This window comes from Bacillus sp. FSL M8-0350 (genome assembly GCF_038593345.1).
In the GTDB taxonomy this organism is placed as follows: Bacteria; Bacillota; Bacilli; order Bacillales; family Bacillaceae; genus Bacillus; species Bacillus safensis.
Window position 1 is genome coordinate 3,045,319 of record NZ_CP151985.1, and the last position, 230,686, is coordinate 3,276,004.

Annotated in this window: 223 protein-coding genes, 1 tRNA gene, 1 other RNA gene, 1 pseudogene and 2 riboswitches (2 of these 228 running past the window's edge); of the genes and pseudogenes, 43 read left to right on the forward strand and 183 right to left on the reverse strand. The window is 41.9% G+C overall.

From position 1 onward, the window contains the following. From NSS80_RS16035 to NSS80_RS16065, 7 genes are all read right to left on the reverse strand, one after another. Positions 1–429: the start of an iron-siderophore ABC transporter substrate-binding protein gene (locus NSS80_RS16035; RefSeq protein WP_024423382.1), read on the reverse strand. 525 nt of this gene lie to the left of the window's left edge; 429 of the gene's 954 nt are visible here — the first part of the coding sequence; the start codon lies at positions 427–429; the stop codon falls past the left edge of the window. A gap of 139 nt (positions 430–568) precedes the next feature. Continuing rightward, entirely contained in the window at positions 569–1,477 is a 909-nt protein-coding gene (locus NSS80_RS16040) for an alpha/beta fold hydrolase (RefSeq protein WP_342498345.1), read from the reverse strand. A gap of 65 nt (positions 1,478–1,542) precedes the next feature. Then, positions 1,543–2,454 (reverse strand): alpha/beta hydrolase, encoded by a 912-nt coding sequence (locus NSS80_RS16045; RefSeq protein ID WP_342498346.1) that lies wholly within the window; start codon positions 2,452–2,454, stop codon positions 1,543–1,545. A 321-nt stretch (positions 2,455–2,775) separates the two neighbouring features. After that, complete coding sequence (locus NSS80_RS16050; RefSeq protein ID WP_034623831.1) at positions 2,776–3,576, reverse strand: HAD family hydrolase; 801 nt, start codon at positions 3,574–3,576, stop codon at positions 2,776–2,778. A gap of 191 nt (positions 3,577–3,767) precedes the next feature. Beyond that, positions 3,768–4,196 carry a phosphate-starvation-inducible protein PsiE gene (psiE, locus tag NSS80_RS16055; protein WP_024423385.1) on the reverse strand — a complete coding sequence of 143 codons (429 nt, stop codon included), beginning with the start codon at positions 4,194–4,196 and terminating at the stop codon, positions 3,768–3,770. A 37-nt stretch (positions 4,197–4,233) separates the two neighbouring features. Beyond that, positions 4,234–5,541, reverse strand: a complete 1,308-nt coding sequence (locus tag NSS80_RS16060) for a HAMP domain-containing sensor histidine kinase (protein ID WP_342498347.1) — start codon at positions 5,539–5,541, stop codon at positions 4,234–4,236. Then, on the reverse strand, positions 5,528–6,223 hold the full coding sequence (locus NSS80_RS16065) for a response regulator transcription factor (protein ID WP_224426606.1): 696 nt from the start codon (positions 6,221–6,223) through the stop codon (positions 5,528–5,530). Before NSS80_RS16065 ends, NSS80_RS16060 begins: the two co-directional genes overlap by 14 nt. A gap of 242 nt (positions 6,224–6,465) precedes the next feature. Between NSS80_RS16065 and NSS80_RS16070 the strand changes: the two genes are divergently transcribed. Together NSS80_RS16070 and NSS80_RS16075 are read left to right on the forward strand one after the other, a co-directional pair. Further along, complete coding sequence (locus NSS80_RS16070) at positions 6,466–7,671, forward strand: DUF418 domain-containing protein (protein ID WP_342498348.1); 1,206 nt, start codon at positions 6,466–6,468, stop codon at positions 7,669–7,671. A 324-nt stretch (positions 7,672–7,995) separates the two neighbouring features. Further along, positions 7,996–8,694, forward strand: a complete 699-nt coding sequence (locus NSS80_RS16075; RefSeq protein WP_317221846.1) for a UPF0489 family protein — start codon at positions 7,996–7,998, stop codon at positions 8,692–8,694. A gap of 162 nt (positions 8,695–8,856) precedes the next feature. Here the strand turns inward: NSS80_RS16075 and NSS80_RS16080 are convergent, their stop codons facing one another. The 21 genes from NSS80_RS16080 to NSS80_RS16180 form a co-directional block, all read right to left on the reverse strand. Next, positions 8,857–10,713 carry an alpha/beta fold hydrolase gene (locus NSS80_RS16080; protein ID WP_317221845.1) on the reverse strand — a complete coding sequence of 619 codons (1,857 nt, stop codon included), beginning with the start codon at positions 10,711–10,713 and terminating at the stop codon, positions 8,857–8,859. Between the two features lie 57 nt (positions 10,714–10,770). Next, positions 10,771–11,337, reverse strand: coding sequence for a TetR/AcrR family transcriptional regulator (locus tag NSS80_RS16085; protein ID WP_041115746.1), 567 nt, complete (start codon positions 11,335–11,337; stop codon positions 10,771–10,773). A 416-nt stretch (positions 11,338–11,753) separates the two neighbouring features. After that, positions 11,754–13,151, reverse strand: a complete 1,398-nt coding sequence (gene sufB / locus NSS80_RS16090) for a Fe-S cluster assembly protein SufB (RefSeq protein WP_007500362.1) — start codon at positions 13,149–13,151, stop codon at positions 11,754–11,756. Positions 13,152–13,168: 17 nt separating this feature from the next. Continuing rightward, positions 13,169–13,615, reverse strand: coding sequence for a Fe-S cluster assembly sulfur transfer protein SufU (gene sufU, locus NSS80_RS16095; RefSeq protein ID WP_041115744.1), 447 nt, complete (start codon positions 13,613–13,615; stop codon positions 13,169–13,171). Then, positions 13,605–14,825 carry a cysteine desulfurase gene (locus NSS80_RS16100; protein ID WP_041107713.1) on the reverse strand — a complete coding sequence of 407 codons (1,221 nt, stop codon included), beginning with the start codon at positions 14,823–14,825 and terminating at the stop codon, positions 13,605–13,607. Before NSS80_RS16100 ends, sufU begins: the two co-directional genes overlap by 11 nt. Next, on the reverse strand, positions 14,825–16,138 hold the full coding sequence (gene sufD / locus NSS80_RS16105; protein WP_041115742.1) for a Fe-S cluster assembly protein SufD: 1,314 nt from the start codon (positions 16,136–16,138) through the stop codon (positions 14,825–14,827). The genes NSS80_RS16100 and sufD overlap by 1 nt, the downstream gene beginning before the upstream one ends. 18 nt (positions 16,139–16,156) lie before the next feature. Continuing rightward, complete coding sequence (sufC, locus tag NSS80_RS16110; protein ID WP_007500355.1) at positions 16,157–16,942, reverse strand: Fe-S cluster assembly ATPase SufC; 786 nt, start codon at positions 16,940–16,942, stop codon at positions 16,157–16,159. 213 nt (positions 16,943–17,155) lie between these two features. Next, positions 17,156–17,290, reverse strand: a complete 135-nt coding sequence (locus tag NSS80_RS16115; RefSeq protein ID WP_254965641.1) for a hypothetical protein — start codon at positions 17,288–17,290, stop codon at positions 17,156–17,158. Between the two features lie 215 nt (positions 17,291–17,505). Beyond that, on the reverse strand, positions 17,506–17,874 hold the full coding sequence (locus tag NSS80_RS16120) for a carboxymuconolactone decarboxylase family protein (protein WP_003212803.1): 369 nt from the start codon (positions 17,872–17,874) through the stop codon (positions 17,506–17,508). A 307-nt stretch (positions 17,875–18,181) separates the two neighbouring features. Beyond that, positions 18,182–19,003, reverse strand: a complete 822-nt coding sequence (gene metQ, locus NSS80_RS16125) for a methionine ABC transporter substrate-binding lipoprotein MetQ (protein WP_024426003.1) — start codon at positions 19,001–19,003, stop codon at positions 18,182–18,184. 14 nt (positions 19,004–19,017) lie between these two features. Beyond that, complete coding sequence (locus NSS80_RS16130; protein WP_034623843.1) at positions 19,018–19,686, reverse strand: methionine ABC transporter permease; 669 nt, start codon at positions 19,684–19,686, stop codon at positions 19,018–19,020. Then, the gene (locus NSS80_RS16135; protein WP_041115930.1) at positions 19,679–20,704 is read right to left on the reverse strand and encodes a methionine ABC transporter ATP-binding protein; all 1,026 of its coding nucleotides are present in this window, start codon (positions 20,702–20,704) and stop codon (positions 19,679–19,681) included. Before NSS80_RS16135 ends, NSS80_RS16130 begins: the two co-directional genes overlap by 8 nt. 154 nt (positions 20,705–20,858) lie before the next feature. Then, positions 20,859–20,967, reverse strand: a riboswitch (SAM riboswitch). A gap of 102 nt (positions 20,968–21,069) precedes the next feature. Next, positions 21,070–21,411, reverse strand: a complete 342-nt coding sequence (locus NSS80_RS16140; RefSeq protein WP_024423403.1) for an SCP2 sterol-binding domain-containing protein — start codon at positions 21,409–21,411, stop codon at positions 21,070–21,072. A gap of 120 nt (positions 21,412–21,531) precedes the next feature. Beyond that, entirely contained in the window at positions 21,532–21,834 is a 303-nt protein-coding gene (locus tag NSS80_RS16145) for a thioredoxin family protein (protein ID WP_024426005.1), read from the reverse strand. Between the two features lie 12 nt (positions 21,835–21,846). Continuing rightward, positions 21,847–22,191, reverse strand: a complete 345-nt coding sequence (locus NSS80_RS16150; RefSeq protein ID WP_034281437.1) for a toprim domain-containing protein — start codon at positions 22,189–22,191, stop codon at positions 21,847–21,849. 131 nt (positions 22,192–22,322) lie between these two features. Then, positions 22,323–22,559, reverse strand: a complete 237-nt coding sequence (locus NSS80_RS16155; protein ID WP_024423405.1) for a YusG family protein — start codon at positions 22,557–22,559, stop codon at positions 22,323–22,325. 44 nt (positions 22,560–22,603) lie between these two features. Continuing rightward, a complete protein-coding gene (gcvH, locus tag NSS80_RS16160) occupies positions 22,604–22,987 on the reverse strand; it encodes a glycine cleavage system protein GcvH (protein WP_008347039.1) in 384 nt (127 codons plus the stop codon). Positions 22,988–23,053: 66 nt separating this feature from the next. Next, entirely contained in the window at positions 23,054–23,410 is a 357-nt protein-coding gene (locus NSS80_RS16165; RefSeq protein WP_034623889.1) for an arsenate reductase family protein, read from the reverse strand. 314 nt (positions 23,411–23,724) lie between these two features. After that, positions 23,725–25,506 carry an acyl-CoA dehydrogenase family protein gene (locus NSS80_RS16170; RefSeq protein WP_025094137.1) on the reverse strand — a complete coding sequence of 594 codons (1,782 nt, stop codon included), beginning with the start codon at positions 25,504–25,506 and terminating at the stop codon, positions 23,725–23,727. A 14-nt stretch (positions 25,507–25,520) separates the two neighbouring features. Then, a complete protein-coding gene (locus NSS80_RS16175) occupies positions 25,521–26,696 on the reverse strand; it encodes an acetyl-CoA C-acetyltransferase (RefSeq protein ID WP_268412652.1) in 1,176 nt (391 codons plus the stop codon). A 12-nt stretch (positions 26,697–26,708) separates the two neighbouring features. After that, complete coding sequence (locus NSS80_RS16180; protein WP_151862909.1) at positions 26,709–29,096, reverse strand: 3-hydroxyacyl-CoA dehydrogenase/enoyl-CoA hydratase family protein; 2,388 nt, start codon at positions 29,094–29,096, stop codon at positions 26,709–26,711. A gap of 199 nt (positions 29,097–29,295) precedes the next feature. Between NSS80_RS16180 and NSS80_RS16185 the strand changes: the two genes are divergently transcribed. Genes NSS80_RS16185 through NSS80_RS16195 form a run of 3 tightly spaced genes read left to right on the forward strand, consistent with a single transcriptional unit; the run spans position 29,296 to position 30,070 of the window. Further along, positions 29,296–29,433, forward strand: coding sequence for a YuzL family protein (locus NSS80_RS16185; protein ID WP_003212904.1), 138 nt, complete (start codon positions 29,296–29,298; stop codon positions 29,431–29,433). Between the two features lie 44 nt (positions 29,434–29,477). Next, positions 29,478–29,711: a hypothetical protein gene (locus NSS80_RS16190; protein WP_224426662.1), complete on the forward strand. Its 234-nt coding sequence runs from the start codon at positions 29,478–29,480 to the stop codon at positions 29,709–29,711. Between the two features lie 11 nt (positions 29,712–29,722). After that, complete coding sequence (locus NSS80_RS16195; protein ID WP_041088340.1) at positions 29,723–30,070, forward strand: spore coat protein; 348 nt, start codon at positions 29,723–29,725, stop codon at positions 30,068–30,070. A gap of 205 nt (positions 30,071–30,275) precedes the next feature. Here NSS80_RS16195 and NSS80_RS16200 read toward each other — a convergent pair whose 3' ends face one another. The 3 genes from NSS80_RS16200 to NSS80_RS16210 all read right to left on the reverse strand — a co-directional run bounded on the left by NSS80_RS16200 (position 30,276) and on the right by NSS80_RS16210 (position 32,022). Then, positions 30,276–30,527, reverse strand: coding sequence for a YusU family protein (locus NSS80_RS16200; protein ID WP_024423411.1), 252 nt, complete (start codon positions 30,525–30,527; stop codon positions 30,276–30,278). A 71-nt stretch (positions 30,528–30,598) separates the two neighbouring features. Then, positions 30,599–31,429 (reverse strand): ABC transporter ATP-binding protein, encoded by an 831-nt coding sequence (locus NSS80_RS16205; protein ID WP_008347057.1) that lies wholly within the window; start codon positions 31,427–31,429, stop codon positions 30,599–30,601. A 146-nt stretch (positions 31,430–31,575) separates the two neighbouring features. Beyond that, positions 31,576–32,022 (reverse strand): YusW family protein, encoded by a 447-nt coding sequence (locus NSS80_RS16210; RefSeq protein ID WP_317222509.1) that lies wholly within the window; start codon positions 32,020–32,022, stop codon positions 31,576–31,578. 113 nt (positions 32,023–32,135) lie between these two features. On the opposite strand from NSS80_RS16210, the gene NSS80_RS16215 reads away from it, so the two are divergent. Next, complete coding sequence (locus tag NSS80_RS16215) at positions 32,136–32,978, forward strand: oxidoreductase (RefSeq protein ID WP_080769786.1); 843 nt, start codon at positions 32,136–32,138, stop codon at positions 32,976–32,978. Between the two features lie 48 nt (positions 32,979–33,026). On the opposite strand, the gene NSS80_RS16220 is transcribed toward NSS80_RS16215, so the two are convergent. Then, positions 33,027–34,433: a trypsin-like peptidase domain-containing protein gene (locus tag NSS80_RS16220; RefSeq protein WP_046313248.1), complete on the reverse strand. Its 1,407-nt coding sequence runs from the start codon at positions 34,431–34,433 to the stop codon at positions 33,027–33,029. 326 nt (positions 34,434–34,759) lie between these two features. Between NSS80_RS16220 and NSS80_RS16225 the strand changes: the two genes are divergently transcribed. Beyond that, positions 34,760–35,434, forward strand: coding sequence for a response regulator transcription factor (locus NSS80_RS16225; RefSeq protein ID WP_034280861.1), 675 nt, complete (start codon positions 34,760–34,762; stop codon positions 35,432–35,434). Next, on the forward strand, positions 35,431–36,762 hold the full coding sequence (locus NSS80_RS16230; RefSeq protein ID WP_024423416.1) for a HAMP domain-containing sensor histidine kinase: 1,332 nt from the start codon (positions 35,431–35,433) through the stop codon (positions 36,760–36,762). Before NSS80_RS16225 ends, NSS80_RS16230 begins: the two co-directional genes overlap by 4 nt. 20 nt (positions 36,763–36,782) lie before the next feature. On the opposite strand, the gene spxO is transcribed toward NSS80_RS16230, so the two are convergent. After that, complete coding sequence (gene spxO / locus NSS80_RS16235; RefSeq protein ID WP_003212782.1) at positions 36,783–36,947, reverse strand: anti-adapter protein SpxO; 165 nt, start codon at positions 36,945–36,947, stop codon at positions 36,783–36,785. A 192-nt stretch (positions 36,948–37,139) separates the two neighbouring features. On the opposite strand from spxO, the gene NSS80_RS16240 reads away from it, so the two are divergent. Continuing rightward, on the forward strand, positions 37,140–38,018 hold the full coding sequence (locus NSS80_RS16240) for a TetR/AcrR family transcriptional regulator (protein WP_317221844.1): 879 nt from the start codon (positions 37,140–37,142) through the stop codon (positions 38,016–38,018). A gap of 48 nt (positions 38,019–38,066) precedes the next feature. Here NSS80_RS16240 and fumC read toward each other — a convergent pair whose 3' ends face one another. Further along, entirely contained in the window at positions 38,067–39,461 is a 1,395-nt protein-coding gene (gene fumC, locus NSS80_RS16245; protein ID WP_024423418.1) for a class II fumarate hydratase, read from the reverse strand. 89 nt (positions 39,462–39,550) lie between these two features. Then, on the reverse strand, positions 39,551–39,718 hold the full coding sequence (locus tag NSS80_RS16250; protein ID WP_003213147.1) for a YvzF family protein: 168 nt from the start codon (positions 39,716–39,718) through the stop codon (positions 39,551–39,553). A 112-nt stretch (positions 39,719–39,830) separates the two neighbouring features. Between NSS80_RS16250 and NSS80_RS16255 the strand changes: the two genes are divergently transcribed. From NSS80_RS16255 to NSS80_RS16270, 4 genes are read left to right on the forward strand one after another with little or no spacing between them, the layout of a single operon-like run. Further along, on the forward strand, positions 39,831–41,255 hold the full coding sequence (locus tag NSS80_RS16255) for a spore germination protein (protein ID WP_317221843.1): 1,425 nt from the start codon (positions 39,831–39,833) through the stop codon (positions 41,253–41,255). Beyond that, a complete protein-coding gene (locus NSS80_RS16260; protein WP_041115727.1) occupies positions 41,242–42,336 on the forward strand; it encodes an endospore germination permease in 1,095 nt (364 codons plus the stop codon). The genes NSS80_RS16255 and NSS80_RS16260 overlap by 14 nt, the downstream gene beginning before the upstream one ends. Further along, positions 42,333–43,454 carry a Ger(x)C family spore germination protein gene (locus NSS80_RS16265; RefSeq protein ID WP_041115726.1) on the forward strand — a complete coding sequence of 374 codons (1,122 nt, stop codon included), beginning with the start codon at positions 42,333–42,335 and terminating at the stop codon, positions 43,452–43,454. The genes NSS80_RS16260 and NSS80_RS16265 overlap by 4 nt, the downstream gene beginning before the upstream one ends. A 37-nt stretch (positions 43,455–43,491) precedes the next feature. Then, the gene (locus NSS80_RS16270) at positions 43,492–43,860 is read left to right on the forward strand and encodes a hypothetical protein (RefSeq protein ID WP_041115724.1); all 369 of its coding nucleotides are present in this window, start codon (positions 43,492–43,494) and stop codon (positions 43,858–43,860) included. Between the two features lie 42 nt (positions 43,861–43,902). On the opposite strand, the gene NSS80_RS16275 is transcribed toward NSS80_RS16270, so the two are convergent. From NSS80_RS16275 to NSS80_RS16305, 7 genes are all read right to left on the reverse strand, one after another. Next, a complete protein-coding gene (locus NSS80_RS16275; RefSeq protein WP_041115722.1) occupies positions 43,903–44,538 on the reverse strand; it encodes a response regulator transcription factor in 636 nt (211 codons plus the stop codon). Further along, entirely contained in the window at positions 44,535–45,599 is a 1,065-nt protein-coding gene (gene liaS / locus NSS80_RS16280) for a two-component system sensor histidine kinase LiaS (protein ID WP_034280874.1), read from the reverse strand. Before liaS ends, NSS80_RS16275 begins: the two co-directional genes overlap by 4 nt. Then, positions 45,596–46,387 (reverse strand): cell wall-active antibiotics response protein LiaF, encoded by a 792-nt coding sequence (gene liaF / locus NSS80_RS16285; RefSeq protein WP_198527488.1) that lies wholly within the window; start codon positions 46,385–46,387, stop codon positions 45,596–45,598. The genes liaS and liaF overlap by 4 nt, the downstream gene beginning before the upstream one ends. 3 nt (positions 46,388–46,390) lie before the next feature. After that, positions 46,391–47,260 carry a DUF4097 domain-containing protein gene (locus NSS80_RS16290; RefSeq protein WP_041115720.1) on the reverse strand — a complete coding sequence of 290 codons (870 nt, stop codon included), beginning with the start codon at positions 47,258–47,260 and terminating at the stop codon, positions 46,391–46,393. A 104-nt stretch (positions 47,261–47,364) separates the two neighbouring features. Further along, complete coding sequence (locus NSS80_RS16295; RefSeq protein WP_024423427.1) at positions 47,365–48,033, reverse strand: PspA/IM30 family protein; 669 nt, start codon at positions 48,031–48,033, stop codon at positions 47,365–47,367. A gap of 15 nt (positions 48,034–48,048) precedes the next feature. Next, positions 48,049–48,441 carry a membrane protein gene (locus NSS80_RS16300; protein WP_041115718.1) on the reverse strand — a complete coding sequence of 131 codons (393 nt, stop codon included), beginning with the start codon at positions 48,439–48,441 and terminating at the stop codon, positions 48,049–48,051. A 353-nt stretch (positions 48,442–48,794) separates the two neighbouring features. Next, the gene (locus tag NSS80_RS16305) at positions 48,795–49,364 is read right to left on the reverse strand and encodes a cob(I)yrinic acid a,c-diamide adenosyltransferase (RefSeq protein ID WP_041115717.1); all 570 of its coding nucleotides are present in this window, start codon (positions 49,362–49,364) and stop codon (positions 48,795–48,797) included. Between the two features lie 187 nt (positions 49,365–49,551). On the opposite strand from NSS80_RS16305, the gene NSS80_RS16310 reads away from it, so the two are divergent. Beyond that, entirely contained in the window at positions 49,552–50,298 is a 747-nt protein-coding gene (locus NSS80_RS16310) for a 3-oxoacyl-ACP reductase family protein (RefSeq protein ID WP_041115715.1), read from the forward strand. A gap of 17 nt (positions 50,299–50,315) precedes the next feature. Here the strand turns inward: NSS80_RS16310 and pdxA are convergent, their stop codons facing one another. The 20 genes from pdxA to NSS80_RS16410 form a co-directional block, all read right to left on the reverse strand. After that, the gene (gene pdxA, locus NSS80_RS16315) at positions 50,316–51,341 is read right to left on the reverse strand and encodes a 4-hydroxythreonine-4-phosphate dehydrogenase PdxA (RefSeq protein ID WP_041115713.1); all 1,026 of its coding nucleotides are present in this window, start codon (positions 51,339–51,341) and stop codon (positions 50,316–50,318) included. Next, positions 51,317–52,660 carry a four-carbon acid sugar kinase family protein gene (locus NSS80_RS16320; RefSeq protein WP_041115712.1) on the reverse strand — a complete coding sequence of 448 codons (1,344 nt, stop codon included), beginning with the start codon at positions 52,658–52,660 and terminating at the stop codon, positions 51,317–51,319. Before NSS80_RS16320 ends, pdxA begins: the two co-directional genes overlap by 25 nt. A 25-nt stretch (positions 52,661–52,685) precedes the next feature. Further along, positions 52,686–54,467: a sigma-54-dependent transcriptional regulator gene (locus tag NSS80_RS16325; RefSeq protein ID WP_198527487.1), complete on the reverse strand. Its 1,782-nt coding sequence runs from the start codon at positions 54,465–54,467 to the stop codon at positions 52,686–52,688. Positions 54,468–54,614: 147 nt separating this feature from the next. Then, positions 54,615–55,790, reverse strand: coding sequence for an exo-alpha-sialidase (locus NSS80_RS16330; protein WP_041115710.1), 1,176 nt, complete (start codon positions 55,788–55,790; stop codon positions 54,615–54,617). Then, positions 55,787–57,193: a sodium:solute symporter family protein gene (locus NSS80_RS16335; protein ID WP_034280883.1), complete on the reverse strand. Its 1,407-nt coding sequence runs from the start codon at positions 57,191–57,193 to the stop codon at positions 55,787–55,789. Before NSS80_RS16335 ends, NSS80_RS16330 begins: the two co-directional genes overlap by 4 nt. Before the next feature lie 63 nt (positions 57,194–57,256). Then, complete coding sequence (locus tag NSS80_RS16340; RefSeq protein ID WP_041115708.1) at positions 57,257–58,429, reverse strand: iron-containing alcohol dehydrogenase; 1,173 nt, start codon at positions 58,427–58,429, stop codon at positions 57,257–57,259. Positions 58,430–58,436: 7 nt separating this feature from the next. Then, positions 58,437–59,336 carry a 4-hydroxy-tetrahydrodipicolinate synthase gene (gene dapA / locus NSS80_RS16345; RefSeq protein WP_041115706.1) on the reverse strand — a complete coding sequence of 300 codons (900 nt, stop codon included), beginning with the start codon at positions 59,334–59,336 and terminating at the stop codon, positions 58,437–58,439. Positions 59,337–59,516: 180 nt separating this feature from the next. Continuing rightward, positions 59,517–60,803 carry a heme ABC transporter ATP-binding protein gene (locus NSS80_RS16350; RefSeq protein ID WP_041115704.1) on the reverse strand — a complete coding sequence of 429 codons (1,287 nt, stop codon included), beginning with the start codon at positions 60,801–60,803 and terminating at the stop codon, positions 59,517–59,519. Next, a complete protein-coding gene (locus NSS80_RS16355; RefSeq protein WP_041115703.1) occupies positions 60,800–61,858 on the reverse strand; it encodes an iron ABC transporter permease in 1,059 nt (352 codons plus the stop codon). The genes NSS80_RS16350 and NSS80_RS16355 overlap by 4 nt, the downstream gene beginning before the upstream one ends. Next, on the reverse strand, positions 61,824–62,774 hold the full coding sequence (locus NSS80_RS16360) for an ABC transporter substrate-binding protein (protein ID WP_034280888.1): 951 nt from the start codon (positions 62,772–62,774) through the stop codon (positions 61,824–61,826). Before NSS80_RS16360 ends, NSS80_RS16355 begins: the two co-directional genes overlap by 35 nt. A 148-nt stretch (positions 62,775–62,922) precedes the next feature. After that, entirely contained in the window at positions 62,923–64,338 is a 1,416-nt protein-coding gene (locus tag NSS80_RS16365; protein WP_034280889.1) for a glycoside hydrolase family 28 protein, read from the reverse strand. Positions 64,339–64,358: 20 nt separating this feature from the next. Beyond that, positions 64,359–65,852, reverse strand: coding sequence for an altronate dehydratase family protein (locus tag NSS80_RS16370; RefSeq protein ID WP_252049805.1), 1,494 nt, complete (start codon positions 65,850–65,852; stop codon positions 64,359–64,361). Then, complete coding sequence (locus NSS80_RS16375; protein ID WP_342498349.1) at positions 65,849–67,306, reverse strand: tagaturonate reductase; 1,458 nt, start codon at positions 67,304–67,306, stop codon at positions 65,849–65,851. Before NSS80_RS16375 ends, NSS80_RS16370 begins: the two co-directional genes overlap by 4 nt. Positions 67,307–67,364: 58 nt before the next feature. Beyond that, positions 67,365–68,375, reverse strand: coding sequence for a LacI family DNA-binding transcriptional regulator (locus NSS80_RS16380; protein WP_034280892.1), 1,011 nt, complete (start codon positions 68,373–68,375; stop codon positions 67,365–67,367). 57 nt (positions 68,376–68,432) lie between these two features. Then, positions 68,433–69,872 carry a glucuronate isomerase gene (gene uxaC / locus NSS80_RS16385; RefSeq protein ID WP_252049808.1) on the reverse strand — a complete coding sequence of 480 codons (1,440 nt, stop codon included), beginning with the start codon at positions 69,870–69,872 and terminating at the stop codon, positions 68,433–68,435. 135 nt (positions 69,873–70,007) lie between these two features. After that, positions 70,008–71,762 (reverse strand): HAMP domain-containing sensor histidine kinase, encoded by a 1,755-nt coding sequence (locus NSS80_RS16390; RefSeq protein WP_342498350.1) that lies wholly within the window; start codon positions 71,760–71,762, stop codon positions 70,008–70,010. A 3-nt stretch (positions 71,763–71,765) separates the two neighbouring features. Continuing rightward, positions 71,766–72,488, reverse strand: coding sequence for a response regulator transcription factor (locus tag NSS80_RS16395; protein ID WP_024423448.1), 723 nt, complete (start codon positions 72,486–72,488; stop codon positions 71,766–71,768). A gap of 175 nt (positions 72,489–72,663) precedes the next feature. Then, on the reverse strand, positions 72,664–73,479 hold the full coding sequence (locus NSS80_RS16400; protein ID WP_252049810.1) for an ABC transporter ATP-binding protein: 816 nt from the start codon (positions 73,477–73,479) through the stop codon (positions 72,664–72,666). Between the two features lie 20 nt (positions 73,480–73,499). Then, complete coding sequence (locus NSS80_RS16405; protein ID WP_034280896.1) at positions 73,500–74,522, reverse strand: iron ABC transporter permease; 1,023 nt, start codon at positions 74,520–74,522, stop codon at positions 73,500–73,502. Further along, positions 74,523–75,575, reverse strand: coding sequence for an iron ABC transporter permease (locus tag NSS80_RS16410; protein ID WP_065215170.1), 1,053 nt, complete (start codon positions 75,573–75,575; stop codon positions 74,523–74,525). A gap of 259 nt (positions 75,576–75,834) precedes the next feature. Between NSS80_RS16410 and NSS80_RS16415 the strand changes: the two genes are divergently transcribed. Continuing rightward, positions 75,835–76,773 carry an iron-hydroxamate ABC transporter substrate-binding protein gene (locus tag NSS80_RS16415; RefSeq protein WP_252049812.1) on the forward strand — a complete coding sequence of 313 codons (939 nt, stop codon included), beginning with the start codon at positions 75,835–75,837 and terminating at the stop codon, positions 76,771–76,773. A gap of 40 nt (positions 76,774–76,813) precedes the next feature. Here NSS80_RS16415 and NSS80_RS16420 read toward each other — a convergent pair whose 3' ends face one another. The 3 genes from NSS80_RS16420 to NSS80_RS16430 all read right to left on the reverse strand — a co-directional run bounded on the left by NSS80_RS16420 (position 76,814) and on the right by NSS80_RS16430 (position 79,366). Then, positions 76,814–78,220 carry an amino acid permease gene (locus NSS80_RS16420; RefSeq protein ID WP_034280899.1) on the reverse strand — a complete coding sequence of 469 codons (1,407 nt, stop codon included), beginning with the start codon at positions 78,218–78,220 and terminating at the stop codon, positions 76,814–76,816. A 192-nt stretch (positions 78,221–78,412) separates the two neighbouring features. Then, a riboswitch (Lysine riboswitch) is annotated at positions 78,413–78,591 on the reverse strand. Positions 78,592–78,712: 121 nt separating this feature from the next. Further along, positions 78,713–78,856: a small acid-soluble spore protein SspJ gene (sspJ, locus tag NSS80_RS16425; protein ID WP_041115685.1), complete on the reverse strand. Its 144-nt coding sequence runs from the start codon at positions 78,854–78,856 to the stop codon at positions 78,713–78,715. 81 nt (positions 78,857–78,937) lie between these two features. Beyond that, complete coding sequence (locus NSS80_RS16430) at positions 78,938–79,366, reverse strand: MarR family transcriptional regulator (protein WP_034280901.1); 429 nt, start codon at positions 79,364–79,366, stop codon at positions 78,938–78,940. A 170-nt stretch (positions 79,367–79,536) separates the two neighbouring features. On the opposite strand from NSS80_RS16430, the gene NSS80_RS16435 reads away from it, so the two are divergent. The 4 genes from NSS80_RS16435 to modB all read left to right on the forward strand — a co-directional run bounded on the left by NSS80_RS16435 (position 79,537) and on the right by modB (position 83,554). Further along, a complete protein-coding gene (locus NSS80_RS16435) occupies positions 79,537–80,022 on the forward strand; it encodes a metal-dependent hydrolase (protein WP_024423456.1) in 486 nt (161 codons plus the stop codon). Positions 80,023–80,146: 124 nt separating this feature from the next. Continuing rightward, positions 80,147–81,997, forward strand: coding sequence for an LTA synthase family protein (locus tag NSS80_RS16440; protein WP_024426040.1), 1,851 nt, complete (start codon positions 80,147–80,149; stop codon positions 81,995–81,997). Between the two features lie 115 nt (positions 81,998–82,112). Next, positions 82,113–82,889 (forward strand): molybdate ABC transporter substrate-binding protein, encoded by a 777-nt coding sequence (gene modA, locus NSS80_RS16445; RefSeq protein WP_024426041.1) that lies wholly within the window; start codon positions 82,113–82,115, stop codon positions 82,887–82,889. Continuing rightward, positions 82,889–83,554 (forward strand): molybdate ABC transporter permease subunit, encoded by a 666-nt coding sequence (gene modB / locus NSS80_RS16450; protein ID WP_034623869.1) that lies wholly within the window; start codon positions 82,889–82,891, stop codon positions 83,552–83,554. Before modA ends, modB begins: the two co-directional genes overlap by 1 nt. Before the next feature lie 39 nt (positions 83,555–83,593). Here modB and NSS80_RS16455 read toward each other — a convergent pair whose 3' ends face one another. The 7 genes from NSS80_RS16455 to NSS80_RS16485 all read right to left on the reverse strand — a co-directional run bounded on the left by NSS80_RS16455 (position 83,594) and on the right by NSS80_RS16485 (position 91,864). After that, on the reverse strand, positions 83,594–84,439 hold the full coding sequence (locus tag NSS80_RS16455) for an aldo/keto reductase (protein WP_342498351.1): 846 nt from the start codon (positions 84,437–84,439) through the stop codon (positions 83,594–83,596). Positions 84,440–84,508: 69 nt separating this feature from the next. Continuing rightward, positions 84,509–85,378, reverse strand: a complete 870-nt coding sequence (locus tag NSS80_RS16460) for an ROK family protein (RefSeq protein WP_342498352.1) — start codon at positions 85,376–85,378, stop codon at positions 84,509–84,511. A gap of 62 nt (positions 85,379–85,440) precedes the next feature. Continuing rightward, the gene (locus tag NSS80_RS16465) at positions 85,441–87,456 is read right to left on the reverse strand and encodes a Na+/H+ antiporter (RefSeq protein WP_065215165.1); all 2,016 of its coding nucleotides are present in this window, start codon (positions 87,454–87,456) and stop codon (positions 85,441–85,443) included. A 309-nt stretch (positions 87,457–87,765) separates the two neighbouring features. Then, the gene (locus NSS80_RS16470; RefSeq protein ID WP_024423463.1) at positions 87,766–88,377 is read right to left on the reverse strand and encodes a trimeric intracellular cation channel family protein; all 612 of its coding nucleotides are present in this window, start codon (positions 88,375–88,377) and stop codon (positions 87,766–87,768) included. Between the two features lie 149 nt (positions 88,378–88,526). After that, complete coding sequence (locus NSS80_RS16475) at positions 88,527–88,940, reverse strand: disulfide oxidoreductase (protein WP_024423464.1); 414 nt, start codon at positions 88,938–88,940, stop codon at positions 88,527–88,529. Further along, positions 88,937–89,623: a DsbA family protein gene (locus NSS80_RS16480; protein ID WP_034280910.1), complete on the reverse strand. Its 687-nt coding sequence runs from the start codon at positions 89,621–89,623 to the stop codon at positions 88,937–88,939. The genes NSS80_RS16475 and NSS80_RS16480 overlap by 4 nt, the downstream gene beginning before the upstream one ends. A 141-nt stretch (positions 89,624–89,764) precedes the next feature. Beyond that, positions 89,765–91,864, reverse strand: coding sequence for a heavy metal translocating P-type ATPase (locus NSS80_RS16485; RefSeq protein ID WP_041115669.1), 2,100 nt, complete (start codon positions 91,862–91,864; stop codon positions 89,765–89,767). A 412-nt stretch (positions 91,865–92,276) separates the two neighbouring features. Between NSS80_RS16485 and NSS80_RS16490 the strand changes: the two genes are divergently transcribed. From NSS80_RS16490 to NSS80_RS16500, 3 genes are read left to right on the forward strand one after another with little or no spacing between them, the layout of a single operon-like run. After that, complete coding sequence (locus NSS80_RS16490) at positions 92,277–93,020, forward strand: metal ABC transporter ATP-binding protein (RefSeq protein ID WP_024423467.1); 744 nt, start codon at positions 92,277–92,279, stop codon at positions 93,018–93,020. Next, positions 93,020–93,892 (forward strand): metal ABC transporter permease, encoded by an 873-nt coding sequence (locus NSS80_RS16495; RefSeq protein WP_024423468.1) that lies wholly within the window; start codon positions 93,020–93,022, stop codon positions 93,890–93,892. Before NSS80_RS16490 ends, NSS80_RS16495 begins: the two co-directional genes overlap by 1 nt. A gap of 13 nt (positions 93,893–93,905) precedes the next feature. Next, the gene (locus tag NSS80_RS16500) at positions 93,906–94,844 is read left to right on the forward strand and encodes a metal ABC transporter substrate-binding protein (RefSeq protein WP_041115667.1); all 939 of its coding nucleotides are present in this window, start codon (positions 93,906–93,908) and stop codon (positions 94,842–94,844) included. A 37-nt stretch (positions 94,845–94,881) separates the two neighbouring features. Here NSS80_RS16500 and NSS80_RS16505 read toward each other — a convergent pair whose 3' ends face one another. Further along, on the reverse strand, positions 94,882–95,430 hold the full coding sequence (locus NSS80_RS16505; RefSeq protein WP_034280914.1) for a hypothetical protein: 549 nt from the start codon (positions 95,428–95,430) through the stop codon (positions 94,882–94,884). Between the two features lie 88 nt (positions 95,431–95,518). Between NSS80_RS16505 and NSS80_RS16510 the strand changes: the two genes are divergently transcribed. Next, entirely contained in the window at positions 95,519–96,124 is a 606-nt protein-coding gene (locus NSS80_RS16510; RefSeq protein WP_034280915.1) for a TetR/AcrR family transcriptional regulator, read from the forward strand. Between the two features lie 19 nt (positions 96,125–96,143). On the opposite strand, the gene NSS80_RS16515 is transcribed toward NSS80_RS16510, so the two are convergent. The 10 genes from NSS80_RS16515 to NSS80_RS16560 all read right to left on the reverse strand — a co-directional run bounded on the left by NSS80_RS16515 (position 96,144) and on the right by NSS80_RS16560 (position 107,272). Then, positions 96,144–97,076 carry a response regulator gene (locus NSS80_RS16515; protein ID WP_034280916.1) on the reverse strand — a complete coding sequence of 311 codons (933 nt, stop codon included), beginning with the start codon at positions 97,074–97,076 and terminating at the stop codon, positions 96,144–96,146. Next, on the reverse strand, positions 97,073–98,389 hold the full coding sequence (locus NSS80_RS16520; protein WP_034280917.1) for a sensor histidine kinase: 1,317 nt from the start codon (positions 98,387–98,389) through the stop codon (positions 97,073–97,075). The genes NSS80_RS16515 and NSS80_RS16520 overlap by 4 nt, the downstream gene beginning before the upstream one ends. Positions 98,390–98,505: 116 nt before the next feature. Beyond that, positions 98,506–99,951, reverse strand: coding sequence for an aspartate ammonia-lyase (aspA, locus tag NSS80_RS16525; RefSeq protein ID WP_024426050.1), 1,446 nt, complete (start codon positions 99,949–99,951; stop codon positions 98,506–98,508). An 18-nt stretch (positions 99,952–99,969) separates the two neighbouring features. Continuing rightward, on the reverse strand, positions 99,970–101,247 hold the full coding sequence (locus NSS80_RS16530) for a cation:dicarboxylase symporter family transporter (protein ID WP_024426051.1): 1,278 nt from the start codon (positions 101,245–101,247) through the stop codon (positions 99,970–99,972). Between the two features lie 374 nt (positions 101,248–101,621). Then, positions 101,622–101,756 (reverse strand): hypothetical protein, encoded by a 135-nt coding sequence (locus NSS80_RS16535; protein WP_342489617.1) that lies wholly within the window; start codon positions 101,754–101,756, stop codon positions 101,622–101,624. Continuing rightward, on the reverse strand, positions 101,753–104,188 hold the full coding sequence (locus NSS80_RS16540; RefSeq protein WP_342498353.1) for a heavy metal translocating P-type ATPase: 2,436 nt from the start codon (positions 104,186–104,188) through the stop codon (positions 101,753–101,755). Before NSS80_RS16540 ends, NSS80_RS16535 begins: the two co-directional genes overlap by 4 nt. An 80-nt stretch (positions 104,189–104,268) precedes the next feature. After that, the gene (copZ, locus tag NSS80_RS16545; RefSeq protein ID WP_024423475.1) at positions 104,269–104,475 is read right to left on the reverse strand and encodes a copper chaperone CopZ; all 207 of its coding nucleotides are present in this window, start codon (positions 104,473–104,475) and stop codon (positions 104,269–104,271) included. A 72-nt stretch (positions 104,476–104,547) separates the two neighbouring features. Next, the gene (locus NSS80_RS16550) at positions 104,548–104,853 is read right to left on the reverse strand and encodes a metal-sensing transcriptional repressor (protein ID WP_012011272.1); all 306 of its coding nucleotides are present in this window, start codon (positions 104,851–104,853) and stop codon (positions 104,548–104,550) included. Positions 104,854–104,957: 104 nt separating this feature from the next. Continuing rightward, a complete protein-coding gene (locus NSS80_RS16555; RefSeq protein ID WP_034280921.1) occupies positions 104,958–105,413 on the reverse strand; it encodes a DUF6376 family protein in 456 nt (151 codons plus the stop codon). A gap of 257 nt (positions 105,414–105,670) precedes the next feature. Next, a complete protein-coding gene (locus NSS80_RS16560; protein WP_326483724.1) occupies positions 105,671–107,272 on the reverse strand; it encodes a histidine kinase N-terminal 7TM domain-containing protein in 1,602 nt (533 codons plus the stop codon). Positions 107,273–107,519: 247 nt separating this feature from the next. Between NSS80_RS16560 and NSS80_RS16565 the strand changes: the two genes are divergently transcribed. After that, on the forward strand, positions 107,520–107,774 hold the full coding sequence (locus NSS80_RS16565) for a hypothetical protein (RefSeq protein WP_317221839.1): 255 nt from the start codon (positions 107,520–107,522) through the stop codon (positions 107,772–107,774). 223 nt (positions 107,775–107,997) lie between these two features. Here the strand turns inward: NSS80_RS16565 and NSS80_RS16570 are convergent, their stop codons facing one another. From NSS80_RS16570 to NSS80_RS16630, 13 genes are all read right to left on the reverse strand, one after another. Beyond that, positions 107,998–110,952: a DEAD/DEAH box helicase family protein gene (locus NSS80_RS16570; RefSeq protein WP_317221838.1), complete on the reverse strand. Its 2,955-nt coding sequence runs from the start codon at positions 110,950–110,952 to the stop codon at positions 107,998–108,000. A 12-nt stretch (positions 110,953–110,964) separates the two neighbouring features. Then, positions 110,965–112,875, reverse strand: a complete 1,911-nt coding sequence (locus NSS80_RS16575) for a site-specific DNA-methyltransferase (protein WP_317221837.1) — start codon at positions 112,873–112,875, stop codon at positions 110,965–110,967. Next, positions 112,860–113,597, reverse strand: coding sequence for a DUF4391 domain-containing protein (locus tag NSS80_RS16580; protein ID WP_317221836.1), 738 nt, complete (start codon positions 113,595–113,597; stop codon positions 112,860–112,862). The genes NSS80_RS16575 and NSS80_RS16580 overlap by 16 nt, the downstream gene beginning before the upstream one ends. Beyond that, positions 113,597–116,845 (reverse strand): SNF2-related protein, encoded by a 3,249-nt coding sequence (locus tag NSS80_RS16585; RefSeq protein ID WP_317221835.1) that lies wholly within the window; start codon positions 116,843–116,845, stop codon positions 113,597–113,599. The genes NSS80_RS16580 and NSS80_RS16585 overlap by 1 nt, the downstream gene beginning before the upstream one ends. A gap of 18 nt (positions 116,846–116,863) precedes the next feature. Beyond that, on the reverse strand, positions 116,864–118,597 hold the full coding sequence (locus NSS80_RS16590) for a DUF1998 domain-containing protein (protein WP_317221834.1): 1,734 nt from the start codon (positions 118,595–118,597) through the stop codon (positions 116,864–116,866). After that, positions 118,594–121,704, reverse strand: coding sequence for a DISARM system helicase DrmA (drmA, locus tag NSS80_RS16595; protein WP_317221833.1), 3,111 nt, complete (start codon positions 121,702–121,704; stop codon positions 118,594–118,596). Before drmA ends, NSS80_RS16590 begins: the two co-directional genes overlap by 4 nt. Positions 121,705–121,987: 283 nt before the next feature. Beyond that, positions 121,988–122,350: a transfer-messenger RNA gene (ssrA, locus tag NSS80_RS16600) on the reverse strand. A 174-nt stretch (positions 122,351–122,524) separates the two neighbouring features. Next, on the reverse strand, positions 122,525–122,995 hold the full coding sequence (gene smpB, locus NSS80_RS16605; protein ID WP_012011279.1) for an SsrA-binding protein SmpB: 471 nt from the start codon (positions 122,993–122,995) through the stop codon (positions 122,525–122,527). Between the two features lie 139 nt (positions 122,996–123,134). Next, a complete protein-coding gene (rnr, locus tag NSS80_RS16610) occupies positions 123,135–125,477 on the reverse strand; it encodes a ribonuclease R (RefSeq protein ID WP_317221832.1) in 2,343 nt (780 codons plus the stop codon). 19 nt (positions 125,478–125,496) lie between these two features. After that, on the reverse strand, positions 125,497–126,243 hold the full coding sequence (locus tag NSS80_RS16615) for a carboxylesterase (RefSeq protein ID WP_317221831.1): 747 nt from the start codon (positions 126,241–126,243) through the stop codon (positions 125,497–125,499). A gap of 124 nt (positions 126,244–126,367) precedes the next feature. Next, the gene (gene secG, locus NSS80_RS16620) at positions 126,368–126,601 is read right to left on the reverse strand and encodes a preprotein translocase subunit SecG (RefSeq protein ID WP_003212746.1); all 234 of its coding nucleotides are present in this window, start codon (positions 126,599–126,601) and stop codon (positions 126,368–126,370) included. A gap of 186 nt (positions 126,602–126,787) precedes the next feature. Continuing rightward, positions 126,788–127,078 carry an AbrB/MazE/SpoVT family DNA-binding domain-containing protein gene (locus NSS80_RS16625; RefSeq protein ID WP_024423481.1) on the reverse strand — a complete coding sequence of 97 codons (291 nt, stop codon included), beginning with the start codon at positions 127,076–127,078 and terminating at the stop codon, positions 126,788–126,790. Positions 127,079–127,115: 37 nt separating this feature from the next. Continuing rightward, the gene (locus NSS80_RS16630; protein WP_024719830.1) at positions 127,116–127,349 is read right to left on the reverse strand and encodes a helix-turn-helix transcriptional regulator; all 234 of its coding nucleotides are present in this window, start codon (positions 127,347–127,349) and stop codon (positions 127,116–127,118) included. Between the two features lie 154 nt (positions 127,350–127,503). Between NSS80_RS16630 and NSS80_RS16635 the strand changes: the two genes are divergently transcribed. From NSS80_RS16635 to NSS80_RS16645, 3 genes are all read left to right on the forward strand, one after another. Then, a complete protein-coding gene (locus NSS80_RS16635; RefSeq protein WP_034280928.1) occupies positions 127,504–127,899 on the forward strand; it encodes a helix-turn-helix transcriptional regulator in 396 nt (131 codons plus the stop codon). Positions 127,900–128,037: 138 nt separating this feature from the next. Further along, on the forward strand, positions 128,038–128,439 hold the full coding sequence (locus NSS80_RS16640) for a transcriptional regulator (RefSeq protein ID WP_317221830.1): 402 nt from the start codon (positions 128,038–128,040) through the stop codon (positions 128,437–128,439). A 70-nt stretch (positions 128,440–128,509) separates the two neighbouring features. Further along, the gene (locus NSS80_RS16645) at positions 128,510–128,830 is read left to right on the forward strand and encodes a helix-turn-helix domain-containing protein (protein WP_024423485.1); all 321 of its coding nucleotides are present in this window, start codon (positions 128,510–128,512) and stop codon (positions 128,828–128,830) included. A 79-nt stretch (positions 128,831–128,909) separates the two neighbouring features. On the opposite strand, the gene NSS80_RS16650 is transcribed toward NSS80_RS16645, so the two are convergent. The 4 genes from NSS80_RS16650 to NSS80_RS16665 are packed head-to-tail and all read right to left on the reverse strand — an operon-like array spanning position 128,910 to position 132,367. After that, a complete protein-coding gene (locus NSS80_RS16650; RefSeq protein WP_034280931.1) occupies positions 128,910–129,599 on the reverse strand; it encodes an ABC transporter permease in 690 nt (229 codons plus the stop codon). Between the two features lie 21 nt (positions 129,600–129,620). Beyond that, the gene (locus NSS80_RS16655) at positions 129,621–130,538 is read right to left on the reverse strand and encodes an osmoprotectant ABC transporter substrate-binding protein (RefSeq protein ID WP_061110093.1); all 918 of its coding nucleotides are present in this window, start codon (positions 130,536–130,538) and stop codon (positions 129,621–129,623) included. A gap of 13 nt (positions 130,539–130,551) precedes the next feature. Then, positions 130,552–131,205 (reverse strand): ABC transporter permease, encoded by a 654-nt coding sequence (locus tag NSS80_RS16660; RefSeq protein ID WP_034280933.1) that lies wholly within the window; start codon positions 131,203–131,205, stop codon positions 130,552–130,554. 13 nt (positions 131,206–131,218) lie between these two features. Next, complete coding sequence (locus NSS80_RS16665; RefSeq protein WP_025094044.1) at positions 131,219–132,367, reverse strand: betaine/proline/choline family ABC transporter ATP-binding protein; 1,149 nt, start codon at positions 132,365–132,367, stop codon at positions 131,219–131,221. Between the two features lie 269 nt (positions 132,368–132,636). Here NSS80_RS16665 and NSS80_RS16670 point away from each other — a divergent pair, with 269 nt between their 5' ends. Then, positions 132,637–133,173: a GbsR/MarR family transcriptional regulator gene (locus NSS80_RS16670; protein WP_034280936.1), complete on the forward strand. Its 537-nt coding sequence runs from the start codon at positions 132,637–132,639 to the stop codon at positions 133,171–133,173. A gap of 54 nt (positions 133,174–133,227) precedes the next feature. Here the strand turns inward: NSS80_RS16670 and NSS80_RS16675 are convergent, their stop codons facing one another. After that, positions 133,228–133,860: an NAAT family transporter gene (locus tag NSS80_RS16675; protein WP_034280938.1), complete on the reverse strand. Its 633-nt coding sequence runs from the start codon at positions 133,858–133,860 to the stop codon at positions 133,228–133,230. A 119-nt stretch (positions 133,861–133,979) separates the two neighbouring features. On the opposite strand from NSS80_RS16675, the gene NSS80_RS16680 reads away from it, so the two are divergent. After that, on the forward strand, positions 133,980–134,444 hold the full coding sequence (locus tag NSS80_RS16680; protein ID WP_041115645.1) for a hypothetical protein: 465 nt from the start codon (positions 133,980–133,982) through the stop codon (positions 134,442–134,444). A gap of 15 nt (positions 134,445–134,459) precedes the next feature. Continuing rightward, positions 134,460–134,924: a GNAT family N-acetyltransferase gene (locus NSS80_RS16685; protein ID WP_252049816.1), complete on the forward strand. Its 465-nt coding sequence runs from the start codon at positions 134,460–134,462 to the stop codon at positions 134,922–134,924. Positions 134,925–134,945: 21 nt separating this feature from the next. Here the strand turns inward: NSS80_RS16685 and NSS80_RS16690 are convergent, their stop codons facing one another. The 13 genes from NSS80_RS16690 to NSS80_RS16750 form a co-directional block, all read right to left on the reverse strand. Beyond that, positions 134,946–135,227 carry a hypothetical protein gene (locus NSS80_RS16690; RefSeq protein WP_024426069.1) on the reverse strand — a complete coding sequence of 94 codons (282 nt, stop codon included), beginning with the start codon at positions 135,225–135,227 and terminating at the stop codon, positions 134,946–134,948. After that, complete coding sequence (locus tag NSS80_RS16695) at positions 135,224–135,592, reverse strand: metalloprotease family protein (protein ID WP_120207699.1); 369 nt, start codon at positions 135,590–135,592, stop codon at positions 135,224–135,226. Before NSS80_RS16695 ends, NSS80_RS16690 begins: the two co-directional genes overlap by 4 nt. Continuing rightward, on the reverse strand, positions 135,589–136,986 hold the full coding sequence (locus NSS80_RS16700; RefSeq protein WP_252049817.1) for a hypothetical protein: 1,398 nt from the start codon (positions 136,984–136,986) through the stop codon (positions 135,589–135,591). The genes NSS80_RS16695 and NSS80_RS16700 overlap by 4 nt, the downstream gene beginning before the upstream one ends. Next, entirely contained in the window at positions 136,958–137,725 is a 768-nt protein-coding gene (locus NSS80_RS16705; RefSeq protein WP_252049818.1) for an ABC transporter ATP-binding protein, read from the reverse strand. The genes NSS80_RS16700 and NSS80_RS16705 overlap by 29 nt, the downstream gene beginning before the upstream one ends. A gap of 58 nt (positions 137,726–137,783) precedes the next feature. After that, positions 137,784–138,053 (reverse strand): hypothetical protein, encoded by a 270-nt coding sequence (locus NSS80_RS16710; RefSeq protein ID WP_024423498.1) that lies wholly within the window; start codon positions 138,051–138,053, stop codon positions 137,784–137,786. Between the two features lie 259 nt (positions 138,054–138,312). Further along, positions 138,313–139,605, reverse strand: coding sequence for a phosphopyruvate hydratase (gene eno / locus NSS80_RS16715; RefSeq protein WP_003212752.1), 1,293 nt, complete (start codon positions 139,603–139,605; stop codon positions 138,313–138,315). A gap of 31 nt (positions 139,606–139,636) precedes the next feature. Beyond that, entirely contained in the window at positions 139,637–141,172 is a 1,536-nt protein-coding gene (gene gpmI / locus NSS80_RS16720) for a 2,3-bisphosphoglycerate-independent phosphoglycerate mutase (protein ID WP_024423499.1), read from the reverse strand. Then, positions 141,165–141,926, reverse strand: a complete 762-nt coding sequence (tpiA, locus tag NSS80_RS16725) for a triose-phosphate isomerase (protein WP_065214785.1) — start codon at positions 141,924–141,926, stop codon at positions 141,165–141,167. The genes gpmI and tpiA overlap by 8 nt, the downstream gene beginning before the upstream one ends. 30 nt (positions 141,927–141,956) lie before the next feature. Then, entirely contained in the window at positions 141,957–143,141 is a 1,185-nt protein-coding gene (locus NSS80_RS16730) for a phosphoglycerate kinase (protein WP_317221829.1), read from the reverse strand. Positions 143,142–143,354: 213 nt separating this feature from the next. After that, positions 143,355–144,362: a type I glyceraldehyde-3-phosphate dehydrogenase gene (gap, locus tag NSS80_RS16735; RefSeq protein ID WP_007500174.1), complete on the reverse strand. Its 1,008-nt coding sequence runs from the start codon at positions 144,360–144,362 to the stop codon at positions 143,355–143,357. Between the two features lie 31 nt (positions 144,363–144,393). Beyond that, on the reverse strand, positions 144,394–145,431 hold the full coding sequence (locus tag NSS80_RS16740) for a sugar-binding transcriptional regulator (protein ID WP_034280955.1): 1,038 nt from the start codon (positions 145,429–145,431) through the stop codon (positions 144,394–144,396). A 309-nt stretch (positions 145,432–145,740) separates the two neighbouring features. Beyond that, entirely contained in the window at positions 145,741–147,114 is a 1,374-nt protein-coding gene (locus tag NSS80_RS16745; RefSeq protein WP_051149965.1) for an amino acid permease, read from the reverse strand. 139 nt (positions 147,115–147,253) lie between these two features. Beyond that, a complete protein-coding gene (locus NSS80_RS16750; RefSeq protein ID WP_046313163.1) occupies positions 147,254–148,447 on the reverse strand; it encodes an ornithine--oxo-acid transaminase in 1,194 nt (397 codons plus the stop codon). A gap of 209 nt (positions 148,448–148,656) precedes the next feature. Here NSS80_RS16750 and NSS80_RS16755 point away from each other — a divergent pair, with 209 nt between their 5' ends. Continuing rightward, a complete protein-coding gene (locus tag NSS80_RS16755; protein WP_251232441.1) occupies positions 148,657–150,096 on the forward strand; it encodes a sigma 54-interacting transcriptional regulator in 1,440 nt (479 codons plus the stop codon). Positions 150,097–150,126: 30 nt separating this feature from the next. On the opposite strand, the gene NSS80_RS16760 is transcribed toward NSS80_RS16755, so the two are convergent. Together NSS80_RS16760 and rpoN are read right to left on the reverse strand one after the other, a co-directional pair. After that, positions 150,127–150,864, reverse strand: coding sequence for a FadR/GntR family transcriptional regulator (locus tag NSS80_RS16760; protein WP_046313158.1), 738 nt, complete (start codon positions 150,862–150,864; stop codon positions 150,127–150,129). A 172-nt stretch (positions 150,865–151,036) separates the two neighbouring features. Next, complete coding sequence (rpoN, locus tag NSS80_RS16765; protein ID WP_111926754.1) at positions 151,037–152,335, reverse strand: RNA polymerase factor sigma-54; 1,299 nt, start codon at positions 152,333–152,335, stop codon at positions 151,037–151,039. 70 nt (positions 152,336–152,405) lie between these two features. Between rpoN and yvfG the strand changes: the two genes are divergently transcribed. Continuing rightward, a complete protein-coding gene (gene yvfG / locus NSS80_RS16770; protein ID WP_024423509.1) occupies positions 152,406–152,621 on the forward strand; it encodes a protein YvfG in 216 nt (71 codons plus the stop codon). A 20-nt stretch (positions 152,622–152,641) separates the two neighbouring features. Here yvfG and NSS80_RS16775 read toward each other — a convergent pair whose 3' ends face one another. The 19 genes from NSS80_RS16775 to NSS80_RS16865 all read right to left on the reverse strand — a co-directional run bounded on the left by NSS80_RS16775 (position 152,642) and on the right by NSS80_RS16865 (position 173,023). Further along, a complete protein-coding gene (locus NSS80_RS16775; protein ID WP_034280966.1) occupies positions 152,642–153,967 on the reverse strand; it encodes an MATE family efflux transporter in 1,326 nt (441 codons plus the stop codon). A gap of 143 nt (positions 153,968–154,110) precedes the next feature. Continuing rightward, positions 154,111–154,926: a nickel import ATP-binding protein NikE gene (gene nikE / locus NSS80_RS16780; protein WP_251232440.1), complete on the reverse strand. Its 816-nt coding sequence runs from the start codon at positions 154,924–154,926 to the stop codon at positions 154,111–154,113. 13 nt (positions 154,927–154,939) lie between these two features. Beyond that, complete coding sequence (gene nikD / locus NSS80_RS16785; RefSeq protein ID WP_252049819.1) at positions 154,940–155,755, reverse strand: nickel import ATP-binding protein NikD; 816 nt, start codon at positions 155,753–155,755, stop codon at positions 154,940–154,942. Positions 155,756–155,759: 4 nt separating this feature from the next. Next, positions 155,760–156,593 (reverse strand): nickel ABC transporter permease subunit NikC, encoded by an 834-nt coding sequence (gene nikC / locus NSS80_RS16790; protein ID WP_317221828.1) that lies wholly within the window; start codon positions 156,591–156,593, stop codon positions 155,760–155,762. Continuing rightward, entirely contained in the window at positions 156,590–157,534 is a 945-nt protein-coding gene (gene nikB, locus NSS80_RS16795) for a nickel ABC transporter permease subunit NikB (RefSeq protein WP_061110100.1), read from the reverse strand. The genes nikC and nikB overlap by 4 nt, the downstream gene beginning before the upstream one ends. Positions 157,535–157,552: 18 nt before the next feature. Then, the gene (nikA, locus tag NSS80_RS16800; protein WP_317221827.1) at positions 157,553–159,175 is read right to left on the reverse strand and encodes a nickel ABC transporter substrate-binding protein; all 1,623 of its coding nucleotides are present in this window, start codon (positions 159,173–159,175) and stop codon (positions 157,553–157,555) included. Positions 159,176–159,324: 149 nt separating this feature from the next. Next, complete coding sequence (locus NSS80_RS16805) at positions 159,325–160,503, reverse strand: aminotransferase class I/II-fold pyridoxal phosphate-dependent enzyme (protein WP_317221826.1); 1,179 nt, start codon at positions 160,501–160,503, stop codon at positions 159,325–159,327. After that, the gene (locus tag NSS80_RS16810) at positions 160,503–161,189 is read right to left on the reverse strand and encodes an acetyltransferase (RefSeq protein ID WP_317221825.1); all 687 of its coding nucleotides are present in this window, start codon (positions 161,187–161,189) and stop codon (positions 160,503–160,505) included. Before NSS80_RS16810 ends, NSS80_RS16805 begins: the two co-directional genes overlap by 1 nt. Beyond that, positions 161,152–161,745 carry a sugar transferase gene (locus NSS80_RS16815; RefSeq protein ID WP_317221824.1) on the reverse strand — a complete coding sequence of 198 codons (594 nt, stop codon included), beginning with the start codon at positions 161,743–161,745 and terminating at the stop codon, positions 161,152–161,154. The genes NSS80_RS16810 and NSS80_RS16815 overlap by 38 nt, the downstream gene beginning before the upstream one ends. Before the next feature lie 20 nt (positions 161,746–161,765). Then, positions 161,766–163,280 (reverse strand): MATE family efflux transporter, encoded by a 1,515-nt coding sequence (locus NSS80_RS16820; protein ID WP_317221823.1) that lies wholly within the window; start codon positions 163,278–163,280, stop codon positions 161,766–161,768. A 28-nt stretch (positions 163,281–163,308) separates the two neighbouring features. Continuing rightward, entirely contained in the window at positions 163,309–164,331 is a 1,023-nt protein-coding gene (locus NSS80_RS16825; RefSeq protein ID WP_317222506.1) for a polysaccharide pyruvyl transferase family protein, read from the reverse strand. A gap of 11 nt (positions 164,332–164,342) precedes the next feature. Beyond that, entirely contained in the window at positions 164,343–165,365 is a 1,023-nt protein-coding gene (locus NSS80_RS16830) for a glycosyltransferase (RefSeq protein WP_197202598.1), read from the reverse strand. Positions 165,366–165,392: 27 nt separating this feature from the next. Continuing rightward, positions 165,393–166,496, reverse strand: a complete 1,104-nt coding sequence (locus NSS80_RS16835; RefSeq protein WP_125586031.1) for an EpsG family protein — start codon at positions 166,494–166,496, stop codon at positions 165,393–165,395. A 14-nt stretch (positions 166,497–166,510) separates the two neighbouring features. After that, on the reverse strand, positions 166,511–167,641 hold the full coding sequence (locus tag NSS80_RS16840) for a glycosyltransferase family 1 protein (RefSeq protein ID WP_317221822.1): 1,131 nt from the start codon (positions 167,639–167,641) through the stop codon (positions 166,511–166,513). After that, complete coding sequence (locus tag NSS80_RS16845) at positions 167,634–168,473, reverse strand: glycosyltransferase (RefSeq protein ID WP_317221821.1); 840 nt, start codon at positions 168,471–168,473, stop codon at positions 167,634–167,636. Before NSS80_RS16845 ends, NSS80_RS16840 begins: the two co-directional genes overlap by 8 nt. Continuing rightward, a complete protein-coding gene (locus tag NSS80_RS16850; RefSeq protein ID WP_317221820.1) occupies positions 168,466–169,614 on the reverse strand; it encodes a glycosyltransferase family 4 protein in 1,149 nt (382 codons plus the stop codon). Before NSS80_RS16850 ends, NSS80_RS16845 begins: the two co-directional genes overlap by 8 nt. Then, the gene (locus NSS80_RS16855) at positions 169,580–171,454 is read right to left on the reverse strand and encodes a nucleoside-diphosphate sugar epimerase/dehydratase (RefSeq protein ID WP_317221819.1); all 1,875 of its coding nucleotides are present in this window, start codon (positions 171,452–171,454) and stop codon (positions 169,580–169,582) included. Before NSS80_RS16855 ends, NSS80_RS16850 begins: the two co-directional genes overlap by 35 nt. A 164-nt stretch (positions 171,455–171,618) precedes the next feature. Then, entirely contained in the window at positions 171,619–172,302 is a 684-nt protein-coding gene (locus tag NSS80_RS16860) for a CpsD/CapB family tyrosine-protein kinase (protein ID WP_024423527.1), read from the reverse strand. Beyond that, complete coding sequence (locus NSS80_RS16865) at positions 172,292–173,023, reverse strand: Wzz/FepE/Etk N-terminal domain-containing protein (RefSeq protein WP_073207501.1); 732 nt, start codon at positions 173,021–173,023, stop codon at positions 172,292–172,294. The genes NSS80_RS16860 and NSS80_RS16865 overlap by 11 nt, the downstream gene beginning before the upstream one ends. Positions 173,024–173,280: 257 nt before the next feature. Between NSS80_RS16865 and NSS80_RS16870 the strand changes: the two genes are divergently transcribed. Then, on the forward strand, positions 173,281–173,751 hold the full coding sequence (locus NSS80_RS16870; protein WP_034280998.1) for a helix-turn-helix domain-containing protein: 471 nt from the start codon (positions 173,281–173,283) through the stop codon (positions 173,749–173,751). A gap of 86 nt (positions 173,752–173,837) precedes the next feature. Here the strand turns inward: NSS80_RS16870 and NSS80_RS16875 are convergent, their stop codons facing one another. The 4 genes from NSS80_RS16875 to NSS80_RS16890 form a co-directional block, all read right to left on the reverse strand. Beyond that, positions 173,838–174,062 carry a phage holin gene (locus NSS80_RS16875; protein WP_024423530.1) on the reverse strand — a complete coding sequence of 75 codons (225 nt, stop codon included), beginning with the start codon at positions 174,060–174,062 and terminating at the stop codon, positions 173,838–173,840. A 144-nt stretch (positions 174,063–174,206) separates the two neighbouring features. Next, complete coding sequence (locus NSS80_RS16880; protein ID WP_317221818.1) at positions 174,207–175,106, reverse strand: iron-hydroxamate ABC transporter substrate-binding protein; 900 nt, start codon at positions 175,104–175,106, stop codon at positions 174,207–174,209. Between the two features lie 20 nt (positions 175,107–175,126). Beyond that, positions 175,127–176,128 (reverse strand): iron ABC transporter permease, encoded by a 1,002-nt coding sequence (locus NSS80_RS16885; protein WP_061110110.1) that lies wholly within the window; start codon positions 176,126–176,128, stop codon positions 175,127–175,129. Then, positions 176,125–177,153, reverse strand: coding sequence for an iron ABC transporter permease (locus NSS80_RS16890; protein ID WP_218012078.1), 1,029 nt, complete (start codon positions 177,151–177,153; stop codon positions 176,125–176,127). The genes NSS80_RS16885 and NSS80_RS16890 overlap by 4 nt, the downstream gene beginning before the upstream one ends. Positions 177,154–177,470: 317 nt before the next feature. Here NSS80_RS16890 and NSS80_RS16895 point away from each other — a divergent pair, with 317 nt between their 5' ends. Then, positions 177,471–178,880 carry a polysaccharide deacetylase family protein gene (locus NSS80_RS16895; protein ID WP_317221817.1) on the forward strand — a complete coding sequence of 470 codons (1,410 nt, stop codon included), beginning with the start codon at positions 177,471–177,473 and terminating at the stop codon, positions 178,878–178,880. 14 nt (positions 178,881–178,894) lie between these two features. On the opposite strand, the pseudogene abc-f reads toward NSS80_RS16895, so the two are convergent. The 9 genes and pseudogenes from abc-f to NSS80_RS16940 form a co-directional block, all read right to left on the reverse strand. Continuing rightward, positions 178,895–180,471: pseudogene (gene abc-f, locus NSS80_RS16900) on the reverse strand (ABC-F type ribosomal protection protein). Between the two features lie 314 nt (positions 180,472–180,785). Next, positions 180,786–181,556 carry a dipeptide/oligopeptide/nickel ABC transporter ATP-binding protein gene (locus NSS80_RS16905; protein ID WP_041115617.1) on the reverse strand — a complete coding sequence of 257 codons (771 nt, stop codon included), beginning with the start codon at positions 181,554–181,556 and terminating at the stop codon, positions 180,786–180,788. Beyond that, positions 181,550–182,368, reverse strand: coding sequence for an ABC transporter ATP-binding protein (locus NSS80_RS16910; RefSeq protein WP_041115616.1), 819 nt, complete (start codon positions 182,366–182,368; stop codon positions 181,550–181,552). Before NSS80_RS16910 ends, NSS80_RS16905 begins: the two co-directional genes overlap by 7 nt. After that, positions 182,331–183,218 carry a nickel/cobalt ABC transporter permease gene (gene opp1C / locus NSS80_RS16915; protein WP_317221816.1) on the reverse strand — a complete coding sequence of 296 codons (888 nt, stop codon included), beginning with the start codon at positions 183,216–183,218 and terminating at the stop codon, positions 182,331–182,333. The genes NSS80_RS16910 and opp1C overlap by 38 nt, the downstream gene beginning before the upstream one ends. A 5-nt stretch (positions 183,219–183,223) precedes the next feature. Next, the gene (gene opp1B / locus NSS80_RS16920; protein WP_041115615.1) at positions 183,224–184,153 is read right to left on the reverse strand and encodes a nickel/cobalt ABC transporter permease; all 930 of its coding nucleotides are present in this window, start codon (positions 184,151–184,153) and stop codon (positions 183,224–183,226) included. Between the two features lie 15 nt (positions 184,154–184,168). Beyond that, on the reverse strand, positions 184,169–185,809 hold the full coding sequence (gene nikA, locus NSS80_RS16925) for a nickel ABC transporter substrate-binding protein (protein ID WP_041115614.1): 1,641 nt from the start codon (positions 185,807–185,809) through the stop codon (positions 184,169–184,171). Positions 185,810–185,928: 119 nt separating this feature from the next. Then, positions 185,929–187,098: a macrolide family glycosyltransferase gene (locus NSS80_RS16930; protein WP_317221815.1), complete on the reverse strand. Its 1,170-nt coding sequence runs from the start codon at positions 187,096–187,098 to the stop codon at positions 185,929–185,931. A gap of 168 nt (positions 187,099–187,266) precedes the next feature. Continuing rightward, on the reverse strand, positions 187,267–188,157 hold the full coding sequence (locus tag NSS80_RS16935) for an ABC transporter substrate-binding protein (protein WP_317222504.1): 891 nt from the start codon (positions 188,155–188,157) through the stop codon (positions 187,267–187,269). A 173-nt stretch (positions 188,158–188,330) separates the two neighbouring features. After that, positions 188,331–188,406: transfer RNA gene (locus NSS80_RS16940), tRNA-Arg, on the reverse strand. Positions 188,407–188,659: 253 nt separating this feature from the next. On the opposite strand from NSS80_RS16940, the gene clpP reads away from it, so the two are divergent. Further along, positions 188,660–189,256 (forward strand): ATP-dependent Clp endopeptidase proteolytic subunit ClpP, encoded by a 597-nt coding sequence (gene clpP / locus NSS80_RS16945; RefSeq protein ID WP_007500118.1) that lies wholly within the window; start codon positions 188,660–188,662, stop codon positions 189,254–189,256. A gap of 58 nt (positions 189,257–189,314) precedes the next feature. Here the strand turns inward: clpP and NSS80_RS16950 are convergent, their stop codons facing one another. Further along, a complete protein-coding gene (locus tag NSS80_RS16950; RefSeq protein WP_252049832.1) occupies positions 189,315–189,893 on the reverse strand; it encodes a TIGR00730 family Rossman fold protein in 579 nt (192 codons plus the stop codon). A 137-nt stretch (positions 189,894–190,030) separates the two neighbouring features. Here NSS80_RS16950 and NSS80_RS16955 point away from each other — a divergent pair, with 137 nt between their 5' ends. Continuing rightward, positions 190,031–190,372, forward strand: a complete 342-nt coding sequence (locus NSS80_RS16955; RefSeq protein WP_252049833.1) for a MazG-like family protein — start codon at positions 190,031–190,033, stop codon at positions 190,370–190,372. Positions 190,373–190,399: 27 nt separating this feature from the next. Here NSS80_RS16955 and NSS80_RS16960 read toward each other — a convergent pair whose 3' ends face one another. Beyond that, entirely contained in the window at positions 190,400–192,022 is a 1,623-nt protein-coding gene (locus NSS80_RS16960) for a SulP family inorganic anion transporter (protein WP_252049834.1), read from the reverse strand. Positions 192,023–192,059: 37 nt separating this feature from the next. After that, positions 192,060–192,641 (reverse strand): carbonic anhydrase, encoded by a 582-nt coding sequence (locus NSS80_RS16965; protein WP_317221814.1) that lies wholly within the window; start codon positions 192,639–192,641, stop codon positions 192,060–192,062. A 553-nt stretch (positions 192,642–193,194) separates the two neighbouring features. On the opposite strand from NSS80_RS16965, the gene NSS80_RS16970 reads away from it, so the two are divergent. Both NSS80_RS16970 and NSS80_RS16975 read left to right on the forward strand, forming a co-directional pair. Beyond that, a complete protein-coding gene (locus NSS80_RS16970; RefSeq protein WP_342498354.1) occupies positions 193,195–194,172 on the forward strand; it encodes a D-glycerate dehydrogenase in 978 nt (325 codons plus the stop codon). Between the two features lie 376 nt (positions 194,173–194,548). Then, entirely contained in the window at positions 194,549–195,037 is a 489-nt protein-coding gene (locus tag NSS80_RS16975) for a ribonuclease (RefSeq protein ID WP_041115611.1), read from the forward strand. Between the two features lie 53 nt (positions 195,038–195,090). Here the strand turns inward: NSS80_RS16975 and NSS80_RS16980 are convergent, their stop codons facing one another. The 17 genes from NSS80_RS16980 to NSS80_RS17060 form a co-directional block, all read right to left on the reverse strand. Beyond that, complete coding sequence (locus NSS80_RS16980; protein ID WP_252049835.1) at positions 195,091–195,834, reverse strand: arylamine N-acetyltransferase; 744 nt, start codon at positions 195,832–195,834, stop codon at positions 195,091–195,093. A gap of 38 nt (positions 195,835–195,872) precedes the next feature. After that, complete coding sequence (locus NSS80_RS16985) at positions 195,873–196,130, reverse strand: HPr family phosphocarrier protein (protein WP_024423549.1); 258 nt, start codon at positions 196,128–196,130, stop codon at positions 195,873–195,875. Positions 196,131–196,156: 26 nt separating this feature from the next. Beyond that, positions 196,157–197,107 (reverse strand): DNA-binding protein WhiA, encoded by a 951-nt coding sequence (gene whiA, locus NSS80_RS16990; protein ID WP_034281025.1) that lies wholly within the window; start codon positions 197,105–197,107, stop codon positions 196,157–196,159. Between the two features lie 17 nt (positions 197,108–197,124). After that, positions 197,125–198,084: a YvcK family protein gene (locus tag NSS80_RS16995; protein ID WP_034281026.1), complete on the reverse strand. Its 960-nt coding sequence runs from the start codon at positions 198,082–198,084 to the stop codon at positions 197,125–197,127. Then, positions 198,085–198,972, reverse strand: a complete 888-nt coding sequence (gene rapZ, locus NSS80_RS17000) for an RNase adapter RapZ (RefSeq protein ID WP_034281443.1) — start codon at positions 198,970–198,972, stop codon at positions 198,085–198,087. It abuts the gene before it with no gap. 39 nt (positions 198,973–199,011) lie between these two features. Continuing rightward, entirely contained in the window at positions 199,012–199,476 is a 465-nt protein-coding gene (locus NSS80_RS17005; RefSeq protein ID WP_034281027.1) for an 8-oxo-dGTP diphosphatase, read from the reverse strand. A 357-nt stretch (positions 199,477–199,833) separates the two neighbouring features. Continuing rightward, positions 199,834–200,784, reverse strand: a complete 951-nt coding sequence (trxB, locus tag NSS80_RS17010; RefSeq protein ID WP_087976242.1) for a thioredoxin-disulfide reductase — start codon at positions 200,782–200,784, stop codon at positions 199,834–199,836. Between the two features lie 234 nt (positions 200,785–201,018). Next, positions 201,019–202,404 carry an NlpC/P60 family protein gene (locus tag NSS80_RS17015; protein ID WP_041115609.1) on the reverse strand — a complete coding sequence of 462 codons (1,386 nt, stop codon included), beginning with the start codon at positions 202,402–202,404 and terminating at the stop codon, positions 201,019–201,021. A gap of 364 nt (positions 202,405–202,768) precedes the next feature. After that, entirely contained in the window at positions 202,769–204,229 is a 1,461-nt protein-coding gene (locus tag NSS80_RS17020) for a tetratricopeptide repeat protein (RefSeq protein WP_041115608.1), read from the reverse strand. Positions 204,230–204,360: 131 nt separating this feature from the next. Beyond that, positions 204,361–204,990, reverse strand: a complete 630-nt coding sequence (gene hisIE / locus NSS80_RS17025) for a bifunctional phosphoribosyl-AMP cyclohydrolase/phosphoribosyl-ATP diphosphatase HisIE (RefSeq protein ID WP_041115607.1) — start codon at positions 204,988–204,990, stop codon at positions 204,361–204,363. Then, positions 204,987–205,745, reverse strand: a complete 759-nt coding sequence (hisF, locus tag NSS80_RS17030) for an imidazole glycerol phosphate synthase subunit HisF (RefSeq protein WP_041115606.1) — start codon at positions 205,743–205,745, stop codon at positions 204,987–204,989. Before hisF ends, hisIE begins: the two co-directional genes overlap by 4 nt. Beyond that, complete coding sequence (hisA, locus tag NSS80_RS17035) at positions 205,742–206,479, reverse strand: 1-(5-phosphoribosyl)-5-[(5-phosphoribosylamino)methylideneamino]imidazole-4-carboxamide isomerase (RefSeq protein ID WP_034281035.1); 738 nt, start codon at positions 206,477–206,479, stop codon at positions 205,742–205,744. The genes hisF and hisA overlap by 4 nt, the downstream gene beginning before the upstream one ends. Next, on the reverse strand, positions 206,476–207,114 hold the full coding sequence (gene hisH, locus NSS80_RS17040; protein ID WP_041115605.1) for an imidazole glycerol phosphate synthase subunit HisH: 639 nt from the start codon (positions 207,112–207,114) through the stop codon (positions 206,476–206,478). The genes hisA and hisH overlap by 4 nt, the downstream gene beginning before the upstream one ends. Next, complete coding sequence (hisB, locus tag NSS80_RS17045; RefSeq protein ID WP_041115604.1) at positions 207,114–207,698, reverse strand: imidazoleglycerol-phosphate dehydratase HisB; 585 nt, start codon at positions 207,696–207,698, stop codon at positions 207,114–207,116. Before hisB ends, hisH begins: the two co-directional genes overlap by 1 nt. After that, a complete protein-coding gene (hisD, locus tag NSS80_RS17050; RefSeq protein WP_041115603.1) occupies positions 207,698–208,984 on the reverse strand; it encodes a histidinol dehydrogenase in 1,287 nt (428 codons plus the stop codon). Before hisD ends, hisB begins: the two co-directional genes overlap by 1 nt. Continuing rightward, positions 208,981–209,625 carry an ATP phosphoribosyltransferase gene (gene hisG / locus NSS80_RS17055; protein WP_041115602.1) on the reverse strand — a complete coding sequence of 215 codons (645 nt, stop codon included), beginning with the start codon at positions 209,623–209,625 and terminating at the stop codon, positions 208,981–208,983. Before hisG ends, hisD begins: the two co-directional genes overlap by 4 nt. Beyond that, positions 209,618–210,793, reverse strand: a complete 1,176-nt coding sequence (locus NSS80_RS17060) for an ATP phosphoribosyltransferase regulatory subunit (protein ID WP_034281040.1) — start codon at positions 210,791–210,793, stop codon at positions 209,618–209,620. Before NSS80_RS17060 ends, hisG begins: the two co-directional genes overlap by 8 nt. Before the next feature lie 233 nt (positions 210,794–211,026). On the opposite strand from NSS80_RS17060, the gene NSS80_RS17065 reads away from it, so the two are divergent. Continuing rightward, the gene (locus NSS80_RS17065) at positions 211,027–211,812 is read left to right on the forward strand and encodes a C39 family peptidase (RefSeq protein ID WP_041115601.1); all 786 of its coding nucleotides are present in this window, start codon (positions 211,027–211,029) and stop codon (positions 211,810–211,812) included. Between the two features lie 53 nt (positions 211,813–211,865). Here NSS80_RS17065 and NSS80_RS17070 read toward each other — a convergent pair whose 3' ends face one another. The 9 genes from NSS80_RS17070 to hprK all read right to left on the reverse strand — a co-directional run bounded on the left by NSS80_RS17070 (position 211,866) and on the right by hprK (position 219,673). Continuing rightward, positions 211,866–213,281 carry a hypothetical protein gene (locus NSS80_RS17070; RefSeq protein WP_041115600.1) on the reverse strand — a complete coding sequence of 472 codons (1,416 nt, stop codon included), beginning with the start codon at positions 213,279–213,281 and terminating at the stop codon, positions 211,866–211,868. A gap of 587 nt (positions 213,282–213,868) precedes the next feature. Further along, positions 213,869–214,501, reverse strand: a complete 633-nt coding sequence (locus tag NSS80_RS17075; RefSeq protein WP_041115598.1) for a DsbA family protein — start codon at positions 214,499–214,501, stop codon at positions 213,869–213,871. Positions 214,502–214,546: 45 nt separating this feature from the next. Further along, positions 214,547–215,188 (reverse strand): NAD(P)-dependent oxidoreductase, encoded by a 642-nt coding sequence (locus NSS80_RS17080; RefSeq protein ID WP_041115597.1) that lies wholly within the window; start codon positions 215,186–215,188, stop codon positions 214,547–214,549. 87 nt (positions 215,189–215,275) lie between these two features. After that, on the reverse strand, positions 215,276–215,704 hold the full coding sequence (locus NSS80_RS17085; protein WP_024423567.1) for an Rrf2 family transcriptional regulator: 429 nt from the start codon (positions 215,702–215,704) through the stop codon (positions 215,276–215,278). A 69-nt stretch (positions 215,705–215,773) separates the two neighbouring features. Then, on the reverse strand, positions 215,774–216,292 hold the full coding sequence (locus tag NSS80_RS17090) for an acyltransferase (protein ID WP_024423568.1): 519 nt from the start codon (positions 216,290–216,292) through the stop codon (positions 215,774–215,776). A gap of 1 nt (position 216,293) precedes the next feature. Further along, positions 216,294–216,944 carry a pyrophosphatase PpaX gene (ppaX, locus tag NSS80_RS17095; protein WP_041115596.1) on the reverse strand — a complete coding sequence of 217 codons (651 nt, stop codon included), beginning with the start codon at positions 216,942–216,944 and terminating at the stop codon, positions 216,294–216,296. Beyond that, complete coding sequence (locus NSS80_RS17100) at positions 216,941–217,885, reverse strand: nucleoside recognition domain-containing protein (protein WP_034281047.1); 945 nt, start codon at positions 217,883–217,885, stop codon at positions 216,941–216,943. Before NSS80_RS17100 ends, ppaX begins: the two co-directional genes overlap by 4 nt. 19 nt (positions 217,886–217,904) lie before the next feature. Beyond that, positions 217,905–218,729, reverse strand: coding sequence for a prolipoprotein diacylglyceryl transferase (lgt, locus tag NSS80_RS17105; protein WP_041115595.1), 825 nt, complete (start codon positions 218,727–218,729; stop codon positions 217,905–217,907). Positions 218,730–218,740: 11 nt separating this feature from the next. After that, positions 218,741–219,673 carry an HPr(Ser) kinase/phosphatase gene (gene hprK / locus NSS80_RS17110; protein ID WP_041115594.1) on the reverse strand — a complete coding sequence of 311 codons (933 nt, stop codon included), beginning with the start codon at positions 219,671–219,673 and terminating at the stop codon, positions 218,741–218,743. A gap of 177 nt (positions 219,674–219,850) precedes the next feature. Between hprK and nagA the strand changes: the two genes are divergently transcribed. From nagA to NSS80_RS17125, 3 genes are read left to right on the forward strand one after another with little or no spacing between them, the layout of a single operon-like run. Next, on the forward strand, positions 219,851–221,044 hold the full coding sequence (nagA, locus tag NSS80_RS17115; protein ID WP_252049837.1) for an N-acetylglucosamine-6-phosphate deacetylase: 1,194 nt from the start codon (positions 219,851–219,853) through the stop codon (positions 221,042–221,044). Continuing rightward, positions 221,041–221,766, forward strand: a complete 726-nt coding sequence (gene nagB / locus NSS80_RS17120; protein ID WP_034281053.1) for a glucosamine-6-phosphate deaminase — start codon at positions 221,041–221,043, stop codon at positions 221,764–221,766. Before nagA ends, nagB begins: the two co-directional genes overlap by 4 nt. An 18-nt stretch (positions 221,767–221,784) precedes the next feature. Then, positions 221,785–222,510 (forward strand): GntR family transcriptional regulator, encoded by a 726-nt coding sequence (locus tag NSS80_RS17125; RefSeq protein WP_061110132.1) that lies wholly within the window; start codon positions 221,785–221,787, stop codon positions 222,508–222,510. Between the two features lie 30 nt (positions 222,511–222,540). On the opposite strand, the gene NSS80_RS17130 is transcribed toward NSS80_RS17125, so the two are convergent. The 5 genes from NSS80_RS17130 to NSS80_RS17150 all read right to left on the reverse strand — a co-directional run bounded on the left by NSS80_RS17130 (position 222,541) and on the right by NSS80_RS17150 (position 228,517). Next, positions 222,541–226,395 (reverse strand): metallophosphoesterase, encoded by a 3,855-nt coding sequence (locus NSS80_RS17130; protein WP_317221813.1) that lies wholly within the window; start codon positions 226,393–226,395, stop codon positions 222,541–222,543. 95 nt (positions 226,396–226,490) lie between these two features. Next, the gene (locus NSS80_RS17135; RefSeq protein WP_024423577.1) at positions 226,491–226,877 is read right to left on the reverse strand and encodes a phage holin family protein; all 387 of its coding nucleotides are present in this window, start codon (positions 226,875–226,877) and stop codon (positions 226,491–226,493) included. Then, on the reverse strand, positions 226,878–227,072 hold the full coding sequence (locus tag NSS80_RS17140; protein ID WP_024423578.1) for a PspC domain-containing protein: 195 nt from the start codon (positions 227,070–227,072) through the stop codon (positions 226,878–226,880). A 6-nt stretch (positions 227,073–227,078) separates the two neighbouring features. After that, positions 227,079–228,170, reverse strand: a complete 1,092-nt coding sequence (locus NSS80_RS17145; protein WP_034281057.1) for a DUF4097 domain-containing protein — start codon at positions 228,168–228,170, stop codon at positions 227,079–227,081. Between the two features lie 11 nt (positions 228,171–228,181). Next, positions 228,182–228,517 (reverse strand): hypothetical protein, encoded by a 336-nt coding sequence (locus NSS80_RS17150; RefSeq protein ID WP_024427655.1) that lies wholly within the window; start codon positions 228,515–228,517, stop codon positions 228,182–228,184. A 197-nt stretch (positions 228,518–228,714) separates the two neighbouring features. On the opposite strand from NSS80_RS17150, the gene NSS80_RS17155 reads away from it, so the two are divergent. Beyond that, positions 228,715–228,945, forward strand: coding sequence for a hypothetical protein (locus NSS80_RS17155; protein WP_034281058.1), 231 nt, complete (start codon positions 228,715–228,717; stop codon positions 228,943–228,945). Positions 228,946–228,975: 30 nt separating this feature from the next. Here the strand turns inward: NSS80_RS17155 and uvrA are convergent, their stop codons facing one another. After that, on the reverse strand, positions 228,976–230,686 hold the 3' portion of the coding sequence (gene uvrA / locus NSS80_RS17160) for an excinuclease ABC subunit UvrA (protein ID WP_025093988.1). The gene runs 1,166 nt beyond the window's last position; only the last 1,711 of its 2,877 coding nucleotides appear in the window; the start codon falls outside the window, past its right edge — the gene reads right to left on this strand; its stop codon occupies positions 228,976–228,978.

Below are 230,686 nucleotides of genomic sequence, written 5' to 3' on the forward strand. Positions count from 1 at the left end.
AGTTTCAGTTGCAACAGTTGGAGCGATTTCTTTCAGCTGATCAAAAATTTGCTCGTGACGGATTTTCGATGCAATGATCAAATCAGGCTTGAGCTTTTCAATTTCCTCTAAGTTTGGCTGTGTTTCCTGCCCAACAATTTTAACATCCTTTAAGTCATTTCTTAAATATTTATACGTAGGTGCTTCAAGCCATGATTCAACAACACCTACTGGTTTAATGCCCATAGCGACTGCTGCATCCGTTGCTCCTTGGTACAGTGTCACCACACGTTTAGGCGATCCTTTAATTTCAGTTGAACCGATAGCGCTTTCAACGGTTCTTGTTTTCTCTTTACTATCTGACTTGCCGTTACTGCTATTGCTGCCGCAAGCTGCAAGTAAAACGATGGAGAGCACAACTAATAGCGACCAAAAAGATTTCTTGAACATGTACCTCACCTATCCATTCTATATGTAGTCATATCGTTTGATAACGATTCTCATTATCACACTATGATTTTATCATAGAAAAGGATGGTGTCAATGTAAATTTTTAAGAAAATGGGAGAGTATTGACTAGTTATTCATACTAAATAGAAGGATTCCACATCTGGATGGTCCTGCCAATCTGTTTTCCTGCTTCTAGTAAAACTGACAAATGGGTATGTCCTTCAAGCACTTGATAGACTGATTGTTTTTTGATTGGTTCTTTCGGCAACTCATGAAAAGGGAGAAATGTCTCGACGTCATACAGTTCATCCTTGCTGCCTACAAACATGCCATACGGCCGATCCATCTTCGCAAATTGGTTTTTAGGTGCAGATGGGGTTAAAGCAAGAGATAGATTGACAGTGATGGTCGTCAACAGAAGCGGATCCTGCTCGACTGCCCATGCAGGATAATGAAAACGTACGGCTTCAGAATGACTCATCAGCCCCCCTTTTGTCATCGCAGACAGAACGAACTTCCATACTTGAACGCTTGCAAAAGGGATTTGATCAGGCCTCGCAGTACCTGATTTATAGCCAAATTCAGGTGCAATAAAAAAGTAACCGTCTACTTCTCTTTTTTTTGGCCAAGACAAGTAGTTAAGCAGCAGGCCCGCTCCAGATGAATGACCACAAAGGTAGATGGCACCTTTATGCTCCTGTTTGATAGCATCTACAACCTGCGAGATATCTTGCCATACATCAGTGACACGAGGTGTATCACCCTTTTTTCCTTGAGAATGGCCGTGGCCTCTTAGATCAAGTAAAAATACATTTACGTGAAAATCATGTTGCAGTGTGTAAGCGATATGCTCATAACCAGCCAAACTATGAGCACCACCGCCATGAATCAAGATCACATTGGCCTGCGTCTTCTTTTCTGATAAAAATGGATAATACGCAAGGCTTGTACCATCATGTGATGAAATGAATTGTCTTTCTGGAATATGTACAGCGGCTGCCTGCTGCATACTTGTAAATGAGAATGGTTCGGTCTTGATATCTGTCAATTTTTTTGCTCCTTCAAACAGAAACGAGAATGGCCAGCCGCGCTAGTCATCCTCATTCTTATATCTTATTCATTGAATTCTTTCAAAGGGAAGGTATTACTTTCAATAATCGCGACAATTTGATTTAACGCTTTTTTTGCTTCTGGTATAGGGAAGACAGGAAACACGTGATTCATTTTAGGATATTCTATATAGTTTATTGGAACCCCCTGCTTTTCTGCCATCTCTTTGAATTTACGAGCATCTGGGAGAAAGAATTCGTGAGTGCCTATAAAAACAGAAATTCGTCCCAGTGATTTGATCTCTCCATAAATTGGACTGACTAAGTGGTGTGTTTCATCCATTTCACCCGCATATCTTTTTCCTGCTTCAATTAATAAGGCTAGATTGAGCATTGGCTCTTTTGGAACCATAGCAGCGATATCTGGGTTGCTTAATGTGACATCTAGCCATGGTGATAAAAGAATGATATTTCCTGGCTGCGGCAAGCCCTTTTTTGCCAAGTATTGAGCAAAAGCTAACGATAAACCGCCGCCAGCAGAATCGCCCATGATGACGATATTTTCAGGTGTTCCTTTCTCTAAAAGACCTTGGTACACAGGGAGGACACTCTCGATCGCATCCATATACTGATGGTTCGGTGCTTTTGGATACACCGGCACATACACCGTACTATTTAATTGCTTCGTCAATCGATCTAAAAAACGCCAGTGCCAAGTTAAAGGCTGTTCGATATAGCCACCACCTGGTATAAACAACACCTGATGGTCATCTGGCTGGTCATTTGATTTCAGCATATACGTATCGACTGGAAACGAGTCATTTTTAGTGATTTTGTACTTATTCTTGATTTTTTCAGGTAATTCATAAGGTAGTTGATTTGCCTTTCTTCGTTCTTCTAGATAATCATTTACATTGAGTTTCTTTTTCGTCAAAGCAAGTAGCTGTTCTACTAAAAAACTTTGAATACTTCGCATATGATCAACCCCTGTTCATAGAATCATGATGATCGATTTCGATGGAAAGATAAGGCTTCTAAAGCATACCATATGAAGACGTACATCAGGAAAAAACCTTTTTATCCAGCTGATCACTCACCACAACAAACACCTATCCATTAATGAACAACTGTTTATTTACTGTTACTCATATTCTACTTTTTAGATGCATGACAATCAATTGTCAATCTGACCCTAACCGTTCATTAATAGACAGATATCGACTAAGTGTTCATCACGTCAATGTCCAGACATGAAAAAAGACGAACTGGACAAGTTCGTCTTTTGGATTGATTACGATTAAGGCTGCAAGCTTAGGATTTTTTGAATCGTATGCATGACCCCGCTCTCTTCATTTGAGAGCGTAATAAAATGCGCAGCATCTTTTACCTCTTGGACGGCATTTCTTACAGCAAAGCTGTACTGAGCGGATTCCATCAGTTCTAGATCATTACGTCCATCACCAAACACCATCGTTTCCTCTTCTGTTACCCCCAAAATGTTCTGTAGCTGCTTCACGGTGGTTCCTTTATGAACACCAATATTGGAAATGTCAATCCACGTATCTTCTGAAGCGACAACATATACTTGTTCAAAGAATTCACTTAACATTTCTCTCGTCTGTACGCAATTTGCCTCAGGATCATGAACGGTGATTTTCACAAAGTCATCTTGTATATCTGCAAAGTTTGATACCTTGAGGACATTTGTATAAGAGCCCGTCACAAATCTCATTTCACTCTCAGATAAATGCTCATTGACGACTGCACCATCTTTCGTACATGCAATGATCGTCTGCACTTTACTTATCTCCTCCAGCTTATGGATGATCGATAAACCCAGATCATTTTTTATTAAAGATTCATAAACAAATTGTCCATTCTTTTTAATCCGCGTTGCGCTATCCCCTAAAATCCAAAAATCCTTTGCATGCTCACCAAACAATGCCTCCACTCGTTCACACTGCTTTCCCGTACAAGGAGCGAACGCTACATTTTTCTCTTCCATTAATGCTTTTATTTTCTGAAATAAAGCTTGATCAAATGATCCTTGGCGATTTAAAAAAGTGCCGTCTAAATCCGTAATAATTAATTTAATCATGTTCTTCCTCCAATTCCTTAGCTGAACAAACACTATGAAAATTGTATATGTGTACGTGCCAGAAAGTAAATAAGCCAGGAACATGTTGTTTGTCATCACACATAAAGGCACTTGTTACAGGTACGTCACAAGGCGTTTCATGAATCAACATATAAAAAAATAGACGAACGGTCATCGTTCGTCTTCTTCCCTCACTTCACTTCTTCATGCTCCTGAACCGCATGTCGTTTACTAGCGATAAAGAGTGCAACCGTCATGGCTAAGATAGTCAACGCCCACCAGAACGTCGATACAGCCTCCTTATGATCGATAATAATCAAACGGATGACGGCTGTGATGCCAATATATATAAAATAGCGAAGCGGAAAATGAAAGTTTGATTTAAAGTACTTAATAATTAAGGCAATAAACTCAAAGTACATAAAGAAGATCAGCAACTCACCAAGCATTTCATAATAACTGTCTTCTTTGCTGAGCAAATTCTTGTAAACGAATTGGACAATATACCAAGTTTCACTAATTAAGAGGACGCTTAAAGCAATGGCCAGAAAGAATAAACAAATATTCAGAAGGCCTTGCAAGAGATCCGGTACCTTTTGGAAGTTGTTGAATCGTTTCATTAGATTGTCTCTCCATTCCATGTTATTCATTTGCTACCTATATTTTGATGTGCCAGAATCGCAGCACGATGTAGTAAACGCCGTTCTTTTCCATCCTTTCAAACTGCCCGTGCATGCGGGACATCATTCGTTTTATGCTTCGTTCACCAAGTCCAGTGCTTTCCTGCGTGTCATTTGTCTCGTTTATCGCATTGCTGATATGGATCTCAAAGATTTCTTGGTCGGATAGAAACGTGAGATTGATATCTTTTTTCGGGTCAGCGTATTTCAGTATGTTCGACATCAGATTATCAAACACTCGGCCAAGCTCCTCGACATTCACATTGATATAGCTGTCTGGCAGCTCTCCTAAAAGATGAACCTTAAATGTCTCTTGCTGCAAAATCGCCACCTGATCTGATAAGAGATCGTAAATGACCTCTTTGACTGCAACTGTCTCAAGCTCAGGTTCATGTTCTTTATCAAGTAGAAAATAGGCGAACAGATTATCAGATAGATTTTTCAATTGCAGTGCTTTTTCATAAGCACTTGCTATATATTGATCCTTACGGGTATCCGCTCCAGCCTCCTCTTTTTTCGCAAACTCCAAATTCATCATCAGCGACGTCAGCGGTGTCCTCATATCATGGGACATTTCAGTAACCAAGCTTCGGCTCTCTTCTTGCAGCTCATCAATGGCTTGAAGCTTGTCCAAAAAAGCTTTACGAAGGTCCTCAATACTTTTGGCAATCATCGCTAATTCGTCATGCCCTTTCACCGTCATCTCATAGTCCAGCTCTCCGCCTTCAAGAATATGTATCTCTTGGTGAATCGTTTGCAGGTAGCGCAAACTTTTGCGAATCCCGAGAAGAACCATGAGGAGAAAAATAAGCGTTGCTCCGAGCAGCTCGAGTGTAAAGGCAAGATCGTGGTAGCGAGATGAATAGAACCCGTCCACCATGACGCGGCCTTTACCGTCGCTAAACTGAACCGGATACGAATGTTGCTCAGCGTACTGAGTCATCCTTTCTTTTCCGTACGCCGATTCATCCGCAGCCGAATAGATGGAGTCATATTGCAGCTCCTCATCCTTGAAGATAGTCAAATTAATGTAATTCTCTTTTTTCACCCACTCGCCAAACGCTTTTCGATCCGTTGAAGACAGCTCATTCTCAGACACATAGCGGCTGAATTTTTGAATGTACTTGGCTGACTCCTGATCGTAATACTCGTCCGAACTCAAATATCCATCGATCAAATCATTGGTGATCTTTTGCAGCATCAAAAAGACAATACCACTCACAATTGCAGCCGCCAAAATCAGCAGTGCAAGCTTTTTGGCCAGTGTATATTTACGATGTGCCAAATCGATATCCTCTTCCCCATTCAGTTTTGATATATACAGGACGCGCAGGATCATCCTCAATTTTGGCACGCAGCTTTCGAATATGCACCATCACCGTATTGTTGGAACAATAGAAATAAGGCTGTCCCCACACGCTTTCATAAATATTTTGGGCTGAAAAGATTTTGTTTCGCCTGCTCATAAGCAGTTTTAACATCCGATATTCTAGATCAGACAGCTTAATTTGCTGGTTTTCTTTCCATACTTCATTAAATTCTTCACTTACCTTCAGTTTGCCCCCAACAAGAAAGGTCTCTTCCTGTTCCTTCTTTTCCTGATAGACAGTATACCTGCGTAATTGTGCAATCACTCTAGCATGAAGCTCCTCTTGTGAAAAAGGTTTTGTCATATAATCATCCCCGCCGGCAAGTAAGCCTTCGGTTTTATCGAATGTACTTGATTTGGCTGTTAGAAATAGAATCGGGACATTGGAAGAGGCTCTTATCTGCTGGCACGTTTCGATGCCTGAGAGCCCCGGCATCATCACATCCAAAATCACCAAATCGAGCGAATCGTCCACAAACTTCAATGCTTGCTCGCCATTCATCGCTCTTAGCACCTCATATCCTGCACGTGAAAGGGATTCCTGCAGAAGGTCACCAATATCCTGATCATCTTCTACGACTAATATTCGATGGGTCATGTCTCTCACCTCATGTAATGTGTTGCTCTTTCTTTTATGTCTTTACTATATATCATCTAGTTATGTGAAAAGATACAGCATAAACCTTAACAGTTTATGAATTTGGCCTTCTGCCATCAATTTGTCACATTTATTTTCAAAAAATTGGATCTTCATAAATTGTTAAGAATTGGGCCGTATATTGATTCATTGTAAGGATCGATGAATTGATCCGAATCACAAACAAGAAAAGGAGCATAGATATGAATGCAAACAAAGTAGCACACGGACAACCGATGAGTCTGCGGGAACGGGTTCATTTCTTGGACATTGTACGAGGGTTCGCCTTAATGGGGATTATTCTAGTCAATTACTTTTTGATCGTGGATTCGGCTAAGGGATTTGACATGCTGTCAAATGATGTCTTTCACAATGTGGTGAATTGGTTTGCCTCAGGGAAATTCATTACGTTGTTCTCCTTTCTATTCGGGGTTGGTTTTATGATTTTTATGGATCGAGCTGCTCAGAAGGTGGACAGTCCGAACAAGCTGTTTGCCCGCAGATTAACCATTCTCTTAGGATTTGGCCTTCTGCATTTAACTTTTGTTTGGATTGGTGACATTTTGGCCTATTATGCAGTCGCTGGCTTTTTATTGCTTTTCTTTTACAAACACACAGCCAAAACCATCCTATACTGGCTCATCACACTTTTTGTGATTCAATTGCTCACGCCTTTTTTCACGATGCTGCTCAATACCGTCAGTTCAGGATCATCAGGCAAGCCGGACTTTGCTGATTTTGAATTAATCAGCCACAACAGTCTGACTTATTTAGCATCTATTGGTGACCGGTGGACAGATATGGTGACAATGGCTTCCGGCTCTTTTTCTACTGTCTACTCCATGTTCTTCATGTTTTTACTTGGCGTGTATTTTGTGAAAATGGAGTTTTTCAAAAACATGGAGACGAAAAAAACGATTTGGAATCGCATTTGGATCATTTTCACAATCGCATTTCTGATTACACAAAGCAGCACGATCATAGCAGCGGTCAATCCTGTTGAAAATACACTGTGGACAGACATAGTCTCTGCCCTTGAACAAAACGGCGGATTAACAGGTAGTATGTTTTATATGAGTACACTTGCGATGCTGTTTCTGCACGTTCCTCAGCTGCGAGGTGCTTTGATGGTCTTTACCAAAGTCGGACGCATGTCACTGACCTGTTATTTGCTACATTCGATCATTGGAACTCTGCTATTTCTAAAGTATGGAGCGGGGCTTGTCGATCATCTCCAGCCTGCTGGCACGTTCATGATTGGACTCGGGGATTATGTCTTCCTCGTACTCTTTAGTACATTATGGTTAAAGCGGTTCAAATATGGCCCGATGGAGTTTATTTGGCGTCAGCTGACATATGGGAAGGTTGATGATCAACCGAAAACAAATACAATGGATATGGCGAAGTAACTGAAATAATAGTAGTTATAAAGAGTGAGAAAAGGCGAACTTTAGTGGTTCGCCTTTTTAATATTGATTTAACAAATCATATATTAATACTAATTGATATATAAAGATAAAGTTAGCACTTCGGAATTTCTAGATGTTGGTATAAATAAAAACCTAAGAGATTCTTAAAATAAATTCAACATTTAAAAATAAAGAAAAATATAATAAATCGTGCTACCATAACAGAGGTACAGTTGTTGTAACTCTCTGCCTAGAACAACTTAAACTGTTTTTTGAATCAAAAAAGGGCTGAGGTAGAAGCTCTCTATTACGAGGTGATAGTCATTGAGAGACTTGAATAAGATATACTTTCCAGAAAAGAAAATTTTTTTAATGGATCAGCACAAATGGGCCTTTTATATTTGGGAATTAGCAAGGGAAGAAGGATTAATTATGCCTAATGCAACCCTTTTTCATGTGGATGCCCATCTAGATGATGTGCCTTCTGTTCTACAAGATAATCCCGAATACATAGATATTGAAGGCCTAGAAAATATAAAATCCTTTACTGATAAATCTATACAAAATTTTACGTTCATCTGGCCCGCATTTGGGCGTGAAACAATCAACAATATTATCTACGTTTCTGATTTTTCACGTAGTGACCCTTTCGAGGAGTGGACCAGAGAAAATGTAGCGGGACGCATTTACGAAGGTATTAGAGTTCACTCTATTGAGGAATTAAAAGATTCAATCTTACTTGGGGAAGTAGAACCATATGTCCACAACAATTCACTAATACTCAATCTCGATTTGGACTTCTTTAATGAAGAAGAATTTTACGATCGTGACCCAAAAATAAAGTCGGATCAAGAAGTGATGGAATCGTTAACCTACCTTAAAAATTTGTATAAATGGGATTTGATAACAGTTTCACTTTCTCCTGAGTATTGTGGTGGCGAAGAAGCATGTGATCACTTGTTAAAACTATTCCTTAAAGTATTTAAACTCGATTTAAATACAGGCATACTATGGAACAAATAAAAACGCATAAGCTCCTATGCGTTTTTTTGTTTCTATTTTTTTAATTCAAACTCCATTTTAATAAGCCGTCATAAGTTTATGGGTGTTTTGTAGGTGTGCCCTCATCAACAGCAAGCTAAGAAAATACAACTACCCCAAGACCTTTTTATTTATCCCACATTCTCAACTGCTAGTAAGACTATTTTTTATAACCAATGCTGCCGTTTCACTCGGATGGCTAAGAGGAAAATGATGGCCGTATGGAACAACATCAACATTTCCAAGATGCAACGGAGCAGAATAGTCTTTGTCATACTCCCCCCAGATAATATGAGGATTATCCTTTGTTACTTCATTGAATTCACCTTGATCGTTTTTCAATAGTAAATGATTAAGCTGAACCGTCGTATTTAAAATTCTAGGAGACGTAAAACTGTTTCTGATTTTTTCAATATAATGTTCAGGGATGCTCTCCGTCCTTTCAAACAAACCATTACTTAATAAATAACGCTTTATCATTTTAGGAGTTGCTAATTTTAATGACCATTTGTTCATCCATTGTGGAACATTTAGCGATTTAGCATTTTTTTTAGCAACAGGCGGCTGAAGTAAAGTAATTGAATACTTCTTATCTATGTACCCTTGTCCCAATGCTTTCAATAGAATAAACGCACCGAATGAATGGCCAATTAGATGTGCACCATGAGCCGCTTTCTCCAATACCTTTTTCACTACATTCAAATAGATATCTAGAAGATGTTTCTCTCGTTTAAATGGAGAACGCCCCAAACCTGGAAGATCCAAGATCCATACAGGCTGACCCGTTTTTTCATGAAGCTCTTGTGCTAAAGGGAATAAATCCTCTCCATCACTCAATAAACCATGTAATAAAATAAACGGTTTCCCTTCTCCTTGTAATTGGTAAAGGGTGTTGTTATCGCATAATGTTCGCTCAAATGCATGATAATGCTCACCATGTTGATTCATCATGCGATAATCCAGATCAGCTACTACGGCAGGGAAAAAGTTCATGACACTCGTCTTCTTAAACCAATCTTCCCCCATCATTTTTTTCACTGAAACATTTGAAAATGTTCGTTTTGTCATAAAATTGAGTCCATCAGAAGGAATGTTTGTTATTTTACTTACTCCACTTGTCATCATTGCTTTCATAAGCGGCATTGGGACAGAGATTTTTGGTGATCTCATATTCATACTTTCCGACATCACACTTAATAATTCAGCAATGTTCTGATCATGCTCTTTGTCTTCAACAAGTGTATATGTTTGAATAGCCGGCTGCTCCATCCTGAAAACCTGCACAATAAACTTCGCAAACTCATCGTTTGAAATCAGTGGCAGCCTAAATCCTTTACCTCCAGGAATCACTGGCATAAGCCCTCTTCGCATACTTGTTACAAGCAATCCTAATCCTGCTATCTGTTCTGTACTCCCTGTTTTACTACTGCCGACCACAGTTGGCGGATTAATGACAGACAGCGGATAACCGACAACTGATGCTTGTTGACGGATATAAAGATCTGCTAAAAATTTTGTTCTCTCGTAAGGATTCTTTATTTTCAGGTAATCATTTCCTTCTTTAAACACATCAATTGCAATCTTGCTATTTTCATCATCAAAGGGGCTCATATAACCGACAACATGAATAAAATGCTGCAAGGCCTTCAATTGATGAATATTTTTAGCCAATTCACCAATATATTTGGCGCCATTTAAAAAGACGGAAGCTGCCTCTTTACTTGTCGCTTGAATATCCATAGGGCCTCCTGCGTGAATCATCACATCCGTCTTCAATACGCTCTCTTTATCTTCAGGACTTAGACCTAAATCTATTTTCGTCAAATCACCTTCAACAAAGTGCATCACTGACTCTTTTAAAATACCTCTTTCTTGAAAAATGCGTGTCGCTTTACTTTTCGACCTCACTAAAAGAAGAATGTTCACATCCTCTTTGGCTAATTCTTCGACTAATTGCTTTCCAATAAAGCCTGTTCCACCTGTTAAAAATACTGTTTTCATATAAAATCTCCTTTTTAGTACTATTCAGTACTAATTTGATGTAAAAAAAATGCTTCTTTATCGAAGCAAGTTAAATAAATGATCTGCTGTTTTTGTGATGACAGTGGCATCCTTCAATGTTTCTGAAATAAATAACGCTCCTTCAAGATTTGTAATAAAAAGTGATGCCACCTCATCAATCTGAATCGTATCTCTGAATTCCCCGTTCTCTACACCTTGTTTCAGTAATAGAGAAACTTTCTTTTGTAAACCTGTAAAAAATAAACCTATTTTTTCTTTTATTTGCGTGGCCTGTGCAGGACTTTGAATATAAAGAGTAATAAATGGACAGCCTCCCTGATACTCTCTCGACTGAACGCCTTGTGATAATTGCTTTAAAAACATTTGGATACGATCTTCAACTGAAAATTGGGTCTGAGACATTACGTCGTCTATTGCAGCTTGATACATATCAATCCAATAATCAACGACCCCTTCTAATAATTCCTCCTTATTAGAAAAGTGATAATACACATTCGACTTTGATACTTTGCTTACACGTACCAATTCATCCATACTTGTATAAGCAAACCCTTTTTCCAAAAATAATGTTGCAGCTACTTCAAGTACACGTTTTTGATTCATTAATTTTGCCTTTGTCATAATTAGAACTATACAGTACTAATTTTAATGTTGCAAGTATTTATTTTGAATAAAGTTGATCTGAACCTCGAAGTTGTTAGCGGCCTTAAAGGTAAAATCATTTCTCCTTTAAAAGGTTCAAAACAAATGTTGTGAGGAGAGTATTTCAGAGAAGTTTGTAAAAGACATGCATTGAGCATAGCCATGCTGTAAACGTTATGAATAAGAACTATGTATGGGAAAGGTTAAGACATTCTAATAAAAAACAACCGCAGACACGTATCTCCATGCCACCCAAAAATGAGGGACCAAAGGAATTGTATCTGCGGTATGTTCAATAATTAAATTTTGTGGGTGTTTTGTGGGTGCTTAATATAAATGTAACGCCTAAACACCTTTAAACCCCTGTATATCAATGGTTAACCAATAGAACCTTCCATCTCAAACTTAATCAAGCGGTTCATTTCAACGGCGTATTCCATTGGCAGTTCTTTTGTAAATGGCTCGATGAAGCCCATGACGATCATTTCTGTTGCTTCTTCTTCAGAAATTCCGCGGCTCATCAAGTAGAATAGCTGTTCTTCTGATACTTTTGATACCTTCGCTTCGTGCTCTAATGAAATGTTGTCGTTTAAGATTTCATTGTAAGGAATCGTATCAGATGTTGATTTGTTATCCATGATGAGTGTATCACACTCGATGTTTGAGCGTGCACCCTCTGCTTTGCGTCCGAAGTGAACGATTCCGCGGTACGTTACTTTACCGCCTTGTTTCGAAATCGATTTCGATACGATCGTTGAAGATGTGTTTGGTGCAAGGTGAATCATCTTCGCACCTGCATCTTGGTGCTGACCTTTACCTGCTAGGGCAATACTTAATGTCATACCACGAGCGCCTTCACCTTTTAAGATGACTGCTGGGTATTTCATTGTCAGCTTAGAACCGATGTTTCCATCAATCCATTCCATTGTTGCATTCTCTTCACATACTGTACGTTTTGTCACAAGGTTGAAGACGTTGTTTGCCCAGTTTTGAATCGTTGTATAACGGCAGTAGCCGCCTTTTTTGACGATGATTTCAACTACCGCACTGTGAAGTGAGTTTGTTGTGTAAACTGGTGCTGTACAGCCTTCTACGTAATGCACATGTGCGCCTTCGTCAACGATGATCAGTGTACGCTCGAACTGACCCATGTTTTCAGAGTTGATACGGAAGTATGCTTGAAGTGGAGTATCTACTTTTACGCCTTTTGGTACGTAGATAAATGAACCACCAGACCATACAGCCGAGTTAAGCGCAGCAAATTTGTTGTCAGTCGGAGGAATGACTTTTGCCCAGTGCTCACGGAAGATGTCTTCGTTCTCTTTTAATGCGCTGTCTGTATCTTTAAACACAATTCCTAGATCTTCAAGGTCTTGCTTCATGTTGTGATACACAACTTCAGATTCATACTGAGCAGATACACCAGCTAAATATTTTTGCTCTGCTTCTGGGATACCAAGCTTATCAAAGGTTTGTTTGATTTCTTCTGGTACTTCATCCCAAGAACGCTCAGAGCGCTCTGATGGCTTTACGTAGTACGTAATTTCATCAAAGTTTAATGCATTTAAATCTCCGCCCCATTGTGGCATCGGCATGTTGTAAAAGTGCTCAAGAGATTTCAAACGGAAGTCGAGCATCCACTGAGGCTCTTCTTTCATACGAGAAATTTCTTCAACGATCTCTTTTGTCAGTCCGCGCTCTGAACGGAAAATGGAAACGTCTTTATCAGAAAAGCCGTATTTATATTCACCAACATCTGGCATTTTTTTAGCCATCCATTTTCACTCCAATCTTATGATTTGCCGTTATCTTCGGCAGATGCGCCTTTTTCAAGCGCCTTCCATGATAATGTTGCACATTTGATGCGGGCAGGGAATTTTGCCACTCCCTGCAGCGCCTCAATGTCACCAAGATCAATGGAATCGTCGTATTCTTTTCCTAGCATCATATCGGAGAAAATCTGAGACATTTTCAAAGCTGTTTCAATATCTTTCCCTTTAATCGCCTGCGTCATCATCGAGGCAGATGCCATCGAAATCGAGCATCCTTCTCCTTCAAATTTCGCATCCGTGACTTTATCGTCTTCGATTTTCATCGTAAGACGAATGCGGTCACCACACGTTGGGTTGTTCATATCGACGACAATGCTGTCGTTTAGCACACCTTTGTTTCTCGGATTTTTATAATGATCCATAATCACTTGTCTGTACAGTGTGTCTAAGTTTACATTAAAAGACATTCGTAAAATACTCCTTTGTCTTACGGAGCGCTGCAATGAGTAGATCAATCTCTTCTTCTGTATTATACAGATAGAAGCTTGCTCTTGCAGTCGCTGATACACCAAGCCATTTCATGAGCGGCTGTGCACAGTGGTGTCCAGCACGAATGGCGACACCTTCCGTATCCAGAACAGTTGATGCATCATGCGGATGAACATCGTCTAAGTTAAACGTCACAAGCCCAGCTCGGTGCTGCGGTCCATAAACAGTCGCACCGTCAAGCTCCTTAAAGCGCTCAAGCGCGTAAGTCGCAAGCTGATGCTCGTAACGGCTGACTTCCTCCATACCAATGTCATTCAAGAAGTCAATTGCTTTTCCTAGTCCAACTGCTCCAGCAATAATCGGTGTTCCCGCTTCAAATTTCCACGGCAGCTCTTTCCATGTAGAATCATATAGATCCACAAAGTCGATCATTTCACCGCCAAACTCAGCAGGCTCCATATTATTCAAAAGGTCCTTCTTCCCGTAAAGCACACCGATGCCAGTCGGTCCACACATTTTATGCCCAGAGAATGCGAAAAAGTCACAATCTAGATCCTGAACATCAATTTGCATGTGCGGGGTGCTTTGCGCACCATCGACAACAATGATTGCCCCATGATCGTGGGCGATTTTGGCGATTTCTTTAATCGGGTTGATGGTTCCTAATACGTTTGAGACATGTGTGACTGCGACAATTTTCGTTTGATGTGTGATCGTTTGCTTCACATCTTCAAGCGATAGCGTGCCGTCTTCCTGTAACGGAATGTATTTCAATGTGGCGCCAGTTGCTTTTGCTGCTTGCTGCCAAGGGATGATATTCGCATGATGCTCCATATGCGTAATGACAATCTCATCGCCTTCTTTGAGGTTGGCTCTAGCATAGCTGATCGCCACTGTGTTTAGCGCAGTTGTTGTACCTCTAGTAAAAATAATCTCCTGAACAGATGAAGCACGGATGAATGCACGAACTTTCTCTCTCGCACCCTCGTATGCGTCCGTTGCTCTTGTGCCAAGGGTATGAACACCCCTGTGGACGTTCGAGTTGTAAGACCGGTAATACTCATTCATTGCATCAATGACCACTCTTGGTTTTTGAGAAGTCGCTGCACTGTCCAAATACACCAAATCATGTCCGTTCACTTGCTGATGAAGGATTGGAAATTGCTCACGAACGTCTTTGATATTCATTATTTTACTTTCCTTTCAATCACAGAAACAAGCTGCTTTTTAACTCCTTCAATCGGCAGTTCTTTTACAACTGGATTTAAGAAGCCGTAAATCACAAGTCTTTCTGCATCTTCTTTGGAAATCCCGCGGCTCATGAGGTAGTACAATTGAATTGGATCGACACGTCCAACAGAAGCAGCATGCCCTGCTGTCACATCATCTTCATCAATTAATAGAATTGGGTTTGCGTCACCGCGTGCTTTCTCACTCAGCATGAGGACACGTGATTCCTGCTCTGCATTTGACTTTGTTGCGCCATGCTCGATTTTACCAATTCCGTTAAAGATAGAGGATGCTTGATCCTTCATCACACCATGCTTCAAGATATATCCTTCAGAATTTTTACCGAAGTGGATGATGCTTGTTGTGAAGTTTTCTGTTTGGTTTCCTCGGCCGACAACAACTGATTTCGTATCACCGAATGTACCGTCGCCCATCAGTTTTGTGATGTTCTCAGACACAACGTCTCCATCATTCATCAGGCCAAGAGCCCACTCGATTTTACTGTCACGGCCATTTGCCATACCGCGTCTGTTTACATATACTGTGACTCCTTCTGCAAGGTTATCTACAGCACCGTATGTGACGCGGGCGTTTGCGCCTGTGAACACTTCAGAAACGATATTGAAGATCGCTTCTTCCGGTTTTGCTGTACTGATGTAGTTTTCTACATATGTCACAGCACTATGATCGTCTGCTACAACGATGACATGGTTGAACAAAGTCGTTTCGTCATTTTCATGAAGATAAACAGCTTGAATTGGTGCTTCAAGCTCTACGTTTTTCGGTACATAGAGGAAAGCCCCGCCATTCACTAAAGCAGCATGTAAAGCTGTTAGTTTATGCTCATCCACTTTCACTGCATCTGTCATGAAGTATTGTTTCACTAAATCTCCATGCTCACGGATCGCTGTATGAAGATCCGTGAAGATCACACCTTTGTCTTTCGCTTCAGCTGAAAGAGACAAATAGGCTGGCGTTTGATCACGCTGAATGTAAACTGTCTTATCTGTGTCCTCTAAATCAATGAGAGATTTCACTTCTTCAGGAAGCTCTTCTAATGATTCAAATGGCGCACTTTCGACTGTATGCTGTTTGAAATTCGTTAAATTCCATTTCGAAATATTCGTTTTGTCAGGCTTTGGCATTGGGAGGTCTTCTGCTTTTTCAAGAGCCTGTAAGCGAAGGGAGCTCATCCATGCCGGTTCCTGATGCTTCTCGGAGAAGCTTTTGACATAATCTTGATCTACTGATAATTTCGTTTCTAATGTCATCAATAATCCTCCTAACGCTTACGCTTCTTGACCAACAGTTTCGTCTTCAATTCCTAACTCTTTTTTAATCCAATCATAGCCTTCTGCTTCTAGACGCTGCGCAAGTTCTGGTCCGCCAGATTTCACGATACGGCCTTGCATCATGACATGAACGTGATCTGGTGTGATGTAGTTCAGCAGGCGCTGATAGTGAGTGATCATTAAGCAGCCGAAGCTTTCGCCGCGCATTTTGTTAATTCCTTTAGAAACAACTTTCAAGGCATCGATATCAAGACCAGAATCGATTTCGTCAAGGATGGCGATCTTTGGTTCAATCATCATTAATTGAAGAATTTCGTTGCGTTTTTTCTCCCCGCCTGAGAAACCTTCATTTAAGTAGCGTTGTGCCATATCTGGGTCCATTTCAAGGAACTCCATGTTTTCGTCCATTTTGCGGATGAATTTCATAAGAGAGATTTCATCGCCTTCTTCTCTGCGTGCGTTAATTGCAGAACGAAGGAAGTCAGCATTTGTAACACCGCTGATTTCAGATGGGTATTGCATCGCAAGGAAAAGACCAGCTTGAGCGCGCTCATCTACTTCCATTTCAAGGACATCTTCGCCATCAAGCAAGATGCTGCCTTTTGTTACTTCATATTTAGGGTGACCCATAATGGCAGCAGATAAAGTAGATTTACCTGTTCCGTTAGGTCCCATTACTGCGTGGAATTCTCCACCTTTTATCTCGAGGTTTACACCCTTTAAGATTTCTTTCCCTTCAATCTCAACGTGCAAGTCCTTAATTGTTAATGTCGAAGCAGTCATATATCGATACCTCCAAAATAATCATTATTCTCAATTTATTCTCATTCTAATTTTATAACAAATTAAAACTGAATACAACACATTCACGATAAGCGTGAGAGGATGCTCTCAAAATTCTAACAAAAAAAGCAGGTAGATAAAAGGATTTATGTCGAAAAGACTGTTTTCATAAAGAAAGGGCGGGAAACTGTTCTCCCCGCCCCTCAGCTATTATTAGCCTCGTATATTCATTTTTGCGAGCTGTCTTTTCTCATCTCGGTAGGACTGCTCTCGTTTATATTCCACTTTCATCCGTAAGTCATGGTCTCTTTCGTACTCTGCATAGCTCATGCCATGAGCTTGATGCATGGCCTTTTCCATCTCGGCGGTATAATCCAATCCTAGTGTACTATGGTCCGAACAAATAATAAACCATTCCCTTCCTTGAGTGTAGCTTTATTGTAGCAAACGTATGCGGCTTCACTCAAAAGGGATATGACACCCTATGCTGGCATATTTTCTCACACAAACGGATGAGAAGCGCTCAACTCCCTGATATGGAAAAATACCGTGTTATGCTTCCCTTAATGCGTCTGTCCTCCAAATTCATCAATACATTGCTGAACGACAGTGATTCCTTGGCTTAGTGCTGCTCCGCCGCCAAAAGCTGCCGCCACGCTGACAACCTCCAGCAAATTCTCTTCTGTCGCCCCTTGATCGAGCGCTCCTTTTGTATGATAAATCATGCAGTATTCATCTTGTGCATGAATACTAATGCCGAGGGCAATCATTTGTTTTTCCTTTTGCGTTAATGAATCGCTCTGGAAGCACTGCTCCGTAAATTCATTGAATTTCTTTCCAAACACCGGCATTTTCTTCTGGAATTCACCCATTGCGGTTTTATAATCAGTCAGTGATTGCTGCATGGATCCGCTCATATGCTGTTCATTCATCTTGATTCCATCCCTTCAGGTCATTTGTACGTTTTTATTATGAGCGAGATTTGAAAAAATACACAAAAAACCTCGCTTTGGTAGAAGCGAGGTTGCAGATTGTTGATAAAGGGCTAAAATGATCTTTATTTTAGCCCTTTATCTTCCTTTCAGCGTGATAGAAAACCTTTGCAGCCCTAGGAAGGGCGAGTACCGGAGCGGAGCGAATTTGACATTCGTGAGCACCGGAGCGCAGAACTGACAAAGAATGCGAGGGTTTGTCTACATGCTGAAACCTCGCTTTGATAGAAGCGAGGTTAAAATGTTGTTATTCAGATACAGGCAATACTGCACCGTCATATTTTTTGTCGATGAATTCTTTGATTTTATCAGAGTGAAGAACTTCCATTAATGTCTTGATCTTATCTGATTTTTCGTCACCTTTGCGAACCGCAACGATGTTTGCATATGGGTTGTTCTTTGTTTGCTCAAGTTCGATTGAATCTTTTTTCGGATTCAATTTATTTTGGATCGCATAGTTTACGTTGATAAATACAGCATCGCCTTCACTGTTTTCATAAGCTTTCGCCGTTAATTCAGGCGCGATTTTTTTGAATTTTAGGTTCTTTGGGTTTTCTTTAATGTTCTTTACTGTTGCGTTGATTGTATCAACCTTTGGATCAAGCTTGATGACACCAGCATTTTGCAGTAGGGCAAGCATACGGCCTTGTTCAGCTACGTTGTTTGTCATGATGATTGTGCCGCCGTTTGGAATATCTTTTACGGATTTGTATTTCTTAGAGTAGATACCGAAAGGCTCAAGGTGAACCGCACCAGCACTCACTAGGTTATAATCTTTGTTTGATTTATTTTCTTCGTTTAAGTAAGGGATATGTTGGAAAAAGTTCGCATCCACTTCTTTTTCAGCTAACGCTTTATTGTACATTTTATAATCGCTAAGCACTTTCACTTTTAAATCGTAGCCTTTTTCTTTTAGAAGTGGTTTTGCTTCTTCAAGAATTTCGGCATGCGGCGTTTTTGAAGCGGCAACCGTAATGGTTTTGCTTTCACTTGCGTTATTTGATGAACCGCACGCAGCTAAAATACCTGCAAATGCTAGAAATAGTGCACTTAATATCAATTTCTTCATGAATAAATCCTCCCTTAACGTTTATCAATTTTATTTGTAATCAAATCACCGATTATTTGAATAATAAAGACGATGATGAGAATAAACACAGTAGCTACAAGTGTGACATCTGTATTACCAGATTGGTACCCTTCCACATAGGCGAGGTCACCAAGTCCGCCTGCTCCAATTGCACCTGCAATCGCAGTAGAGCCAATCAGAGCAATTGCTGTTACGGTAATACCTGAAATAAGGGCTGGCAATGATTCTGGCAACAATACTTTGAAAATGATTGTTGACGTTTTTGCTCCCATTGATCGTGCTGCTTCAATGACTCCTTTGTCTACCTCACGCAGTGCAATTTCGACAAGACGTGCATAGAATGGAGCTGACCCTATGACAAGGGCAGGGAGTGCTGCATTTGGGCCAAGAATCGTGCCCATAATGAGTTTTGTAAATCCTAATAATAGAATGATTAGAATGATAAAAGGAATCGATCTGAAAATGTTGACGACTGCCCCAATGACGGTGTTAATCGGTTTATTTTCCCAAAGACCGCCTTTACTCGTTAGAAAGAGTAATAGCCCAAGGATAATACCAATGGCAAAGGCAAATGCCAATGAAATGAGTGTCATATACACCGTTTCACCTGTTGCACTCCAGATGACGTCTAAATCAACGTTCGGAAACCATTTCTCAAACATGTGTCATCACCTCGATTTCAACCTGTTTGCTTTGGATATAGGCGATGGCTTTTTCTACCTCGGTCTCTTCTCCATTAATGTGGATAAAGAGTGTTCCAAACGCGCCTTCCTGCGTTTGAGAAATCTTCCCTTGAAGGATATTCACATCGACGTTGAAGGATCGAATGATTTCAGTGATCAGCGGCTGCTCGGCAGAATCTCCGATAAAGGACAATCGTACGACCTGACCTTCTTTTACTCGTTCTAAGACGTGCTCAATTGTTTCTTTCGCTTCCTCTGGTTCTGCAAGCTGTTGCACAAATCGTTTCGTCATTTCTTCCTTCGGCTGTCTGAAGACGCGTAATACTTCGCCTTCTTCGACAATGCGTCCATTTTCCATGACCGCAACGCGATGACAAATTTTGCGAATGACGTGCATTTCATGTGTAATGAGCACAATCGTGAGCCCTAATCGTTTATTGATATCCGCCAAAAGCTCAAGGATCGAATCGGTCGTTTGCGGATCTAGCGCAGATGTCGCTTCGTCACATAGAAGAACCTTTGGATCATTCGCTAATGCTCTCGCAATGCCGACACGCTGTTTTTGCCCGCCGCTCAGCTGAGACGGATACGCATTTTCTTTTCCTTCTAAACCGACCAATTTAATCAGTTCATTCGCACGCTCTCTCCGTTTTGATGTCGGTACACCTGCGATCTCAAGCGGGAACATAATATTTTGTCTCACCGTTCTTGACCAAAGCAAATTAAAGTGCTGGAAGATCATGCTGATTTCTTGTCTTGCTTTCCGAAGTTTCGCATTCGATACTTCATTGATCCGGTTGCCTGCCACTTCAACAATTCCTTCTGTTGGCAGCTCCAGACCGTTTAATAGGCGAATAAGCGAGCTTTTTCCTGCACCGCTATACCCGATAATTCCGAATATTTCACCTTTATCAATATCCAGGTTGACGTCTTTCACGGCATCAACATTTCCGCTTTTTGAATGGTACGTTTTTGATACATTCTGTAAATGAATCACAGTCTGATCACCTGCTTTCTTGCTGAATCTATAGGTTGCCATCACATACATTATTTATTCTTCTTTCTGTCATGACTCTAGCCTGACGCCAGGTCAGTAAAAAAGACCTAACTGCAACGCAAGCAGAAAGGCCTTTTATGTCAATTACGCCTTTCTCTCATCTTTCAAAGCGCTGCGGCTTTGAGTGAATTGGCACCAATTTCAGCTATGCTGACGGTTGCCGGGTTTCATAGGGCACGTCCCTCCACCTCTCTTAATAAGAGAAAATATGCTGTTTTATGTGATGTTCATGTTTTTACTAACGTAGAATATCATGCTACCCGAGATATGTCAACGCTGTAAATCGTTAATTTCCAAGTAAACAACTACGTTATCATTTTTCGAAAAAAACCGTTCGTCAGCCAAAGCACTGCCTCTAGTCTAAGGAGCGCACGGAACGACCCTTTGACTTTGACTTGTCCCCTGCTGATTAACTGCTGTAAGGACATATCTCCATCTAATAATTGTAGAATCTCTTTCCTCTCACCATAAAAGATGAGATCCGATAACTCAATTGCAGGTAGTTTCTTCACTTCACCACGTTCATCCACAATCAATGTACAAGAGTCAGTTTCCGCCTCAAATGTAATCTTCAAGGATGATGATGAGAGCAGCGGCTTTAATAATAAACGCTGCCCTGTGTTACCATGGGCTTTCACATTTTCCACATGTATAACCTCCCTGTCATTTGGTTATACATAACATTTCTCTACAAACATCTTCTTGTCCTTTATAAATAACTCGACAAATTTTCAAATGAATTTCTTGAAATATGACAAAAAACCGCTTTATTTAGCGGTTTCAATCATTTCATGAAGATATGGAACTGAGTGAAAGGCATAGCCTTTTTGCACCAATTCACCTTTTTTAAACAGGAGAAAGCAAGGAACACTCTCGATTTCAAATGCTTTCGCAAAGCCTGGTGAATAGTTTAAATTGTTTTCGTAAAATGGTACATCCGGCTGCATGGCGTCTACGACTGCCAGCATTTTCTTTGCCAGCTGGCATGTTCCGCAAAACGGTGTATATAAGTATAAAAGAAATAAATCGTCCTCTATCTCCTTGAATTCGTGTTCTTCAATCTCTTTCATATACGTCCACCCTCATAAATATTTCGAATGAACATCAATGTTTGCAGCTAATAGGATAGATGCAATGTGGGCTGAGGGTGAAGCGGCCACTTCGCGGTACGTTCTGTCGACAAAAAGATGAAGTGCTTCAGGGAATTCTTTTCGAAATTGCTTCCGCAGTTTGTCGCCTGCATCGTCACTGTCAGCTAATATGTAAACGTCTTTCCCCAATAAATCGTCCACAAGCTGATCCAGCTTCGATGTACTGATCGTGCCATTGGTGCAAATGATGGTAACAGGTTCACTTATGACTTCTTTTAGCTTTTGTTTGTCTGTTTTACCTTCTACAATGATGACCTTTTCTATCTCGACATTCATCACGATCACCCGGCCCTTTTGACGTTGATTCACTTCTTCCTTAGATTACAATCTTTCATTCAGGTTGTAAAGATTGAGCGCCTCGTCATCAAAAAGACTGCAGCTTCTGTTCACTGCAGTCTCACCTGTGATTAGCACCAGCCATTTTCATCGTCACAGTCAACATATTTTTCTGTCCCATCGGTCAATGTATCCGTTAAACGATAAAAACGATTTTGATCATAGGAATATCCCGATTTCAGCTCATATTGGTTTTCACTAATCATCGTGCCAATCTCTTCATTTTGATGATAAAGCACCATGCCGCTTTCTTTGAATCGTCCAGTGACATGCTCTGTTATATCCACGTGTTCTTTTTGAAAAGACAAATTGGACACCCCCCATAAAGGTAGAGTGTCCAATTTCTCATGAATTAGTCTTCTTTTGTCATTTCTTCATATTGCTCAGCTGTCATTAAGTTCTCGATTTCAGATGCATCAGCTGGTTCTACAACGATCATCCATGCCTTTTCGTATGGAGAGTCGTTGACGAATTCTGGGCTGTCATCCAGCTCATCGTTCACTTCAACGATTGTGCCATTGATCGGTGCATAAAGTTCAGAAACGGTTTTCACTGATTCTACACTTCCGAAAGGCTCGTCCGCTGTGATTTTGTCTCCTACTTCAGGAAGCTCAACGAACACGATATCGCCCAGCTCAGATTGAGCAAAATGCGTAATACCGATACGCACCTTATCTCCTTCTACTTTGACCCATTCATGTTCTTCTGAATAACGTAAATCTTTTGGTGTGCTCATTCAATACCCCTCCAGTCTTTTCTTACAATCTATATTGAAGATACCACAATCTGAATGAAAGTTACATCATTTCCAGACGCTTTTAAATGTATCTTCATTAAATCCTACCGTGACTCGTTTTCCGTCTGTTGTAATCGGACGCTTAATCAGCATTCCGTTAGACGCGAGTAATTCTAGCTGCTCGTCCTCTGACATTGCAGGAAGTTGATCTTTCAGCTGCAGCTCCCGGTATTTTTGTCCGCTTGTATTAAAGAATTTCTTCAGCTCTAAACCGCTTTTTTCGTAAAGGGCTTTTATTGTTTCTTTATCAGGCGTCTCTTCGACGATATGTATGCTGTTGATGTCTTTATTGTGTGCTTCCAGCCACTTTTTTGCTTTTCGGCATGTACCGCAAGATGGGTATTCGTAAAAATCTAAAGCCACCATTTTCACCTCCTGCAAATTGTGACAACATTTTATCACAAAATATTTTAAAAACCTAAATGTATGCTTACAAAAAGGTGCGGAGTAGTATCCGCACCTTTCAGATTGTTGACAAAGGGCTAAAATGATCTTGATTTTAGCCCTTTGTCTTCTTTTCAGCGTGATAGAAAACCTTTGCAGTCTAGAAAGGACGAGCACCGGAGCGGAGCGAATTTGACATTCGTGAGCACCGGAGCGCAGAACTGACACCGAATGCGAGGGTTTGTCTGCACGCTGAAAGGTGCGGAGTGATATCCGCACCTTTTAAGCCATCCTTATACGATATATTTCTCTGCTTCAAAGATTCGTTTTGCCACTTCGCGCTTTTTGGCGATGACATTGATCGGCGTAAATCGTGTCAGCTTGCGAAGGGCTGACAAGCTCATACGGAGTGAATCTCCTTCCTCCATCGCAATCAAGGATTCTTTTGCATGGGCTTCAATCTTTAAGAAAGCCTCCTGCGTGAAAATTTGTGTGTAAGCAAGCTTTTGTTCATTCTTTTCTGCCCCTGTTGCAGCGATTGCCTTTTCTGTACGCAGAATCGCTGATTCAGCAGCAAAAATTTCATTGACGATATCGGCTATGTTCACAAGAATTTCTTGCTCTTTGTCTAAGGCTTTCCCGTATTTCATGGCTGCCATACCAGCCACCATTAAGGCGATCTTTTTCGCATGGGCGAGCAAATATTTTTCTTGATCGAGCGGCTGATCGCCTGGCTCTTCCGGCATCATCATCATTAGCTCTTCCTGTAAGGTTTGCGCTTTTTGAAGCAGCGGAAGCTCTCCTTTCATCGCTTTCTTCAAGAATGTACCTGGTACAAGCAAACGGTTGATTTCGTTTGTCCCTTCAAAAATCCGGTTAATCCGTGAGTCGCGATAGGCTCTTTCGACCTCGTATTCTTGCATGAATCCATATCCGCCGTGAATCTGCACGCCTTCATCCACAATATAATCTAACGTTTCAGAGCCAAGCACTTTACAGAGAGAACATTCAATCGCATATTCCGCAATGGATTGGGCAATTTGTTTGCCGTCTTTTTGCTCTTCATCACTTAAGAGGCCCATCCGCTGTTCAAATAATCCAACCGTACGGTAAACAGCACTTTCCATCGCATAGAGCTTTGCTGACATATTGGCTGCTTTTTCACCAATTAAGCTGAATCGAGAAATTGGTGTTTTGAACTGCTTACGCTGGTTCGCATATTCTGCCGACAATTGAATGACGCGCTTTGATGCACCGATTGTGCCGACTGCCAGCTTATAGCGCCCAATATTCAAAATGTTAAACGCAATCACATGACCTCTGCCAGCTTCACCGAGCAAATTCTCCTTCGGTACTTGGGCATCTTCAAGAATCAATGTTCTTGTCGATGATCCTTTAATACCCATCTTTTTCTCTTCAGGCCCCGTTTTGACACCTGGAAAATCCTTTTCGACAATAAAAGCAGAGAAGTGTTCACCATCAATCTTCGCATACACAACAAAGACATCGGCAAATGCGGAGTTTGTGATCCACTGCTTTTCTCCATTGAGGACATAATGGGTACCTGCTTCATTCAGAACTGCCGTTGTTTTTGCTCCAAGAGCGTCAGAACCTGATCCCGGCTCAGTGAGTGCGTACGCCGCAATGGTTTCACCAGAGGCGAGTCCAGGCAGGTACGCTTCCTTTTGCGCTTGATTCCCGAAGAGCACAATCGGCAGAGAACCAATACCGACATGAGCACCATAGGAAAGTGAGAAACTTCCTGCTCTAGCGAATTTTTCAGTAATGATAGCTGAACTGATTTTATCTAATCCAAGCCCGCCGAATTCCTCAGGCACATCAGCTCCAAGCAGCCCAAGCTCACCAGCTTTTTTGAGAAGCCTGACCGAATGCTCGAACTCATGGTTTTCAATTTGATCAATATGCGGAACCACATCTTGTAAAATATAATCCTCTGTTGTTTTTCCAATCATTTGATGTTCATCAGAGAAATCCTCCGGTGTAAAAATATGCTCATAATTCGTCTCATCAATTAAAAAGCTTCCACCCTTTTTTACATCTTCCAATGCTTTCATCCTGATTTCCCCCTTTAGATCAATTCAAAAATGCCTGCTGCTCCCATGCCCCCGCCGATACACATTGTGACAATGCCAAATTGCTCGTTTCGCCGTTTCATTTCATGAATCAGTGACAGCGTTAGTTTCGTTCCTGTACAGCCGAGCGGATGTCCGAGCGCAATTGCCCCGCCATTGACATTCACCTTTTCCTCATCAATTCCTAAATGACGAATGACTTGAATTGCCTGAGAAGCAAACGCTTCATTCAATTCAAACAGGCCAATATCCTTCAGCTCAAGTCCAGCGATTTTCAGCGCACGCGGAATGGCTTCAACCGGACCGATCCCCATCACTTCAGGCGGTACACCGCCAACAGCAAATGCTCTGAATTTAGCGAGCGGCTGAAGAGAAAGTGAGGATGCTTTCTCGCGGTCCATCATCATCACACATGCAGCCCCGTCACTTGTTTGAGACGAGTTCCCTGCGGTCACCGTGCCTTTTGTTGAGAAGGCTGGACGCAATGTGGAAAGAATCTCCTCCGTTGTGCCTGCTCTCACACCTTCATCCTGTGAGAACGTGAATTGATGCTCTTCTAATTGATATTGCTCTCCTACCCGTCGCTCTGTTACATCAACAGGCACAATTTCATCTGAAAATTTCCCTTCTTGAAGTGCCTTTGCTGCCTTTTGATGACTCCTCACCGCAAAGGCGTCTTGATCTTGACGTGTGACCTGATACTTTTGCGCCACTTGCTCTGCCGTGTGCCCCATGCTCATGTAGTATTCAGGTGCTTGCTCTGCCAAGAGAGCATTTGGACGAATGGAATGCCCCATCATCGGCACCTGCGACATCGATTCGACTCCTCCGGCTAAAATCGTGTCTGCCTGCCCGAGCATAATACGTTCACCCGCATAAGCGATAGATTGAAGACCAGACGAGCAGTAACGGTTTATGGTGATGGCAGGTACTGCATAAGGCAGTCCCGCTAATGCTCCAATATTCCGGGCCACATTTAACCCCTGCTCTGCTTCCGGCGTTGCACAGCCAATGATCAAATCATCTATTTGACCGTCGTATTCACCGGCACGCTTTAACGTTTCTTTTACACATAATGCGCCCATATCATCAGGCCGGACATGTTTTAACGATCCTTTTTTCGCCTTCCCTACTGGTGTTCTTGCGCCAGCGACAATGACTGCTTCTCTCATTTTGACTCCCCCTTAGTTACGTAAAGGTTTTCCTTTGACGAGCATGTGCTGCATACGTGCCTGTGATTTCACTTCTCCTACAAGACTTAAAAAGGCTTCTCTTTCAAGCTCTAATAAGTATTGCTCCTCTACCTCGGTTCCAAATGGCAGTTTCCCGCCGGAAATGACATGAGCTAATTTTTTTACAATGGTCATGTCATGCTCTGAAATGTATCCTGACAGTCTCATATTTTCAGCAGCCAAAATCATCGCTGCATAGCCTGTTTCTCCCATGACCGGCACCTTTTGCTTGAGCGGCGCACGATAACCGGCTTCATCAAGAGAGAGCACCAGTTGTTTTGCATCATAGATCAGGTGATCCCCGTTCATACTGATCCGGTCACTCACGCGGAGCATGTTCATATCCCGCGCATCCTCAGCTGAAGTCGATACTTTTGCCATTGCAATTGTTTCAAATGTTTTCAGCGTGGCATCCTGTATAGCCGTCTGCGACGGCTTCGCTGATCCTTGCAGGTGACGAAGATATAACTCTTTGTTTCCGCCGCCTCCTGGAATCAGTCCAACTCCCGCTTCCACAAGCCCCATGTAAGTTTCGCTGGACGCCTGAATAGCTGCTGCCGGCAGACAAACTTCTGTTCCGCCTCCTAATGTCATCCCAAATGGGGCGGCTACGACTGGGCGATTGCTATATTTCACCTTCATCATTGCCTGCTGGAAGCGTCTGATCACAAAGTCAATTTCAAAGAAATTGTCGTCCTGTGCTTCCATTAAAATCAGGGCAAGGTTTGCGCCAACACAGAAGTTCTTCCCTTGGTTTCCGATGACAAGCCCTTTATAATTCTTTTCCGTCTCATCAACAGCGCGATTGATCATATCAATGACATCTAGTCCAATGGCATTACTTTTAGAATGAAATTCGAGCAAGGCGACATCATCACCAATATCGATCAGGCTCGCACCAGAATTTTTGAAGATGACGTCGTGTTTCTTTTTCAATCTAGCTAAAGATATATGTTTGTCGTTTCCTTTTTCCTGTTCATAAGCCCCGTTATGATAAAACGCACGCTCTCCATCAGCATTCTCTTGATAGAATGTCTCGTGTCCTTTTGACAGCATGTCTTGCACCCATGCTGGAATACTGTGGCCTTCTGCTTCCATGCGTTCGGCAGCTTTTTTGACACCTATTGCATCCCACAGCTCAAATGGGCCATGCTGCCAGCCGAATCCCCATTTCATGGCGTTATCGATAGACTGAATATCATCCGCAATTTCACCTTTTAGATGAGCTGAATAAAGAAGTACGGGCGCTGTCATATTCCAAAGTAGTTGCCCTGCACGGCCATCCTGATAAATAAGCGCTTTCAACTTTGCTTTTGCACCCTTTTGCTGTTTCGCCATTTCAATGCCTGGATCTTTTAGCTTTGTGCGTTCTCCATATGTGAGCGTCACTGGGTCAAGCTCTAAAATGACCTTCCCATTTTTTTGATAAAAACCTTGGCCTGCCTTGCTGCCAATCCATCCTTTTTCGAGCATTCTTTCAATAAACTCAGGCAGCTGGAAAATCTCTTTTTCCTTTCCTTCTACCTGTTCATATACGTTTCGTGCCACATGAGAAAACGTGTCGAGTCCCACTACATCCAGTGTACGGAAGGTCGCACTTTTCGGTCTTCCAATGAGAGGTCCTGTGACAGAATCCACTTCTCCGATGGTGTATTTGTTCTCAAGCATTTCACGCACTGTGACAAGAAGTCCATAAGTGCCAATGCGGTTTGCAATAAAGTTCGGTGTGTCCTTTGCTTCAACCACACCTTTGCCGAGTACATCCTCGCCAAATGTTTTCATAAATGACAGTACTTCTGGATCGGTTTCTTGAATAGGAATGATTTCTAAGAGCTTTAAATAACGAGCTGGGTTAAAAAAATGTGTGCCTAAAAAATGGCGTTTAAAATCATCTGATCGGCCTTCTGCCATTTTTTCAACTGAAATACCGGATGTATTGCTTGATACGATGCTTCCTTCTTTGCGGTGTTCGTCGATGAGAGAGAATACGTGCTTTTTGATGCTGAGCTTTTCAGTGACGACTTCAATGATCCAGTCAGCATCGTGTAATAAGGAAAGGTGGTCTGTGAGATTTCCCGGTGTGATGTATGATAGGTTTTTTGCTGAAGTAAGAGGTGCTGGCTTTTGCTTTAACAATTTTTTCATCGCTTCTTGACTTAATCGATTCCGAACACTAGGGTGATCAAGCGTCCGCTTTTTCGCCGTTTCTTCCTTTGTCAGTTCATTTGGCACAATATCTAGCAGTGTAACTGGTATCCCAATATTGGCTAAATGTGCAGCAATGCCTGAGCCCATGACACCTGAACCAATGACAGCCGCCTTGCGAATATGTTTGCCCATAAATATCCCCCTAAACATTTTGAATGAACAGTCATTCATTTTTTGTCCAAAAAAAAGCAATGCCTCTTTCTTTATCTTAAAAGATTTTCCGAAACAGTTCAATAGCAGATTTCAAAAATTTACACATTCTCGTGTGCCTTATTTTGCGGCGTATGAATTAAAGATGAGAGGGAATTGTAAGAATGGAGGTGATGTCCACATGTCTCGTTTGAAGAAAAACCCATCGAAAGCAGGCGTTAGTGCTGCAAGTGTAAAAGGAAACGCAGGTCCATCACAGGAAGCAGACCTAGGCGGGAAAAAAACCAGTCAAAATCAGCAATATAAAAAGAATCAGTAAGGAAACAAATTCGTAAGGAGGAACACAAGTTGAACAATCAGCAAATGAATATGCCCCCAGAAGTCATTTCAGTGAAGGATTCCTTGTACTTAGAGGATATGCTCAACTGGAATTTGATTGCCATGAAAAAGGCTCATTTTATGGCCGAGCATTGCCAGGACCAAACATTGAAACAAGAATTAAATCAAGTTGGGCAAATGCATCATCAGCATTACACACAAATTCTTCAGCATTTAGGCAGCTCAGGGCAAGGCCAGTCTACTGGCTTTATGCAATAGGAGGAAAAAACATGGAACAGCAAAACCAACAAAAAATCGGGAATCCACAAACTCCGGTTCCCACAACAACCAACATGAACGATCGTGATTTTGTCACAGATCTCTTGTCGACTGAAAAATATATGACAAATGGATACAACACAGCGCTCAATGAATTCAGTCATGAATCTCTTTATCAGGATATTCAGCGAATTGCACTGGAAACACAGAAAACACAAAGACATTTATATGATGTCATGTTCCGATATGGCTGGTATTCTGTTGAAGCCGCTGATCAGCAAAAGCTCCAGCAGGCACACCAGAAATTCCAGCAAACACTGACAGATCAATCTCCGTACGGTTCATCACAAATGTCATAAGAAAAAAACTGCCAGTCTAGTGCTGGCAGTCAATTGTTTAAAATGATTTTTATTTTAGCCCTTTGTCTTCTTTTCAGCGTGATAGAAAACCTTTGCAGTCTAGGAAGGACGGCTACTTTTGCGGAGCGAATTGAACATTCGTGAGCACCAGCACGCAGGACTGACAAAGAATGCGAGGGTTTGTCTACACGCTGCTGGCAGTTTTTTAACGGTCTTTATTGGCGCGGTGAGCTTCGTTCAACTGTTTGATTCGTTGAATCGTGTGTTTGATTTCTTCTTTTGCTTCTGGATACGTTTCATTGAAATGCTTTGCTAGCGGCGGCATGCTTTTTGCGATATGGGAGTAGATCACCCATTGTTTCACATCTTGTTTCAGCTCGTCTGTTGATTCACCGAGCAGCAGCTCTGTATATTTATCAAGCAAGCCTTCCAGCTTTTCATCTAATTCATTTCCCATTGATATTCCGCTCCTTTTTCAGAAAAAAGCCTGACTCTGTGAGACACAGATGTCAGGCTTTTGACATACGATTATCTTGCAGCAAGAAACGTTTCAGCTTGCGCTTGCTGCACAATACAGCGTCCTCTACCGTGCGGAATACATAATGGTGTTCCAAATAAAGGATCTGTTGTCACTTGGCAATTCATATCAAAGACATTTTTCACGAGATCACAATTAATTACGGTTTCTGGTCTGCCTTCTGCATAGATTGACTTGTCTTTAATCGCGACAAGATGATGAGCATATCTGCATGCGAGATTGAGATCATGAAGAACCATCACAATCGTGCGCTGCTCTTTCTCATTTAAATCAAACAGAAGGTCCAAAATTTCGATTTGATGCGTCATGTCTAAATATGTCGTCGGCTCATCTAACAAAATAATATCGGTCTCTTGGGCCAGCGTCATCGCAATCCATGCACGCTGCCTTTGTCCACCTGATAATGAATCAACGGTCCGATCAGCAAGATCTTCCATCTTTGTTGACTTCAATGCGCGGTTCACAGCTTCTTCATCTTGCTTCGACCACTGCTTCAGCCAATTTTGATAAGGATATCTGCCTTGCTTCACTAACTGATGCACGGTTAATCCTTCTGGCGCTTCTGGTCCTTGTGGAAGAATGGCGAGCTGTTTCGCTACTTCTTTTGTTGGTAATTTTGCAATGGAATGACCTTCAAGCAGGACAGAACCACCCATTGGCTTCATGAGTCGGGCCAAAGAGCGCAGTAGCGTGGATTTACCACATCCATTACTGCCAATAAATACTGTGATTTCACCCTTAGGGATTGATACATTTAGTTCATCGATGATCATTGTTTCTCCGTAGCCTAAGCTTAAACCTTCAGTAGAAATGGCACTCATTCCGCTCAAACGCTCCTTTTCTCATCCAAATTTTTATATGAAATATCGTCTATGTACAGACGTAAAAGATCACTTATCTCAATTTAGTGTATCAGATTTAAGTGATCTTGAAAATCATTTTCAATTAAAAAGTGAGAAAGTCTCGTTTATTTCTTCCTTTGGAATGTACGTTTGGTCCCATCCTCGAGCTTTAAATCGATCTGAATCCGCTGATAATCATCATCTAAATTAAAAGCCGCTAATAGTTCCTTTACATACACTTCATTGATCTTTTCACTAGGAATCGATATATCATTCAGCTTCATCTTCATTTCGCGCAAGGCTTCTTCTCCTTCATAGCGGACACCATTCATATGATCACGAATGATCGCCTCCTCTTTGCCTCTTGCCTGACGATAAGTCGCTTCGTATAATTCGTTTTTCTGTCCATATTGGACAAGCAGATGCACATGCTGAAATGGCAGTTCCTTCATTTGAACAGCTGACAGACTTTCTGCTTCTGCTTCATGTGTTTGTTGTAACGGTTCAATTGATTGACAGCCGGACAGCATAAAGAGCAGCACTCCTATTCGTCCCGCCTTCTTCCAACACATCATGTGTTTCCTCCTATTTCACAGCATCGCTTTTTATTCTTCTCCAAGCTCCTTTTCGTTATTCAATAAAACATCGCACTATGATAAATTGAAACAAAAAGGAGAATGGGATGATGAAAAGAACAGCCATTGTAACTGGTGCCAATAGCGGCTTTGGCAAGCTCATCACGATGCGTCTCGCCAAGCGGGGCTATACAGTGATTGCCGGCGTCAGACAGGAAACCAATGCCAAAAAGCTCGCTGAAGAAATTGATCAAGCCTCTTTATCTGGCATGATACATATTGAAGCGTTAGATGTGACCGATACGCAGTCGATTCAAGCATTTCAGAAGAAGCTTCATGCCTATGCACCCATTACCCTGCTTGTGAACAATGCGGGAACAGCCTTTGCTGGTTTTGCGGAGGAGGTTCCTGTCGACACGTACCGCCAGCAATTTGAAGTGAATGTCTTCGGTGTGATGGAAATGACCCAAGCAGTGCTGCCGTTTATGACGAGTGGTGCAAAGATTTTCAATATGAGCAGCATCAGCGGATTAATGGGGATGCCTGCACTTTCTCCATATGTATCGTCTAAGTTTGCGTTGGAAGGCTATACAGAAAGCTTGCGGATTGAACTGGCTTCGTTCGGTATACAGGCGGCCTTGATCGAGCCAGGCTCTTTCCAGACGAATATTTGGAACACCTCCATGAACGAGCAAATGATTCAGCCAGCAGAAGGATCGAAATACACAAAACTCTATCAAAAGATGATGGCCCATATTGATGCCCAGAAATCCAACTATGGAGATCCTCGTGAAGTGGCAGAGCTTGTTGTACGATTAGCAGAAAAGAAGCGGCTGAAACGGCTGAGATATCTTGTTGGAAAAGGCGTACGGCTTTCATTCACAGCAAAGCAGCTTCTGCCTTGGAACATGTGGGAACGGATCATACTACGTACACTCTCTTCAAAAAAATAAGCACAAAAAAACAGGTGGATATGTCAACATATCCACCTGTTTTTTTATTTATTCGCTATCTGACTGTCCAAGGGTAATATCTAGATTTTTGTTCTTTCCTTCACGGATGACAGTCATTGTGGTTTTATCGCCGACTTTTGTTTCTTTGTAAAGAATTTCTTTCAGCTGAGAGCTGTTCACTACGTCTTTCCCTTTGAACTTGATGATGACATCTCCAGATTTCAAGCCTGCTTTTTGTGCAGGTGAACCTTTTGAAACATCCTTTACGTAAATGCCTTTGCCGATTTGTTTATCAAATAAGCCGAGCGTATTTTCCTGATATGTCTCAGGCACTTGCTCAAGGTCAATCATTTGTACGCCAAGATATGGACGTTCAACTTTTCCATTTTTCAACAGCTCATCTACAATCGGTTTGACATCGTTACTTGGGATCGCAAATCCGAGTGATTCCACACCGCTTTCGCTGATTTTCAAGCTGTTGATGCCAATGACTTGACCGTCAGTATTGATCAGTGGCCCCCCGCTGTTTCCTGGGTTAATCGCTGCATCTGTTTGCAGCACATTCATCTCCACCGTACCAGATGACGTATTTGCTTCTACGGTACGATCAAGACCACTAATAATTCCTTCTGTCACAGTACCTGAGAACTGTGCACCGAGCGGATTCCCAATGGCAATGACTTTATCTCCAGCACGAAGCTTAGAAGAATCACCAAAGCTCGCCACTTTATCAATACCGTCTGCGTTCATTTCAACAACGGCTAAATCTGTCATGACATCACTGCCGACAAGCTTTGCGTCTTTCGTTTTTCCATCATAAAGGGTGACCTTGATTTTATTGGCACCTTCGACAACATGGTTATTTGTAATAATGTACGCTTTTTTGCCATCTTTTTTGAAGATGACACCAGAGCCTGTTCCAGCTTCAGCTTCTGTTTGATCACCGCTCAGGCCAAACGAATTTTGTGTAGATTGATAGTTTGAGACCCCAACAATGGTTGGCTCTAAATCTTCTACCATATCAGCCACATTTGTGGCATTGGTGATTTGTTTTGTCGAGAAATTATCTGAGGCTGCCGGCTCGCTTGATGCTGTCTGCGTTTGCGTGTTGGCAGCTGTATCCTGTGACTGCGGCAAAAGCGGTGTAATGCCAAGTACAAGACCCCCGCCAATAATTCCTCCAAGAATCGGGCTCAGCCATGCCGCCTTCCGCTTTTTCTCTTTTTTCGACGCACGGTCATCCACCATTTGAGGAGAATGATTTGTCACACTCTCCTGAGTGGCAGATGCTTCGTTTTCATGCTGGTGAAAAACAAGTTCCTTCTCTTTTTCTGGTGCGTCTATTTGTTTCTCATTCTCTTGATGGGTATCTTTTTGATGATTCATTTCATTGTCTTGATTCGCGTTTTCATGATGATTCATCTTATTCTCTTCATCTTCTCTTCGGAAATCCATCGCTTGCACTCCTTTACATCATGTTTCATTCATATGTCTAGATAGGACTCAGGTCCTCTTAATGGAAAGATCATTGAAAAATACTTTATGGCAATATGTCAAATTATATAATACTTATTCATAGAAAAAAAGCAAGGTGCGCACATTGATGAAAAGCACCTATTCACCCGCCTTTTGTCTATGCCCTTTTTTCCCTTGACCTTATCATAATCAAACATTATGGGATAATGATGAGAAGAATATGTGAAATTGTGAAAAAAGCGTGTGATTGTTGACATGCCGCCTTCGTATCCCGTTATAATGACGTTGAGAGGATGTGGAAGACTTTGTCGTACACCATTTATTTAGTTGAAGATGAACAAAATTTAAATGAACTGTTAACCAAATATTTAGAGAGTGAAGGTTGGAATGTCTCCTCTTTTTTAACCGGAGAAGCGGCACGCGAGGCAATGAACAAGCCGCCGCATCTATGGATTTTAGATATCATGCTGCCTGATACAGACGGCTATACCCTCATAAAAGAAATTAAAGCCGCATCACCTGACGTACCGGTCATTTTCATTTCAGCCCGGGATGCAGATATCGACCGTGTCCTCGGTTTAGAGCTGGGAAGCAGTGATTATATTGCGAAGCCGTTTCTTCCGCGTGAACTGATCATTCGGGTTCAAAAGCTGCTGGAGCTTGTGTATAAAAACAGCGATACACCGCAGCAAAGCGTCACTTCAGTTTCTTCTTATGTCATTCATGAGGATGTAAGAGAGGTCTATGAAGAGGGACAGCTCATTAACTTAACTTCTAAGGAATTTGACTTGCTGCTTTTATTTACACATCACCAGGGACATGCTTTTTCTCGTGAAGATATCCTCGTCAAGATTTGGGGACACGATTACTTCGGGACAGATCGTGTGGTGGATGACCTTGTTAGACGGCTGCGCAAAAAAATGCCCGACTTAAAGGTCGAGACCATCTATGGATTTGGCTATAGGATGCTTAAAGGATGAAGAACAAACCGCTCGCTTTTCAAATTTGGGCTGTGATCTCTGGCATTTTGCTCACCATTTCCATTGTCCTGATTATTCTATTTTCCAATACATTACGTGACTTCTTTACAAATGAAATTTATAAAAATATCGAAAATGAACAGCAAGTGCTGACAGAATATCCATTGAACCGAGACGGCTCGCCAAAGTCGACACCGGAAAACCGCTCCGTGCAGCACATTTTGATCCCGTCAGATGAATTAGATCAAATGGCGCAGTTTTTTCCGCATGCTTTTATTGAGAAAATCCAATCGTTTGTGAAAAAACAAAAAAGCGCAACGAAACGGTATTCTGAAGAGGTGAACGGCCAGCATATCTTTTTTGTCATCAAAAAAGTATCATCAGGCAATACACAATATATTCTTCTGTCCTATGCACCAGATTCTTATCGAGATGACCTGTCCTTTACGCTGTTTAAACAGCTGATCTTTATCTTAGGCACTGTTATTTTACTAAGCTGGATTCCATCGATTTGGCTTGCCCGCTATCTATCCCGACCAATCGTTGCGTTTGAAAAGCACGTCAAACGCATTGCACAAGAGGACTGGGACGATCCTGTCATCGTTGACCGGCAAGATGAAATTGGCAAACTTGGTCATACCATTGAAGAAATGAGACAAAAACTCATTCAAAAAGATGAAACAGAACGGACACTTTTGCAGAATATTTCACATGACTTAAAAACACCTGTCATGGTCATCCGCGGCTACACGCAGTCCATTAAAGATGGTATTTTTCCTAAGGGAGATCTTGAACAAACGGTGGAAGTCATTGAAGGTGAAGCGGAAAAGCTTGAGAAGAAAATCAAGGATCTGCTGTACTTAACAAAGCTTGATTATTTATCTAAACAACATCCCGCACATTCTTCCTTCCTACTCAGTAATACGATGCTGGAAGTGGTCGACCGAATACGCTGGTCGAAAAATGAATTGCAGTGGAACGTGGACTTAGATGATGAGGCTGCTCTTGAAGGCGATCCAGAACAATGGAGCAAATTATTTGAGAATGTACTAGAAAATCAACTTCGCTACGCAAAAAGTAAGATTGATATTCAGATGAAACAAGAAGAGGATCAAATCCGCATTGTCATTCGTAATGACGGTCCTCCAATTGAAGAACATATGCTGTCCAACCTATACGAACCTTTTAGTAAGGGAAAAAAGGGCGAATTCGGTATTGGATTAAGCATTGTCAAAAGAATTCTTTCAATGCATCAAGCGTCCATATCTATTGAAAATGATGATCTAGGTGTACGTTATACAATCATGGTTCCAAAGAAGAGACTGTAGGTTTTTGACCGCAGTCTTTTTTAAATGAATGAATACCCATTGAAATCACGGTATGTGGCTTTGATCTTTTTGCCAGCTTGATACATCCATTTCTTTTCAATGGTTGTCTCTTTCGGCATTTTGACTTTTTCTACTTGAATCCCTTTTGTTCGCAAGCGTCTAATCATATCATCGATTTCTCTCATGGAACATCATCCTTTCACATATTTTGACCAGTTGGTCACCTTACTTTATAATATAAAGAATTACACTGTAAAAAACAAGTTACAATCTGATTAATTTTTGAAAACTTTCGTCGTTTATGACCATTAAGTCACATCTCTTTGCGCACGTTTCCTAAGACATTTGTCTCTCGGTAAGAAAGGATGACATTCATATTGAAAAAGAAAGAAAAAATGATCATTGAGGCTGGCATGAAATTATTTGCCAGCAAAGGCTACAACACAACGTCTGTTCAGGAAATTGCGGATGAATGCCACATGTCAAAGGGTGCTTTTTATCTTTATTTTAAATCAAAGGAAGCATTGCTCATTTCGATCCTTCATTACTATTACGATAAGGTATTTACCCGGATTCATGAGGTTCAAACAGAGGGCGGCACACCAAAAGAAGCCTACCGCAAACAGCTCACTGTCTATTACGATAATATTTTGCAGCAAAAGGATTTTATTAAAATGCAGCTGAGCGATCGAGCGCTTCCTATGACTCAAGAAACGCAGCAGCTCGCAAAACAAATTAGGCTTGCGACGATTCAGCTTCATATCGATAATATTAAACAAGTGTATGGAGACGCTGCCATTCCTTATATGGCTGATTTATGTTTGACGATTGAGGGCATGAGCCACGTTTATTTCGAGCTTGCGATTTTATATGATTTTCAGCTGGAAGCAGAAGAGCTTGCCACAACCATGATTCACCGTATCGATGATTTGATGGGCGGTATGATGAAGCGAAATGATCTTCCTCTCATTTCTGTAGATCAAGCGAGCGATTGGTTTGGTCCGATTTATGAAAGGTCATTCGATCCGCTCACAGAATCTCTTTTACAGGAATTAAGAGAGATTGCTGAAGCACACTATGAAGTGAAAGACGAGCCTGAGTTATTTGAAGCGCTTGGCATCCTGGAAAATGAATTAAACAAACAAAAACCAAGACAGGTCATCGTGAAAGGCATGCTGTACCAATTGAAATTATATGCACCGCTTCAAACCAATTCTGATTCACTTTTGCGTATTTTGAAAGAGGATTATTTGTAAACACATCACTTTCAATGAAAAAAACCAGGGGCAGCTGCCCCTGGTTTCTTATTTTGCTTTCGGTGTCACCATTTCCTCTGGTTTCACAAATTGCTCGAATTGCTCTTCAGTTAACAGCTCTAATTGAAGTGCTGCTTCTTTTAGTGTTAATCCTTCTTTATGCGCAAGCTTCGCAATTTTCGCTGCATTTTCATATCCGATGTGCGGGTTAAGTGCCGTCACAAGCATCAATGAATTGTTCAAGTTTTTCTCAATCGTTTCAAGGTTTGGTTCGATTCCAACTGCACACTTGTCATGGAATGAATTCATGCCGTCAGCAAGTAGTTCAACTGATTGCAGGAAGTTATAAATGATGACTGGCTTAAATACGTTCAGCTCAAAGTTTCCTTGGCTTGCCGCAAAACCGATTGTGGCATCATTCCCCATGATTTGCGCTGCAATCATAGTTAATGCTTCACTTTGGGTTGGGTTAACTTTTCCTGGCATAATGGAGCTTCCCGGCTCATTTTCAGGAATGATCAATTCGCCAATTCCGCAGCGAGGACCACTTGCAAGCCATCTTACATCATTGGCAATTTTCATTAAATCAGCTGCAAGTGCTTTTAAGGCACCATGTGCATACGTAATTTCATCATGGCTTGTCAGCGCATGGAATTTGTTTGGTGAAGAATTGAAAGTTTGACCTGTCAGCTGGCTGATTTCCTCAGCAACATATTGACCGAACTCAGGATGTGCGTTAATTCCTGTACCAACAGCAGTTCCGCCAATGGCTAATTCTCTCATTTTTTCAGTTGATTCTAGAATCATTTCTTTTGAACGATCCAGCATGTATACCCAGCCGCTAATCTCTTGGCCAACTGTCAGCGGTGTTGCATCCTGCAAGTGCGTACGGCCGATTTTCACAATCTCTTGATACGCTTTTGCTTTCTCATCAAGAGTTGTTCTTAACTGGTCAATTGCAGGCAGCAATTTTTTGTACACAGCTAAAACAGCTGCCACGTGCATAGCAGTTGGGAATGTATCATTTGAGCTTTGGCTGCGGTTAACGTCATCATTCGGGTGAATGCTGAACTCGCTATTTTTATCTTTCAAGTAAGCAGTTGCTCTGTTTGCAACGACTTCGTTCATGTTCATGTTACTTTGTGTTCCACTGCCTGTCTGCCAAACAACAAGCGGGAAATGCTCGTCATACTTTCCGCTGATGATATCATCACATACAGCAGCAATTGCTTCTGCTTTTTCGCTTTCAAGGTTGCCAAGTCGTTCGTTCGCAATCGCTGTACTACGTTTCAAAATTGCAAACGCATTCACAACTTCCTTTGGCATTTTCTCAGAACCGATTTTGAAATTTTCTTTGCTTCGTTGTGTTTGTGCACCCCAGAACTTGTCCTTCGGCACTTTGATTTCGCCCATTGTATCTTTTTCGATTCTAAATTCTGTCATTATGTATCCCTCCATAGCTTCTCATCACTCAACTCTATTCTATACAAAAAACGAAAATCCTTTAAGCGTTTTCAATTAAAATTTTATCTTTATTTTAATTTTAGTTCAATATAAACGCGAACATCCTTCGAATATTTGTATTTTGGGTTCGTTTTTCCGTAATCCTTTGATGTATAGGTCACCTCATAATGCTTGTCAAACGACTGTAGAATACGGTCGATCTCCTCTTTTGTTCCTGCTAAACGAATCTGTGCCATCTTGTTTCCTCCAAAACCCTCATTCTTTCTTTTACCACAAAATAATGTAACACAGAATATTGTTTTTTCAAGCAGGTAATGCTAAGAAAAAGATTTGAGGCGGGTGATCCAAATGAATCAAACTCCATTAAAAGAGCACTTATACGATAATCTCTCCGTCATCCTTCCGCAATTAAAAGAAATGGACGATTTGGTCCATGAGAAAAAAACACTGCCTCACGGACAGGTGGTTTACTATTTATACATAAAAGAAATGAACGAAACGATGGAGATTCAAACCTTTTTAAAGCTGCTTCTCCAAGATCATACGTCTCTCACAAAAGGGAAGCTGGAATCCAATTTATCGATGATGACCACCCGTTCTGTGAAGACCACCGAGGAATTGGTCGATGCGATTTTTGAAGGGCATTGTGTGGTACTGATTAACGGATTTCAGCATGCGTATATTTTAGAAACGCATGGAACGAAGAAACGCAGTATAGGTGATGCTACCTCTGAAACAATTGTGAGAGGCCCGAAAATTGGCTTTATTGAAGATTTAGATACGAACTTAGCTCTTGTGAGGCAGCGCTTGAAAAACCCCGATCTTAAAACCGTCGACATGAAAATTGGTCAAAAAAAGTACACCCAAGTGACCATCATGTACATTGACGGTATGGCTCAATCGTCTGTTTTAAAAGAAGTGAAAAAAAGGCTCAAACAGGTCACGATTGATGATATACAAGATTCTGGTGTTCTTGAGGAACTGATTGAGGACAATGTGTACTCGCCTTTCCCGCAAATCCAAAACACAGAACGGCCGGATAAAGTGGCATCTGCTTTAAATAATGGACGTGTCGCCATTTTTGTTGATCATTCACCTTTTGTGTTAATTGTACCTGCTTCTCTCGCGACGATTATGCAATCACCTGATGATTATTATGAAAGGTGGATCGCCGCCTCTCTCATTCGTATGCTGCGGTTTACCTCTATCTTTCTGACATTATTTTTATCAGCCATTTATATTGCGCTTGTGTCCTTCCATCAAGGACTTTTACCAACAACACTGGCTATTTCGATCTCAAGTACAAGAGAAAATGTCCCCTTTCCGCCTATTGTGGAGGCACTCATCATGGAGATAACGATTGAGCTGCTGCGGGAAGCTGGTTTAAGGCTGCCAAATCCGCTCGGTCAAACGATTGGACTTGTAGGCGGAGTCGTCATTGGGCAGGCGGCCGTTCAGGCTCATATTGTGAGCTCGATTATGGTGATAATCGTCAGTGTGATTGCCCTTGCTTCCTTTACTGTGCCTCAATACGGGATGGGCATGTCGTTTCGCGTGCTCCGCTTTGTGTCCATGTTTACGGCAGCTACTTTGGGTTTATATGGGATTGTGCTGTTCATGCTCGTTCTCCTTACCCATTTAACACGGCAAAAAAGTTTTGGTACGCCTTATTTTTCGCCAGACTTTGTGTTCAGCTATAAAAATGAAGACAATTCCATCATTCGATTGCCTTTAAAAAATCAAAAGAAAGGAGAACGATATGGTCAATCATAAAGAGTCGATCACCAGCTATCAGGCAAGTGCCATCATTGCCAATACAACATTAGGTGCAAGTATGATGATTCTGCCAAGAGCAATGGCTCAGGCTGCAGCTACACCTGACGGCTGGATTGCGCTCTTACTCATGAGTGGCATTTACATTGTATTTATTTTTGCGAATGTCCTTATGATGAAAAAAGTCCCCTTCTCCTCTTACTATGATTATACGAACGAGGGGCTTGGCAAGTGGATCGGTGCCCTTGCTAACCTGCTCATTATTATTTATTTTCTCGGCGTTGCCAGCTATGAAGTGCGGGCTATGTCGGAAATGGTGAAGTTCTTTCTGCTTCAAAACACACCTGTAGCGGTGACAATGATCAGCTTTATTTTGGTTGGTCTTTATCTCGTAGTCGGCGGGATTGGTGATTTTGCCAGACTGTGCCCTTTTTTCCTCATTGTGACCTTGATTATCTTATTTGTTGCATATGGACTCAGTGTTCAAGAATTTAAGTTAGATAACCTCCGGCCTGTTTTAGGAGAGGGATTCTCCCCTGTCTTCAAATCCCTTAACGCATCAGCCATTTCGTTTGTCGGCATTGAAATGATGCTGTTTATGCCTGTCTATATGAACACGCAAAAACACACCTTTGCTTATGGCGCAATCGGCTTTTTGATTCCTGCGATCATCTATATTTTCACCTATATTCTTGTCGTTGGTGCGTTCACCGTGAAAGAAACTGCGACGTTGACTTGGCCGACGATTGCTTTATTTCAATCGTTCGATATACAGGGGATTTTTATTGAGCGAATTGAATCTTTTTTGCTTATCGTTTGGCTTGTTCAGCTTTATACGAACTTTGTAGGATATACGTTTTTTGCTGCAATGGGGGTATCCAAACTAACAAAATTACCCAAAAAAGTCGTACTCACGTTGATGGGAATTGTCATCTACTTTGCCGCCGTTTTCCCAAAGGATGTTGATACAGTGCGTGATTATCTAACCTATGTGAACCATTTATTTTTCCTTTTATTCGGCATCCTCCCGTTTCTCTTATTTATCATCGTGTTTTTTAAAAGGAGGCGGAAAGCAGCATGAAAAAAAAGGCGGCCTTTGCATACCTGGCCCTTGTTCTATTAAGTGGATGCTGGGATAGTACCAATATTGAGGAGCTCAACATGGCGATTGGTTTTGGCTTAGATAAAGGAGATGACGGTCATAAGCTTAAAATATCTATGCAAGTCCTTGTTCCTCAAAAAATTGAGCAAGAATCCAGCGTAAAAGACCCAACAAAGATTATTGAAACTAGTGGTGATTCCGTACATCAAATATTCCGAACAACAACGCTCAAGAGTCACCGGATTTTCGCCCAGCAGCTGAGGGTGTATTTATTTTCTGAGGAGCTCATCAATGAGAATAATTTCGACCTCGTCATTAATCAATTTATTCGCGACAATGAAACACGGAGAGGAAGCCTTGTCTTTATGACTTCTGAGAAGCCTGGGGACTTGCTGAAAATCAATGACGATGGACAGCCAGCTTCTTCTACATTATATGATATTTCTAGGAATACTAAATCGACTATACGTATGCTCAAGCCCGCTTCATTAGGAGATATTTCTTCTGCTATGCAAAACAACGTATCTTTTGCTGTTCCGAAAGTCGGTGTGGATCAAGGGAAATTAATACTCGACGGAGCCTCTATTATTAAGAACAGACGATTTCTCACCAGCATCTCTCCGTTAGCCGTGCAGTCATACAACCTGTTGACCGGAGACGGAGAAGGCGGAGTCATTGAATTTGAATATGATCACAGCATCTATTCGTTTGAAATTTTCAAACTGAAACACAGCATTGAAACGAATAAAACAGCCAGCGGAAGATATCAATTTGATGTATCAGTGGAGCTTGATGGACGATTGTCTGAGGATTGGAATGAACGCGAAAACTCATTTAATGAAAAGTATCTTCAAGAGATTGAAGGTGTAGTGGAGCGTCAATTAGAGAAAAGCGTAAAAGATTTCATTGGGGAATTACAGCATGAGATCAAAGCAGATATTTGCGGGTTTTATCAAAAAGCGAGTATTGCGTATCCGAAGGACTTTCGAAAAGAAGCGAAGCATTGGGATGAGATTTTTAGTGAATCGGACATTCGTTACAAGACAAATGTGAAAATCCGTGACTTCGGGACTAAGGGCGCAACACAATCTTTATAGAGTATGTTAAAATGGTAAGAAAAAAAGGGTGTCAATCATGAAACGAGCTTTACTTTCGGCCGGCATTCTATTTTTGATTCTAGGGATACTTCTGTTAATCGTTGTATTCACGCAATCAAAAGAAGATTTCTTCATTGAAGCCGACAGCTTTTCAAGCACATTTTTGATCGTGGTTTATTATGGACAAACCCCTGCGCTCCTTCTGATGGGAGGCGGATTATTCGTCGGACTTTCACAGATCATTGATTTGCAGGAAAAAAAAGCGGCAGCAGCAAAGGAGAGCGTAAAGCTTTTATCCGAAATGAAGAAAACCCTGGAAGAAAAATCGGCCAAGGAGCAGGAGGCTTTTCCAGTTCCTGAGCTCCATCAACTATCCGAACGTCCGATCACAGGACAGAAGGACTAATTTTACGCATGTTCTAGCAGCTTTCACTTGAAAGCTGTTTTTTTATTGAATCAGCTTATGACGGTGCGCATACACAGCCGCCTGTGTTCGATCTTCCACATCAAGTTTGGAAAGAATGTTGGTAATATGGGTCTTCACCGTTTTAATTGTAATAAATAATTCCTCGGCAATGACCTTATTCGATTTCCCATCCGCAATCAGCTTCAAGATCTCCATTTCTCGTGCTGTTAATGAATCATGAAGGATGGATCCATTTGATGAATGACGGAGTTTATTCATGACCTTTCCAGCCACTTTTGATTCAAGTCTTGGTTCGCCGATACTTGCAGATCTGATGGCATCAGCAATTTCTCCTGCTTTGGATGTTTTTAATAAATAACTTAAAGCACCCGCCTCAATCACCGGATAGACTTTATCATCGTCAATAAAGCTCGTCAGAACGATGATCCTGGCATCTTCAATTTCCTGACAAATTCTTTTCGTTGCTTCGATGCCATCCATCCCTTCCATGACAAGATCCATTAAAATCACATCTGGCCTTAATTCAACGGCTAGCTCTACACCCTTTTGTCCATCTGACGCTTCACCAATGACTTCAATATCAGCCTGCGCCTCTAAAAAGGCCGCAAGCCCCATTCTCACCATTTCGTGATCGTCGATTAAAAGCACTCGAATCATCGAACGTTCTCTCCTTTTCCTTCATCAAAAATGGGAACCTTCACATCAATTTGTGTGCCTTTTCCCTCAAATGACATAATCTCTGCGACACCGCCTACTTCACTTGTTCTCTCTCGAATCGATTCAAGTCCGTAGGAGGCTGTCTTCACATGATCGGTTTGAAAGCCGATACCATTATCGATAATCTTTAGCTGAACTTGCCTGTTCCTTATGAGCAGGCGCACTGTCACCTTTGTCGCCTTTGCATGTCTAAACACATTCGACAGTGCTTCTTGCACAATTCGGAAGAGATGGTCCTCTACTCCTTTAGATAACGGAACATCATCTTCTATCTCCCAATCAATATCAATCGGCTGCTTTGCTTGGAATTCATTTAGCAGCTCAATCAAGCCTTTTTTCAGGTCTTTTCCTTCTAGAGTAATCGGTCTTAGGTGAAGCAGAAGAGCACGCATCTCATTTTGTGCATCGCCAGCCATTCGTTCGACAAGCTGCATTTGCTTTAATATCTTTTCGTCCTTTTCCTTCATGCCTTCAAGAATAGCTGAAGTCATCATTGAAATTGCAAATAACTGCTGACTGACCGCATCATGGAGCTCTCGTGCAAGCCGCTGCCGCTCTTCTGAGACGACCGATTTCTTCATTTGAACCTGCCATTCAGCCCGTTCATTTGAAAGCTTTTGCAAAGAGGCTACTTGCCCTTCGACCCGCTTCGCCATTTCATTTAATTGATCGGCGGCTAAGCCAATTTCATCGTCGCCAAGAGACGGCAGTCTGTATGCAAAGTTTCCATTTTCAAATTTCAAAATCGACTCTACAAGCTGATCGAGGCGCTTCTTATGCTGATAGCCAAATACACTCCCGGCAGAAATCCCAATCGCAAGACTAACGATGAGTAAAATACAAAAAAACGGTATGCCAAACCAGCGGGTAGAAAGCAGGATCATCGGATCAAGCTGATAATAAAAAAACATCGGCAGTGTCGTCATCGTCACAACACCGAGCGAGATACCGACGCCAAGACGAACAGATTGCCACTGGAGGCCTAAATGGAATTTCCTCATAAGTATCTCACATCCACATCTCCGATCAATAGAGAGATGGAGATTTTCACTTTTCGTTTGCTCTCATCGTAATCGTTGGTCATCACGTACACTTTACTGCCGAACCCGCTTCTTTTTTCATCTATGATTTTCATATCACCAATCGCGGCGGAAGCACTCACACATACTTCAATATCCTGCGGTACGTAAATATCCACATCTCCGATCAGCCCGCTAATCACGATCGTACTCTCTTCTTCTGCGATGATCGCCTTTGATAAATCGATTTTAACATCGCCAATAAAACCTGAAATCGTCAAATCACTTAATTGAAACGGCTTTTTCATCAGCCTGACTTCACCGATAAAAAAGTCATGCTCTTTGCGCGGCTTTGTCTGGCTTTTTGTTTTCTTCTGATCGTCCTTTTTTTCAAGATTGACTTTCAGTGAAGGCTTCCCGTCGTCTGATGTTTCCTTTTTATCGACATCAAAAACAGGTTTATTTTTCAATAAGCGATAGCCTGCATAAATCAAAAAGGCCGCAAATAAGTAACCTGTTAAACTAAATGTAATATTGAGCAGAAATTTTAAGAAGAGAAAGCCGGCAAAAATATAGGAAACTGAACCGAGCCAACGTTTGGATCGTAAGTGCAGCCAATAACCCGCCAGCGCAAAAAACACAGGCCAAAACAAATCTGCTCCGATCCCAATAATTTTGAGAAATAAATTAATACCAAATATCACGACAATGATGCCTAAAATTTGATTCCTTGTAAAACGCAGTTGACTCGCCTCCTTCCTTTCTTTCATTCATTACCGCAGCTTGAGGTTACCACTTGTCATTTCAATATCGACTAAATGTGTCCCTTTCCCCCGCGTACCTGTAAAGCCTCGACCTTCACTATCCACTTGATCAAAGTCATACGAGTGATCGACGCTTCCACTTGTTTTTTTCACCTGAACGTTGAAATCTCCGTCATCTGGCAAATTAAATTTCGCGCTCCCTGATGTCATATGAAAGGAGACAGGTGACTCAATTGTATCAAAACTTGCTGTCAACCGGCCGCTTGTCATGCCCAATTGCAGCTCGCCTTTGACATCATTAATATCGGCACGCCCTGAAGTTGCCCCAATATCACTATCCTTCGCATCGATGTGCGACACTGCCAGCCTGCCAGAGGTTGCTTTGATTTCCACATTTTTGGCTGAGAAATTCTCAGCTGTGAGGTTTCCGCTCGTTGATTTGAGTATCACATCTTGAAGGGACAGCTTTCCTTCTCCGTTCATCTCGCTGACTCCGCTTCCACCCGTAATCTTCACATTTTTATGATAATCTGTTGGAATTTTAACTAAAAGCTCTCCTTTTTCAAATTGAGTGAAAAACAAGAAGCTTTTATTTTCAGCGCGAATTTTAAAGGTACCGCCTGTTTGCTCCGCATACATTTTCCCTTTTCCATTGACAGCAGTCACGGAAATATCGGAACGATTTTCAGGTTTTACCTTCACGCGAAACCCAGAAAGAGAAATATCTAATTGATCAATCTCCTCTTTTTTCGCTGAAGCTTTTGTCACTGGTTTTTCACGGGAAAAACTTAAATGAAAGAGATCTTCATTTTTGAAAAGCATGCCAATCATTAAAAAGATACCTACAAGTATACAAATTAGACCGATTAATCGCTTCATTCATACCATCCCTTTATCTTCTGACCTTTTCATTATAAGGAAAAGCGAAACAGAAAGAAATCAAATATCGGAAGAAAAAGCCTGCTTTTCTTCCGATGTGATCTCTATACGTTTGCTTGCTGTTGTTCAGGCTTTTTCTCGAGCTTCAGCTTCTGCCATTCTTTTTCAACCTCGTCGGCATAATCTAAATGAGCATATGCACCTTGATCCGCAAATTGTGCATAGCTGCCTGCTTTTGTTTCCATTTCTTCAATACGGTTCTCCATTCGGAGAAACTCTTTATATGCACTTTCACTGTCTACTTTATTGATGGAATCATTCATATGCTGCTTTGCCTGTGCGGCATTGGCTCTTGCAATCAGTGCCTGCTTCTTGTCTTTTATATCACGCAGCTTCGTTTCTAAGTGCTGCAATTGCTCTTTCAGCTCTTTCAATTGTTTCACAGATTGCTGGTAGGCTTCCTGATATTCGTTGTGCTTTTCTTCAAAATACTTCATTTCTGTGAGCGCTTTTCGTGCAAGCTCCTCTTCTCCCGCATGATATGCCAGCTCGGCCTGCTTCTTTCGCTTTTCAGCAAATGCTTCCGTCTCTTCTGCTTTGCGCAGGAAGCCTTGCTGAATCGTTTGCTGTTTGATGATGGCATGTTTCGCTTTCGCAACATCATCCTCCATATCACGAACGTATTGATTCAGCATGACACGCGGATTCTCCAATTTATCTAAGCCTTCATTGACAGTTGCAACAAACATATCTCTTACTCTTCTTAATACCATTTGATGTTCCTCCTTTTATTTTTTCTTTAAAAAGTCTTCCCATTCTTGATCAAAAGACGTGTGAAGCGGTTCTTCCGTATTAGGTGCCGTGTTTGGCTCCATATATGCTCTGCTTGATGATTTTTTGGTAGATTCACCATTGATCATCGACCAGCCAAAATAAAGAAGTACCCCTGCAAATGCGATGCCAAGTATAAACGGCAAAAATTGCACGACGATCAATACACCAATGACTGCTAGAATGACACCTAAGGTTTTACTGCCTTTTTCGTATTTTTTAACACCTACATAGATGAGGCCTGCCCCAATCAAAACCGGGATCAGTCCACCAAATGAACCACCAAAGAAGATGGATAAACCGACAAACAATAAAATTGAACCGATAATGGTTTTACTTGTTATTTTCATCTTCATGCCTCCTTTCTTGCTCCTTGCTTTAACTATAGTCAAAAAAGAAAGCCGGCAAAACGTGTCACAGATTGATCTTTGATTGCGACTAGAGTCGTAACAATGCTCAGACTGAGCGGCAGAACCTAATAAAAAAGCACTCTTCTATTTGAAGAGTGCTCAGATTGTTGACCAAGGGCAATTTTAGCCCTGGTCTTCTTTTTTCAGCGTGATAGAAAACCTTTGCAGTCTAGGAAGGACGAGTACCGGAGCGGAGCGAATTGAACATTCGTGAGCACCGGAGCGCAGACCTGACAAAGAATGCGAGGGTTTGTCTACACGCTGGGCACTCTTCTATTTGAAGAGTGCTTTCCTTATTTAGAACGAAACACGTCGGCACTTCGTTCATATTCAACATCAGCTTCACCAAGCCGATGATTCACGATTCGGGCGGCTGCAAATAAATAATCGGATAGACGGTTTACGTATGAGAGCGCAACGGCGGGAATCTCCTCCTGTTTTGCAAGCGTCACAATATGCCTCTCGGCTCTTCTGACGACTGTCCGCGCCACATGTAAGAGAGCAGCGCCTTCCTGACCGCCTGGTAAAATAAACTTGGTGAGCGACGCGGCCTCTTCTACATAGACATCCATCCTTTTCTCAAGGGCTGTCACAGAGGCTTCTGTTAATTTGCCTTCTTTACGTGGTTTGACTGCTGCCAAATCACCGCCGCAGTCAAACAGCTCATGCTGAATAACAATCAGCTCTGACAAAAGATCCTGAAACAATTCGCCATGCTGCCGTAAATTTGCATGCGCGAGTCCAATAAAGCTATTCGCCTCATCTAGCGTTCCATACGCCTCTACTCTCACATCATCTTTATCAGCTCTTCCGCCGATCAAACCTGTTTGACCCTGATCCCCGGTTTTCGTATAAAGTTTCAACGGTTTGCCCCCTTTTCTACTGCTTTGTCCTTTTAGTATAACCTGAAGTTGAAAGGAAGTATTTGTTTAATTATGAAACACATTAACTGAAAATTACCCTAATCCCCTTATATATGTTGAATGATGAAACATCCCGTTTTATAATGAATGAAAGCGCTTTTTAAAATGAGAGATGGGTGGGATGTACGTGAGTTTACAAAATAAAGTAGCGATCATTACAGGTGCAAGCAGAGGGATTGGCCGCGCCATTGCGGAGGCACTTGTCTGCGAAGGAGCGCACGTCGTTCTCAATGGAACAAACGACATGCTGCTTCAAGAGGTTTGCTCCTTACTGAATAAAAAAGAGAAACGAGCCGTTTATGTTGCAGGTGATGCTAGTTTACCAGAGACAGCCTCTTCACTCGTGGAGCAAGCGAAAACACATTTTGGACAGATTGATCTGCTCGTCAACAATGCTGGTATCAATTTACGAAAATCAACAGTCGAGACATCCCTTGATGAGTGGAAACGATTAATTGATATTAATTTGACCGGCACGTTCCTCATGTGCCAAGCGGTCATTCCTGACATGATCAAACAACAAGCCGGAAAGATTATTAATATGAGTTCTACAACTGGCAAAACCCCTCACCACAATGCATCACCTGCATACGGTGCATCAAAGGCAGGCATCAATTATTTAACCATGCATCTTGCCAAAGAATTAGCAGAGCACCACATTCATGTGAATGCTGTCTGCCCTGGTCCAATTGAAACAGACATGAGCAAACAGTGGAGCGATGAATACCGGCGATCGGTTTTAGATAGAATTCCTTTGAAAACGATTGGAACACCAGAACAAGTCGCAAATGTTGTGACATTTTTAGCTTCTGACCAGTCGGATTTTATCACAGGAGAAACCATCAATATGAATGGCGGAACGTATATGAACTAGAAAAAAAGAGCCTCTTCTTAAAGGCTCTTTTTCTTCTCATATTGATTTTCTCTCGTACCAGAAAGCATGATGGCCTGTCTAATAGCTTCTTCCATGCTCGCAGAATCGGCTTTTCCTGTTCCTGCGATATCAAATGCCGTCCCATGATCGACACTTGTACGAATAATCGGCAGCCCAACTGTAATGTTTACACCCGATTCTAAGCCAAGCACCTTAATCGGTCCGTGCCCTTGATCATGATACATCGCCACAACGATATCAAAGTCACCTCTTGCTGCCCTAAAGAACAAGGTATCAGCAGGCAGCGGCCCAAATACTTGAATCCCTTCTTCCTGTGCTAGTTCAACCGCTGGGATGATCTTCTCCTCTTCTTCTCCGTTCCCAAACAACCCATTCTCCCCAGCGTGCGGGTTAATCCCGCATACAGCGATTTTAGGAGCAGAGATTCCAGAACGGACGAGTGTATCATGTGCCAGCTTAATCGTCGTGTATACACGCTCAGGATTAATCTTTAAAATGGCATCCATTAATCCAATATGTGTGGTGACATGAACTACCTTTAAGTTAGGGGCCGCCAGCATCATCGCATAATCTTCTGTACCTGTCAGGTCAGCTAAAATTTCTGTATGTCCTGGATACATATGACCTGCCTTATGAAGTGCTTCTTTGTTTAGCGGCGCTGTGCAAATGCCGTCAATTCTACGGTCATTTGCAAGACTAATGGCTTTTTCAAGATATCGGAAAGCAGCATTTCCTGCTTCTTTTGATATGTCCCCAATCGGAATCTCGTTCGTTAAGAGCTTGAGGTCTAAGCAGGGAACAGCTCCGGCTTTAACTTGCTCCGCTTCCTCTGGTTCTATGATACTTACAATCTCCACATCTGTATTCACAAAATCTTTCGCCCTATTTAATATACTGGTGTCTCCGATCACAAATAGAACGGCTTCTTCATGTAAATGCGTTTGCTGAAAAGCTTTTAAAATAATTTCAGGACCAACGCCAGCCGCATCTCCCATCGTTACAGCAATGATTGGTTTTGACATTCGACTTCCCCCTCTATCTTTTTCAGCACTTCTACCGCATGGAGTACTGAATTTTTTTGACCGTAAGCTCCTGCTTTCGTAACCGCATATAAATTGGTATCAACGAGCTGACCAAGCGGGATGCCAGGTTCAATTTCTTTCAGCAGCCGAATACCTCCTGCTCCAAGCTCCTGACAAATCGCCCTCGCTGTATCTCCGCCAGTTAGGAAAAGTCGTCTCATTCCTGATAATGTGACAATGTCTTTTGTGATCATTCCAAGAAAGACGGACAAAGCACTTCCAACCTCTTGTCTTGACAGCCCTTTCTTTTCTCCGTAAACCAGCATCTTTTCAACCATCTCTGGCCGTGCATCTGTGTAAAGGAGAATATCTTCGTTCTGACGCTTACCCAGTTGATCAAGAACTGATTTTCGTTCCCATGCTTCACGGCCGTTTAATACATTCAGCGGGTTCACTTTTATCTCAAAACAATCGTGAGTTTCTCTTAAATAAGCAAACTGTTCATTTGTTTTTTGAGAGGCGCTTCCAGATACGATGAGGACAGACCTCTGTTTTTTAGGACGAGAAGTATTTCTATTTTTGGCGACATATGCCGATAAAGCACCAGCTAGTCCCGCTGAACCGACCCATAGTACTCTTTTATCCATCTTCATAAACACTTCCACAATCCGCCCTAAATCATCACTTGTTTCTGCATCACACACAAACCATTGATGACCATGCTTCAATAAGGATGATACCTCATCATTCATTCCTTTGAGCTCTTCGCCGATTGTTTGTTGAGAAAGGTTTTTTGGTCTGACGTTCGTCTGCTCCTCAATTAAATCTGATATGCTGGATGTCAAAACTGGTGTTTTCGGATCCTTTGCTGCCTCTGACAGATGAACAGGCACTCCTTCCACATAATGTATGCCATTATTGGTTGCTCTTTGTGCATCTGGGTAGGCAGGCGCGATAACCGCCGCATCAAATGGGCCAATATCCATTAGTGCTTGCAGTTCAATTCCTATATTGCCTCTCAATGTTGAATCTATTTTTTTTAAGAAAAGGTGCGATTCATCTTGGAGAAATGGCTGCACCATTTGGCTGACCTCATGGTAGGCGTTCTCTGAAGACATACTTCGTGAATCGGTATCCACTATCAGCACATCCTCTTTATACCTGTCAATGCCTTCAAATGACGGCTGAAACAGGACAGAGGCTGTTAAGCCCGCTTTGACAAATTGAACACCTGTATCGTTGGCACCTGTCAAATCATCCGCCACAATGATTACCTTTTGCTCTAATTTCGCTCCTTTTTTTAATAGATCGTTTGTCATTTAGACACCTCGGCCTCATTACATATTATTCCTTTAGCTTTCTCCATAGCGTCGTACGGTTGATATTCAACCGCTTTGCCGCCTTTGATTGATTCATATTTTCTTCTTCCAGCACCGTTTTGATAATCCGTCTTTCAATCTCATCAAGCGTTCCATTCAAATAGCTGGACAGCTGTTTTTCTTCATTTTCAAAGGCAAGCTGATCAATTGCTGCCTTTGCCCTATTCAACGTGATATATCCACTTTTTGTTGTCAGTACCAGTTCCTCAATGATCCGCTTGAACTGCCTGACATTTTCTCTGAATTTCTGGTGTTGAAAGGCTTCAATCACATCTGCTGACAGCCCTACCACCTGCGTCCCGTAAAGAGAATTCAGTTCCGCAATAAATAACCTGCTCATGTCCTCAATATCTTCCGGCCGTTCAGACAACGCAGGGACATGAATTGTGAGCTCCTGTAAGCCTGTATATAATTCCTCACTAAACGCTCCAGATTGCATCAATTTGAACAAATCCACTTGAGACGCAGCCATCCAGCGAATATTCTGATGATAATGCAGCTGCTCGGCAATGAGCTGCTGTATATCCATTGGAACGCTCTCAATATCCTTTAGAAACATCGTCCCTTTTTGATGCAGAGGGATTGATTTTATGTCTTCCGGTTCTGTCAAACGTCTGCAATGTACTGTCGTAAAGCTCTCATTTTTCCTCTCGCTCATTTGATGGATAGCAAATGCAAGGCATGATTTACCCGTTCCTTGTTCACCATACAGGCAAATCGAGCGCTCCGTTTGACTAAACGCTTTTGCCCTATTGATCACATCTTTCATTTTTGGGCTTTGTTCTGTAAAAAGAGCAAATGGATGTTCTGAATGAATAGGCGACGCAAGCGTCCAAATACGATGACCTTCTTGATTCATCACAGCCGAAGGCCTTTCAATCGTGACAAGCAACTCGCCTTTCGATAGCATGCTTCCTTTGACATGCCACACTTGCTGCTGATGAGATATTTGAGAATAACCATTTTGTTTCCCTTCTCGAATCGCCTTTAGTGCCGGTTCAAGTGCTGGACACCATGTAATCACATCGGCATGAGAAGTAGACGGTGCAAATAATCCTTTTTCTGTCCATTGTTTCATTTGTTGATTCATAAAATGTAGCTGGTTGTGCGGATCAATGATGAGCATCCCTTTCGGCTCTTGATCAATCATTTCACGAAAGAGACGCTGTTCAGCTGTCGCCTCTTTATATAAACGATACATTTGTTTTGCTTGATGAAATGCTTCTTTGACCGATTCACGACCTGATGTAATGAGCATACTCTGCATTCCCAGCTCTTTAGCCGCTTTATCAGTAATGACATCTCCAAGCACGACCTGAGTCCCTTGTTCTTGTAATTGTTTTAAGAGATCCCATACCTCTTCCTCTTGCTGCACTGTGTAAATATCAATTTTAATCCCGTATAATTCCCCAATGGTGCGTACACCTTGTGTAATATTTTCAAAACCCACGACCGCTTTTTTACCTTGATAATCTTTTATCAGTGTTAAGGCACGAAGCAAGTCATACCCTGACACAGGGATATCAACTACTGGGATGTTCACATGTTTTTGAATGAGCGCAGCTGTTCCGCCCCGGCTCATAATGATATCCATTCCTTGAGCTTCTGCTTGTTCTGCAAGAGCAACACCAGACCGGAGATCTCCGACTACAAGCTGGAATGTCATATTTTCTTCTTCTTTGGCAAGGTCGATTAACACATCGCCCAACCCTTTATACGGCGCAACACCTAACACTTTGATATTCATGAAAAGGACCCCCATTTTTTATCTCTTCATCACGAGACATAGCTTGAGGGAGTCCAGCCGATAGAAAATGGGGACAACCCTCCAAACATCAATTATAAATGAAGCAAATGAGGGTTACAATTCACCAGAAGCAGGGCCCTCTTGCAGTTAAGAAGTGCGATTGACCCATTCTTCTGTCACACATACATATTTGATCGCCTGCCGATAATACGTAAACGCAATATGCAGCTTCCCGTCTTTTCCTTCCGTGATGGATGGATAAGAATACTCTCGATTTAGTTTATCCTTTGAATTGTTTGTCATCGCATATCCATCACCCACTTCAAGGTTACGTCTGATAGGCCATGTATCACCATTATCCTCAGAGAGCGCCAAAGTCATCGGTGCACGCGGTGTTCCCCAAAAGGCTGGACGTGCTTCTGTATCAACCGCTGTGCGCGTATCGCCTTCATCCTCAATTTCATCATATAAAGAAGCTCTTCGTTCTGTTTGCTCATCCGCATTGATATGATTATAGACGAGGGCAAGATGCCCATTTTCGAGCACGGTAAATTGAATGGATGAATTATTATTGGGCAGCTCTGTCGCCTTTGGCTCAGACCATGTCCGCCCATGATCGACGGAACGGCTGATATAAATCGAATCAGCAAACCGGCTTCTAAAGAGGGCTATGAGGGAGCCGTCTGCACACTTTCCAATATTCATATGAACACAGCCCGTGCTGTTTGGTACAATGACCTCACCCCATGTCTTTCCTTGGTCGGATGAAATCTTCACAGCACTGACATCCCGGTTCCCCGTCCATTTGACGCCTGGAATGGTCTTACAATAGAAGACCGGCAGCAGCCAATCTTGATTATCCAGTACAACAATCGGCTGACGTATAAACGTACCCGGCTGTTCAAACAAAGTATCAATCTCACCCCATGTCTCACCTCTATCCTCTGATAGCCGGTATCTCACGATGGCCGTATCTTGATTCCCAGATAGCTGTGCGGTATACAGCAGCCATAGCCTGCCATTTTCCTCTTGAAACAGAACTGGATTTTGTTCAGAGCGTGCAGGATCGTTAGATAACTTCACTGCCTCTGTCCACTTGTTACTTCCCCGTTTGAGTCTCGACATATAGATTGAGATATCAGGTATTCCCTCCTGCGTTCCGCCAAACCAAACACATAATACATCTCCATTATCCAGCTCAAGTAGATTGGCCGCATGATTCTGCACACAGTCTGTTGGCAGAAAGGCTTCTTTTCTCTCTGTATCTTGTTCATTTTGTCGCAAAATTCCATCTATTTTTATCACAGTCTCTTCATTTTTCATGACAATTCTCCTTTCAATGGTTGATCCTTTTTAGCAGGCGGACTGAAAAGTCGGTCGATTACCAGCACAAGGAAAGGAATGATAATGGCAATATACATATTATCGATTCCGAATGGATTATCGAGTAAATACCAAACCGTCGTGGTAACACCTGAAGCAGCAAGGCCAATGGTCGCCCCTCTATTTGAATTAAAGTACGGCAAGTAAAAGCCCATTGCTGCTACAACAGCGATCGATGTTCGAAGCGCCCTTGTAAAAAAGGAAAGGGACAGCAGCTCCGGCGCAAGTGCTACTCCTACAAGAGGCACAATTCCAACGAGTACAGCCACATACCTCGTGACTTTCATTCTCTGCTCCGGTGTTGGTTTCATTTTCGGTACATAAAAATCATCCATAATTAAGGTTGTTGTCGCAAGCGCAACCGTCGACACACCGACAAAGATGGATGCCACAAGCGATGTTGCCACAATGGCACTCAAAATTGGATTCATATGCTGTAAAAAGACAGGGAAGGCATAAATAGGATCAATGTCTGGATACAAATAATGTGCAGCTACGCCGATCACACCGATTGCAATGGCGAGCGGCAAACAAAGCAGAGCCGCATAAAGTGTTGATTTCTTTGCCTCACGCTCACTTTTCGACGAAGTGATTGCTTGAATGATAAACTGCGTAGCAAAGATGGCACCCATGTTTCCTATAAACCAAGCTCCTATCGTCCCCCATCCAATTGTCCCGTCCCATGTAAAGAAATGATCAGGCATCGTTTGTTTCATTGGTTCAAAGCCTTTTGTTAAGTAAAGAGCTACCCCTAGTGTAATTAAAATCCCCGCATACTTCACGATCGAATGAAGGATCGTGACCCATGCAACCCCTTTCATTCCTCCAAATGTAAAATAAAATGTACTCACAACGGCCGTAATGATCGCACAAGTCATTAAAGGAAGCCCCAAAATGGATGCAATAGCAGCTGACCCACTTAAATAGTTTCCTAGATTCACAAGCAGTAATGCAGCAATCATAATAACAGAAACAACTAGCTTCGTTGATTTTCCAAACTTCTGATCGATAATACCTGAAATGGTGTACTGTCCTGTTCGATAAAACTTGCCTACTAAGAAAAAGGAAAAGATAAAAAAGGCGATAGCAACAGTCACAATAGACCATGAAGCAGAAAGCCCATGCGTAAAGGCAGATTCTGCAGTTCCAACAGTGGATTTCGTTCCAATGAATTCACTCATGAGCAAAATACCGACTACAATGGCTGGAAGTGACTTAGCAGCATTGTTAAATTCTGAATTGGATTTACTGCGGAAACGCATCGTCAGCCAAGTCGTAAATAGTATATAGAGAATAATGACGATCAAAATAAATGTGATGACCGAACTGCTTAAGACATTCATTTAAAATCCCCCTTTGTGTGCAAGCCGTGTGAAGCAACTTCTCATTCCCATCCCAATGAAGCGTTAAGCGTCGAGCAGTTTCATGTATACCTGTTCAATATCAGAAACAGACATTGACTTTGGATTGTTGTCCATTAATCTCTTCACCTCTGAAGCTGCTTGAGCAAGTGCCGGTACATCCTCCTTGGACACGCCAAAAGCTTTGAGCTGCTGTGGAATGTGTAAATCCGCTGTCCATTCTTCAATTTGATGAATCACACGCTCTGCAAGCTCCTGCTTTGTGTGAGCTCCCGCTAGTCCTATTGCTCTTGCCACATGTTCAAGCCGACCAATAATATGATCTGCATTAAAAGCAGTGACATGCGGAAGCAGCATGGAATTAGCAACACCATGAGAAATCTTGTATTTCCCCCCTAATGGATAAGCCATAGCGTGAACAGCAGCAGTTCCGGCACTTGTAAGCGCCATTCCTCCATACATTGCACCAACAAGCATATTTTCTCTTGCCTTCAAGTTCTCCCCGTGATGATATGCCTCCTGAATACTTCCTGAAATCAGCCGCATCGATTCCAGTGCAAACATATCACTGAATGGATTGGCTTTATTTGAAATATAAGATTCAAGCGCATGCGTAAAAGCATCCATACCTGTAGCTGCGGTAATAGATTTCGGCAAGTTGAGAGTAAGTGCTGGATCTAAGATGACAAGGTCTGGCAAAAGATGCGGACTAACCATTCCAATTTTCAATTCCTTTTTTGGAAAAGTCACAATTGCATTTGGTGTCACCTCAGATCCCGTACCAGATGTTGTAGGAATGAGAATCGTTGGCACTCCCCTTTTTTCCACAAGATTTGTGCCAACGAGAGCAGAAATCGGCTGATCGTTGGTCTTAAGAACAGCTAAAATTTTTGCAGCATCAAGGACACTCCCGCCACCAATTCCAATAATGGCGTCATGCGCTCCTCTTAAAAAGGTGTGGAATACGCCCTCGATATTTTCTTCTGTTGGTTCAGGTTTGATTTCTGTACTTATCTCACTTGCTATCCCCTTTTTCGCAAGTTCTCTTTTGATGTGATCTGCATAACCAAGTGATACGATAGATGGCTGCGTTAATATAAAAATGGATGTGAGTCCGCTAAGCCCTAAACTATCTAATTTCTCCCCAAGAAGGTCTAAAGAACCTGCGCCAGATACAATGTGTGATGCCGTCTGAAAGTGATAATGCGTGATCGTCATCTCTTCACTACTCCTTTGCCGCTTTTCCTTGTTTGCGATAGTCTTCAACCATTTGTGCCACAGCTTCCAATGCCTCACCTGACAGCTCTTTTACAGGGCTTCTGGGCGGGCCAACCGGAATTCCATAAAGCTCTGCTGCCTTTTTCAATGGTGCTGGTAATGTCCCTAAACCGAATGTTGCTCTTAATGGCTGCAGCTGCTTCTGGAAGTGCTCACTTTCGTCAAGCTTCCCTTTTTGAAAAGATTCATAGAGTCCAACGACAGTTTCAGGCAGTACATTTGCAGTTGCTGCGACCGCCCCTGCTCCGCCGAGTTTCAATGTCTCCAAAATGAGTGAGTCTGTACCTGCAAGGACAACAAAATCTTCATCTTTTGTGACATCCAAATATGCCTTGATATTTTCAATGTTTCCACTGCTATCTTTAATACCTAGCACATTCGGAAGTGCACTGAGCCGCGCAACCGTCTCTGGTGCTAGCGACACGCCTGTTCTAGATGGAATGTTATAAAGCAGAATCGGAATATTCACATTCTCAGATATGTCGCGAAAGTGCTCATACAGCTCTTCTTGGGTTGGTGCAACAAAATAAGGCGTAATGATAGACAGAACATCTACCCCTAGATCTGCCAGTTTATTTGACAGCCTGATGGTTGCCTCCGTACTATTTTCACCTGCTCCAATGAATACCGGCACTCGTCTGTCAACAGCATTCACGACAGTTTCAGCAATTTGAAGCTTTTCTTCCTCTGAAAACAAATGAAACTCTCCATTTGTGCCTAAAGCAAAGATGCCGTGTACACCTGACTCGATCAAACGATTCACTAATTGCGTTGCCACTTCGGGATGAAAATGTTCTTCCTCAGTAAGCGGTGTCAAAATAGCTGGTATAATCCCTTGAATGTCCAAATAATCCTCCCTTTCTTATGTGTTGCATTTTTAAACATGTCATATTTTAAGCGCTTTCATATTTTTTATTATAAAAGAATTGTGATTTAATTAGCAACACTTTTTTGATTTTTCGTTATATTAAGTTCATTTCTTATGTAGCTGTTGATGTTTTCAACAAAAAAAGCGAACCATTTTGGTTCACTTTTGAATGGCATTCAACTTTTGAAGAAGCCCATGCACCTTTTGTCCTAATCTTTCGTGTAAAAGGTCAGCATCTTCCGTTTCATGCGTATTGGGTGTAGCAATACAAAGATGATGGATTGGAATGCTTGTTTCTTGCTTCATGATGTGCATAAGCTGCCCCATGAGCTGAACAGCTGCTCCGTCTGATAAAGATCGTTTCAGGATAAGCCAAATGGCCAACTCTTCTTGCTGAAGCATGCCGCAAAGGATCATATCGTCTTCGGCGTCTTCTGCGGCAAATTGTGCTAATCCGTTAGCTTGCTCGAAAAACAGCATATCTTCAGATGACTCTAGCTGCTCATGAAGCGTCTTCTTTCCCGTTCCAATAGACCTTTTCCAAAAGAACCCGCCGTTTTTCTTATGTGAGGAAAGGATGCGAAGAGGCTGATTAATGGAAAACGTCATTCCTTCTGAGCTATAAGTCCTCCAGCCATCCGCTATGTTTACAATTGATGCTTTTGAAGGGGCTGCAGGCTCAACCATCAGCTGGGGGTTAGCCCTAAATGGATGCTGGAGCGGCGTCACATTTGTTTCATACACACGGTTGATTCGTTCAGTGGTCAAGACGTGATGCGGCAGTCCTAACATGTCTGTCTTTCCTTCATGTAGTAGCAGCAGGCGATCACAATATAAACTAGCAATGTTCACATCATGGAATACACCAATGACCGTTAACCTAGAGGAATCAGTTTCTTCTTTAATTAAATCAAGCAAATCTTTTTGATAGGCTAAATCAAGGAAACTCGTTGGTTCATCCAGCAATAAATATTCAGGCTGCTGAGCCAATGCCTGTGCTAAATATACACGCTGCTGTTCTCCTCCGCTTAACTCATGGATGGATTGATTCTTAAACTGTGCAACACCCGTTTGTTCCATTACTTTGCTGACGACCTGCACATCTTCTCGCGTGACAGATTGCAGCCACCCTTTTTGATATGGATAACGACCGAATTGGACGGTTTCTTCCACCGTAAATGAAAAAGCTTGGTCCGTTTTCTGCGGCAGAACTGCCACCTTTTGCGCAAGCGCCTTTGGCTGATAGGATTGAATAAGGTGACCGCCGAGACGCACCTCTCCGCTCATAGGTGCTAAAATCCCTGCCATCATTTTAAGAAGGGTCGTCTTACCGCTCCCGTTTGGACCGAGTATACCGAGAAATTCCCCTTGCTTCACTTCAAGATTAATGCCTCGAATGACCTCTTTCTCTCCATATCCACCTCTGATTTCCTTCACTTGAATCATACGTGCGTCCCCCCTCTATATTTACGAATGAGGATGATGCCAAATACAGGTGCACCAATTAACGCAGTAATGATGCCAATCGGTAATTCAGTCGGCTCAATGATGGTACGGGATAACACATCTGCTAATACAAGAAAGGAAGCACCGTTCAGCATAGATAAAGGCAGCAGATGCCGATGATCTGTGATAGTTAAGAGGCGGATAAAATGCGGAATCACAAGTCCTACAAAACCGATCGTCCCTGATACCGCTACTGCACTTCCGGTCAGGATCGAGCCCGCCAGCAGCACAATATATTTGCTCCTTTTCACATGTACACCTAATAGCTTTGCCTTCTCCTCGCCATACGTCATCACATTCAAATCCCGCCCCATCAACATTAACGCAAAGGTCCCAATAAGAAAGAAAGGAAGAAAAAGCACAATATAACGCCAGCCCCTCATGGACACACTGCCAAGCAGCCAATGAATGATCTCTTTTAGATCATCACCTGTTAAAGCAATCATCAATGAAATGAGCGCACCCAAAAAAGAGCTGAAAATCACTCCTGTCAAAATTAAAGAAGAAATGCTCATCCCCCGATGAACAAGACGCGCAAAAAAGAGAACGAGGCAAAGGGTCACAAGCGCTGTTGTCATACTGAATAATGGCAGTGTGAAACTGCCAAAAAGCGGGAGCTGCAAGCTGAAAAACAGGGTCGCTACGGCTCCAACTGATGCCCCTTGAGATACCCCCAGCGTATAAGGGTCAGCGAGAGGATTTTTTAATAAACCTTGAAAAGCTGCACCAGATAACGCAAGTGCTGCTCCGACTAATGCCGCTAATATGACTCTTGGCAGCCGAATGTTCATCATAATATTGCGATCAATGGAATCAATGGTTCCAAACTGCACTCCGAATAGTTCATGAACAAATATACGAAGAATAGAAGGAATGGGAATCCCTAAGCTTCCAAAGGAGATTCCCATTCCAATGCTCATCACAAGAAGTAAAACACTTAGTGTATATGCGATGATCAATTTATTTGAACGTGTCAGGATAGACGTTTTTCGCAAGAGCCTCGACTCCTTCAACCAATCGCGGTCCCGGTCTTGATGCGAGATCCGTATTCAATTGAAAGACTTGTTTTTCTTTCACTGCTTTCATTGCATTCCAGCCGTCTCTTTTTTTCAAATCAGCTAAGCCTGATCCATCAATTGTAACGATGACATCAGGATTTCGCTTGATGATCGATTCTTCCGTCATTTGCACCCAGCCAGTTTGATCACCTGCAGCATTTTTGGCATGGATAACAGAAAGCATTTCATCCATAAATGTATTTTTACCAGTTGTATAGATTTCAGGTGCACCTGATACTTCGACAAAGACTGTTTTTTGCTTGTCTTTCGAAATCCCCTCTGCTTGTTTCTTGATGTCATTCAGCTTTGTTTTCATTTCGTCTACAAGCTTTGTTGATGCTTCTTTCACGCCGGCTGCTTCACCGATCATATTGATTGATTTGTACACATCCTTAAAGGATGTTGCATCATTTACAGTCAGCACTTGGATCCCTGCATCTTCAAGCTGTTTAAATCCATTTTTTGATCCCATCTGAGATGCATGTGCTAAGACAAGATCTGGCTTTAAGGAAATGACCTTCTCGACATTGAATTCAAGTCCGCCAATCTTCTCTACCTTTTCGACTTCCTTTGGATAATTGTCAAAGTCTGATCGTCCAACCATTTTATCTCCAAGACCGAGTGCATAAGCAATCTCCGTATTACTTGGAATTAACGAAACAATTCGTTTAGGCTGTTCTTTGATTTCGACTGTTTTGCCAGCTGCATCTTTTATCGATACGGGAAATGCCGCAGTGGCCGTTTCTTTATTTTGTGACCCTTTTGCTTTGTGATCTGTCTCAGCGCCTGCACATCCTGCTAAAACACCCATCACAAGCAATAACGATAGCCAAATAGCTGTTAACTTTTTCATGAGTGAACCCCCTGGTTTATGTACTGCTTAACGAAATCTCTTTCGTCAATTCTTTTCTAATTTCGGGAATATTATACTACAGTGCAGATAGGTTGTATATGTGATTTCTAAAAGCGTCTTTTCTGTTCATAAAACAAAAAAACAGCCTCTAAAAAGACTGTTTTTCACTCTTCAATGAATTGATTTGTTCTCCATTGATGACGACTTTCTGAAAAGCAGGAGAAACGGCATGCTCTAAAGATAATGGATACGTCACATCATCTATGACACAATCTTTCATTTTAAAGTGAGTCACAGGAGAATGTGCGTATGCGGCTATTTTCACACCATATCGTCCGCCGCTGCTTTTGAGTCCTTCCACTTCAATATGACGTACAACAGGACGATGCGGACCAGCATCTCCTTCCTCATACATCATGTCGATACAGACCACTTCATGCTTTAGACTTTTGACTGTATTGTTTTTAAAATAAATATGTTCAATGGTGCCGCCTCTGACAGAGTTGGTTTTAATACGCAGTGCCCGGTCAAGGTTCGGACTGTCCATGACATTATCTTCTGCATAAACATGCCTTACTCCGCCAGAGATTTCGCTCCCGATCGTCACACCGCCGTGTCCATCCCGCATCTCATTTCTACGAATGACAATGTTTTCAGATGGAATCCCTATTCTCCGTCCATCCTCGTTTCTGCCCGATTTGATGGCAATACAATCATCTCCGTTATCAAAATAACAATCTTCAATGAGCACATTCCGGCAAGATTCCGGATTGACACCATCTGTGTTTGGTCCATGCCCAATGATTTTAACGCCGCGGACGATGACGTTATCACTTAACACAGGATGAATTTGCCACATCGGTGAATCCTTCACTGTCACTCCTTCGATTAGCACATGCTGACATTGGTATGGCTGAATAAAGCTCGACCTTAAATAATGACCTTCTCCAAATACCCTTTCTTCTACCGGTATTCTCTTTTCCGCCATTTCAAACAAAAGCTGGCGATCCCGATCCTGAGAGGGCTGGCCATTTGTCCCATACTTCCAAGGCCACCAATGATGCTCATCCCCTCTACCATCAAGGGTTCCGGCTCCAGTTATAGCGATGTTTTCTGCATGGTGTGCATAAATGAGAGGTGAATAATTATAAAGTTCAACCCCTTCATATCTTGTCAGTACAAGAGGCAAGTAATCCTTTGGGTCTTGGCTGAATGTCACATAGGCTTTCTCATGCAGATGAAGTTCTACATTGCTTTTCAATTCTAAAGCACCTGTCAAAAATGTCCCTGCTGGGATCAGCACCCGTCCCCCTTTCAACCGATGCGCATCATCAATGGCAGACTGAATGGCATTTGTAGAAAGCTCTTGCCCTTCCGCATCTGCTCCATAATGCACCACATTCAATTCACGATCTTGGAACTGCGGTGCTTTTATCTGCTTTAGCACTTGATCAATTCCGTTTGCTTTCTTATTTTTCTTCACTTGCTTTGCTAAACGAGCAATTCCGACTCCAGTTAGTACCGTTCCTGCTGTGATATACATCAAATCCCGTTTTTTAGACACTTTCTCATCCCCCAGTCGCCTTAAAGTGTGACACCTGTTTTGAAAATAGCCAGCTCTCTAAAATTGTTTTTTTCATGATTTAACAGCTTCCCGCTCGCCACATCAATGACAGTTGAAATGAATTTTTCTAATACAACATCTTCCGGTACATCTTCAAGCAGTTCTCCGGCATTAAAGTCAATCCAGTGCTTTTTTGTTTCATATAAGGCTGTGTTGGTCGAGATTTTCATTGTTGGCACAAACGTACCAAAGGGTGTCCCCCTGCCTGTTGTAAAAAGCACCATTTGACAGCCAGAAGCAGCAAGTGCAGATGAAGCAACCAAATCATTACCAGGTGCACTTAATAGGTTCAATCCCTTTTGTTTCAGCAGCTCTCCATATTTCAATACATCTTTAATTTCAGAAGTACCTGCTTTTTGTGTACAGCCAAGAGATTTATCCTCTAATGTCGAAATTCCACCTGCTTTATTTCCCGGGGAAGGATTTTCATATACCGGCTGTCGATGATCCATGAAGTATTGTTTAAAGTCATTGATCATTTGCACAATATTGTCGAAAGTCTTTTCTGATTCCGCTCTCTCCATTAAAATCGTTTCAGCACCAAACATTTCTGGCACTTCTGTTAACACTGTCGTGCCGCCTTGAGCAACAAGAAAATCGGACAGTCTGCCTAAAAGCGGATTTGCGGTAATACCAGAGAATCCATCTGATCCTCCGCACTTCAAGCCAATTTTCAGCTCAGATAACGGAATGTCTTCACGATGATCTTCTTTCGCCGCATCATAAATTTCCTTGAGTAAAGCGACTCCCGTCTCAATCTCATCTCCTACTTCTTGGCTTCTTAAAAATTTCACTCTCGTACGGTCATATTCACCTAATGTGGACTGAAAATCCTCAATGTCATTGTTTTCACACCCAAGCCCAAGAACGAGTACTCCTCCAGCGTTAGGGTGCTTCACCGCATTTTGTAAAATGGTTTTGGTATTTTCATGATCGTCCCCAAGCTGTGAGCAGCCATAATTGTGCTTTAATACAAGGGCTGTTTCAAAAGGATGGATGTTTCCACCCATTTCAGCGATGAATATTTGGATCATTTGATCGGCGATGCCATTCACGCATCCAACGGTAGGAACAATCCAAAGCTCATTGCGGATTCCGCTTCCGCCATTTTTTCGTTTATACCCTTTAAATGTAAGATTCGTTTTTTCATAGGGGTTTTCTGATAATGAAGGCTGGTATTCGTATTCCAGCTTGCCAGCTAGATTGGTTTTGATATTATGCGTATGCACCCATTCTCCAGCAGAAATGGCAGTCACTGCATGACCAATGGGATAGCCATATTTGATAATATTCTCTCTTTGCTTGATTTCAGCCAATGCAAACTTATGACCTTTGGCGACGGTCTCTTTTAAGATAATCGTATGTCCTTGATGCTGCAGCTCCTCCCCTTGCTCAAGTCCTTTTAAAGCAATACCGACATTATCTGAAGGGTGGATGACAATAAAGTCTTTCATGCTTTCTCCCCCTGACTTTCATATTGATGAAGCATCATTCGATGAACAGCTGCTCTCATCCCATGCGTCTGTATGAGGGTAAGCTGATCAGCTACAGCTTGACTCAATCCATTTATATCTGTTAAATCTCTGCTCCATAATGACTCGCATGAAAGAATTTTCGCTGCAACTCCTTCATTAGAATGGTTTTCCTCGTCCCATGCTTCCTTCATGAGCGTTAGCACAGTTTCATCATCCTTTACCCTTCCTGCATGTGCTCTGTAGAAATAAATGAGACTGCTAAGTGAAAACACAAGTTTCATTGGCAGCTGTTTCTTTCGCTCGACATAATCAAGCAATGACGGAAGATTACGGGTTCGGAATTTGGATACCCCATTCAGCGCAATATCCAGCAATTGATGCTTTACAAATGGATTGCAAAAACGATCCCAAACGGATTGTGTATAAAGAAGAAGCTCATCTTCAGGGAGTTCAAGCCCTGGCAATACTTCCTCCTTCAGCATACGCCGGATGAACGGACCAACATGCTCATCATCCACAGCTTCCTTTACAGTTTCTAAACCGCATGAATAGGCAATCGGCACCATCGCCGTATGTGCACCATTTAAAATTCGTACCTTGCTCATACGATAAGGCGCAATATCCTCTACAAAAAGTACATTTAATCCTGCTTCTTGAAAGGGGAGCTCCTTTTTCACAAAAGCGGGCGCTTCAATGACAAAAAGATGATAATATTCTGCCGTGACAAGCAATTCGTCGATATACCCTTCTTCCTTTCGTACGATGTCAGCCGCTTTCTTAGAGAATCCAGGGACAATCCGGTCCACAAGCGTATTACAAAACGTGTTGGCTTCCTTAATCCATGTAAAAAACGCAGGCGGCAGTTCCCACTCAGCTGCCATACTGATCACATATTCCTTCAATCGATCACCATTTTGTTCAACCAATTCACAAGGCAGAATGATCAGTCCTTTCTGCTCATCTCCAGCAAATGCTTTAAACCTGTGATACAAGAACGATGTCAGCTTTCCTGGAAAACTGGCTTGCGGCCGATCCTCCAAACGATCCTCCTTTCTGAGGACAAGTCCTGCCTCTGTCGTGTTTGAGAAAACAAAGCGGAGATCCGGGTTTTCCGCTACGTGTAAAAATTCCTCGTAATCCGTATACGTACTAATTCCTCTGCTAATCGATTGAATGATCATACGTTCATTCATTTCTTGCTGATCATGATATCCCTGAATACATAATGTATACAGGCCATCTTGTTCATTTAAGGCTGCTACCGATCCTTTTCGAGGAGGAACAACAACCGCTCTTCCTTTAAAATCTGTGCAGTCGTTCAGCTTCTGGATGTGCCAATTGATAAATCCTCGCATAAAATTTCCTTCACCAATCTGCAAAATCGTTTCCGGATACTCAGGTGCTGGGTATATGGCTTTTGATAATCGTTTCAAATGGATTCCCCTCTCCAAGTATTATGCACACGTGAACATTTTTCTAAGAAGGTGCTGATTACTGCACCTTTTTGACTGAATCTCTGATCATCAGCTCTGTGTGGACATACACTTTTTCCATATGATCCTCTTCTTGCTCTTCACCGTTTATCACTGAAAGGATAGCTTCTGCTCCAAGTGCACACATTTTTTCAATCGGTTTTTTCACCGTTGTCAATGCAGGTGTGGTATAGGATGAAAAGGCAATATCATCAAAACCAATAATAGAAATATCACCTGGACACGTTTTGCCTTTTGCAAATAATGCATTCATTGCACCAATCGCCATGTCATCGTTTGAGCAAAAGAGCGCTGTTGGCGGATCATCAAGGGCCAGCAGCGATTCCATTGATTCATAGCCGCTCTTCATATGATAGTCGCCTTTCATCATATATTCTTTCTTCATAGGTATTTGGTGATCAATTAACGCTTGCAGGAAACCAGCTTTTCTTTCTTGAGTTGATTTAAAGCCTTCTTTCCCTTCAATGATGGCGATTTGTTCATGACCTTGCTGAATGAAATGGTGTGCAGCCTGGTAAGCTCCTTGACTATCATCTGCTAATATATTCATGACCTCATGACTTTCTACACGGCGATTCAGCACAATGATGGGAATGCCCTGTTTCTTCACATGATGGATAAATGCTTCATCGTGTTCGCTTTGACTCATGAGCAAAATGCCATCGTAGCGTTGTTTATGAATGGTTGTGTAATCGTGAAAGTCGTCAATTCCTCTTACAAAGAGATTATAATACTCTGTCATGACGCTGTTGACACCTTTTAACGCATCCACAAAGAAGCTTGAAGATGTGCCTTCTGTTAAACTCGTAAAAAACAGACCAATTGTAAATGATTTTTGTGATACTAGGCCTCTCGCATGGACATTCGGTGAATAATTCAGCTGTTTTGCAATCGACAGAATCTTTTGTTTTGTCTTCTCTTTAATAAAAGGACTGTTATTCAAAGCCCTTGATACCGTGGTATGAGAGACGTTTGCCAATTTTGCTATGTCTTTAATTGTGACTGTCATGCTATTCCGCCTTTTATGATTTTTTACCATCTTATCATAAAACCGCTTTCATTTTCTTCATGTCATTTTGTTTGGGTGGTGCTTGAGCTGATTTGCCCGGTCAAATTGGAAATACTGCCTGGCATTTTCATAGCTGATTCCTTTCACGATTCCCCCTAACAGCTCAAGATCATAAGGGGCTTCTCCTTTTTCTACCCAATCTCCAATGATATCGCAAAGCAGTCTTCGAAAATATTCATGCCTTGTATACGACAAAAAGCTTCGTGAATCTGTCAGCATCCCAATGAAACGGCTGATCAGCCCAATACTGGATAGAGCCATCATCTGCTCTGTCATCCCTTGTTTCGTATCATTAAACCACCAAGCTGTGCCGTGCTGGATCTTCCCAGGTGTCGCCCCGTCTTGAAAGCTTCCAGCCAATGTGGAAATCACAACATTGTCCCGAGGATTCAAGGAATAGAGAATGGTTTTTGGCAGTGCCTGTTCTTGTTCTAAACGGTCCAATATTCTGCAAAGCGGCTTGGCAATGTCTTCATCATTCATCGCATCATACCCTGTATCTGGCCCAAGCCGCTCAAACATTTTCGTATTGTTGTTCCTAAGCGCATTGATATGAAGCTGCATCGCCCAGCCCCGCTCATAGTAAGCCTGACCTAGCTTTATGAATGTTTGTGTTTTAAATTTGATCTTCTCTTTTTCCGTCAATGAATGCCCCGACATTTTTTTATAAAAGATGGCTTCCACTTCTTCTTCCGTCGTTTCTTCAAACGTCATTTCGTTAATGGCATGATCTGAGATCAGGCAGCCCTGTTCATGGAAAAAATCAATTCTTGTACGGAGTGCTTTCAAAAAGTCTTGGTAGGATTGGATTGGAGTAGATGAAGCCTCTGCCAGTTCGTGAACATACGCTGTAAATAGGTGATTCGTTATATCAAGTGCCTTATCAGGCCGAAATCCGGGCAGTACTTGCACAGTGAATCCTTCTTCCCGCAGTTTTTGATGATAGCAAAGCGAGTCGACTGGATCATCTGTTGTCACGACTGTTTCAACGTTCGATTTCACAATGAAGTCTCTTGCACCAAAACCCTCTCCTTGCAGCTTTTCATTTACTTTTTGCCAGATGATGTGTGCGGTTTTTTCGTTTAAAAGTTCTTCAACTCCAAAATATCGTCTCAGCTCTAAATGAGTCCAGTGATAGAGCGGGTTTCCAATGGTCATGGGAACGGTCTTCGCCCACGCCAGAAATTTCTCATAGTCTGAGGCATCCCCTGTGACGTGCGATTCGGGTATGCCATTTGCTCTCATGGCACGCCATTTGTAATGATCTCCGTAAAGCCATGCTTCGGTGATATTATGGAAGGTTTTATTTTCATAGATTTCTTTGGGGCTTAAATGACAATGGTAATCTATAATTGGAAGGTCCTTTGCAAACTCATGGTATAGCTTTTCCGCCGTCTGACTGTTGAGTAAAAACTGTTCATCTAAAAAGGCTTTCATCAAACTCCCCCATTTCTCTTATAGATAAAAATAATTTGTTCACGTTAACAATTTTATTGTAATCGTTTACAAAATTGATTTCAATCCTAAAACAGGAAAAAACGATCTCCTTTAGAAAAGAAAATCGTTTTTTGGCTATTTTACAGGTGATGATTTTTTTAGGATAATCGCAATAGTTGTTCCAGTGCCTAGTTCACTTTCAACTTGAATATCACCGTCATGCAGCAAGACGAGCTCTTTTGCTATCGCAAGCCCGAGACCTGTTCCGTTCGTTGGATCATTTGTATTTGTTCCTCTGTAATAGCGGTTAAATAGGTGATCCACCGTTTCCTGTGCCATTCCGCGGCCATTGTCTTTCATTTCGATTCGAACTTCTTCATTTGTTTCAGATAAAACAGCTGTAATATGTGTGCCTTTTTCGTTATGCTTCACTGCATTCGCCAGCAGGTTCTCAATCACTCGTCTGAACCATGCTTTATCGATCTCAAATATGACACCATCTGTTTGATCTTCAAAGGAGGATGGATAATCCTCAGATGAAGAGCTTCTTGAAAACTCGTCCATAATGGAAGTTAAAAATTCACTGAGTTCAACCGGTTTCCGATTAATAGGCAGGGCACCATTCTTCAATCGGTACGTGAGGTTTAAATCCTCAATCAGTGTCGACATGTATTCTGATTTCTCACGAATCACCTGTCCCATTTCCATGACTTCTTCTTTGGACCATTGATATTGATCGGATTCAAGCATGAGTCCATAGCCGTAAATCGTACTTAGAGGCGTTTTCAAATCATGAGACAATCCTGCAATCCATTCTTCCCTTGTGGTTTGAATTTTTCTTCGGTTTGCTTCATTCTCTTTTAATGTAAGCGTGAGCTGATCCATTGTTTTTAGGATATCCTCAAATAATCGGTATTCCCGCTTAATACGGCCTTTTTTATTTTTACTGACTGGAATTCCCTTTCTATTTGTTGGTTCCTGCAATTTATTTTTTGATAAGAAAATCAGCCAGCGAATAATGTGATAAATTGGCAGCCCATAACGATACGAATACCACAATGTCATGACAATAATAATAGTGAGTGCAAGACCTGCAATTAAGATGGTTGTATATTGATTTAAAGCGTCTCTCTCTTTATCGTAAAGCTCGTCTGGGCTGTATACTTTATTTGGTACCGAGACGATGATATACAGGTTTTTATTCACCTTCATATAAGTGAGGTCACTTCTAAACTCCCAAGGCTTCGATTGATACTTGAGCAATTCAACATCTGTTACGTTATGTTTCAAACTAGTGTTGGCCCGAATGCCTTTTAAATATTTTCCTTCTTCATTGAACAAATGAACCGATCCATTCATTCTCTTCAAGAATTCTTTCGTTTCAACCGAATATTGAGATAATGCAGCCAAATTTTTCTCGTGCTGTTTCAGATAATTGGCTACCTTTGTGCTGTTTGTTTTGAACCCATATAACACAGTAAAACTTTCTTGATCAATCTCAATTGGCCAGAAGTACATCTTGTAATCTTTAAATTCTCTTTTTTCAAAGATCTTGATCATTTCATCCTTTTGATAAGACGTTGGAATTGATTTAGGGCGGTGATAGCTATAAACGGTATTCTTCTTTGAATCAATCACTTGCAGCCAGCCGTCTCTTTTTTCCACTGCTTGCTTGAGCTGATCGTCGGCTTCCATTTTTCCATCCTCGTTAAAATAAAGCCAGCTCATGAGTGTATCTCCATCAGCTTTTGTTAAACCAGTTTCGGTCATGTTCTCATAGTATTTATTTAAATATAAGTTCTCAGAGAACGTATTGCCGATCGTCAGAATGGCAATCACAATAAACATTTGTCCGACAAAGTGAAAGAAAAGTTTTGCTCGTAAATTCATAAATTATTGAAGGACCTTTGCAGGGTGCGGTATAAATTTATATCCCATACCACGGATCGTCACAATATATTCTGGCTGACTCGGATCTAATTCAATCTTTTCTCTCAGCTTTCGAATATGAACCATGACAGTGTTGTTATCACCATATGATGGGACGCCCCATACTTTCTCATAGATTTGATCTTTTGAGAGAACCACATTCGGATGGTCACAAAAGTACTTCAGCAAAGAAAGAAGCTGAGCAGAACATGCCGTCACCTCTCCTCTTACTTTCAATTCGGCTGCATGAGGATGATAGGAGAAATGGGCATAATGATATTGGCTTTGAGTGTCTTCTTGCTCCTCCTGTAAGGAGATATATGTTCGGTTTAGGTGAGCCTTAATTCTAGCCACTAGCTCAAGCGGGTTAAATGGCTTTGTGATGTAATCATCTGCCCCCTGTGCAAAGCCCGTCAGTTTATCGACATCAGACGTTCTTGCAGTTAAATAGAAAATAGGCACTTTCGTTAACTTTCTGATTTCAGGCAGAACGTCAAAACCAGACTTACCGGGCATCATTACATCTAGAAGTAAGAGGTGGATGTCCTCGTTTTTGACAATATCTAATGCTTCATCTGCATGGTAGGCTTTATAAATATGCTTGAATCCTTCTTTTTTTAATACGCGTTCAACCATTTTCACAATTGCTTCTTCGTCATCTGCAATCAATATTTTTGCTGTTTCCACGCATCTCTTTCCTTTCTAGCTATGATCTCTAACCGTATATTACCATTGTCTAAAGTAAAAAAGTACCTCTTTTCCGCATAAAAGCGAAAAAATATCAACTGGAGAAAATGGCAGCACGAGGAAGTTTCAAACATGCAAAAAAACCCGGCAGCTGCACCGGGTTCCTTTACATCTATTATCCATTCACAGCTTCTAGCTTTCGTTCATGATTCATTAAGTCATAGGTTAAACAGATCGGCTTATCCGTTCTAGGATCAAGCACAATTTCTGCATCAATATGGAATACCCGACTGAGTACCTCTTTGGTCATGACCTCATGAGGCGTACCATCTTTTATGACTTTCCCTTGATTGAGGGCAATCATGTAATGTGAAAAACGCGCCGCATGATTCAAATCATGGATGACCATCAACACAGTTCGGCCCTGCTCTCTATTTAAGCGTTCTAACAGCTGAAGAATCTCGAGCTGATGTGCAAGGTCTAAATACGTCGTAGGTTCATCTAATAGGAGCAGCTCTGTTTCCTGGGCAAGTGCCATCGCAATCCATACACGCTGACGCTGTCCGCCGGAAAGTGCTTCAATTGGCCGATCATGAAAAGCAATCATTCCCGTTTCCTCAAGTGCCCACCTAATGATTCGTTTATCTTCATTTGATAAACGGCCAAACCCATTTTGATGCGGGAAACGTCCATATGACACGAGCTCATACACTGTCAATCCACTTGGTGCTTCGGGCGTTTGCGGTAAGATCGCCATTTGTTTTGAAATTTCTTTTGTCGGCGTCTCATGGATAGCCTTGCCATTTAAGTAAACAGCTCCTCGATTGGACTTCATAATACGAGACATCGTTTTTAAAATGGTTGATTTCCCGCAGCCATTCGGTCCAATCAGTGTTGTCACCTTGCCTTTTGGGATGCTGACATTCAAATCTTCTACAATCAAACGGTCTTGATAACCGATACAAAGCTTTTCTGTTTCGAGCGATTTCATATGTTGTCTCTCCTTCCTCATTAGTTCGATTTCATCAATAAGTAAATGAAGTAAGGTGCACCTAAAGCAGAAACGACAAGGCCAACTGGCACTTCTGATGGTGCAAGGATGACGCGGCCAATTGTATCTGCCAGTAATAATAACAGCGCGCCAATCAGCGCGGAGGCCGGTATCATTCCTTGATGCTTTGGCCCAACAAGCTTTCTAGCCAAGTGCGGTGCGGCTAATCCTAGGAAAGAGATACTTCCTGCAACAGCAACACTCGCACCTGCTAATGCAACGGCAATCAGCATGAGAAGACTTCTTTCTTTATGAACAGAAATGCCCAATCCATAGGACAGCTGATCACCTAAATTCATAATGTTTAAGTAGCGTGATCTGACAAGCGCTAATATAAGGAAAATCAGCATCCATGGCAGAACAGATAGGACATACGTCCAGCTCGAGCCATAAATGCTTCCAGATAACCACACGATAGCTTGGTTAAAATCATTTGGGCTCATTTTCAACTGGATGACCACAATTGCTGCTGAAAACGCAGCATTCACACCAATACCAGTTAAAATCAATCGAACAGGTGTGATGCCTTTTTTCCACGCTAACACATAGATGAGAAATGCAGCAAAGCCTGCACCTACGAACGCGAAAAGCGGCAGTATAAAAATCGTAAGATCACCTAAATTTGTCATCGTGCCTTGAAATGCAAAGATAAATAGCACAACGGCAAAGCCTGCACCGGCATTGACACCAAGAATACCTGGGTCAGCTAAACCATTTTGAGAAACACCTTGCCAAATCGCTCCTGATACAGCGATAGAAGCGCCGACAAGTAAAGCGATGACCATTCTTGGAAGCCTGAACTCGAATAATACGAGTTCATCCATTTCACTTCCGAATCCAAAAAGTGTTTTCAATGTATCCATCGGAGAAATCCGAATTTCTCCGGTATTTAAACTAATGAGAAACACAGCTACGATCGCGAAAAAGATCATGAGCATCGTTCGTTGATATTTCTTTTTCTTTGCTTGCTGCACCATTTCCATTTAAATCCCGCTCCTTTCACGTCTAGCTAAGTATAAGAAGAAAGGAACGCCTATAATCGCTGTAATGGCACCGACTGGCGTTTCAAACGGAGCGTTGACCAGTCTTGCAGCAATGTCTGCATAAATTAACAAAGTGGCCCCTAAAATAGCGGAGCATGGGATAATCCAGCGGTAGTCCACTCCAACCAAGAATCGAGTGACATGAGGGATCACAAGCCCAATAAAACCAATAGAGCCTGCTACCGACACGGCAGCACCCGTTAAAAGAATAACAACCACTATACCAAGCACCTTGACCGTTTTTGTATATTGTCCAAGTCCTTTCGCCAGTTCTTCACCTAAGCTCAAAACCGTGATCGAACGGGCAAGGATCATTGCAATGATTAGTCCTGCAATGGCAACTGGAATGATGATATGAATGTTACTCCAATTCACACCTGCTACTCCGCCAGCATACCAAAAGCTCATATCCTGAGCGACGTCAAAACGGATGGCAATGGCTGAGGAGATGGAGCTCAAAAGTGCTCCAACCGCTGTACCAGCTAGTGCGAGCTTTACAGGAGTCAGCCCCCCTTTTGACATAGTACCGACACCAAATACAATAGAGGCACCGAGTGCGGCTCCAACAAATGACCAAAGAATTAATGTAAAAGAAGATTGGCCAGGGAAAAATGCTAATGCAATGGCAATCGCAAATGCGGAGCCATTTGTCACGCCCATAATCTCAGGTGACGCAAGCGCGTTTCTTGTCATTCCTTGCATAATGGCACCTGATACGGCTAAAAAGGCACCGACGAGGGCAGCTCCAACTGTACGCGGCAGCCTCAATTCCCGAATAATTTGATGTGAAGTTTGATGTGGATCAAAATGAAAAACGGCTTCCCATACAGTCTGTAGATGAATGTTTGCCGCTCCTAATGATACTGATAAAAAAAGACCAAATGCTAAAGCGATCATTCCTATGATGATAACAGCTGCTGTTCCAAAAGGCTTCGTGACAATATCGATCGTATCATCTCTGGCTGGCAGCTGTTTATTCGATTGTGAGCCCAAAACCAGTCTCTTCCTTTCCGTTCATGTCTATTCTCTATTAGTGATAATGATTATCAATCTCGAAGTCTAGTATATCACTTTCTTTTCTTTTTGAAATCACTGTTCTGATAAATTTCTTTATTTTCCGCAAAAAACTGTGAGAATTTCATCATTTTTCTTTTGGTTCTAAATTAGCCGATGCATTTTTATTCCTATCATGGTACGATAAAATTGAAAATGAGAATCATTATCAAGGGAAAGTGAATAGGAGAGAATTTTTGTGAAAAAACGAACTGGATTTCTTTTGATTTCTTTATCCATCCTTATGATCTTTACAGCCGCTTGCGGCAGCACTTCAAATAAACAATCTGCAGCGAAAAAGAATGACATGATCACATATCAGGATGCCAAAGGAGAAGTGAAGCTTCCGAAAAATCCGAAGCGAATAGTGCTTCTTGCAGAAAGCTATTACGGGGACCTCGTCACACTCGGCAAGACGCCGGTTGCTACGACATCTCCCATCTTTAAAAACCCTTTTTATAAAGGGAAAACAGATGGAGTGAAGAATCTCGGAAGGACCCCATCAGTCGAAAAGGTAGCCGCTTTGAAGCCAGATATGATTATTGCATGGGGAGAAGACGAGAAGTTTGATCAATACAAAAAAATCGCCCCAACTGTAGCGGTTAAATACAACCAATATTCCTTCAAAGTCCAGCTAAAAGAATTCGGTAAAATGACAGGTACACCAAAAAAAGCAACAGAATGGATCACGAAATGGGATACTAAAATTGCTGAGGTGAAACCAAAGGTAACAAAAGCTGTCGGCAGCAAAACGGTTTCGATCGTATCGCCATTTGATAAAGGTATTTATATCTTTGGAAACACCTTTGGCCGCGGGGGAGAAATCATTTATGACGAGCTGAAATTAAAAGCACCGAAAGTCGTCAAAAAAGAAGCGATCGACAGCGGTGTCGGCTATGCAAACATTTCTCTTGAGAAGCTGCCAGAATTCGCAGGCGACTATATTTTCACAGGTCCATGGAGCGGCTCAAAAAGTAATGGTGACCAAGTCTATCAAAGCAGCATTTGGTCATCACTTCCTGCCGTCAAAAATAAACGTGTATTTGAAATAGATCCAGTCGGTTACTTCTTTAATGACCCAGTGTCACTAGAAGGTCAGCTAGAGTTCATTGTGGACCGATTGACATCTGCATCATAAAAAAACGTTTCTCCATCTCTGGAGAAACGTCTTCCTTATCTTATACCGTTTCTTTGGCAAATCCTTTTGACATGAATGGATAAAGCAAAATACCCACTAAGAATAGACCGATTCCAAGACCAAAAGTTTTCAAGTCGGCTGTTCCTGAAATAATGACCCAAGCCGAATACCCCATCGCAACAAGTGCAATAATGCCGTCTCTTGTTCGATTTCCTTTTTGAAGCTCATATGTGTCACCTTGCATGATGACCTTAAAGCTGTAGATGGAAGACACAATATACGGAATAAGATACGCAAGTGTCGCTGATGTGGTTAAAAAGGTAAAAGCTTCATTAATCGTACGTGACATCACAGAGAAGATAAACAGCTGTGACATAATATTTGTAACAGTCAAAGCGAAAGCAGGGCTTCCTTTTTTGTTTGTTTTTGCAAATACTGCTGGAAAATCACCAGCCTTTGCTGCTTGATACGGTACTTCTGAACCAAGTAAAATCCAGCCAAGCATCGAACCAAACAAACAAATAATCGCCAGCAGTGCCATGACAATTCCGCCAGCCGGCCCAATAATAAGCTGAAGCACATCCACGAATGGTTTGTCAGAGCCTTGCAATTGATCATGCGGCAGAACGCCCATTGTAATCAATGTGATAATCATGTAGATCGAAAGTGCGATTAAAAGACCTGTAATCGTCGCACGTTTCACATCACGCTGTGAGGATGCTCTTCCTGATAAAATGACAGCTGATTCAATCCCAATAAATGCCCATAGTGTGGAAATAGCCGCATGATGAATTTGGCCTCCAAGTCCGAGCACTCCTTCCCCGCCTGTTTCAACCGGGAAGTAATAATGTTCAAATAATGCCGTTTGAAAAGCAAATAATCCCGCAACAATAAAAAGGACAAATCCAAGCACCTTCGAAAAGGTTGTAATAAAATTCAATTTACTCGCAGCACTTAAGCTTGTGATTAAAATGGTATGTGTTCCCCATAAAAGAAGGGTACATACGATAAACGTCATGAGCTGGCCAAGTGTGACCGCTTCTTTTCCAAAGGTAAAAACCTCAGTCTTCACGGTGAGAATAGGGAAAAAAGTCGTTAAATAACCAGCAAGGCTTGTAATAATCGCAACATTACTAATCCAGCTTGCCACCCAATATCCCCAAACCATTGTAAAACCGGCCGCTTTCCCTTTTTTCGGATCTTTAAAAAGCGCCCTTGCATAACTTTGTGGTCCAGCTGTCAGCTGCGGCTTATGAATGGACAAATGCCCAAATACAAGCGCAATCATCAGCACACCGCCGCCTGTGACAAGCCATGCCATCGTCACACCTAAAGGACTGGCGTGCTGGGCAAGCGTACTTGGCAGCATAAAGATGCCTGAACCTACCATATTTCCGACGACAAAAGCCGTCAATAACCAAAAACCCCATTTTTTTGTCTGTTCCATTTCCGTACCTCCGTTTTATTCACTTTGGACCAGACCCGGCAGTATCTTCATTGATATATTTGTGAAGCAATGACTTGCATTCTTTATGTTCATCATGGATTACCTTTTTAACAGCATACCCTTATTTTTGTTACTCAGAACATAAAAAAAAGCCTGAACAAAAGTCCATGCTTTTCAAAACATACACCTTGATCTCCGGATAGCCCTCCACGCTTTAAAGACGTGGCAGTCCTGCATTTATTCAATGCAGACCCAGCATAAAGAAAGTTGGAGCTCTCTTTACACTTCGGCGCTGATGCCTTTTTTCTCATGATCTACGATTCCATCTCTCCTATGAGTGACTCATCATCCGCGCAACCTCTACCTCACTGAGACATAGCGTGAGGATTTCTATTCATTTTTACTACACGAAGGTTATCAAACATTCTCACATCTGTCAAAGGGAAAAACATAGAAAAAAGGCAGAGAACTGTTTCTCTGCCCTTTACCTGCTTATTGTTGGTTATTTTTCTTCTTTTGTACAGCTTTCTGAAGCGGGTCGCCTGCTAGCTCTTTACTTGCTTCCTCTAACAGCTGATCTACCTGCTGATGGTCTTTCTCACTTTTCGCCTTTTTATCCTTTTGGAAAAATGACATCGCTGTTTCCTCCCTTTTCATAAAATGCGATTGCCTGTTTAATTTGTGCTACAGCGCTCAGACTTATTCAAGGGAAGAGGCTCAATCATCATGAAAGGTCTGTCTCATTTTTTGCAAGTACGACAGAAAGGTTTTTAAATCTTCCTTTGTGAAGTCTGACATCATATGCTGAATCACTTTTCCGAAAAGACGTGTATGCTTTTCATAAATCGCCATCCCTTTTTCCGTGACTTCTAAACGAACAAGTGATGAATCGTCCTTGTCCCGTTCTCTCTGAATATAACCCTGCTCACATAATTTATTGAGCGCAATAGAGGCTGCACCAGGGTTTAAGGAGAGTCTTTGCTTCAGCTCTTCAGCATGTGATACTTTTCCTTGTATCAAAATAGAAAGAGCATATATCTGCGGAGGCGTGATGTCTTTCTCTAACTCAAGTAACTTGCGGTTTAATTTACGGCTGACTTCATAATGTACAAGAACAATTTCTTTTAAAATGTCTGCATTACCCATCCGAATCGCATCCTTATCGTTAGTATCAACATGACTTCCCCCTTATTATAGAATGTTTTTCCATTCAGCCAACCCTTTTGGCCTCTTTTTCTTTAGAAATAAGCCTTGCTGAATGAATCCACCCTTGATATAGTGAGTACTTGAACTAAGATAGAACAGGAGTACGCATCATGACAGGAAAAACACACATCATGGGCGGAGTTGCCGCCTCTACAGCCGTTGCCTACTATTATGGATTAGACCCAGTGACGATGGCTGCTGCTGGATCAGTTGGTGCCCTGATCCCTGATCTTTGCCATACAAAAAGTAAAATCGGAAGAAAATTCCCGCTGCTCTCGGCACTGATCAGCAGTGTATTCGGTCATCGCACGTTTACACACAGTTTATTATTTTTGCTGATCATTTATTTTCTAGCGACAACATACATTCCAAATGACAGCCTAAGTATCGGTTTACTAGTCGGGATGGCAAGTCATCTCATCCTAGATGCAGGAACAGTGAACGGGATTAAATTTTTATTTCCAGCTTCCATTAAAGTGCGTCTTCCCTTCTATGTCAAAACAGGCAGCACAGGAGAACAAGTCGTACTAGCTGCTCTTACCGTCGTTACCTGCTATTACATCGCCGTCATCTGCGGCATATCCATCCCATTCTAATGAATTAAAAAGAGTTTTTCCGAAAAACACAGGATATGAATTGATCATTCCTCATTTTTTTAGTAGGTTTAAGATAAGTGTTTTTGCCTTGCAGCTGAATACAGAATGATGAGGAGCTACATAAATGAAAGCGTTCTTCAAAAATCACTGGTTTTTAGTGTATTCCATCCTCTTCATGTGGATGAAAACATACATCATATATCAATTCGGATTTCACATAAGAACGGCCAATCTGTTTCATGAATGGCTGCTTTTGATCAATCCACTTAGCTTTTTGCTCCCTTTGTTTGGGATTGCTCTTTTTTTAAATGAAAAGAAGCAAAAGATTTTTTTATTGACCGCAAATTTTATTTTGACGGCGATTCTCATAGCGAATACGATCTTTTATGGATTTTATATTGATTTCATTACGATCCCTGTATTATTCCAAGCGAAAAACATGGGGGATATGGGCAGCAGTATGACAGAATTGTTCCACCCGCTGTTTTTACTGATGCTCATTGATTTCGTGGTACTGGCATGGCTGTTAAAGCGTAAACCTTTAGCACCAAAAGCCTCCTTCAAGACGATCAAAACATATTATGCCGTGTGCTGCAGCTTTCTATTGTTTCATGTCAGTTCAGCCATGATGGATCACCCTCGTTTTCTGACAAGCTCTTATGATCGAGAAGTGATTGTACGAAACCTTGGGTTGTTCCAGTTCCACCTGTATGACGGCGCTGCCCAAACAGCGCGAATTGGACAAAAAGCCTTTGCAGATGAAGATACACTTTCAACCGTAGCTAACTACACAAAGGCTGATTACAGTGCACCAAACGAAGAGTACTTTGGACTTGCTAAAGGCAAGAACGTTGTGTTCATTTCACTCGAATCAACCCAGCAATTTGTCGTTGATCAAAAGGTGAATGGACAATACATCACCCCCTTTTTAAATCAACTCGCTAAAAAGAGTTTTTATTTTGATGAATTTTATCAGCAGACTGAGCAAGGAAAGACGTCGGATTCAGAGTTTATTGTCGCAAATTCCCTCTATCCATCTAGCAGCGGCGCTGTCTTTTTCACAGCGAGTGACAACGAATACGACACGTTATACAAGCAGTTGAAAAAAAAGAACTATCAATCCGTCCAATTTCATGCGAATAATAAAACGTTTTGGAATCGTGATGTGATGTATGAATCGTTTGGGATTGACCGTTTTTATGATGTCGATTCGTATCAAGTCAATGAACAGAATTCAACTGGCTGGGGCTTAAAGGATATCGACTTCTTTGACCAATCCATTGATTATTTAAAAAAGTTGAAGGCACCTTATTACAGCACATTCATTACCTTGACCAATCACTTTCCATTTGAAATCGATCCAAACGATCAATTGATTGATGAATATGATTCGTCCAGCGCCATTTTAAACCGCTATGTGACGACCGTCCGCTATCAGGATGAAGCCATTAAGACATTTTTTGAACGTATGAAAGAAGAAGGACTGTATGACAATACAATGTTTGTTCTCATGGGGGATCACTATGGCATCTCCGAGGCACATCATCAGGCAATGGCAGAGCTGCTCAATAAAGATGAAATCACACCGTTTGATGCTGTGAAATTGCAGCGGGTTCCCTTTTTGATTTACATTCCGGGAGTCACAGATCAAGCACCGCAGACAATTTCTGAAACAGCTGGGCAAATCGACGTGAAGCCGACACTCCTGCACTTACTCGGTATTGAAACGAAGGATGCCATTCAATTTGGCAATGACTTATTTTCAAACGAACGGACGCCTTTTGCTGTTTTGAGAAACGGGAACTTTATTACAGATGATTATCTCTATACAAAGAACACCTGCTATGATCAAAAAACAAAAGAACCTGTTGAACAGGATGAGGTGTGTCAGCCTTATATCGAAAAAGCCAATAAAGAGCTTTCCTTATCAGACAAAGTAATCAATGGGAATTTGCTCCGTTTTTATCAGCATTAAAAGTCGCCTTCTGGCGGCTTTTTCTTTTCTCTTTTTACTGAAAGCCTATGAATGGTCAAATAAGTTTGCTTATAATAAAGGATACAGATGATATTGAATAATAAGAGGTGTAAACATGAAGTATGCGTTCTTCGCCTTCATCGCCATCTGTTTGCTCCTGAGCGGGTGTCAAACAGAGATGAAGTCATCGGATACAACCAAAAAAACTGAGCTTGTCATTTCAGCTGCGGCAAGCCTTCAGGATGCACTAAAGGAAATTGAATCTACTTATAATGATGAACATCCGAATGTGACATTAACAAATAATTTCGGGTCATCCGGCGCATTGAAGCAGCAAATTGCGCAAGGGGCAAAGGCCGATCTCTTTTTCTCAGCAGCTGAAGCGCCCTTTGATGAGCTTGTGAAATCTGGAGACATCGATCAACATTTTATCAAGGATGCTATCCAAAATGAGCTTGTACTCATTGTGCCAAAAGATCACTCTTCCTCTATTAAAAGCTTTCAAGACGTCCAGCACATAAAAGGAAAGGTTGCTCTTGGCACACCTGAATCCGTTCCTGCTGGTACATACGGCAAAGAGATTTTCACAAAGCTGAACATCTGGGATCAAGTGAAAAAGAACACTGTGTACGGCAAGGATGTGCGGCAGGTTTTAAGCTACGTAGAAACAGGAAATGTGGAAGCAGGTGTTGTGTATAAGACAGATGCCCTCGTTTCCAAAAAAGTAAAGATTGCAGCTGAAGCCAATCAGGACATGCATTCCCCGATCATTTACCCAGTAGGGATCGTAAAAGGGACAGAACATTTAGAGGAAGCCAAGTCCTTTTTTCAATTTCTACAATCAAAAGCAGCCAAATCCATTTTTAAAAAGTACGGCTTTCAAGTGACATAATGCCCATGCTCACTGAAGAATTCCTTTCTCCCATCTGGCTGTCCGTGCAAGTTGCCGTTGTGAGCGGGCTGCTGGCAACAGTTTTTGGTACAATGATTGGCTATTGGATGGCGCGAACTTCATTTAAGGGGAAAATGATCGTAGAAACGCTTTTGATGATGCCGCTTGTCCTTCCGCCAACAGTTGTAGGGTTTTTATTGCTCGTCATATTCGGAAGGCATAGCTTGATCGGAGACGTGATTGAATGGATCTTCCACCAGCCGGTCATTTTTACATGGTGGGCGGCAGTTATTGCATCGACGGTTGTGGCATTCCCGCTTATGTATCAATCTGCAAAAGCTGGATTTTCTACGATTGAGTCAGATATTGAAGGGGCTGCAAAAGTAGATGGTGCTCATTCATTCCAAGTCTTTGCCTATATTACAGTACCACTTGCCCTGCCTTCTCTATTGTCAGGCAGCGTCCTCAGCTTTGCTAGAGCCCTTGGAGAATTCGGGGCGACCTTAATGTTTGCCGGCAACATCCCGGGAAAAACGCAAACTCTCCCAACCGCTATCTATGTGGCGATTGATTCTGGACGAATGGAGCTCGCTTGGGCCTGGACGATTTGTATTGTGATCTTATCTTTTATCATGCTCTTGGCTGTGCGCCGAAGCAGTACGTAAAAAATCCTCTTTCTCATATAAGAAAGAGGATTTTATTATTTATTCAAACCCAACCGTCATTGTCTCTGGATTTGAGCCGACGCGTTCGTTATTGTTTAATGCATCGATTTTTTCCATGTCTTCTTTGGAAAGCTCGAAGTCAAAGATGTCTGCATTTTGTTTAATACGTTCTTCATTGATTGATTTAGGAATTGTCACAACACCGCTTTGCAGATCCCAGCGCAAGATGACTTGAGCAACAGATTTGTTGTAGCGTGCAGCAATGTCTTTCAATACGTCATGATCTAATAGCTTCCCTTGCATCAGCGGAGACCATGCCTCAATTTGAATGCCTTTTTCCTTTGCATATTGACGCAGTTCAACAAGTGTCAGTTTCGGATGAAATTCAACTTGGTTCACAGCTGGAACAACCTCAGCATCTTTTAACAGCTCTTCTAAATGCTGAATGTAGAAATTGCTGACTCCAATGGCTCTGACTTTCCCGTCTTTATAAAGCTTCTCAAGTGCGCGCCATGTGTCTTTAAATGTATCTGCATTTGGTCCAGGCCAATGAATCAAATAGAGGTCTAAGTAATTAAGACCTAATCGGTTTAAGCTTGCGTCAAACGCTTCAAGCGCTTTGTCATAGCCTTGATCTGTGTTCCATACTTTAGATGTGATAAATAAGTCTTCTCGTTTCACGCCAGATTCTTTAATCGCTTTTCCTACGCCTGTCTCATTTTTATAAACAGCTGCCGTATCAATGCTGCGATATCCGTTTCGTATGGCTGCTTTTACGGCATCTACCACTTGATTGCCGTCCTCCACTTTGAATACACCTAAACCAAACCAAGGCATTTCGACTCCGTTATTCAATGTTACGGTTTCATTCAAGCTTTTGACCATTTTAACAACCACCTTTTTTATAGATTCCATCTCTTTCATTATCTCATGTTGTGCTTCAAAACTCTATTATCAGGCGTTTCTCTTCGCTTCGATGGCTAAGAGCAGCGCACCTGTCATGCCAGCCTTGTCCTCAAGTCCTGGGGAGACAATGTATGTATCAAGCGGCGGCAGGTCCACATAATCATTGACATAAGCAGCCAGCTTCTCACGAATTAGTGGGAATAACTGCTTTTGCTTCATGACGCCTCCGCCCATGATGATGCGCTCTGGGCTTAAAATGAGCGAGTACTGCATAAGCGCCTGCGCTAAATAATCCGCCTCAAGTGACCAAACCGCTGCTTCCTTCGTAAGCTCTTTGGCAGGTTTCCCCCACCTTTTCTCAATCGCTGGTCCAGCTGCCAGTCCTTCTAAACAATTTCCATGTGCCGGACAGATACCTGCAAACGAATCCAATTCATCCTGTCTGATAAGGATATGTCCCATCTCAGGATGTGAATGGCCATGTAGAAGCTCATTTTTCACAACAGCTCCCGCACCAATGCCTGTACCGACCGTGATATACAAACAGCTGCTTAGCCCTTTGGCTGCCCCCTTTGTTAATTCACCTAGTGCTGCGGCATTGACATCTGTTGTAAAGGATACTGGGACACCTAATTGCTTCTCAAGCTCAGGAATGAACGGATAATGCTTCCACTCCACTTTTGGCGTGTTCATGATATAACCGTATGAAGGATCATCCTTTTGAACACAAATGGGTCCAAAGGAGCCAACCCCTAATGCTGCAATGTCATGCTGCTCAAAAAATGGAATGAGCTTTTGTATTGTTTTCTCCGGGTGCTCTGTCGGAATCGTCATTTCCTCTAAGATGTCTCCATGCTCATTGCCGATTGCACAACAGAATTTTGTACCCCCAGCTTCAATTGCTCCATAATACGCCATCATTGATTCCCCCTGCTTGTTCTCTTTCTTCATCATAAAACATGGGGGAGAAGATGACAACATCACGTATTGGTGAGCAGAACAGCTTCCATGTCATTGATATACTCCCTTAAATGATGGGCAATATCACGATTGATCTCACCGTCTTCATATAAGGTTTGAATTTCATTTCGAATCGTCTGTACAGCTTGGAAGTTCAGCTCTTTTTTCTTCCGGTCAAATGAACGGTCTTTTTGCTGGAAGAAGCTTGGACCGTGTTCACAGCGGAAAATCACTTGATTGTAAAAACCAATGACTTGGTGGCACGTTTGTTGGTTTTCATCTGTCATATGATGTTTGATCGAATCTACTGCAGCTTCAGCGGTTTTCTTACGGATTTGTTTGTACGATTCCTCGTTTTCTAAAATGCCGCTTGAAATGTGCTGATTCGGCCGCCATAATTGCAGCCATTGAAGCAAGCGCAGAAACTTCACCTTTGAAAAGCGAATTTTGAAGGAGTTTGAATACAGCATTTCCAGCTCATGAAATCTTTCTTGCAGTTCATAGGCTTCTTCCTTGTCAATTTTCTCTTCCTCAATTAATTGTTGAAGTTTCATCTGTTCTGCTTTGATACCGTGCAGTCTGATTTTTCGCTCTTGTCTTCTCATCCCGAATTGGTATGGTTCACGCTGGATATTTCTCAGCTTCATTCTATAATCATTGATGAGTGAAAGAGACACTTCCCTGTTGTCCTCATTCATTCCTTCTTTTAAGGTTTTAATGGCACTTCTCAGCAGCTTTCGTTTTGCATGCTGAATCTTTGTATCCAAGTCCACGTCGACTTGCTTGTCTTTTTTCTCTGATAAAAGAGGCAGTAACACACTGGCTAAAATGAGCGTACATAAAATCACACCAGCTGCGAGGAAAATAATCAAGTGCCGCTCTGGAAATGGTGATCCGTCCGCAAGCGTAAATGGAATAGAGAAGGCACCGGCCAATGTCACAGCCCCGCGGACACCAGAGAATGTCATGAGCATCGAGGCGCGAAGCTTCGGCTTTTTCACATTTTGCTTTTTCGTTGCACTCCATTTTCCTGCCCAGAACAGCCATACCCATAAGAACCGCAGCACCATGAGACATAGTGTAATAATTAAGATGTAGCCAATCACCTGCATGTTGTTAAAGGCTTCATCCTGGAAAATAACTGTGGAAACATCCGGAATCTGCAGTCCAAGTATGACGAAAACAAGGCCGTTTAAAATAAATAAAATAATATTCCAGGTGTTTGATGAAGCAATTTGCAGCTTGGCTAAATTCGCTTCCATTCGGTCTTGCTCAATGGCATGTGTCACACCGCCAGCCACAACAGCTAAAATGCCGGATACACCGATTTCTTCCGCTGCTAAATAAATCACAAATGGTGTAAGGATTTGCAGGATGATATGCATTGTGACATCGTCCATTCCTAAACGGCGGAGGAAATAGCGAAAACGAATGATAAAAAAGGATAGAATAAATCCAGTCAATAACCCGCCTGCTGCAATCAGTACAAAACTAAAGGATGCCTGAGCAATTGAAAAAGCTCCCGTCACCGTTGCAGCAATGGCAAATTTAAAGGCGACAAGTCCTGATGCATCGTTCATCAGCCCTTCGCCTTCCAGCAGTCTCATGATGCCCTTTGGCATATTCACACGGCTGGATAAAGCACTTACTGCCACCACATCTGTCGGTGATAAAATTGCTGCAAGCGCAAATGCGGCTGGAAGCGGTATGCTTGGAATCATCCAATGAATGGTATATCCCGCTACAATGACGGTCGCAAACACTAAACCAAGCGCTAAAAGAAGAATCGGTGCTCTTAATTTCCATAGCTCGTCCCTTGGGGTACGCTTCCCGTCATTAAATAACAGCGGCGCAATAAACAGAACGAAGAAGAGTTCAGGATTTAAAGAAATATGTAAACCTGAAGGAAAAGCTGCCACCAATATTCCTAAGCCCACTTGAATTAACGGAACGGGAATAAAGGGGACAAAACGATTGATAATATTAGATGCTGCAATGAGTGCCAGTAGTACGAGCACTGCCAAAAAAATCTCCACTAGTACATGTCCCTCCTATGTATATTTTTCGTCAAGTTTTGCTTACATGCAAAGATGTGTTCATTACATCCGTCCGCTCAGAAGTGCTTCTTTAGTATTCCGCAAAAAGTGAAACCAACACATAACAATCCATCTAGGCAAAAAAAGACTGAATCCAGATATTCAGCCTGCTGACAAAATTTTCATCATATGTATTGTTCAAATGATGAACAAAAGACCCTTCTTTTATTTTACACGAAAACTCCATCATCTGCTGATATTCAGCTCTTATTAAACACAAAAAAAAGAGCGGAATCGCCCTTTTTCGTTTTACCCTTTATTTAAAAAATAAGACCTGGCGGGAAGGCGCCATTTGAATAAGTAGGAACAAACCCTGCATACGACGAGGATGACAAACAGCAAATATAAAGCAAGCTCTCCTTGCGCTAAGCCGAGTCCAACGAATAAGCCGCCAAGGGCTGCCCATACGGCGTAAATCTCTGCTTTAAGCACAAGCGGCTTTCGTCCTGCTAATAAATCACGCACAATTCCGCCGCCGCTTCCAGTCAATATGGCTGCCACAATGACTGCACTGAGCGGGAGTTCTCTTTGCACAGCAAATAATGCGCCTTGAATCGCAAACGCTGCTAAACCGATCGCATCCGAGAAATTTCCCCATGTGCTCCAGTGCTTGAGCAAAAGCTTTGGAAAAAGAAACACAATCGTAATGGATACAAGGGCAATCGTAAACATTTTGCCCTGTGACCATAAAGCAGACACCGGAAGACCAATTAATAGATTCCGAATCGCTCCACCGCCAAATGCTGTCACAATCCCTAAAATGTACACACCAAGAATATCGTACTCTTCCTCCATTGCCACAATCGCACCACTAATAGCGAATGCGACAATGCCAATGATACTTAAGACTTCCCATGCCATTTTCCGCTTATCTCCTTACCTTTATCTGATCATCTAACACTACTCCCTTAATGTATATCTGACACAGGTGAAAAGCAATACAAATTTTCTTTAAATTTTATCTTTTTGCAAAAATAAAAAATAGCCCGCTTATAAGCAGGCTATCTCTTTCAATCTTCTTTTGCATTTAACAGCAGCATACTAATGATGATGAGAATAAATGCAATAAGGGCTAGTAGTGGAATGGTGATAAAACCAAACCAGTTCAAATAATCAACAGAACAAGGAATACCGCTCAGGCAAGGGCGAATCGATGCAAAGCCAGGTATCTTTTGTTCCATATAATGATAGATAGAAAAACAAGCGCCAATCACAGCCAGAGGCAGAACGTAATATTTCACTTTCACATCGCCTCTGAATGTCGCAATTCCAAGTAAAAGCACGAGCGGGTACATGAAAATGCGCTGAAACCAGCACATATCACATGGGATAAACTTCTTTACTTCACTTAAATACAGGCTGCTCATCGTCGCAACGATAGAAACAATCCAAGCACTGTATAAGTAAACAAGCTTATTCTTCATGATTTTTTCCCTTTGAGCTCTTGATCAATTAATTCTTTGATTTCATCATAGTCATAAAAGTTTTCGACTTGTTTATTGTTAATGAAAAGAGTTGGTGTTGCATTCACTTTATATTGGTTCACAAGCTGATCGTCTGTGTTCAGCTGCGGCTGATATGTTTTCTTTGATAGATGATCTTTAAGCTTGTCCGTATCTATTTTTGTTGTCTTTTTCGCTAGCTCTGTCAGCTTAGCAGGCGTGACCCATTCTGCTTCACTATCTGGCTGTGCTTGATAGACAGCTTCATGAAATGCCCAAAAGTTTTTCGGATCTTCTTTCCACACTTCTTCAGAAGCTAGTGCTGCCAGCACTGCGCCATCTCCATGAACAGGAAGTGGCAAGTTAATAAACGAAAATGATACATCGCCTTTATCTATGTAGTCCGCTTTCAGCTTTGGGAAAATGTCTGTTTCAAATGATTTACATGATGGACATTTATAATCCCCAAACTCGACAATTTGTACGGCTGCGTTTTTATCTCCCATGACAGGCTGTCCTTTAATAGAAGGCTTACTGTCAACCGTTTGTGCTTCTTTGCTGTTGTTATTTCCAATGACGACGAATAATCCGATGAGAAGAGCTGCGATAATGGTTAAAATGACAGCAAATTTAATGGATGATGATTGATTATTTTTTTTACTCACATAAGCACCTACCTTATCTTTTTCATTCCTTCAAAAGAAAAAGGATAATAGCTTAGAATAATGCCATTATCCAACTTCTTCTATTTTAACAAGAGGGGATTCATTATGAAAGATGGTATTCATGAATTTTTCCTAACAATTTTATTTCATTACCCTCATGGCATTTAAAACAGCGAGTACAGTCACACCGACATCCGAGAAGACGGCTTCCCACATGGTCGCAATACCAAATGCTCCGAGTAATAGGAAAACCCCTTTAACTCCAAGAGCAAATGCAATGTTCTGCCATACAATTCTTCTTGTTCGTTTAGCGACAGCGATGGCTTCTGCTACTTTTGACGGCTGGTCTGTCATAATGACGATATCAGCCGCTTCTACCGCTGCATCTGAACCAAGTCCGCCCATCGCAATTCCTATGTCTGCTCTTGCTAATACCGGTGTATCATTAATGCCGTCCCCAACAAATAATAATTTTTCTTGAGGCGCTTTTTTCTGATCAATTTCTTCTAATTTCGTTACTTTATCCTGCGGTAATAATTCGGCATGTACTTCATCAATGCCAATTTGCTGGGCGACCGCTGTTCCAACTTGCTTGGCATCACCAGTCAGCATGACTGTTTGAATGCCAGATGCTTTTAGAGCTGAGACCGCTTCAATTGCATCATCCTTTAATTCATCTGCAATCAAGATCGATCCGGCAAACTCACCGTTAATAGCCATGTACACAACTGTTCCGCTTCGTTTTTCTTTTTCATACGAAATGCCTTCTCGTTCCATCAAGCGATGATTACCCGCTAACACTTGTGAACCACTGATGGTCGCTTTAATTCCATGTCCCGCAATATCCTCATAGGCTTCGATCTGGCTTTCATCAAGCGGCGAACCATATGCCGCTTTAATCGATTCAGCAATCGGATGTGAGGAGTGAGCTTCTGCTAAAGCTGCAAAAGAAAGCAGTTCCTCTTCTGACCACTTGTCGCTCGTTGTCACGATATTGGTCACCGTAAAGTTCCCTTTTGTGAGTGTGCCCGTCTTATCAAATACAGCATAACTCACAGAGTTTAGTGCTTCTAAATAGTTACTGCCCTTTACTAAGATGCCTCGTTTAGAAGCTGCCCCAATTCCCCCGAAGAACCCTAATGGGATGGACACGACAAGCGCACAAGGACAAGAAATCACTAGGAAAACGAGTGCCCGGTAAACCCAGTCAGACAATTGTGCTGATGGAATGAGAAGCGGCGGCACAAAGGCAAGCAGCAATGCTAATACAACGACAGCCGGTGTATAGTATTTTGCAAACTTTGTGATAAAGTTTTCTGTCTGTGCTTTTCGGCTGCTCGCATTTTCAACCAAATCTAAAATTTTCGTCACGGCCGATTCACTTAGCCCTTTTTGCACTTCAATTTCAAGAATACCGTTTTGATTCACAAATCCTGCAAGAACTTCTTTCCCTGCTTCTACATCCCGCGGCACAGACTCACCTGTTAATGCAGAAGTATCCACAAGTGAAAATCCTTCAATGACAAGACCATCAAGTGGAATTTTTTCGCCCGGTTTTACGACGATACGGTCACCGACTTTTACTTCTTCCGGCTTCACTTTTTTTGTTTCATTTCCTACTTTGAGATTTGCATATTCAGGGCGAATATTCATTAATTCACTAATGGATCGTCTTGAACGATTCACTGCTGCCCCTTGGAACAGCTCTCCAATTTGGTAAAACAGCATCACTGCCAGTGCCTCTGGATATTGCTGAATCACAAAAGCGCCAGCAGTTGCAATGGTCATTAAGAAGTTCTCATCAAATACTTGGCCGCGCACGATATTTTTCAGCGCTTTAAAAACCACATCACCGCCGACTAGTAAATACGCTGCGAAAAACATGATAAATTTCAGTAAGCCATCTTCTGGTATAAAATAAGCTGCTGTTCCTATAACTGCACCGCCAATTAATTTCAGCACAATCGCTTTTAAATTCTTTGTCCCATGATCATGATCGTGGTGATGTCCCTCTTCTTTTGGTGATACACTCACATGAGGTTCGATGGACTGAACTGTTTTTTCAATACGCTTTGACATCGTTTCTTGCTTATCTGCATGTGTGACAGTCAATGTCCCTGTCGCAAAATTAACGGAACAAGCTTCAACGCCATCCATTTTGCTGACACCTGTTTCAATTTTACGTGCACAGTTTCCACAATCAAGACCGCTTAATACGTATTCATCCTTCATTTTTTTCATGTTCTCACCTTTTTTCTATATGATAAGTAACGTTCCCTGGATCGATGAAACCTATTAAAAATCAAAAACTTTATATATGAGCATATATTCATATGTTAGATTACCTTTATTATATGAGGAGTTCTTGTCTTCTGTCAATCATTTCTGAAGAAATCATTGGTTTTTTGTGTCCAATTCTGTCACACGGATTTTCAATAAACCAAGCTCATGTCCCCCGCTCCCCGCATAACATAAAAACGATCATTTGCAGTTTTTCTCTTTACAAAAGAAGGACATAAGCTTAGAATAAAATAAAAGTTTCCCTAAGGAAACAAATTAGCGTTAGTGAATCATTTCATCCTTTAGTCAAAATTATTTAATGTATGCATATATCTTTAGGAAGTGCAATGATGATTGAAAGGGGCCGCAAGAGATGTCAAATGCTTTAACAATCGACCGTCTTCATGTCTCATATCACGGACAGGATGCATTAGAGAATGTCTCTCTTTCCATACAGGAAGGGACAATGACAGGAATCATCGGTCCAAATGGTGCTGGTAAATCGACGTTACTCAAGGCATGTTTGGATCTCATTGAAAAAGACCAAGGGGATATTCGTTTTTTTGAGCAGCCCTTTAAACAAGTCAGAAAACAGATCGCCTATGTACCGCAGAGAAATGATTTAGATTGGACGTTTCCGATTCATGTACTGGATACCGTACTACTTGGAACATATCCGAAGCTCGGACTAATCAAACGTCCAAAAAAAGAAGACCGGGCATATGCGTATCACTGTTTAGAAAAAGTCGGGATGCAGGACTTTGCCAAAAGACAAATCGGTGAGTTATCCGGCGGACAGCAGCAGCGTGTCTTCCTTGCAAGGGCACTTGCTCAAAACGCACAGCTCTTCTGTTTGGATGAACCATTTGTCGGGATTGATATGGCAAGTGAAGAAACGATGGTTCGCATTTTGAAGGAATTACGAGATGAAGGGAAAACCATTTTGGTTGTCCATCATGATTTGAGTAAGGCAGATGATTATTTCAGCCATCTTGTTCTGTTAAATAAAAAACTCATCAAAGCAGGGCCTGTACACGACATCCTTCGCCCAGAGATCATGCTGGAAGCATATGAAACACAGCTGCCATTCTTAAAATCAGCAGGAGGAGACGTGTAATGGAATTTTTAACCGGACTCTTTGAATATGCTTTTTTACAAAAAGCGCTATTTACATCCGTCATGGTAGGCATCATTTGCGGCGTTATCGGCTGCTTTATCATTTTACGCGGCATGGCCCTGATGGGAGACGCCATTTCACACGCCGTACTGCCAGGTGTCGCCATCTCTTATATGCTGGGAATTAACTTTTTCTTCGGGGCCGTTTTAACTGGGGTGTTAACAGCGATTGGGATCGGTTATGTGAGTCAAAACAGCCGCATAAAAAATGATTCTGCCATCGGCATTGTCTTCACAGCCTTTTTCTCAATCGGAATTATTTTGATCACATTTTTGAAAAGTTCAAGTGATCTATATCATATTCTATTTGGAAACGTTCTAGCTGTTCGATCATCTGATATGTGGATTACACTGGGAATCGGTATTTTTATTTTGCTAGCCGTCATAGTTTTCTACAAGGAACTGCTCATTAGTTCATTTGATCCGGTGATTTCTTCGGTTTACGGTTTGCCGAATCGTATGATTCATTATTTTCTCATGACCTTATTGACCCTTGTGACCGTTGCATCACTGCAAACCGTTGGGATTATTCTTGTTGTTGCCATGCTGATTACGCCGGCAGCCACCGCTTATCTCTTAACGGACCGGCTATGGATCATGATTTATTTATCTGCTTTTTTCGGTGCTGTTTCTGCTGTCGTAGGTCTAGGGCTTAGTTTTACGTATAACTTGTCATCAGGCGCTTCCATCGTGCTGGTCGCGACTATTTTATTCGGCAGTGCCTTTATCTTTTCACCAAAGCAAGGCATTCTATGGAGATCATTAAAATCTAAACGAAAACGAACGCACTTAAAAAAGGAAGCGTCTATGTAAAAGGAGGACATATATGAAGAAGGTATTTGCTATCCGTTTGACCGCAGTATTCATTGCCCTTATGATCATCGCAGGCTGTTCGACCCAGCAAAGTAATTCCGGTAAAGATGACGGCACATTAAAAGTTGTCACGACCTACTCCATTCTTTATGACATTGTGAAGGAAGTAGGCGGGCAGCATGTCTCTATTCACAGCATTGTTCCCATTGGTACAGATCCACACGAATTTGACCCGCTGCCAAAGGATGTTCAGTATACGACGGATGCAGACCTTGTTCTATATAATGGCTTGAACCTTGAAACAGGAAACGGCTGGTTTCAGAAGCTGCTTGAATCGAGCGGCAAGGACGGGGATGATGCACCTGTAGCCGAGCTGAGTAAAGGCGTCAAAGTGAAGCATTTGTCATCAAAAGGCCTTGAAAGCCAGCAGGATCCGCACGCATGGCTGAATGTCGAGAACGGGATCATTTATGCCCAAAATGCCCGAGATGCGCTCATTCAAGCAGACCCTGAACATAAAGAGGATTACGAAAAAAATGCAGAAGTCTACATCAAAAAGCTTCAAGCGCTTCACGATGAAGCAAAAGACAAGTTTGATCAGCTGCCAAAAGATAAAAAGCTCCTTGTCACAAGTGAAGGTGCATTCAAGTATTTTGCGGAGGCGTATGGATTGAAAGCCGGCTATATTTGGGAGATCAACACAGAAAGTGAAGGAACACCAGGACAAATGAAGCGCATTATTCATTTTGTCAAAGATCATCAAGTTCCTGCGCTCTTTCTTGAAACAAGTGTTGATAAACGCAGCCTTGAAAGCCTCTCTGAGGAAACCGGGGTTCCGATCAAAGGAAAAGTCTTCACTGACTCTATTGGAAAAGAAGGTGAAGATGGAGACAGCTACTATAAGATGATGAAATGGAATATCGACACCATTTACAAAGGGCTGTCATCATAAGAAAAGACAGGTGGAGTGAATCCGCCTGTCTTTTTTGTCAGCCTGTTATATTTTCTGGATGTTTTTTCGGCCAAATGACGTAGCTGATGCTAATGATGAAATCAATAGTTAAGATCATCCCCCATGTATTGACAAGCTGCATCAGTGCTTCCGTCCGCTCTGGTGCTTGGATAAGATAGGTTAATCCATATAACAGCCCCGCTCCAATAACATAAGAAATGAAATGCCGCGCCCAGCCGACCATTTCATACACAGACCGCTCTTTCCCGTACTTTGGTTTTCCCTTTGGCTTAGGACCTCCTGCAAATCGATAGGCAAACCTAGCATCTGCCCATTTCACCATTTGATGTCCGAAGGCAAGGCTCACACCAATATAAACAGCCGCAAGCCCGTGGATGACACTCGCCACAGCCCCTTGCCTTAAATCTATATAAGTTGCAGCAAGAAGGATTAAATCCAAAATCGGCGTACAGACAAGAAAGAAAGCACCCAACTTTTTCTGTTTAAACACATAACGCAGCGTTAAGCCCATTAGAATAAACAGCCAAAAACCAATTTCACATGCCACAATCAATAACCCGACCAATTTTTCCACATCCTTTTTAATACAATTGTATTAAATAAAAAATAACACAGATGTGTTAAAAAAACAATAGCTATGCTAAAATCAATGTATGCCAAAAATCGTCGATCACCATAAACAAAAACAAAAGGTCGCTCAAGCTGCAATGAGAGTGATTAAACAAGAGGGATTGGAAAGCGCTTCTGTACGAAAAATAGCAGTCGAAGCTGGAATTTCAGCCGGCTCTATGCGTCATTATTTTTCCACACAGCAAGAGTTATTTCTATTCTCTATGAATTTAATTCAAGAAAGAGTCAAGGAGCGGATTACAGGGCTTTCATTAAACGGTTCAACGGAGGAAAATGTCCTCACTTTATTGGAGCAGCTTCTTCCACTTGATGAAGAAAGAAAATTTGAAATGGAGGTGTGGCAGGCTTTTGCAGTCAAGGCGCTGACTGAACCAGATTTACAGCCGCTCAATGCAAAGATGTATGACGAGCTTTTCCAAACGGTCCAATATTGTTTAATGAAATTGAAAGAGGATGGGCTGCTGCTAAATGATATCGATCTTTTATTAGAAACCGAACGGCTTTATGCGGTCATCAATGGGCTTGCATTGAATGGAATCGTGCAGCCCGAACGTATACCGCCTCAGCTCATACGCTCCGTACTGCAGATGCACCTGCAATCCATCACAAAAAAAGACATGTCTCCTTAATTGGAGAGCATGTCTTTTTTTAATCTTCCATAAAAATACGTTTCGCTTCGTAGTAAAGCACCTGCACAAATTTCTTCACATTGATGCGGGTGTGTTCTTCTCTTCCGCTCATCTCTTTCGTCAATTCACTCATTTTCTTTCGTACGATGGTGAAATCGAAAAATTTAGATGCGTAATTTTCAAACGTTGGATGGGAAAAATCGGTAAGCCCAAGTGATGCGATGTGCTTTAATGATTGGTTGATCGCACGTCTTACCCGCTGTTCGGCTGCCTTTGCTTCTCTTGCGATGTCTGCCGATGTGTAGGGCTCACTTAACTTATCCTCCGTAATCCCAGTAAAAATGATCTTTAAAGAAGGAAAGGAATCATGATGATCAGCATGCAGCGCTAAATACTGGTCTGTAAACAGAATCATATCTAATAAATCTTTAGACCCCTTCTCACCAACAATACCAAGCTCCGCCAGCAAAAACTGACCTGCCTCTGCAAGACTTTTCCCCCGCTGCTTCGTTTTCGTCTGACCGCGCTGCTGAAATTGCATGACCGATTTGAGTGAGTGCTGAATATTTTCAATTGAATGCTCTAAATGAAGACGTTCAATCATCAGATGAAGGACACTTAAGACCTCTACACGATTGATCGGCTTTGTCACATAATATTCGACGCCAAGCGTATACGCCTGTCCGATTAATTCCTTTGTTTCAACCTGTGACAGCATTAAGTATTTCCCATGAAACTCATCCTTGATCGCTCGAATCGTTTCAAGCCCGTCCCTTTCCGGCATCAATAGATCAATACATAAGATATCAATGTGCAAATCATTTAAGTAGCTGGCGGTTAACTCTGCGCCATCCTCTGCTTCCCCGGCCACAATGCCAAGCTCTTCATCTTCAATGAGCTGAGCCAGTGAAGAACGAACGGCTTCATCATCATCAACTATAAAAAATCTCATCTCCCAATCCCCTCTTTTCTACTGACTTGATCTACTGGTATCGTTAATGTGAAAATCGTTTGTTTATTTGGGATACTCTTCATCTCAACACTTCCGCCAAGCTTCTCCGCTGTATCCTTTACATAGGCAAGCCCGATACCGCTAGATGGATTCCCAGCCTGGTCGTATTTCAAAGTGAAGCCCGGTTTAAAAATCACATGATGATTACGTTCTTTTATGCCAGGCCCGTTGTCGCTGATCTGAAAAATCACGTGGTTTTCTTTCTGTGAAATAGAAAGTGACACCTCTCCATCTACAGGAATGGCTTCAACAGCGTTGGATACGATGTTATTTAACAAAGATAGAATGGTATACACGTGATAGGCGGGATGCTTCCCATCTTCATCATAATGAAAGACGATGTTTTTTTTAAGAGATTCTGCGTAATTTTCATGAATGCGAATGACAAGCCCAGCGATATGAGAAGGACTCTCATAAGCCTGGAAGTTTTCTTCATGAATCAGCTTTGATAAGGCAGAAAAAATCCGCTGGTTATCCTTTTTGATTTCATGCACCTCTCCTGCAATTTGCAAGGCGGTTTTACCGAGCTTTTTCAAATCCAATGATTCCGCATCCTTTGCGTGGTGAAGGGATTGATACAATTGATAGGATGTAGCCGTAATGTGCTCGGCATGTGCGAGTGTTTTATGAAAATATGTAGATTCCGTGTAAAGGTTGGACAGGAGCATCAGCAAATGTTCCTTTTCCTTTTTCATCTGACGCTCTCTCGCCTGCTCTTCATATAAGCGAATCATTGTATAACAAGCCAACACGAAAAAGCTTCTGAAAATCGCTAAAACAAATAATTGAAACAGCGTCCGCACCGTTAACATTTCATCCATCGTGCCTCGAAGTGCGATGATCTCAACAACGCTTGCGCACAGCTCCATGACGATGCCTGTTGCGCCAATCAGCCATGGCTGATCGCGGAAACGTCTGACCTTCAATAAATAAAAGAGTGTGCCATAGACAACATAATAAAGCAGGGAAGGAAATCTTAATGAAACTGCCTCTTCAAGCGGAAGATGCCCTGTCACAGCTGTATCAAGCAGCACGCGAAACGCAAAAACAGATATCCCAGCGATGATGCCGCTTGCCCATGCCGGAAATCTTTTCATTTGAAGCAGGATAAAGAAAAAGACAACGGTTCCAAAGCTGACCCGAAAGCTGTCCTCAAATGGATAAAATTTAAACTCTCCGCCAATCGGCGTCAGTACAATGAGCAGCACAATTAAATAAGGCTCTGTATTCAGCCATTTTTTCAGTAGATTCAAACGCAGTCACATCCCTAATAATTGACGATAGTATACTATGTGAGCTAAAGAAAAACAAACCTCCATGAAAAAGCGCACACCGGAACTTTGCCGGTGTGCGCTTCTCATGATGCCGCTTAATCTTCTAAACGATCCTTTTCTAAAAGTGATGCACCAGCAATACCTGGTTTTGTCATTTCAAAAGGATTTAAGATGACATCAAGCTCTTCCTCTGTTAACACATCATTTTGCAGACAAAGCTCACGTACAGATGCACCTGTAAGGATGGCTTCTCTTGCAATTCGTGCAGCCGCTTCATAACCAATGTGCGGGTTCACCGCCGTCATGACACCGGCACTCTTTTCTACATATTCTTTTAATCTAGATTCATCTGCTTTTAGGTCACGCAAGCAGTTGTCCACGAAGGACTCGAATACATTTTTCATCATGCTGAGAGATTGAAGCAGGTTGAACACTAACACTGGTTCCATAACGTTTAGTTCAAGCTGGCCAGCCTCTGATGCAAGACAGATTGTGTGATCGTTCCCAATAACTTGGAATGCCACTTGGTTCATGACCTCAGGCATAACTGGGTTGACTTTTCCTGGCATGATGGATGAACCTGGCTGTCTCGGCGGCAGGTGCAGCTCACCAAAGCCCGCTCTTGGACCTGAAGCCATTAGACGAATATCGTTCGCCATTTTGGACATGTTCATCATACATACTTTAAGCGCAGCCGATACTTCTGTATAAGCATCCGTATTTTGCGTTGCATCGACTAAGTCTTCAGCACCAACTAACGGTAATCCGCTAATGTCAGATAGGTAGCCAACCACTTGGCGAATATACTTAGGATCTGCATTCAATCCAGTTCCGACTGCTGTTGCACCCATATTGACTTCATATAAATGCTGTCTAGACTGCTTGATACGTTTAATATCACGAGCAAGAACTTTTGCATAAGCACTAAACTCTTGTCCAAGTCTGATTGGAACAGCGTCCTGAAGATGCGTGCGTCCCATTTTGATGACATGATCGAATTCCTGCGCTTTTTCGGTCATGACTTGATGCATGTTTTCCATCGTATAAAGTAGTTTTTCAATCATATTCAATGTTGAAATATGAATCGCTGTTGGGAAAACGTCGTTTGTTGACTGCGACATGTTCACATGCGTGTTTGGACTTAGCTCAGTATAAGCGCCTTTTTCTTTTCCTAGTAGTTCAAGCGCTCTGTTTGCAATGACTTCATTGGCATTCATATTCATTGAAGTGCCAGCCCCGCCTTGAATTGGATCGACAATAAATTGATTGTTCCATTTTCCTTCGATGACCTCATCTGCGGCTTGAACAATTTTTTCTCCAAGACCAGAATATAGTCGCTGTGTATCCATATTTGCAAGTGCGGCTGCCTTTTTGACAATCCCTAATGCTTTGATGAGTTCCTCATGAATACGGTAGCCTGTAATTGGAAAGTTCTCCACTGCACGTAATGTTTGAATTCCATAATATGCTTGAGTGTCTACTTCCTTTTCACCTAGAAAGTCTCGTTCGATTCGAACTTGCTTGTCCTGTAGCTTCGTCATTTGAAAAGATCTCCTTTTTTACGCTGCTTTTGTTTGTTGTTTTAATTCCTCAATATACTTCTTCGATTTCTCTTGATCAAATACTTTTTCCCACTTAGACATGACAATGGCTGCAAGTGAGTTACCAAATACGTTCACTGTTGTACGAACCATGTCAAGAAGTCGGTCGATCCCAACGATGAAGGCAAGTCCTTCAAGCGGCAGTCCCATGGCACCAAGAGTTGTGATGACAACAACGATCGATGCACCTGGTACACCAGCCATTCCTTTAGATGTCAGCATTAAAATTAATAGTAACGTAATTTGCTCATAGATGGAAAGCGGCATGCCGTACATTTGTGCAACAAATATCGCAGCAATGGATTGATAGATGGCACTTCCATCTAAGTTAAAGGTGTAGCCTGTTGGAATAACGAACGACGTGATCGCTTTCGGGCAGCCGAACTTCTCCATTTTGTCCATTAATCTAGGCAGTACAGCTTCTGAACTTGCTGTTGAGAATGCAAGAATGATTTCTTCTTTTAATACTTTAAATAGTGTAAAGACGCTTGTTCCAGCCATTTTCGCAATAATGCCAAGTACAACAATGACGAAGAATGCCATTGTACCGTAAACGACAAGTACCAGTTTGCCTAGCGGGAGAAGCGCTCCGACCCCGAATTTGATCACCGTCACACTGATGAGCGCGAATACACCAAATGGTGCAAACTTCATCACTTTATTGGTTACCCAGAACATGGCTTCGAGTATACCCTCAAAGAATCCTAATACTGGTTTTCCTTTGTCTCCAACTGCGGCAATTCCTAATCCGAATAAGACTGTAAAGAAGATGGTTGGTAATAGATCACCTTCTGCAATGGATTGGAAAACGTTTGTCGGTACAAGATGCACCAACGTTTCTGAGAAAGTCGCTTTTTCAGAAGAAGCCTTAGATGTCTCTTCATATTTAGAGATATCGCCTTTCTCCATGTTGCTCATATCAATTCCTGTACCAGGATGGAACAAGTTTGCTGCAAGCAGTCCAACTGCTAATGCAATCGTTGTCACAATCTCGAAGTACAGAATGGTTTTTCCGCCGAGTCTTCCGATCGTTTTCATATCTCCAACACCTGCAACTGCTACAATCAATGCAGCAATAACAATTGGAAGAACGATCATTTTAATTAAATGGATGAATATATCGCCAATCGGCGTTAACACATTAATAACGGTTTCATTTTGATAAAACAGCGCTCCCACGACAACACCCAGAACAAGTGCAATGAGTATTTGAGAAGCTAACCCTAACTTTTTCATACGTGAACCCCCTTTTATTGATAACGCTTTCTTTGTTGCTTAATCGCATCTTAACGACGAACCTACAAAAAACGACAAAAAAGAACAAAAAGAAGTGAATTTTTTATGAAAAATCTTTAAAAAGGTGGGTTTTTCCACAATATTGTAAAAAAAAGACTTCGCCTTTTGGCGAAGTCTCAGATTGTTGACAAAGGGCTAAAATGATGTTTATTTTAGCCCTTTGTCTTCTTTTCAGCGTGATAGAAAACCTTTGCAGTCTAGGAAGAACGAGCACTGGCGCGGAGCGAATTTGACATTCGTGAGCACCAGCGCGCAGGACTGCGGGCGAATGCGAGGGTTTGTCTACACGCTGGGACTTCGCTTTTGGCGAAGTCTTAATGATTTTGCATCTGTTCACTTGGTGTATTTTGATTTTGATAAAATTCGTCATAAATCGCATATCCAATAAGTACAAGAGCAACATAGAGCAATGCACTAACGGTCCAAACCCATTTAACATTCATCTTCATTCTGCCACTCCCTCTCTGACTGGCTTCAATCGCTGCAATCTGAGCGCATTCAGCACAACGGACACGGAGCTAAAGGCCATTGCCGCTCCTGCAAGCCATGGCGCAAGGAAACCAAATGCAGCGATCGGTATCCCAATACAGTTATAGGCAAGCGCCCAAAATAGGTTTTGTTTAATGTTTCTCATCGTTTTTTTACTAAATTCCAGCGCATCTGCAATGGCATGGAGATTTCCTGTCATGAGCGTAATATCTGCCGCCTCCATGGCTACGTCTGTCCCTGTTCCAACCGCCATCCCAATATTCGCTGTTGCCAGGGCTGGGGCATCATTGATACCGTCTCCGACCATGGCGACTTTTTTTCCTTGTTCCTTAAGTGCCGTAATGTGAGCCGCTTTTTCTTCAGGAAGCACTTCAGCAATGACATGATCAATGCCCGCCTGTTTCGCAATCGCCTCTGCTGTCAGCTTGTTATCACCTGTCATCATCACAACGTGAATCCCCTGCTCTTTCAGACGAGCGATGGCTTGAGGAGAGGATGATTTGATCGTATCTGCCACTGCTACAATGCCGGCGACTTCTCCGTCAATCGCAACGAGCATAGCCGTTTTTCCTTGCTCCTCCAGCGTTGTGACAGATGCTTCGACTTGATCATATTGGATATGATGTTTCTGTAATAGCTTCCGTGTACCAATGAAAAGCTTGTGCCCAGCGGCTATTGCTTCAATTCCATGACCAGGATCTGCTTGGAAGGCTTCAACTTCGACCGCTTCAAGACCTTGTTCTTTCATACCGTTTGTGATCGCTTGGGCAAGCGGGTGTTCCGACTGCTGTTCTGCCGATCCTGCTAGCTGCAGCAGCTCATCTTCTGTCCGATTGGCATATGCGAGCACATCTGTCAGACTAGGCTCCCCTTTTGTCACAGTCCCTGTTTTATCTAACACCACCGTATCGAGTGATTGAGTCACTTCTAAATGCTCTCCGCCTTTAAACAGAATACCTGATTCAGCCGCACGGCCGCTGCCAGCCATAATAGAGGTTGGTGTGGCAAGACCGAGCGCACACGGACATGCGATGACAATGACAGCTATAAAGGTTTCAAGTGCTGACGTTACATTTCCTGGGTCAACAAAGAAAAACCATATCAGGAATGTGAGCACAGCAATTCCTACAACAATGGGAACGAATATTCCTGATATTTGATCTGCCATTCTTTGAATGGGTGCTTTTGAGCCCTGCGCTTGTTCTACGACTCGGATAATCTGTGAAAGAGCGGTCTCTTTCCCGACTTTCATCGCTTTTATTTTGATAAATCCATTTTTATTCATCGTTGCCCCGATGACCATATCTCCTGCTGTTTTATCAACAGGCAGACTTTCTCCTGTAATCATAGACTCATCTATCGCCGTTGTCCCCTCTATGATCTCTCCATCTACCGGCACTTTTTCTCCGGGTTTGACAAACACAAGATCATTCACTTTCACGTCAGAAATAGGCACAGTCATCTGTTTGCCATCACGCTCGATAACCGCTTCTTTCGCTTGTAAGCCCATCAGCTTTTGAATCGCTTCTGATGATCTTCCTTTTGCTCTTGCTTCCATTAATTTTCCGAGCACGATCAACGTAATGAGAACAGCACTTGTTTCATAATAGAGGGCCGCCTCATGTGTCCCTTGAACCGCTGACTGAATGCTTTCATATAAACTATAGAAAAACGCGGCAGATGTCCCAAGAGCGACGAGAACATCCATATTGGCACTTTTATTTCTTAAAGCCTTATACGCCCCTACATAAAAGGGCCAGCCGACAATGAACTGCACAGGCGCTGCCAACGCCAGCTGTACCCATGGATTCATAAACGCTTCAGGCAGCCAAATAAAGGACGTAATAGAAAAATGGCTGACCATTGCCCAAAGAAGCGGCAGTGACAAAATCATTGAGAATAAAAAGCGTGCCGTCTGCTTCTCTATTGCTGCTTGGCGGTGATCTTTCTTTCCTTCCTCTGCTTGATCTGCAGCTGGTTCAATTAAAGAATACCCAATAGACTGCACCGCATCTTTTATGTCATTTGTAGACGTTTGGCCCGGATGATATGTGACCTGAAGTGTCTCAAGCGCAAAATTTACAGACCCGTGATCGACACCGTCCATTCGGTTAATTTTTTTCTCGATTCGGTTTGCACAAGCCGCACACGTCATTCCCTCTATATCAAATTCTGCTTGCTCCATCACCACATCATAGCCAAGCGATTGAACTTTTCGCTTTAAATCATCTGGTGTTATCTTCTCTGTTTCATAGACGATATGGGAAGTGTCAAGCGCCAAATTCACACTGGCATCCTCCACACCTTCCAGCCTGTTCAATCCCTTTTCGATACGGCCTGCACAAGCAGCACAGGTCATCCCCGTAATTTGAAAGTCAATTTCCTTTTTCATTGATCTCACCTCTCCATATACTCCATGGGGGTATTATTTTTTGAAAAAAATACGTGCTGTACTGCAGCACGTATACTTATTTATACGACATCATATCCCTGTTCTTCAATCACATCAGAAATACGGTGTAACGTGACTTGATCCGGATGAAATGAAACCTCCACCTGTCCTTTGTCTAAATGGACTTTCACAGATTCCACACCTGCTAATTCTCCTACATTTCCTTCGACTGCTTTCACGCAATGTCCGCAAGACATGCCCTGCACTTGAAGTGTTGCTTGTTCCACTTCTCATCGCCTCCATCAATCATTTTCTACAATTTACTATACCCTAGTAGGGTATAGATGTAAACATAAATGCTACGATTTTGTCAGTTTCGTAAAGACCGTCATTAACTCTTCAATGGCTTCATCCCCATTGCCGCTCTTGATAGCATCTGCAACACAATGATGTGTATGCTTTTCCATCAAATGAAGACTGACTTTTTTCAAAGCCGCATTGACTGCAGAGATTTGATTCACAACATCTATACAGTAACGATCGTTTTCAATCATTTGCTGGATCCCGCGAACTTGTCCTTCCACTCGTTTCAAGCGATTGATCAATTGGTCCTTTTCCTTTTCGGCTCTAGGCGAAGCCATATGTCTTTCTTCATGTTCTGTCATGTGATCACCTTTTTTTCATTATGACTTGTCTTTACCTAAATTAAAGCATATCTCCACCGAAAAAGGCAAAGATATGCTGAACACCGCATATAAAGCTGTTTGTCCTAATTTGTTAATTGTTCGATATCCTGCAAAAGATTGACGGATTGCTGAAGCTGTTTCATCAATCCCTGCTGATCCTCCAGTATGGCGGCAACATCGATATCGCCTGCTTTCAATTGCTGTATATATGTTTGAATCTCCTCTGACAGCACTTTATTTTTTTCAATGATTTGTGCATGAAGGTCTTCTGCCATTTTTGGCGCTGTGACTTCATTAAAATCTTGTATGTCTGCCTTCAACGATTCAAGCTGCTGCGTTAATTCTGCCTTTTTGGCGGCGTTTTGCACAGCTTCTTCAGCGAGCTTTGGAAATTCCTCTGTAAATTGCTGAATGTCCGTCACATAGTCATTTGCCTCAGTGACATACGTCGTTGTATCGTTGACCTGATCAAGCAAGCCGGAGCAACCGCTTAATACAAGCGTGCCTGAAAATAGACAAGCCATCACGTATTTTTTCAAGATCGATCATCCTTTCATCTGTAGGATTAAAAGCATCATTTGTTCCGCTTCCCTATCACACAGATGCAAAAAGACCTTAAAAATAGCCAGACCTTTGCCTCATGTGTGATAGGCAAAGGTCTGGCTAACATTGTTCATGCCGGAATGGCCGAGAAACAACGAATGTTTCTGTAGTGACGACCAAAACCGTAAAAGCTACTCCCCTTTAGGAAACCGTTCAAATGTTATGTTTATCATATCGAATGTCAGGACAACAGTCAATGCGGAAGATCCTGCTCTTGATACAGAACATGGCCCTTACCAGTGGATGCATAAATCCGGTTCCGTCCTTGGCGTTTTGACATATACAAGGCCTGATCCGCTTCAAATAGAAGTGTCTCTAATACACAAGGATCATTGGCTGTGTGAGCAATTCCAAAGCTCGCTGTCACTCGCACTTTTTCCTTATCATTCGTAAAGAAACTTGCTTCAAACGAATGTCTTATTTGCTCCGCGATATGACATGCCTCTTTAAATGACTGATGAGGCAGACAAATGGCAAACTCTTCTCCCCCATATCGTCCAAATAAATCATCCATTTGTAAATGCTCCTGACAAATAGAGACAACATGACGCAGCGCTTCATCCCCGATATGATGTCCGTGTGTGTCATTGATTTGTTTAAAGAAATCAATATCAAACAGCATAACAGCGGTATCCTGCGCATCCTCTTCAAGGATCAACTGCGTTCGTTCGATGAAAGAAGATCGATTGAAAATATTCGTCAAACCATCGATATACGCACGACGCTCCAGCTCTTCCTGCAGCAAACGCTGCTCTGTAACATCACTGATCACTATTTGCCTGCCCTCAATCTCTCCTCTTCTATTAAATAGAGACGAAGCGGTCAGTTGATAATAATAGGACTGCTCTTTTTCTTTTTTCCACATTAAATCATATTGCGAATGATCCTGCGGAGAGCGCAGCCATTGAATAAACGCTGAATCTTTGATGATTGCTGAGAAAATATCGTCGATCTTATAGCCAATTCCCTTTTTATTCGCAAGTGCTGGAATGATCGATGCAGCAGCGGGATTGTAATCAATGAGTGTCCGATATCGATCTAAAATCAAAACCCCTTCAGACATATGCTCAAACACACGCTCCATTGCAATGGGAGACAGCTTAAACAGCTGGAACGACATAATTGCCCATAAATAGAGTGCGTTGGTAAGAAACATCACCACAGGAACCGGATCAATATGCAGGGGTGTAACGCCTAGTAAATAAATAAAAGAAGTCAAAATTGGTAAGGACATTCCCACTAATAGTATCAGAATCTGCTTTAAATATTCTTTTTTTGTGACACGTAAAAACCAAAGCAGCATAAAAATAGCAAGCATCGAACAGCCAAACGTATAAACGCCATGAATGATATACCAATAGCCAATCGTAAAATCAGCCAATAAAAACCCATCTACTGGATTCATCGTGATGCTTCGATAAAAGAGTGAATGTAAAGAGTTGGTGAACACCATAATGGTTGTGAGAGTTGGAATCAATAAGATGAGAAGCACGCGGCGCTTTGTGAAATATTGATGGAACCCCGTAAATTGCAGCACAATCAGCAGACTGAGCGGTGCGATAAACGGAAGACCTATGTATTGAAAACAAACCCAGAACATGATTTCTTCAGGGGTACGAGCCAATAATTCAAACGTATGCCCAAAGATATAAATCGCAGTTGCTCCAGACATGTACATAAACAATTGACAGCCAATATACCGGTGGCGGTTCGCATGAGCAATGATTGATAATATCACGGACAGAATGCCAGAAACACTCATGATCACAATAAAATGTAAAACAATCGAATCCATGTAAACGCCCCAATTTCAGTTATTTAGAACTAGTCTAATATTACTATATATGAGGAAGTCACAAATGGGAAGATGTGATTTTGAATTGGTTGGGGGTTTTTTGTAAAGTTTCGGTCGACTTTTGTCCAATAGACCTTATATTTCCGCTACTTTTTGCTTAATTTGAGGGAGAGATATGTTGCGTTCGGAGAAATATCTGTACAATGTGGGGATTGGGAAATCAATGAAGAGGAGGCTTGCAAGGTATATGACTTTTTTGATTATAATGGCGGGGCTGTTTATGCTGATTCTTTTGGAGAAGCCGTTTGAAAAGAGAAGTTCTGGATTTTTATTTTTGGTGAGTTATTTACTGCTGATCGCAGTTTATGTGGTTCAAACAACTTTTGTGAAAATTGTATCGAATGGTTTGTTGATGATGATGGCAGTGATTGTGGTTTGTCCTTTGTTTGTGCGGTTTTTAGAGACTTATCCGAGGAAACATTTTAATAAAGTCGACCATTAATTGGCGAATGATATACCGATATAAATCTAATTCTAAGAATAAGCACTCCTCATGCTTATTCTTAGAATCACTAATGCGTATTAATTCCTCTTTCGAAAATGTAATTCTCATTCGTGGATTATCAGTTTTGCGTGAGTTACCATGTCAAATAATAAGGTTTAATTCTTTCTTCAACCTTTTACTGATTCAAATAGTATACCGATATGAAAAAGTCTCCTGACATTTAATAAACTTGATCTAGTTCAACTGCTCGCTTAAATGTAATACCTGTATTGATCGCAGCAAAGTGCTTTTCTCCACAACGAATTTTGTCTAATTCTGTCTTGCGTAAATCTTCTGCGGCTGTACTTCCTTTTGTCTCTACAATAAAATACAATTTCTCTTTGCCATCTTCTTCAACAGATAATGCCCAGTCAGGGTTATAATTTCCAAGTGGCGTTTTAATTTTAAAGTCTGCAGGCAATTTAATATAAAACTTTACATTTGGATCTTTTTCACATGCTTCGGCAAAATCTCTTTCAATTTTAGAATCTACAATTACATGGTCATAAGTAGAACGATTATCTGAAACTTTCACAATGCTATCTTCATACGATTCAATTTCTTCTTGTTTGAATAAGCTTTGATCGTATACTTCTTCTGTTTCCAGTTTCTCATATTTAACGCCATCCACCATTGCTAAGCGTTTAGCTGCATTAATAATGCGCGCGGCCTCTAGCATATACATTTGTGGATTCACTTTAAAATCATGTAGCGTATCACTCTTCTTTAAAACCGCAACTAATGTTTTACGAGTTAGTTTCGTATCTTGCTGTAACTCCGTTAAAATATCAGGAGATTTTGTGTATTCTCGTTGAACAGTACTGAAACTTGTTTTTGTTGTTGTTTTTTCTTCGATACCACTTTCTTCGATTTTCAATTGCATTCGTTCGTATTCTAATTTTTGAATACGTACTAACAATTCATCCTTTAATTTTTTTGCCGCATCGCTAATGAACTGTTCACTATCAAATTGAATCGAATACGTCGTTTTATATTTAATGCGCTCCCACAGCTCAAGGAATGGCCCTGATAGCGCTTCTTTATTTAAACGAACCATTTCTTTTTTCGCATGATCTTTAATTTCAATTTTCTCTGTATTAAACTTCTGTTCAATTGCAGCGATAACTTTCTCAGTCATATTAGGCGCAAGTACCGTATATTCTTCAGGTAGTTCAAATACTTGATCTTTAATTGCTTTCGCTAAGGCAACTGTACCTTTCCCTTTTGAATCTATGTATTTTTGCTCCGTTAAGTATTCAACTAGCTTTTTTGAATACTCATGACCTAAAGGTTTTCGATAACCTGTCAGTTCATCTTCCTCCAGCACAAGCGAACTAAATGTATCATTCTTAAAAATACCGAACTCTATACCTTCTTTTTCATACTCATGCTGTAAGCCAGTAGCAAACTCTTCGTAGCTTTCATTTGCCATCACGGTTAACGTATTGACTTCGAATCCATGTACACGCTCACCATCTTGGTTAACAGCTATGCGAAGACCCCGACCAATTTTTTGTCGCTTCGTCAATTCATCTTTCGAATCAATTAGCGTACAAATTTGGAAAACATTTGGGTTGTCCCACCCTTCTTTCAACGCTGAATGCGAGAAAATAAAACGCAGTTTATGAGCTGTTTTTGTCTTACCTTTTTCTTCATCATACATTGTCAGTAAATCTTCTTTGTCTTTCATAATGATTTGGAAGGCACTTTCATCCTTTTCTCCACCGTTTTTGAATTTGCCTTTTTTATCGATTGAGAAGTATCCATTATGCACTTCTTCCACAGGAATATGATAATCGCGAAGCTTTTTATATTTAGGGGATTTTAAGACGTCATTATACTCTTCTTCAAAAATTTGACCATATTCCCCTAAATAAGGCTTACCTTCCTCATCATATTTTCGGTAGTTTGCTACGTTATCAATAAAGAATAGACTTAACACTTTAATTCCTAAAGCATTTAGCTTTAGCTCTTTATTTAAGTGTTCCTCAATTGTTTTACGAATTTGACCACGCTTCACCTCTAAGTCTGCGTAATGTGCTTGACTTAAATAAATGACAGATGGCTCGCCTGAAAACTCAATGTACTCATTGTCTTTTTCAGCCGATATATCACGAACATAACCAATCTCTTCATAAGCCGTTAGCTTTGTCTTTTTCACTAAGTCATCGTTTTTCTTTAAAGAAATAATCTTTCTCACAATGCCTGCTTTCGTTTTCACTAAAACCTCTACGGATGCTGTAACAGCAGTCTTTGTCGCTTTAATACCTAATAATCGTAAGTGAGCCACATTACCATCAATTGTGCGTTTAACTCCCGCTACTTCAATTTGTTTTACTAGCTTGTTTTGATACGCTTCAACAGGTCCCAATTTATAAAGTAAAGGATAACCTTCTTCTTTATGCGTTGCAGAGAAGCGGAATACAAGCGACGGATTTAAAGCAGCAATTGCAGCCTTTGCATTAGCTGTACTATCTACACTTTGTGGCTCGTCAATCACGACAATTGGATTTGTTTCCGCAATATAATCTTTAGGTGAAATACCATATAAACTATCACGATCGTTGCGGTTGAAAATATTATCTTCACTATTGAACGCTTGAATATTAATAACCATAATTTCCACATTTTCATTTGAAGCAAATGCTTGTATATTTTCTAACTTAGAACTATCGTACATAAATTCACGATAAACAATTCCTTGCATTTGTGTTTTAAAATATTCTTTCGTCATTTGAAGTGTTTTCATAACTCCTTCTTTAATCGCTACAGAAGGAACTACAATAATAAATTTCGTAAATCCAAATTTACGATTCATTTCTAAAATCGATTTTAAATAAACAAAGGTTTTCCCTGTTCCTGTTTCCATTTCGATATTGAACTGGGGGAAAGGTGATGGAATTGATTGAGCAATTGGAATACCTTGCTTAATTTGAATCTGTTGAACATTTTGTAGCAGTTTACTTTCTGATACATCAATTTTATTGCCGACACCTTTTTCACCAAATAGCTTTCCCTGTATATCTTGATCCATAATCGTAAATTCTGATTTACGAATTTGTTGCCCTTCAAATACACTTAATACGGCGCCTATCGCATCTGATTGATATGTTAATTCATCAAATTGAATTTTCATTATTGCTCACCTCTAAATCGTTAACAAGTTATCTTCTGGATAACCTGCATCTTTTAGAATTTCAATACAGTTCAATTTATCTGAATCATTGTTGAAACCTGCATCGCTGAAAATGACGCTGCTTGTATCTGTTCCATGTTCATCACGGCGTGCAATCATGGCTTTTGCAACATCTGGCGTAATTTCTTTTGATAAGCAAATGAATAAACTTCCAAAAGCAATGTCGTAAACTTTTTTATCGTTTACTTCAAACGTTTCAATCGGATATGTTAATTCTAAACCTTGCTTTAACATAATTTCATACACAATATCTAGTTCAGAACGCTCATCGACAAATGGTGTTTCGTATAAATCTAGCTCGTCTTTTAAATTTTCAAAGTCGACGTTCCATTCACGTATGTTCGATGTATCGAGTTTTAATACTTTAAAACCGACATCTAAGGCTTCTGGATCTACAACTTTTTCGTCCAGCATCCCTGCTTTTTGCTGTTTTTCTCTTAACTCCTCTTTAATTTTCTCTCCAGCTCGACGAATACGTTCTTCACCGATATCACAAATCGTTTCGTATCCTTGTTTCGCTCCTTCCGATTGTTTCTTTAACCTTTCGGGAATTTGAGCCAGAATAAATTTCCTTTTGCCACCATCTTCTGCATTTAATTTCATCACAGCATGTGCGGTTGTTGCAGACCCCGAAAAGAAATCTAAAATTATATCATCTTTTTTCATCGCAAGATTCATCATTCTCATGATTAGTGAAATCGGTTTCGGATAGTCAAAAACATTTTTCCCTAATAAATTAGCTACCATCTTTGTACCATCGTCAACAGTCCCTGTATCTTTATAATTCCAAAAGTTAATAGGAACAATCCCTTCACTTAATTCACTTAAGAAGCGTTTCAACCTTGGGAATTGATTTTCTCCATCCTTCCCCCAATAAAGTCTATTATCAGCTGCTAATGTCTCATATTGTTCTTTACTATATTTCCAAGCATTCACTGGATGTTCCACTTCTATTTTTTTAATAGGATTAAAAACTTTATAGCTTAGATTTGGACGCTCTGTTTTAGTTCTTTGACTTACGAAAGAGACACTCGTCCAGGGTCCCCTAGGATCATTATCGATATTTTTATAAATTAAATCATTTTTTGCTGTTCTAGGCTCTCTTAAATAATTTAATTTGTCGGATTTTCTATACATCAAAATATACTCTGTTAAATTTGAAAACATCCTTGCATCATTGTTTCGTGTATATCGCTTTTCCCAGATAATATTTGAAATGAAATTTGATTCACCAAAAATTTCATTACAAATTTTCTTTAAATTTTCTAATTCATTATCATCTAAACTAATAAAAATAGCACCATCATCAGCCAACAAATTCCTCGCCAACTTCAATCGTGCATACATCATATTCAACCAATCCGTATGGAATCTTCCGTTACTTTCGGTATTTGTTGATAAGATATTCCCATCATCATCAACTTGCCCTGTTTGTTCTAAGTAATTCTGCACACCATCTTTAAAATTATCTTTATATACAAAATCCTTCCCTGTATTATAAGGCGGATCAATATAAATCATTTTAATTTTCCCGTTATACGATTTTTGCAGCAGCTTCAACACTTCTAAGTTATCGCCTTCAATGTATAAGTTTTCTGTTGTATCAAAGTTTTTACTTTTTTCAGGTACTGGTCGTAGTGTGCCTTTTGAAGGCTTTTGTGTGCCTTCAATCATCTTTTTCTTGCCATGCCATGTGAACTGGTAGCGTTCTTGCTCTGTTTCTACAACTTCTCCTAATACCGTTTTCAGCATATCAAAATCAATTTTTTCACCATCAGTTAAGATTTCTGGGAATAGCTCTTTTAAACGTGCAATATTTTGTGCCGTTATATCTAAGGATTCACCATTCATTTTATTAACCATTTGTCTTGCTCCTTTTCTATTAATGCTTGTTTCGCAATCTTTACTTTATTTGCTGCTTGTTGTAATTCAACCCGCATGTTCAATTGTGTTTCTTTTTTAGCCCGCCTTACATAATCGTCAATTTGTGCGTCCATCACGACGAGTTTCTCAAGCAAATTATTTTTTAAAGAAATCAGTGTATAAATGTTATATCGAGTTTGTAATTCTAATTGTAGCAAACGCTCAAGCCACGATTCATAAAACATTTTTAAATTTGTTTTACTAAGGTTTTCAAATTTCAATTGTTGTTCAACCTGTTGCAGTGTTACGACTTCCTTTATTTCATAAATAGTGTCACTTACTAAGTATCCATCTTTTTTCTTAATGTGTGTGGAGAATACCCATTTCGTATTTGAACCATCAAAGAATATAATTACTAAAGGATTCGGCATAATACTCATAAACACTTTATAAATTTGCACTGCCTTTTTTAAATCCTTTACGTTTATAGCTAAAAAAACGATTGAATCATAACGCTCTGTTTCACTTTCAAATGTATCGATATTTGTATTGCTCGCTTGGATCGTCGCTAAAATACGAATCCCTCTTGATACAACATGCTCAGATATGATTTTTTTCTGAGCTGATGTTAGCTTGTTTTCCATTTGATTGTACGGCAATGTTTTCATAATTTGGGTTACTTTCGGAATTCCAATCGCCTTTAATAACTGCGCTTCATTCATCATAGTTCATCCTTTACAACTAAAAATGAAATAAGTTCAATTTCATTGTCACCTAAGTCCAACTGTCTTTGTAATGTATTTGAACCGAAGCTAAACAAGCTTTCAAAGCCTACCTCTTCTTGTTTATCTTTAATAATATCAATTGATTGCTTCAATAAGTCTTGATAATGCTCCATCTCCACGGCATCGTTTGTTTGCTTATTAAACCACTCAACTGAATTTAATTCTGGTTGTTTTTTGCCTAGCGTTAATTTACGATAAACATCTAATATGTTCTTCGCATGTGTGTAATGTATAAACGCTTCGCCCTCATTTGTCACATACAATAAAATGTATGGTGCTAAACTATTGCTTTCAACAGCTATTTCTTTATGCTGTTTGAAACAAAAAATCACACCTGATTTTGCTTCAGGCAAATCGGCATTATTTACAACCGCATACAAACCTTTTGGTGCAGCTGCAAGCTCTTTTTTATACAATTTTAATGCGGTACTCAAATCACTTTTGAAATCGGTGTATGTTAAGTCAGTAATCGATATCGCACCTGAAACATCCTCTAAGTTTAACACATCATTTTGCAGCGCTTTTAATTGATTGCGACGATATTCTAAATCATTCATTTCTTTCGATGTCGTATCTAAAATATCTTCTTCCCCAGAAGCAGAAGTATTTAATATTTTCATACGTCCTTTCACACGTTCTTCTAAATTGATATATTCATCTAATTCCATATTCGGCCAAAAGTTGACAAGTTGAATTTCTGTATTAGTTGAACCGATACGATCAATACGTCCAAATCGTTGGATGACACGTACTGGATTCCAATGAATATCGTAGTTTATTAAGTAATCGCAGTCCTGTAAGTTTTGTCCTTCTGAAATACAATCGGTCGCAAAAAGTATATCAATTTCATCTATACGTTTACTGTCCACCTTGTAGCGTTCCTTAGATTTTGGTGAAAAGTTCATTAAAATATCATTAATGTCTTTGACACGAACGCCTTTTAAGGTACATTTATTCGCTCCACTTCCGACAACTAACGCAGAATGAAGTTGTTTATTAAGTAAACGCTCTGAAAGATTATCGTACAAGTACTTAGCCGTGTCAGCGAACGCTGAGAAAATAATAACCTTTTTATTGCCTGGATTAATTGGATTTTTAATTTTTCCTTTTATTAAATTGACTAATTGTTCAAGCTTGGCATCACGTATAGTTGAAATTTGTGTTGCTTGTTGTAATAAATCCTGTAATGTGGCTAAATCGGCACGTAAATCTCCTGCCCATTTCAACGCATCAATATCATTTAATTGAATTTGTACTTTGTCACTCCCTACTGTAATCGCTTCGAGCTGTTCATCATCTAACTCCGTATCATCATATTGTTCCGAATATGTTGGCTGATTTTGAAGCTGTAATGTTTGGAGTGTATCTTCAATTCGTCCAACTAATTTTTCAAGCGTCAGTCTAAATGAATGAATAGAACTTTCTAAACGCTTGAACAAGTTCACCTTCATTAAAGCTGCTACTGCAAACTCACGGTCTGTTTGTTTAAACGTCGATTGGCCACCCTTTACTCTAGTATCATACAATTCTTCATAATACTTTCGTTTATGAGGTAAAACGTATTTCATTGGCTGATAAATACTAAAGCTCAATGACTCTAAGCGCTCATTGACTTCGTTCATATTAACAAATCGGTGTTCTGTATCAACATCGGCTTTAATAGAAAGCGGCTTCAACCGAGTTGGGAAACTACCAATATCGTTGACATTATAATATTTCTCAATGTGCTTACGACTTCGAGCAATGGTTAGTAAATCAAGCAATTGGAAGTAGTCTTGCTCAACCATATTTAAAAACTCTTCTGTCGTTCGCTTTGGCGACGGCAAAGCTGTCCAACGATTGAACGACGCTTGTGCCGTGCGTAACGTTTGCTCAATACTATCTATACCTTCTTTTTTAAGTGCCTGATCGTTATCTTCCGTTATAAAGGCAATTTGATTTTTGATATCATTCATTTTATTATTTACAGGTGTAGCTGATAATAGTAGCACCTTCGTTTTTACACCTTTTTTAATGATTTCCTGCATAAGCTTTTGATAGCGTGTTATTCGACCCTTATGCGCATTATTATTTCGGAAATTGTGCGATTCATCGATTACAACCAGGTCATAGTTGGACCAATTGATTGTGTCTAGACGTATTTCACCTGACATCCCATTTTCTCGACTTAAATCGGTATGATTTAATACATCATAGTTAAAGCGGTCTTCATTTAAAACATTTCGCTTATCATTTTGTGTGTAAACCGCCCAGTTATCACGTAGCTTTTTCGGACATAAAACTAATACACGATTATTTCGCAGCTCATAGTATTTGATGACAGCGAGTGCCGAAAATGTTTTCCCTAGCCCCACACTATCCGCTAAAATACAGCCATTATAGTTCTCCATTTTATCGATCATGCCTATTACACCATCGCGTTGGAACGGGTACAGCTTATTCCAAATGAACGTATCTTTAAAGTTCAATCCTTCTTTAAGAATATTATCCTCTGAAAGACCTTCTAAATTCTCCGTGAAAATATTATATAACGTTACAAAATAGAGCCACTCCGGCGCATTTTCTTTTTGAAAAGCATCTAGTTGCTCTAAAACTTCTGCAGTAACTTCTTTCGATTTTGTTTCATCTTTCCAAATTAGGTCAAATTCTGCAAGCAAGTTTTTTGTAACACCAAGTGTCTCTTTCATAACTGTATAGCTTGCTTGACGTTTTGAAGGAGTAATGCCTAACCCATCTGCTGTAAACTCAATTTCCGATTGAATAAAAATGTCCTCATCCATTTTGTTTTTAATCATGATTTGCTTAGGGTACGAGCTGTCTCCTAAAATCGTCTTAAACTGGGCGTGTTGATTGATCCATTCTGATAACTCTCGTGCAATTTGTTTAGACTGCATTTGATTTCTTAATGGAATTTCAAACTGGTTTCCTTCTAAATCGAGCTGCTGGCCTTTTCTTTCTACTAATTTAAATTGATGATTATCATCAATTTCTTGTTGATAAAAGGTTTGCTCTGTAAAGAGAAAGCGAAAAGATTCCCCTTTCGCTAACGCTTTTTTTAATTCCTGAAAAATATTCATACTCAATTTTGCAGAGGCCACTGCAATTTCCGAGCCTTTTTTTATTTCACCTTTCATTACTTGAACGAGTGTGTTATTCCCTTTATTATCGACTAAATCTATTTTCAAAATTCAGCACCTCTTACATTACATTTCTAATAATTGATCAAAGTAACCGTCTTTCTCATTCGGATTGATGTTGATTAATGTTCGACGATCAAGCAATAAATTTCCCCATTCACACGAAGTTTCGGAAACAAATGTACATGCATGACAGGCTGCGCCATTTGCTGACGTATGATATTCAAATTCCCCATCCGAACAGATTGGATCAGATGAACAATAGCTCATCTTTTCTAATGCACGAATAATTATGGGTAATAACTTTTCACTTTGAGCCAAGTTTGTTAATCCACCTAAACTTCCTTCTGAATCTCCAGAGGCAGTGTATATAAATGCACCATACATGTCATCGTTTGCATAAATACGTTCTTTTAAAGACGTCGTTGTATAGCCGCAATGTGCAGCTAGCTCTTGTAATAAGGCATGGCTAAACGTATGCAACAAAATTTGTCGTGGCAGAATATCTAATGGTGGCTTTTTAAATTCTTCACGCTGGGTATTATAAGCCCTTACAATAGCACTCGTAATTTGCTCAGTTTTTTCCCACTGGAGTAATTTATCTAAATTAAATTGAAAGAAAATACCTTCACCGTAATTTCGCACAGCTGGTAACCATTGAGGATCGCTTGTTATAACAACCGGCTGTGTTTTCGCTTCTTCTTCATCTGTAAATCGGTCAATATAGTCTAATCGAGTAAATTCTTTTAAAACTTGTACTTCAGGTACAGAATCCACACGGAAAATCCCATTAAAATACGGTATTAACGTTGGTGCAATATCAACTTGCTTAGATAAAAAACGCTCTTCGTTTATTTCCTCCTGTATTAGCGTGTTCCACTCTTGTTTTTTAATTGATTCATAGGTAGAGCTTTCTGTAAGCGTTATTGAGCCATCTAAATATTGCTTAATAGCAGGTATAAAGGAAGAAGGGATATTTTTAAAATTACATGCCATTTCAAGACCTGCTTCACCCATACCTAAATATGCTTTACTAAAATTTTCTTTATCTTTTTCTACTAAATATAGAACCTCAAATTCTGAGCTAGATGCTGTTAAAGGCACTTGTAAAAAACTCATAACAGAAGGTGAATAAACATTAGATGCGCCACGCAACGTCGTTTTCATTTTACAATGACATTTCTGTTTAGCAGTATTACTAATCCATGGTCGTTCCCCATGACAATCAAATAAACTATGATTCTCCCTTTCTTCAGACTTCATAATACTTCCTAAACTTTCTTTATGATTACAATGCCTGCAAATTACGTGTAAATCAGATAGAGATCCACTTGAGTCACAGGTTTTTAGCATTAGTCGTGGATTTTTAGAATGTTCTGTACAAGGTTTATTTCGATGTACCCATTCTTCATACGGAAAATCTGATAAGTGACCGTTCTCACATGCTAATACAAAACGGCTTGCATAAAGCTCCTGAATGTCTTTTTCATTTTTCAGCGCACAATAATAACAATTAGCATCACCATAATTCGTCATATTATGGCATTTCGGACAGATTTTCCATTTAGGAAACTCGACTGCTTTTATTTTTTGTTTATCGGGATTTTCATTTAAAATGCGTACATGGTCAACCCCTAAAAAGGATGTGATTCGTATGTCTTTTTCTTGAGGCGCCCTTCTTGATTGCCACTGGTCTGCTGATTTCACGATAACACTTTGAGATAAAAGTTCAACAATTGCTCCTGGTCCTGATTGGTATATTAGTTGCGAAGGTCTGATTGTTTCATTTTGTTGATTCATGATTTTAACACCTCAATTTCAATGACTGCTTCTACATTTCTTAATGACATCATTGCTGGACGAGCATCTTTTACATTCACTTCTTCATTAAAGTTTTTTAATAAGTAAGCTTTAACATATTTTGATTCTTTGTAAGCTAATGTGTCTTCAGCGTGCTTCCAAGCTAATTCTCGCCACCATTCTAATAAATCCTTTACTTCGTTTTCAATGGTTGCACCATTAGCATTATGAACTCTTTCTAAAAATTGAACGGTCGCTGTATCTACTTTATTTTGTAGTTGTACTATTTTTTTCGGACTTTGCTCAGCGTTGATTTCCATAATCGTTTGACGCATAAATCCAATAAACGTACCTGTTAACCCTTTATATAAAGCACCTTTTGCAAAAGGTGTTACACTCATAGTTTCTACATGACGGTAGAGTGCTTGATGGTATGCTTTAAAACGCTCAAAATGCGATAAATCTCTAGACCGTAGTGAATTAAGAAGAACAAATACAACGCCTGGATATTTACGTCCAACACGGCTCGTCGCTTGAATATATTCGGAAGTCGTTTTCGGTTGCCCTTGTACAAACATTGTCCCAAGTCGGTCCACATCGACACCTACTGAAATCATATTCGTTGCAAGGACGGCATCAAGAACACCTGCTTCATCTAAAGTTTTCTCCATTTGTGTTAGTAGCTGTGGAATTTCCTGTGCTTTTTTGCGGCTCGTTAATTCTTCAACGGCTAGATCATGTTCAAATTTATTTGTTGGATCTAGCATATTTAATCTTGAGTTTACTTCATCTTTAAAAGTAGTAACCATACTTGCCAATTCTTTAACCGTATTAAAATAGCCTAGCATTGTATAATATGGATCTACTTTAAACTTTGGCTCACTTCTTATTATCGTTGCATATGCACTATATGTTTGAATCGCTTGAATTTTATTACTAACTCCTGGTGCACAAATTCCTACATAGCATCGCCCTGGCTTTTCAGAAGTTGGCACCTCTTTTGAAACAAAATTATCATTTGCTTTTTGAACAGCTAATGGGAACTGCTGCATTTCCCGACCGTATAAAGCTCGAATTTGCTCATCCGCACCACTAATTGTTGCTGTTGAAGCAATTACTTTAGCTGGTCTTCCGTTATTTCTTGTTAATAGATCAGTTGCTACCTCATATAAACCTGTTAAAGAGCCTAATGGTCCTGAAATCAAATGAAGCTCATCTTGAATAATTAATTCAGGTGGTTTCAAACGATTAATACGACTGTATCCCCTTGGGATAGAATTAGTATATTTAAATCCTAACTCACGATGATACACGTTTTTATTACCAAATAGTTCATGCATATCTTGTTTCCAAGGTAACTGAGCAATTTTATCTACCGTACCAATTAACAATGTTGGTAACTTCAGATATATTGCCTCATCAACTGTATAAACAGGAATTCCGTGTTTAAATGCACATGCTTTATTAGAACAACAAATTTTCTGTGAATTTTTGTTAATTTCATACTGATCCGGCCCTAGTTCCGCCCCACACCACGGACAATTTATTAGTTGAATAGGATTGCCCGTCTTAACTTCTTTACCGTCTCGTAATTGTTCAAGCTTATCCATTGCATCCACAAATTTATTAGGAGATGAATCCTGTCCAATCCAAAGCCCTATACTAAATGGCTCTTCTCCAAATAAATTTGCATTTGGTTTACGCAGAACTTCTGCAGCACAAATTAAAGCTGCAGCTCGTTGGAATTGTTGCGTTGTTAACAAACGCAATGTGTAACGCATAAAAACTGTAATTCCAGCATACTTGTCTACTTGTTTTGGGGCTAATAATCGGCGATATGCCATGACATAAGCTGCCACACCTAAATAAGCCTCTGTTTTACCGCCCCCAGTTGGGAACCAAATTAAATCAACAATTTCTCGATCTATATGCTGTTCATCAGATATACCGGCAACATTCATAAGTAGAAATATTAATTGAAATAAACGCCATTCTCCATCTAATGTAGGTTTTATTCTCTCTCCGGTAGTACGATACGTTTGAGCTACACCTGATTGCGCTCGTTGCAAAAGCATCGCACGGTTTGCAAATTGAAACGCCAAATAATATAAGGAATTATTACTTTTTGTAACTAATGAAATTCCTTCTTCTAGACGTTCGATTGTATTTTTTACTTTTAAAATATTTTGTTCTGCTTCACTCTTTAAATAATCAGGTAGCTCATTAACTATTTTCGTTTCATGATTCAACCATAATTTATATGCTGATGGTATAACACTTAATTTTTCTTTTAAAATGTCTACAGGATATTCACTTAAATCCTTCATCTTAAATGACTGATTTTCGATCTTACAATGTTCTACATTCGGCAATTCAAAACGTGGCATCCATGTTGAATAAATCGTTGTAATATTTCCGACTGTTTTCCAATCAACCCCCACGCCATGACCGATTGCTAATTCTTCTTTGTCACGATAAAGAAGTTCATTTTGGACATGATACTGATCAGCTTTAGATGTAAATTTAGCAACATGAATTGTAGGTATATGTACTTTTAATGAGCTTTGAAACATCACTTCATCTTGTTCAGGATATTGATTTTCTCTCTTTAAACTATTCATTAAAAAAATATTTACGTGATATAAGTTATTTCTATAATTAACGGTATAACGCACTTTTCCATATTTAGATTCATTTAAATTTTCTAATGTGCCTGTTCTCTGATTTGAAAGATCAATTTTCCAATTTTCCGCTTGTGGTAAACGCTTATGTTCTTTGTCCTCATAAATAGCCCAAGAAGCTTCAATTTCTACAGTTGTTAATTTTTCAAGTTTAAAACTAATGCCCATAGTAGATGAGCGAAACAGTTTTTTTAATGTAAGTTGTTCATCTATCTTTTCTTCACTGACTTGCACATGTGTTTCTATTGCATTATCACGTTCATTTATAACATCTGATGTTGAACCAAACGGAACTAACTTCCCTGTTAAATAAAATTGCATTGGGCGTATATTCTTTCCAAGAATCTCATCTTGCATTCGTGGACCAATTAAATATGTTTCTAATTCATGAATTAATCCTTTTCGCAAAACTGTATATTGCTTCATTTGAAAATTCACCCTTCCTCTTTAGATAATTTCATTGTAGCACCTTGCATTTCTGGATAGGTAATATTTCCCGATAAAATTTCAAGTTTAATATTAAAATTAATTCATTCCTTTTAATTTCTATTTATCCCCTTAGTTAAACCACTCAAAAGCAAAAATTAGAATTTTTAATCAATTAAACTTTTATCAAAACTATACAAAAAAAATTTAAAGACATAAAAAAAGCGCCTAAACGTTGTTATCCAACGTTTATGGCACTAAGTGAAATGCAAACCATTTCTATGTATGGAGACGGTGGGAGTCGAACCCACGTCCAGAGACATCGATTACTTAAGCGTCTACGAGCGTAGTCAACATATTTGGTGTTCACTCATCCTCATGCCTGCTGACGGGCGCTTGGAGAGCTAGTCTGATGGATCTCTTCTTACGTCCTCAGACGGAAACGTAAGCGTAGCCTACTTCATTGGGCTCCTCACAGACACATAGGCGATGTCAGGAAGAGCTCGCTGCGCTTATTAGGCAGCTAGTGCTAAGTTTTGGTTAAAACTTTTAGTTTTGCCAGTTACATTTAAGTGCGTGTTAACGAGATCGCCTCTCGGCTCGCAGCCTAAGCTCGAACCATCCCTGTCGAATCCGTAACGTCCCCTTGTAAAAGGGATATACGGGATGGAAGTTCAGCTTCACTGCTTCCGTATATAACTATTATAACAATCTCATCGCTCGAAACAACTGGTGGTTTCTGTAAAAATAGCGGTGATTGTTTACTGCATAACATATTGTAGCATAATGCTTCTGCTCTCAGCAAGCCATCTGCATCAGGCTAGAATTGCTTTTGACGATCGCGGAAGGCACGTTCGATTTCACGTTTTGCATCTTTTTTCTTCAGATCTTCACGTTTATCGTATTTCTTCTTCCCTTTTCCGATTCCGATCAGCACTTTGGCAAAGCCATTTTTCAAATATAGTTTCAGAGGCACAAGTGAGTATCCCTCTTCCTTTGTCGCACCAATCAATTTGCTGATTTGCTTGCGATGAAGCAGCAGTTTTCTCGTTCTCAGCGGATCATGGTTATAACGGTTCCCCTGTTCGTATGGGCTCACGTGCATGTTATGAAGAAACACTTCTCCTCGCTCGATTTTGGCAAAGGAATCTTTTAAATTCACTTTTCCAGCACGAATCGATTTGATTTCAGTTCCTTGTAATACAAGGCCTGCTTCGTATGTTTCTTCTATAAAGTAATCATGATTTGCTTTTTTGTTTTGGGAAACAACCTTTCCCTCTCCCTTTGGCATTGGCGTACACCCTCCTTTTGACACAAACACGGTCCAAATCGTACGGATTATTTTATCAAACAATCCAGCTTTCGACAATACTGACGCCATGTGGTCAAAAAGCAAATAGAGCGTGATGCCCTATTTGCTTTTTGGCACGTTACTTTTTCTTTTTACGTTTTTGTTTCGGTGCGTTTTCAAATACGCGTTTTTTCTTTTTCTTCTTTTTACGGTTTGTGAACCAGTCACTTCCGCTTTTATCTTCTTTGCCTTTTTCCCCAGAGGCTTTTTGACCTCCACGGCCTTTTTTCGCTGGTGGATCTGTCCGTTTTTTGAACTTGAAATCTTTTGGTGATTTACGGCGAGTGCCCTTCATACCGACGATTTCAAAATCAATTGAGTGCTCATCTTTATTGACATTCACGACTTTGACAGTGATTTCGTCACCGATACGGTAGACGTTCCCTGTACGTTCACCGATCATGGCAAAGTGCTGTTCATCAAAGCGATAATAGTCGTCTGTCATGTAGCTGACATGGACAAGACCTTCTATCGTATTAGGCAGTTCAACGAATAGTCCGAAGTTCGTCACGGAACTAATCATGCCATCAAACTCTTCACCGATTTTATCTAGCATAAACTCTGCCTTCTTCAGATCATCTGTTTCACGCTCTGCATCGACTGAGCGGCGCTCCATTGTAGATGCATGATCTGCGATTTCAGGTAGCAGCTGGCCCCACTTTTCTAAGGTCGCTTCATCTGTCTTTTTCTGAATCAAATAGGTTCTAATCAGTCTATGCACGATTAAATCCGGGTAACGGCGGATCGGTGATGTGAAGTGTGTATAGAATTCCGTTGATAATCCAAAATGGCCAATGCTTTCTGGATCATACTTCGCCTGTTTCATAGAACGAAGCATCACAGTTTGAATGACAACTTCTTCCGGTTGATCCCTGACAGCATCGAGGACACTTTGAAGTGCGCGCGGGTGAATGTTCGTTGACGTCCCTTTCACAATGTAACCAAACGTCGTTACGAACTCTAAAAAGCGCTGAAGCTTCTCAGAGTTTGGTTCTTCGTGAATTCGGTAAATGAACGGAACATTCATCCAGTGGAAATGCTCTGCAACCGTTTCGTTTGCAACAAGCATGAATTCTTCAATTAATTTTTCTGCAACGGAACGCTCACGAATGACAACGTCTTTCGCTGCGCCTTCATCATCTACAAGTACTTTTGCTTCCTTGAAATCAAAGTCTACAGCTCCGCGCTCCATTCGTTTGTCACGAAGAATCTCTGCAAGCTTCTCCATCTCTTGAAACATCGGCACTAGCGGCTCATATTTGTTTAGAAGCTCTTCATCTTGGTCGACTAAAATCTTATTCACATCAGAATAGGTCATTCTCTCTGTCGTTTTGATCACACTTTGGAAAATCTCATGTTTGACGACTTTCCCGTTACGATCAATAACCATTTCACAAGACAGGGTGAGACGATCGACCTTTGGATTTAATGAACAAATACCGTTTGACAAACGATGCGGAATCATCGGAATGACGCGGTCGACGAGATACACACTCGTTCCACGTTCATAAGCTTCCTGATCAATCGGAGAATTCTCTGTGACATAATGAGAAACGTCTGCAATGTGCACGCCAAGCTTATATTTGCCATCATCCAGCTTTTGCACGGTTACGGCATCATCTAAGTCCTTTGCATCTGCACCGTCAATCGTCACAATCGTTTCATTGCGCAAGTCGCGTCTGCCTTCAAGGTCTTTTTCATCAATCGTTTCCGGTGTGTCTACTGCCTGCTGAAGTGCTTCTTCTGGGAACTCACCTGGCAGACCGTGTTTATGAATGATCGACAAAATATCAATGCCAGGGTCATTTTTATGACCGAGGATTTCAGTCACTTCACCCTCTGCACTCATTCTTCCTTCAGGGTAGCTTGTCAGCGTCACAACGACTTTATGACCTTCGACCGCACCGTTTTTAGCGGATTTCGGAATGAAGATATCGTTTGTGATTTTTTTATCATCAGGAATGACAAAGCCAAAGCTTTTCGTTTCTGTATAGGTACCGACAACCGTCTGAGTATTGCGCTCCAGAATGCGGATGACCGTTCCTTCTTTTTTCGTGCCGTTTGATTTGTGGCTGACACGAACCATGACGGTATCGCCATTCATCGCTGTGCCTAACTCATTTGGCGGAATGAAAATATCATCCTGTCCAAACTCTTCAGGCGTTACAAATGCAAATCCTTTTGCATGAGCAGACAGCTTTCCTTTTACCAAATTCATTTTTTCTGGTACACCGTAACGGTCGCTGCGCGTGCGAACGATGAGTCCTTGATCCTCCAGCGTCACAAGTGCTTTGACGAGCTCTTTATAATCATCAGGATTGGTAATCTCCATCATGACTTCCAGCTCTTGAACAGTTAACGGTTTATATGCTTCTTCTTTCATAAAAGCGAGTAATTCATCCATAAATTCTTCTTTTTGCACACTCTAACCCCCTATATATTTAAATTGACCAATCAAGTGATTCTAAGAATGCATAGACATCCTGATGAACCTTCTCCCGCTCTTTATCAAGCGTGATGACATGGCCTGATTCTTCATACCATTTCAAATGCTTATCATCTGTCTCTACTTCGTTATAAATGATATTCGCACTGTCTGTATTAATCATATGATCGTGACGTGCCTGCACAACAAAAGTAGGTGAATAGATCATGTCGACATTGTTTCTAACATCTGCAATCAGTTCTTGCAGGCTCCTCAGTGTATCCATTGGTGTTTTCTTGAACGATTCCATTTCTTGTTCAATTTTGTCCTCTGACTTACCCTCAAATTTCTTATAGTTACGGGCATAATCTAGTACACCCTGGTACATGACTTCTTCACTTTTTATGTACATAGGTGCACACATAGGTACAATTCCCTTTACAGGTACAGTGTAACCTAATTTCAATGAAAAAACTCCTCCGAGGGATAGTCCGCAAACTGCAATCTCCTCATAACCCTCATCTTTTAAGAATTGATAGCCTTCTTCAACGTCTTTCCACCAGTCAGCCGGGCCTGTATGGACAAGCTCTTCTGGCGGCACACCGTGTCCTTTATATTGAGGTGCATGGCATGTATATCCTCTATCGTTCAAATAACGGCCAAGCATTCGAACATCGGCTGTATTCCCAGTAAAACCGTGAAGAAGAAGCACCGCCTTTTCTCCACCTTTAAACGTAAATGGTTTTGGTGTAACAACTTTCATGATGTGACTTCCTTTCCTTCTGGTATGGTTTATATTTTCCACTTGTATGTATGAAACAAACACAAAAGAGTGCTGATAATAAAAAAAGGTCTGAAAAAAGATCAGACCTTCTGTTACTCGCGCTTTACACGCCTAAATATGCCAATGCAAGTGTTAAGATGAAGAAAAGCACTGACAAAATAACCGTTAAACGGTGAAGAATCAAGTCAAGGCCTCTCGCTTTTTGCTTACCGAAAAGCTGCTCGGCTCCACCTGAAATAGCGCCTGACAGTCCAGCACTTTTACTTGATTGTAGTAATACAACGATGATAAGTGCGATACTGACAATTACGAGTAATGTGATAACAAATGCGTGCATGAAAACACCTCCAGACAAACTGGTACACATAACTTTATTTTACATGAAAACAAGGTGCATGTCACGAAACATCAAAATAAAGATTTCCTATATATTGTCGACTTGATTCGTTATTTTGATACAATTTCGTTCCAAAGTGCTGGCTGCAGCATTTTTATATGCAATTTTTCGGTTAAAAACACATTTTTAATGAGTTGCTTCTTCCTTCAATAGCTGTTTTAATTCTACTAACAAACGTTCAGCTCCTTCAGGACTCAGCATCACGTTCCCATTTCCATAGCTTTTGTTGTACTTCGTCACTTGTCCCGTCAGCAGGCAGCTCTTATCTGCATCATATTTTTTCAGCATAATGGTTTGATCTTCAATGAAAATTTCTAACAGCTGCTCTTCTTTAATATTCAGTACCTTGCGCATTTCTGAGGGCAGAACAATTCTGCCGAGAGAATCAATGTGTCTGACCATCCCAGTCCTTTTCAATGACATTTCCTCCTTGATGATGATATGATGATATCACTCATTGACTTTTGTCAACATTTTCATAGTAAAATAGATCTTCAAATTTTTTATCAAAGTAATGAATCATTTTGCCAATGACAAGCTGTCCCGGTTTTCGGTGACCATTTAATACCCTGCTAAGTGTGGCAGGAGAGATGCCAATTTCATCAGCGAGCTGATTTAACGACATATCGTTCTCGATCATATACTGCATGACAAAAGCCCGCCTGATCTGAATCTTTTCGACCATCATTACAACCTCCTATGGAATCATTATGTACAACATGTAAGACTCTCACATCAAGCAGATTCATTAACTTATGTCAACACTTTTACCCCTCTGCTATTTCCTTTGGTCAATGATCATACTAAAATAAGTCATATACTGAAATGTGAGGTTCGATGTCATGAATCACTTTGGTGAACAATTACGCATTTTAAGAGAAAATAGAAAAATGTCGGTCAATCAGCTTGCCATGTATTCAGGTGTAAGCGCTGCTGGTATTTCTCGTATTGAAAATGGAAAGCGCGGTGTGCCAAAGCCTTTAACCATAAAAAAATTAGCACACGCTTTGAAGGTGCCTTATGAGGATTTAATGCTGCTTGCCGGTCATATTGAACAGGAACAAGTTCATGAAATGAAACCGAAATATGAGTCCATGTTAAAAATCTATCAAACGGCGCTTCAAAAGGATGTAGAACATCTCCCCATTTTTGACGGGGACAAATGGGAAAGGCTCTCCGCACAAGACATCAGCCAGCTGAATGAATACTTTCTCACGCTCATCAACCAAAAAAGGTGAACAAATAGCGGGGCATAAACCTAATGTACATCCACCATTAACTAATGTCAATATTTTCATGGTGCACTTATTGCCAATAGTCAACAAATCAAGTAAAATAGACATATCTAATCTATAACCATGTGAGGTTTTGCGTTAATGAACTTTGGTGCATATTTAAGAGCATTACGTGAGGAAAAGAAGCTGTCGGTGAACCAATTAGCGATGTATTCTGAGGTCAGCGCTGCCGGTATTTCTCGTATTGAAAACGGGAAACGCGGCATTCCGAAACCTCCTACGATTAAAAAGCTAGCTGGTGCGTTAAAGGTACCTTATGAAGACATGATGCAGGCTGCGGGCTATATTGAGGAAGCCGCTTCTGTCCAACAGCTTAGGGAAGATGATCTTGTTTTATCCAAAATAAAGGAAGCCGCAGCGCAATATGAACTTGGTGATCTCGAAATATTTGATGGTGACATATGGTCGACCCTTTCGAAAAAAGAAATAGAGGACCTCAACCGCTATTTGTTATTTATGTTAAACAGCCGTTCGTCCTCATAAATGTTTAAGCTTTTTGCGCCGATTTATGACAGATTTACGGTATAATGGGTTCAGATTGGAGTGAAGAAAGATGAATCAATCTGACATGTGCCCGCGGTTTGAAAAAGCAGTTGAGTTATTGAGTAAACGCTGGGTGGCACTGATTGTTTTTCAGCTTCTCTCAGGTCAGCAGCGCTTTAGTGAAATTGAGGCGGCTCTGACAAATTTAAGCGGAAGAGTATTATCTGAGAGATTAAAAGAGCTGGAGGCAGCAGGTATTGTAAAACGGGAGGTTTTTGCTGAAACACCCGTGCGCATTGAGTATTCTTTAACAGATATGGGGCGTTCACTTGCACCCGTTTTTGAGGAAATTGCGAAGTGGTCCTCTGAATGGATCACGCTTGAATCATAAACCAGCATTCGAACCGCCTGATCTTCATAAAACAACCTCCCTTACAGCGATGTAAGGGAGGTTTTGTCTTTTCAACTGCTTAAGCAGATGTGATGTTTTTTTCAGCTAACGCTTTTCTTTCTTTTTTCTTGTTTGTCGGGCTTAAATAGCGTTCGAGCCAGCCCATGACAAGGTCAGCGATAATAGCCATAAGTGCAGTTGGAATCGCACCTGCTAAAATGATGGCTGTTCCGTTTGTGGCGTTTGACCCTCTGATAATGATATCACCAAGACCTCCCGCGCCCACAAATGTTCCAATCGCTGTAATACCGATGGCAATGACCAGTGCGGTTCTTAAACCAGCCATAATGACTGATAAAGCAAGCGGTAGTTCAACCATTCTCAGCACTTGCCATTTCGTCATGCCCATCGCTTTACCTGATTCTAAATAGGCATGTTCAATGCTGACAATGCCTGTATACGTGTTTCTGATGATCGGCAGAAGCGAATACAGAAAGAGTGATAGGATGACTGTATTTGCGCCAAGTCCTAATACAAGCATCAACACGGAAAGCATCGCTAATGCCGGTATCGTTTGGATGACGTTGGTAATGGCAAAGACCCAATTGCTCAGCTTGCGGTAATGCGCGACAAAGATGCCTACTGGAATCCCGACAATCGCCGCAAACAACACCCCATACGCCGACATGAGAAAATGCCGATAAAATTCTTCTAACACATATGACCCGTTCTGCTGATAATACGTCCATAATTGCTGCAGTGTGTCCATCAGCCTTGACACCTCCCCATCTTACTCAAAGTAATTGTGTTTTTTCAGGAAATTCTTCGCAACGGTTGCTGGTTCTTGAAGCTCTCCGTCGACTTGATAGTTCAGCTCTTGCATTTGTTCTGTATCGATTTTTCCGATCAGCCTGTTGATCACCTTATCAAGCCCTGGATTTTCTTTTAAGACTTTCTCCGGGACTACTGGCGATGCATCATATGGCGGGAAGAACCGTTTATCATCTTTTAAGATTTTGAGATTGTAGGCTTTGATTCGTCCATCTGTTGAATAGGCAAGTACAATATCCATTTTTTCATTTTTTAATGCATCATAGACTAAACCAATCTGCATCGGATATGTGCTGCCAAATTTGATTCCGTATGTTTTCACAAATCCGTCATAGCCGTCGCCTTTCTTTTTGAGCCATATGTTATCGACCCCAAATCGGTAATTGGTCGCATTCTTTTTCAAATCAGAGACCGTTTCTAAATTATTTTCCTTCGCCATCTTCTGCGTCACGGCAAAGGCATACGTATTATCAAATCCATAAGAATCAAACCATTTGTAATCATAGCGTTTTTTAAATTCTTTTTGGACGATCTCCATCGCCCGCTCCGGGTCTTTTTCCGCATCCATTCCAAGCGTGCTTGTTAAATCTGTGCCTGAATATCTTGTGGCAGAAATGTCGACATCTCCGTTTTCCATTGCTTTCTGCTGCACAGTGTTGGAACCTAAGTTTTTCACAATGGTCGTCTTTTTATCAGTGTAATGTTCAATCATATCGCTAACCATATAGGCCATAATTTCTGATTCGGTAAAGTTTTGTGCTCCAATTCGCAGCGTGCCCCCTGAGGAGCCGGCTAGTCCAGGAAGTGAACAGCCGCTTATCAATAGCAAGCATCCGGCAAGCAGTGCACTGATCCATTTTGTTTTTCGATTCTTCACATAAGCCAACTCCTTATGAAACTTCCTTCAATCCTTTTAAGCCTTCAGGTGTTACTTTTTTCTCCAGCTTCATTAATGATAGGTCGATGATGACTGCTAAAATTGTGACTGGGATCGCACCCGCAATAATGAATTCCGGCTGATACAGCTGAAGTCCAATCAAAATGTAGTCACCTAGACCGCCTCCACCGATAAAGGCTGCAAGTGTTGTCCAGCCAATCAAATAAATCGTTGACGTTCTGACACCTGCCATAATGACCGGTACAGCAAGCGGGAGTTCAACAAGACGAATTTGTTCCCATGTTGTCATCCCGATTCCTTTACCGGATTCAAGCAAGTTTTTGTTCACACCTTGTACCCCGGCATACGTATTTCTTAAAATAGGTAAAACCGAATAGAAAAAGAGAGCAACGATTGCAGGTATTTTCCCAACCCCCAAAATAGGAATAAAAAAGGCAAGAATCGCTAAACTAGGGAGTGTTTGAAAGATATTCACGATACCGATGATAAAACCTGCGCCTCGCTTCATTCGTGTGAGTACCACGCCTAAAGGAACGGCAACAAGAATACCGAGCACAACAGCAATTAAGGAAATATATAAATGCTCCCACATTTTTGTGAGGAGTTCCCCACCATTTTTCTCTAGAAAGTCGATGATTTGATCCATGTGTACACCTCCCTTACTTCATTTCAGTGACAGCTGCCGGCGTATCGTCTCCCCAAATGGAGTCGTACACAACATCTACAAGACTTGCACGTGTCACTATGCCTTTTAAGTGCCCTTCTGCATCCACAACCGGTACATATTTAATGCCGCGTATTAAGATTTTCCGGACAGTGTCTCTTAGAAGTGCGCCTTCTTGTACGGTATAGAACTCTGTATTTAAAATATCACCAACGAAAGCTGCTTTTCTGCGGTTCGCATCAATTGTTTCAATATCGATATAGCCTTTTAGCACATGATGTTCATCTACTACAAGCAAGGAATCGACCCGCTTTTCTCTCATGATGTAGATGGCATCTGTTAATGTTTTTTCAACTGTAACGGTGACTGGTGACGTGTTCATCATTTGTTCTACACGTTCCATATTCGGATTTGATTGAAGCAGACGTTCTTTGCCGATGAATTCTTCTACGAATTCATTGGCTGGGTTTCGCAGAATATCGTCAGGCGTACCTACTTGGACAATCTCTCCATCTTTTAAAATCACAATTCGATCAGCTAGTTTAATAGCTTCGTCCATGTCATGTGTGACGAATACAATGGTTTTATTTAACGTTTTTTGCAGTTTCTTAAATTCTTCCTGCAATGAATCTCGTGTGATTGGATCAAGTGCGCCAAACGGTTCATCCATGAGGATCAGAGGGGGTTCCGCTGCTAGTGCGCGAAGAACACCAATACGCTGCTGCTGTCCTCCGCTGAGTTCATGAGGATAGCGCTCTAAATATTCCGGTCCCATGTCGACAAGCTTCAGCAGTTCACGCGCCCGTTCTTTTCGTTTTTCTTCCGGCCATTTTAACAGCTTCGGAACAAGTGAAATGTTTTGTGCGATGGTCATATGGGGGAACAGTCCAATTTGCTGAATCACATAGCCAATTTCTCTTCTTAATTGAACTGGATCTTTTTTCATAATGTTTTCTCCCTCGATGAAGATTTTTCCTGAGGAAGGTTCGATGAGTCGGTTGATCATCTTCATGGTTGTTGTCTTACCACAGCCACTCGGTCCAATAAAACAAATAAATTCTCCTTTTGCTATTTCTAAATCAATATTTTTGACAGCTTTTTTTCCGCCTTTATACGTCTTAGATACATTCTCTAGTTTCAGCAAATGAGACACCTCCAATTAGTCGGATCAATATTTTCAGAAAATTTACACCTTATTTATTATAGTGCAAACTTTATAAAATAAAAAGTTTACGATGTGTTTGTATTGCATAACATTTATTTAAAATTTTCAGTTAACGGCCCGATAGATAGAGATCTCTCCTTTTTCCTCCAAATTACGAGCAAATACTCAATATTTATTGTTTTCATCAACAAACAGGTATATGATATATTGTGTTACAAATTGTCAGTCGTGAAGGGATGAATCGGGGAGTGGACAAGCTAGCGTTAGGCGCCATTCAAAAAGCACAGGATCATTATATTGAAAAAGCTGCCGAGAACATGAATGCCTTTGGTCTTTCTTCTACAGTGGGTAGAGTGCTTGGTATCATTCACATGAACCGTAAACCAATGACGCTTGGGGAGCTATCAGAGGCGACAGGCATGAGCAAAACGAGAATGAGTCAAGTCGTTCGAGAAATGCTTGATTTGAATATTGCGGAAAAGGTTTATGAAAAAGGAATACGTAAAGATCTATATGACGTTGAGCAAGATCAATATCAAACGTTTATTTCCTTGTTTGCAGCCAATTGGTCCCGAGTTGTCAGCAAAAACCGCAAGGCACATAAGAAAACGTGCAAGGAATTGCTGGAGCTGCTTGAACAGGACGACCTGCCAGAAGAGACAGAGGATAAAATCAATCTGCTTCTTTCAGAAATCAAGGAAAGTCTTGATTACTATGATTGGATTAGCCGCTTAATTGAATTCTTTGAAAGTGAAGAAGTGTTTAAGCATGTGCCGAAACCTTAAAAAAAGCTGTTTTATTTTACATCATTGTAGAAAAAACAGCTTTTTTATATACACTTATTGCATAAACATTGGAAACATCCCTTTTAAGCCTGCGCCGATCATCTCAACTGCCACTACAGCAAGAATTAATCCCATTAACCGCGTCACGACATTCATCTCTGTTTTCCCCATTTTCCGCATAATGAAACTTGAATAATGAAAGGCATAAAAGGTCATTGCCAGAACGATGACAATGCCAATTACAATCGCAAACATGTGAAGCATCACTTGACTTCCCGGGGTTAAGCTCATCACTGTAGCGATTGTACCAGGACCAGCGATGATCGGGATCGCCAGCGGCGTAACGGAGACATCCGCTTTCTCTTTGCTTTCTGCCTTTTCTTCAGAATGTGGATTTTGGACATGTGACTCCTTTGCATTCAGCAAATTGTAAGCGATACCAAAAATAAAAATACCTCCAGCGATGCGGAGTGCATGAATATCGATCCCAAACAATTTGAAGATAAGCCTGCCTGCCAATAGAAAGGCAATCAGAATGATGAAAGAGACCACAATGGCTTTTTTGGCTGTCTGAGAGCGTTCTTTCTCTGTATATCCCTCTGTTAAGGTGATAAAAAGAGGCACGTTTCCAATGGGATTTGATACAGCAAATAATGAGACCACGACATGAATCATAAAGGAAATCAACAGACACCCTCCTTTTTTCATAGTGTCTGCCAATCTGATGTGAATATTCCCTTGTGATGTTAAAACCTGTATATATTTAACCGATGTTAATAGAGGTTTTATTGAAAGGGGAATCACACATGAAGAAAACAATCACTATCGTCCTTCTATCTGTTGCGGTTTTAGGCGCAGCCGGCTGGATGGTTTGGCAGCAGCAGACCATCAAAGCAGCAGAGGAAAAACATCAGCAAGAAAGCAAAACGAACACTGAGCAGCTTTCGCAGTTAAAATCAGATCAAGCGGATATGAAGCATGAAAACGAAGATCAAAAAAAGAAACTGTCGACCATGTCGAAAAAGCTCAAAAACGAAAAGAAAGCCTATCAAAAAGAAGTCAAGCAGCGAAAAGCGCTTGAGGCAAAAATTGACCAGCTTCAAAAAGAGCTGACAGCAGCGAAAGCCACTGCTCAAGCGAATAAGCAGAGAGCACAGGCTGCAAGGAAACCAACTGTCAAAAAAGACCCAAATGTCACCCACAATCCGCCCTCACAATGGGTACAGGATCAATATGATTGGGGTGTGAAACAAGGGTATATTAAAGAATAGAAAGGATGAAAAAACATGATACACATTCGGCCATTGTCAGGTGATCAATCTGTCCCTATGGATCTTTTACTCTTAGCTGATCCTTCCAAGGAAAAGGTTCTTACTTATGTGCAATCCGGCTCTTGTTATGCCGCGTATCATGAACAGGACGTGATTGGCGTCTATGTGCTTTTATCTCTGTCTCAGCAGACAGTCGAAATCATTAATGTCGCCGTGAAGGAATCATGGCAAGGAAAAGGAATTGGGAAGCAGCTGATCCGCCATGCCATTGATGAAGCGAAAGCCGCAGGTTTTCACACAGTTGAAATCGGCACAGGCAACTCGAGCATTCAGCAGCTCGCACTTTATCAGAAATGCGGCTTCCGCATGACATCTATTGACCACGATTTCTTTCTTAAGCATTATAATGAACCGATTTTTGAAAATGGCATTCAGTGTATGGATATGGTACGGCTGTCACTCACTTTGCAAGCAGACTGATGTTTTGTTCCGTCTGCTTTTTTATGTTCTGCGCTTTTTTACCACATGCTTCACATATTGAATGAAGAAATAAAGGACGGCGCCAGCTAAAAAACAGACCACACATCCAAAGAGCGTCGCCTCTGAGCTGAATTGATACTCTTCAATTTTCATGATATAAAATGGCATGCCAAACAATGTTGGGCTTGATTCAACATGATTGACCTCTAGCAGCAGTAAAAAAACAGGGGTCATAAACACAGCAAATACATACAGCATCGCAAGTGTTATACCGCTGGAAAACGAATGAAATACTTTGATCATCTCTTTCTCTCCTTCATCTCTTTTAAACTGGCTGTGATATTTTTCCCGTCTGGACAAGCTGGATGCAGCATCACCGTATTTAGTAAAGAAAAAAACAGCAGCTGATGACTGACCGGATGCTTCCATATCATAAAAAGCAAAATCGAACAAAGCACCGGAAAGAGCGGCCCTGCAAGTGCCACCATCATATTGAAGCTCGGCCGGCCAAACGTTTCATGGACAACCGCCACATGCTTCCGATCAATCGTTATCACAAAATCAAAGAGCGGCCTTTTTTCGAATTTGTTACACACCATGACCATTAGTATATGACCGAGTTCATGTATCACCACAACCGCTAGGAAACTGCACACAAGTTCTATCATCGCAAGACAGGCCTCTTTAACATGACAGCATATATACAGATAAAGAATGCAAGTGAACCTAGCAGATAGGCGGTGGCGAGAAGATACACATCTGATGAAAGCCACTTCAATAAAAGCATATCGATGAAGCTGAATACAGCAATCATCATCACGATGACAAACAGTTTATTGAACTCACTGATCTTCACGATAAACCCTGTACAGGCCGCCATGGCAGTGATCAACAAAATGGACAAACTTGCGAGGCCATGCCCTTCACTTTCAATGCCTATCACCATAGATGCAAGCCAAATAAACACAAAATATGTCAACAAATTAATAGCGTAATAAAATAAAATTCTAGACAATAAATAAGCACTCTTTGATGTATTTAACATAAAAATAGCCCTTTGATTCATATGATATTCTCTGCCAATCATCAGCGGAAGCATGATCAATATTTCCTTTAATGCATACTGCACAATAAAGGCATACAGCCAGCCGGTTTCTACCGGTGTAAAAACAAATGGCAGCCCCGCCGTCAAACAAACGAGAAATAAAAACAAAATGCCCTGTTCTTTAAAAACAGCTGACCGGCTGAAATAGACCAATTCCTGCCGCAGGTGCGTCAGAAAGGAAGATTGCGTTCTGATTTTCTTGTAAGAAAACGACTTTACCTCTGTTTTCAGCTGCAAAAACATCCGATGGACATAAGAAGCCGCTAACCCCTTCAGCCATAGCCAGCCAGCGCTTAGAAGGATCACCAGAAATATGAGATAGACTGATGGCCATACACGGATCATCTCCATTGCTTTTTTCAAAAGGAGAAACACCAATAGATTCAGCACCGCAAAGCCTAGCGTTTGCAGCAGCAAATGCTCTTTTGTTTTAGATACGAAATGGCTCACAGCAATCCGCATCACCATCCAAGAAGCAAGTGCAAGCAGCGCCAGTACACAGCAAGTCATGCATACAGCCGTTATCCAATACAAAGATGGCGTAACACCGCTGATCAAAAGGCCTAAGACAATCGGTAAAAAAAGCAGTCCTACCATGAGAAAACAAAAGAGCATCGGAAAGAAATACACACAAAGGACAAATGGCACACTTTGTATCGCACTATTCAAAAAGTAGAATTGATATTCCTGTCGCTTTAATTTATTGCGGGATAACAAAATAGCTGCGCCTAAAAGTAGAAGCGTCATTTTCATCAATTGGAGGTATAGAGCAGCCGGCTCACTTTCTCCTGCCTGCATGAAAAAGCGCAGGCTGATAACGACGTATATCGCGTACATGAGCAAGAAAAAAGCCGCGGCTGCGAGAAGCTGTATAGGGTACTTTTTTGCGAGCTGCTTTCCTTTCGTTGTCAGCATTCCCCATTCTATTTTATGAAGAAAGTGTCGTGTCCAGATCATTGAGTAACCTCTCCACCTGCATATAGTAATCTCGATTCACTTCTTTATAAATCTCTTCAAGTGCCTGATGAGGAAATGTCTGATTCGTTTCTTGGCGGGACATATCCAGTTTGACGTCCCCATTTCTTAAGATCATGAGATGGTCATAAAGCGTATCACCAAAGCTCAAATGATGGGTTGAAATGAGAATGCCAGCGCCTTGATTTCTCAGCTTCATGAGCACCTTTTTTAAGATGATCATCATATCTGGATCAAGTCCGTTCGTTGGCTCGTCGAACACATAATAATCACATGGCCTGAGGAGCTGGGAAATGATCTGCGTTTTCTTTTGATTGCCATGAGACAGCTGAGCGATAGGCTGATCCATATATGAACCCAGCTCAAACAGTTCGATGAACGTCTCCTCCCGTGTGACATCTTTCTCATTTGGCAGCTGAAGTAATTGAAAGTATTCCCTCGGTGATAAATAATCGAACAACGAATGCTCGTCAGGAATATAGGAAACATGTTTTTTCAACAAGGAGATATGTTCTGAGGATTGAAGGTTCAGCTGTTTACCGTGTAAAGTGACGCATCCTATAAATGGTGTCAGCCCAAACATGGATTGGATCATCGTCGTCTTTCCCGCACCATTATGCCCCAAAAGCAGCAGCATCTGCCCTTTCTCGACATTCATTTGAATATTACGGAGAGAGAAGGTGCGGCTATATGTTTTTTCTTTTAATCGTAATGTCAGCATCATATCCCTCCGTTTGTTTCAAATAGAACAGATGACCTTGCATCTGTTCTCATCCCTGTTAAAAACCGCACTGGATTTTAACGTACATGCCTAATAATTTGAACTCTCCTAAAAATTTCGAGCCCCGTCCAAAGGTCTTGCATGCCCAAATCAATGCTCCAAGTGAAATAATGCCTAATATAGCGGCAAGGACATAAATCCAAAATGCGTTTTTCTGTACATTCTTAGAAGTTAAAATTCGTTGCTTCCTTTCATCATATGCCGCCAATAGGTGAAGGACATACATATACACACCTACTGGAAAACGAAGGCTAAAAGGATTCAGCATCTCATCACCCCCTAATATATGTAAAATGATACCACCTCCTTACAGAAAGCATAAGTTCATTTCAGATCATATTTTTAGTCGATTTTTCATGATTTAGTGCTTATAAATGGAGAGGATTTTGGCTTCTTCTCTAACTGAAGGAGGATTTTTTACAGAAATAGGATAAGCCAAATGAATTAGCCACCGGATTTTCGCTCAACACAAAAAAAACGCTGCGTCCCGCTCTCATGAAAGAGCGGAACGCAGCGCATAGCTGACATTATTTATTCAAGTTATAGAATGTTGCAATGCCGTGATATTGTGCTGTTTCAGCCAATTGATCTTCGATGCGAAGTAATTGGTTGTATTTCGCCACACGGTCCGTACGAGACGGAGCACCTGTTTTGATTTGTCCAGCGTTTGTTGCAACAGCGATGTCTGCAATCGTGCTGTCTTCAGTTTCACCAGAACGGTGAGAGATAACAGCTGTGTATCCTGCGCGTTTTGCCATTTCGATTGCATCAAATGTTTCAGTTAATGTACCGATTTGGTTTACTTTGATCAGGATTGAGTTACCAACACCGTTTTTGATTCCTTCAGATAGCTTCTTCGTATTTGTAACGAACAAGTCATCTCCTACTAGCTGAACCTTGCTGCCAAGGCGCTCAGTTAATAGTTTGTGACCTTCCCAGTCGTTTTCATCAAGGCCGTCTTCAATAGAGATGATTGGGTATTTCGATACCATATCTTCATACCAGTCAACCATTTCAGCAGATGTTTTCACAACACCTTCGCCTGATAAATGATATTTACCGTCTTCTTTGTTGTAGAACTCAGAAGATGCAGCATCCATTGCAAGCTTCACTTCTTCACCTGGTTTGAAGCCAGCTTTTTCGATCGCTTCAACGATTGTTTGAAGTGCTTCTTCGTTAGAACCAAGGTTTGGAGCGAATCCACCTTCGTCACCTACAGCTGTGTTTAAGCCTTTTGCGCTTAATACAGATTTCAGGCTATGGAAGATTTGAGCGCCCATGCGAAGTGCTTCACGGAAGTTCGGTGCACCTACAGGCATGATCATGAATTCTTGAATGTCTACGTTGTTATCCGCATGCTCTCCGCCGTTGACGATGTTCATCATCGGTACTGGAAGCGTTTTGGAGTTGAAGCCACCAAGGTATTGATACAGTGGAATTTGTAAGAAATCAGCAGCCGCACGTGCTACAGCGATAGATACACCAAGGATTGCGTTTGCGCCTAATTTCCCTTTGTTTTCTGTTCCGTCAAGTTCGATTAACATTTTGTCAATCGCTACTTGTTCTGTTACATCAAAGCCTAAAAGCTCTGGTGCAATGATTTCATTTACGTTGTTTACAGCTGTCAGAACACCTTTTCCAAGGTAACGGTCTTTGTCTCCGTCACGTAGTTCTACTGCTTCATATTCACCAGTAGAAGCACCACTTGGAACAAGCGCACGGCCAAAGCCGCCAGATTCTGTGTAAACTTCTACTTCAACTGTTGGGTTACCGCGAGAGTCTAATACTTCGCGTGCATATACGTCAACAATGTATGGCATGTTTAATTTCTCTCCTTTTGAATCAATTTTTTTATTTCTGAATTAATGATGTTCCTGTCATCTCTTTTGGTTTTTCAAGACCAAGTAAGTCTAAAAGCGTTGGAGATAGATCGGCTAAAATACCGCCTTCTCTAAGCGTCGCACCTTTTTTCGTCACGATGACTGGTACAGGATTCGTTGTATGTGCAGTATGCGGCTTTCCTTCTTCGGTAATGAGCACGTCTGCGTTACCGTGGTCTGCCGTGATGATGGCATGTCCGCCTTTTGCCAGGATTGCGTCGACTACAGCTCCTAAGCACTCATCTACTGCTTCAATAGCTTTGATTGTTGGCTCAAGCATACCTGAATGACCAACCATATCCGGGTTAGCAAAGTTCAGAATGATCGCATCATGCTTGTCAGCATTGATGTCTGCAACAAGTGCATCCTTTACCTCATAAGCGCTCATTTCCGGCTTGAGGTCATAGGTTGCCACATCTGGTGAATTGATTAAGATGCGGTCTTCACCAGGAAATTCTTCTTCACGTCCACCACTCATAAAGAACGTCACGTGAGGATATTTCTCTGTTTCAGCAATCCGCAGCTGTTTCAATCCGTTTTGAGAAAGCACTTCTCCTACTGTGTTATCCAAATTCACTGGTTTGAAGGCAACATAGCCATCAACCGTTTCACTGAAGTGTGTGAAGCAGACGAAGTGTAAATTCTTCGGATGAGCTTCTCCGCGGTCAAACGAGCGGAAATCTGCATTTGTGAAAGTGTTCGAGATTTGGATGGCACGGTCTGGACGGAAGTTATAGAAAATCACAGAGTCACCGTCGTTTACTTTGGCAACCGGCTCACCATTTTCTCTCGTAATGACAGATGGAATAACGAATTCATCGTAGATTCCATTTTCATAGGAGTCATCAACGACATCATAAATGTTTTGATAACTTGGACCTTCACCATATGCCATCGCACGGTACGCTTTCTCCACACGATCCCAGCGTTTGTCACGGTCCATTGAGTAATAGCGTCCAGAAAGTGTTGCCACTTCACCGACACCGATTTCTTTGATTTGTTCTTCCAGCTGTTTTAAGTATACTTTGGCTGTCTTCTGACCAACATCACGTCCGTCCAAGAAGCCATGAATGTATACCTTTGTTAAGCCTTCTTTTTTCGCCAGCTTCAGCAGGGCAAAAAGATGCTGGATGTGACTGTGCACACCGCCGTCTGACAAGAGTCCAAATAAATGAAGCGCCTTGTCATTCTCTTTTGCATAAGTCATTGCATCTAGGAACGTTTCGTTTTTCTCAAATTCCCCTTCACGGATGGCAACATTCACCCTTGTTAAGCTTTGATACACAATGCGTCCTGCACCGATGTTCAAATGCCCAACTTCAGAGTTCCCCATTTGACCTTCTGGGAGGCCTACTGCCTCACCTGAAGCCGTTAAGGTTTGATGCGGAAATTCGTTCCAGTAGCGGTCAAAGTTCGGTTTTTTTGCTTGTGCGACAGCGTTACCGACTGTTTCGCCTCTTAAACCGAACCCGTCTAAGATGATTAATGCAGCTGGTTTCTTACTCATATTGACCTTCCTCCAATAATTGAACGAAAGACTGAGGTTCTAAGCTTGCGCCGCCTACCAAAGCACCGTCAATATCGGATTCTGCCATATATTCTTTAATATTTGCCGGCTTCACGCTTCCGCCATATTGAATGCGAAGGCTGTCTGCCGCTTCTTGACCAAATTCGCTTGCAACGGTTTTGCGGATGTGTGCGCAAACGTCGTTTGCATCTTTCGCTGTAGAAGATTTTCCTGTACCGATCGCCCAGATTGGCTCATATGCAATCACAGATTCAGCGACTTGCTGCTTCGTTAAACCAGCTAGTGCTTTCTTCACTTGATCAGCGACAAGTTCATTTGTTTTGCCAGCTTCACGCTCTTCAAGCGTTTCACCTACACAAATGATTGGAACGATGCCATGCTTGAATGCAGCATGTGCTTTTTTGTTCACTGTTTCATCTGTTTCAGCAAAGAATTCACGGCGCTCTGAATGCCCAATCACTGAATAGCCGATGCCTAAATCTTTTAGAGCAGCAGGGCTGATTTCACCAGTGAATGCACCATTTTCTTCAAAGTGCATGTTTTGTGCACCAATTTTAAGGTCTGTTCCGTTTGAAAGGCTGTTTAACTTTTCAAGGAAAAGAGCTGGCGCACAGACAATGGATTCCACTTTGTCAGGAGATGGAATAGATGACTTGACTTCTTCAACGAAGCTGACTGCTTCGCCAAGTGTTTTGTTCATTTTCCAGTTCCCAGCTATAATTGGTTTTCTCATGATTGACACTTCCTTATAGCAGTTTTGGTCTTATTTATCGTTTAATGCAGTAACACCAGGAAGTTCTTTGCCTTCCATAAATTCAAGTGAAGCGCCGCCGCCTGTAGAAATATGGCTCATCTGATCGGCAAGACCAAATTTCTCAACAGCTGCTGCTGAATCTCCACCGCCAATGACAGAATATGTATCTTTTGCTTCTGCCAGTGCTTCTGCGATAGCTTTTGTTCCTTTAGCGAATGCATCGATTTCAAATACACCCATTGGTCCGTTCCAGACAACAAGTTTGCTGTTTTTAATAACGTCAGCATACTTTTCTCTTGTCTCTGTTCCAATATCAAGTGCTTCTAGATCACTTGGAATTTCAGAGATTGGCACAATGCTTGTATTCGCATCATTTGAAAAGTCGTCGGCTACCAGAACATCTGTTGGAATCAGGAAGTTCACGCCTTTTTCCTTTGCACGGTCCATAAAGGATTTCGCTAAATCTACTTTGTCTTCTTCTAATAGAGATTTCCCTACCTCGTGGCCAAGTGCTTTCACAAATGTGTAAGCAAGTCCGCCGCCGATGATGAGGTTGTCCACTTTATCAAGAAGACTTTCAATCACACCGATTTTATCCTTTACTTTTGCGCCGCCGATAATCGCTGTAAATGGGCGATCAGGGTTTGAAATGGCTTTTCCTAAAACCTCAAGCTCTTTTTGCATGAGGAAGCCTGAAACAGCCGGAAGATAAGCTGCAATACCAGCTGTCGATGCATGTGCACGGTGTGCAGCACCGAACGCATCATTGACATACACATCGGCTAAATCAGCAAATGCTTTTGATAATTCAGGATCGTTCTTTTCTTCACCAGGATAGAAACGAACGTTTTCAAGCACTAGCACATCTCCTTCTTTTAAGTCAGAGATTTGCTTTTTCACGTTGTCGCCGTAAGCTTCATCTGCTTTTTTCACTTCTTTTCCAAGAAGCTTTTGCAGACGTTTTGCCACAGGTGTCAGACGCAGTTCTTCAGTAACTTGACCCTTCGGACGACCCAAATGACTAGCTAGCAGTACCTTTGCGCCTTGTCCTGTTAAATACTCAATTGTTGGTAATGCTGCGCGGATACGAGTATCATCCGTCACTTCTCCGTCCTTCATCGGAACGTTAAAATCTACGCGGCAGAACACAACTTTACCTTTTACGTCAATGTCTTTTACTGATTTCTTATTCATGCTCGTCAGGAGATCCTCCTTTATTCTGGTTTCCTTACGCATTGGACAAGACTCTCTTTATCCTTTTCCCATTTTGCCCTCATCAAAACGAGAAATCGTGCAGAACGGATAAAAACAGAGAAAAAGGGAAAGGGATGCTTCCCCTTCCCTTGTCCGTCTTCATTATATCGTGTCTCTAGGAAAGAACCAAGTGAGTTCCTTCAGTGTGAGAAATTAAAGACCTTGTTTTGCAATGTAAGCTGCAAGGTCAACAACGCGGTGAGAATATCCGCTCTCGTTATCGTACCAAGAAATCACTTTCACCATGCTGCCTTCCATTACCATTGTAGAAAGAGCATCGATTGTTGAAGAGTTTGCATTACCATTGTAGTCACCAGATACTAATGGCTCTTCGCTGTAGCCAAGGATTCCTTTAAGTTCTCCTTCAGCTGCTTCTTTAAGTGCTGCATTTACGTCTTCAGCTGTTACATCTTGGTTTAATTCAGCCACAAGGTCAACTAAAGAAACGTTAGGTGTTGGAACACGCATAGCGCCACCGTTTAATTTACCTTTAAGTTCAGGCAATACAAGTGAAACAGCTTTCGCAGCACCTGTAGAAGTTGGGATGATGTTTTCCGCAGCTGCACGAGCACGACGGTAGTCTTTGTGCGGAAGATCAAGAATTTGCTGGTCATTTGTGTATGAGTGAACAGTTGTCATCATACCGCGTTTGATACCAAATTTATCGTTAAGTACTTTTGCAAATGGAGCTAAGCAGTTTGTCGTACAAGATGCATTAGAGATGACATCGTGGCTAGCTGCATCGTATTTGTCTTCGTTTACACCCATAACGATTGTGATATCTTCTTCGTTAGCAGGAGCAGAGATGATGACTTTTTTAGCGCCAGCTTCTAAGTGTTTCGCAGCGTCTGCACGTTTTGTGAAGAATCCAGTAGATTCAACAACGATTTCTACGCCTTGTTTACCCCAGCTTAATTTCGCAGGGTCACGCTCAGCTGATACTTCGATTGTTTTACCGTTCACTACTAAGTTTGTACCGTCTACAGAAACCTCTGCATCTAGTTTTCCGTGAACAGAGTCATATTGTAAAAGGTGTGCAAGCATGTTAGCATCTGTTAGATCGTTAACCGCTACTACCTCAACTTCAGGATTATTTAATGCTGCACGAAATACGTTACGTCCAATACGTCCAAATCCGTTAATACCGACTTTTACTGCCATGATGTTTCCTCCTTTTATAGGTCACAATGTTTTATATTGAGGGATCAATTGACTCCCTTAATAACTCTTTTGCGGCTCCTTCGTCTGTGACGAGAACCGTTCGGCGCGGTTTTTTGAAATAAGCTTCAATCGCCCCCGCCTTTGATGATCCACCTGCAACAGCAATGATGTGTGGAATGCTTTCTAGATCATCTAGCTGCATACCGACGGAGTGCACTTTGTGTACGACCTCACCATCACGATTAAAGTAATAGCCAAAGGCCTCTGTCACTGCGTCATGCTCATCAATCTTTTTTAAATCTTCAGCTGGTGTATTTCGTCTCATCGCCATTGTTTTTGCTTCACCAATACCATGAATAAGCATCGTGGACGATTTAATCGTTTGAAGCACTTCTTTGACGGACGGCTCTTCAATAATGGAAGAGTAAGCACCTTCTGACAGCTGCCCTGGAACAAACAGCAGTTTGTAAGTACCGGAAGCTTTTTCAGCCATGTGGGCACAAATGGTGTTTGCCTGATTTTTTACATTCTCCCCAAGACCGCCTCTCGCAGGGACAAACATCATATCGCGGTTTTTGGCATCAGGGGTCATCATTTCGGCAACGGCTTCCATCGTCGTTCCGCCAGTGACGGCGACGATATTATTTCCAGTAAACCTTTTTTTCATGCATTGGACAGCAGCTCTTCCCATTTCTTGCTTCACCCACGGGGATTCGTCACTGTCACCAGAAACGATCATGACTTCTTCCAGGCCTAACTTTCTCTTTAATGTATTTTCCAAAAAGGTTAAACCTAAAACGTCCTTCATCATTCCTTCAAGCATTTCAAGCAAAGCGTGACCCTCACTCGTCAGCATCATGCCGCTCGTTTTGACATCCAGCAGATTTTGTTCTTTTAAAAACTGAACTTCAGCACGTAAGATGCGCTCGCTGAGACCAAGACTCGTCGCAAGGCTTCTGCGGCCAATTGGTTCAGCTAATCTGATGTACTGCAAAATGTCGTAGCGTTTTTGCATAACAATGAGAAGATCTGGCAATAATTTTTTTTGAGCTTCCAATAAATGATTCATGGCTAACGACCCTTTCTTTTCACGTTGGACCAAAAACGTCCCACTGTGACAAAAAACGTCCCGCCACAGCCAAAAAAAATCAATCCCTGCTTTCTTTAATTATTTTAACAGGATAATCTTGCATTTTCAACTCTTACAAACACATTTAGACAAAAAATAGACACATTTTCACCGATAACCTGCTTGTCATCAAGGTTCTTGCTATGATATTTCTTTTCAAAATATTTATTTTCTTTTATATAGAATGTATTCACGATGCAAAATGTGCATGCTGGTGAGATCAGCATGCACATTTTTTTCAGGATTTGCTTATGTTTTTGTGATGGTTCCAAACTGTTTTGCCTCTTCTTTCGGTTTGATTTTGAGATAATAAATGATGTAACAGGCAGCCATGAACGGAATTCCGCAATAAAGACCGATCCGCTGATCCTCGATAAAAAACAAGCTGATGAGGACAATGCCAAATGCGATAAAGCCTGCTAATGGGACAAATGGATAGAGCGGTGTTCGGAAGACGAGATCCTTTACATCTCCGCCCGCCTTTATGAATTGTTTTCTAAAGAAATACTGGGACAAGCAAATAGACATCCACACCACAACAAGAACCATACCAGAAATAGAAATGAGCCACACATACACCGTTTTTGGTGCCACAACACTTGTCAGCAGAGATAGTGCAGATACGCCCATTGTGACCAATAGTGCATTGATCGGAATTTTACGCTTGGACAGCTTTTTCGTAAAGTCAGGTCCTTTCCCGTCTTTCGACAGTGCCCAAAGCATACGTGATGATGCATATAATCCAGAGTTTGCTACAGATAAGACCGCTGTGATGATGATAAAATTCATGATATCTGCAGCATACGGTATACCGACCTTGTCCAGCACGACGACAAACGGGCTGTCGACGGTGCCTGCTGTCTGCCACGGAAGAAGTGCGGCCAGAACCGCAATGGATAAAACGAAAAAGACCATCGTTCTCCAAATAATATTTCGTATAGATCGCGGCAATGTTTTTTCAGGGCTTTCACTCTCTCCTGCGGCAATCCCTACAAGTTCTGTTCCTTGAAAGGAGAAATTGACCGTGACCATGGTTAATAAAATAGCAAAAACGCCGTTAGGAAATAGTCCGCCATGATCCGTCAAATGACGAAATAGAGGAGCTGGTTCTCCATCTTTCAAATGAATCATTCCGAAAATTGCGCCAATTCCAATGATAATAAATAATAGGATGGCAGCGACCTTAATGGCTGAAAACCAAAACTCGGTTTCAGCGAAGCTGCGAGCTGAGATGGCATTCACGGCAAATAAAATCACGCTAAACGCAAGACACCACAGCCAAACAGGGATATCTGGGAACCACCTTTGGAGCAAAATGCCTGCTGACGTAAACTCCAGTCCTATTGTACATGCCCAGCTAAACCAATAAAGCCAGCCGATCATAAAGCCTGTGGACGGACCTATATATTTGGTTGCATACTCCTGAAAGGAACCCGCTGTCGGCATCGCCACTGCTAATTCTCCAAGACAGAGCATCACCAAATACATTAACAATCCGCCAATGATAAAGGATAGAATGGCTCCCCCGGGTCCAGCCTGATGGATAATGAGTCCTGACCCAAGGAAAAGACCAGTACCAATGACGCCGCCTAAGGCAATCATAAAGAGATGCCTGCTTTTCATGGAACGTTCTAGTTCATTATGCTGTTCTTGGTTCAAATCCGCTTCCCCACTTTCACTCTTCTATTCATCATCCTTTGACAAAATTCGCTGTTCGTTGAAAGAGAAAGGGAGAAAGTGAAGGTTTCTCCCCCTTTGACATTTATGCTTGAAATAATGCTTCAATATGACCAATCGCCCAGTCTAAATCTTCTTTAGATATCGTGAGAGGCGGTGCAAAGCGGATGACGGTCTCATGGGTTTCCTTACATAACAGCCCTGCTTGTTTCAGCTTTTCACAATAAGGTCTCGCTGCCTCTGTCAGCTCCATGCCGATAAATAATCCGCGGCCGCGCACTTCTTTGATGACAGGACTTTGAATGCGCGTGAGTTTGTCTTTTAAGTATTCGCCAAGCTCCATAGAACGCGCTGCAAGGTTTTCGTCGATTAAGACATCCAGTGCAGCCAGCGATACCGCACACGCAAGAGGATTTCCGCCGAAGGTAGAGCCGTGAGATCCAGGGTTAAACACACCTAATATATCGCGGTTTGCGACCACACACGAGATTGGGAATACACCGCCGCCTAAAGCTTTCCCTAGAATCAGCATATCTGGCTCAATGTCTTCCCAGTCACATGCAAACATCTTTCCTGTTCGCGCTAATCCAACCTGAATTTCATCCGCAATGAACAGCACATGTTCCTTTTCACAAAGCGCCTTCGCTTCCTTCAAGAAGCCTTCTGGCGGCATGACAATTCCCGCTTCTCCTTGAATAGGTTCGATCAGAAAAGCCGCAGTTTGTGGTGTGATGGCTTCACGTAACGCTTCAATATCTCCATAAGGAATCAATTTAATGCCTGGAAGCATTGGACCGAAACCTCTTTGATATTCTGCTTCAGAAGAAAGGGAAACAGCCGTCATCGTTCTGCCATGGAAGTTACCGACGCACGCAATGATTTCTGCGCGATTGTCTTCGATTCCCTTGACGTCATAGCCCCAGCGTCTTGCTGCTTTGACAGCTGTTTCTACAGCCTCAGCTCCAGTATTCATCGGGAGTGCCATCTCTTTATTCGTCAGTTGACAAATTTTCTCATACCAAGGACCAAGCTGATCATTGTGAAAAGCTCTTGAGGTCAGTGTTACCCGGTCTGCCTGTTTTTTGAGCGCCTCAATAATGCGGGGATGGCGATGCCCTTGGTTCACTGCGGAATATGCACTCAGCATATCCATATATCGATTGCCTTCAGGGTCTGTCACCCAAACCCCTTCAGCCTCTGAAATCACAATTGGCAGCGGATGATAGTTTGCCGCACCGTATTGTTCGGTTTGTTGAATCAATTCATTTGTCTGTTTCATCGTCTATTCCTCCTTCTATAAGCTAGCCTCTTTTTCATTAGGTTCATCTACACACATATGATATGCAAGGATCGTGCCAACTTTCTGCCTGCATTATGGCGGTGATTGATCTGGTTTTTTATGCAAAATATTTTTGCATCTGCCAAATTTTTTAGAGGAAACCGCAAAATTTTTCATGTAAAATAGAGGTAACGTCTGGAGGTGGCGCAATGAAAGAAGATTCGTATACTGCAAAGCTCGAAAATGAGATTGATCTGTATAAACAAATGCTCGATTTAATAGATGTCGGGGTTCATGCAATTGACGAGAATGGCAACACTGTTGTCTATAATAAAAAAATGATGGAGATTGAGTCTTTGAAACGCTCTGATGTTCTCCATAAAAATGTATTAGACCTCTTCGTCTTCCAAGACGACATGCACAGTACGCTTGTCCAAGCGCTGCGTACTGGGAAACAAACCGTTCATGCAAAGCAGACGTATCATAATTACAACGGAAAAGAAATCACAACGATTAATCATACATACCCGCTCGTTCGAGACGGCCTCATCCAAGGAGCGGTTGAAATTTCGAATGATGTGACCAAGCTGGAACGGCTGATCCACCACAATATGAAGAAAAAAGGAAGCACACGCTTTACCTTTGATTCCATTATTGGACAAAGTCCTGCGTTTTTAGAGGTGATTGAGCATGCAAAACGAGCGACACGCACCTCTTCCTATGTGCTCATTGTTGGAGAAACAGGGACAGGAAAAGAACTATTTGCGCAAAGCATTCATAACGGCAGCAGCCGGTCATCTGGACCATTTATTACCCAGAATTGCGCGGCACTGCCTGATAATCTCATTGAAAGTCTGCTCTTTGGTACACAAAAAGGGGCTTTTACAGGCGCAACTGATCAGCCCGGCTTATTTGAACAGGCGCAGGGAGGTACACTGCTGCTTGATGAGATCAACTCATTAAATCCTGGTCTTCAAGCAAAACTGCTGCGTGTATTACAGGAGAAACGTGTGAGAAGGCTTGGCAGCACAAAAGAAATCGCTGTTGATGTAAGAGTCATTGCCAATATGAATGAGGATCCTGTAGATGCAATCGCAGGCGGACGCATGCGCAAGGATTTATTTTACCGGCTGGGTATTGTCACCTTATTTATTCCGCCGCTTTCTGAGCGAAAAGAAGACATTCCTACGTTTGTCAGTCATTTTATTCAAAAATATAATGAGCTGTTTCGAATGAAGGTGAAAGCGGCTGACGAAGAGGTACTAGCCCTTTTTCAAGCGTATGATTGGCCGGGTAATGTACGAGAACTGGAGCATGTGATTGAAGCGGGGATGAATATGATGATGGATGAGGATTACTTAAGCCTGCATCACCTTCCATATCATTTTAGATTTAAGCATGGGGAAGGGCGCCCTGCAGCGCAATTACAGACGAATCCTTTGCAGCATACCGCAGCAGCTGACACGTTTATTTATACAAGCCAAGAACATACGACTGATTTTCAAACCCAAATGGAACGATTCGAAAAACAATACATCGTCCATTACTTAGAAAAAATGGACGATAATATTTCACAGACTGCAAAGATACTGGGCATGAGCAGGCAAAGTCTGCAATATCGCATGAAAAAGCTGCATATTTCTCGTTAATAATAGAGCTGTGCCCTTATTCGGCACAGCTTACTGTGGTTCTGACTCTTCTGCCGGTTCTTGAATCACGTCACTCAGCAGTTTTTCTACATTTTTTAAATGCGTGAGCATCGCTCTTTCTGCTTCTTCTGGCTGTCTTGCCAAGACGGCTTTGTAAATGTGTTCATGTTCTTTGTAAAGCTGCCGAATGGAGGCTTTTTTTGAAAACAAGACGGCTTTTCTCGTCTCACGCATCGTTTCTACCAGCAAGGTGGAGACCTGATTCATTAATGCTTTTAATAAATCATTCTTTGAGGCTGTGGCTATGGCGAGATGGAAGGAGAGGTCTGCCTCTTCACCAGTTTCTTTATGTGCTTCTGCGAGTTTCATTTGTTCGAGTGCCTCACGCAGCTGATGAAGGTCATCGTCCGTTCGGAGCAGCGCTGCCTTTTTGACAGCACCCGTCTCAATAATGGTCCTTAATTCAAGGAGCTGCGTGACATCATGCTGCTTCATCAAAAAGGCAGGAGACAGACTAAATGTGAGCTGTTCAGGATCGAACTGCTTCACATATGTACCTTCCCCTTGCTTCATCTCTATTAATCCGATCGCTTTGAGAGCAGACAGCGCCTCTCTTACAGCAGAACGGCTGACTTGAAAGCTTTCTGAGAGCGCTTGAACCGAATCTAATTTTTCCCCCGGAAGAAGCTCACCTGTACGAATGGATTCAATTAATGCATCCGCAATTTCTTCATATATTTTTTTCGTTTTGATTTGTTTATATTTCAATTGGTCTCACCTCATCACTGTTGTCTATCCCTATCGGCTCATGCCCTATCTTATACTTTACCCCAAAATTTCCGATCACACGTCTCCCCTCTTTAATTTTCAAGAAATCTTCGGGCTGCCTTGCTTTCAACAAAAAAAGAAGCACGTGCCATGTTCTGGCAAGTACTTCTTTTTAATCGTATCGCTTCCGCAGCGTAGAGGACGGAAGATTCATTTGTTCGCGATATTTTGCAATGGTTCTGCGTGACGCCCGGATGCCAAAGGTTTGCTGAAGCAGCGTCATGATTTGCTGATCTGAATACGGTTTTTTCTTATTTTCCGTTTGGATGAGCTCTGCAATGTGCGTTTTGACAGTGTAGCTGGACGCCTCTTCTAGTGAATGCCCTTCTAATTTTGCTTGGAAAAATTGTTTCATTTCCATGAGACCATAAGGGGTTTGCACCATTTTCCCTTTTACAGTCCGGCTGACTGTTGACTCATGCACTTGCAGTATATCTGCGATCCGCTTCATCGTAAGCGGTTTCATTTTATGTTTCCCTGTTAGGAAAAAATCTGTCTGATGTGAGATAATCTCACGAACGACATGAGTCATCGTTTGCTTTCTTTGCTTCAGCGCTTGGACAAGCCAATTGTACTGCTGCTCTTTTTCCTTTAAATACGTGTATGCTTCATGCCGCTTTTGTTCTTGAATCATGGCGAAGTAGCCTTCATTCATTTCAACGTCTGGAAAAGCGCGCTGATTCAGCTCAAATGTGATGTGATCCTGCATCACAGTAATCGTCACATCAGGCTCTATATACAGATGCTCTTCATCATATGAGAAATGAAGGCCTGGTCTTGGTTCAAGCTGAGACACTACATCTTGTACCGCTTGGAGTGTTTTCATTGAAACACCTGTTTTCGCCGCAATTTCCTTCCAAGCCTTTCTGGCAAAAAGAAAGAAATGCTCTTCGATGATCAGCTCGGCTTCATACCAGCGTTCCTTTTTTCTTCTCAGTTGAAGGAGGATACATTCCTGCAATGATCTTGCGCCAATACCGGCAGGCTCTAGGGATTGCAGCTGATGAAGGACAGCTTCTACTTCTTCAGCTGGGACCTCTAAGACAGCTGCCATTGCGTCAATCGGTTCATTTAGATAGCCATTGGAATCAATGGACTCAATCATAAAGTAGAAGATTCTTTGATTCTTTTCACTTAAATTTAAATCAATCGCCTGTCTCTTTAAAAACATTTGCAGGCTTTCTTTTTGATGCGTTCGATACGGCTCTGTCATTCGATCGTGTGATTTTTTATGATAAACTGGTTGGTAGCTGTCCGTGTCTTTCCGCTCAATCAGAGGGTTCTCAAGTGCTAACTGGTCAAGATACTCGCCGAGCTCTGTGCAATTCAGCTGCAGCAGCGTAATGGCCTGCCTGAGTTCTGGTGTGAGCACCTGCTTTAATACCTGTTCTTGTTGCAGTTTAAGGCTCATTGTCTCCCCTCCCTCTCATCATTTTACATGAAGATTGACGGACCGTATATACGAAATAGGAGTGATTTCTATGTCTGAACTTTTTTCCGTTCCATACTTTGTCGACAACTTGAAGCAGCACATCGCCATGAACCAAAATGAAGACAAGGTTCATGCCATGAATGCCTATTACCGCTCAGTGGTGTCAACGCTTGTTCAAGACCAGCTGACCAAAAATGCGGTTGTATTGAAGCGAATTCAGCATCTTGATGAAGCCTATCAAAAGGTGAAAAAAGAAAGCGAATGAACGAAAAAGAACACCCTTTGTCAAGATGGCAAAGGGTGTTTATCATATGCGAAAAGTTTCTGATCCAGCCTCGATTTATACATCATCAAAAAGCCAGACCGCCCTACAGTATAGATGATAAAAGCAAACCATAGGCCATGATTGTGCCAAATAGGCGTGACCGCGGTTTGAACGACGATAAACAAAATCATCGCAAACAGCATCGAGTTTCTAACAGGGGCAATTTCTGTCGCACCTGTAAATACGCCGTAAATGACCAATCCGAAGCAAGCTGCAAATGGATAAAGAACAAGCCAGTCTGCATAGTGTAATGTCACATCAAGCAGCTGAGGGAGATTTGTAAACAAGCTCAATATCGGCTCTTTTAATAAAAAATAAACCGCCGCAATGACACATGCCATGACAAGTGCCCACTGCCTTGAAAGGGTTAAGGTTCTTTCATAGAGGGTGCGGTCATTTGCACCAACTGATCGGCCAACAAGGATGCTGGACGCATTGGCAAAACCATCGAACAAATAAGCCATGATGTAGTGAATTTGAAATAAGATGGCATTGGCTGCCAGCAGCTCTGTACCAAAAGAAGCACCTTTTGCGGTAAACATGTTGATGACCACTAGCAGACAGATCGTACGAATAAACAAATCCTTATTCACATGAAACATTTTCTGCACTGCCTGTGTATCCATGATTTTCTTAATGGAAGGCATCTGGAATCCGTTTGACGAATGCTTCATGATGATCCATGCCCCTAACACAAAAGCGGTTAGTTCAGATATCAATGTCGCAGCCGCAACTCCTTTGACTGCAAACGAAAACACATGAACAAGCAGAAATGCGAGCGCCATATTCATGACATTGATCAAGATTTGTAATGAAAGAGCTTCTTTCATTTTTGCCATCCCCATCAGCCAGCCCAATATGACATAATTCATTAAAGTAAATGGCGCTCCCCAAATGCGAATATGAAAATAGTCTGCGGCAAATTGACGGACATCAGCATCAGGAGAGATGACTAGAAAAGCAGATTGAATGATCGGCCATTGCAGAGCAATAAAACAAAGTCCGACGATGACGGCGACGAAAAAAGGTCTTAGAAAAGCAAGAACGCCTAGTTCCTCATTCTGCGCTCCGTTTGCCTGGGCGGCAAAAGCAGATGTACTGACCCGCAAAAAACCAAACAGCCAATATAATGTACTGAAAATGAGACTGCCGACCGCAACGCCTCCAATGTAAGCGGGATTTGCGAGCTGACCGACAACCGCTGTATCAACAGCTCCAAGTAATGGAGTGGTCATCGTTGAAATTGTTAAAGGAATAGCCAAAGCCAAATACGCTCGATGGTTCATCGCTGCCGCCTTCCTTTCATGAAAAATAGCCTCTTTCCTAAAAGAGGCGCAGATTGCTCGCAAAGGGCTAAAATCTTTCTTTTCGCCCTTTGTCTTTTTTTCAGCTTGAGACCTACACGCTGAGGTATTGATAAAATGAAGTTTTACCGAACCGGTCTGCCAATCGTTCGTGACAAAGGATGGTCTGCGAGCATTGCATTTCTCATTTTCCGCACCGCTTCCTTTTCTGATGAAAAAAAATCATCCTTTGATTGAAACTGGGCAGCAAGCTCTCCTTGATCAAGAATCGCCAATTGATCACATAAGTGATAGGCTGCTGTTATATCATGTGTAATAAATAAGTAAGCCACACCCAGCTCCTTCTTTAATTCTACTAATAAATCTAAAATGACAGCCTGTGTGACCATGTCTAAGCTGCTGACAGATTCATCAAGTACAATGAGCTTTGGCTGGAGCAATAAGGCTCTAGCGATGTTGATCCTTTGCAGCTGGCCGCCGCTGAATTGGTGCGGATATTTAGACAAATCCTTTTCACCGAGCCCGACTCTTTCCAGCCAGTGAATCAGTATGTTTTTACGTTCCTTCCGGCTCATAGATTCATAGTTTTCAAGCGGCTCAGATAAAATTTGTTCGACTGTCCACCTTGGATTTACCGCCGAATAGGAATCCTGAAACACCGCTTGCACATGCCGGCGAAAATGCTTACGTGTTGGCTGATCTGCACGATAGACATCCTGACCTTCAAAAAGAACCTGTCCAGCTCTTGGTTTCTCTAAACCAAGTATGATGCGGCCAAGTGTACTTTTTCCTGCGCCGCTTTGTCCCAGCAGCCCAAGGCAGGTGCCTTCTTCAATAGTTAAATCGACGCTTTTCAGGACAGGAGCTGCGCCTTTATTTCTCATTAGAAACGACCGGCTGTTGTATGCATGACTGACTGCTTTCACTTCTAATAAATGCAAGGGACTTCTCACCTCAAATCGGACAAACAGCTGGGATGGATGGACGAGCTGCTAATAGTTTTTTTGTATAATCATGCTTTGGTTGTTCAAAAAGTTCAAGAACTCCCGCCTTTTCAACTATTTCTCCTTGTTTCATGACGACAACTTGATCTGCCATTTCAGCAATGACACCAAGATCGTGCGTAATGAGTAAAATGGCCGTTCCATGTTCATGACGAATTTGGTTCAGATGCTGAAGCACCCGTTTCTGATTGTGTACATCTAATGCAGTTGTCGGCTCATCTGCAATGATGAGGGGCGGGTGCATACAGGCAGCCATGGCGATCATGACACGCTGCAGCATCCCTCCGCTTAATTCAAAAGGATACTTATTGAACAGTTGGTCTGGCTGCGGCAGATTCATTTTCGCTAACGCATCTATTGCCTGTGATCGTGCCTGCCTTTTACTGACAGCCGTATGCCGGCGGATCGTTTCAACCAGCTGATGGCCGATTGTCCATACCGGCGTAAAGCTGTTCATTGGATTTTGCATAATATACGAGATGTTTTTGCCCCGAATGGAACGCATATCCTTTTCACTTATACCGATCAATTCTCGTCCCTGTAATGTGATACTGCCAGTGACTTCCGTTGTTTTTCGATCAAGCATACGCAAGATCGACATACTTGTCACTGTTTTCCCGCAGCCGCTCTCACCAATTAATCCAAGGATTTGACCGCGCCCTACTTCAAACGAGACTTCTTGAATAAGAGGGGCTGTCCCTTGAGGTGTTTTCGTCTGCACATGCAGGTTCTCTACTTGTAAAATGGACTCTTGCACATTGATCATTCCTTTACACACGGCGTTTGATGCCATATTTCTCTGAAAGGGCTTCTCCTAGTAAATTAAACAGAACCACCACAGCCATGATCACAAGACCTGGGTACAGCATTAACTGAGGATTCGTTTGAATGTAAGATTTCCCTTCATGAATCATCGCTCCCCATTCAGGCATAGGAGGCTGAACCCCTAATCCGAGGAAAGACATCGCAGAAATGTCCATAATCGCCCAGGCCATTTCAAGTGTTCCAATGACTGCTAATGGCGGCAGGACATTGGGAATCATATGCTTTCTCATAATGTTCCAGTGCGAGGTTCCACTGATCTTCGCAGCTGCAATAAAGTTCTGTTCTTTTAAACTGAGCACCATTCCTCGGAAGACGCGGGCATAATACACCCATTGCACTAGCATCAAGGCAAGTACGACTTGAGAAAGTCCCGGACCGAAGATGCCGACTAATCCAAGGATCAGCACAAGGTTTGGAAATGCCATGACGCCGTCACAGATTCTCATCAATACGTGATCGATCCAGCCGCCTTTGTATCCTGAAAACAGGCCGACAATTAAACCAATGAATAACGAAGAAAGAAAGATTAATAACGCACAGCCGAGCGAAACGCGCGCACCATATAAAATACGAGATAAATTGCATCGCCCTAATTGATCTGTCCCAAGAGGATACTCCCACGAAGACCCCTTTAGCTTCATCGCTAGATTGACAGCTACCGGATCATGCGGAGCGATCCATGGTGCACATATTGTCACAATCAGCAGGAGACCGAGCAGCAGGGCGCAGATCGAGATCATCTTTTGATGAGCGAAGAGATGTTTTACTTTTGTCATCATTGCTGGCGGCCTTCCTTTCTAGAAATACGGGGGTCAATGATCAGCTGAACTAAGTCAACGATCAAGCTGCTCAAGATAAAAATACAGGCTGACATGAGGACATAAAATTGAATGACAGGCAGATCCCGGTTAAAGATCGCTTCAATAAAAAAGCGGCCAAACCCCGGCCATGAGAAAACAGCCTCTACAATAATGGTTCCGGTCAAGAGCTTGCCAAGGTTCACCCCAAGTCCGGTCAGCATCGGCGATATCGCCATTCTGAACACATGCTTGAACATGATCGATTGTTCCTTCAATCCTCTAATTCTCGCATATTGAACGAAAGGCTCTTGAAGCGCCTCACTCACACTTGACCGTAACAGCCTTGTATACGTAGCAATTAAAGGGACTGCCAGTGTGATCGACGGCAGAATGAGATGCTCCCATGTTCCAATCCCTTCAACTGGTAAGAGGTCAAGCTTCACTGAAAAAAAGAAGATGAGCAAATACCCCAAGACAAACGTCGGGATAGATGCTCCTAAGAAAGAAATGAGCCGGCTCACATGATCCACGGCACCATTTTTCCTCATGCCGCTGAAAAAGCCGAGCGGAATGCTGACACAAATAGCGATCAGCAGACTGGTAAGCGCCAATTGAATCGTCGCCGGTATTCGATAAATCACCTCATCAACGACAGGCTGATTGGACATATACGACTGGCCGAAATCAAGGTGAATGACTTTTTCAATGGTATGAAGATACTGCATATAAAATGGCTCATCTAAGCCAAATTCACTTCGTTTTTGCGCTAATATTTCATCCGTAGGCTGGATATGAGCCGCTGCTAAATATGCCTCAGCCGGGTCAACTGGCGAGAGGTGAATCATACCAGTTGTGAGCAGTGTAGCTAATAAAAATACAGGAATAATTGATAGCACTCGTTTGACGATATAGCGGCCCATTTCCTTACCTTCCTTCTGTTACTTCAGCTTAATGCCTGTGAAAGGATGTTCATCACGATTTGCAGGGAATTCAAAGTCCTTCACAGCTTTTTGATAAACGGCTGTCTTTTTAAAATAAGAGATTGGCACAATTGCCCCTTGATCCTGTAAAGAGGATAAGACAGACGAATACAGTGCTTTGCGTTTCTTTTCATTTGTTGTGGATGGAATTTCCGTCATTTCTTTGATCAGCTTTTCCTTATTTGGGTAGGCTGAAATGGCTTCTTTGAATCCAAAACCATCTGATGAGAGAACGTTCATAAATGTATGCGGATCATACGGCGCTCCGTAGTTGCTAAAGAAGTTCATATCAAACTTATTGGCTTTAAAGCGCTGAACCTGTGTGGCCAAATCCACACCCTCAAGCTTAACGCCGACACCAACGGCTGCCCATTCTGCTTGCAGCGTTTCTGCCATCGCTTTTTGAATTGATTCCGCCGAGTCATACATCATACTAAACTCAAGCTTTTTCCCATCTTTTTCACGAACCGATTTTCCTTTTGGAAGTGTCCAGCCCGCTTCATCCAGCAATGCTTTGGCTTTGTCCACATCATATTTGAAAGACTTCACTTGAATGTGTGACGTATACGGCATGTTAGTCGGCAGGATGTGATCTGCTTCATCCTCTAAACCTGAGGTGACCCCTTCTACCATTGATTTTTTATTGAAGGCATATTGAAGGGCATGACGCACTTTCTCATCTGACAGCTGATCCACTTTTGTGTTCATAACAAGCTGTCTCGTTGCAACAGGCTCTGACATTTTCGTTTCATACTTGCCGCTTGCCTCAAGCTGTTTGTAGGAATCAAGGCTAATGGTTCCTTCTCCGTAAAGTAAATCCACATCACCTTTTTCAAATGCCATGACTCTCGTTTCCGCATCTGGGATGACCTTTACCTTGATTTCTTTTACCTTTGGTTTTTCTCCCCAATAATGATTGTTTCGTTCGAAAATGGCATAATCATCTTTCTTATATGTTTTTAAAACCCAAGGGCCTGTCCCCACTGGTTTTTCAATTCCTTTTGACGTATCTCCGTTTTTAGGGAAACCTGCTTCACCTAAGAAACGAACTGGACGAACAACGGCTAATTCTTGCACAGTTGGATAATATGGTGCTGTTAATGTGAGTTTAAATGTCTTTTTATCAACGGCTTCTGTCTTTTTGATTTTCTTAATGACACCTAACCAGCTATGTAAATCTTTATTTTTTAAAATTGTATCGAAGTTCTTTTTGACAATGTCCGCATTAAATTCAGAGCCGTCTGAGAAAGTCACTCCGTCTCTTAAATGGAACGTATACACCTTGCCATCCTTTGAAACATCCCATGATTTCGCTAATTCAGGTTTCAGCTTACCATTCTTTTGATAGCTGACCAATGGCTCATAAATCATTGATTGCGCAAATAATTGTGATGGGTTGTATACGTGTGGATTCATTTCACCAATATCTCTTGGCCACGCCATTGTGATCATATCAGGATGATCCTTATTGCCTTCTGCTCCATTGTTTGTTTGAGAGCATCCTACTAGTAAAAAGAAAATAAGCAGGAATGGTAATACTGAATTTATTTTAATTTTCGGAAAATTTCTCCAAATAGACATAAGTTGCTCCTCCTAATTGATGCTGATAATCATTTTCATTTTAAGGAGGAAGGAAGCCGTTGTCAATATCATATTTGAAACGAAATGACAATACTTATTCCGATTTATTCCATAAATTGAGGAATTTGATAGAAAGAGAGGCAGGCTGCTTACGAATGAGCAGCCTGTGAAGAGGTAAATGTTTTTTCTCGCAGCATGTCATGGAGTATATGGATGATACGTTCCTGATCTGCATCTGTCATGCTCGTTCCAGACGGAAGACAAAGCCCCCTCTCAAATAACAGCTCAGATACAGGAGTTCCTTTTTCCGCAGTATAAAAAGGGCAGTGACGAAAGAGCGGCTGCTGGTGCAGCGGCTTCCATACATGCCTTGCTTCGATTTGTTCTTTTTCTAAAGCACCAATGATATCGGCTGGAGACAATTGTTTCTCATGATCGATGGTCAATGCCGTCAGCCAGCGGTTGGATTTCGTTTCTTGATATTCTGGCATCAAATGAAGACCGTCTGCTTCTGATAAAGCATCCTGATAACGCTGAAAAATGCGGCGCTTTTGTTCAACACGCTCGTCCAGCACTTCCATTTGAGCAATCCCGACACCTGCTAAGAGGTTGCTCATGCGATAGTTGTATCCCATCTCTTGATGCTCATAGTGCATGGCTTGTTCTCTGGCCTGTGAAGCAAGAAAGCGGCATCGTTCAATTGCAGCTTCATCATCACTCACAAGCATTCCGCCCCCTGACGTTGTAATGATTTTATTTCCATTAAATGAATAGATACCGAACCTGCCCATTGAACCGCTTTTTCTTCCTTTATAAAGCGCACCTAACGATTCAGCGGCATCCTCAATGACTGGTACATCATATGCTTCGCACAGAGCCATGATCTCGTCCATTTTTGCACTTTGCCCATATAAATGGACAACGATGACCGCGCGGGGTTTTTTCCCAAGACGTTTTGATTCAACAAAGGCTTTCTCTAAAGCAAGCGGGCACATATTCCATGTCTCCCTTTCAGAATCAATAAAAACGGGCTCCGCTTGTTCATATAAAATCGGATTTGCTGTTGCAACAAACGTGAGGGTGGAACAAAAGACAATGTCTCCTTTTTGAACACCTATCAGCTTTAAAGCAAGGTGAATCGCTGCTGTTCCTGAGGATAAAGCCGCTCCTGTCTTCACTCCTGCATAGTCCGCCACTGTCTGTTCAAATTCATTCACAAGCGGTCCAAGCGGCGCAATCCAGTTGCTCTTGAAAGCTTCCTCTATTTTTAGATACTCTTTTCCGCTCATATGCGGAGGAGATAAGTAAATTCGCTTCTTTTCTTTCATCACTTCCCACCTTCTCTCCGATCTTTGATTTCCGTTGCAGGAATACCTACAGCGACCTTCTGATCATGTATATCTCTTGTCACTGCCGCTCCAGCGCCAATGACCGTCCAGCTTCCGATCGTTGTACCGGGTGTCACCACGGCACCAGCTCCAATATGGGCACCATCCCGCACGGATACACCGCCAGTCAGAACCGCGCCTGGTGACAGGTGCACAAACGATTCGAGTTTGCAGTCATGCTCTACGATAGACCCTGTATTGATAATCGTATGCTCACCGATGGCTGCATCTGCTTGAATCACTGCCCTTGCCATCACGACAGTCCCCCTTCCAATGACAGCTGACGGACTCATAACCGCCTCTGGGTGAATCAGTGTGGCATATGCTGTGTCTTCAAATGAAAGGCGTTCCTTGATGAGCTGTCTGATTTCATTTTGTCCGATCGCAATCAGCCATTTCATATGAGGCATTGTCTCTCTCAGCTGCTCACTCACGGAGATCGGTCCATACAAAATCCCGCCTTGAGTGACCGTCTCTTCAAATTGATCATCTAACACCGCACATAATGAGTAATCGGAATGCGCAAAAATGATATCCTGGATGACTTTACTATGTCCGCCGGCCCCAATTAAACCAATGGTTTGCTTATCACATATCGGTTCCTTTGAATTTTTCAGCTGTGGCATGATGTGGCTGCTGCACCCCCTCTGTTTTCATGACTTTCAGCAAGGTCATCCATAAAATTTTCATATCGAGCCAAAACGATTGATGCTCGACATACCAAAGGTCATAGGTGAATTTCTCCTCCCAGGAAAGCGTGTTCCGGCCGTTCACCTGTGCCCATCCTGTTATGCCGGGCTTCACAAGATGACGCCTTGCTTGTTCTTCTGTATACATAGGCAAATACTCCATTAAAAGCGGTCTTGGCCCGACAAGACTAAGCTCTCCTTTGAGTACATTGACAAGCTGCGGCAATTCATCAAGACTAAGCTTTCGAATCAAGGCACCGGTTTTTGTTAATCGCAGATGATCTGGCAGCAGCACCCCATGTTCATCGCGTTCATCGGTCATCGTCCGAAATTTATATAGCATAAAAGGCCGGCCATACAAACCAGGCCGCTTCTGCCGAAACACCACAGGCGTTCCAATTTTCCATCTAATCAGTCCATAGATGAGAAGAAAAAGAAGACTGCCTGCGATGAGCAGCGTCAATGCCACCATCACATCTATCATTCTTTTCATCATTGCATCTCCTTTTCATATTAGCGGGAGACCGCATGTTTTACCTTACGCATCAGCTGCATCCGCTCTCGTTTCGTTCCTGCAAACAGATACAAGTAGCCCATATAGAGAATGAAACAAAGCCCTCCAATACAAAACAGCTCCCACCATGAAGTCACGTTATATACCGCCTGAATCCCCGCAGAGATGCCCCAAATAAATAGCCCTCCAGCAAGTGGAACCAGTGTATGCTTGTAAAAGATAGTGCGTTTCTGATTCGTGATCCTGGCCGTATAAAATGGCAGAAACACAATATTTTTAATCAATAAAACCATTGCCCCCGCTGATGCAATGCCATATAAACCAAGCTGTAGCAGATGAGTCAATCCATAGGCAAAAAGCACATTAGACACACCTAATATAAGGGTGACAACTGCAGGAACTTTCAATCGATTAAACACGGTCGGCACATATGTGAGCGGTAAAAACATCAAGGTCAAACATAAATAAGCCGCATGAATCATGAGAAGCCATTTCAGCTCCTCAAAAGCAGGCCCAAGCCATAAAAGCATGAGCGGACCAGCGAGACCTCCTAGAAGTGCGGCTGGGAACGCAACAAATAAGCCGCTCCACTTAATGGCGTTTGCAGCATATTGAATGAGTCCCTCTTTGTCCTGATTCGAATAAAATTTCGTGATCGTTGGTGCAAACACAACGGCCAGTGTTCCTGCCAGTGTGCGTAATAATAATGGAAACTGTAAAATTGCCGCATATTGGCCCGTCGCTTCAGCTCCAATGAGCAAGTTGGTCATCAATAAATCAATTTGTAAAAACAACAAAATCCCCATTTGCTCAAATGAATGCCAGACCCCTGATCGAACAAGAGTGAGACTAGACGATAATGAGACGTGCCGCCACTTAAACGAAAACCAAGGGATGAGTTTCTTAAAATAATAGATACCGATTCCCATAGCCGCTAAGCTTCCTATGACGGCCGCAAGCGGGATATGCCAAATGGCTGGTGTCGTCCATGTAAACAGGATGACAATCATCAGCGCCCTCAAAAACATTTGAATCGCCTGTCCAATACTTGATACATAGAGCTTATTCGCATAAAACGGTGCAGCCCCAATGCCAGACATGACGAAATTGAGCATAAATAAAAGCCCCCCTAAAATAAAGGCGGTCTGTGTGTCTTTTGCGAGTTGAACAGGCACATGAAGCCATTCAACCAGCTGATGAGACACGAAAAGACAAAGCAAAAAGAGACTAATAGATAGTAAAAACGAACTGACGAAATAGGAAGCGAGATAGCGCTGCGCCTTCTCCATCTCTCCTTTATGAGCCGCCACAGAAAAAAATCGCACAACAACCGCACTTAACGAAGCCGTAATGACCGATAAATAGTTGATCATATTTTGCGTCAGATGGATTAAGCCGAATGCTTCCACTCCAAGCGTATGAACAATATAAGGTGTTAAACAAACAGACATAAGCATCATCAGGACAAACGTGATTAAGTTCGCACTGGCATTATAAAGAAACGCTCGATTCATTGTGCTTTCACGCAGCGTTTAAGAGCCCTCATCCAGCTTCCTCTCCCTTTTGACCGCTTGTTTTCATCAGCTGATGAACGGCCTCTTTCACAGCGTTCTCATTTGGTTCTTTTAAAAGGGTCATAAACGGAAGGTGAGCCACCCACTCAAATCCCTCCATCACCTTATGATCAAACGATCTAAGGACAACACACGGTGTATGAGTGATCGCACAAAAGATCATGCCATGCAGACGATCTGTCACGACGACCTGCGCTTGTTTTAACTCCGTCCACAAAGACGTTAACTCCTCTAAGCGAGTTGTTCGATCGACTCGTCTGCCAATTGTCGTTGTGATCAAACCGACTTGATCATATGTCTCTTGGATATGCTGCTGCAGCTGCTGGCGCTCCTCCTTTGTGAGATATGCTTCTTGATCCTCACGCAGACAAAGCAGAACCCCTTCACGTGTTTCATCCTTTGATGATTCATCTAATGACAGCACCATATCAGGCTGTTTCCACACATTTTGATCAGGAAAATGCTGCTTCATCCATTCATAGGTTGTTTGATCTCTTGCCATGAGGAGCAGTCTTGGATGCTGACTATACGTGTGAATGGCACGGCGTTCCTCTCGTTTCCCTCTCTTTGTTTCTGTAAAATGTACAGTAGCAGGCAGCTGGATCATGGGATAGGACTTGAAGGTCTTGATGATAAATTGTCTCGTCCATTCTTCGTACCGGTATAAATCCCCCATATTGCCCCCACCGATCATACAGACGATGTCTTCTGGATGCCGGCTGCGCTTTAGCGGACGGGCAAGGCGGTAGATCTCTTTCATGTCCACTTCTATGATGTCATAGGCTGGAAAGTGTTTCTTTAAAAAACAAAAACTCGCATAGGCAATCGCATGATCCCCTAAATTATCATGGCCCGGCAGCAGCGTGAGAATGATTTTCTTCTGATGACTCAGCTCTGGCAGCCTTTGGCGGCTCAGTTTATACTCAAGCGGATATTTGACCTTTAAGAGCAGCCACTCTGCGGTTTTTGCCTTCAATTGCTGCACTGTCAATCCCATCACCCCTATTTCCTTGTCTGATATTCGATCCATTTTTGATAGCTAGAAGCCGCGGCAGAAAGCGGATAAACCAATCGGCACTTAGCAAGAAATAAAATCATTCGCTTTCGTACTGTGAGCTTCGATGGTTCCACTTGTTTGACGGCATGCTGAAAAGCATCATGTGTGACCATTTCACGCATGTGATCAAGCTTTTCCTTAATAGAGAGATCATTTTGGCTCTTCCATTCGTTGAGCATACAATGAAGCGTATGATTGACGATAAAAAAGTCTAATGCCTTCTCATACAGAGAGATGTCATCATGCTCTTTTAAAAAAGAGCGCTGTGCATGATAAAAGGTCAGTCCATGATGAAAATACTGCTTCTGATATCGCTGTACAATAGATGACAGATGAACCCTGTAATAATAAAGAGGCTCATGAACAAAAGCGATACTGCGTGCTAAAGAAAAACAGCGCAGCGTCACATATTGATCTTCAATGTTCTCTAGCTCACCCCGCAGCGGAAATCGAATGTGGTGATTTTCCATAAAGGCACGCCGATACAGCTTATTCCATGAGAATCCAGTCAAGTCTCCGTGTAATAACGCTTTGATTACATCCGTTTTTTCGGCTGAGCGCTTGTCTAACAGCGTCGTTGCTATCGTTCGCTTTGACTGTTCAAATTGAATCCAATACTCGCTCACAACAAGATCTGCCCCGGTCATTTCGGCTTTTTCATACATAGCTTCACAGTAATGAGGAGCGAGAATATCATCTGAATCCACAAAGGCGAGATACGTCCCTTTCGCTTCCTCGATGCCCCGGTTTCTCACAGCGCCTAACCCTTGATTGGATTGATGGATTACCCGGAATCGCTCATCACGCTCAGCAAATGCTTCAAGCCATTCACCGCTGCGGTCGGTCGATCCATCATTGATAAGAATGACTTCTATATCGGAAAAACTTTGATCTGCAATTGATTGAAGACATTGCTCCACATATTGACTCGTATTGTAAACTGCGACCAATAGACTGATAGCTGGCATTACAGCATGCCCCACCTTTCTTCAAATCTACTTATTAAATATCGTTCTATACGGCAAAACCGAGGAATCGAACGGCATCAGCATGATGCTGTACAGAATATAGCAAACAGCAATCCCTACATACATAAACACATTAGACCGCTGATCAAAAATGCGTGTGAAATATGGCAGTAAAATGAGCTGATACAAGCCAAAATAAATATGAAATCTTGCATAAATGACATCCTTCGTTGCAAGGATGCCAAACAAGAAACCAAGCAAACAAAAATTCACAATGTAATCACTCTCAGGCGTCAGCTCACGAAGTCGTTTTCGATAAAAGAAAGCAAGCAGAAGCGGCAAAATCAAGACACCAATTTTTGTCACATTCATTCCATTCGTATTCGTTGTGAGCCATTCCTCGTAATGACCATATGAACTGCCTTGCAGCATCACGACAAACACTGAGACAAAACGGTCATAAAGAGCGGTTAAGCCTAAGAACACCAGGCATAAGACCAGCATCATCCAAGACCAAGCCTTTGTTCTCACAATAAAATACACAGGAATCATGATGAGAGCGGATGAATGGAACAATGAACATACAAGGACGAGCGGAAAGTACAATTTCCACTGACCATTGATCACCAACCGGATGGCATAAAAAAGAATCGCTGCCACCATATACTGGCGCATGCCATTAAATGACGCATAATAATGAAAGGTCCCAAGAAAAAGCAGCATACTCAGCTCAAATGGACGACCATATTGAATAAGCGTCTTGATGATAAAAAAATAAGTAATGGCTCCGACTGAGATATACATGATTTGCGGATCATGAGACAGTTGATTAAGCATCCATAAAATAAACGTAAACCCCGGATCCGTTGCGGCCTTATCCACACCGAAGCCGAATATATGCCAAGGCTTTTCGTAGTTGATGGAGAACTCATACATCTGGCCATATGTGACAAAATCGGTTCCTACTTTATACCGAATACCAGCTACGATACAAAGAAACAGAAACGGAAAAAATACCAGAAGCTGATTAGGCCGCCATCCGCTTTGAATGGTATCATCACGCCTGCCGTAAAATGCGGCAAAGCTCGACCATAAATAGACCATGATCATGTTCACCAAATAAACCGCCATCTGCCCTTCCTTCCTTACAGTCCATATAGATTCATCACACGTGTAATATTCTGTTTCACATCAAATCCTCTTTGTTCAAGCTGAGAGGTAATCATCTCTTGAAGAGGAGGTTCTGCATGATATGCTTCAAGCACCGCCTTCATCCATTCATGCGCGGACTCTCGCAGGGACATCCTTTTCACAAGCCCGCAGCCTAAATCTACTTCCTCTGTAATATGATCTGAAATCACACAAGGCAGACCAGACGCCTGTGCTTCCACTAATACAAGCGGAAGACCTTCAAACAAGGAAGGCATCACAAATACATCAAATGCTTTCATATACTGTGGAACGTCTGATACGACGCCTGTAAAGACAATGTCCTCCATCAAGCCTGCCTTCTCTGCATACGATTCGACTACTTGCTTCAGCGGTCCATCTCCTACGAGGACAAGCTGAAATGAAACCCCTTGCTTCTTTAAGGTCTGTGCCAGCTCCATAAAAAAAACATGATTTTTTTGCTCATGGAACCGCCCAATATGACCGATGATTATGTTTTTTTCGCGAAGATGGAGCTGCTTTTTCATCTCTGCCTTTTCGTCTGGATCAGGCTGAAAAAAAAGAGATAAGTCTATCCCATTTGGAAGCACCTCAACTTGCCCGTTCTGCATTTTTTTCTGTCCAAATAAAAAGACACCGGCATCCTCTCCGCATGCAACAAGCTGTGTAGAGAATGCAAAGATCAGCTGGCGAAATCCTTTGAGCATCATATGATCCAGCCAGTTTGGCGACTGCTTCCACGCTGTATTATGTGAATGGCAAATGCGCACCTTTACACCCGCTAGTTTGGCAGCAAGTGCGGAAAAACCCGTCTGAAAATCCGTATGTGCATGCACTGCCTGATAGGGCCCTGTTTGCCTAATTGTCTTGGTCAATGTTTTCACAAAAGCAACCGGAGAGGACGCCCCAATACTTGGGACGTAAAAGATGCGCCCCCCAAGCCGGCGAATTTCCTCATCATAATCACAGACGTCCTGCCGGTGAGTAATGAAATCAAATTGAAGGACATCTCTGTCGAGTGCACGATAGATGTTCATAATCATCGTTTCAGCTCCGCCGCGGTTCATCCCGCCCACAATATGAAGCACGCGCTTTGGCTCACTCATCTTGAACCGCCCTCCTCTTCAGCATAGACGCCGACAGCTTCCGGCGATGATAAAGCTTCATGATCTTCGGTGACAAGCAGGCACGGACCACCGGCTTTAGAGCAAATAAATAGTCAAGCGGCGACAGCTTTAATAGCCAGCATGCTTTCAAAACGAGCCAGGCATTATCCATCGAATATCGAAACTTTCGCCGCTGAAAGGCCGCTTCATCCTCTCTCACCAAATATAACGGCTCTTGTAAATTAAAACCTTTCCTCCCAGCAGCAAAAAAGCGGATCCAAAGATCGATATCTTCCATCCGCCTTGTTGTTTTTACAGAACGATAGCCTTGTAAAGCCTTGTAAGCAGAAGCCCTCATCATAATGGTCCCATGACAAAAAGGAGTCCCTCTTGCCAACACCTTCCGATCAGGCTCTGAAACAAGTGCCCGCACACCCTTTGTTCCCGTTTCATCAAAAACCGTCATCGCCGTACCGACCACATCATATTCAGGATATGTATCGAGGAAATGAACCTGTTTTTCTAAACGAATAGGCACTGATAGATCGTCGCCATCCTGCCTTGCAATCAACTCTCCTCTCGCTTCAGCCAGGCAGCGATTGAGACTGGCAGCGAGTCTTTGATTTTGTTGATTACGGATCAGGCGAATTCTTTCAGGATGTCGTTTTGTATAAGACAGCACTTTCTCATAAGTGCCATCTGTTGATGCGTCATCACATATGATGAGCTCCCAGTTTTCATATGTTTGATGAAGAATGGATTCAATGCTTTCTTCTACTGTCTCTTGGCAATTGTAGACGCCCATGATCATAGACACCTTTGGTTTATGCATGCTGTATCACCTTCTCTGCTTGATCCATATAGATTGTATAAATTTCTTCCATTGCCCTGACCGTCTGCTCCTGTGCAAATGCATGAGCCATAGAGCGTCCCGCTTTTCCCATGAGGGGCAGCTGATCTTTTTTGTCGTAGAGCTGCTGCAAGTAATCAGCTAAACTATCCACATCTTGCGGTTTAACTAAAAAACCATTGACGCCATGTTTGACAAGCTCACAATGTCCTCTATTCTCCGTTGCAACCACAGGTTTTTCTGCCGACATCGCTTCAAGCAGGTTCATGCCGAGCCCTTCTCTCAAGCTGGTGGAAACACATACATCGCTCATATGCATCCATTCCTCCATTTGTTTGCAAAACCCAGCAAAGTGGACATGATTTTCAAGATGGAGCTGGCGGGTAAGCTTTTCATAGTTCGGCCTCATTGTCCCTTCCCCGGCAAACACGATCTTTATATTTGGTATTTTCCTAGACAGCTGTGCACATGCTTTGATGAGCATCCCTTGATTTTTATTCGTATTTAATTCACCAGCACACAGCACGATAAAATCTTCCGAGGAAAAGCCATAGGCTGCGCGAAGGCTCTGCTTCTCTTTTTCATCGACAGGTGCGAACCGCTTCATATCCACACCCATACCGGGCACATAATAAACAGATGTCCGCTCTTTTGATAGACGGTCGGCTCTTTTAAAATCTTCTCCATTAATGGTGATCAGAGCGTCTGTATAGCGGGCGAGAAATCTCTCTATTGGATAATAGAGCAGCCAGTTTTGAAGCGGCGCCCCCTGCCAAAAGTGAAAGCCATGTGCCGTGTAAAGAACCTTCGTTCCTTTTTTGCGCGTACCTTTGGCTGCGATCCTGCCAATGACACTTCCCATTGGTGTGTGGCAATGGATGAAATCATAGCGCTCTTTCGCTAACAGCTTCTTCAGTTCTACATACGCAAGCCGGTTGCGTACATGAAAAGGAGAGCGCTGAATCGGAATTGAGTGAGCTTGATTCACATAGGGCAGCTTCAGCTGGCCGTTTGCCGCTGTATGCACTTCCCATCCTTGTTCCTGAAACCACCGGAAATACGGAAGATGAAAGGCCTTAAAGTGATAATCAACCGTTGCGCAAAACAAGACTTTTTTCTTCATTGGCAAGCGCTTCCTCCTCTCGTGTCATCTGATCGGACAACATATCATGCGACTCAATGGCAGCAAATAATGCTTGTCTCATCTGCTCTTCACTCATCATGTCAAATTCATGGATAAAACGGTTCAGCACATATAGGTCACCATCCAGCGCATGGCCGATATGAATTTTCGGGAAGATTTGCTCCTGTGCTTTTTCATGCTGGTTGAGTAATTCCTCGTACATTTTCTCTCCAGGACGAATGCCTGTGAAAGTGATTGGAATCTGGTCTGTGGTGTAGCCTGAGAGGTGAATGAGGTTTTCTGCGAGGTCCACGATTTTCACTGGCTCCCCCATATCTAAAACAAAAATCTGTCTTCCTTCTGCCAGTGCACCTGCCTGAATCACAAGCCTTGATGCTTCTGGGATGGTCATAAAATATCTTGTCATGGCTGGGTGCGTGACCGTCACCGGCCCGCCTTGCTCGATTTGTTTCTTAAAAATAGGGATGACGCTCCCTCTGCTTCCGAGTACATTTCCAAATCGAACGGCAACAAATTTTGTTTCGCTGCTTGCCCCCATTTGCATGATCAGCATTTCAGCAAACCGCTTTGTGGCTCCCATCACATTGGCAGGGTTGACCGCTTTGTCAGATGAGATGAGGACGAATGTTTCAATGCCGTGCTCGTGTGCGGCTTCTGCGACATTTTTTGTCCCGATAATATTGTTTTTCACAGCTTCTTTCGGACTGATCTCCATGAGCGGAACATGCTTATGTGCCGCAGCATGATAAATCATATCCGGCTGAAATTGACCAACGATTTCACTCATTTTCTGTTTATCTTGAATATCCGCAATTTGTGGATAGAGTCTGATGCTGCCTCCATATAATTCTTTCAGCTCTAGTAAAATAGAATGAATGCTAAATTCTCCATGTCCCACAAGTACAATCGCTTGAGGAGCAAACACACAAATTTGACGGCAGATTTCTGATCCAATTGATCCGCCTGCTCCTGTGACCATGATCGTTTTTCCCTTTAAATGAGCAGATAGACGGCTCGTATCTAATTGAATCGGTTCTCTCCCTAGTAAATCCTCTGGCTGTACATCCCGTAATTGATTCAGCGCATGGGTTCCTTTTAAAATCTGCTCCATTTCCGGCATAATCTGTGTTTTGACTCCGGTCGCGACACATTCCTTATACAGCCCTTTTAAGGTGTGGCTGCTTTTGGACGGAATGGCGATGATGATCTTCTGAATATCCATCATCACGACAGCTGTTTGAATTTGTTCTTTTCCTCCTATAACAGGCAGCCCCATAATTTCAAGCCGATGTTTCGTCTTGTCATCATCGATGAAGGCGACTGGCTCAATATGTACATCACTCGATTGCTGAAGCTGACGAACGAGCATGGTTCCTGCTGATCCGGCACCAATAATTAAGGCCCGCTCTTTTTCTGCCTGAAGCCGTTTGGCCCCGTCATGAAATAACCTAGAAGCCATACGAGATGCACCGATGAATAAGATATGAAAAAGCCACACGATGAATAAAAACCGAAATGGCCATGTCTGCACGAAAAGGTACAGCATCGTCATCGAAAATAAAAAAGAACACACAAAGGTCTTCATTAAAGAAAATAACTCTCTTACTCCTGTATAAGCCCATACTTGCTTGTACACATGAAACATGCAGGCAAATAGATGGTGCCCAATGAGCAGACTGAGTGAAGAAATGGCGAGCATTTCAAATGTATAAACGGTTAAAGCCGCCTCTTGGACAAATTGAAAACCAAAAAAGACGGCAACTAAGATGAGATATGAATCTAGTGCTACGATGATTGATAATCTTTGGGCGTAAGTCAACGCTCCTCCCCCTTTTTAAAGCATCACTATTCTTACGTAACATGGGCATCAAACCCGTCCTCACATCCCACTACTGATGACGAGCATCTAAGGCACGGTTATGCCCACAGCAGGATCGAGTGCCTCCATTGTTAAAGATTAGGAGACATCACCTATCAATCTTTTTAATACATATACAGCCTGCCCTTTTTCTCTTTCTTGCCATTTAGCATAGCTCCGAGCAGTTTACTTGTTGTTCCTTCTAATACTTCTTTTGATTTCTTCACAGCAGCAATCTTTGTTTTGCCGCTTAAGACAACGAGAATGCTCCCATCCGTCCGGTTCGCCAAGATCTTTGCATCTGCAACTGGCAGAAGCGGCGTGGAATCAACAATCACCATGTCATATTGCTGTTCAATCTCATAAAATAACTGCTTCATTACAGAAGAGGAGAGCAGCTCAGCTGGATTCGGCGGAATGGTTCCGCTCGGAAGCAGCTCTAAATGCTCAATCGGTGTCGGTAAAATGGCTTCTTCCAAGCTGCAATTATTTAATAGCACATTCGTCAAACCGGTATGATGACTCAAGTCAAAATATTCATGGACGGCCGGCTTTCGCAAATCAGCATCCATGAGCAGCACCCGCTTGTTCTGCTGTGCAAAAACAGCTGCTAAGTTTGCAGCCGTAAATGATTTCCCTTCCTTCGGTAAGGAGGAGGTCACTAATATCGATTTCAGCCTTGTTTGGATCGATGTGAATTCGATGTTTGTTCGGATCGTACGGAATTGTTCCGCAATGACAGAGTGAGGATTTAATACAGAAATACAGGATAAATCTCTCTTTTCTCTTTTCTTCCTCTTAAAGATCAATGTTCTGTCCTCCCGTTATGACGGACTGCTTGTCTTTTTTGGCCCTCCTGTCTGCCTGCATTTGATAGACACTGCCAAGCGACGGCAATCCGATCTCTTCTCTTATTTGATGTGTTCGTTTTACAGTATCATCGAGTAAATTCATTAAGAAAATGAGTGTCATGCCCCCTAATAAAGAGGCGCCTAGTGCCAGAACGATATGAACGAACTTCCTTGAATTCATCAGAACCGTGTTGGACAGCTTGGCTTCAGACAAAACATTAATGCGATCCATATTCATTGTTTTTTTGATTTCTTCTTGCAGCACCTCTGTTGCGGTATTCGCAATGGCGACTGCCTTCGCGCGATCCTCATCTTGTACAGAAATATTGATGACCTCAGACTCATTTTCTGTACTTGTGGCAATTTTGTGTTTTAGTCCTTCTGCTGATTCTGTGAGATGGAGTGTTTCTTTTACTTTTTCAATGACGATTGGGCTTTTTAATAAAACTTGAAAGGTACGTGTATATTGAAGGTTCATCTGAATATCGTTTAAATCTGCTTGTGCGTCATTGCTGCGTTTATGAACAAGAATTTGAGTGGTTGCCTGATATACAGGAGTCGAGACATAGAACTGATAATAGGCTGAAATGCCCGTTACGATCAGGACAATCAGGATCAGAAGGGCCATTTTCTCTTTAATGACAGAAAACAGCTGCTTAAAACCTATATTCTCATTCATAGATACCTCCCGATTTCATCATAAAAAGGTTATATATGGTTTCTTTTTGTTAATGATTGGATTATAAAAGATAATACCCGCAAAGAAAAATGTCATAATAGGTCTTATAGTTCTTTTTAAAGAACGAAATCGTTCGTTTTCTTTAGTTTACTTCCTGATTCTTACGTTTTTGAATTTTATAAAGAACAATTTATTTCTTATAATGAACGAAAAGGTCGCAGAACTATTCGCCGGGGAGAAGGGAGATCATTGATCGAATGATAGGCAAGGTGATACGCATTTACCGAAAGAGAAAAGGATACTCGATTCAGCAGCTGGCTGAGGATGCTCATGTCTCTAAGTCATATTTGAGCAAAATTGAGCGTGGTGTCCACAGAAATCCATCTGTCCAGTTCTTAAAAAAGGTATCCTCTTCACTAGAGATTGATTTACAAGAGCTGTTTGATGCAGAGACGATGATGTTTCATTACGCTGAGGGTAGTGAACACGAATGGCGGGAGCATATTGTGAGTGCCGTCCAATCAGGCATGCCTAAAGAAGAGCTCTATCAGCTGCTCCAAACGTACCGAAAGGAGCAGGAAGAAAAGTCGTTACATGTCACCCATAGAAAGCTGACCGATTCAAATATCGCAGAGTGGAAGCGTCTAATGAGTGAAGCGAAGGCAATTGGTTTAAGCATTGAGGAAGTAAAAGCTTTCCTCAACAACATGGGAGAACGCCGGGCGTAAGCCTTTCAGGAAGAATGATTGCGGGGAGAGGCGTTTGACGCTTCGATGAAAAAGAGCCTTTGATTCATGAAAGGCTCTTTTTTCTTTTATTCTTCTTTTTTTGTTCGTGCTTTTTTCGTTATATCATTGTTTTTCCAATAGGCCCATAGTGATGTAATTCCCAGAAAAGCCAGCGTGATAAATTGCTGAACGCCTTCTTCATCAATAGGAATTGGGCTTTTTCCCGCAGCGGTTAGCGCACTGTTAACAAGCGCCAGTAAAAGCAGCACAAGCCTTGCAATCGTACCTGCACTAATTTTTTGAACCTCCAACTGTAACCCCTCCCTTTCCTCTTCTCACGGGCGGTATTGCTCGTTCTCTCTCATATGTATGCATCAGCCGAATGAATAGAAGAACGAATCAAAAAAAGAGACATCATTCCTATATGCGGAATGATGCCTGATTTCATTAGCTATTTATTTAGAAAACATCTCTTTTGCTTCATCCAATGCCATTTTATTGCCTAGAGCTGAGTAATCGAGCCAAGGCTGATCGGCAATCGGATAGACTTGGTTTTTCTTCACTGCTTTTAGACCCTTCCAAATCGGAGTCTTTTCTAATTGCTTGAATGCCTGCTGCGCTTTATCATCACGGTTGACAACGACAAAGATTGCATCAGCATCATAATCAGGAAGAACCTCTTGAGAAATCACTTCAAATGGGCGCTTGCTGTCCAGCTTTTTCACACCATCGACAGGTGTCAGGCCTAAATCCTCGTATAAAATAGGACCCATTGGGCGCTTCATGCTAAATACGCGAAGCTCCTTTGCTGTCACACGGATCGCCATGACTTTTCCGTTTCCAATCTTTTTCTTGATGAGCGATTTGACCTCTTTTGCTTCTTGATTGTAATTCTTAATATATTGATCCGCTTCTTTTTCTTTATTGACGTGTTTGGCGATTTTTTTCAAATGATCCCGCCATGTGCCATCATTTAAATTAAACACTTCTGTTTTGGCGATCTTCTTATATTTCGATAAGTCTTGTCCGGCTAATTCTTCATCAACATAAATGACATCTGGTTGTAACGCAAGCAGTGATTCCATATCTGGATCAGATGCAATGCCGAGCTTTTTCGTCTGACTCAGCTGCTTTTTCGCATGTGGAAGGAAATCTTTTAAGTCTCCTCCTACAACAGAGCCCGCCGGCTTGATACCTAGTGCTAATAAGTCATTTGTTAAATGAATAGACAAGGAAGCAATCTTTGGTGTTCCATTGGTCTTTTCATTTGTTGTATTCTTTGTTTCCTGTTGTCCGCCGCAAGCGGCAAGCAGCAAGAAACAGAGCGTTAATCCAAACACTAGTAATTTTTTCATGATGAGTTCCTCTTTCGTGTTTATTTCGTTTTAGTTAATAAATAAAGAAAATATGGGGCACCGATAAAGGCCACGACCACACCCGCCGGTATCGCATTTGGAGCAAAGATGGAACGTCCGATTGTATCGGCACTGACCAAAATCAACAAGCCAAGCAGCGCACTAACTGGTAAAAAATACTGATGCAATGAACCGACAAGTCGTCTAGCCAAATGCGGGGCGACGAGGCCTATAAAGCCAATACCGCCTGTCATTGAAACACTTGCACTCGCGAGGCCTACCGCTAAGGTCAGCAAAAGGAGACGTTTACGCTGGACACGTACACCTACACTTGAGGCGACAGCATCTCCTAATGTCAATGCATTGAGCGTGTTTGACTGCATCAGCGTAAGCGGCACAAGGCATACAATCCAAGGCAGAAGCGCCAGCACATGAATCCAGTCTCTCCCCCATACATTGCCCACTAGCCATCTTGAAGCAAACGTATATGTATCTTCATCCAGCTTCAATGACAAATATAAGGTGAGTGCACTAAATCCCGCAGCAACCGCAATGCCAACTAAGATCAGCCGGATAGGAACAAGCCCTTCATGCCGGTCATATGCAAGAAGCACGATGACCGCTGCCGCGAGCAGTCCGCCGCCAAACGTAAAGAGCGGAATAAGAAGAGACGGATTGCCTTCAAGTGCGTGAAAATATGTCACAAACACAATTAAGCCAAATGCCGCCCCTGCATTCAGTCCAATTATCCCAGGATCGGCCAGCGGGTTACGGGATAAGCTCTGCAAAATGCCGCCAGCAATGCCAAGACCAATACCAGCTAACATCGTCACCACAATTCGAGGCAGACGATAGTCAAACAGCACCGTTTCACTTTGAAAATCTCCAAAGCCAAATAACGTCTTGACGACCATGACAGGGTTTAGTTTCAGCGTACCGGTATTTAAACTATACAGCACAACAGCCGCACTCAGGCAAAGCAAAACGACTGTCACGACAAGAGCACGCTGTTTCTCTCTCATGACAGGTTCCTCCCTTCTTTTCTGGCAATGTATAAGAAGAAAGGAACACCAACAAGTGCCACCATCACGCCAATGGCAAGCTCTCTTGGCGGATTGACTGTACGGCTGGCAAGGTCTGCAAAGACAAGCAGCATGGCGCCTAATATCGCTGACATCGGAATGACGAAACGATAGTCTACACCAACAAGCTTTCGTGCAATATGCGGGATGACGAGACCGACAAATCCAATCGATCCAACTGCTGATACAGAAACCCCTGCTAATAACACAGCAGCGGCCATTCCTAGTATTCGCACTTGTCGTGTTTTCACCCCTAAATTTGCCGCTGTATCTTCACCGAGCGATAGTAAGGAAAGTGACCGGCCTAATAGCATGGCCCATACGATCACAATCAGAATAACCGGGACGAGAATCGTCAGCTGCGGCCATTTCACACCAGCTACCCCGCCTGCATACCAAAAAGCCAGATCCTGACTCAGGTCAAAATAAATCGCGATCCCAGAGCTGAGCGCATGAAGCAATGCAGCTACAACCGCTCCTGCTACAGTGAGGCGCAGCGGTGTCAATACGCCGCCAGCCGCTCCAATCGCAAAGATCAGCAGCGTACTGAGCACAGCACCAATAAAGGAAAAAAACATCAGTGCTGAATAAGGCATTCCTGGGAAAAAAGCAAAACAGAGAGCGACCACAAACATCGCACCGCCATTAATGCCCAAAATCCCCGCATCTGCCAGTGGATTTCTTGTGATGCCCTGCATAAGAGCACCCGCTACGGCAAACGCCGCTCCCACTAGAGCTGCCCCTAAAACACGTGGAAGTCTTAATTCATGGATGATCTGCTGCTCTGTGACATTTGACTGGTAGTCAAATACAGCTGTCCAAACCGTTTGCAGAGACAATGTTTTTGCACCGTATGACACAGCAAAAAACATGGCAGCCGCTAAACCAATGACGGCGAGAAAAAATATCAAAAAGAACAGAATATGTGATGATCGTTTTTGTTGAGGTTTTCGCTTATCCTGCAAAATCGGTGTCATCCTTTTCTTCATTAAAAGTCAGTTTGAAAATGAGAATCATAATCAACAAAATTATAGCCGTCAGCCTCTAAAAAATCAATGTACACCCCTTTTTTTAATTAATGAAGGTATGTCATCGAGGTGGGAGGTTCTTTTTGCCGCTCAGTACGGCCTATCATTTTTTCTCATAGTTTAATAGGAAAATAGTTGACAGTTCGCATGAATATCCCCTAAAATTACAAAAGTAAGTCAAATGTTATAAAAATATTACAAACAGATGTCAAACTAATAAAGAATGACCCGTCATGAGAGGAGATTTGAAAGTTGTGTCAGTAAAGGGAAAATGGAGTATCGTCCTATTTGCGCTTGCAGTCGTCATTGGAGCAGTTGCTTTCTTTCAAAATCAACAAGCAAGCGGTACAGAGAAAAAAAATGTAAAGCAGGATACGAACTATAAAGACGTAGAAATTGTCACTCTCGTAAATGACGGGAAATTTATGAGATATGCAGTCAACTATCCTCTTTTTCATCAAAAAGAGCTAGATGACAAGATTCAAAGCTATGCCAATTCAGCATTAGAGCATTTCAAAAAAACATTCAGTGAAGCAAAGGATATTGATGAAAATAAACGCTATGAACTGAATATTGATTATGAAATGGTGCATTATGCGAAGCAGTCTGCTGCCATTCGCTTTACGACCTATACGTATACTGGCCAGCAAAGTGGAACCACCAATCATCTCACGATTAACTTTGATTTTCAGAAAAAAACCTTTCTTGACACCAAAGATTTATTTCTGCCTAAAACCAATTATTTAAAGAAATTATCCTATATTACATATACAGAGCTTCGGAAGGACAAAACCTTATCTAAGGATCAGCCTCTCCTTCAGAAAGGAACAGCCCCTGATGCTCAAAACTTCAGTCAATTTGCCTTGAAAGACAAATATGTAGAATTTTATTTCCCTGCATCTCAAGTAGCCGCAGAGGATCTTGGTCCGCAAACACTCGCAATCAAAAAGACATTGCTGAAGGACATATTAAAGCCAAAATATATGGATAAACTCAAAAATAAAAATGAAATGAAAGAACCGAATCCAAAAAGAAAAGCCGTCAAGCTGCCGCAAAAATCAAAGCTTGACCCGAATAAAAAAGCCATCGCACTCACATTTGATGATGGACCGAATCCAGCGACAACCTCAAAAATTTTAGATGCGCTGAAGGCAAATAAAGGACATGCTACCTTTTTCGTATTAGGCAGCAGGGTGCAATATTACCCTGGAATGCTTGCCGATATTTTAAAAGGCGGGAATGAGATCGGAAACCATTCCTACAATCACCCTTTATTAACAAGACTGCCTTTAGATGAAGCGGTGAAACAAGTGAAGGACACCCAGCAGCTGATTGAGAAAGCGAGCGGATATACACCTACGCACTTTAGACCGCCATATGGCGGTACAAATCAAGATATCAATCATGCAATTGGGATGAAGGTCACTTTGTGGGATGTTGATCCAGAGGATTGGAAAATCCGCAACAGCCAGCAAATCACAAACCGCGTTCTCTCACATGCAGCCGATGGCAGAACAGTGTTAATGCACGATATTTATGAAAGCTCAGCCCAAGCAGCAGTAAAGATCATCCATGAACTCACCAAACAAGGCTACCAGCTCGTCACAGTGAGTGGACTTGAACAATTAAAAAAAGAACGACATGAACAAACCCCTGTAGAGTAAACAGGGGCTTTCTTTTACGACTCCAAAGACTTTTTTTGTTTCAATAATGCTTGAAATGTCTCTTCAAGCTCTTGCGACGGCTCAATACTTAAACGGCTGAGCACTTCAGACAGCTGCATATCAATTAACAGAAGCTCCTCTTCTCTATTTGTCACAGCTGGTTTTTCTTCCTTTTGTTTATAGGCTTCATATGTGCCGTCAAATCCTTCAATACGTTCCTCGTGAATATGGAAAATACGAGTGGCAACCTCTTCAATCAGCCTGCGATCGTGGGAAACAAACACAATGGTACCTGGGTAATCCTTCAATAGACCTTCAAGTGCTTCAACTGCCGCCAGATCTAAAAAGTTCGTCGGTTCATCCAGCATGAGAACATTGGCATCACTGACGAGTAAGGACGCAAGCATCTTCTTCACCCGTTCTCCCCCGCTTAAAACCTCAACAGGCTTATGCACATCATCCCCTCTAAATCCTAGTCTCGCCAAAACCGTTCGAACCACTGTCTCATCTTGAACTGCCTCTTTCAGCGCATTTTGTAAAATCGATTCATCTACCTTCAATCCTGACAGATCCTGACGAAAATAGGCTAGCTTGACAGTTTCTGAACGAGTAACGCCGGGGTCTCCATTCACTAACATACGGAGAAATGTCGTTTTGCCGCTCCCGTTTTTTCCGATAATGGCAACCTTGTCTCCGCCCCTCACTTCCACATTCGCCTGCCTCCATAGCACTTTATCTCCCGCCTTGCCATCTACATTTTCCACTCTCAAAATGGTACGGCTTGCTGTTTCCTTCATCGTATGCTGAGTCATTTGAATAGGCTGAATGTCCTTTACCTTCTCCACCTTTTCTAATTTCTCCATCCTTGTTTCAATGGATTTGGCTGTTTTTTGCAGTTTTTTTGCTTATTTGCATAGTAGGGCTTTGCAATTTTAGGTCCTGAGGATTTCACCTTTTGGGAGGGCTTTGTCGCTTTGTCCGCCTTTTTCTTTTTCTTTTCCAGTGCATGCTCTAACTGTTTTTTCTTTTGTGTATAGGCTTCATACGCTTCCACCTGCTGACGATGTGCCAGCTCTTTTTGCTGTGCAAAATGTGTGTAATTGCCTTTGTAATGATGAAGCTTTCCATGATCCAGCTCCCAAATCTCCGTACATATTGCATCTAAAAAAGCACGATCATGTGAAACAACAATGAGAGCTCCTTGATAATGACGCAGCTTATCTTCCAGCCACTCAATATGCTCCGTATCCAAATGAGTGGTCGGTTCATCTGCTAATAAAAGGGCAGACGGCCGGCTTAATGCTCTTTCAATATAAGTTTGGGTCATTTCACCGCCACTCTGTCTGCCATCTCCTTGTTTCAATTGAGGAAGCAGCGTACAGACCGCTGTGGCGGCAACCGTACCGCTGTCTGGTGTTTCCTGTCCTGCCAGCACATGCAATAAAGTCGTTTTTCCGCTGCCATTTGTCCCTACAAGACCAATGCGATCACCTTGATGGATGGCGAGTTCCTCAATATCAAATAACAAGCGATCTTTTCGAAATACCTTTAACTGATTGGCTTTTAATAACATCCAATCCTCTCCTTTCATATCAGGAGACATGAAAAAGCCTCCCATTCTCAGAATAGGAGGCAAAATGGTGTACAAAAATAAGCGGATTGATCGAGTATGGTGTGCCGTTCATATTTGAACACACACATCCCACGTATCAATCACTTCATTTTTTGATTCCCAAGCTGTACCATCCTATTCCGAAGCTAAAAAATGAAAACGCAGCAAACATGGCAAACTGATCGTTTGCTCACTGCCTTCGTTCGTTCATTTTGCTTACAGGTCATAGGATTAGTACTTCATTGCATTGGGTCACCCTTCCGTTGTTTGTTACGTATACGATAAAAGATTGGTTATTTTTTGTCAAGCTGAAATGGCATAAGTGAGTCGATTAATTGGAGTGTAAATGGATGGGACACTTCAAACAGTTCGTCCTTTTTGCATTCTTCCACTAGGCTTCCTTCATGTAAAAATAGAAGGCGGTCACATAGATACACCGCTGCTTCTACATCATGAGTAATGAGAAGCATGGTCATGTCTAGCTCTTGTTTTAATGTCTCAAGCAGCTCCAATATTTGTACTTGAACAGAGACATCCAGTGAGCTCAAGACTTCATCTAGTATAAGAATGGCTGGATGCGTTGATATAGCTCGTGCGATGCACACTCGCTGGAGCTGACCACCGCTTAGCTGATGAGCATATTGATTCAGCACAGACGAGGGCAGCCTGACTTGCTCAAGTAATGACAAAACCTTCTGATCCAGATTCTGATTCTGCTTTAACAAACGCATCGGTTCTGCTATGATCTCTTTCACGGTAAAGGAAGGGTGAACAGAAGATAGATAATCTTGAAAGACAACACTCATTTTCCCCCGATTCACCCTCCGCCATTTGTCAGCTGTCATACCATCAATCTGTACCTCTCCTCCATCTATTTTTTCTAAACCGAGCAGGATACGTGCCAATGTACTTTTGCCACTGCCGCTCTCACCGACTAATCCGGCACATTGTCCTTTTTCGATTTGAAACGAAACATTTGATATGCGGTCTTTTGATTTCCTTTGATTTGAAAAAAGACCTTTCTTCTCACCGTGTTTGACTAGATCGATAGCTGTGATCAACATGGAAACGCCTCCACTCTCTTCTGCCGCCGCAGTGCTTCAGTAGGGGCAGATAATCGAAGCCTCGTCTCAAGTAAATGCTTTGTTTGGGGATGCTCGGGTGATGTGAACACTTCCTTGGCTGACCCATGCTCAAGCATTACTCCTTGGTGCATAACCATCAATTCATCAGCGATTTCCTGAACGATGCCTAGATCATGCGTTATGACGATTAAGGTAACACCCGTTTCTTCCTTTAAACTGTGTAATTGTCTGATGACTTCACGCCGATTAAAGGCATCAAGTGATGCAGTTGGCTCGTCTGCAATGATCACATCTGGAGAAAGCATCATCGTGATGCCAATCATCACACGCTGAAGCATTCCTCCAGACAGTTCATACGGATATTTTTTCATCAAATCATATGGATTTTTTAAATGGACACGTGTAAGCCCAGCCATAGCATGTGCTTTCCCTTCTTTTCCTCGTAAGCCCAAATGCTGCTGAAATGTTTCCACCATTTGATGACCAATCGTTTCGATAGGGTTGAATGCATTCATGACATCCTGTGAGATGAAACCTATTCGTTTCCCCCGCCATTGATGCGCTTCTTGATTTGTTAATGTTTTGCCGTCAAAAATGATCGTTCCTTCCACTTCTAGCGAAGGGGCGACAAGATCAATTAACGCTTTGGCGACAGTTGATTTTCCACTGCCACTTTCCCCAATGATGGCTAAACAGCGTTGTTGATGTAAAGAAAATGTGATATTCGTCACTATATTCTTTTGCTGCTGTGGATCATGTACGGACAGATTTTTTACGGCGATTAAAGGCAAATGGCCTCATCCCTTTCTTTCTGGTATGATGCATGGCAGGATTCGCGGCATGCTGAAGGCTGTCTCCTAAAAAGCTCAACGCCATGACCACAAACAAGATGGCAAGTCCAGGCGCAAGCATATGAGCTGGATGTGTCACCATGACATTCTTCGCCTCGTTGAGCATCATGCCCCATTCTGGTGTAGGTGCACTCACACCTAATCCAAGAAAAGACAGTGCTGATATATTTAAGATCACCCAGCCCGCATCAAGTGTCGCAAAAACAGCCATTTCTCCTGAGATGCGAGGAAATAGATGTCTCCTCAATATGTAAAGGGGTTTGCCGCCTGTCACCTTTGCAAATTGAACAGAAGGTTCATTCGCATATTGAAGGACAGACGACCGAATCATTCTTGTATACCAGGCCCATTTCGCTAGGACATTGGCCAAAATAATATTGAATAGTCCAGGTCCGAGTATTCCCACAACCGCAAGAATCATCACCTCTGCTGGAAAGGACAGCATGACATCACACAGCCTCATCAAAACCCCATCCACCTTTCCTCGAAAGAAGCCTGCCATGAGTCCAAGTGCGCTGCCAATGAGCATCGTGATACACATCGTCAGCATAGCCGCAAGCATTGTTGTCCGAATGCCATATAAAAGCCGCGATAATACACATCTCCCCAGATGATCCGTTCCGAGTGGGTAAGTAAGACTGATACCGGCATATTTTTGAAGAATGTTCGTATTTGTTGGGTCATGTGGTGCTAACATTGGAGCAAACAGTCCAGCTAATGCGACAAGCGCTAACAGCCAGATTGAAAGAATCGCCATACGGTCTTTTCTTAATTGATGCCACCCTATCATTGTTGTCATACCTCCTTTCGCAATTGCGGATTCATGGTCATTTGCATCATATCAGCGATGAGATTGCACATAACAAACAGGAACCCCATCACAAACAAATAGGCTTGAATAATAGGGAAGTCAGCATGGAAAATAGCCGTTACACACAACCGGCCAACCCCTGGCCAAGCAAAAAGGTTCTCAATAATGACGGTTCCCGCAATGAGCTTTGGAATAGACATGCCAAGTGCTGTTACCGCTAATTGCAGGGCATGCCTCATGACTTTCAGTTGAACGGTTCGTTCCTTTAAACCACGTGCTCTTGCATAAAAAACAAAGGGCTCGTGCTGAAATTTTAGAATTTGATTACGTATGAGTCTCACATAGGTCGATAAGTAGCCTAATGATAATGTGACAGCTGGAAGAAGAATCGATTTGAACCCTTCCATTCCACTCGTATTAACCCAATTGAATTTGACAGAAAAAAGCCAAATCAACAAAATTCCCAGCCAAAAACTAGGCATTGAAGCGGCGATAAACACAAAGGCTCTCAATAAACGGTCCATCCAAGTGTGAGCAGCATATGCACAGATCCCCCCGAACAATAAACTGAGCACTATGATAAAAAAGAGCGCTGCTCCTGCAAGCTGCAATGTCGCAGGCAGCGCCTCCATGATAAGATCAAAAACGGGCTCCTGCGTGACATAGCTCCTACCAAAATCACCTGTTAATCCATTTTTAAGCCATGTCGCATATCGGATGAAAAATGGCTGGTCTAAGCCTAACTCCTGCCGCATCGATTCAATCATTTCTTCTGTTGGAGTGACTTGATTCACCCGCAAAGCGACCTCTGCTGGATCACTTGCCCGCATCGTCAGCAGTACAAAAGCAAAGAAGGTGATGAAGATCATAAGCGGGAAAAGCATCATTATTCGTTTTAAGAGATAGCGAGTCATGTCTCTACCTCCGTTTTATGACGCAAAATACATACGGTCAAATGGGATTTCATACTGAGACACATGAAAACCTACGCCTTTCAGGCGCTTATTATAAACAGCCTTTGTCACAGAATAAGAGATTGGGAGGTAGACATTTTCATCATGGATATACGTTAATATTTCTTGATACATTTGTTTCCGCTTTTGCTCATCTGGTTCTACTAATACTTCCGTAATCGTCTCGTCCAGCCACTTTTTCTTTTTCAGTCCTAATTGAGCTTGATAATCAGCATGGGATGCTACACGGAATGAAGAGACATAAGTTTGTGGATCATAAGGAAGCCCCCAAGACAGCGAGTACATCAGATCGAACTTTCCTGTTTTTTGGCGATCTAAGAATGCCTGTTTTTCTTCTCCTCTAATATCCAGCTTGATCCCCACCTGCTTGAAGTCTTGTTGAATCGATTCACTGATCGTTCTTTCCCCTGCATTATCGGAATTATAGTAAATAGCCACACTCAGCAGTTTGCCATTTTTATAGCGATACCCGTCTTCTTTCATCCTCCAGCCTGCCTCATCCAATATTGCCTCTGCTTTCTTCTTTTGATAAGTTTTCTTTTTCAGTGGAATATCTGCGTAAGGGACAGAAGGAGCAAGCAATGTGTGTGCCACCTTTTCCGTTCCATTTAAAATGCCTTCAGTGATCATGTCCTTTTGAATGGCGTATTGAAAAGCTTCTCTTATTTTCGGATCTTTTGTGATTGGCTGGTTTGAATTAATCACAATCGATCTTGAACCAACAGGAGGGCTCACGGTGACACCATATTGCCCTGCTTCTTTTAAAGCCTGGAATGAGTCTCCATCAATCATGTCACCATCTGCTCCAAATAAAAGATCAATCTCTCCTTTTTGAAGCGCAAGTAAGATGGTTTGGTGATCCGGCATGACTTTCCATTTCACAGTTGAAATTTTCGGCTTTTGCCCCCAATAGTGATCATTCATTTCAAAAACGGCATATTGATTTTTCTTATGTTCCTTTAGCACATAAGGACCTGTACCTGCATAGCTTTTAACTCCTTTTGCAGTCGTTCCATCAATGAAGCTTTTTGGAGAAATAAAACGGAAGGGGCGTGTTAAGCCCAGCTCTTCTAACGTAGGATAATAAGGCTCTTTCAACGTGAGAACAAATGTATCGTCATCTACCGCCTTTGTGGATTTGATTTCAGATACGAGATTAAGCCAAGCGTTCTTTTCAATATTTTTGACGACAGCATCAATATTCAATTTCACTGCCTTTGCATTAAAAGGCTCACCATCTGAAAAAGTCACACCTTTTCGAAGATGAAAGGTATAGGTCCTTCCATCCTTTGATATGTCCCAGCTTTTCGCTAAGGCAGGCTGAACGCCCTTCTCTGTATTGACGACAAGCGATTCAAACACCATATTTTGAGCAGCCATCTCTCCACCGTATAGATGAGGATTGATGTCCCTGATATCTTTTGTGCTTGCATACACGAGCTCATCTTCTTCTCTATCATTGCTGGAGGATGCTTTGTTTTCAGAGCATGAGGCCAATAAAAAACAAGCCATCACTGAAAACAGCATCAAGGTGTATGTCACGTAGGGATGCCTTTTCTCATATTTCTTCTTTATGTAAACAGGTTGATCACTCATATGCACTTCCCCCAATTCAACATTATCGTAATCATTACGATTATTAATCGAAATGATTACGAATTGAATATTAGCATACAGAAATGGGAAATACAACGTCTTTTCATAAAAAAACAGACTCATGATTGAGTCTGTTTCGCTTGTATGAATTGGTCGATCACCCTTAATGCTTTTTCTGTTCCACCTGCTGCTTGGAAGCTCTCTTCAATTTTCTCAATGCCCGCACGGTACGTGTCACTGCCTAAAACCGTCTCAACAGTTTCTCTAAGCTGCTTTGCTGTCAGATGATCTTTATCGAGTGTACAGGCAGCAGATAATTCGGTCAGTCTTTGTGCCACCATCGGCTGATCTTTGTCGACTGGAATGACGACCATCGGAACGTGATAATGAATCCCTTCATTGACACTATTCATGCCGCCGTGCGTTATAAAGACATCTGTCAACTCGAGCACTTCAAGCTGCGGCACATAAGGCTCGATGAGAAAATGAGCAGGCGCCTCTTTTAAGAGAGAACGATCCACTTTTTCACCTGTTGCGATAATCACTTTTCCGTCAAAGTCTTCGAAAGCATCTATACACATATTAAAAAATGCTTCTGTATCCCCAAGAACGGTGCCCATGGAAATAAAAACGACTTTTTCTTGCTCAAGTGCTTCCAGCGGGAAATCATGCTGGTCGGCTCTTTTTAGAAAACTAGGTCCAATGAAGACAAATGAATCGTTTAATGAATCAACAGACGGCTGGAAATATTCACTTGTATAGACGATATTCATTTCTCCACGATTTTTCATGAATTGCATCAAACGTGTTGGCTGAACGCCAAAACGCTCTTGTATTTTTTCTAACAGATGATCGGCTTTCTCATCCTTTCTGTATAGCGGTGTATCAAAATGCGCCTCTTGCAGCACAAAAGATGGGTTGGAACCGATGCTCGGAATGTGTAAGTAATCTCGCACAAGCTCCCCTGCCCCAAACATATCGAAGTAGACCAAATCAAATGAATGCTTCTCGGAAAGTGTTTCCACCACCTCTAAAATATCATATGATGTTTGCAGCATGGCATGAAAGAACGGCTGCATAGAATCTAAATCTCCTTCTTCCACATGTAATGTCCGAATATAGTCTGGATGTATATGTACGTGAGCGCCTAAGCGTTTAATTCGTTCCTCATAATGTACAGTTGTGACCGCATGCACTTCATCGCCTCGATCCGCCCATGCTTTAATCATTCCTAACATAGGATTCACATGTCCTTCAGCTGGAAACGTAATCAATAAAATCTTCGCCACAAGAAATCCCTCCTCATTGTCAATTCTCTTCCATGTTAATCATATACAGCGAACTGGCTCAACAAATACGCCTGAAAAGGGAAGAAATGAGTCTTACGTCCAGTATTTCATGATGAAGTGGTATGAAAAAAGACAAAGTCTCCTAATGAGCACTTTGTCTTTTTCACATTATGATTTGAGCAGCATTTTTTTTAATGCAGCAGATTGTTTTTCAATGGAGATTGGATCAGCATAGATAAATTCCTTGATTGAGTAGTACAGGACATGCCCTTGCTTCACCGCTTGATTTTTCTTCCATACACCGCTGTTCGTAATATCAAGATTTGGCTCTTTTCCATCCTTTGTTGGTACAAGTAAATAGTCCCCTGTATACTCGTTCATCTCTTCTAGTGAAATCCCGAGATAACCTTCCTTTGGAAGTGCCTTTTCTGCCTTTTCAGGCAAGCTGAATCCATAGCCTTGATAGATGACTTCCCCGCCGCGGCCAAAGTCCGTACCAAATAAGTACACTTGCTTTGGCTGGACATCCATAATGGAGAATGTCTTGTCATCACCAATTTTCGCTTTCACTTCTTCCCCGTCTTTCTTCAGCTTCTCGTCCATTTCTTGTATTTGTTTTTTCGCTAACGCTTCTTTTCCAAGAATCTTTCCAATTTCAATATGCATCTCTTTGAAGCTGTGTTCACTTGTCGTAAACGTGATCGTTTTGGCAATCTTTTTATATTTTTCAATCTGTTCGTTTTGTGAATAAGCAATGATCAAATCAGGCTTCAGCTTTGCAATTGCCTCCACATTTTCAATCGGTACCCGCTTCACACCTGTTTCATCTAAAAATGATGATTTAGGATAAACATCCGTCATGCCAACAGGTGTCACACCTAACTTTTTAAAGTTCCCAAGCTGCGCTGTTAACACAACAATCCGCTTCGGTTTGGCAGGAATGGTGATCTTTTCACCCGTTTCCGTTGTATATGTACGCGTACTTGCTGCTTGCTCTTTATTCTCTTTCTGCCCGCATGCCACTAACAGCAGTGCCAGCAGACTGACCAGCCAGATCATTTTTTTCACTTACGAAACCACCTTTAATTGAGAATGATTATTAATTATAGCATAAATAAACATTCATAGATGAAAAGTTTTAAAAGTGAATCATACATATAGCGGAACGAAAAAACCCTCTCCAAAGGAGAGAGTTTCGTGAGACCATTGTCTATCGTAAGCAAGGTCAAGTACGCGCTCGGAGGGATTCGAACCCCCGGCAGACGTGGTACCGGAAACCACCGCTCTATCCAACTGAGCTACGAGCGCACGATATGTTTTTTGAACGTCAGCATATCAAATTATAAGGGAAATGCTGCAAGAAAGCAATGATTAATCATTCGTCTTGATGATGTATTTTCTTCTTTTGGATACATAGAATAATATGCTGGTTTGAAGTGGAATGATTTTGGGGAAAATGGATACGGGTATTTGAATTTAGGTCAGCGTTTTGTTTGACCTTTATTGACCAAAAATGTATCATTGAATTACATACTTACCTAAAAGGTGAAGGAGGAACATTATGAATTTAATACCTACAGTCATTGAGCAAACAAATCGTGGGGAAAGAGCTTACGACATTTATTCTCGTCTTTTAAAAGACCGTATTATCATGCTTGGTTCTGCGATCGATGACAATGTTGCCAACTCCATCGTGTCACAGCTGCTTTTCTTAGAAGCTGAAGATCCAGAAAAAGATATTTCTATCTACATTAACAGCCCTGGCGGTTCAATCACAGCTGGTATGGCCATTTACGATACGATGCAATTTATTAAACCAAAGGTATCAACTATTTGTATTGGTATGGCTGCATCTATGGGTGCGTTCCTGCTTGCTGCTGGTGAAAAAGGTAAGCGTTATGCTCTTCCAAACAGTGAAGTCATGATTCACCAACCACTAGGCGGTGCCCAAGGTCAAGCAACAGAAATTGAAATTGCGGCAAAACGAATCCTTTCTTTACGCGATAAACTGAACCAAGTACTTGCTGAACGTACTGGTCAGCCAATTGAAGTCATTGAGCGCGATACAGATCGTGACAACTTCAAAACAGCGGAAGAAGCACTTCAATACGGACTCATTGACAAAGTCTTGACCCGTAATACAGAAGAACAAAAATAATGATCACAACACAAACCGTCTGCTCCTTGAACAGACGGTTTTTTGTTTTCATCATACTTTAAGACAGCTCCGTCCATTTCTGCTGAAGAGACGGTGTTTGATAAGAAGCCATCTGCGTGATTAATTCCTCCGGTTCACTCGAAGCATGTAACAATTGAAGGTGTGATTCATTCGAAAAACCTTCTTGTATACTAAATTTCACCATGTCCATGAGCGGTTTGAAATAGTCATTCACTTGATACAATCCAATTGGCTTTTGATGAATGCCGATTTGTGCCCAGCACAGCACCTCAAATAATTCTTCATATGTACCAAAGCCACCTGGCATCGCAATAAACCCATCGGCCAGCTCGCTCATTTTCGCTTTTCGTTCATGCATGCCTGTTACCTCAATTAACTCTGTCAGCTCTTGATGCACGACTTCTCCTCTAAAAAGCCCCTTAGGCATGACACCGATCACTTGCCCGCCATGTCTCATGACCTCATCGGCAATCGCGCCCATTAACCCAATACGCGATCCTCCGTAAACAAGACGAATGCCCTGCTTCGCCATATAAGCACCCAGCTCCACAGCCTTTTGCTTGTAGACATCACTTACACCTGGATTCGAACCAGCAAACACACAAATCGTTTTCATCAAAACAGCTCCATCTCTCTCTATGATTTCTTCACCCACTCATTCTACTATAATGATTTGTAAAGAAACAGCCGTTTCTTCTATATATAGTGTAAAATCAAAAGAGTGAATACCATATAAGGAGTTGTATAGAGCGAATGCAAACAATCGAGATGGAGAAGTGGATCAAAAATTTTTATCAAACGAGAAATTGGACAGAATACGGACCGTTTATCCGGTTAGGCTTCTTAATGGAAGAAACGGGAGAACTCGCTCGTGCTGTTAGAACAATAGAAATCGGACGAGACCGGCCTGATGAGCAGAGGCAGGAATCACCTGAGCTAAAAAAAGAACTCATTGAAGAAATGGGAGATGTCTTAGCAAATCTCCTCATTTTAGCGGATCAATATGATGTCACAGTAGAAGAGGTCTTCAGCGCTCATCAACAAAAACTCAACAAACGCTTTTCTGGAGAAAAAGAGCCAGTAAAAAACACGTGACCAAGCTGTCACGTGTTTTTTTACGCCTTAAAGATGCTGTGGTGAGATGTCATCCGTTCGTTCAAAGAAATGCTGTTTTCCGATATGATGGAATAGACCTGTTCGATGCAAAAGCTCCTTAGGCTGTGATTGAAGTCCAACGATCATCAGCTTTCCATTATGATGCTTTAACCGATTGGAGATATTCATTAGAACCGCTTCTGCCGATGTGTCCATGTAATTGACTTTATTCATAAGCAGAATGAGCGTTTTCGGTTTTGTTTGAACATGATCCAATATCGAATTTTCTAATGAATCTGTTGTTCCGAAAAAGAGCGGCCCTTCAATGGAATACATACTGATCCCTTTCTCCTCTGTCTGTTTTTCTAAAGCAGCTGCTGTTTCCATTTGAGGAACGGCGACATTGGTATGAATATTGGTCGTCTGGCTCATTTTTTTGATAAAGGCGATAAACGCTAAAATGAGACCAGCAGTGACGCCAATAATCAAATCACCGATGACCGTGAGCAGGAAGGTCACAACCAGTACAAGCGAATCAGCGTTTTTCACTTTCAAAATATTGATAAACTCTTTTCTCTCACTCATATTCCAAGCAACAAACATTAAAATCGGTGCCATTGCAGCAAGTGGAATCATCGACGCATACGGCGCAAATACCATTAAGATCAGCAAGACGACAACGCCATGCACAACACCAGAAAACGGACTAGCCCCGCCATTTTTTATGTTCGTGGCCGTTCGGGCAATAGCACCTGTCGCTGGAATTCCTCCGAAAAGCGGTGCCGCCATATTGGCAATTCCTTGCCCCACAAGCTCTTTATTGCTGTCATGCTTAGAGCCTTTCATATTATCAGCGACCATTGCGGATAAAATCGATTCCACGCCGCCTAAAAGCGCAATGACAATTGCTGGAGGCAGGAGGTATATCATTTTTTCAATCGTCAATTCAGGAAAAGCGAAGGTTGGCAGCTGACGAGGGATTTCACCATATGCAGAGCCAATCGTTTCAACTTGTCCTTGAAAAAAGAGAACGGCTAGAAACGTAGAAGCCAATAGACCTAATAGAGCACCAGGTATTTTGGGAATGTATTTTTGTGCCGCCAAAATCACGATGAGCCCGATGACGGCTGTGATGATGGCGAGACTGTTTGAGGTCCCAAGATGGACCACGATTTCTCTCATATTGAGGAAAAAGCTTTCATGTTTTTCAACACCCTTTAATCCGAGGAAGTTGGCAATCTGTCCTGAAAAAATAATGACAGCAATGCCAGCAGTAAAACCGATGATAACCGGACGAGGAATAAATTTCATGAGCTTCCCTAGTTTGAATATTCCGAATAATACAAGCATACAGCCTGCCATAAAACCGGCAATGAGCAAGTTTTCAATACCGTACTGGCTGACGATCCCGAATAAAATGGGAACAAACGCCCCGGTCGGCCCGCCGATCTGATACTTTGAACCACCAAACAATGAAATCAAAATGCCGGCAACGATGACTGTATATAATCCATATTCTGGTCCGACACCAGATGCTATGGCAAATGCCATGCCTAAAGGAATTGCCACAACCCCCACGACAAGCCCAGCGATTAAATCGCGTCTAAACTTTGATGAATTGTACCCTTCAAATCTTCCATAAAAACGCATGGTATGTGTTGGCCTCCTTCAAGTATGTGTAGATGATTTAGGTATACTGCGGGTCAATCAGTTTATCTTTCACAACGACATCCAGCTTTCCTGTTGCTGGGTGAATCACCAGTCCATGAACAGCCACATCACTTGGCATCAGTGGATGCTCTTTCACTAATTTCACACTTTGGGCCACGCTCTCTTCAACTGAATCAAAGCCTGTCAGCCAGCCCTTTAAATCAACTCCTGAGTTTTTCACAATGCTTAAGCATTTCTCTTCGATTCCGCGTGCTTTCGCCTTTTCAAGTAAAGGGTCCGCCGCAAGACCTGCCATTCCGCATTCATGATGCCCTACAATGCATACTTCCTCTGCCTTTAGTTCATAGATGGCTAGCAGGGTACTCCGCATCACACTGCCGAACGGATGTGTCACGATGGCGCCTGCATTCTTAATGATTTTTGCATCCCCGTTGCGCAGTCCCATAGATTGCGGCAATAATTCCAAAAGACGGGTATCCATGCACGTTAAAATAACCAGTTTTTTCTCAGGAAATTTCCCCGCTTTGTAAGGCTCATAATGTCTCTCATTCACAAACTCTGAATTGTGCTGAAGAATCTGTTCTAATTTTGATCCCATTTTGCCATCTCCCATCTTTTTTTAAGTAACGTAAGCTCGTGCCTGTCCTCCTTTTCTTTCTTGTGTTCTCAAGAATAGAGAAGAAAAATGATAGAAAAAAAAGAAAAAAATGAGAAAACGATGAGAAGAAATATCATCATTTTCTCTATTTTACGCTGCATCCCAACGGCTTCGCGGGTTTGTTTTCAATCTATTGTTCTCATCACACCAAAAGACAATAAAATGGTTTAGTAGAAAATGACCATCCCGTTTAATACATTTCAAATATAATAAATTTTCTATCAAAAAGTCTCGATCTATTTTCCAGTTTGTCAGATAATCTCTCGTAAAATTTTACAATTTCACATGTCTCATCTACTATCAGCTTATTTTTATATAGATAAAAAATGCATCAGATGGCATAAGAATCTACTTTTTCACTAAGAAAATGTCTTTCTTTACCGTTATTTCAGTATATTAAATATTGAGCTGCTAACATTCAAACGTGTTCTGCCGAAATCGTTGCTATATAATAAAAGGAGTAAGATGACCATGTGAAAGGAGCGAATTGACTGTGACACCACACATTTTTGTCGCCAAATCCTTACCTGCCTCTTTTGAAGAAATGCTAAAGGAACATTGTACATACGAGGTTTGGCAATCCAAAGACCCTATTCCAAGAGACATGTTGTTTGAGAAGCTGCAGCACGCTGATGGTCTTTTAACGTCTGGAACAAAAATCGATCAAGAGCTGTTAGATCACGCACCAAAACTCAAGGTGGTGAGTAATAACTCTGTCGGCTATGACAATTTCGATATAGAAGCGATGAGGCAAAGAGGCGTGATTGGTACGCACACTCCTTATACCCTCGATCATACCGTGGCTGACCTTGCCTTTTCGCTCATTCTCTCCTCTGCGCGAAGAATCGCCGAGCTTGACCGTTTTATCCGTGAAGGAAAATGGACGAAATTCGTACAGGAGGAAGAGATCTTTGGCATCGACTTACATCACCAAACGCTCGGTATTATTGGCATGGGACGTATCGGAGAACAAGTGGCCAAACGGGCAGCACATGGTTTTGATATGAACGTTCTTTATCATAACCGAAGCCGGAATGAAAAGGCTGAAACGGCGTATGGCGCTGTCTATTGTGCACTTGATGAACTTTTAAAACAAGCTGATATCATCGTGTTGATTACACCGCTGACCGAGGAAACGTATCATATGATTGGGGAACGAGAATTGAAGTTAATGAAGCAAACGGCTTTATTTGTAAACATTTCCCGCGGGAAAACAGTGGATGAAAAAAGCCTCATTCAAGCACTTCAGGAGGGATGGATCAAAGGCGCTGGTCTTGATGTGTATGAGCAGGAACCGCTTCAAGAGGATCATCCTTTCAAAGAGATGAACAATGTCACCCTAGCCCCTCACATCGGTTCCGCTACTGAAACAACAAGGGATCTCATGCTGAAACGAGCCATTCATAATGTGATTCATGGAATAGATGGGAAGGCGCCTGTTGATGTTGTGAAGGAGCTTGCTTCATCTTGAACAGAAAAGACGCAGAAACTGCGTCTTTCAGATGGTTGACAAAGGGCTAAAATGATCTTTATTTTAGCTCTTTGTCTTCTTTTCAGCGTGATAGAAAACCTTTGCAGTCTAGGAAGGACGGCTACTTTTGCGGAGCGAATTTGACATTCGTGAGCACCAGCGCGCAGGACTGACAAAGAATGCGAGGGTTTGTCTACACGCTGAAAGACGCAGAAACTGCGTCTTTTTATTTATTTCTTTTAGGAGACATCAGGAGAAAAGACTCATTTTAGCAAATATCCTGATTCTTTACATTTCCTTTATGTTCGGGTGCTATAATATGAGCTAGACAAGCATCAAGAGGACGGCATCCGATTTCCTTAATAGGAGGATGAAGATGAAAAGATTAAGTTCGATTTTTACTATGTTCGCTCTGATCGCTGCTATTCTGTTTTCTGGATTTGTCCCGCAGCAAGCTCATGCAGAAACACCTCTTACACCAACAGCCACAACTGAAACTGCTTCTATTCAGCTCACGCCGGATGTGCGTACCCTTGCCGTCATTAATACGTTTGATGGTGTAGCAGATTATTTAATTCGCTACAAACGACTGCCTGATAACTACATTACAAAATCACAAGCAAGTGCTCTCGGATGGGTGGCATCTAAGGGAAATCTAGCCGAGGTGGCGCCAGGTAAAAGCATTGGTGGAGATATTTTCTCAAACCGGGAGGGACGTCTTCCTTCAGCAAGCGGCCGAACATGGCGTGAGGCAGACATCAACTACGTTTCAGGCTTCCGCAATGCTGACCGTCTTGTGTATTCAAGCGACTGGCTCATTTACAAAACAACAGACCATTATGCGACTTTCACACGTATTCGATAATCAATAAAAAAGACAGCCCCTTTTGATCTAGGGCTGTCTTTTCGTATGGTGGTTTACGGTATAAGCTTTTTTACATAATCCTCAAAAGGAATCGGAAGCGGCTTTTTCGACACTTCTTCATGCTCATGTGTGGTGACATGATCCTCAGTAACGACCACACGTCCTGTTGGCGTGAGCTTTGAGGCAAGCGGTCTTTTGTTAAAAGTAGAGGATTCATTTTCATAAATCTCGTGTCTCAATTGGCACAATGCATCCTCATCCACCTCGTTCAAAGTGAACGCATAGCCTGTTTCAGCGCCATCTCCTTTATCTAATTGGAGCAGATGTGTCCCTTTTTCGGTTTCCTTTGCTTTGACGCGAAACCGAATAGACGCTCCTTCCACCCAATCTTCTGTAAAAGGCACAGGCTGGAGAGGTAAATTCACACCAAATCCCGCATCAATGAGAAAGCGTTCGTTATGATGTTTCAACATGATGGCTACATGCGTGCCATCAATGGCCCACGTATCCGCTTCTTTGATATACACTGTTCCTTGAAGAAGCTGTACAGAGAGCCCAGCCTCTTTTAACACATAGTATAAGAGAGGATTGAGATCGTAACAAAGACCTCCTCTGTTTCCTTCAAGTAGATGCTGCTTCAACCCTTCTTGATTCAAAGCGTAGGATTGTTTGTTCAGAACAGCTCTATTTTCAAACGGAAAGGTAAAGGCCATTTTTTTTAATACTACAGGCAAGTCATCAAAGGTGATGGACTGGCCTTCATATCCGATCTTCTGTAAAAAAGCTGTTTGAATCATGACATTCCCTCCTAAAAAAACTGAGCCTTTGAAGAGACTCAGTTTTCTTGATTGATAAAATCCGTTAACGCCTCAATGGCTTCTTGCTCATCCGCACCATCTGCAATCAGTGTGACAGTAACCCCAGAGCTGATCGCAAGACTCATGAGACCCATAATGCTTTTCGCATTGACTTTTTTCCCATCTTTCTCTAGAAAAATATCAGCACCAAAGCGATTGGCTTCTTGTACGAACAAAGCAGCTGGACGTGCCTGCAAGCCTGTTTTCAGCTGGATGGTGACCGTTTTTTCCACCATATGATCTGCCTCCCTTTTTCATTCTCCTATTTGAGTGTAACAGCTTGTCCGTTTCGTAATTGTTCTGCGATTTGATCTAGCTTTCTTAAACGGTGGTTAATCCCTGACTTGCTGATCTTGCCGCTTTCCACCATTTCTCCAAGTTCCTTCAGCGTGACCTCTTGATAGTCGACTCGCAGTTTGGCAATTTCACGAAGCTTTTCCGGCAGGGCATCAAGTCCAATTTTTTCATCAATGAATTGAATGTTCTCGACCTGACGCAGTGATGCACCAATCGTTTTATTCAAGTTTGCTGTTTCACAATTGACGAGCCGGTTGACGGAGTTCCTCATATCTCGGACGATCCGCACATCTTCAAAGCGGAGCAGTGAGTTATGAGCGCCCACAACACTTAAGAATTCCGTGATCTTTTCTGCTTCCTTCATGTACGTAATGTACCCTTTTTTGCGCTCAAGTGTTTTACTATTAAGATGAAATTGATTCATCAGTTCACAAAGGGCATCATTATGTTCTTTATATAGTGAAAAAATTTCAAGGTGATAGGAGGACGTTTCTGGGTTATTCACAGAACCGCCTGCTAAAAAAGCACCTCTCATATAGGAGCGCTTGCAGCATCTTTTCTTCACAAGCTCTTCTGAAATATTGCGCTCAAATACAAATTGCTCACCTAATATTTTCAAATCCTCTAAAATGGTTCTCGCTCGTTCTACCAGTCTGACAATATACACGTTATTCTTTTTCAATCTCATTTTTTTACGGACGAGCAGTTCGACTGTCACATCGTATTTCTTCTTGAGCAGCGTATAAATCCGTCTTGCAATGGCTGCGTTCTCTGTCTGTATATCTAAAATCAATTTTCGATTAGAGAAAGATAATGAACCGTTCATACGGATGAGGGCAGAAAGCTCTGCTTTTGTGCAGCAGTCCTTCACGTCCAGATTAGTCAGCTCTTTTTTTGTTTCGGATGCAAATGACATCCTTGCCACCCCCATTCCTATTTTTTCTGATGCAGCAGGTCGACAAGCAGCGAGGCTACTTTCAGCGTGTCATGACGAATGACATGCTGGTCATATGTAATGATTTCTCCAGGAATCACTTCTAGTCCCATTGCTTTCAGTGCATCTGTGTCGAATTGGACAGGCTGTGCCTGTTCTTCTGCATATTTTGCTTTGATTTCTTCTGGAATTTCTTTATTGTTCACAAAAATCGTATCGATAAATGGACGATCCATATGATCATTTAATGCCTGAACATGATCAGCTGCACTGTAGGAAAGCGTTTCCCCCGGCTGCGTCATGACATTGCAAATATATACTTTTTTCGCCTTAGAGCGAATCACTTCTTCTCCAATATGCGGGACAAGCAAGTTAGGCAAAATACTCGTATACAGGCTGCCGGGCCCAATGACGATCAAATCCGCCTCACGAATGACTTGGATGGATTCTGGCAGCGGTTCAATCGTATCGGGAGTGAGGAACACGCGTTTGATTCGCTCACCATAGGTGGGAATTTTCGATTCTCCTGTCACCATTTGCCCATTTTCTAATTCAGCATGAAGAACAACACTTGAATTTGCTGCTGGCAATACTTTTCCTCTCACATTTAAAACCTTACTCATTTCAGTGACGGCATGAAAAAAATCACCGGTTATATTTGTCATGGCCGCAAGAATGAGGTTGCCGAGTGAGTGGCCTGTTAAGTCATTCCCTTTGTTAAAACGGTGCTGAAATAGATCTTCTACTAGCGGTTCCACATCAGAGAGAGCCGCAAGGACGTTTCGAATATCTCCTGGAGGGGGAATATTCAAATCATGCCGCAGTCTGCCTGAGCTGCCTCCGTCGTCAGCAACCGTTACAATAGCGGTAATGTCCACTGGCTTCGTTTTAAGCCCTCTGAGCAAAACAGATAAGCCAGTGCCGCCGCCAAGAATGACCACCTTTGGTAGTGTCGTCATCTATTTTCTGCTTCTCTTTTCAATGTCCCGGTGAGTGACATGTGTATAGTAGTCGTTTTTAAAATACTCCGATAAATAGTTGGCCAGCGTCACAGATCGATGCTGTCCGCCTGTACAGCCGATGGCGATCACAAGCTGGCTTTTTCCTTCCCGTTTATAGGACGGAAGCATAAAGCTGAGGAGATCGATTAATTTCTCTGTGAATTTTTGCGTTTCACTCCATTTCATCACATAGGAGCGCACTTCTTCATCGTTTCCAGTCTGTGGACGCATGCTCTCAATATAGTAAGGATTCGGCAGGAATCTCACGTCAAAGACAAGATCAGCATCTATCGGCAGGCCGTATTTAAAACCAAAGGACATCACATTTACTGTAAACACCTGTCCTTGATTGGTGGCAAAATGCGTGACAATTTTTTCTCGCAGCTGTTTCGGTTTTAAATCCGATGTATCAAAAATCATTTGAGACCGGCCTTTTAACTCCTCTAACAGCTCGCGCTCCATTTCAATTCCTTCGAGCGGCAAACCTGTTGTCGCAAGGGGATGCGAACGTCTCGTTTCTTTGTATCTTGAGACAAGCACCTTATCATTTGCATCTAAAAATAGAATTCTTGGCGTAATCCAGTCAAGATCACTCATTTCATCTAAGGCGGCAATTAAGCTGTCAAAAAATTCGCGTCCGCGCAAATCCATCACAAGAGCGACCTTGCTCATCTTGGAATTCGATTCCTTCATGAGCTCTAAGAACTTCGGTAAAAGTGATGGCGGCAGGTTATCAACACAAAAGTAGCCTAAATCTTCAAAGCTTTGAATGGCGACGGTTTTCCCCGCACCTGACATTCCTGTAATAATCACAAGCTGAATATCTTCTTGTTTGTGTGTATTCATGCCTGCTTCCTCTCCTTCTTTATGAAAACGGTTCATGTATTATTCTCCCTGAGGATCTAACCGATAAGCAATCAGCTCAAAGTCGGGTGTATACGTAAAAGTGCCGTGCAGTAGTCCTTTTCCTTTAAGCATGAAATCAAGAATATGGGAATCTCCTGGGGCCATCGGCAAATCAGGCACATCCTTTACGTCATGCCATTTTAAAACGCCTTCCTCTGACTCTGTTACGTTTTTTCCGGTAAATGAATCTGCCATGAAGGTGAACATCATCCACTCTTGAACGATTTGATCGCCTTCTTTTATGATAAAGGTAAAAACACCTTTCAGCTGCGGATTTAAAATATAAATACCTGTTTCTTCTCTATATTCTCGAACGACTGAATCCTTGACCGATTCTCCGCTTTCCATTTTGCCGCCCGGTGCTACCCACCAGCCCCGTCTTGGCTTTTGCAGCAAGAGAACTTGATCTTCGTGATGCAGCACACAATTGGTTACTCGTTGCATCAGCTGTCACCTACTCTTTTATGTCTTTAACTTATTATACAGGTTCAACCTGACTCCCACAATGAACATGCCCGTTCTTCCCCGAAAACAGACCGGTTTTCGTTTGAATCGTGTAACGGACAATTTCTCTACTCTTTATTTTACAGCATCTAATGGTTCTCCATGCGTCATTTGTGAACATCTCGTGAATTTCTGATTTCAGGCAAAAAAAAGGACACGGATTCACATCCGTGCCAAACATGTATTCCTTATAAAAGGGGGTCAATTACTAGTTTCATCATAACGGAAAATTATTTCACCCGTGTTACATTCCAGTTAAAAGCCCATGACGCTATATTAAGGATTTACGACAGCCTTTTATTTCGTTGCTTTGAGTTTTTCAGCAAGCTCTTCTACATAATGCTGTGCGCTTTGTGCTGCAATACTTCCGTCACCTGTTGCTGTCACAATTTGACGAAGTGTTTTTTCACGAATGTCACCAGCTGCGAAAATACCTTCCACTCTTGTTTCCATTCTTTCGTTTGTCTCGATGTAGCCTTCTTTATTTGTAATACCGAGATTTTCAAATGGTTTAGACAGCGGCAGCATTCCGATATAGATGAAGGCACCGTCTGTTTTAAACTCTTCTTCTTCACCAGTCACCGTATCAACCAATGTCACACTGCCGACTTTCCCGTTTTCTTCATTGATCTGTTTGACGGTTTTGTTCCACTTGAAATCAATTTTTTCATTATCAAAGGCACGCGCTTGTAAAATGCTTTGTGCACGAAGTTTATCGCGTCTATGGATAATCGTTACTTTAGAAGCGAAGCGTGTGAGATACACACCCTCTTCTACCGCAGAATCACCGCCGCCAATGACGACAAGCTCTTTGTTTTTAAAGAAAGCCCCGTCACATACTGCACAATATGATACGCCGCGGCCGCCAAGTTCTTTTTCACCTGGTGCCCCGATTTTTTTGTATTCAGCCCCTGCCGCTATAATGACAGAGCGTCCTTTGTATTCTTTTGAGCCGGCTTTGACGATTTTGTATTCTTCACCGTTCACGATTTCTTTAATATCGCCATATGCATACTCTGCACCGAATTTCTTCGCATGCTCAAACATTTTATTTGAAAGTTCCGGCCCTAAAATACTTTCAAAGCCAGGATAGTTCTCGACATCTTCCGTATTCGCCATTTGTCCGCCTGGAATTCCTCTTTCAATCATTAATGTTGAAAGATTTCCCCGTGATGTATAAACAGCGGCTGTCATTCCGGCAGGACCCGCTCCAATGATGATCGTATCGTAGATTTTTTCTTCTGACACAACTGTCACTCCCTCTTCAATTGCTGCTCGCATTTCTTATTAGAATGCCCTTGGGTGATGCTTCCATTCATGACAGAGAGCATCATTTCCACTCTTAGCTTTTATTCCTTACCCATATCCTATTAAATCTGCGGGGAATAAGCGAATCATTTGCTCATATCTTCAAAAAAAGAAAAAGCTTCCTTAAACTGCTGTTTAAGGAAGCCTGTTTACGGTTATATAAAAAGTAATGATTTATTCAACGACTCTTCTTACAACGCCATTGAAATATCTCTTCCAATAAGGATTACTCATTGAATCAACTGAAACGCCATGGGAACTGTTATCATTCAAGAATGTACCGTTTCCTAAGTAAATACCAACGTGTCCATTTACTTTATACGTATCAAAGAACACAAGGTCTCCGCGTTTCATGTCAGATGCACTTACAGCTCTTCCTTTACCTACAAGCGTATCTGTTGTTGTACCGCCAACTGGTCCAAGGTTGATGCCTGCTGATGCAAATGCCCAGCGAACGAATGAAGAACAGTCAAAACGACGTGCGTCAATATCGGCTTGTGATCTGCCGCCGCCCCATTTATACGGAGATTGTCCAACAATGCTAGAACCTGTGCTGATCGCACCTTCAATTCCGCCTACGTTACTGCTGACAGGTGATCCACCGCCAGAAGATGGCTTCTTGCTTGGTGAACTGCTGTTGCTGTTATTGTTGTCATTAGATGATCCACTGTTACTTGAAGACGGGCTGCTATCGTTATTTGAGCTGTTGTCTTCCGCTTGAACACTAGCTTGACGCTGCTGCTGTTGTCTTTGCGCTTTTTCTTCTTTTGCTTTTTGAGCTGCTTCTCTTGCTTCTTTTTCAGCTTGTTTTTGTGCAGCGATTGTTGCGTCTTTTTCAGAAGCAATGCTGTTAGCCTCACTGTTTAACTCGCTGATTTCAGAAAAAGCACTTCCTTTTTGCTTTTTCACTTGCTTGAATAGCTTGTCTTTTTCATCAAGCTGTTTATTCAAGTCTGATTGAAGCGTTTCAAGCTTTGCAAGTGTGTTTTGCACATTTTCAAGCTTTGTGTTTAATTCGTTTTCAGACTTTTGAAGTTCTGCTTTGTCTTTTTCCTGCTCTTTAATGATTTCACTGTCTGCGTTGATCAGTGTAGATACTGCACCTGCACGGCTGATGAAATCGCTAAAACTTTTTGCTCCTAGTAATACATCTATGTATTTCGTAGAACCTCCGCTCTCTTGAAGGGCACGTACACGCTTTTTCAAGAACTCGTTTCTTTCTTCAATACGTTTTTCTGTATCAGCAATTTCTTTTTTCAATGCTTTGATTTCTTTTTTTGTTTTTTCATTTTCTTTTTGTTTTTCTTCGATTTGATCACTTGTTTTTAAAGCTTTCTCATCAATATCTTTAAGCTTTTGTGCAAGTGCCTCTTGTTTTGCTTCAAGCTTTGAAAGCTCTTCTTTTTTCTTTTGAAGATTCTTGTTTACCTCAGATTGCTTGCTGTCTAGTTCTTGTTTCTTTTGTTCAAAGTTCTGTGCGTTTGCTTCATGCGTAAATGGAATAAATAAACCGCTTGCTCCGATCACCGAAGCTAAACCGAAAGTAATAAACTTTTTCACGAATAGTTCCTCCTTTGACAATTTCCCAAGCGACATTAGAAAGCAGCAAATTCTCTGCGACCAATCTGTGCTCTCTATGTCTTTCTTCCTGATTGTTCAGTCAGATGTTGACCAGATTGTTTCTATCACTAGGTGTTTCATTATGTATAGTAAAATATTTAAATATCTATCTTTGTTTTAATCCACGATTTTCATTATACATGAGACATCGACAAAATGAGCTAATATTTTTATTACATTTATGTTTCAAAAACATGTCGTGATTGTCATACTTCGCCAATTCCTTGCAAATCACACCTTTTTATCCAAGAAAAAAGCATGACCTTTTCGGCCATGCTGGGATGTTCTGAATCTATTTACCTATTTAATCGATTAACGTACAGATCTCTCGTTCGTATTTAGACAGTGTTTGAACACTGATCTGAAAAGCGGACGCAACGTCTTTTTTGCTGACAGCTGCTTCTTCTTGTTCATTCATCCATAGATAATAAGATGCTGCTGCCCAGGCAGGCGCATTTTTCTTATCAATACCAGAAGCACGTGCCTGCTGAATAATATGGAATAACCAAAAATAAGGCATATGGCTGTCAGGCTGAACCGCTTCCTCCAGACTGGATGCCGCCTGTTTTGCAAAAACAGCATCTTCTGAAAAAGACTTTTCTTTCATTTCATCTTCATACAAAAGCAGTTCTATAAATTGCTGTTCAAAGGCCGTTTTCGCTGCGCGTGCATCAAGGACAGACTGCAGAACGTCACGTTCCCCTTTTTGTTTACTGACATAGTACGCAGTCAGCCGTTCCTCAATCGAGACCATTGGCTCAGTCTCCTCAGGTTTATCCTGCCACGGCTTGATTTCATCTGCGTCGATATCTTCTTCAACCATCTTATCCCAAACCGTTTGGGCGAGCGTTTTATGGCCTGTATGATAGGCTGCGCTTGCAAGCCAGTATAAAAATGTACTATCTCCCTGAAAACCTGTTTTGTACAAAGAATAAAGCCATTTAAAGGCCCATTCAAATTCTCCCACAAGGGCAAATGTTGCGCCAAGCTTATAACGCTGTTCACTTAGTATTGGATACACGTGCGTTAATTGCTTCGCTAACATGTTGACCTTCTTTTCTTCTTTCTCATAATGGTAGAAGACAAGCTGATTGCAAAGGGCATGCAGATTACCGGGATTTTCAAGAAGGACCCGGTTCAACATTTCTTTCGCCTGATGGATTCGGCCAGAATAAAAATAGGCCAAAGCAAGATTATTATACGCTGACCAAAATTCTGGATACTCAACAATCATCTGTTCCAGCATCTCAATAGCTTCATCGAGTCTGCCGCTTTCTAGCAAATGGTTTGCTTGATCCTGCTTCACAATCAGGTCATCCTGATCATAAGGAAAATCTTCGTCCTCTTCGTCGCTCATATCGAGCAGGTCAAGAAGGTCTTCATTTTCATCCGCAAATTCCCCGTTCTCTTCCAGCGCGGCATAAGCAGTAGCTGATTTATATGCCTCTTGAAACAGTCCGAGATTCGCATAATTATTGGCTTTAAAATAGTGGCACTCAGACATGTTTTCATCGATGTGTTCAAGGATAAAATCAAGCAGTTCGTTTGATTGCTGGTAATGACCCATTTCAGTATAAATAATGGCAAGCTGTGACAGCATTTCTACATTTTCAGGCTCAAGTACGATGGCCCGCTGTATCAGCTTACTTGCTCTGGACAGATTTCTTTCTCTATATGCTTTAAGACCTTTATGAAAAAAGTAATGCCCATCTTGAAATAGCTGGACGACTTGTGTGTGATTATTTTGAGAAGTGTATTTACTCACCGATACCCTCCATTTCGAACAGTGTACCGTGTGTAGTATAACATACTTCACCAGTCGTCACATAGAACAAAAGGAAAGGAAGGATTTGTTTTTCATTTAAAATGAAAAAGCCAGGGATATCCCCCAGCTTTTCATTCACCTTGATGACGTTTTTTTAATACCTTTAATACATCATCAAGCGGCAATTGCTGTTCGCGTAATAATACAAGAAGATGATAGAGGAGGTCAGCAGTTTCCCATTTCAATTCTTCTTGATCCCGGTTTTTCGCTGCAATGATCACCTCGGATGCTTCTTCCCCTACCTTTTTCAGGATTTTATCAACCCCTTTTTCAAATAGATAGGTTGTATAAGCCCCTTCTGGCATTTCCGCCTGACGCTTTGCAATGACCTGTTCAAGTTCATTTAATATCGCAAAACGATCCTGCTCTTCGCTTTGGCGCTTCACGCCTTCTTCCGAAAAACAGCTATAGCTGCCAGTATGGCAGGCTGGGCCGCTTGGCGCGACAAGGACAAGCAGAGCGTCCTTGTCACAGTCATATCGAATAGAAATCACTTGCTGGGTATGTCCCGAGGTGGCGCCTTTGTGCCAAAGCTCGTTTCTCGACCGGCTATAAAACCATGTTTCACCTGTCTCCAGCGTTTTTTCATAGGATTCTTGATTCATATACGCAAGCGTCAATACTTCCTTACTTTGAGCATCCTGTACAATCGCAGGAATCAGGCCTGCCTCATTAAAGGTTAATTCATTTGCCTGTTTCATCTGACCTTCACCCCGTGTTCTCTCAAATATGTCTTCACCTCATGAATGGAGGTTTCTTTATAATGGAAAATAGATGCTGCTAATGCTGCATCAGCTTCTCCTTTTGTAAAGGCCTCGAGCATATGCTGGGCATTGCCAGCGCCGCCAGAAGCAATAACTGGCACATTGACTGCATCTGATACAAGCTTTGTCAATCGATGATCAAAGCCTGTCTTTTCACCATCGGCATCCATACTTGTCAGCAAAATCTCTCCTGCACCTCTCTGCACAGCTTCCTTCGCCCAGTCGCTGACCTCTAAATCTGTTTGACGGCGTCCTCCGTGTGTATAGACCATGTATGCTTTTTTCTCTTCATCGTATTTTGCATCAATTGCAACAACGATACACTGGGAGCCAAAAAAGTCAGCACCTTCTGAAATCAGTTCCGGCCTTAACACAGCTGCTGTGTTGACAGATACTTTGTCTGCACCCGCTCTTAATATACGCTTCATGTCATCAAGGTGGTTAATCCCGCCTCCCACCGTAAATGGTATCGCAAGAGTGGACGCGACTTGTTTGACCACATCCACCATCGTTTTCCGGCCTTCATGAGAAGCGGAAATATCAAGGAAGACAAGTTCATCCGCCCCTTCCTCATCATAGATCTGCGCTAATTCGACCGGATCACCAGCATCCTTTAAGCCTAGGAATTGCACCCCTTTGACAACACGCCCTTCCTTCACATCAAGACATGGGATGATTCGTTTTGTCATCATATGCGGTCAAGCCCTTCAAATGCTTCTGCTAAAGTAAACTGCTTTGTGTAAAGTGCTTTTCCAACGATCGCACCAGACACACCAGACTGTTTTTGCGCTGACAGCTTTTGAAGATCAGCTACTGCGCTGACACCACCTGAAGCAATCACTTGTTTGCCGGTTGCTTCTGCTAAGCGAACCGTGCTTTCTACATTGGGACCAGACAGCATGCCATCCATTTGAATATCGGTGAAAATAAAGACCTCTGCGCCTTCCTTTGCCAATTCCCTGCCGAGTTCCTCTGCCTTCACTTTAGACGTTTCAAGCCATCCTTCAGTCGATACAAAGCCATTTCGCGCATCAATCCCAATTGCGATTTTCTCTCCATATTGCGCCAGCATTTTTTTCACAAAGACTGGGTTCGAAACAGCTGAGCTGCCGAGAATCACTCTATCTACGCCGCTCTTTAAATAAAAGGCAACGTCTTCTTCCGACCGAATACCGCCGCCGATTTGTACCTTCACATCTAAGGAGGAAGCAATCGCCAGCACATGCTCATGATTGACACGTTTCCCTGCTTTTGCACCATCTAGATCGACAAGATGAATCCATTTTGCTCCTTCTTTTACAAATTGCGCGGCCATGTCGAGCGGTGAATCTCCATAAATGGTTTCTTGATCATAATCTCCTTGCACAAGACGTACACATTTGCCATTTCTCATATCAATCGCTGGATATAATGTAAACTCACTCATTTGTTCACCCTCTGTTCGTTTGCTAATTGAATAAATTGTTTGAGCAGCGCCATTCCCGTTGTACTGCTTTTTTCAGGGTGAAACTGTGCTCCAAGCACATTTCCCTTGCCAACAACAGCTGGTACTTGAACACCATAGTCCGCGCTTGCTAATTGCTCATCTGGATTCATATCACTCACATAATAAGAGTGAACAAAGTACGCAAATCCTTCTGGCACACCGTCAAACAATGGGGCGGGCTGATGAAACGTGAGCTCATTCCACCCCATATGAGGTACCTTTAGCCTTTGCCCGTCCTGATCACGATCCTTTAAAAGAACGACACGCCCTTTTAACAGACCCAATCCTTTTGTGTGTCCTGCCTCTTCGCTTTCTTCAAATAACAGCTGCATGCCAAGGCAAATGCCGAATAACAGCTTTCCTTCCTCTACGACTTGATGGATAAACGCCTCAAGTCCAGTCTCTTTTAACAGCTGCATTGCATCATGAAACGAACCGACCCCAGGCAAAATATAAGCATCTGCTTTTTTCAGCTCCTCTACATCAGAGGAGACGATATAGCGGGCACCTGCTCGTTCCAGTGCTTTTGATACGCTGAACAAATTTCCCATTCCGTAATCAATGACTCCGATCATTAGAGCATCCCCTTTGTTGAAGGAATTCCTTTCACACGTGGATCAATGGTTGTTGCTTCATCTAAGGCACGTGCCATCGCTTTAAAAATGGCTTCAATTATATGATGTGTATTGGTTCCGTAGTGAACAATGACATGAAGGTTGATCCGGGCTTCAAGCGCAAATTTCCACAGAAACTCATGCACTAGCTCTGTATCAAAGGTACCAACCTTTTGACTCGGAAAGGCCGCTCTCATTTCCAAATGAGGACGATTGCTTAAGTCGACCACGACCTGGGCAAGTGTTTCATCCATCGGAACAAAGCTTGATCCATACCGCTTAATTCCCTTTTTATCGCCTAACGCTTCCTTAAACATTTGCCCAAGTACAATGCCGATATCTTCTGTTGTGTGGTGATCATCAACATCCGTATCTCCTTTCGCATCGACGGTCAAATTAAAGTGTCCATGCTTCGTAAATAAATCGAGCATGTGCGTCATAAAAGGGACATCTGTTTGAATATCCGCTTTTCCTTCTCCATCAATTTCTAGCGCTAATGAAATGTTCGTTTCATTAGTTTTTCTCGATGTTTTCGCCTGTCTCATTACGATTCCTCCCGCTTTCTCGCTTCAATCGACCTTGCATGTGCTTCAAGCCCTTCTAATCTGGCAAAAGCCGCAATGCTTTCCCGATGTGTTTCAAAGGCTTCTTGACTATATGAAATAATGCTCGTTTTCTTTTGAAAATCAGTCACACCAAGCGGACTGGAGAATCGAGCTGTTCCGTTTGTTGGCAGCACATGATTCGGTCCTGCAAAATAATCGCCCACCGGCTCTGGACTATATCGTCCCAAGAAAATTGCGCCAGCATGCTTGATTTGACCAAGAAGTGCTTCTGGGTATGCTGTCAGCACCTCTAAGTGCTCTGGTGCTAATTGATTGATGACGTCTACTGCACGATCGATTGATTCTGTCACGTAAATACGGCCATGATCTTGTATAGATTTTGCTGCGATTGATTTTCTCGGTAAACTATCAAGCTGCTTTCTTACTTCAGCCTGCACGCTTTCAGCAAGTGTCTTAGACGGTGTCACCAAAATACTAGATGCCAGCGCATCATGCTCTGCCTGCGAAAGTAAATCCGCCGCTACCTCATGCGCGACTGCTGTTTCGTCTGCTAGGACTGCAATTTCACTTGGGCCTGCAATCATATCAATGTCTACCTGACCAAATACTTCCCGCTTTGCCAGCGCGACATAAATGTTGCCTGGACCTGTGATTTTATCAACAGGTTTGATGCTTTCCGTTCCATAGGCAAGTGCCGCAACCGCCTGGGCCCCGCCCATTTTATACATCTCAGAAATACCAAGCTCCTTCGCCGCAGCCAAGACAGCGTCAGAGAGACAGCCATCTTTCCCAGGGGGTGTCACAAGAACGATTCGTTCAACGCCTGCGACTAGCGCAGGGATCACATTCATTAATACTGATGATGGATAGGCAGCTGTTCCACCGGGGACATACACACCTACCGCATCAAGCGGTGTTACTTTTTGACCAAGCATTGAACCATCCTTTTGGTGATAAAACCAAGAAGAGGTCAGCTGGCGCTCGTGGTATGTGCGAATATGCTTGATAGCCGTTTGGATAATCTGAACCATCTCTTTATCCAAGCGGTCACAGGCTTTTGCCATTTCATCCTCCGTGACAAGTGGATCTTCAATCAACACTCCGTCAAATTGCTTTGTAAAAGACCGTACAGCTTCATCACCATTTGTTCTCACTTCTTGTATAATGCGCTGAACAGCCTGACGCTGCTCTTCTGTTCCTGTATCTAAGGACCGTTTGAGTGAGAGAGTATCTGTCTCACCTTCTTGTATGCAGGTGATGTTCATGATGTTTCCTCCCCTTCTCCAATGATTCTTGCAAGACGCTGCGCCATTTCATCGATCACGTTATCCTTCATCCTATAGCTCACAGGATTGACAATAAAACGTGACGTGATATCACAAATATGCTCCGTTTCCACAAGGCCATTTTCCTTTAGTGTTTGACCTGTGGAGACAATGTCCACAATGCGATCGGCAAGCCCAATGAGCGGTGCTAATTCAATGGAACCATTCAGCTTAATGATCTCCACCTGCTCCCCTTGCTCTCTAAAATAGGACGATGCAACATTTGGGTACTTTGTCGCCACACGCGGTGCGACACCCCCCCAGCTCGCCCCTGGCAAGCCAGCAACAGCTAAATGACATTTACTGATGTTTAAATCGAGCACTTCGTACACATCACGAGCTTCTTCAAGCATGACATCCTTCCCTGCAATGCCAACATCCGCCACGCCGTGCTCTACGTAGGTGGTCACATCCATTGGCTTGGCTAAAATAAAGCGTAGGTTTTCTTCTGGTACATCAATGATTAATTTTCTTGAATCCTCGAATTCCTCTGGCAGCTGGTACCCCGCCTGTCTTAACAGCCCTGCTGCTTCTTCAAATATCCGGCCCTTTGGCATCGCCATCGTCAACACTTTACCCATTTTGCTCTTCCTTTCTAGCGCCGATAAAATAAGTCACCTGCTCAAATGCCTTGGTCATCGCGTCAATATTTTCAATCCCCGCTAAGTCTTGCAGGACGATCTTTTTCCCTTTTGACCGCTCCTTTTCTGCAAAAGCAAAAGCTTCCAGTCTTTGTTCTTTGCTAAAAATCACAGCCTCCTGCGGCTCAACAATTTCTTTTGCATCGAGCGCTTCAAGAAGACGGTCTAGTCGAAGTCCGAACCCTGTAGCTGGCGCGGGTGCATCAAAATGAGCAAGCAATTGATCATATCTCCCGCCGCTTCCGATGACCGACCCAACATGATCTGCAAATACTTCAAACAAAATACCCGTATAATAGCTCATATGACTCACCATGCTTAAATCTAAACGGATATATTCTGTACAGCCGTAATCTTCAAGTGTCTCCCAAAGCGACTTTAACTGTGCGAGCACTTCTTTTCCTTCTTGTGAAACGACGATTTCCTCTGCCCGCCCTATAACCTCTTGGCCGCCTCTTAACTCTAAAAGCTGTAACAGCCTCGTTTTATCGATGGAGGAGAGCGGTAATTGTTTCACATGCTGACGGTATCCCACATAATTCTTTTCATATAAGAAGCGGCGAAGGACATTTGCACGCTCTGTATTTCCGAGTACATCGACAAATAACGTCTCTGCTAAAGCGACATGCCCGATCGCGATTTTGAAGGACCTTAGCCCGGCATTTTTTAAGGCAAATACGGCAAGTGCGATGACTTCAGCATCTGCACTAATCGAACCATCACCAATCAATTCAATTCCGACCTGCTCAAATTCTGACGGCCTTCCGCCTTCTCTTTCCTGCGCTCGGAACACGTTGGCTGCATACCCAACACGAAGCGGATACGCCTGCTGGTGAAGCTTGGAAGCCGCCACTCTTGCAATCGGCCCCGTCATATCAGGTCTCAGTACAAGGGTTTGCCCGTTTTGATCAAGCAGCTTAAAGAGCTGTGTATCTGTAATCGCCGATTGAACACCGACTGTATCGTAAAATTCAAGCGTTGGTGTCTCCATCAAACGGAAACCCCAACCAGTCATGACCTCTGTTAAAGAATGTCTCACTTTTTTCTTCGTCTCATACAATCCAGGTAATGAATCCCGCATACCATATGGTTTCTCAAACATAAACATGTTCTTCCGCACCTCCAACACATTAAAACAAAAAATTCCGAATCCTTTAGTTCGCTAATATGATAATATGCTAACAAAATAAAGCGATTAAATCAATCATTTTTATTTCCCCCTATTTTCATCAACATATTCTGGAATTATTACATTCAAGTGACACCTGTGTCTTTTCTGTATGTTCGAAGAAAGAACGTGCTATAATACTTAAAAATATTGAATAACACAGGAGATTAACAGTGAAGTTCATCCAGACATTCATCTTAACTTTGTTGTGCGCATGTCTTGTTTATTTCGGCTTTATATACGTTTCGCAAATCGATCAAGTCAAGAAAACAGCTTCGCCGCAAAAAGCAGCAAAAGAAAACGATACGGCACTTGCAGCTGAAGAAACTCGTTCAACGAAAAAAGCAGAAACCACACATCATTCATTAAAAGGAAGCAAAAAAGCCATGGACGTCACCCTCTACAATCAAATGGATGTGCCAAGGCTTTATAACGGATGCGAAGTCACGAGCTTAGCGATGCTGCTTCATTACAGCGGCTATGAGCATGTAACGAAAAACAAGTTGGCAAATGAAGTAAAACGTGTTCCGCTCAATTATGAAAATGGCTTAAAAGGAGACCCTCATGACGGGTTTGTAGGCGATATGGAGAATGGGCCGGGTCTTGGTGTTTACCACGAACCGATTTATCAGCTTGCGAAAAAATACGCGGGCGATCAAGTTGTCGACTTAACCGGAAAGCCTGTTAAAAAGGCCATCTATCAATCACTTGAAAAGGGCTATCCTGTCTGGGTGATTACGACATCCACCTTTGACAAAACAGATAACATCGAAACTTGGAATACACCGAATGGCAAAATAAATGTAAGCTTTAATATGCATAGCGTGGTCATCACAGGCTATGACAAGGAGCATGTCTACTTGAATAACCCCTATGGAGAAAAGAATCAAAAAGTCGACCGTGATCAGTTTGAAGATTCTTGGGAACAGATGGGCAGTCAGGCGATTATCATTATATAATTAAACAGAAAAAGACAGTGAATACTCATCGTGGAGCTTTCACTGTCTTTTATTTATAATGTATTTTTAAATGACTTTCTAGGCATAATCTCAAGTAAATTAATAAAATCATTAGGACTTGTTACAAAAAAAGTATAAAGTTGTCTTTTTTGCCCACCCATTGAAGCTAGATAAATCTCATGATTAGGTGCTTTATCATGACTACCACTTATCACCAAAGTTGAATTTGTCATCGTAAGTTTCCAATTTGAATCAATAGAAGGATAAGATACACCAGGAACGTTTGTATTAAATGGGATTTTCGCAGAATGATAAAACTTAAACCCTAATTTTTTACTACTTGTGTCAGTTACATCTATAAAGATTGCCTTATTAGACGCAACTGCACTTTCTATAACTTTTTTACATGCAGCATCTGAGCATCTATAGGATCTACCAATTTTTTTTGTTGGCATCCATATAGAAAGGGGATTCTGAAATTGCAAGTTTACTACTGAATGTGTACGACTACTTGTAGCATTTATATTAAATCCCCGATTATCACCCTTTAAATAGCCTCCTTTTATGAAGTTTGGATCTTTAACAGATTTATATGGGATGAATGTGTTATAAATAATACTATATGCATCATTTTTTGGAAAAGCTGCTTTTGTTGATAAAGCTTTAGACTTTCCTTGTTCTCCTTTACTTGTTAATAACCCAAGTGGAGATTTTAATGAGTCCTCTGTCAACTTTGGGATTTCAACAATGCTTGAAAACTCTGCACTAATATTATAGAGTTTTGATTTTTCACTTTTAGATAACTTAGATTTATTAATTTTCCTTTTAGCTAACAACTCGTTTACTTTATTTCGAGACTTCTTACTTAGTGGAACATTCGTCTCGACTTTATATGTATACCTTTTTCCAGGCTTCACATTAGAATCAAAATAGGTTTTTGACTTTGTCTTTTTCAAAAGTTTGTTATCTCTGTATATAGAGTAAACTCCATTATCTCCTTGTATTTTCCCCCACTTCAGGCGAACACCATCTGAGCTAGAATGAGTATCTAACCCATTTTGATTAATTGAGTTATCTACTATTTCTTGTTCAGGATATAACTCATTTTCATTGTTAGACGAAAAAGCTTTGCTTTTCATATAACTTTTTGACTGTTTTGGTTCCAAATAAGAACTATTGTCGATTTTGATAGCTATTACTTTTTTTAATTTGTTACTTTTATAGATACCCAAATTATATTTTTGTATTTCATCTTTAATCTTCACTTTTATTTCATCTTTTTTACCTTCATAAACTAATTTATCATTATCATAGAGCTTATAATAATCTCCCTTTTCTTTAGCAACAATAGTTGCATAAGTACTATTCTTGCGAATAGATATACCTTGTTCACTAGACGCATAAGCATGTTGGGAAACTAAACAAACAGCAATCAAAACACTAAAGTAAAATATTATTTTTTTCAACATTAGAACACCTCAATTAAGCTTAATATGTTACAATCATTACGTTACCATAATTTAATTTATATTACAATAATTCCTAAGGAGAATAGCGTATGAATAATGACAAGTTTTTCAAAATATTATCTATAACTTTTAAATTTATTTCATGTATGATAATTAGCTCTATTACATTAAGCTTATTTATAACTATCTATCAATATTTATTTCATGGATTGAGCATTTCTTATTTTATAATTTATTTACCATTTATATCTCTATTTTATTTAATCTTTTGTGTTCCTCTACAATTAATACTTTATAATAAAGTAACAAAATTCAATTTGAAGTACCTTCTAATTTATATAATAATATCAGCTATCGTAAATGTATTAATTATTGATGCAACATTTAGAAACAAATTTGAGGTGATATTAACCATAATAGTTAGTTCACTTATTTATTGGTTTTTTGATTCATTATTACTTAGAAATAAAAAATAAAAAAGTACCTATAGAAATAGAAGATTCTTGGGAACAGATGGGCAGTCAGGCGATTATCATTAAAGCGTAAAAAAACAACCTCTATCCGCATAGAGGTTGTTTTTGAATGATTTATTTTTCTAGTAATTCCTTCAGGCGGTCTTCAAGCTTTTCAGCTGTCATCGCACCTCCGCCCAGGCTGAAGTATTCTTCCCCTCTTTTTAATAAAAGTGTAGGATAGCCGTTCACATGAAGTTGATGAACCTTCGCAAAGTCGGCATACGCATCATTCATCGCTTCTTTTGTTTTCATGCGTTCAATGACTGCGTCAGGATCAAGATGATGCGCCAAAGCGATCTCCCGATACGTTTCTTCATCACTCAGGCTTTTTCCGTCTTGATAAAAAGCCTTTTGCATCGATGAAGCCAAGTGCAATGCGCGCTCAGGTGCGATGGATCTTAATGCAGAAAAACCAATGGCCGCAGCCTCAGAGTCTAAAAGAAACGTTCCGTTTGCTAGCAGCTCCTGATAACGTTCACCAAACTCGACACCAGTCAGCTGACTAATACGCTGATTTGCTTCTGAAATGTGTGGATAATCCTTTATTGGAAGACTTCTTTCCCCTACAAATAAACCACCCGACACAAGTGTTAATGATATCTCCGAATGATTTTCATGCAAAGTGCGGATACTGTTTGAAAATCCATAACACCAGCCACAATACGCATCCCATACATAGATGAAGGACAATTCTTGCTCATTCATACGTTAGACTCCCCATTTATCATTTTTAGGCGGTCATGAAACTGCTTATTCAGCTTCAGATACAACGGTAAAACGTTCTCCAACATGGGCTGCCTGCTCCACCTCATCAACCAGCGCAATGGCGTAGTCAGCATAGCTCACATAGCTGTCACCTTTAGAATTGACAATCAGATGGTCTTTCCCTTTCACGTAAGAACCTGTACGTTTGCCAACTGGATTAAAGAATGCAGCTGGACTGAGGAAGGTCCATTTTAATCCCTCTGTCTGTTGAAGATCTTTTAGGTTTTCTCCTTGCTGTGAAGCCGTAGCAGCATATTCTTTAGGAAACTCTGGTGTGTCCACTAGTCTTGTTGTTTTCGCCTCATCTACAAATAGACTTCCTGCTCCGCCCACAACGATCAAACGAGTCTCAGGTGCCTCTTTTAAAATATCGATCAGCTTTTTCCCAGCTTCTACGTGCAGGTGCTCTTTTCCAGCAGGTGCGCCAAATGCATTTACAATCACATCAAAGCCTTTGATGTCTTCTGCTTGCAAGTGAAACACATCCTTCTCAAGAACAGCTAGTGATGAATCTGTCACCTTTTGTGCATCTCGGACGATCGCCGTTACTTCATGTCCTTTTGATTGAGCCTCTTTCACAATTTCTTGTCCTGCTTTACCTGTTGCGCCAATAATTCCAATTTTCATGTTAACTCCTCCTGCAATATGGTTTTATGTTGATAAAGAAAGGTGTAACTAATACGGTTACAACAGAGGTAAAAAAAATTGAATAGATCATCCAATTTTTTTGATTAGCACATGCGTTAGTTCACTTAATTTGATCTCAGCAAGTACTTGCTCCATCGCACTTTGAGCGCGGCATAAAATTAATTCAAGCACCGCTTGAATATTTGCACCGATCGGACAGTCAGGATTTGGGCTTTCATGAATTTGAAACAATTCTCCCTCATCCACGACTTCAACCGCTTTATACACATCGAGCAGTGTGATGTCGTCTTCACTGCGGTTCAGCTGAGAACCACCTTTGCCAAGACTCGTTGAGATTAGGCCTGCTTTTTTTAATTTACTCATAATGCGGCGGATGACCACTGGGTTTGTATTCACACTTCCTGCGATATCCTCCGATGTCTGTAATGATCCTTTTTCAAGTGATAGCAAGGCCAGAATATGGACAGCGACAGTAAATCTGCTGCTGATTTTCATGTTTTCTCACCTCTGTTGTAATCATTATAGTTACACCATGTCACATTGTCAACAAAAAAGTCTGCCGAGCTACTCAGCAGACGTAGATTGACGTGCTTCCATTTCTTCTTTCGTATAAATCATGCGCATTGGATTTCCTCCAACAAATGAGCCTGCTGGCACATCCTTATGAACAAGTGTACCAGCCGATACGATCGCACCATCCCCAATGGTCACACCAGGTAAAATAGTTGAATTAGCTCCAATTAAAACTTCATCACCAATATAGACTTCCCCAAGTCTGTACTCTTTAATCAAATACTCATGGGACAAGATGGTCGTATTATAGCCGATCACACTATTTCGACCGACAGTGATTTTCTCAGGAAACATCAGATCAACCATCACCATTAAGGCGAACGCCGTATCCTCGCCGACCTTCATACGAAGAAAGGTTCGGTATATCCAATTTTTCATTCCCATAAAAGGCGTGTACCTTGCCATTTGAATAAAAATGAAGTTTTTCACCACTTTGAAAAAGGGAACTGTCCGATAGACTTGCCGCAGTGAATTGACCCCTTTTACAGGATAACGATCTGTTTTTCTCAACTTAATCAGCTCCAACAATCGCCAGGAGATCACTCATTTTCTTCAGCATGAAATCAGGGCGATGCTTTAAAAGCGCCTCTTCTCCCTTAATAGACCAAGCAACACCTGCCGTTTTTGTCCCGGCCGCTTGACCAGACAAAATATCGTGATAATTATCACCGACCATCACCGCTTCATGCGGATCACTGCCAAGCTTTGATAATGCCAGCTGAACAGGCTCCGGATGCGGCTTCTCATTTTGCACATCATCGAGCGTCACAATGACCTCAAAGAACGGCTCTAAACCGGTCAGCTTCAATCCCATTAAAACCGTATCCCGTATCTTCGTTGTGACAATACCGAGCTTAAATCCTCGATCCTGCAGGACTTTCAATGTGTCGATAACTGTCTCATATTCAGTCACAAGCAGATCATGCTGCTTATGATTAAACGTGCGGTACATCTGAATCATATCATCCGTCAAATCAGGGTCCATCGCAGAGAATGTATCAAACAAGGACGGACCAATGAAATGAAGAATATCCTCACGGCTGTAATGACCAGGGTAATAATGATCCAGCGTATGCTGAAATGAAGCAATAATTAATTCATTTGTATTGATTAATGTGCCATCTAAATCAAATAGCACTGTGTTGATCGTCGATTCGTTCATATGGCTTCCTTTCTAACAGCTGCAAGTTCCCGCTTCCGCCAAATATAGCTAATAGCAGCTGTCAATAAAATTGCAGAAATCAGGCGGATGACAAGAAGCGGCCATACTGGAATACCAAGTGGTATAAAAATCAGCGTATCTTCGACCACCGCATGGCAGGCAACGAGGAAAATAAAGGCAAGAGTTAAGTCCTTTTTACTCACACCGTCCTCTTCCACTGCCTTCATCATCACGCCGGCTCCGTACGCCAGACCAATCGTTAATCCAGCCACCATCGTCATAGATGTATTTTCTTTCATTCCAAGCATTCTAGTAAAAGGTGACAGCCACTTAGACAGTGTATGAAGCCACCCTAAATCTCTCATGAATTGAATGATGACCATGAGAGGGATGACGATACAGGCGAGCTGGAGCACACCGAGTACAGCTTTTTGTAAAGCAAGCAGGACGATCATGTACCAGCTGGAAGGCACATCAGCCGCCTGAGCTGCCGTCAGTAGTCCATATTGCGCCGGCTCCTCGCCTCCCTGCCAAACGAGATGAATGACAATAGCCGAAATAACAGCAAGACTGATTCTGACCAACAAAATCACAGACACTCTCAGTCCAACCTTTGCTGCCACTGTCGATTCGATGATCAGGTTATGGCAAAAGGACAGCATCACTGCCAAAATAAACACTTCCTTCACAGGAAGCTCTAATGTCAAAATGGCTGCAATCCCCGCATACAAGTTCAGCATATTTCCTAATACAAGCGGAATAGCCGCTTCTCCCGAAAGACCAAACACCCCCATAAATGGCCGAATGAATTGTATGATCCAACCCATTACAGGCGTATGCTGCAAGATACTGACGAGAATGGTAACTGGAAAGATGACTTTGCCAAGTGTCCAAGTTGTCGATAGCCCTGCCTTCAAGCCGTTTTTCCATGTCTCTCCCATCTCTTATGATCCCCCCTGCTTAATTCGATGAGTTGTTCTCTTTATACGGAATCGATGCGTATCCTTTCATTCTTCTAAAGAAAATCAGTAGAACAGCCACTACGAATATCGCAATCGAAATCATCTGTGCGATTCGAAGATGCTCTGTCAGCATTAAGCTGTCTGTTCTCATCCCTTCTATGAAGAAACGGCCGATTGAATACCAAATTAAATAAGACAAGAAGATTTCGCCTCTTCTCAGCGATGTTCTGCGTAGTAAAATCAATATGACAACACCGGCAAGATTCCATAATGATTCGTATAAGAACGTCGGGTGATAATAGGTCCCATCAATATACATTTGATTAATGATAAACTCAGGCAGATGCAAATTTTCTAAAAAGGCTCTTGAAACCGCCTCACCATGCGCTTCTTGGTTAATAAAGTTCCCCCAGCGCCCAATTGCCTGCGCTAGTAAAATACTAGGTGCTGCGACGTCAGCTATTTTCCAAAAGGATACCTTTCTCACTTTTGTAAAAACGATGGCTGTCAGCACGGCACCGATCAGCCCGCCGTGAATCGCAATTCCACCATTCCAAATTTTAATGATTTCGTTTGGGTGCTGCTGATAGTAATCCCATTCGAAAGATACATAATAAATTCGTGCACAAATAATTGCTATTGGAATGGCAAATAAGATTAAGTCAATAAACATATCTTTATTGATTCCTCTTTTTTCACATTCTCTCAGTGCGAGCCAGAGTCCAAGCAAGGCCCCGATCCCAATAATCACACCATACCAATGAACCGAAATAGGTCCAAGCTGAAAAGCGATCGGATCAATTGGCTGAATTGCTTCGTTCATATAGTCAACTCCTATTCATCCTGGCCATTGTCTTCAATGACATCGGCAAGTTTACTTGTAAATTGTTCTGCTGCATTATGTCCCATACGTTTCAGCCTGAAGTTCATCGCAGCCACCTCAATGATGACAGCTAAGTTTCGACCTGGCCGTACAGGGATCGTCAGCTTCGGCACATCTGTATCGATGATGCGCATTTTCTCTTCTTCAAGTCCTAAACGATCATACTGTTTGCCTTGTTCCCAAAGCTCAAGGTTCATTACAATCGTAATTCTCTTATAGCTTCTAACAGCGCCTGCTCCAAATAAGGTCATCACATTAATAATACCTAACCCGCGGATTTCCAAAAGATGTTCAATCAGCTCTGGTGCGCTCCCGACTAATGTATCCTGATCCTCTTGACGGATTTCCACGCAATCGTCTGCGACCAGCCGATGTCCCCTCTTCACTAATTCTAAGGCTGTTTCACTTTTTCCTACTCCGCTTTTCCCAATTAATAATACACCTACACCATATACATCTACGAGCACACCATGAATAGCAGTCGTTGGTGCAAGCTTACTTTCTAAAAAGTTGGTCAATCGACTCGAAAGTCTTGTCGTTTTTAGGCTAGATCGTAAAACGGGCACGCCATTTTCATTTGATGCTTCGATTAATTCCTTCGGGACATCACGATCTCGTGACAAAATAATCGCAGGGGTAATATCTGTACAAAGAGACATCATTCTCTGCTTTCGTTCGCGTTCTGGGAGCCGTTCAAAAAAAGAAAGCTCTGTTTTCCCTAAAAGTTGAACTCTTTCTTTTGGGTAATATGTAAAATAACCAGCCATTTCAATACCTGGTCTGGAAAGATCACTGATTGTAATGGGACGATTAATCCCTTCTTCCCCACTTACCAGTTCAAGATGAAATTGTTCCATTATGTCCTTCGTACGAACTTTCGGCACGCTTCTTCCTCCTTTTATCACAGGCGATTCAGAAATACAGCTCTATTTTATCACTTTCAATGATGAACCCAAAACAGTATTTTATCCTGTTCCTGTTTGACCGCCCTAACTGGTATAGACAACTATACTTAAAAAGAGTAAACTTAAAGTAAAGATAACGAATAAGGGGGCTCAAACATGAGCGGTTCTTTATTGCTCTCCAATATTCATATTGTGACAAAGACAAAGATCATTGAAAACGGTTTTGTCGGTTTACGCGATGGCAAGATTGACTATATTTCAACATCTCCACCGACAGGAAATTATGAAAAAGTATATATTTCCCGGGAAAACTTTTATTTACTCCCTGGAATGATTGATATTCACATCCATGGCGGATATGGTGCAGACATGATGGATGCGACAGCAGAAGCAATGAATACACTCGCTGACAACCTTCCGTCCGAAGGAACGACAAGTTTTTTAGCGACAACCATCACACAAAACCATCATGAGATTGAGCAGGCACTTAAAAATGTCGCTCAGTGGAAACAAAGTAATGAAGCACAAGCAGGAAGTCAGGCACAATGTATAGGAATCCACCTAGAAGGTCCATTTATTTCTAAAGATAAGGCAGGGGCACAGCCTGTTCAATGGATTAAACAGCCCGATATTCCGCTTTTTAAAAAATGGCTGGATGCTTCTGAACAGCTCATTCGAATTGTCACGTTTGCGCCTGAGGAAGACACAGATTTTGCTTTCCTTTCCATGTTACAGGAAATGAACATGATCCCTTCTATTGGACATACGAATGCCCATCATGACATGGTGAATTTAGCAGCTAAGCATGGTGCACGCCATGTAACACACCTTTATAATGCACTGAGTTCGTTTCAGCATCGTGAACCGAATGCTGTAGGTGCTGCTCTTACGAATGAGAACCTTTATACCGAGCTGATCACAGATGGGATTCACTCCCACCCTCTTTCCATCAAGCTTGCGTATTTGGCAAAAGGAAGTGATCGTTTGATCATGATCACAGACTCAATGCGTGCAAAAGGTCTTGGGGATGGAACATACGAATTTGGCGGTCAGACGGTCACAGTCAGCGGCGAAAAAGCATTGCTGGACGATGGTACACTTGCAGGATCAATTTTGCGAATGAAAGATGGCGTCAAACGGATGAAACAGCTCACAAATTGTGAATGGACAGAGATTGCGAAGATGACTTCAACCAATGCAGCCGCTCAACTGGGTCTTGACCAACAGCTCGGTTCCATCGAAATTGGAAAAATAGCAGATTTGGTGATTTGGGATGAATCTGGTGAACTGATGATGACGATCTGCCGTGGACAAATCGTCTTTGAAAAAAAGGAGGCCAACCACTCATGAACATCATCGAATTTGAAAGCAAAGATCAATTAGGAAAAGAAGCAGCTGCCATTATTGCAAGAACAATAGCTGCTAAACCCGATGCCGTACTCGGCCTAGCAACGGGCGGTACACCTATTGAAACTTACAAAGAGTTAATTCAACTTCATCAAGCGAATCAACTGTCTTTCAAGCAAACAAAAACAATCAATTTAGATGAATATGCAGGACTCAATCCAGAACACGAAAATAGTTATATGACCTACATGAAACGTCATTTATTTGACCATATTGATCTCCCTCAGGATCAGTATTTTCTTCCAAATGGCAAAGCAGCTCATTTAGAAAAGGAATGCTTAAGATATGACCAGCTCATTGAGGATGTAGGCGGCATCGATCTTCAGCTCCTTGGAATCGGTCAAAATGGGCATATCGGTTTTAACGAACCAGGTACCCCTTTCAACTCAAAGACTCATGTCGTGCAGTTAGATGAAAACACGAGACAGGCTAACGCAAGATACTTTTCTTCTATTGATGAGGTACCTACACATGCCATCACAATGGGAATCGCGAGCATTCTTTCAAGTAAAAAGATTCTCCTTCTTGCTTCGGGAAAATCAAAAGCGAAAGTGATACAATATTTAGAACGGGCAGAGATTCATCCGGACTTCCCAGCGTCTGCACTGAAACTTCATGAAGATGTAACGGTTATGATTGATCGAGAAGCTGGATCACTACGCTAAAAACGAGAGGATTTTCACATGTTTATTGATAAGCAGTCACCTATTCCGATGTACCATCAGATTATGGAGAACTTGAAAAAGCAGATTGAGGATGGAACATTAGCACCTGATACACTCATTCCTTCTGAAAGAGAATATGCCGAACGCTTTGGTATTAGTCGAATGACTGTCAGACAAGCCTTATCGAATCTTGTGAACGAAGGATATTTGTATCGTCAAAAAGGAAAAGGCACCTTTGTTAGCCGGAAAAAATTTGAACAGCCGCTTCAAGGCTTAACAAGCTTTTCAGAGGATATGCGCCAGCGTGGGCTCAAAGCATCAAGCCAGCTGATTGACTTTAAAAAAACCGCATGTCCAGAGCACTTGCTGCCCGTCTTACAGCTGACTAATAGTGATGCTGTATTTGAACTAAAACGGATACGCCTTGCAAATGATGAACCGATGGCGATTGAAACGAGCTATATACCTGAAAGATTTGCAGGAGATTTAACAAAGGAACATTTAACTGGCTCTTTATATGAATATATTGAAACTCACACTGGCCATGTCATTGCTCATGCCAAACAGGAGCTTGAAGCCAATGTTGCCTCAAAGGAAGAAGCACACTTGCTGTCTATTCTAGCAGGAGACCCTGTGCTGTCCATAACAAGAACGACTTTTTTTCAACAAGACATTCCATTTGAGTATGTTGTTTCCGTTTATAGAGGGGATCGTTACAAGCTCATTCATACAATGGAAAGATAAACAGTGCCCCTGACACGGAGCACTGTTTTTTTATTTCCTAAGAAATTTTATTTCGTCATCATCTTTTGTATGAATTTTCCATATTGGTGAAATGGCTTTTCCTTGAAAACGATCTTTTGCTACAGTGTACCAATAATAATCTTCATTTGGCTTTAAGCCCTTCCACTCAAAGCTTGCTTTTTTGCCGCTTTTTATGCCTCGAGCCTCTCCTAGAAGAACATTCGTATACACATTGAGTTCAAAATAATTGGTTTTGACAGATTTCATTTTCGGTGTCAAATCCACATCGATTGAAAATTCATCCTGATCTCCATACGTTTTAGGATCATAAAAATGCTCTTGATTCAAGTAAGGAGAGTATGTCGTAAAGTGAAGCTGATTTTTTTCTTGATCGGCTGTTATCACCCTCATAAACCCTTGACCACCTTCAGGTCCTGACTGATAATCGGCGAGTATTTGATATACTTTCCTGTCTACTTTTCCATCATGGTCATCATCAAGCTCATCTACTTTCCTGCTTGCTCCATGATAATGGCCGCTAAATACGGCCACAATATTAGGATGACGTTTCACCACTTGGTGGAAGATGAGGTCGCCAATCGGGCTTCGGTTGCCGCTCACTAACAAATACTCATGGAAATTTAAAATGACGATACGATCTGGATGCTCAGAAATGACACGGTTTAACCAATCAATTTCATCTTGCTTAATCCCCCAGCCCATGTACACCATCATATAATCATTGCCGCCGGCAGAGATGAGATCATAATGACCTTTATTGTTTCGATAGGATTCACCATAGTAAGGCTTATCCGCAAAGCGTTTTTCCCCGAAATATTTTCCGTATTCCGCATATAAACCATCCTTGTGTCTAACATCATGATTTCCTGCTAAAACACCATAGGGAATGTGATTCTCATCTAATACACGCATAAACATATCAGCACGGTGCCATTGCTTATCCTTTGAATCATCCACAATATCGCCTGTATGGAACACATATTGAATGTTTAATTTTTCCCTTTGATCTCTGATCCATTCGACCATTTGTTTAAAGATATGAGGATAGCTCTTTGCATAATATTGAGTATCAGACATCCATATCATCTTATATGGCTTTTGCGATTTGCTGATTTCATCCTGTACTAGCAAATCAAACGTTTGATTCTTCATGTACTGTCTGACTGACAGCAGCCCTTTCAGGTAAAATTCCTTTTGATCCTTGGCAAAATGATGAGTGATTTTATCCCACTTTTCCTGCTGGTGATTCCACGCGTACATTGTCACCTTTCTCCCTGACAAGGAACTCCCTTTCCATACAGCTTCGACGACATCCTTTTCACGTACATCATGATGAACCTTAATTTGAAAACGATGATAAGGAAAGCGCTGTAAATCCTTCGTTTCAACTGACTTCCCATCAACAAATGCAATGCGGTTCCTTTCTTGATCAGAAAAAATCATTTCTCCTTTTTGGAGATAACTCTTAGGCGGTTCTGTCTCTGCTGCATACTTAAAAATCTTCATTAAAGGATGCAGCGATGTATATTGATAGGCACGATAAAAAGAGTAATCTAACTTATCATTCGTTGGATCCTTGGTTAGCACAGTTTGTTTTGATGATTTCATTTTCGTCTTATCTGCCACCCGCTCTGGTGTTTCAGGATGCTCATGTACCGTCTTGAACTCTTTTTTCAACGTCGACATGTTCCCCGCAGCGTCTTTTGCTTTAATTGTAAACGTGTGCTTTCCAGGCTTTAATTCACTAGAGGACGTCTGATATGGCAAAGAAACTGGTTTGCCATCTACATATGCCTTCAACTCCTCTATGTCACTCCAGCGATCCGTTACTTTTGCTTTTAATGTAAAGGCGCCTTTATATTGATCCTTTGCTTGTACGTTGGTCTTAATTCTCGGCCCAGTGTTATCAACTTTCACACGTACTGAAGCGTGCTCGTCTGAGGTTTTGGCCTCAATCAGGTGCGGCCCTTCTTTCAGCCTTTTTGTGTCCCACTTTATATAGGTTGAAATATACGCCTCTTTTGGAATTTCAAATTGAAACGTTCTCACCTTTTTTGCGTTCCCGCTGTCTCCCATTCTCCATTCTTTTTGCGGCTTCGCATTGATTGGCGGAATTTGTGTTCCATTTGATAAAATCATCCTGACGTTTTTCAATTCAAAATCATCATGATTCTCTCCAGGCAGCCGGTCCACCGGAGAAGACTTTGTGCCAGCGTGAAAAGAGATCGTTTGGAGACCTGCCTTTTTTATCTCTTCTTCGGGTATTGGCATTGTATAGGTACGGTACACTTTTGTCGAATCATCAAAAATAGAAAGTAAACGCCTACCTATAGACACACCATTTTTAAAATATAAATTTGTTCCTTTGACATCAAATGCGATATATGGATCTGCTTCAAGGGCAGAGGATACTTGCTGATTCCGTTTTCCATCTATCCGTAATTCGATGCTTTTTTTCTGATCAGACGTTGCCTTTAATGAAAATAAACCTGATACCGTATCTCCCTCTTCTACATTGAATCGCAGACCGTGGGCTTTACTGACTTGTTCCACATCAATCGTTTTTTTCAACGTCTTGGCTTCATTTTCGCCGTCTGACGCTTCAAGCTGATACTCCAATTGTTCTTTCCCAATCAACTCAGGTGAATAAATAATATGATGAAATAGCCGGTCATTATGGTCTTTTTGCAGCAGTATTTCCTTAAACGGATCTTTTCGATTCGTTCGATAGCGCAGCTTGACGGTTTTTACGGCCTGATCATCTTGGACATCTGCTTTAATCTCTACACTTTCAGTTGGTTTCACCGGTTTCCTTACCGTCATATCTTCAATCACAGGTTTATGGATATCTTGAGAAATTCCCTTTTTTTCCGATGGAATTTGTGCTTTTAGCACTTTACCTGGAGTGGGTTCTTCCTCAATTTTCGAAATCAGCTTCGTCTGCGTCGTACCATCCATTGGATACTTAAACAGCAAGGATTTATGCTCGCTAAACCATGATGGCTTCAAACGAAATGCGGCAGAAGAAATCTCTTCACCTATATTTGTTGTGATCGAAACAAGACGAGATTTCGAGTTGGACAGCCCTTTGCTCTCGATAATGGATAGATGCTCGCCCTCTTTTAATTGGCTTTTGTACATAGCATTAAAGTCCGCTGCAGTTAAATGCTCCTGCCCTTTTTTTCTCAGCCAGAATACATAAGGTTTTCCAGGTGAAATGGTGACTGGATTTGTGTGAAAGGAATATACATCATCCATTTCGATGCCCTGTGCAGGATTGCGGTATCGGAGCTGATAATGTTTAAGAGAGATAGGCACATGTGTCGTGTTATACACTTCGATAAACTCAAAAGCATCTTTGCCTTTTCGATTTTTTGAATTGACGACAATTTCTGTGATAAATAAGTCCGGAATATGCGACAGATCCTCTTCAAATCCATTTAAATGAACCGATTTCTCAGCCGTTTTGATCACTGATTTTTGCGTAAGGAACTCTGTATAGTAACGAACGGTTGGATTCCATAATTGATCTGGCGGAATTTTCGCTGTAAATTCTGGCTTCATTCCTGGCAGCCGTTCCATTGGAATCAAGCGGTACCCCAGTTCATCACTTTGTTTATAGTACAAGTTCGCAGACAAAATCTGTTCTTGGTCACTAATGGACGCTCGAAACTGAAGATCATGGCTTTTCCCTTGAACCGGGCGGACGTCCACATGAAATTGGTCAAAGATAAAAGGAGAAAAAGGCTTGTCCGGTACATTCACTTCTGTTTGAAGAAAAGGCCCTGCTGAAGCAGGCTGACTGAAACAAAAAAGAATGATAAAAAAACATAAAAGCATGATTTGTCTGCTCACGTTCACCATCTTGCACCGCCTCCCTCCGGATATTGTGTCTCCTGAAGGTGGTTTTTATGTCAGATGGAACGGAGAAAACGATACAAATTTGCACAAAAAAACCGTTAGCTTTTTTTCGCTAACGGCTCTACAATTCCTTTTTGTATCAACAGATGGAAAATGGATAAAATGACAGCCATCCAAATGGCCGTTCCGAACCCATCAATGTTAAAGCTATCTCCCATAAAGCTCGATGTCATCATGAGTGTAATGGCATTGATGACAAATAAGAACAATCCAAGTGAAAGGACGGTCACTGGAAGTGTTAAAATGATCAAAAACGGCTTCACTAAAATATTGAGCAAGGACAAAATGATACTTGCCACAATGGCTGCGCCAAACCCTTCAATATACACGCTCCCGAGCCCAGGCAGAATGCCCGAATCAAAATATCCAGCAATGACGATTAAAAGTAATGCATTTACTAAAATACTGACGATCCATCTAAGCATTTATTTAGTGCCTTCTTCCGGAACAACAAAATACCAGATGAAGTAGATCAGGAAGATCGGCATAAATGCTGTCAAAAATCCGATGATGACGGTTAAAATGCGAAGCAGGGATGCATCCACACTTAAATATTCCGCAAGTCCACCAACAACACCCGCTATTTTTTTATCTGTTGCTGAACGATAAAGCTTCTTCATGTAGAATCACTCCTTGTCTGATTGGTGCTTTACTTGTATTGAGCCTGTTTTTGTTTCTGCAAAAATGGATATACTGTGCACCGCTTGTTGATTGGCTTTGATCATTTTCTCTTTTTGTAATGTTTCATTTTTCTCTTTAATCATCTCTGCATCAAGTAAATCGTGAGAGATAGACCCAAGATTGCTTTTCAGCTCAGCGGTCACTGCACAAGCACGCGGGATTTGAACGTCCACACTGCCTGTTGTCGTTTTCGCATAGATGGAACGGCACTTTTCATCTGACAGCTGAACAGCAATATTTCCATTAAAGCTTTGGGCATCAATTGATTCACTTTTCCCACGCAGGTCTATGAGCCCATTGATGGTTTCTACTTCAATCATACCACACTCATGATCTGCCAGTTTGATTTGTCCGTTTGCTGTTTCAATTCCGACTTTTTCTGCTTGTAACGAAGCAAAAGAGACAACCCCATTTGTCGTTTTCGCGGCAAGTTCTTTTGTCTTTAGCTTTTCCCCGCGAATCGGTCCATTAAACAGCTTGACCTTAATCTTATCGTATTGGATACGCGGTACGTATAATGTAACATTGACTTTCATCGTCTTCTTTTCGGTTCGAATAAAAAATTTATCTCCTTCAAGCCCGCAGTCCAATTGATTGAGAAATTGCTGTCTTGCCTGCTCCCCATCCTCTGCACGGTAAATCTTTGCATGACACTCTGCTCGAATATCTCGATCGTCCCAAGGCATCACGTTGAGACTACCGTTCGCCAATTGAATATCTAAATGAGAAAGCGATGCATCTTTGAACTGAAAAATGTGCTCAACATCAACTGACTGTCCAAAGTTCAAATCAAGATCCACGTCTTTTACCTTTTTCACCGCAGAATCTAACCAGCCAAACAGCTTTGCACCAAGATTTTCGGTACCATTTCCTTTGCTCTCTGCTCCAGCTTTTTCTTCATGAAAGCTGTGATCAGCCGTAGACTTTTCTAATGAGACTGACTGACCTTCTTCTAGTTTTTCCAGCAGCGTAATTGCTTCTTTTGCTGATAATACTCCGTCTTCTACTAATTTTAAAATTCGTTCTTTTTCATTCATACAAAGCCCCCCTAAGATTTGATGGATTGAAGTACTTTAATCCCTTGAATGATATTCCAAATGACAGAGATCAAAAAGCCAATGACTACTAAAAAAGACAAGATGAACACCGTCATGACTGGAATGAGCGAGTCACCTGCCTGGGTCGTCAATAAAAATGGGATAGACCCAAAAATCAACAGAATGCACGCTGCGACCGGCAAAAGATGTGACCATAATGCCCGCAATGCGTGCCGCTTCGTTTCCTTTTGATCTACTACAAAAAACGCCACGATCGGTACGATAAACGGCATAAACAATACACTAAAATAACAAATAGAAGCAATAATCGACTGATCTCTATTCATATATATTCGCTCCTTCATAACGAAAATTCCTTTCTAACTCATACGTTTATTGCGTATAAAAAGTTTCAAAATCATTCGATTTACATATGACCTTAGACACAAATTATTTCTTTTTGCACCTAAGAGTAGATTCTTCACAGATTACCCTTTAAAATATGTTGAAAAGATGGTGATTATCATTATAGGGGGTAATTATTTTGACAGATCATCATAATTCAAACCACACGGCTCAAACGCTTTTAGACCTTATACAGAAACAAAAAAGCATGAACAGCGATATGATCAAGGAGCTTGAGACCATTCATCCGTCTCATCCAAAGTATGGTGATATCCGTTATTTAAAGGTACTGCTCGACAGCAGCAGCACCCATATTTTAAAGGATTTAACGCACCTCAGTAATTTAATGCCGAAGGAAGATGTGCAATAAAAGAAAACCCCTCTTATCGAGGGGTTTTCTTTATGAAGAAGTTACACTTTCCGTTTCTTTAACCAGTTGTTTCATGCGTTTACGGTCACGCTCTAAAATAGGCTTCAAGTATTTTCCTGTGTAAGATGCTTCTTCTTTTGCAATGTGCTCAGGAGTGCCAGAGGCAATGATCGTTCCGCCGCCTGCACCGCCTTCTGGTCCGAGATCAACAAGGTAATCAGCAGCCTTGATAATATCAAGGTTGTGCTCAATGACCAACACCGTATCTCCATTTTCAACCAAACGCTGAAGCACTTTTAATAAACGGGCAATATCATCCACATGCAAACCTGTTGTCGGCTCGTCCAAAATATAAAGAGACCTTCCGTTTGAACGGCGGTGAAGCTCAGATGCCAATTTCACGCGCTGCGCCTCTCCTCCGGACAATGTCGTTGCAGGCTGTCCAAGTGTAATGTATCCTAGCCCCACATCATAAATCGTTTGAAGCTTCCGCTTAATTTTCGGGATATTCTCGAAAAATTGGAGTGCATCCTCCACGGTCATTTCAAGCACATCAGCAATGTTTTTTCCTTTATATGTGACCTCGAGTGTTTCGCGGTTATAACGTTTCCCGTGACACACTTCACAAGGCACATACACATCTGGCAAAAAGTGCATTTCAATTTTAATGATGCCATCCCCGCGGCACGCCTCACAGCGGCCGCCTTTGACGTTAAAGCTGAATCTGCCTTTTTTATAGCCTCGTACCTTTGCTTCGTTGGTTTGTGCAAACACATCCCGCACATCATCAAAGACACCTGTATACGTGGCAGGGTTGGATCTTGGTGTACGGCCAATTGGAGATTGATCAATATCAATGACCTTATCTAAATGATCCATTCCTTTAATTTCTTTGTGCTGCCCTGGCTTCGCTTTCGCTCTGTGCAATTTTTGCGAAAGTGATTTTAATAGAATTTCATTCACAAGCGTACTTTTCCCTGAGCCGGATACTCCGGTCACAGCTGTAAAAACGCCAAGAGGAAACTTCGCATTCACGTTTTTCAGGTTGTTTTCTTTTGCACCTTTTATCTCAATATAGCGGCCGTCAGGCTTTCTTCTCTCAATTGGCAGCGGGATAAATTTCTCACCAGATAAATATTGTCCTGTTAAGGATTTCGGGTCCTTCATGACTTCTTCTGGCGTTCCAGCTGAAATCACTTCTCCCCCATGAACTCCTGCTCCAGGTCCAATATCTATTAAATAATCAGCGGCTAGCATAGTATCTTCATCATGCTCCACGACAATTAGTGTGTTCCCGATGTCGCGCATGTTTTTCAACGTCCCGATCAACCGGTCATTATCGCGTTGATGCAGACCAATGGATGGTTCATCTAATATATAAAGAACACCTGTCAGCCTTGACCCGATTTGAGTCGCCAGGCGAATCCGCTGCGCCTCTCCGCCTGATAGTGTGCCAGCGGACCGGCTCAAATTCAGATAATCTAATCCCACATTATTTAAGAAGGACAAACGCTCTTTGATTTCACGTAAAATGAGCTGGGCAATCTGCAAATCTTTCTCAGACAACTCAATTTTTTCATAGAAATCAAGGGCATCAGAGACAGACAAATCGGTGATTTCTCCGATATGCTTGCCATTGATGAGAACCGCCAGCGTTTCTTTTTTCAGACGATATCCTTTACATGTCGGACATGGCTGATTGGCCATATATTTTTCCATTTGTTCACGAATATAATCAGAG

Excerpts from the sequence above, each read along its gene's own strand:
- NSS80_RS16045 (WP_342498346.1), bottom strand. The coding sequence starts at position 2,454 with ATGCGAAGTATTCAAAGTTTTTTAGTAGAACAGCTACTTGCTTTGACG.
- NSS80_RS16050 (WP_034623831.1), bottom strand. The coding sequence starts at position 3,576 with ATGATTAAATTAATTATTACGGATTTAGACGGCACTTTTTTAAATCGC.
- psiE (WP_024423385.1), bottom strand. The coding sequence starts at position 4,196 with ATGAAACGATTCAACAACTTCCAAAAGGTACCGGATCTCTTGCAAGGC.
- NSS80_RS16065 (WP_224426606.1), bottom strand. The coding sequence starts at position 6,223 with ATGACCCATCGAATATTAGTCGTAGAAGATGATCAGGATATTGGTGAC.
- NSS80_RS16070 (WP_342498348.1), top strand. The coding sequence starts at position 6,466 with ATGAATGCAAACAAAGTAGCACACGGACAACCGATGAGTCTGCGGGAA.
- NSS80_RS16080 (WP_317221845.1), bottom strand. The coding sequence starts at position 10,713 with ATGAAAACAGTATTTTTAACAGGTGGAACAGGCTTTATTGGAAAGCAA.
- NSS80_RS16085 (WP_041115746.1), bottom strand. The coding sequence starts at position 11,337 with ATGAATCAAAAACGTGTACTTGAAGTAGCTGCAACATTATTTTTGGAA.
- sufB (WP_007500362.1), bottom strand. The coding sequence starts at position 13,151 with ATGGCTAAAAAAATGCCAGATGTTGGTGAATATAAATACGGCTTTTCT.
- sufU (WP_041115744.1), bottom strand. The coding sequence starts at position 13,615 with ATGTCTTTTAATGTAAACTTAGACACACTGTACAGACAAGTGATTATG.
- NSS80_RS16100 (WP_041107713.1), bottom strand. The coding sequence starts at position 14,825 with ATGAATATCAAAGACGTTCGTGAGCAATTTCCAATCCTTCATCAGCAA.
- sufD (WP_041115742.1), bottom strand. The coding sequence starts at position 16,138 with ATGACATTAGAAACGAAATTATCAGTAGATCAAGATTATGTCAAAAGC.
- sufC (WP_007500355.1), bottom strand. The coding sequence starts at position 16,942 with ATGACTGCTTCGACATTAACAATTAAGGACTTGCACGTTGAGATTGAA.
- NSS80_RS16115 (WP_254965641.1), bottom strand. The coding sequence starts at position 17,290 with ATGCATCAAGCTCATGGCATGAGCTATGCAGAGTACGAAAGAGACCAT.
- NSS80_RS16120 (WP_003212803.1), bottom strand. The coding sequence starts at position 17,874 with ATGAATGAACAGCATATGAGCGGATCCATGCAGCAATCACTGACTGAT.
- metQ (WP_024426003.1), bottom strand. The coding sequence starts at position 19,003 with ATGAAGAAATTGATATTAAGTGCACTATTTCTAGCATTTGCAGGTATT.
- NSS80_RS16130 (WP_034623843.1), bottom strand. The coding sequence starts at position 19,686 with ATGTTTGAGAAATGGTTTCCGAACGTTGATTTAGACGTCATCTGGAGT.
- NSS80_RS16145 (WP_024426005.1), bottom strand. The coding sequence starts at position 21,834 with ATGAAAGAGATTGAAGAACACGAATTCAAGGAGATAGAGGACGATTTA.
- NSS80_RS16150 (WP_034281437.1), bottom strand. The coding sequence starts at position 22,191 with ATGAATGTCGAGATAGAAAAGGTCATCATTGTAGAAGGTAAAACAGAC.
- gcvH (WP_008347039.1), bottom strand. The coding sequence starts at position 22,987 with ATGAGCACACCAAAAGATTTACGTTATTCAGAAGAACATGAATGGGTC.
- NSS80_RS16170 (WP_025094137.1), bottom strand. The coding sequence starts at position 25,506 with ATGAAAGCATTGGAAGATGTAAAAAAGGGTGGAAGCTTTTTAATTGAT.
- NSS80_RS16175 (WP_268412652.1), bottom strand. The coding sequence starts at position 26,696 with ATGAGAGAAGCAGTCATTGTCGCTGGCGCAAGAACACCAGTAGGGAAG.
- NSS80_RS16180 (WP_151862909.1), bottom strand. The coding sequence starts at position 29,096 with ATGGGCAAACATATTCGCAAGGCGGCTGTCATTGGTTCAGGTGTCATG.
- NSS80_RS16185 (WP_003212904.1), top strand. The coding sequence starts at position 29,296 with ATGTCTCGTTTGAAGAAAAACCCATCGAAAGCAGGCGTTAGTGCTGCA.
- NSS80_RS16190 (WP_224426662.1), top strand. The coding sequence starts at position 29,478 with ATGAATATGCCCCCAGAAGTCATTTCAGTGAAGGATTCCTTGTACTTA.
- NSS80_RS16195 (WP_041088340.1), top strand. The coding sequence starts at position 29,723 with ATGGAACAGCAAAACCAACAAAAAATCGGGAATCCACAAACTCCGGTT.
- NSS80_RS16200 (WP_024423411.1), bottom strand. The coding sequence starts at position 30,527 with ATGGGAAATGAATTAGATGAAAAGCTGGAAGGCTTGCTTGATAAATAT.
- NSS80_RS16205 (WP_008347057.1), bottom strand. The coding sequence starts at position 31,429 with ATGAGTGCCATTTCTACTGAAGGTTTAAGCTTAGGCTACGGAGAAACA.
- NSS80_RS16210 (WP_317222509.1), bottom strand. The coding sequence starts at position 32,022 with ATGTGTTGGAAGAAGGCGGGACGAATAGGAGTGCTGCTCTTTATGCTG.
- NSS80_RS16215 (WP_080769786.1), top strand. The coding sequence starts at position 32,136 with ATGAAAAGAACAGCCATTGTAACTGGTGCCAATAGCGGCTTTGGCAAG.
- NSS80_RS16220 (WP_046313248.1), bottom strand. The coding sequence starts at position 34,433 with ATGGATTTCCGAAGAGAAGATGAAGAGAATAAGATGAATCATCATGAA.
- NSS80_RS16230 (WP_024423416.1), top strand. The coding sequence starts at position 35,431 with ATGAAGAACAAACCGCTCGCTTTTCAAATTTGGGCTGTGATCTCTGGC.
- spxO (WP_003212782.1), bottom strand. The coding sequence starts at position 36,947 with ATGAGAGAAATCGATGATATGATTAGACGCTTGCGAACAAAAGGGATT.
- fumC (WP_024423418.1), bottom strand. The coding sequence starts at position 39,461 with ATGACAGAATTTAGAATCGAAAAAGATACAATGGGCGAAATCAAAGTG.
- NSS80_RS16250 (WP_003213147.1), bottom strand. The coding sequence starts at position 39,718 with ATGGCACAGATTCGTTTAGCAGGAACAAAAGAGGAGATCGACCGTATT.
- NSS80_RS16255 (WP_317221843.1), top strand. The coding sequence starts at position 39,831 with ATGAATCAAACTCCATTAAAAGAGCACTTATACGATAATCTCTCCGTC.
- NSS80_RS16260 (WP_041115727.1), top strand. The coding sequence starts at position 41,242 with ATGGTCAATCATAAAGAGTCGATCACCAGCTATCAGGCAAGTGCCATC.
- NSS80_RS16265 (WP_041115726.1), top strand. The coding sequence starts at position 42,333 with ATGAAAAAAAAGGCGGCCTTTGCATACCTGGCCCTTGTTCTATTAAGT.
- NSS80_RS16270 (WP_041115724.1), top strand. The coding sequence starts at position 43,492 with ATGAAACGAGCTTTACTTTCGGCCGGCATTCTATTTTTGATTCTAGGG.
- NSS80_RS16275 (WP_041115722.1), bottom strand. The coding sequence starts at position 44,538 with ATGATTCGAGTGCTTTTAATCGACGATCACGAAATGGTGAGAATGGGG.
- liaS (WP_034280874.1), bottom strand. The coding sequence starts at position 45,599 with ATGAGGAAATTCCATTTAGGCCTCCAGTGGCAATCTGTTCGTCTTGGC.
- liaF (WP_198527488.1), bottom strand. The coding sequence starts at position 46,387 with ATGAAAGAAAGGAAGGAGGCGAGTCAACTGCGTTTTACAAGGAATCAA.
- NSS80_RS16290 (WP_041115720.1), bottom strand. The coding sequence starts at position 47,260 with ATGAAGCGATTAATCGGTCTAATTTGTATACTTGTAGGTATCTTTTTA.
- NSS80_RS16295 (WP_024423427.1), bottom strand. The coding sequence starts at position 48,033 with ATGGTATTAAGAAGAGTAAGAGATATGTTTGTTGCAACTGTCAATGAA.
- NSS80_RS16300 (WP_041115718.1), bottom strand. The coding sequence starts at position 48,441 with ATGAAAATAACAAGTAAAACCATTATCGGTTCAATTTTATTGTTTGTC.
- pdxA (WP_041115713.1), bottom strand. The coding sequence starts at position 51,341 with ATGTCAAAACCAATCATTGCTGTAACGATGGGAGATGCGGCTGGCGTT.
- NSS80_RS16320 (WP_041115712.1), bottom strand. The coding sequence starts at position 52,660 with ATGACAAACGATCTATTAAAAAAAGGAGCGAAATTAGAGCAAAAGGTA.
- NSS80_RS16325 (WP_198527487.1), bottom strand. The coding sequence starts at position 54,467 with ATGAATATCAAAGTGTTAGGTGTTGCGCCGTATAAAGGGTTGGGCGAT.
- NSS80_RS16330 (WP_041115710.1), bottom strand. The coding sequence starts at position 55,790 with ATGAAAAATGAAGAGACTGTGATAAAAATAGATGGAATTTTGCGACAA.
- NSS80_RS16335 (WP_034280883.1), bottom strand. The coding sequence starts at position 57,193 with ATGAATGTCTTAAGCAGTTCGGTCATCACATTTATTTTGATCGTCATT.
- NSS80_RS16340 (WP_041115708.1), bottom strand. The coding sequence starts at position 58,429 with ATGACGATCACGCATTATCACTTTCAGACGGCATCACACATTGTATCT.
- NSS80_RS16350 (WP_041115704.1), bottom strand. The coding sequence starts at position 60,803 with ATGATTCAAGTGAAGGAAATCAGAGGTGGATATGGAGAGAAAGAGGTC.
- NSS80_RS16360 (WP_034280888.1), bottom strand. The coding sequence starts at position 62,774 with ATGAAAAAGTTAACAGCTATTTGGCTATCGTTATTGCTTGTGATGGGT.
- NSS80_RS16370 (WP_252049805.1), bottom strand. The coding sequence starts at position 65,852 with ATGAAAGACTTTATTGTCATCCACCCTTCAGATAATGTCGGTATTGCT.
- NSS80_RS16380 (WP_034280892.1), bottom strand. The coding sequence starts at position 68,375 with ATGACAGTCACAATTAAAGACATAGCAAAATTGGCAAACGTCTCTCAT.
- uxaC (WP_252049808.1), bottom strand. The coding sequence starts at position 69,872 with ATGAAAGCCTTTTTAGATGAACAGTTTTTACTCAACAGTCAGACGGCG.
- NSS80_RS16390 (WP_342498350.1), bottom strand. The coding sequence starts at position 71,762 with ATGAATTTACGAGCAAAACTTTTCTTTCACTTTGTCGGACAAATGTTT.
- NSS80_RS16400 (WP_252049810.1), bottom strand. The coding sequence starts at position 73,479 with ATGAAATCGCTCGAAACAGAAAAGCTTTGTATCGGTTATCAAGACCGT.
- NSS80_RS16405 (WP_034280896.1), bottom strand. The coding sequence starts at position 74,522 with ATGGAAATGGTGCAGCAAGCAAAGAAAAAGAAATATCAACGAACGATG.
- NSS80_RS16420 (WP_034280899.1), bottom strand. The coding sequence starts at position 78,220 with ATGGAACAGACAAAAAAATGGGGTTTTTGGTTATTGACGGCTTTTGTC.
- sspJ (WP_041115685.1), bottom strand. The coding sequence starts at position 78,856 with ATGTCATTTTTCCAAAAGGATAAAAAGGCGAAAAGTGAGAAAGACCAT.
- NSS80_RS16430 (WP_034280901.1), bottom strand. The coding sequence starts at position 79,366 with ATGGGTAATGCAGACATTTTAAAAGAAATTGTTCTTGTACATTATGAA.
- NSS80_RS16435 (WP_024423456.1), top strand. The coding sequence starts at position 79,537 with ATGACAGGAAAAACACACATCATGGGCGGAGTTGCCGCCTCTACAGCC.
- NSS80_RS16440 (WP_024426040.1), top strand. The coding sequence starts at position 80,147 with ATGAAAGCGTTCTTCAAAAATCACTGGTTTTTAGTGTATTCCATCCTC.
- modA (WP_024426041.1), top strand. The coding sequence starts at position 82,113 with ATGAAGTATGCGTTCTTCGCCTTCATCGCCATCTGTTTGCTCCTGAGC.
- modB (WP_034623869.1), top strand. The coding sequence starts at position 82,889 with ATGCCCATGCTCACTGAAGAATTCCTTTCTCCCATCTGGCTGTCCGTG.
- NSS80_RS16455 (WP_342498351.1), bottom strand. The coding sequence starts at position 84,439 with ATGGTCAAAAGCTTGAATGAAACCGTAACATTGAATAACGGAGTCGAA.
- NSS80_RS16460 (WP_342498352.1), bottom strand. The coding sequence starts at position 85,378 with ATGGCGTATTATGGAGCAATTGAAGCTGGGGGTACAAAATTCTGTTGT.
- NSS80_RS16470 (WP_024423463.1), bottom strand. The coding sequence starts at position 88,377 with ATGGCATGGGAAGTCTTAAGTATCATTGGCATTGTCGCATTCGCTATT.
- NSS80_RS16475 (WP_024423464.1), bottom strand. The coding sequence starts at position 88,940 with ATGAAGAATAAGCTTGTTTACTTATACAGTGCTTGGATTGTTTCTATC.
- NSS80_RS16485 (WP_041115669.1), bottom strand. The coding sequence starts at position 91,864 with ATGAAAAAAATGAAGGATGAATACGTATTAAGCGGTCTTGATTGTGGA.
- NSS80_RS16490 (WP_024423467.1), top strand. The coding sequence starts at position 92,277 with ATGTCAAATGCTTTAACAATCGACCGTCTTCATGTCTCATATCACGGA.
- NSS80_RS16495 (WP_024423468.1), top strand. The coding sequence starts at position 93,020 with ATGGAATTTTTAACCGGACTCTTTGAATATGCTTTTTTACAAAAAGCG.
- NSS80_RS16500 (WP_041115667.1), top strand. The coding sequence starts at position 93,906 with ATGAAGAAGGTATTTGCTATCCGTTTGACCGCAGTATTCATTGCCCTT.
- NSS80_RS16510 (WP_034280915.1), top strand. The coding sequence starts at position 95,519 with ATGCCAAAAATCGTCGATCACCATAAACAAAAACAAAAGGTCGCTCAA.
- NSS80_RS16515 (WP_034280916.1), bottom strand. The coding sequence starts at position 97,076 with ATGAGATTTTTTATAGTTGATGATGATGAAGCCGTTCGTTCTTCACTG.
- aspA (WP_024426050.1), bottom strand. The coding sequence starts at position 99,951 with ATGACGAAGCTACAGGACAAGCAAGTTCGAATCGAACGAGACTTTCTA.
- NSS80_RS16530 (WP_024426051.1), bottom strand. The coding sequence starts at position 101,247 with ATGAAAAAGTTAGGGTTAGCTTCTCAAATACTCATTGCACTTGTTCTG.
- NSS80_RS16535 (WP_342489617.1), bottom strand. The coding sequence starts at position 101,756 with ATGAAGATGAATGTTAAATGGGTTTGGACCGTTAGTGCATTGCTCTAT.
- NSS80_RS16540 (WP_342498353.1), bottom strand. The coding sequence starts at position 104,188 with ATGAAAAAGGAAATTGACTTTCAAATTACGGGGATGACCTGTGCTGCT.
- NSS80_RS16550 (WP_012011272.1), bottom strand. The coding sequence starts at position 104,853 with ATGACAGAACATGAAGAAAGACATATGGCTTCGCCTAGAGCCGAAAAG.
- NSS80_RS16560 (WP_326483724.1), bottom strand. The coding sequence starts at position 107,272 with ATGGATTCGATTGTTTTACATTTTATTGTGATCATGAGTGTTTCTGGC.
- NSS80_RS16565 (WP_317221839.1), top strand. The coding sequence starts at position 107,520 with ATGACTTTTTTGATTATAATGGCGGGGCTGTTTATGCTGATTCTTTTG.
- NSS80_RS16570 (WP_317221838.1), bottom strand. The coding sequence starts at position 110,952 with ATGAAAATTCAATTTGATGAATTAACATATCAATCAGATGCGATAGGC.
- NSS80_RS16575 (WP_317221837.1), bottom strand. The coding sequence starts at position 112,875 with ATGGTTAATAAAATGAATGGTGAATCCTTAGATATAACGGCACAAAAT.
- NSS80_RS16580 (WP_317221836.1), bottom strand. The coding sequence starts at position 113,597 with ATGAATGAAGCGCAGTTATTAAAGGCGATTGGAATTCCGAAAGTAACC.
- NSS80_RS16590 (WP_317221834.1), bottom strand. The coding sequence starts at position 118,597 with ATGAATCAACAAAATGAAACAATCAGACCTTCGCAACTAATATACCAA.
- drmA (WP_317221833.1), bottom strand. The coding sequence starts at position 121,704 with ATGAAGCAATATACAGTTTTGCGAAAAGGATTAATTCATGAATTAGAA.
- smpB (WP_012011279.1), bottom strand. The coding sequence starts at position 122,995 with ATGCCAAAGGGAGAGGGAAAGGTTGTTTCCCAAAACAAAAAAGCAAAT.
- NSS80_RS16615 (WP_317221831.1), bottom strand. The coding sequence starts at position 126,243 with ATGAAAGTTGTTACACCAAAACCATTTACGTTTAAAGGTGGAGAAAAG.
- secG (WP_003212746.1), bottom strand. The coding sequence starts at position 126,601 with ATGCACGCATTTGTTATCACATTACTCGTAATTGTCAGTATCGCACTT.
- NSS80_RS16630 (WP_024719830.1), bottom strand. The coding sequence starts at position 127,349 with ATGATGGTCGAAAAGATTCAGATCAGGCGGGCTTTTGTCATGCAGTAT.
- NSS80_RS16635 (WP_034280928.1), top strand. The coding sequence starts at position 127,504 with ATGAATCACTTTGGTGAACAATTACGCATTTTAAGAGAAAATAGAAAA.
- NSS80_RS16640 (WP_317221830.1), top strand. The coding sequence starts at position 128,038 with ATGAACTTTGGTGCATATTTAAGAGCATTACGTGAGGAAAAGAAGCTG.
- NSS80_RS16645 (WP_024423485.1), top strand. The coding sequence starts at position 128,510 with ATGAATCAATCTGACATGTGCCCGCGGTTTGAAAAAGCAGTTGAGTTA.
- NSS80_RS16650 (WP_034280931.1), bottom strand. The coding sequence starts at position 129,599 with ATGGACACACTGCAGCAATTATGGACGTATTATCAGCAGAACGGGTCA.
- NSS80_RS16660 (WP_034280933.1), bottom strand. The coding sequence starts at position 131,205 with ATGGATCAAATCATCGACTTTCTAGAGAAAAATGGTGGGGAACTCCTC.
- NSS80_RS16680 (WP_041115645.1), top strand. The coding sequence starts at position 133,980 with ATGAAGAAAACAATCACTATCGTCCTTCTATCTGTTGCGGTTTTAGGC.
- NSS80_RS16685 (WP_252049816.1), top strand. The coding sequence starts at position 134,460 with ATGATACACATTCGGCCATTGTCAGGTGATCAATCTGTCCCTATGGAT.
- NSS80_RS16690 (WP_024426069.1), bottom strand. The coding sequence starts at position 135,227 with ATGATCAAAGTATTTCATTCGTTTTCCAGCGGTATAACACTTGCGATG.
- NSS80_RS16695 (WP_120207699.1), bottom strand. The coding sequence starts at position 135,592 with ATGATAGAACTTGTGTGCAGTTTCCTAGCGGTTGTGGTGATACATGAA.
- NSS80_RS16700 (WP_252049817.1), bottom strand. The coding sequence starts at position 136,986 with ATGATCTGGACACGACACTTTCTTCATAAAATAGAATGGGGAATGCTG.
- NSS80_RS16705 (WP_252049818.1), bottom strand. The coding sequence starts at position 137,725 with ATGCTGACATTACGATTAAAAGAAAAAACATATAGCCGCACCTTCTCT.
- NSS80_RS16710 (WP_024423498.1), bottom strand. The coding sequence starts at position 138,053 with ATGCTGAATCCTTTTAGCCTTCGTTTTCCAGTAGGTGTGTATATGTAT.
- eno (WP_003212752.1), bottom strand. The coding sequence starts at position 139,605 with ATGCCATACATTGTTGACGTATATGCACGCGAAGTATTAGACTCTCGC.
- gpmI (WP_024423499.1), bottom strand. The coding sequence starts at position 141,172 with ATGAGTAAGAAACCAGCTGCATTAATCATCTTAGACGGGTTCGGTTTA.
- tpiA (WP_065214785.1), bottom strand. The coding sequence starts at position 141,926 with ATGAGAAAACCAATTATAGCTGGGAACTGGAAAATGAACAAAACACTT.
- NSS80_RS16730 (WP_317221829.1), bottom strand. The coding sequence starts at position 143,141 with ATGAATAAGAAATCAGTAAAAGACATTGACGTAAAAGGTAAAGTTGTG.
- gap (WP_007500174.1), bottom strand. The coding sequence starts at position 144,362 with ATGGCAGTAAAAGTCGGTATTAACGGATTTGGACGTATTGGACGTAAC.
- NSS80_RS16740 (WP_034280955.1), bottom strand. The coding sequence starts at position 145,431 with ATGAATCATTTATTGGAAGCTCAAAAAAAATTATTGCCAGATCTTCTC.
- NSS80_RS16745 (WP_051149965.1), bottom strand. The coding sequence starts at position 147,114 with ATGAAAAGCAGGCATCTCTTTATGATTGCCTTAGGCGGCGTCATTGGT.
- NSS80_RS16750 (WP_046313163.1), bottom strand. The coding sequence starts at position 148,447 with ATGAAACAGACAAATGAATTGATTCAACAAACCGAACAATACGGTGCG.
- NSS80_RS16755 (WP_251232441.1), top strand. The coding sequence starts at position 148,657 with ATGAAAGAAGATTCGTATACTGCAAAGCTCGAAAATGAGATTGATCTG.
- rpoN (WP_111926754.1), bottom strand. The coding sequence starts at position 152,335 with ATGAGCCTTAAACTGCAACAAGAACAGGTATTAAAGCAGGTGCTCACA.
- yvfG (WP_024423509.1), top strand. The coding sequence starts at position 152,406 with ATGTCTGAACTTTTTTCCGTTCCATACTTTGTCGACAACTTGAAGCAG.
- NSS80_RS16775 (WP_034280966.1), bottom strand. The coding sequence starts at position 153,967 with ATGAACCATCGAGCGTATTTGGCTTTGGCTATTCCTTTAACAATTTCA.
- nikD (WP_252049819.1), bottom strand. The coding sequence starts at position 155,755 with ATGATCAATGTGCAAGAGTCCATTTTACAAGTAGAGAACCTGCATGTG.
- nikC (WP_317221828.1), bottom strand. The coding sequence starts at position 156,593 with ATGATGACAAAAGTAAAACATCTCTTCGCTCATCAAAAGATGATCTCG.
- nikB (WP_061110100.1), bottom strand. The coding sequence starts at position 157,534 with ATGGGCCGCTATATCGTCAAACGAGTGCTATCAATTATTCCTGTATTT.
- nikA (WP_317221827.1), bottom strand. The coding sequence starts at position 159,175 with ATGTCTATTTGGAGAAATTTTCCGAAAATTAAAATAAATTCAGTATTA.
- NSS80_RS16805 (WP_317221826.1), bottom strand. The coding sequence starts at position 160,503 with ATGAAAGAAAAGAAGCGAATTTACTTATCTCCTCCGCATATGAGCGGA.
- NSS80_RS16810 (WP_317221825.1), bottom strand. The coding sequence starts at position 161,189 with ATGCCACAGCTGAAAAATTCAAAGGAACCGATATGTGATAAGCAAACC.
- NSS80_RS16815 (WP_317221824.1), bottom strand. The coding sequence starts at position 161,745 with ATGAAAAGAATGATAGATGTGATGGTGGCATTGACGCTGCTCATCGCA.
- NSS80_RS16820 (WP_317221823.1), bottom strand. The coding sequence starts at position 163,280 with ATGAATCGAGCGTTTCTTTATAATGCCAGTGCGAACTTAATCACGTTT.
- NSS80_RS16830 (WP_197202598.1), bottom strand. The coding sequence starts at position 165,365 with ATGCCAGCTATCAGTCTATTGGTCGCAGTTTACAATACGAGTCAATAT.
- NSS80_RS16835 (WP_125586031.1), bottom strand. The coding sequence starts at position 166,496 with ATGGCGGTTTATTTGGTGAACATGATCATGGTCTATTTATGGTCGAGC.
- NSS80_RS16840 (WP_317221822.1), bottom strand. The coding sequence starts at position 167,641 with ATGAGTGAGCCAAAGCGCGTGCTTCATATTGTGGGCGGGATGAACCGC.
- NSS80_RS16845 (WP_317221821.1), bottom strand. The coding sequence starts at position 168,473 with ATGCATAAACCAAAGGTGTCTATGATCATGGGCGTCTACAATTGCCAA.
- NSS80_RS16850 (WP_317221820.1), bottom strand. The coding sequence starts at position 169,614 with ATGAAGAAAAAAGTCTTGTTTTGCGCAACGGTTGATTATCACTTTAAG.
- NSS80_RS16865 (WP_073207501.1), bottom strand. The coding sequence starts at position 173,023 with ATGAATGAGAATATAGGTTTTAAGCAGCTGTTTTCTGTCATTAAAGAG.
- NSS80_RS16870 (WP_034280998.1), top strand. The coding sequence starts at position 173,281 with ATGATAGGCAAGGTGATACGCATTTACCGAAAGAGAAAAGGATACTCG.
- NSS80_RS16880 (WP_317221818.1), bottom strand. The coding sequence starts at position 175,106 with ATGAAAAAATTACTAGTGTTTGGATTAACGCTCTGTTTCTTGCTGCTT.
- NSS80_RS16885 (WP_061110110.1), bottom strand. The coding sequence starts at position 176,128 with ATGAGAGAGAAACAGCGTGCTCTTGTCGTGACAGTCGTTTTGCTTTGC.
- NSS80_RS16905 (WP_041115617.1), bottom strand. The coding sequence starts at position 181,556 with ATGTTGATCACAGCTATCGATCTAGTCAAACACGGTGAGAAGAAAGGT.
- opp1C (WP_317221816.1), bottom strand. The coding sequence starts at position 183,218 with ATGATAGGGTGGCATCAATTAAGAAAAGACCGTATGGCGATTCTTTCA.
- opp1B (WP_041115615.1), bottom strand. The coding sequence starts at position 184,153 with ATGACTCGCTATCTCTTAAAACGAATAATGATGCTTTTCCCGCTTATG.
- nikA (WP_041115614.1), bottom strand. The coding sequence starts at position 185,809 with ATGAGTGATCAACCTGTTTACATAAAGAAGAAATATGAGAAAAGGCAT.
- NSS80_RS16935 (WP_317222504.1), bottom strand. The coding sequence starts at position 188,157 with ATGATCTGGCTGGTCAGTCTGCTGGCACTGCTGTTAGTGGCATGCGGG.
- clpP (WP_007500118.1), top strand. The coding sequence starts at position 188,660 with ATGAATTTAATACCTACAGTCATTGAGCAAACAAATCGTGGGGAAAGA.
- NSS80_RS16950 (WP_252049832.1), bottom strand. The coding sequence starts at position 189,893 with ATGAAAACGATTTGTGTGTTTGCTGGTTCGAATCCAGGTGTAAGTGAT.
- NSS80_RS16955 (WP_252049833.1), top strand. The coding sequence starts at position 190,031 with ATGCAAACAATCGAGATGGAGAAGTGGATCAAAAATTTTTATCAAACG.
- NSS80_RS16960 (WP_252049834.1), bottom strand. The coding sequence starts at position 192,022 with ATGCGTTTTTATGGAAGATTTGAAGGGTACAATTCATCAAAGTTTAGA.
- NSS80_RS16965 (WP_317221814.1), bottom strand. The coding sequence starts at position 192,641 with ATGGGATCAAAATTAGAACAGATTCTTCAGCACAATTCAGAGTTTGTG.
- NSS80_RS16975 (WP_041115611.1), top strand. The coding sequence starts at position 194,549 with ATGAAAAGATTAAGTTCGATTTTTACTATGTTCGCTCTGATCGCTGCT.
- NSS80_RS16980 (WP_252049835.1), bottom strand. The coding sequence starts at position 195,834 with ATGATTCAAACAGCTTTTTTACAGAAGATCGGATATGAAGGCCAGTCC.
- NSS80_RS16985 (WP_024423549.1), bottom strand. The coding sequence starts at position 196,130 with ATGGTGGAAAAAACGGTCACCATCCAGCTGAAAACAGGCTTGCAGGCA.
- whiA (WP_034281025.1), bottom strand. The coding sequence starts at position 197,107 with ATGTCATTTGCATCCGAAACAAAAAAAGAGCTGACTAATCTGGACGTG.
- NSS80_RS16995 (WP_034281026.1), bottom strand. The coding sequence starts at position 198,084 with ATGACGACACTACCAAAGGTGGTCATTCTTGGCGGCGGCACTGGCTTA.
- rapZ (WP_034281443.1), bottom strand. The coding sequence starts at position 198,972 with ATGAATACACACAAACAAGAAGATATTCAGCTTGTGATTATTACAGGA.
- NSS80_RS17005 (WP_034281027.1), bottom strand. The coding sequence starts at position 199,476 with ATGCAACGAGTAACCAATTGTGTGCTGCATCACGAAGATCAAGTTCTC.
- hisIE (WP_041115607.1), bottom strand. The coding sequence starts at position 204,990 with ATGAAACAGGCAAATGAATTAACCTTTAATGAGGCAGGCCTGATTCCT.
- hisF (WP_041115606.1), bottom strand. The coding sequence starts at position 205,745 with ATGATGACAAAACGAATCATCCCATGTCTTGATGTGAAGGAAGGGCGT.
- hisA (WP_034281035.1), bottom strand. The coding sequence starts at position 206,479 with ATGAGTGAGTTTACATTATATCCAGCGATTGATATGAGAAATGGCAAA.
- hisH (WP_041115605.1), bottom strand. The coding sequence starts at position 207,114 with ATGATCGGAGTCATTGATTACGGAATGGGAAATTTGTTCAGCGTATCA.
- hisB (WP_041115604.1), bottom strand. The coding sequence starts at position 207,698 with ATGAGACAGGCGAAAACATCGAGAAAAACTAATGAAACGAACATTTCA.
- hisD (WP_041115603.1), bottom strand. The coding sequence starts at position 208,984 with ATGAACATCACCTGCATACAAGAAGGTGAGACAGATACTCTCTCACTC.
- hisG (WP_041115602.1), bottom strand. The coding sequence starts at position 209,625 with ATGGGTAAAGTGTTGACGATGGCGATGCCAAAGGGCCGGATATTTGAA.
- NSS80_RS17060 (WP_034281040.1), bottom strand. The coding sequence starts at position 210,793 with ATGTTTATGTTTGAGAAACCATATGGTATGCGGGATTCATTACCTGGA.
- NSS80_RS17070 (WP_041115600.1), bottom strand. The coding sequence starts at position 213,281 with ATGTTGAAAAAAATAATATTTTACTTTAGTGTTTTGATTGCTGTTTGT.
- NSS80_RS17075 (WP_041115598.1), bottom strand. The coding sequence starts at position 214,501 with ATGAATGAGCAAGAATTGTCCTTCATCTATGTATGGGATGCGTATTGT.
- NSS80_RS17080 (WP_041115597.1), bottom strand. The coding sequence starts at position 215,188 with ATGAAAATTGGAATTATTGGCGCAACAGGTAAAGCAGGACAAGAAATT.
- NSS80_RS17085 (WP_024423567.1), bottom strand. The coding sequence starts at position 215,704 with ATGAAAATCAGCAGCAGATTTACTGTCGCTGTCCATATTCTGGCCTTG.
- ppaX (WP_041115596.1), bottom strand. The coding sequence starts at position 216,944 with ATGAACGAATCGACGATCAACACAGTGCTATTTGATTTAGATGGCACA.
- NSS80_RS17100 (WP_034281047.1), bottom strand. The coding sequence starts at position 217,885 with ATGGGAGAGACATGGAAAAACGGCTTGAAGGCAGGGCTATCGACAACT.
- lgt (WP_041115595.1), bottom strand. The coding sequence starts at position 218,729 with ATGAACGAAGCAATTCAGCCAATTGATCCGATCGCTTTTCAGCTTGGA.
- nagA (WP_252049837.1), top strand. The coding sequence starts at position 219,851 with ATGAGCGGTTCTTTATTGCTCTCCAATATTCATATTGTGACAAAGACA.
- nagB (WP_034281053.1), top strand. The coding sequence starts at position 221,041 with ATGAACATCATCGAATTTGAAAGCAAAGATCAATTAGGAAAAGAAGCA.
- NSS80_RS17125 (WP_061110132.1), top strand. The coding sequence starts at position 221,785 with ATGTTTATTGATAAGCAGTCACCTATTCCGATGTACCATCAGATTATG.
- NSS80_RS17130 (WP_317221813.1), bottom strand. The coding sequence starts at position 226,395 with ATGGTGAACGTGAGCAGACAAATCATGCTTTTATGTTTTTTTATCATT.
- NSS80_RS17135 (WP_024423577.1), bottom strand. The coding sequence starts at position 226,877 with ATGCTTAGATGGATCGTCAGTATTTTAGTAAATGCATTACTTTTAATC.
- NSS80_RS17140 (WP_024423578.1), bottom strand. The coding sequence starts at position 227,072 with ATGAAGAAGCTTTATCGTTCAGCAACAGATAAAAAAATAGCGGGTGTT.
- NSS80_RS17145 (WP_034281057.1), bottom strand. The coding sequence starts at position 228,170 with ATGAATGAAAAAGAACGAATTTTAAAATTAGTAGAAGACGGAGTATTA.
- NSS80_RS17150 (WP_024427655.1), bottom strand. The coding sequence starts at position 228,517 with ATGAATAGAGATCAGTCGATTATTGCTTCTATTTGTTATTTTAGTGTA.